General features: G+C 41.7%; 180 protein-coding genes, 3 tRNA genes and 3 rRNA genes (2 of these 186 cut by a window edge). 63 read left to right on the plus strand and 123 right to left on the minus strand.

Annotated features, from left to right (window positions below):
- On the minus strand, window positions 1-826 hold the 5' portion of the coding sequence (locus SNE25_RS29455) for a glycoside hydrolase family 5 protein (protein ID WP_321562587.1). 266 nt of this gene lie to the left of the window's left edge; the window shows 826 of its 1,092 coding nt (coding positions 1-826); it begins with the start codon at window positions 824-826; the stop codon falls past the left edge of the window.
- Window positions 827-936: 110 nt separating this feature from the next.
- Here SNE25_RS29455 and SNE25_RS29460 point away from each other — a divergent pair, with 110 nt between their 5' ends.
- The 5 genes from SNE25_RS29460 to SNE25_RS29480 all read left to right on the plus strand — a co-directional run bounded on the left by SNE25_RS29460 (window position 937) and on the right by SNE25_RS29480 (window position 8,937).
- The gene (locus SNE25_RS29460; protein ID WP_321562588.1) at window positions 937-2,283 is read left to right on the plus strand and encodes a sensor histidine kinase; all 1,347 of its coding nucleotides are present in this window, start codon (window positions 937-939) and stop codon (window positions 2,281-2,283) included.
- A 13-nt stretch (window positions 2,284-2,296) separates the two neighbouring features.
- On the plus strand, window positions 2,297-4,381 hold the full coding sequence (locus SNE25_RS29465) for a cellulose biosynthesis cyclic di-GMP-binding regulatory protein BcsB (protein ID WP_321562589.1): 2,085 nt from the start codon (window positions 2,297-2,299) through the stop codon (window positions 4,379-4,381).
- A 102-nt stretch (window positions 4,382-4,483) separates the two neighbouring features.
- Window positions 4,484-6,328 (plus strand): glycosyltransferase family 2 protein, encoded by a 1,845-nt coding sequence (locus SNE25_RS29470; RefSeq protein ID WP_321562590.1) that lies wholly within the window; start codon window positions 4,484-4,486, stop codon window positions 6,326-6,328.
- 10 nt (window positions 6,329-6,338) lie between these two features.
- Window positions 6,339-7,904 carry a hypothetical protein gene (locus SNE25_RS29475; protein ID WP_321562591.1) on the plus strand — a complete coding sequence of 522 codons (1,566 nt, stop codon included), beginning with the start codon at window positions 6,339-6,341 and terminating at the stop codon, window positions 7,902-7,904.
- Window positions 7,905-8,151: 247 nt separating this feature from the next.
- Window positions 8,152-8,937: a hypothetical protein gene (locus SNE25_RS29480; protein ID WP_321562592.1), complete on the plus strand. Its 786-nt coding sequence runs from the start codon at window positions 8,152-8,154 to the stop codon at window positions 8,935-8,937.
- Between the two features lie 97 nt (window positions 8,938-9,034).
- Here SNE25_RS29480 and rrf read toward each other — a convergent pair.
- The 5 genes from rrf to SNE25_RS29505 form a co-directional block, all read right to left on the minus strand.
- Window positions 9,035-9,146 (minus strand): 5S ribosomal RNA (gene rrf, locus SNE25_RS29485).
- Between the two features lie 197 nt (window positions 9,147-9,343).
- Window positions 9,344-12,224, minus strand: a 23S ribosomal RNA gene (locus SNE25_RS29490).
- Between the two features lie 267 nt (window positions 12,225-12,491).
- A tRNA-Ala gene (locus tag SNE25_RS29495) sits at window positions 12,492-12,565 on the minus strand.
- Window positions 12,566-12,580: 15 nt separating this feature from the next.
- A tRNA-Ile gene (locus tag SNE25_RS29500) sits at window positions 12,581-12,655 on the minus strand.
- Window positions 12,656-12,882: 227 nt separating this feature from the next.
- A 16S ribosomal RNA gene (locus SNE25_RS29505) occupies window positions 12,883-14,404 on the minus strand.
- Together the 16S, 23S and 5S rRNA genes with 2 tRNA genes alongside form the textbook arrangement of a ribosomal RNA operon.
- A 1,121-nt stretch (window positions 14,405-15,525) precedes the next feature.
- Between SNE25_RS29505 and SNE25_RS29510 the strand changes: the two genes are divergently transcribed.
- The 8 genes from SNE25_RS29510 to SNE25_RS29545 all read left to right on the plus strand — a co-directional run bounded on the left by SNE25_RS29510 (window position 15,526) and on the right by SNE25_RS29545 (window position 24,395).
- Entirely contained in the window at window positions 15,526-16,452 is a 927-nt protein-coding gene (locus SNE25_RS29510; protein WP_321562593.1) for an outer membrane protein assembly factor BamD, read from the plus strand.
- Between the two features lie 12 nt (window positions 16,453-16,464).
- Window positions 16,465-16,797: a DNA-directed RNA polymerase subunit omega gene (locus SNE25_RS29515; protein WP_321562594.1), complete on the plus strand. Its 333-nt coding sequence runs from the start codon at window positions 16,465-16,467 to the stop codon at window positions 16,795-16,797.
- A 145-nt stretch (window positions 16,798-16,942) separates the two neighbouring features.
- Window positions 16,943-18,145, plus strand: coding sequence for a bifunctional phosphopantothenoylcysteine decarboxylase/phosphopantothenate--cysteine ligase CoaBC (gene coaBC / locus SNE25_RS29520; RefSeq protein ID WP_321562595.1), 1,203 nt, complete (start codon window positions 16,943-16,945; stop codon window positions 18,143-18,145).
- The gene (gene porD / locus SNE25_RS29525; RefSeq protein WP_321562596.1) at window positions 18,142-19,035 is read left to right on the plus strand and encodes a type IX secretion system protein PorD; all 894 of its coding nucleotides are present in this window, start codon (window positions 18,142-18,144) and stop codon (window positions 19,033-19,035) included. The genes coaBC and porD overlap by 4 nt, the downstream gene beginning before the upstream one ends.
- Before the next feature lie 242 nt (window positions 19,036-19,277).
- Entirely contained in the window at window positions 19,278-19,655 is a 378-nt protein-coding gene (locus tag SNE25_RS29530; protein ID WP_321562597.1) for a BlaI/MecI/CopY family transcriptional regulator, read from the plus strand.
- Window positions 19,656-19,660: 5 nt separating this feature from the next.
- A complete protein-coding gene (locus SNE25_RS29535) occupies window positions 19,661-21,640 on the plus strand; it encodes a M56 family metallopeptidase (protein WP_321562598.1) in 1,980 nt (659 codons plus the stop codon).
- 72 nt (window positions 21,641-21,712) lie between these two features.
- Window positions 21,713-23,416, plus strand: a complete 1,704-nt coding sequence (recN, locus tag SNE25_RS29540; protein ID WP_321562599.1) for a DNA repair protein RecN — start codon at window positions 21,713-21,715, stop codon at window positions 23,414-23,416.
- Window positions 23,417-23,582: 166 nt separating this feature from the next.
- A complete protein-coding gene (locus SNE25_RS29545) occupies window positions 23,583-24,395 on the plus strand; it encodes an enoyl-ACP reductase FabI (RefSeq protein ID WP_321562600.1) in 813 nt (270 codons plus the stop codon).
- Between the two features lie 223 nt (window positions 24,396-24,618).
- On the opposite strand, the gene SNE25_RS29550 is transcribed toward SNE25_RS29545, so the two are convergent.
- The gene (locus SNE25_RS29550) at window positions 24,619-26,070 is read right to left on the minus strand and encodes an IS1182 family transposase (RefSeq protein WP_321562601.1); all 1,452 of its coding nucleotides are present in this window, start codon (window positions 26,068-26,070) and stop codon (window positions 24,619-24,621) included.
- Between the two features lie 139 nt (window positions 26,071-26,209).
- Window positions 26,210-26,623, minus strand: a complete 414-nt coding sequence (locus SNE25_RS29555) for a hypothetical protein (protein ID WP_321562602.1) — start codon at window positions 26,621-26,623, stop codon at window positions 26,210-26,212.
- 156 nt (window positions 26,624-26,779) lie between these two features.
- Here SNE25_RS29555 and SNE25_RS29560 point away from each other — a divergent pair, with 156 nt between their 5' ends.
- A complete protein-coding gene (locus SNE25_RS29560; protein WP_321562603.1) occupies window positions 26,780-27,904 on the plus strand; it encodes a carboxypeptidase-like regulatory domain-containing protein in 1,125 nt (374 codons plus the stop codon).
- Between the two features lie 223 nt (window positions 27,905-28,127).
- On the opposite strand, the gene SNE25_RS29565 is transcribed toward SNE25_RS29560, so the two are convergent.
- Window positions 28,128-30,662: an ATP-dependent Clp protease ATP-binding subunit gene (locus SNE25_RS29565; RefSeq protein WP_321562604.1), complete on the minus strand. Its 2,535-nt coding sequence runs from the start codon at window positions 30,660-30,662 to the stop codon at window positions 28,128-28,130.
- 506 nt (window positions 30,663-31,168) lie between these two features.
- On the opposite strand from SNE25_RS29565, the gene SNE25_RS29570 reads away from it, so the two are divergent.
- From SNE25_RS29570 to SNE25_RS29585, 4 genes are all read left to right on the plus strand, one after another.
- Window positions 31,169-31,684: a hypothetical protein gene (locus SNE25_RS29570; protein WP_321562605.1), complete on the plus strand. Its 516-nt coding sequence runs from the start codon at window positions 31,169-31,171 to the stop codon at window positions 31,682-31,684.
- A gap of 101 nt (window positions 31,685-31,785) precedes the next feature.
- Entirely contained in the window at window positions 31,786-33,468 is a 1,683-nt protein-coding gene (gene ettA, locus SNE25_RS29575) for an energy-dependent translational throttle protein EttA (RefSeq protein WP_321562606.1), read from the plus strand.
- Between the two features lie 849 nt (window positions 33,469-34,317).
- Window positions 34,318-35,385, plus strand: a complete 1,068-nt coding sequence (locus SNE25_RS29580; RefSeq protein WP_321562607.1) for a branched-chain amino acid aminotransferase — start codon at window positions 34,318-34,320, stop codon at window positions 35,383-35,385.
- A gap of 139 nt (window positions 35,386-35,524) precedes the next feature.
- Complete coding sequence (locus tag SNE25_RS29585) at window positions 35,525-36,976, plus strand: IS1182 family transposase (RefSeq protein ID WP_321562608.1); 1,452 nt, start codon at window positions 35,525-35,527, stop codon at window positions 36,974-36,976.
- 306 nt (window positions 36,977-37,282) lie between these two features.
- On the opposite strand, the gene SNE25_RS29590 is transcribed toward SNE25_RS29585, so the two are convergent.
- On the minus strand, window positions 37,283-37,840 hold the full coding sequence (locus SNE25_RS29590; RefSeq protein WP_321562609.1) for a histidine phosphatase family protein: 558 nt from the start codon (window positions 37,838-37,840) through the stop codon (window positions 37,283-37,285).
- Window positions 37,841-37,870: 30 nt separating this feature from the next.
- Window positions 37,871-38,152, minus strand: a complete 282-nt coding sequence (locus SNE25_RS29595) for an ATP-dependent Clp protease adaptor ClpS (RefSeq protein WP_321562610.1) — start codon at window positions 38,150-38,152, stop codon at window positions 37,871-37,873.
- 113 nt (window positions 38,153-38,265) lie between these two features.
- Between SNE25_RS29595 and SNE25_RS29600 the strand changes: the two genes are divergently transcribed.
- The gene (locus SNE25_RS29600) at window positions 38,266-39,123 is read left to right on the plus strand and encodes a hypothetical protein (RefSeq protein WP_321562611.1); all 858 of its coding nucleotides are present in this window, start codon (window positions 38,266-38,268) and stop codon (window positions 39,121-39,123) included.
- A gap of 231 nt (window positions 39,124-39,354) precedes the next feature.
- Here SNE25_RS29600 and SNE25_RS29605 read toward each other — a convergent pair whose 3' ends face one another.
- The 3 genes from SNE25_RS29605 to SNE25_RS29615 all read right to left on the minus strand — a co-directional run bounded on the left by SNE25_RS29605 (window position 39,355) and on the right by SNE25_RS29615 (window position 44,096).
- Window positions 39,355-42,078: a TonB-dependent receptor plug domain-containing protein gene (locus SNE25_RS29605; RefSeq protein ID WP_321562612.1), complete on the minus strand. Its 2,724-nt coding sequence runs from the start codon at window positions 42,076-42,078 to the stop codon at window positions 39,355-39,357.
- Between the two features lie 186 nt (window positions 42,079-42,264).
- Window positions 42,265-42,801, minus strand: a complete 537-nt coding sequence (dcd, locus tag SNE25_RS29610; RefSeq protein ID WP_321562613.1) for a dCTP deaminase — start codon at window positions 42,799-42,801, stop codon at window positions 42,265-42,267.
- Between the two features lie 137 nt (window positions 42,802-42,938).
- Window positions 42,939-44,096, minus strand: a complete 1,158-nt coding sequence (locus tag SNE25_RS29615; protein WP_321562614.1) for an alkene reductase — start codon at window positions 44,094-44,096, stop codon at window positions 42,939-42,941.
- A 239-nt stretch (window positions 44,097-44,335) separates the two neighbouring features.
- Here SNE25_RS29615 and SNE25_RS29620 point away from each other — a divergent pair, with 239 nt between their 5' ends.
- From SNE25_RS29620 to SNE25_RS29635, 4 genes are all read left to right on the plus strand, one after another.
- Entirely contained in the window at window positions 44,336-44,713 is a 378-nt protein-coding gene (locus tag SNE25_RS29620) for a winged helix-turn-helix transcriptional regulator (RefSeq protein WP_321562615.1), read from the plus strand.
- A 525-nt stretch (window positions 44,714-45,238) separates the two neighbouring features.
- Window positions 45,239-45,883, plus strand: a complete 645-nt coding sequence (locus tag SNE25_RS29625) for a 4'-phosphopantetheinyl transferase family protein (protein WP_321562616.1) — start codon at window positions 45,239-45,241, stop codon at window positions 45,881-45,883.
- Window positions 45,883-46,638 carry a lipoyl(octanoyl) transferase LipB gene (lipB, locus tag SNE25_RS29630; RefSeq protein ID WP_321562617.1) on the plus strand — a complete coding sequence of 252 codons (756 nt, stop codon included), beginning with the start codon at window positions 45,883-45,885 and terminating at the stop codon, window positions 46,636-46,638. Before SNE25_RS29625 ends, lipB begins: the two co-directional genes overlap by 1 nt.
- A 65-nt stretch (window positions 46,639-46,703) precedes the next feature.
- The gene (locus SNE25_RS29635; protein ID WP_321562618.1) at window positions 46,704-47,348 is read left to right on the plus strand and encodes an SGNH/GDSL hydrolase family protein; all 645 of its coding nucleotides are present in this window, start codon (window positions 46,704-46,706) and stop codon (window positions 47,346-47,348) included.
- Window positions 47,349-47,561: 213 nt separating this feature from the next.
- Here SNE25_RS29635 and SNE25_RS29640 read toward each other — a convergent pair whose 3' ends face one another.
- Window positions 47,562-48,989: an L-serine ammonia-lyase gene (locus SNE25_RS29640; RefSeq protein ID WP_321562619.1), complete on the minus strand. Its 1,428-nt coding sequence runs from the start codon at window positions 48,987-48,989 to the stop codon at window positions 47,562-47,564.
- A 133-nt stretch (window positions 48,990-49,122) separates the two neighbouring features.
- Between SNE25_RS29640 and SNE25_RS29645 the strand changes: the two genes are divergently transcribed.
- Entirely contained in the window at window positions 49,123-49,584 is a 462-nt protein-coding gene (locus SNE25_RS29645) for a DUF5684 domain-containing protein (RefSeq protein WP_321562620.1), read from the plus strand.
- Window positions 49,584-49,949: a DUF2752 domain-containing protein gene (locus SNE25_RS29650; RefSeq protein WP_321562621.1), complete on the plus strand. Its 366-nt coding sequence runs from the start codon at window positions 49,584-49,586 to the stop codon at window positions 49,947-49,949. The genes SNE25_RS29645 and SNE25_RS29650 overlap by 1 nt, the downstream gene beginning before the upstream one ends.
- On the opposite strand, the gene SNE25_RS29655 is transcribed toward SNE25_RS29650, so the two are convergent.
- Window positions 49,931-50,659, minus strand: a complete 729-nt coding sequence (locus tag SNE25_RS29655) for an RDD family protein (protein ID WP_321562622.1) — start codon at window positions 50,657-50,659, stop codon at window positions 49,931-49,933. The two genes, SNE25_RS29650 and SNE25_RS29655, sit on opposite strands and share 19 nt — an antisense overlap.
- Window positions 50,660-50,711: 52 nt before the next feature.
- On the opposite strand from SNE25_RS29655, the gene SNE25_RS29660 reads away from it, so the two are divergent.
- From SNE25_RS29660 to SNE25_RS29690, 7 genes are read left to right on the plus strand one after another with little or no spacing between them, the layout of a single operon-like run.
- Window positions 50,712-51,725, plus strand: coding sequence for a stage II sporulation protein M (locus SNE25_RS29660; protein ID WP_321562623.1), 1,014 nt, complete (start codon window positions 50,712-50,714; stop codon window positions 51,723-51,725).
- Window positions 51,709-52,593, plus strand: a complete 885-nt coding sequence (locus SNE25_RS29665; protein ID WP_321562624.1) for a hypothetical protein — start codon at window positions 51,709-51,711, stop codon at window positions 52,591-52,593. The genes SNE25_RS29660 and SNE25_RS29665 overlap by 17 nt, the downstream gene beginning before the upstream one ends.
- Window positions 52,594-52,597: 4 nt before the next feature.
- Window positions 52,598-53,329 (plus strand): DUF4129 domain-containing protein, encoded by a 732-nt coding sequence (locus SNE25_RS29670; RefSeq protein WP_321562625.1) that lies wholly within the window; start codon window positions 52,598-52,600, stop codon window positions 53,327-53,329.
- Window positions 53,326-54,516: a DUF4350 domain-containing protein gene (locus SNE25_RS29675; RefSeq protein WP_321562626.1), complete on the plus strand. Its 1,191-nt coding sequence runs from the start codon at window positions 53,326-53,328 to the stop codon at window positions 54,514-54,516. Before SNE25_RS29670 ends, SNE25_RS29675 begins: the two co-directional genes overlap by 4 nt.
- The gene (locus SNE25_RS29680) at window positions 54,506-55,534 is read left to right on the plus strand and encodes an AAA family ATPase (protein ID WP_321562627.1); all 1,029 of its coding nucleotides are present in this window, start codon (window positions 54,506-54,508) and stop codon (window positions 55,532-55,534) included. Before SNE25_RS29675 ends, SNE25_RS29680 begins: the two co-directional genes overlap by 11 nt.
- Before the next feature lie 9 nt (window positions 55,535-55,543).
- A complete protein-coding gene (locus SNE25_RS29685) occupies window positions 55,544-56,890 on the plus strand; it encodes a DUF58 domain-containing protein (RefSeq protein WP_321562628.1) in 1,347 nt (448 codons plus the stop codon).
- A gap of 35 nt (window positions 56,891-56,925) precedes the next feature.
- A complete protein-coding gene (locus SNE25_RS29690; protein ID WP_321562629.1) occupies window positions 56,926-57,120 on the plus strand; it encodes a hypothetical protein in 195 nt (64 codons plus the stop codon).
- Between the two features lie 4 nt (window positions 57,121-57,124).
- Here SNE25_RS29690 and SNE25_RS29695 read toward each other — a convergent pair whose 3' ends face one another.
- From SNE25_RS29695 to SNE25_RS29730, 8 genes are all read right to left on the minus strand, one after another.
- Window positions 57,125-57,913 (minus strand): mechanosensitive ion channel family protein, encoded by a 789-nt coding sequence (locus SNE25_RS29695; protein WP_321562630.1) that lies wholly within the window; start codon window positions 57,911-57,913, stop codon window positions 57,125-57,127.
- A 367-nt stretch (window positions 57,914-58,280) separates the two neighbouring features.
- Entirely contained in the window at window positions 58,281-59,915 is a 1,635-nt protein-coding gene (gene groL, locus SNE25_RS29700; RefSeq protein ID WP_321562631.1) for a chaperonin GroEL, read from the minus strand.
- A 149-nt stretch (window positions 59,916-60,064) separates the two neighbouring features.
- Window positions 60,065-60,340, minus strand: a complete 276-nt coding sequence (gene groES, locus SNE25_RS29705) for a co-chaperone GroES (protein WP_076375713.1) — start codon at window positions 60,338-60,340, stop codon at window positions 60,065-60,067.
- 236 nt (window positions 60,341-60,576) lie between these two features.
- Complete coding sequence (secG, locus tag SNE25_RS29710) at window positions 60,577-60,942, minus strand: preprotein translocase subunit SecG (protein ID WP_321562632.1); 366 nt, start codon at window positions 60,940-60,942, stop codon at window positions 60,577-60,579.
- Window positions 60,943-60,951: 9 nt separating this feature from the next.
- Window positions 60,952-62,322, minus strand: coding sequence for a hypothetical protein (locus tag SNE25_RS29715; protein ID WP_321562633.1), 1,371 nt, complete (start codon window positions 62,320-62,322; stop codon window positions 60,952-60,954).
- Between the two features lie 21 nt (window positions 62,323-62,343).
- Window positions 62,344-62,853: an LptE family protein gene (locus SNE25_RS29720; RefSeq protein WP_321562634.1), complete on the minus strand. Its 510-nt coding sequence runs from the start codon at window positions 62,851-62,853 to the stop codon at window positions 62,344-62,346.
- A 5-nt stretch (window positions 62,854-62,858) separates the two neighbouring features.
- Window positions 62,859-64,115 carry a sigma-54 interaction domain-containing protein gene (locus tag SNE25_RS29725; protein ID WP_321562635.1) on the minus strand — a complete coding sequence of 419 codons (1,257 nt, stop codon included), beginning with the start codon at window positions 64,113-64,115 and terminating at the stop codon, window positions 62,859-62,861.
- A gap of 88 nt (window positions 64,116-64,203) precedes the next feature.
- Complete coding sequence (locus tag SNE25_RS29730; protein WP_321562636.1) at window positions 64,204-65,712, minus strand: MiaB/RimO family radical SAM methylthiotransferase; 1,509 nt, start codon at window positions 65,710-65,712, stop codon at window positions 64,204-64,206.
- Between the two features lie 220 nt (window positions 65,713-65,932).
- Between SNE25_RS29730 and SNE25_RS29735 the strand changes: the two genes are divergently transcribed.
- Window positions 65,933-67,735: a hypothetical protein gene (locus SNE25_RS29735; RefSeq protein ID WP_321562637.1), complete on the plus strand. Its 1,803-nt coding sequence runs from the start codon at window positions 65,933-65,935 to the stop codon at window positions 67,733-67,735.
- 12 nt (window positions 67,736-67,747) lie between these two features.
- Here the strand turns inward: SNE25_RS29735 and SNE25_RS29740 are convergent, their stop codons facing one another.
- The 15 genes from SNE25_RS29740 to SNE25_RS29810 form a co-directional block, all read right to left on the minus strand.
- Window positions 67,748-68,248 carry a YcxB family protein gene (locus tag SNE25_RS29740; RefSeq protein ID WP_321562638.1) on the minus strand — a complete coding sequence of 167 codons (501 nt, stop codon included), beginning with the start codon at window positions 68,246-68,248 and terminating at the stop codon, window positions 67,748-67,750.
- An 18-nt stretch (window positions 68,249-68,266) separates the two neighbouring features.
- Window positions 68,267-75,295, minus strand: a complete 7,029-nt coding sequence (sov, locus tag SNE25_RS29745) for a T9SS outer membrane translocon Sov/SprA (RefSeq protein ID WP_321562639.1) — start codon at window positions 75,293-75,295, stop codon at window positions 68,267-68,269.
- Window positions 75,296-75,321: 26 nt separating this feature from the next.
- Window positions 75,322-75,906: a Holliday junction branch migration protein RuvA gene (gene ruvA / locus SNE25_RS29750; protein ID WP_321562640.1), complete on the minus strand. Its 585-nt coding sequence runs from the start codon at window positions 75,904-75,906 to the stop codon at window positions 75,322-75,324.
- A 5-nt stretch (window positions 75,907-75,911) separates the two neighbouring features.
- On the minus strand, window positions 75,912-78,224 hold the full coding sequence (locus tag SNE25_RS29755) for an NADP-dependent malic enzyme (protein WP_321562641.1): 2,313 nt from the start codon (window positions 78,222-78,224) through the stop codon (window positions 75,912-75,914).
- Between the two features lie 259 nt (window positions 78,225-78,483).
- Window positions 78,484-79,725, minus strand: coding sequence for a lytic transglycosylase domain-containing protein (locus tag SNE25_RS29760; protein ID WP_321562642.1), 1,242 nt, complete (start codon window positions 79,723-79,725; stop codon window positions 78,484-78,486).
- A 67-nt stretch (window positions 79,726-79,792) separates the two neighbouring features.
- On the minus strand, window positions 79,793-81,217 hold the full coding sequence (gene gatA, locus SNE25_RS29765; protein WP_321562643.1) for an Asp-tRNA(Asn)/Glu-tRNA(Gln) amidotransferase subunit GatA: 1,425 nt from the start codon (window positions 81,215-81,217) through the stop codon (window positions 79,793-79,795).
- A gap of 109 nt (window positions 81,218-81,326) precedes the next feature.
- Window positions 81,327-81,503, minus strand: a complete 177-nt coding sequence (locus tag SNE25_RS29770; RefSeq protein ID WP_321562644.1) for a Sec-independent protein translocase subunit TatA/TatB — start codon at window positions 81,501-81,503, stop codon at window positions 81,327-81,329.
- Between the two features lie 32 nt (window positions 81,504-81,535).
- Window positions 81,536-81,985 (minus strand): Sec-independent protein translocase subunit TatA/TatB, encoded by a 450-nt coding sequence (locus SNE25_RS29775; protein ID WP_321562645.1) that lies wholly within the window; start codon window positions 81,983-81,985, stop codon window positions 81,536-81,538.
- Window positions 81,986-82,044: 59 nt separating this feature from the next.
- Window positions 82,045-83,337 (minus strand): murein hydrolase activator EnvC family protein, encoded by a 1,293-nt coding sequence (locus SNE25_RS29780; protein ID WP_321562646.1) that lies wholly within the window; start codon window positions 83,335-83,337, stop codon window positions 82,045-82,047.
- A gap of 17 nt (window positions 83,338-83,354) precedes the next feature.
- Window positions 83,355-84,146: a DUF4292 domain-containing protein gene (locus SNE25_RS29785; protein ID WP_321562647.1), complete on the minus strand. Its 792-nt coding sequence runs from the start codon at window positions 84,144-84,146 to the stop codon at window positions 83,355-83,357.
- Window positions 84,124-85,884, minus strand: coding sequence for a tetratricopeptide repeat protein (locus tag SNE25_RS29790; protein WP_321562648.1), 1,761 nt, complete (start codon window positions 85,882-85,884; stop codon window positions 84,124-84,126). The genes SNE25_RS29785 and SNE25_RS29790 overlap by 23 nt, the downstream gene beginning before the upstream one ends.
- Window positions 85,885-85,916: 32 nt before the next feature.
- Complete coding sequence (dut, locus tag SNE25_RS29795; protein WP_321562649.1) at window positions 85,917-86,351, minus strand: dUTP diphosphatase; 435 nt, start codon at window positions 86,349-86,351, stop codon at window positions 85,917-85,919.
- Window positions 86,348-87,871 carry an MATE family efflux transporter gene (locus SNE25_RS29800; RefSeq protein WP_321562650.1) on the minus strand — a complete coding sequence of 508 codons (1,524 nt, stop codon included), beginning with the start codon at window positions 87,869-87,871 and terminating at the stop codon, window positions 86,348-86,350. The genes dut and SNE25_RS29800 overlap by 4 nt, the downstream gene beginning before the upstream one ends.
- A 41-nt stretch (window positions 87,872-87,912) precedes the next feature.
- Window positions 87,913-88,194: an acylphosphatase gene (locus SNE25_RS29805; protein ID WP_321562651.1), complete on the minus strand. Its 282-nt coding sequence runs from the start codon at window positions 88,192-88,194 to the stop codon at window positions 87,913-87,915.
- 97 nt (window positions 88,195-88,291) lie between these two features.
- On the minus strand, window positions 88,292-89,458 hold the full coding sequence (locus tag SNE25_RS29810) for an amidohydrolase family protein (protein ID WP_321562652.1): 1,167 nt from the start codon (window positions 89,456-89,458) through the stop codon (window positions 88,292-88,294).
- 154 nt (window positions 89,459-89,612) lie between these two features.
- Between SNE25_RS29810 and rlmN the strand changes: the two genes are divergently transcribed.
- Complete coding sequence (gene rlmN, locus SNE25_RS29815; RefSeq protein WP_321562653.1) at window positions 89,613-90,680, plus strand: 23S rRNA (adenine(2503)-C(2))-methyltransferase RlmN; 1,068 nt, start codon at window positions 89,613-89,615, stop codon at window positions 90,678-90,680.
- Window positions 90,681-90,808: 128 nt separating this feature from the next.
- A complete protein-coding gene (locus tag SNE25_RS29820; protein WP_321562654.1) occupies window positions 90,809-91,402 on the plus strand; it encodes a ComF family protein in 594 nt (197 codons plus the stop codon).
- Window positions 91,403-91,555: 153 nt separating this feature from the next.
- Here the strand turns inward: SNE25_RS29820 and SNE25_RS29825 are convergent, their stop codons facing one another.
- The 3 genes from SNE25_RS29825 to SNE25_RS29835 form a co-directional block, all read right to left on the minus strand.
- Window positions 91,556-94,681, minus strand: a complete 3,126-nt coding sequence (locus tag SNE25_RS29825; RefSeq protein WP_321562655.1) for a PAS domain-containing protein — start codon at window positions 94,679-94,681, stop codon at window positions 91,556-91,558.
- Between the two features lie 3 nt (window positions 94,682-94,684).
- The gene (gene glyA / locus SNE25_RS29830; RefSeq protein WP_321562656.1) at window positions 94,685-95,971 is read right to left on the minus strand and encodes a serine hydroxymethyltransferase; all 1,287 of its coding nucleotides are present in this window, start codon (window positions 95,969-95,971) and stop codon (window positions 94,685-94,687) included.
- Window positions 95,972-96,122: 151 nt separating this feature from the next.
- Window positions 96,123-96,869 carry a segregation and condensation protein A gene (locus SNE25_RS29835; RefSeq protein ID WP_321562657.1) on the minus strand — a complete coding sequence of 249 codons (747 nt, stop codon included), beginning with the start codon at window positions 96,867-96,869 and terminating at the stop codon, window positions 96,123-96,125.
- Window positions 96,870-97,041: 172 nt separating this feature from the next.
- Between SNE25_RS29835 and dxs the strand changes: the two genes are divergently transcribed.
- Complete coding sequence (gene dxs / locus SNE25_RS29840) at window positions 97,042-98,973, plus strand: 1-deoxy-D-xylulose-5-phosphate synthase (protein ID WP_321566267.1); 1,932 nt, start codon at window positions 97,042-97,044, stop codon at window positions 98,971-98,973.
- A gap of 78 nt (window positions 98,974-99,051) precedes the next feature.
- Here dxs and SNE25_RS29845 read toward each other — a convergent pair whose 3' ends face one another.
- The 16 genes from SNE25_RS29845 to upp form a co-directional block, all read right to left on the minus strand.
- A complete protein-coding gene (locus SNE25_RS29845) occupies window positions 99,052-100,638 on the minus strand; it encodes a gliding motility protein RemB (RefSeq protein ID WP_321562658.1) in 1,587 nt (528 codons plus the stop codon).
- Between the two features lie 23 nt (window positions 100,639-100,661).
- Window positions 100,662-101,798 (minus strand): GDP-mannose 4,6-dehydratase, encoded by a 1,137-nt coding sequence (gene gmd, locus SNE25_RS29850; protein ID WP_321562659.1) that lies wholly within the window; start codon window positions 101,796-101,798, stop codon window positions 100,662-100,664.
- Between the two features lie 172 nt (window positions 101,799-101,970).
- A complete protein-coding gene (locus tag SNE25_RS29855; protein WP_321562660.1) occupies window positions 101,971-102,534 on the minus strand; it encodes a DUF3109 family protein in 564 nt (187 codons plus the stop codon).
- A 4-nt stretch (window positions 102,535-102,538) separates the two neighbouring features.
- Window positions 102,539-103,318 carry a DUF3108 domain-containing protein gene (locus tag SNE25_RS29860; protein WP_321562661.1) on the minus strand — a complete coding sequence of 260 codons (780 nt, stop codon included), beginning with the start codon at window positions 103,316-103,318 and terminating at the stop codon, window positions 102,539-102,541.
- Window positions 103,319-103,458: 140 nt separating this feature from the next.
- Window positions 103,459-103,974, minus strand: coding sequence for a DUF2480 family protein (locus SNE25_RS29865; RefSeq protein WP_321562662.1), 516 nt, complete (start codon window positions 103,972-103,974; stop codon window positions 103,459-103,461).
- A gap of 101 nt (window positions 103,975-104,075) precedes the next feature.
- Window positions 104,076-106,205 carry a peptidylprolyl isomerase gene (locus SNE25_RS29870; RefSeq protein ID WP_321562663.1) on the minus strand — a complete coding sequence of 710 codons (2,130 nt, stop codon included), beginning with the start codon at window positions 106,203-106,205 and terminating at the stop codon, window positions 104,076-104,078.
- Between the two features lie 96 nt (window positions 106,206-106,301).
- On the minus strand, window positions 106,302-106,883 hold the full coding sequence (gene lptC, locus SNE25_RS29875) for an LPS export ABC transporter periplasmic protein LptC (RefSeq protein ID WP_321562664.1): 582 nt from the start codon (window positions 106,881-106,883) through the stop codon (window positions 106,302-106,304).
- Window positions 106,884-106,891: 8 nt separating this feature from the next.
- The gene (locus SNE25_RS29880) at window positions 106,892-108,208 is read right to left on the minus strand and encodes a hypothetical protein (protein WP_321562665.1); all 1,317 of its coding nucleotides are present in this window, start codon (window positions 108,206-108,208) and stop codon (window positions 106,892-106,894) included.
- A complete protein-coding gene (locus SNE25_RS29885; protein ID WP_321562666.1) occupies window positions 108,201-108,944 on the minus strand; it encodes a type III pantothenate kinase in 744 nt (247 codons plus the stop codon). The genes SNE25_RS29880 and SNE25_RS29885 overlap by 8 nt, the downstream gene beginning before the upstream one ends.
- A complete protein-coding gene (gene purQ / locus SNE25_RS29890; RefSeq protein WP_321562667.1) occupies window positions 108,944-109,636 on the minus strand; it encodes a phosphoribosylformylglycinamidine synthase subunit PurQ in 693 nt (230 codons plus the stop codon). The genes SNE25_RS29885 and purQ overlap by 1 nt, the downstream gene beginning before the upstream one ends.
- Window positions 109,637-109,681: 45 nt before the next feature.
- Window positions 109,682-110,668 (minus strand): DUF6427 family protein, encoded by a 987-nt coding sequence (locus tag SNE25_RS29895; RefSeq protein WP_321562668.1) that lies wholly within the window; start codon window positions 110,666-110,668, stop codon window positions 109,682-109,684.
- A gap of 42 nt (window positions 110,669-110,710) precedes the next feature.
- Window positions 110,711-111,712 (minus strand): glycosyltransferase family protein, encoded by a 1,002-nt coding sequence (locus tag SNE25_RS29900; protein ID WP_321562669.1) that lies wholly within the window; start codon window positions 111,710-111,712, stop codon window positions 110,711-110,713.
- A gap of 257 nt (window positions 111,713-111,969) precedes the next feature.
- Window positions 111,970-112,824, minus strand: a complete 855-nt coding sequence (locus SNE25_RS29905; protein ID WP_321562670.1) for a UDP-2,3-diacylglucosamine diphosphatase — start codon at window positions 112,822-112,824, stop codon at window positions 111,970-111,972.
- 262 nt (window positions 112,825-113,086) lie between these two features.
- The gene (locus SNE25_RS29910; protein WP_321562671.1) at window positions 113,087-113,602 is read right to left on the minus strand and encodes a DinB family protein; all 516 of its coding nucleotides are present in this window, start codon (window positions 113,600-113,602) and stop codon (window positions 113,087-113,089) included.
- Window positions 113,599-114,294: a YjjG family noncanonical pyrimidine nucleotidase gene (locus tag SNE25_RS29915; protein ID WP_321562672.1), complete on the minus strand. Its 696-nt coding sequence runs from the start codon at window positions 114,292-114,294 to the stop codon at window positions 113,599-113,601. Before SNE25_RS29915 ends, SNE25_RS29910 begins: the two co-directional genes overlap by 4 nt.
- Window positions 114,295-114,427: 133 nt before the next feature.
- Complete coding sequence (gene upp / locus SNE25_RS29920) at window positions 114,428-115,072, minus strand: uracil phosphoribosyltransferase (RefSeq protein WP_321562673.1); 645 nt, start codon at window positions 115,070-115,072, stop codon at window positions 114,428-114,430.
- Between the two features lie 271 nt (window positions 115,073-115,343).
- Between upp and SNE25_RS29925 the strand changes: the two genes are divergently transcribed.
- From SNE25_RS29925 to SNE25_RS29950, 6 genes are all read left to right on the plus strand, one after another.
- Window positions 115,344-115,841, plus strand: a complete 498-nt coding sequence (locus SNE25_RS29925) for a GNAT family N-acetyltransferase (protein WP_321562674.1) — start codon at window positions 115,344-115,346, stop codon at window positions 115,839-115,841.
- 14 nt (window positions 115,842-115,855) lie between these two features.
- Window positions 115,856-116,335, plus strand: a complete 480-nt coding sequence (locus tag SNE25_RS29930; protein ID WP_321562675.1) for a MarR family winged helix-turn-helix transcriptional regulator — start codon at window positions 115,856-115,858, stop codon at window positions 116,333-116,335.
- A gap of 340 nt (window positions 116,336-116,675) precedes the next feature.
- Window positions 116,676-118,700 carry an excinuclease ABC subunit UvrB gene (gene uvrB / locus SNE25_RS29935; protein ID WP_321562676.1) on the plus strand — a complete coding sequence of 675 codons (2,025 nt, stop codon included), beginning with the start codon at window positions 116,676-116,678 and terminating at the stop codon, window positions 118,698-118,700.
- A gap of 247 nt (window positions 118,701-118,947) precedes the next feature.
- Window positions 118,948-119,202: a DUF4834 family protein gene (locus tag SNE25_RS29940; protein ID WP_321562677.1), complete on the plus strand. Its 255-nt coding sequence runs from the start codon at window positions 118,948-118,950 to the stop codon at window positions 119,200-119,202.
- Between the two features lie 9 nt (window positions 119,203-119,211).
- Window positions 119,212-119,508, plus strand: a complete 297-nt coding sequence (locus SNE25_RS29945) for a hypothetical protein (protein WP_321562678.1) — start codon at window positions 119,212-119,214, stop codon at window positions 119,506-119,508.
- A gap of 86 nt (window positions 119,509-119,594) precedes the next feature.
- Entirely contained in the window at window positions 119,595-122,096 is a 2,502-nt protein-coding gene (locus tag SNE25_RS29950; RefSeq protein WP_321562679.1) for a hypothetical protein, read from the plus strand.
- A gap of 60 nt (window positions 122,097-122,156) precedes the next feature.
- On the opposite strand, the gene SNE25_RS29955 is transcribed toward SNE25_RS29950, so the two are convergent.
- The 13 genes from SNE25_RS29955 to typA form a co-directional block, all read right to left on the minus strand.
- The gene (locus SNE25_RS29955; protein ID WP_321562680.1) at window positions 122,157-122,909 is read right to left on the minus strand and encodes a glycosyltransferase family 2 protein; all 753 of its coding nucleotides are present in this window, start codon (window positions 122,907-122,909) and stop codon (window positions 122,157-122,159) included.
- On the minus strand, window positions 122,902-124,185 hold the full coding sequence (locus SNE25_RS29960; RefSeq protein WP_321562681.1) for a glycosyltransferase family 4 protein: 1,284 nt from the start codon (window positions 124,183-124,185) through the stop codon (window positions 122,902-122,904). Before SNE25_RS29960 ends, SNE25_RS29955 begins: the two co-directional genes overlap by 8 nt.
- 44 nt (window positions 124,186-124,229) lie before the next feature.
- Window positions 124,230-125,129, minus strand: a complete 900-nt coding sequence (locus SNE25_RS29965) for a glycosyltransferase family protein (protein ID WP_321562682.1) — start codon at window positions 125,127-125,129, stop codon at window positions 124,230-124,232.
- A gap of 13 nt (window positions 125,130-125,142) precedes the next feature.
- Window positions 125,143-125,916, minus strand: a complete 774-nt coding sequence (locus SNE25_RS29970; RefSeq protein WP_321562683.1) for a class I SAM-dependent methyltransferase — start codon at window positions 125,914-125,916, stop codon at window positions 125,143-125,145.
- 172 nt (window positions 125,917-126,088) lie between these two features.
- The gene (locus tag SNE25_RS29975) at window positions 126,089-127,087 is read right to left on the minus strand and encodes a PorP/SprF family type IX secretion system membrane protein (protein ID WP_321562684.1); all 999 of its coding nucleotides are present in this window, start codon (window positions 127,085-127,087) and stop codon (window positions 126,089-126,091) included.
- The gene (locus SNE25_RS29980) at window positions 127,084-129,747 is read right to left on the minus strand and encodes a gliding motility-associated C-terminal domain-containing protein (RefSeq protein ID WP_321562685.1); all 2,664 of its coding nucleotides are present in this window, start codon (window positions 129,745-129,747) and stop codon (window positions 127,084-127,086) included. The genes SNE25_RS29975 and SNE25_RS29980 overlap by 4 nt, the downstream gene beginning before the upstream one ends.
- Complete coding sequence (locus SNE25_RS29985; RefSeq protein WP_321562686.1) at window positions 129,714-130,664, minus strand: hypothetical protein; 951 nt, start codon at window positions 130,662-130,664, stop codon at window positions 129,714-129,716. The genes SNE25_RS29980 and SNE25_RS29985 overlap by 34 nt, the downstream gene beginning before the upstream one ends.
- Before the next feature lie 65 nt (window positions 130,665-130,729).
- The gene (locus tag SNE25_RS29990; protein ID WP_321562687.1) at window positions 130,730-132,229 is read right to left on the minus strand and encodes a lipopolysaccharide biosynthesis protein; all 1,500 of its coding nucleotides are present in this window, start codon (window positions 132,227-132,229) and stop codon (window positions 130,730-130,732) included.
- Between the two features lie 9 nt (window positions 132,230-132,238).
- Window positions 132,239-133,003: a TylF/MycF/NovP-related O-methyltransferase gene (locus SNE25_RS29995; RefSeq protein ID WP_321562688.1), complete on the minus strand. Its 765-nt coding sequence runs from the start codon at window positions 133,001-133,003 to the stop codon at window positions 132,239-132,241.
- 1 nt (window position 133,004) lies between these two features.
- Window positions 133,005-134,129: a glycosyltransferase gene (locus SNE25_RS30000; protein WP_321562689.1), complete on the minus strand. Its 1,125-nt coding sequence runs from the start codon at window positions 134,127-134,129 to the stop codon at window positions 133,005-133,007.
- Window positions 134,129-134,821, minus strand: coding sequence for a class I SAM-dependent methyltransferase (locus tag SNE25_RS30005; RefSeq protein ID WP_321562690.1), 693 nt, complete (start codon window positions 134,819-134,821; stop codon window positions 134,129-134,131). Before SNE25_RS30005 ends, SNE25_RS30000 begins: the two co-directional genes overlap by 1 nt.
- Window positions 134,822-135,154: 333 nt before the next feature.
- Window positions 135,155-135,853, minus strand: a complete 699-nt coding sequence (locus SNE25_RS30010) for a LamG domain-containing protein (protein WP_321562691.1) — start codon at window positions 135,851-135,853, stop codon at window positions 135,155-135,157.
- Window positions 135,854-135,979: 126 nt separating this feature from the next.
- Window positions 135,980-137,791, minus strand: a complete 1,812-nt coding sequence (typA, locus tag SNE25_RS30015) for a translational GTPase TypA (protein WP_321562692.1) — start codon at window positions 137,789-137,791, stop codon at window positions 135,980-135,982.
- A 180-nt stretch (window positions 137,792-137,971) separates the two neighbouring features.
- On the opposite strand from typA, the gene SNE25_RS30020 reads away from it, so the two are divergent.
- On the plus strand, window positions 137,972-138,517 hold the full coding sequence (locus tag SNE25_RS30020; protein WP_321562693.1) for an ankyrin repeat domain-containing protein: 546 nt from the start codon (window positions 137,972-137,974) through the stop codon (window positions 138,515-138,517).
- Between the two features lie 384 nt (window positions 138,518-138,901).
- Here SNE25_RS30020 and SNE25_RS30025 read toward each other — a convergent pair whose 3' ends face one another.
- Both SNE25_RS30025 and SNE25_RS30030 read right to left on the minus strand, forming a co-directional pair.
- On the minus strand, window positions 138,902-139,909 hold the full coding sequence (locus SNE25_RS30025) for an IS110 family RNA-guided transposase (RefSeq protein WP_321562694.1): 1,008 nt from the start codon (window positions 139,907-139,909) through the stop codon (window positions 138,902-138,904).
- 350 nt (window positions 139,910-140,259) lie between these two features.
- On the minus strand, window positions 140,260-141,075 hold the full coding sequence (locus tag SNE25_RS30030; protein ID WP_321562695.1) for an alpha/beta hydrolase: 816 nt from the start codon (window positions 141,073-141,075) through the stop codon (window positions 140,260-140,262).
- 230 nt (window positions 141,076-141,305) lie between these two features.
- Between SNE25_RS30030 and SNE25_RS30035 the strand changes: the two genes are divergently transcribed.
- The 4 genes from SNE25_RS30035 (at window position 141,306) to SNE25_RS30050 (ending at window position 145,524) form a co-directional block, all read left to right on the plus strand.
- The gene (locus tag SNE25_RS30035) at window positions 141,306-142,013 is read left to right on the plus strand and encodes an esterase family protein (protein WP_321562696.1); all 708 of its coding nucleotides are present in this window, start codon (window positions 141,306-141,308) and stop codon (window positions 142,011-142,013) included.
- Between the two features lie 92 nt (window positions 142,014-142,105).
- Window positions 142,106-143,263, plus strand: a complete 1,158-nt coding sequence (locus tag SNE25_RS30040; RefSeq protein ID WP_321562697.1) for an ATP-grasp domain-containing protein — start codon at window positions 142,106-142,108, stop codon at window positions 143,261-143,263.
- 324 nt (window positions 143,264-143,587) lie between these two features.
- Window positions 143,588-144,685, plus strand: a complete 1,098-nt coding sequence (locus SNE25_RS30045; RefSeq protein WP_321562698.1) for a carboxylate-amine ligase — start codon at window positions 143,588-143,590, stop codon at window positions 144,683-144,685.
- A 2-nt stretch (window positions 144,686-144,687) separates the two neighbouring features.
- Window positions 144,688-145,524: a type 1 glutamine amidotransferase gene (locus SNE25_RS30050; protein WP_321562699.1), complete on the plus strand. Its 837-nt coding sequence runs from the start codon at window positions 144,688-144,690 to the stop codon at window positions 145,522-145,524.
- 233 nt (window positions 145,525-145,757) lie between these two features.
- On the opposite strand, the gene SNE25_RS30055 is transcribed toward SNE25_RS30050, so the two are convergent.
- Window positions 145,758-148,025 (minus strand): aconitate hydratase, encoded by a 2,268-nt coding sequence (locus SNE25_RS30055; RefSeq protein WP_321562700.1) that lies wholly within the window; start codon window positions 148,023-148,025, stop codon window positions 145,758-145,760.
- 352 nt (window positions 148,026-148,377) lie between these two features.
- Here SNE25_RS30055 and SNE25_RS30060 point away from each other — a divergent pair, with 352 nt between their 5' ends.
- Window positions 148,378-148,959: a GrpB family protein gene (locus SNE25_RS30060; RefSeq protein WP_321562701.1), complete on the plus strand. Its 582-nt coding sequence runs from the start codon at window positions 148,378-148,380 to the stop codon at window positions 148,957-148,959.
- 13 nt (window positions 148,960-148,972) lie between these two features.
- Here the strand turns inward: SNE25_RS30060 and SNE25_RS30065 are convergent, their stop codons facing one another.
- On the minus strand, window positions 148,973-149,593 hold the full coding sequence (locus SNE25_RS30065; RefSeq protein ID WP_321562702.1) for a polysaccharide deacetylase family protein: 621 nt from the start codon (window positions 149,591-149,593) through the stop codon (window positions 148,973-148,975).
- Between the two features lie 93 nt (window positions 149,594-149,686).
- On the opposite strand from SNE25_RS30065, the gene SNE25_RS30070 reads away from it, so the two are divergent.
- Complete coding sequence (locus SNE25_RS30070) at window positions 149,687-151,132, plus strand: TolC family protein (RefSeq protein ID WP_321562703.1); 1,446 nt, start codon at window positions 149,687-149,689, stop codon at window positions 151,130-151,132.
- A 51-nt stretch (window positions 151,133-151,183) separates the two neighbouring features.
- Window positions 151,184-152,527, plus strand: coding sequence for an efflux RND transporter periplasmic adaptor subunit (locus SNE25_RS30075; protein ID WP_321562704.1), 1,344 nt, complete (start codon window positions 151,184-151,186; stop codon window positions 152,525-152,527).
- Between the two features lie 61 nt (window positions 152,528-152,588).
- On the opposite strand, the gene SNE25_RS30080 is transcribed toward SNE25_RS30075, so the two are convergent.
- The 5 genes from SNE25_RS30080 to SNE25_RS30100 all read right to left on the minus strand — a co-directional run bounded on the left by SNE25_RS30080 (window position 152,589) and on the right by SNE25_RS30100 (window position 157,672).
- Window positions 152,589-154,217 carry an ABC transporter substrate-binding protein gene (locus SNE25_RS30080; protein WP_321562705.1) on the minus strand — a complete coding sequence of 543 codons (1,629 nt, stop codon included), beginning with the start codon at window positions 154,215-154,217 and terminating at the stop codon, window positions 152,589-152,591.
- A 290-nt stretch (window positions 154,218-154,507) separates the two neighbouring features.
- A complete protein-coding gene (gene recA / locus SNE25_RS30085; protein WP_321562706.1) occupies window positions 154,508-155,527 on the minus strand; it encodes a recombinase RecA in 1,020 nt (339 codons plus the stop codon).
- A gap of 187 nt (window positions 155,528-155,714) precedes the next feature.
- The gene (gene nth, locus SNE25_RS30090) at window positions 155,715-156,476 is read right to left on the minus strand and encodes an endonuclease III (RefSeq protein ID WP_321562707.1); all 762 of its coding nucleotides are present in this window, start codon (window positions 156,474-156,476) and stop codon (window positions 155,715-155,717) included.
- A 210-nt stretch (window positions 156,477-156,686) separates the two neighbouring features.
- On the minus strand, window positions 156,687-156,881 hold the full coding sequence (locus tag SNE25_RS30095) for a hypothetical protein (RefSeq protein WP_321562708.1): 195 nt from the start codon (window positions 156,879-156,881) through the stop codon (window positions 156,687-156,689).
- Between the two features lie 206 nt (window positions 156,882-157,087).
- Window positions 157,088-157,672 (minus strand): RNA polymerase sigma factor, encoded by a 585-nt coding sequence (locus tag SNE25_RS30100; RefSeq protein WP_310096329.1) that lies wholly within the window; start codon window positions 157,670-157,672, stop codon window positions 157,088-157,090.
- 509 nt (window positions 157,673-158,181) lie between these two features.
- Here SNE25_RS30100 and uvrA point away from each other — a divergent pair.
- A complete protein-coding gene (gene uvrA / locus SNE25_RS30105; protein WP_321562709.1) occupies window positions 158,182-161,088 on the plus strand; it encodes an excinuclease ABC subunit UvrA in 2,907 nt (968 codons plus the stop codon).
- A 210-nt stretch (window positions 161,089-161,298) separates the two neighbouring features.
- Complete coding sequence (locus SNE25_RS30110; RefSeq protein WP_321562710.1) at window positions 161,299-161,892, plus strand: glycoside hydrolase family 19 protein; 594 nt, start codon at window positions 161,299-161,301, stop codon at window positions 161,890-161,892.
- Window positions 161,893-161,915: 23 nt separating this feature from the next.
- On the opposite strand, the gene SNE25_RS30115 is transcribed toward SNE25_RS30110, so the two are convergent.
- Together SNE25_RS30115 and tsaD are read right to left on the minus strand one after the other, a co-directional pair.
- Complete coding sequence (locus SNE25_RS30115) at window positions 161,916-162,086, minus strand: hypothetical protein (protein WP_321562711.1); 171 nt, start codon at window positions 162,084-162,086, stop codon at window positions 161,916-161,918.
- A 91-nt stretch (window positions 162,087-162,177) separates the two neighbouring features.
- Complete coding sequence (gene tsaD, locus SNE25_RS30120) at window positions 162,178-163,179, minus strand: tRNA (adenosine(37)-N6)-threonylcarbamoyltransferase complex transferase subunit TsaD (protein WP_321562712.1); 1,002 nt, start codon at window positions 163,177-163,179, stop codon at window positions 162,178-162,180.
- Window positions 163,180-163,357: 178 nt separating this feature from the next.
- Here tsaD and SNE25_RS30125 point away from each other — a divergent pair, with 178 nt between their 5' ends.
- Window positions 163,358-167,818 (plus strand): translocation/assembly module TamB domain-containing protein, encoded by a 4,461-nt coding sequence (locus SNE25_RS30125; RefSeq protein ID WP_456085491.1) that lies wholly within the window; start codon window positions 163,358-163,360, stop codon window positions 167,816-167,818.
- On the opposite strand, the gene SNE25_RS30130 is transcribed toward SNE25_RS30125, so the two are convergent.
- The 3 genes from SNE25_RS30130 to SNE25_RS30140 all read right to left on the minus strand — a co-directional run bounded on the left by SNE25_RS30130 (window position 167,815) and on the right by SNE25_RS30140 (window position 171,095).
- Entirely contained in the window at window positions 167,815-169,020 is a 1,206-nt protein-coding gene (locus SNE25_RS30130) for a bifunctional 3,4-dihydroxy-2-butanone-4-phosphate synthase/GTP cyclohydrolase II (protein ID WP_321562714.1), read from the minus strand. The genes SNE25_RS30125 and SNE25_RS30130 overlap by 4 nt on opposite strands.
- 160 nt (window positions 169,021-169,180) lie before the next feature.
- Window positions 169,181-170,608, minus strand: a complete 1,428-nt coding sequence (locus SNE25_RS30135) for an LptF/LptG family permease (RefSeq protein ID WP_321562715.1) — start codon at window positions 170,606-170,608, stop codon at window positions 169,181-169,183.
- A 106-nt stretch (window positions 170,609-170,714) separates the two neighbouring features.
- A complete protein-coding gene (locus tag SNE25_RS30140; protein ID WP_321562716.1) occupies window positions 170,715-171,095 on the minus strand; it encodes an START-like domain-containing protein in 381 nt (126 codons plus the stop codon).
- 162 nt (window positions 171,096-171,257) lie between these two features.
- Between SNE25_RS30140 and SNE25_RS30145 the strand changes: the two genes are divergently transcribed.
- Window positions 171,258-171,331 (plus strand) — tRNA-Met (locus tag SNE25_RS30145).
- Window positions 171,332-172,128: 797 nt separating this feature from the next.
- Here SNE25_RS30145 and SNE25_RS30150 read toward each other — a convergent pair.
- The 12 genes from SNE25_RS30150 to SNE25_RS30205 form a co-directional block, all read right to left on the minus strand.
- On the minus strand, window positions 172,129-173,652 hold the full coding sequence (locus SNE25_RS30150) for a Gfo/Idh/MocA family protein (RefSeq protein ID WP_321562717.1): 1,524 nt from the start codon (window positions 173,650-173,652) through the stop codon (window positions 172,129-172,131).
- Between the two features lie 5 nt (window positions 173,653-173,657).
- On the minus strand, window positions 173,658-174,347 hold the full coding sequence (locus tag SNE25_RS30155) for a 3-keto-disaccharide hydrolase (protein WP_321562718.1): 690 nt from the start codon (window positions 174,345-174,347) through the stop codon (window positions 173,658-173,660).
- Window positions 174,348-174,871: 524 nt separating this feature from the next.
- Window positions 174,872-175,411: a GrpB family protein gene (locus SNE25_RS30160; protein WP_321562719.1), complete on the minus strand. Its 540-nt coding sequence runs from the start codon at window positions 175,409-175,411 to the stop codon at window positions 174,872-174,874.
- Between the two features lie 483 nt (window positions 175,412-175,894).
- The gene (locus SNE25_RS30165; protein ID WP_321562720.1) at window positions 175,895-177,358 is read right to left on the minus strand and encodes a hypothetical protein; all 1,464 of its coding nucleotides are present in this window, start codon (window positions 177,356-177,358) and stop codon (window positions 175,895-175,897) included.
- A 39-nt stretch (window positions 177,359-177,397) separates the two neighbouring features.
- Complete coding sequence (locus tag SNE25_RS30170; RefSeq protein WP_321562721.1) at window positions 177,398-180,763, minus strand: DUF5107 domain-containing protein; 3,366 nt, start codon at window positions 180,761-180,763, stop codon at window positions 177,398-177,400.
- 119 nt (window positions 180,764-180,882) lie between these two features.
- Entirely contained in the window at window positions 180,883-181,734 is an 852-nt protein-coding gene (locus SNE25_RS30175; protein WP_321562722.1) for a glycoside hydrolase family 16 protein, read from the minus strand.
- A 3-nt stretch (window positions 181,735-181,737) separates the two neighbouring features.
- Window positions 181,738-182,769, minus strand: a complete 1,032-nt coding sequence (locus tag SNE25_RS30180) for a nucleoside hydrolase (RefSeq protein WP_321562723.1) — start codon at window positions 182,767-182,769, stop codon at window positions 181,738-181,740.
- A gap of 23 nt (window positions 182,770-182,792) precedes the next feature.
- On the minus strand, window positions 182,793-184,103 hold the full coding sequence (locus SNE25_RS30185) for a glycoside hydrolase family 140 protein (protein WP_321562724.1): 1,311 nt from the start codon (window positions 184,101-184,103) through the stop codon (window positions 182,793-182,795).
- Window positions 184,104-184,127: 24 nt separating this feature from the next.
- On the minus strand, window positions 184,128-185,111 hold the full coding sequence (locus SNE25_RS30190) for a glycoside hydrolase family 26 protein (protein WP_321562725.1): 984 nt from the start codon (window positions 185,109-185,111) through the stop codon (window positions 184,128-184,130).
- A gap of 48 nt (window positions 185,112-185,159) precedes the next feature.
- A complete protein-coding gene (locus tag SNE25_RS30195; RefSeq protein WP_321562726.1) occupies window positions 185,160-186,515 on the minus strand; it encodes a glycoside hydrolase family 140 protein in 1,356 nt (451 codons plus the stop codon).
- Between the two features lie 79 nt (window positions 186,516-186,594).
- The gene (locus tag SNE25_RS30200) at window positions 186,595-188,058 is read right to left on the minus strand and encodes a RagB/SusD family nutrient uptake outer membrane protein (protein ID WP_321562727.1); all 1,464 of its coding nucleotides are present in this window, start codon (window positions 188,056-188,058) and stop codon (window positions 186,595-186,597) included.
- Between the two features lie 18 nt (window positions 188,059-188,076).
- Complete coding sequence (locus SNE25_RS30205) at window positions 188,077-191,178, minus strand: SusC/RagA family TonB-linked outer membrane protein (RefSeq protein ID WP_321562728.1); 3,102 nt, start codon at window positions 191,176-191,178, stop codon at window positions 188,077-188,079.
- A gap of 630 nt (window positions 191,179-191,808) precedes the next feature.
- Between SNE25_RS30205 and SNE25_RS30210 the strand changes: the two genes are divergently transcribed.
- A complete protein-coding gene (locus SNE25_RS30210; protein WP_321562729.1) occupies window positions 191,809-192,726 on the plus strand; it encodes an AraC family transcriptional regulator in 918 nt (305 codons plus the stop codon).
- Between the two features lie 10 nt (window positions 192,727-192,736).
- On the opposite strand, the gene SNE25_RS30215 is transcribed toward SNE25_RS30210, so the two are convergent.
- From SNE25_RS30215 to SNE25_RS30270, 12 genes are all read right to left on the minus strand, one after another.
- Entirely contained in the window at window positions 192,737-194,449 is a 1,713-nt protein-coding gene (locus SNE25_RS30215) for a hypothetical protein (RefSeq protein ID WP_321562730.1), read from the minus strand.
- Between the two features lie 15 nt (window positions 194,450-194,464).
- Window positions 194,465-195,481 carry a substrate-binding domain-containing protein gene (locus tag SNE25_RS30220; RefSeq protein ID WP_321562731.1) on the minus strand — a complete coding sequence of 339 codons (1,017 nt, stop codon included), beginning with the start codon at window positions 195,479-195,481 and terminating at the stop codon, window positions 194,465-194,467.
- Between the two features lie 10 nt (window positions 195,482-195,491).
- Entirely contained in the window at window positions 195,492-196,436 is a 945-nt protein-coding gene (locus SNE25_RS30225) for an ABC transporter permease (protein ID WP_321562732.1), read from the minus strand.
- Window positions 196,437-196,440: 4 nt separating this feature from the next.
- Window positions 196,441-197,925: a sugar ABC transporter ATP-binding protein gene (locus SNE25_RS30230; RefSeq protein ID WP_321562733.1), complete on the minus strand. Its 1,485-nt coding sequence runs from the start codon at window positions 197,923-197,925 to the stop codon at window positions 196,441-196,443.
- Window positions 197,915-198,952 carry a Gfo/Idh/MocA family protein gene (locus SNE25_RS30235; protein ID WP_321562734.1) on the minus strand — a complete coding sequence of 346 codons (1,038 nt, stop codon included), beginning with the start codon at window positions 198,950-198,952 and terminating at the stop codon, window positions 197,915-197,917. The genes SNE25_RS30230 and SNE25_RS30235 overlap by 11 nt, the downstream gene beginning before the upstream one ends.
- A 15-nt stretch (window positions 198,953-198,967) precedes the next feature.
- Entirely contained in the window at window positions 198,968-199,801 is an 834-nt protein-coding gene (locus tag SNE25_RS30240; protein WP_321562735.1) for a phosphogluconate dehydrogenase C-terminal domain-containing protein, read from the minus strand.
- A 20-nt stretch (window positions 199,802-199,821) separates the two neighbouring features.
- Window positions 199,822-200,637, minus strand: coding sequence for a sugar phosphate isomerase/epimerase family protein (locus SNE25_RS30245; RefSeq protein WP_321562736.1), 816 nt, complete (start codon window positions 200,635-200,637; stop codon window positions 199,822-199,824).
- Between the two features lie 483 nt (window positions 200,638-201,120).
- A complete protein-coding gene (locus SNE25_RS30250) occupies window positions 201,121-201,540 on the minus strand; it encodes a GH116 family glycosyl hydrolase (protein WP_321562737.1) in 420 nt (139 codons plus the stop codon).
- Between the two features lie 226 nt (window positions 201,541-201,766).
- The gene (locus SNE25_RS30255) at window positions 201,767-203,215 is read right to left on the minus strand and encodes a TolC family protein (protein WP_321562738.1); all 1,449 of its coding nucleotides are present in this window, start codon (window positions 203,213-203,215) and stop codon (window positions 201,767-201,769) included.
- A 12-nt stretch (window positions 203,216-203,227) separates the two neighbouring features.
- The gene (locus tag SNE25_RS30260) at window positions 203,228-206,389 is read right to left on the minus strand and encodes an efflux RND transporter permease subunit (protein WP_321562739.1); all 3,162 of its coding nucleotides are present in this window, start codon (window positions 206,387-206,389) and stop codon (window positions 203,228-203,230) included.
- Window positions 206,390-206,460: 71 nt separating this feature from the next.
- The gene (locus SNE25_RS30265; protein ID WP_321562740.1) at window positions 206,461-207,600 is read right to left on the minus strand and encodes an efflux RND transporter periplasmic adaptor subunit; all 1,140 of its coding nucleotides are present in this window, start codon (window positions 207,598-207,600) and stop codon (window positions 206,461-206,463) included.
- Between the two features lie 106 nt (window positions 207,601-207,706).
- The gene (locus SNE25_RS30270; RefSeq protein WP_321562741.1) at window positions 207,707-208,099 is read right to left on the minus strand and encodes a hypothetical protein; all 393 of its coding nucleotides are present in this window, start codon (window positions 208,097-208,099) and stop codon (window positions 207,707-207,709) included.
- A 472-nt stretch (window positions 208,100-208,571) separates the two neighbouring features.
- Here SNE25_RS30270 and SNE25_RS30275 point away from each other — a divergent pair, with 472 nt between their 5' ends.
- Complete coding sequence (locus tag SNE25_RS30275) at window positions 208,572-208,907, plus strand: hypothetical protein (RefSeq protein ID WP_321562742.1); 336 nt, start codon at window positions 208,572-208,574, stop codon at window positions 208,905-208,907.
- Window positions 208,908-208,965: 58 nt separating this feature from the next.
- Here SNE25_RS30275 and SNE25_RS30280 read toward each other — a convergent pair whose 3' ends face one another.
- On the minus strand, window positions 208,966-209,433 hold the full coding sequence (locus SNE25_RS30280) for a winged helix-turn-helix transcriptional regulator (protein ID WP_321562743.1): 468 nt from the start codon (window positions 209,431-209,433) through the stop codon (window positions 208,966-208,968).
- A 198-nt stretch (window positions 209,434-209,631) separates the two neighbouring features.
- A complete protein-coding gene (locus tag SNE25_RS30285) occupies window positions 209,632-209,970 on the minus strand; it encodes a phage integrase SAM-like domain-containing protein (RefSeq protein ID WP_321562744.1) in 339 nt (112 codons plus the stop codon).
- A 446-nt stretch (window positions 209,971-210,416) separates the two neighbouring features.
- On the opposite strand from SNE25_RS30285, the gene SNE25_RS30290 reads away from it, so the two are divergent.
- Entirely contained in the window at window positions 210,417-210,926 is a 510-nt protein-coding gene (locus SNE25_RS30290) for a hypothetical protein (RefSeq protein ID WP_321562745.1), read from the plus strand.
- A gap of 113 nt (window positions 210,927-211,039) precedes the next feature.
- Here the strand turns inward: SNE25_RS30290 and SNE25_RS30295 are convergent, their stop codons facing one another.
- From SNE25_RS30295 to SNE25_RS30315, 5 genes are all read right to left on the minus strand, one after another.
- A complete protein-coding gene (locus tag SNE25_RS30295; RefSeq protein WP_321562746.1) occupies window positions 211,040-211,759 on the minus strand; it encodes a DUF3307 domain-containing protein in 720 nt (239 codons plus the stop codon).
- Window positions 211,759-212,331, minus strand: coding sequence for a hypothetical protein (locus SNE25_RS30300; protein WP_321562747.1), 573 nt, complete (start codon window positions 212,329-212,331; stop codon window positions 211,759-211,761). Before SNE25_RS30300 ends, SNE25_RS30295 begins: the two co-directional genes overlap by 1 nt.
- A 731-nt stretch (window positions 212,332-213,062) precedes the next feature.
- Entirely contained in the window at window positions 213,063-213,437 is a 375-nt protein-coding gene (locus SNE25_RS30305) for a carboxymuconolactone decarboxylase family protein (RefSeq protein WP_321566268.1), read from the minus strand.
- A 60-nt stretch (window positions 213,438-213,497) separates the two neighbouring features.
- Window positions 213,498-214,406, minus strand: coding sequence for an EamA family transporter (locus tag SNE25_RS30310; RefSeq protein ID WP_321562748.1), 909 nt, complete (start codon window positions 214,404-214,406; stop codon window positions 213,498-213,500).
- Window positions 214,403-215,050: an FMN-dependent NADH-azoreductase gene (locus tag SNE25_RS30315; RefSeq protein ID WP_321562749.1), complete on the minus strand. Its 648-nt coding sequence runs from the start codon at window positions 215,048-215,050 to the stop codon at window positions 214,403-214,405. Before SNE25_RS30315 ends, SNE25_RS30310 begins: the two co-directional genes overlap by 4 nt.
- Window positions 215,051-215,126: 76 nt before the next feature.
- Here SNE25_RS30315 and pdxR point away from each other — a divergent pair, with 76 nt between their 5' ends.
- Window positions 215,127-216,596 (plus strand): MocR-like pyridoxine biosynthesis transcription factor PdxR, encoded by a 1,470-nt coding sequence (pdxR, locus tag SNE25_RS30320; protein ID WP_321562750.1) that lies wholly within the window; start codon window positions 215,127-215,129, stop codon window positions 216,594-216,596.
- A 68-nt stretch (window positions 216,597-216,664) separates the two neighbouring features.
- Here the strand turns inward: pdxR and SNE25_RS30325 are convergent, their stop codons facing one another.
- The gene (locus tag SNE25_RS30325) at window positions 216,665-219,031 is read right to left on the minus strand and encodes an ABC transporter permease (protein ID WP_321562751.1); all 2,367 of its coding nucleotides are present in this window, start codon (window positions 219,029-219,031) and stop codon (window positions 216,665-216,667) included.
- A gap of 296 nt (window positions 219,032-219,327) precedes the next feature.
- Between SNE25_RS30325 and SNE25_RS30330 the strand changes: the two genes are divergently transcribed.
- Together SNE25_RS30330 and SNE25_RS30335 are read left to right on the plus strand one after the other, a co-directional pair.
- Window positions 219,328-220,512: a DUF1624 domain-containing protein gene (locus SNE25_RS30330; protein WP_321562752.1), complete on the plus strand. Its 1,185-nt coding sequence runs from the start codon at window positions 219,328-219,330 to the stop codon at window positions 220,510-220,512.
- Window positions 220,513-220,585: 73 nt separating this feature from the next.
- The gene (locus SNE25_RS30335) at window positions 220,586-221,032 is read left to right on the plus strand and encodes a hypothetical protein (RefSeq protein WP_321562753.1); all 447 of its coding nucleotides are present in this window, start codon (window positions 220,586-220,588) and stop codon (window positions 221,030-221,032) included.
- Between the two features lie 23 nt (window positions 221,033-221,055).
- Here the strand turns inward: SNE25_RS30335 and SNE25_RS30340 are convergent, their stop codons facing one another.
- Window positions 221,056-221,943, minus strand: a complete 888-nt coding sequence (locus SNE25_RS30340; protein ID WP_321562754.1) for a dienelactone hydrolase family protein — start codon at window positions 221,941-221,943, stop codon at window positions 221,056-221,058.
- Window positions 221,944-222,053: 110 nt separating this feature from the next.
- Window positions 222,054-222,980: a DUF5996 family protein gene (locus tag SNE25_RS30345; RefSeq protein WP_321562755.1), complete on the minus strand. Its 927-nt coding sequence runs from the start codon at window positions 222,978-222,980 to the stop codon at window positions 222,054-222,056.
- 227 nt (window positions 222,981-223,207) lie between these two features.
- Between SNE25_RS30345 and SNE25_RS30350 the strand changes: the two genes are divergently transcribed.
- The gene (locus SNE25_RS30350; protein ID WP_321562756.1) at window positions 223,208-224,086 is read left to right on the plus strand and encodes a hypothetical protein; all 879 of its coding nucleotides are present in this window, start codon (window positions 223,208-223,210) and stop codon (window positions 224,084-224,086) included.
- 75 nt (window positions 224,087-224,161) lie between these two features.
- Here SNE25_RS30350 and SNE25_RS30355 read toward each other — a convergent pair whose 3' ends face one another.
- The gene (locus SNE25_RS30355; protein ID WP_321562757.1) at window positions 224,162-225,205 is read right to left on the minus strand and encodes a DUF6807 domain-containing protein; all 1,044 of its coding nucleotides are present in this window, start codon (window positions 225,203-225,205) and stop codon (window positions 224,162-224,164) included.
- Window positions 225,206-225,344: 139 nt separating this feature from the next.
- On the minus strand, window positions 225,345-226,700 hold the full coding sequence (locus tag SNE25_RS30360) for a Gfo/Idh/MocA family protein (protein WP_321562758.1): 1,356 nt from the start codon (window positions 226,698-226,700) through the stop codon (window positions 225,345-225,347).
- A 329-nt stretch (window positions 226,701-227,029) separates the two neighbouring features.
- Here SNE25_RS30360 and SNE25_RS30365 point away from each other — a divergent pair, with 329 nt between their 5' ends.
- Complete coding sequence (locus SNE25_RS30365; RefSeq protein WP_321562759.1) at window positions 227,030-228,181, plus strand: hypothetical protein; 1,152 nt, start codon at window positions 227,030-227,032, stop codon at window positions 228,179-228,181.
- A gap of 75 nt (window positions 228,182-228,256) precedes the next feature.
- Here the strand turns inward: SNE25_RS30365 and SNE25_RS30370 are convergent, their stop codons facing one another.
- The gene (locus SNE25_RS30370) at window positions 228,257-229,147 is read right to left on the minus strand and encodes an OmpA family protein (RefSeq protein WP_321562760.1); all 891 of its coding nucleotides are present in this window, start codon (window positions 229,145-229,147) and stop codon (window positions 228,257-228,259) included.
- A gap of 331 nt (window positions 229,148-229,478) precedes the next feature.
- Here SNE25_RS30370 and SNE25_RS30375 point away from each other — a divergent pair, with 331 nt between their 5' ends.
- Window positions 229,479-230,117, plus strand: coding sequence for a DUF1349 domain-containing protein (locus tag SNE25_RS30375; protein WP_321562761.1), 639 nt, complete (start codon window positions 229,479-229,481; stop codon window positions 230,115-230,117).
- 75 nt (window positions 230,118-230,192) lie between these two features.
- Here SNE25_RS30375 and SNE25_RS30380 read toward each other — a convergent pair whose 3' ends face one another.
- A protein-coding gene (locus SNE25_RS30380) for a DUF3078 domain-containing protein (RefSeq protein ID WP_321562762.1) crosses the window boundary here: on the minus strand, window positions 230,193-230,686 show its 3' portion. The gene runs 388 nt beyond the window's last position; only the last 494 of its 882 coding nucleotides appear in the window; the start codon falls outside the window, past its right edge — the gene reads right to left on this strand; the stop codon is at window positions 230,193-230,195.

The raw sequence follows: 230,686 nt of genomic DNA on the forward strand, positions 1-230,686 counted from the left end.
TTATCGACCGCTCATTACCGTCAATTTTGTACAGGTTATAATTACTTTCGCCGGAGGTGCCTTTTGCTTTTGGGTTAAGGGCTGGAAAATTTTCCGCATTATAAGGAAATGATACCCCGGTTGTTGCTACCTGGTTGCCTACCCACTCCGCGCCCTGGTGGGTAAAAAAGAAAGGCTCGTAAAAATGGAAGGTATAAATAATATTTTCGTCGGCCAGGCGCACAAATCTGCTCAATTCGTAAATACTGTTATAGTTAGAAGCCCCTATGATTAAGGTGCGCTGCTTGTCAATTTTCCGGATGGCGGTTAGAATATTGTATGCGGCATCTTTCCACACTTTGGGGTTTATTTTGGGCGGTTCATTGTACAGTTCAAAAAAAACATCGTCGGGGTTTTCGTGCTTATATCTTTGTGTTAATTTAAGCCAAAGGGCAATTATTTTTGGCGTTTCAGTTAAATAATTAGTATCCGTAAGTTTCCCATAATGATAATCTATTACCAGCTTAAAACCGTAAGTATGGCATTGTTTTATAACCTTGTCTATACAGGTAAACACACGTTCGGCGGGTATATGTTCAGCTTCAAACCGGCTAAAGGCCACCGGGAGCCTGATGCTCTTAAAACCCAGCTTTTTGAGCAGCTCAAGATCGGTTTTTTTGATGCCTTCTTCGCTTAATGGTTGTTTAACCCAGGTTTGCTCGAGCCATGAAATACTAATGCCATTATTGAGGCTTTGTGCACGTTTAAACGCCTGTGCACGTAACTGCTGTACCTTTGGACTGCTTTTTGCATCAGCGCAAACGGCTGTTAATATTATTATTAACAAATAGTTTAAGAGTTGCGTAAAAGGAATGGTTTTGTTACTCAATATTTTAAACCTATTATAAACCGTTAACACGTAGCCTAAATTTTAAATATAATTCAAGATAACGAATAATGTTTGTTCAAATTTCGAAAGACGAATTAATAAAGGAAACCGCAAAAAAAGCGTGGTACCAAACAAATAATATTATTTGGACTATCATATTTATTTACCCGCTTTTCTTTATTATCGATTTAGTATATGCAAAGGATGTATGGGTTCAGTTTTTTATTGTACGATTAATAACCTGCGCTTTGATTTTTGGCTTGCACACCATTTTTGTAGCCAAAAGATATGATTACAGGCTGTTGCTCCATATGAGTCTTTTTATGCTTTCGGTTACATCGGCCGTTTTATGTAATATAGTTCCTATTCAAAGCCTTAACATTTATTACCTGCTTTTTGCAACTGTTATATTGTTTTTTAACCTGCAGGTTTTCTGGGAACCTGTAAACTCCATTATTCAAACCCTGATAGCATTATTGTTATTAGCTATATTTTTTAATTTATTAAGTGAGTATAATTTAGATATTGTTATCAGTAACGGCGGACAGCTGTTTTTTATAATAGCCCTGTTATCATGTATTATTCCGGGTACCCGCTATAAGGTAATGAAAAGGGATGTACGCTCGCAGATTTTGATTGAAAAATCAAATGAGCAGTTAAAGCAGCAAAATACCGACATCAATGCTAAAAACAACCTCATCGACGCGCAATATGAACAACTGCGCAAGCTTGACGGCCAAAAGAACAGCTTTATTAATATAGCTGGTCATGATCTTAAAAACCTTATCGGATCAATTGTGATGAGCAATAACATGATCAAAGAGGAAGACTACCGTTTAAGCACCGATCAAAAGGAGTTTGTGGGTTATATTTCAGAATCGGCCGAAAAGATGCAGTATATGCTCAATAAGCTGATGGATGTAAAGGAGATCGAGTCGCCGGAGATGAAATTTAATCTTGAGGTATTTGATGCCAATGTTGAAGTGATGCATGTTTTCAGGGGGTTGTATGAAACCGCACAGATGAAGAATATTCATCTTACCAACAACATATTAAAACTGCCTCTGAACGTTAGGCTCGACCGTGTATTTGCCGGTCAGGTGTTTCAGAACCTGTTATCAAACGCTATTAAATTTTCGCAAACCAATAATGAGATCAGGGTGGTTACCAGCCTGCAGCGCCAAAAATTTGTTTTTGAAATTATTGATGAAGGCATTGCCATAGGCCAGCAGGAGCTTGACATGATGTTCAATAAATTAAAAACCCTTAATGATACATCGGGCGTTAATGAAAGCCGCCTTGGGTTGGGCCTTTCCATTGCCAAATTAATGACCCAGGAACTGGGTGGCGAACTTAACTATCGCAGCGACGATAACGGCAATTATTTCAGAGTTGAATTTTACGTTATAAATTAATATTTACAGCCAAATGAATAAATTTTTATCCCTATTAGCCTTTGTTTTTCTATTTAGTACAGCGACGCGGGCACAAAGCATAGTAACCTTTAAATCGCTTGGGCATGAGGACGATGTGATATATGGAATGAGCGGTGCCAATTCATTTTATGTTAAAATTACACCGCTTACAGAAATGAATGGCAGTAAGCTGGTATTATATTTTGAGCCTTCACAAGCGCTGATAAAGGAACGCTCATACATCAACATAGTTATTAATAACAAACCTGCGTTTAGCGGTCATTTAACAAAAGATTCGATACAGAAACTTACCCTAAACCTAACCCGGGCCGATCTGTCGCCCGATAAGTATTTGAAAATTCAGGTTAAAACTTTACTCACTATAACCGATGATGAGTGTAAGGATCTGGACAATCCTGCTTTATGGTTAAAGGTTAAAAATTATTCATACCTGTCATTAGTAAAAAGCAACAAGAGCTTTTTTGATAACGTAAATATCAGCAACTGCTTTGATTCAAAAAAAGCAATAGTTTATCCTTCAAATCCAAGTCTGCATGATCTTAAGGCTGTAGCCTGGGCATATTCCCGGTTAAAAAAGACACAAAACAGGAATATACAGGTTTATGAAGAAAGTAAATTACCCGATAGCATCCGGAATTACATCAGGGTTGGTGCTTTATCAAGCCTGCCGGCTGATGCACGTTCTTTAATTAAAGTAACTCCACAAAATGGCCAGGGCTTATTTTATCTGAATAAATCGGTAAGCCTGGTTACTGATACCAATACACGCATGGTTACGTCGCCAAACGGAACTTTAACGCCTGTAAAAACTGTAAGCCAGGAGAACGTATCAAAAGAGACATTGTTTATTACAGGCGGCGATGACAATGGTTACGAAAAGGCAATTACTGCTTTGGGTAATATGAACATCCTGAATTCAACTTATGGCGACTACCTGTTAATTGAAAAAGCGCAAAACACCTTCTTCAAAAGCATTGACGAGAACCGCTCAAAATTATCACTGAAACAAATTGGAGGCATGAGCGACTTTTTATCAGGTATCGGTTCATTAAAAAGCGCCTACAGCTTTAAAAACAGTGACTTTAGCTTTACCCCGAAAGAAGTTGAAATACATTTTGTTGCCAACTACAGCGGCTTAAGCCCCGGCGACCGCGGTTTCTTTAATATTTACCTGAACGGATTGCTCATCAGCAGTGAAAAGCTGGATGCATCAGGAAAATTGAATACCTCGATAACCATTAACCGTTACCAGCACCACAAATACAATACGCTCGAGGCCGAGTTCAGGTTTTTCCCAACCAATGGCCATTGCCGCGACAGCTTTATCAATTTCTTTGCTGAGGTTGACGTTGATAAATCATACCTGGAATCAAAAAACCCATTCATCACCAGCAACCTGAGCTTTTACCAGTATCCGGAAGCTTTTAATACCGGTACAACCCGTATAGTGGTGAACAAAGATTATGCTAAATATGCTGCCGGCGCACTGGGCGAAATTATTTATGAGCTAAACAATAACATCAATGCCAATAATTTCCCTGAGTTTGTTTATTCAGACCAGATTCAGCCCGAAGAGCTTAAAAAATATAATATCATCGCGCTTTTGTCAAAAGAAGACAAATTATTAGATGAGTTCCCTGATGCCCCTATCAAATTTAATCGGGACTTCAGGTTGTATAATACGGATAATAATACGCCGGTTTACTCCCTGTCCGACACGGTATCGAACGGTCTGGCGCAAATATTTTATGGCCGCAGCAACAATGCTACGCTGGTAATTACGGGAACCGGCAAGCATGTAGCCGAAGCGTTTTTGGCCGCGTCAAAATCAATTACTGAACAGCTTTCAACGCTATCAAGCAACGTTTGTATATCTGATGTTAACTCTAACAAGTACCTGTTCAACATCAATAAATCAAGCGAAAACCTGGAGTATATTGATACCAAGAGCGGACTAACCCGTTTCTGGGACAGCTATAACCTGTATATACTATTAGGTATCCTGATATTGATATTGCTTTCGTTCCTGTATGTTCGGTCAAAAGTTCAAAAATCACAGGAGCTGTTTAAAGACTAAGATATTATCCTAAACATCACAAAAACATAGAGTACCTATCATGTAATTAGCCTTAAAACAAGGCTATTACATGATTTATTTTAACACTTTTATTTAAATATAATGAGTATTTCTATTCCTGAACTTTTGGTTGCCGATGGGTTCATAACACCAGCTGATCAGGAAAAAATTAATAATTTTTCAAAAAAGACGGGGTTATCATACACCAAAATAGCCCTGAACTTTGGTTATATCTCCCGCAAAAATTATGAGCGCTCATTAACCAACGCGGGTTTCACGTTTGCGCAGGTACGGAACGAGGCTTTTGATACTACGGTATTAAAAAAAGTTGAACTAAAATTCGCCAACGATCACATAGCGTTACCGCTCCGCATTGAAAACAATAAGGTAGTAACCTTAATGAGCGATCCCAGCGACCAGTTTTTTATTGATTTTATAAAATTCACTTATGACTTGGAGCCTGAAATCATCGTAGCGCATGACCTTGATATTATATGGTTAAGCCATAAGCTGCTTGGCGAAAAGTATGTTAAAGCCTCCGTTTTTGAACTCTTAAAACGCGACCCCAAAAGTTCGGCATCAACAACATTTACCAGTCCGCAGCTTATTACTATTTTTATTATCATTGCTATTACCGCTATAGGGCTGGTTTTAAGCTTTAAAAATACCTCTATTATCATTAATGTTATCCTCAGTACATTTTTCCTGGTGGCTATTATTTTTAAGCTGTTCCTGGCACTGGTTGGCTCGCGCTTTGAGCTGCACCAGGCCGTAACCAAAACCGATGTGCGTAATGTGGTGGATAATGCAGTCCCGGTTTATACGATATTATTACCTGTTTACAAAGAAGATAAGCTGATTAAAAAACTGATCTGGAACTTACAGAGTATCGACTACCCACGCGAACAGCTTGATATTAAATTGCTCATTGAAGAAGATGATGACAAGACATTAAAGGCGGTACAAAATCTTGATTTCCCCGCTGTTTTTGAGGTAATTGTGGTGCCCTTCCACATGCCCAAAACCAAACCGAAGGCATGCAACTACGGTCTGCATTTTTCAAGGGGTAAATATTTAACCATATACGACGCCGAAGATATCCCGGATACCGACCAGCTTAAAAAGGTAGTGGCCTTATTCAACAAACTGCCTGAAAAATATATTTGTGTGCAAAGCGCGCTCAATTACTTTAATCGTAACGAAAATTTCCTCACCAGGATGTTTACCCTGGAATATTCGTATTGGTTTGATTATATGCTGCCCGGCTTAGATACGCTTGATATCCCTATTCCGCTGGGTGGTACCAGCAATCACTTTAAAATGGATGCCCTGATTGAGTTAGGCGCATGGGATCCGTTTAACGTAACTGAAGATGCCGACCTTGGTGTGAGAGCCTATGCCAAAGGCTATAAGGTAGCCATCATCAACTCTACCACATACGAAGAGGCTAACAACGAGCCTTTCAACTGGATCCGTCAGCGCTCACGCTGGATCAAGGGCTACATGCAAACCTACCTGGTGCACATGCGCAATCCGGCGGCTTTGGTTAAAAAAATTGGCTGGAGGGGATTTTTAGGGTTTAACTTTTTCATCGGCGCAACGTCGGCCACGTTTTTAGTTTACCCGCTTTTGCTGGGCATATTTATCAGTTACCTCATATTTGATTTTTCAACCATGCGCACCCTGTTCCCGGACTGGGTATTGTTCATGTCGATATTTAACCTCATGGTGGGTAATATCCTCATGATATATATTAACATGATGGCCGTGTTTAAACGCAGGTATTTCGAACTGATACTGTTTGCCATTGCTAACCCGGTTTACTGGCTCATGCATTCGGCAGCGGCATATATGGGCCTGTACCAGCTGATAGTAAACCCTTTTTATTGGGAAAAAACGAATCATGGATTAAGTAAAGTTAATAACCCAACAAACGTTATTAAATAAGATAGTGCTGATGAAAATTTCAAAAAATCAATACCTCTTTATTTTAACCCTGATACTTGGCATTTACTACCTGGTAATTGGCATTTACCTGAACCATTTGGGTTACTATAACCGGGAGAGCATTTTTTATATCGAAAAAACTAAGATAGTTTTCGAGGGCCTGGGCAACCGTATCAAGGTAATGGGGCTTACTTCGCCGCTATTGCCATTTTATACTACCTTTATTTTTAACGCCATCAATTCCTACCTGGCGCCGGTAATAGCATCGGCAATTGGTACAGCGGTTCTGTTTTACATTATTGCCCGTGCACTTATCAATCGTATAGATGATGATTTTTACCTGTACCTGGTGCTGCTATTGTTTTTTCTGCATCCGGGTTTATTGTACGCGGCGGCTTCGGGGAAAGCAATTTACATGGTGCTCATTTTCTTTTTCCTTTTCTTTTTTAACCTGCTTAAATTTTACCGCTCAAATACAACCTTCCATGTTTCGCTGGCCAGTATATGCCTGGTGATCCTTATTTTTTGCGACTATAAATTCATCTGGCTTACCCTGTTTTTTGTGCCGCTGGTATTGGCCATCACCCTGCAAAGTTTAAACCTGGGCGAAAAGGAATCTATTTTCAGGCTGTTTTTAAGCTTTAACAGTCCGTCGCTGCGCCGTAAGCTCATCAATAAAACATTCGCTATCTACATTATCCTGTTTATTTTACCGGTAGCATCGGTTATTTGCTATAAGCTGTTAAACCTTACCCACGCTAACGATTTAAATTATTTTATTGAAAGCCCCTATGCCACCTGGAATGTACTGGTTGATAAGCTTAATTATGATATCATGACAACCAGCGCTAACTACCAGTTGCCCGAGTTATCCATCATGGTATCCATAAGGGTGATCTGTTTTTGTCCGCTGATATTGATTGCCATTTACCTGTTCAGGGAAAGTACCTACCAGGCCTTAACTATTTTAACCCCTTTTGCCTTTATCGAGTTTTTGCATATAAAGTACGACAAGCTATTTCTGAATTATCAGTATTACCTCATTTTCCTGATCATGGCATTGCTTTGCCTGGTGTTTAAGGCACAAACCGTAAAGAAGCAATATGTATTTAAGCTGATACTGGGTTTTGTTATTCTGCTCCAGTTATACACAGGATATATATTCCTCTACAAATCACTTATAACCGACGAAAAGAAATTTATAACCACGCTTACCACGCTTGTGCCCAATACAGACCAGAGCGAAAACATGGAACTGGCAGACGTTATAAATAACCTGCCAAAAGATAGCCACATATTAATGGACGATGCAGTTTCATACCCCATAGCCGCATTTACACACGACATTACCAAACTTACCCTGCCTTACCAGGATCTGTTCTTGAGCGCCATAGAAACGCCGTACCGTTACGACGATTATATACTGATTGCCACTGCCAAGAATCCATTTACAGGTTATACACAGCTTAACAATCGGTACATACCGCTCATCAGAATAGTAAACAGCGGCGTAAATTATCAAAGAGTATACGAAACCGACAACTGGATACTCTACCGCATCATTTCAACACAATAGCCTAATCCCTATCACTATATATCAAGAAAACCCGCCGGCAACGGTGGGTTTTCTGTTTTTGAGGGATAATGATAATTAATTAACGAATCGGACTAACATGTAATGGCAAATTTTGTATAGAACAATCTTGTAAATGGCAATAAGATATTCAATGTAGCTATTTGCCTTTTCTTATCTTAATAGTGTATTTTAGACTGCAATTTTTAGAAATCTATAATTATATAAAAAATTACTAACTACAGAAATTATGTCTAATGCTCAGATCGGCATATGTAAATTATGTGGTACTAAAGCTAAATTAACATATGAACATGTTCCTCCTAAAAAAGCCTATAATACTAATCGATTTTATATTTTCCCTTCTGATTCATCAATAGATGATCCTTTCCTTAAAAATCCAAGGGGGCGACCAGAACAAGGAGGTATTGGCTATTACTCGCTTTGCGAAACATGTAATAATAATACTGGAGGTTGGTACGGCAACGCTTATATAGAATTCGTTAATCAAGCAGTATATAGATTAAGATTAGCTGATGCTCAATACGTTAATGGAGATCCATACATCATTCATCCATTAAAAGTAATCAAGCAAATTATGTCATTCTTCGTAACTCTTGGTTCTATTAACTATTCAGAGAACTTTCCCGATTTGACAGAATTCGTTTTAAACAAATCAAGTCGGATTCTACCGCCAAACTATCAAGTATTTATGTACTATAATGATAGTAGCAACTATCGATATATGGCAGATAACTTTGTATATGATAAAGGGATAATTCAGAATTACAGCGAGATTGCACATTTTCCATTTGGTTTCTTACTTAGCTTTAAAAAGACAGACGTTCCAATTGATAATAGATTAGTCGATATAACAAGTTGGAAAAATTATCCTTTTGAAAGAAAGAATATTCGCCTTTCTATTCCAGCTGTAAAGTTACCTGTCGAATTAGCGATGTTTCCTGGCGATTATCGAACAAGAGAAGAAATTGAAACTACTATTAAAGAATCTACAGAAAGATTTGGTACTCGCTAACCTTAAGATTAGCGATATTTCAAAAAATCTATAAACGCAAAAAAGCCTTAGTGTTATACTAAGGCTTTTGGTTTTACATCCTTTGCTGGATGATAAGGTTTGGCACCGACCTACTCTCCCACGTTTTACCGCAGTACCATCGGCTCTGGCGGGCTTGACTTCTCTGTTCGGAATGGGAAGAGGTAGACACCGCCGATATAGGCACCTGAATATTTTTAATGTTTTTTAGTTTCGTGGTTCGTGTTACCTGGTTCCGGTTTTTACCCGTAACTGGCAACCGGTTTCCCGATCCTGCCAAACAATGACATATTATTGAAAGAAGTGATTGAGTTAGAGAAAACAACAGCTTTTGTTGTTTTTGTTTTTGCGGGGTACAGTCTTACGACCGTACCCACACTTTTTCTATCTGAAGAAAGCTTCGGGCAATTAGTATTACTCGGCTATGATGTCACCACCTTTATACCTGTAACCTATCAACGTAGTAGTCTCCTACGACCCTCAATGGAAGTCTCATCTTGTGGCTAGTTTCGCACTTAGATGCTTTCAGCGCTTATCTATTCCCAACGTAGCTACTCTGCAGTACACCTGGCGGCATAACAGATTCACCAGAGGTTAGTCCAACCCGGTCCTCTCGTACTAAGGTCAGCCCCACTCAAACTTCCTACGCCCACAACAGATAGGGACCGAACTGTCTCGCGACGTTCTGAACCCAGCTCGCGTGCCACTTTAATGAGCGAACAGCTCAACCCTTGGGACCTTCTCCAGCCCCAGGATGTGACGAGCCGACATCGAGGTGCCAAACCTCCCCGTCGATATGAGCTCTTGGGGGAGATCAGCCTGTTATCCCCAGCGTACCTTTTATCCTTTGAGCGATGGCCCTTCCATGCAGAACCACCGGATCACTATATCCGTCTTTCGACCCTGCTCGGCTTGTCTGCCTCACAGTCAAGCAAGCTTATGCTATTGCACTCCGCGTACGGTTACCAAGCGTACTGAGCTTACCTTTGAAAGCCTCCGTTACCTTTTTGGAGGCGACCACCCCAGTCAAACTACCCGCCAAACAATGTCCCCCGTCTTACAGGGTTAGACACCAAATACAGAAAGGGTGGTATTTCAACGTTGACTAACCAACTCCTAGCGAAGCTGGATCACAGTCTCCCACCTATCCTACACATCCTGTATCCGATATCAATGTTAAGTTGTAGTGAAGGTGCATGGGGTCTTTCCGTCCCGTTGCGGGTAACCGGCGTCTTCACCGATACCACAATTTCACCGAGCTCATGGCTGAGACAGCGCCCAGATCGTTACACCATTCGTGCAGGTCGGAACTTACCCGACAAGGAATTTCGCTACCTTAGGACCGTTATAGTTACGGCCGCCGTTTACTGGGGCTTCGATTCAATGCTTCGCCTTGCGACTAACATCCCCTCTTAACCTTCCAGCACCGGGCAGGTGTCAGGCCTTATACGTCATCTTTCGATTTTGCAAAGCCATGTGTTTTTGTTAAACAGTCGCCTGGGCCTTTTCACTGCGGCTGACATTGCTGCCAGCGCCCCTTCTCCCGAAGTTACAGGGCCATTTTGCCGAGTTCCTTAGCCATGATTCACTCGAGCACCTTAGGATTCTCTCCTCGACTACCTGTGTCGGTTTACGGTACGGGTTTTTATAACCTGAAGCTTAGCGGGTTTTCTTGGAAGTCTGATTACCTGAACTATCTCGTCCCCCGAAGGTTTCAAGTACTATCAGCTTTCAGCAAATTCTGCGTACTTAACTACAGAACCTATACCTACGGCCTTTAACGAACTATTCCGTCAGTTCGCGTCAGTGTCACTACTCCGTCACCGCATCGCAGTTATAAAAAGTACTGGAATATTAACCAGTTGTCCATCGGCTACGCCCTTCGGCTTCACCTTAGGCCCCGACTAACCCTGATCCGATTAGCGTTGATCAGGAAACCTTAGTCTTTCGGTGGGCGGGTTTCTCTCCCGCCTTATCGTTACTTATGCCTACATTTGCTTTTCTATAACCTCCACAGTCGGTTGTCCCTCCTGCTTCTCCGGCATATAGAATGCTCCCCTACCAGATGCATTACTGCAAATCCATAGCTTCGGTATACTGCTTGATGCCCGTTTATTATCCATGCCCGATCGCTCGACTAGTGAGCTGTTACGCACTCTTTAAATGAATGGCTGCTTCCAAGCCAACATCCTAGCTGTCTGTGCAATCGGACCTCGTTAGTTCAACTTAGCAGTAATTTGGGGACCTTAGCTGATGGTCTGGGTTCTTTCCCTCTCGGCCATGGACCTTAGCACCCATAGCCTCACTCCAGCGTATATTATAAAGCATTCGGAGTTTATCTGGATTTGGTAGGATTTGACTCCCCCGCACCCAATTAGTAGCTCTACCTCTTTATAACTCAACCGCCAGGCTGTTCCTAAAAACATTTCGGGGAGTACGAGCTATTTCCCAGTTTGATTAGCCTTTCACCCCTACCCACAAATCATCCGGAAACTTTTCAACGTTTATCGGTTCGGTCCTCCAGTACCTGTTACGGCACCTTCAACCTGTCCATGGGTAGATCACAAGGTTTCGCGTCTACCTCCCCTGACTATACGCCCTATTCAGACTCGCTTTCGCTTCGGATCCGTGTCTTAAACACTTAACCTTGCCAGGGAAGAGTAACTCGTAGGCTCATTATGCAAAAGGCACGCCGTCACACATTACTATGCTCCGACCGCTTGTAAGTACACGGTTTCAGGTTCTATTTCACTCCCCTGTTCGGGGTTCTTTTCACCTTTCCCTCACGGTACTGGTTCACTATCGGTCTCTCAGGAGTATTTAGCCTTACCGGATGGTGCCGGCAAATTCCCACAAGGCGTCTCCGACCTCGCGGTACTCAGGATACCACTATCCTATCATTACTTACCCGTACGCAGCTCTCATGCTCTATGGCCGGGTTTCCCACCCCGTTCCGGTTCATTTTGATATTCATATTGTGGTCCTACAACCCCCATACTGCCGTAACAGTATAGGTTTGGGCTTCTTCCATTTCGCTCGCCACTACTCTGGAAATCACTATTGTTTTCTCTTCCTCTGCTTACTTAGATGTTTCAGTTCAGCAGGTTAGCGCATTTATGCAATTAGCCTTCAGCTAATTAGGTTTCCCCATTCGGAAATCCGCGGATTAAGTCATATTTGCTAATCCCCGCGGCTTATCGCAGCTTATCACGTCCTTCATCGCCTCTGAGAGCCAAGGCATCCCCCGTGTACCCTTTCTTACTTTCTTCTACTCATGCGCCTTTTGCGCCGCATGGTATGTCTTTATTTTAGTTAGTTGTAATTCGGACTTCCTGACTTTCAGACTCGGGGACTTTATGACCGAAGTCATCCGTTTTCCTTTATCTTTCTCTCATTGATCCAAAGTCTACAACGTCCCTATTCTGTTGTTTTCTCTTTTTCAATTACTTCTTCCAATATGTCAAAGAACTTTACCCCATTCCAATTAAATGGTCATTTGCATGATATCCTATCCTTTTCAGGAAACGGAGGGTGTGTGGAGAATAACGGATTCGAACCGTTGACCCCCTGCGTGCAAGGCAGGTGCTCTAGCCAGCTGAGCTAATCCCCCTTAAGATGTTACTTGTAGTCCCGAGCAGATTTGAACTGCTGACCCCTACATTATCAGTGTAGTGCTCTAACCAAGCTGAGCTACAGGACTCTATTGTTGTGTGCAGTCTTTAGTTTGCAGCTTGCTTCTTTGTTAGCTCTTGTTGCCAACTGCTAACTGCATTACTGCCCACTATGAACTGCCAACCGTGTCCCTTGCTTCCTCTTCGGTTACAACCACTGATGGCTTCATCTTTTGGGTTTCTTTTTGTCTTTTTTTGATTTAAGAAATAATCATGTAGGTAACTGTTACCTGATACCTTTAGGAAACTGCTCCAGAAAGGAGGTATTCCAGCCACACCTTCCGGTACGGCTACCTTGTTACGACTTAGCCCCAGTTACCGACTTTACCCTAGGACGCTCCTTGCGGTTACGCACTTCAGGCACTTCCAGCTTCCATGGCTTGACGGGCGGTGTGTACAAGGCCCGGGAACGTATTCACCGCGTCATTGCTGATACGCGATTACTAGCGAATCCAACTTCACGGGGTCGAGTTGCAGACCCCGATCCGAACTGTGAACAGCTTTTGGAGATTGGCATCCTGTTGCCAGGTAGCTGCCCTCTGTACTGCCCATTGTAGCACGTGTGTAGCCCCGGACGTAAGGGCCATGATGACTTGACGTCGTCCCCTCCTTCCTCTCTATTTGCATAGGCAGTCTGTTTAGAGTCCCCACCTTGACGTGCTGGCAACTAAACATAGGGGTTGCGCTCGTTGCGGGACTTAACCCAACACCTCACGGCACGAGCTGACGACAGCCATGCAGCACCTAGTTTCGTGTCCCGAAGGACTAAAGCGTCTCTGCTTTATTCACTAACTTTCAAGCCCGGGTAAGGTTCCTCGCGTATCATCGAATTAAACCACATGCTCCTCCGCTTGTGCGGGCCCCCGTCAATTCCTTTGAGTTTCACCCTTGCGGGCGTACTCCCCAGGTGGAATACTTAACGCTTTCGCTTAGACGCTGACCGTATATCGCCAACATCGAGTATTCATCGTTTAGGGCGTGGACTACCAGGGTATCTAATCCTGTTTGATCCCCACGCTTTCGTGCCTCAGTGTCAATGACACCATAGTAAGCTGCCTTCGCAATTGGTGTTCTGTGACATATCTATGCATTTCACCGCTACTTGTCACATTCCGCCTACCTCTAGTGTATTCAAGTTCTTCAGTATCAAAGGCACTGCGACAGTTAAGCTGCCGTCTTTCACCCCTGACTTAAAGAACCACCTACGCACCCTTTAAACCCAATAAATCCGGATAACGCTTGGATCCTCCGTATTACCGCGGCTGCTGGCACGGAGTTAGCCGATCCTTATTCTTACCGTACATTCAACTCTTTACACGTAAAGAGGTTTATTCCGGTACAAAAGCAGTTTACAACCCATAGGGCCGTCTTCCTGCACGCGGCATGGCTGGTTCAGACTTTCGTCCATTGACCAATATTCCTTACTGCTGCCTCCCGTAGGAGTCTGGTCCGTGTCTCAGTACCAGTGTGGGGGGTCATCCTCTCAGATCCCCTAAACATCGTAGCCTTGGTAAGCCGTTACCTTACCAACTAGCTAATGTTCCGCATGCCCATCTTGTTCCTATAAATATTTGATTATAATGCGATGCCACATCATAATGTTATGCGGTCTTAATCTCTCTTTCGAGAGGCTATCCCCCTGAACAAGGTAGGTTACATACGTGTTACGCACCCGTGCGCCACTCTCATGAAAAGCAAGCTTCTCAATCCCGTCCGACTTGCATGTATTAGGCCTGCCGCTAGCGTTCATCCTGAGCCAGGATCAAACTCTCCATTGTAAAATGTTTTGTTTAACTCTGACCCTATTATTAATAATAGAATCTGTATTATGTATCTTTATACAGCTTCCTTTGTTTCTGATAACTTACCGGAGAGGGTTTAGTTTCCCCGATCGTTACGCTACATGATTTTCTATTTCTTAAAAGAACTTTGCGCTTCCCCGTCCCGGTTCCGCTTATTATCTTGGAGTTGTTACACTCCTTAACTTTTCATTTTTGTCCGCCGGAATCGCTCCGGCTTCTCTTGTCTGGCTACTCGCTTCCTTTCGTCCGCTTTCCCCTTTTTGTTACTCATTAACCGCTGTTAACTTTCTCTTTTTGCTCTGCCGGAATCGCTCCGGTTTTCCCTTCTCCCTCACTCAGCGTTTCCGCCTTTTTTCTTTCCTTCGTTTCGGGAGTGCAAAGGTAGAAACCTTTTTCTTATTTCCAAAACTTATTTTTTTTATTTTTCTAAGCTTCGTTTTCCCGCCGTTTTCTCTCCCACTCTTCTCCTTCGTTTGCGGGTTGCAAAGGTATAAACCTTTTTCAATTTCCGAAAATTTATTTGAAGTTTTTTTGGCTTTTATTTTTGCTTGTCAATCTCACTTATCTTACTCACAAAAACCACTTCACTAACCTTTCTAAGAACAACCCCGCTTCCTCATTTGCGGGCTGCAAAGGTACGCACAGAATTCAATTTTGCAAACGGTTTTAAACAAATATTCAACAGCTGTTCATAAGATGTTAAAAATCAGCCTGAAAAATTTCACCACCTTCTCCAATAAACACCTTTTATAGGAAGACAAGCAGTTTAATTGCTTACAATTGTTAATAAACCCGTAATTCCATCAGGATTATCCGAAACATCAGTTAATGCTATACATATATACTACATAGTGCGCAGTTGCTATATATATAGTATACAATACACTCTTAGTGTATATAGTGTGCTATTATATATGCTAAAGGTATTGCGTGCCCGGGCGAAGGATTATATACAAAACATCACCTCAGCAAAAATCGGCCTAATAGTTAAAAGATGTTAAATAGCCCTTTATATATATAAGGAGCACGAAACACGTTATATATTAGCAGCTAAATAAATAATTGACTGATTTATATTATTCACCTATCTTTGCAAAATGTTTAAAAAGCAACTTACGTTATTAGCCAGTGTTTTAGCTCTGTTAATTATTACATTGGGCAGTTGTAAAAGCAAATACGAAAAGTTAAAGGCAAGTAACGATTACGCCAAAAAATACCAGGAAGCTATTAAGTACTATAATCAGAAAGATTATAACAAGGCTTTGGGTTTATTTGAGGTACTGGTTGAGCGTTACCGCGGGCGCGCTGAAGCTGAAGACCTGTTTTATTATTATGCCTTTACCAATTATAAGCTGAAGGATTATACATCGGCAAGGTACCACTTTAAACAATTTGCAGATACTTACCCATCGAGCACCAGGGCTGAGGAATGCCGCTTTTTTTCGGCTTACTGCTATTACCTTGATTCGCCGATATACTCGCTTGATCAGGATAATACCTTAAAGGCTATTGAGGCATTGCAGTTATTTATTAACCTTTACCCTAAGAGCGATCGTGTTGCCGAGGCAAGTAAGTTGATACAAAACCTGCGCGACAAGCTGGAAACAAAAGCTTATGCCAACGCTAAGTTATATTTAACCATCGGCGATTATCAATCTGCAGTAATTGCGTTCAATAACGCCCTCCGCGATTATCCAGATACCAAGTACGGCGAAGAAATGGAGTACCTGATAGTTAAATCGCAATATCAGTACGCCAGCCACAGTTTAGAATACAAACAAGAAGACCGTTATAACCAGACGGTAGTTTATGCTGACCAGTTTAACGAAAAATATCCAAGCAGTAAATACGGTGCAGAAACCAAAGACCTTGCTAAAGACAGTGAACGCGGTATCCGGAATGCAAAACGTATATTGGCCGAAGCATTAAGTAACGAAAAGGTAGCCAAGAAATTAGCCAATAAAGACACGCTAAAAACAGCGCCGCCATCAGAAAAGAATCAGCAACAAAAAATTCCATATTAAAAAATTTTATATATGACAGCAAATAACACCAACAAACCAGCAGTAGCAAGCAGCACTGTAACCCGCGATTTACGCGAGCTGGATGTAAACACCAATAATATATATGAGTCGCTTGTAATTATGTCAAAAAGAGCGAACCAGATATCAAACAATATTAAAGAAGAGTTACACCAGAAACTTTCTGAGTTTGCATCATCAAACGATAACCTTGAAGAGGTTTTTGAAAACCGTGAGCAAATTGAAATCTCTAAATATTACGAAAGATTGCCAAAACCATCACTGGTAGCAGTTCAGGAGTTTTTAGACGACAAGGTTTACTACCGTAACCCTTCAAAAGAAGCGTAAGCTCTCTTTTAAATTCAAAAGTTAAAAGTCAAAATTCAAAATTTAGGGCATTGCCTTTTTTTGAATTTTGACTTTTGCTTTTTAAGTATATTTGTGAGTTGAGATTCTTTTGAATTTTGACTTTTGAATTTTGACTTGAAACCAAATGTTTGAGGGTAAAAACATCATTCTCGGAGTTTGCGGCAGTATAGCCGCCTATAAATCGGCATTGCTGGTTCGGCTGTTAATCAAGGCCGGCGCAAATGTACAGGTAGTAATGACCCCCGATGCCACCAATTTCATAACTCCGCTTACGCTATCAACTCTTTCAAAAAAACCGGTATTGGTTAATTATTTTAAACCCGACACTGGCGAATGGAACAACCACGTAGAACTTGGCCTTTGGGCAGATATGCTGGTGATAACCCCTGCAAGCGCCAACACGCTGGCCAAAATGGCAAACGGTCTTTGCGATAATTTACTGTCGGCCGTTTATCTGTCGGCCAAATGCCCGGTGTACTTTGCACCCGCTATGGACCTTGATATGTGGCTGCATCCTGCTACTCGTCAAAACATAACCCGGCTGCAATCGTTCGGCAATACCTTAATAGCGCCGGGCACAGGCGAACTGGCCAGCGGGCTTTATGGCGAGGGGCGCCTGGCCGAGCCGGATGAAATTGTCGATTTCCTATCATTTACCCTAAAAAAAAAACTCCTTTTAGCTAATCAAAACATTATGGTTACCGCGGGGCCTACTTATGAGGCCATTGATCCGGTACGCTTTATAGGCAATCATTCGTCGGGCAAAATGGGGTTTGCCATTGCCGATGAACTGGCCACCATGGGGGCCAATGTTACCCTGATCACAGGGCCATCCGCAGAAATAAGCAAACAGCAAAACATCAAACGAATAAACGTAACATCGGCCGCCGAAATGCTGGAGGCTTGTGCTGATGCTTTTAAAACGGCGAAAGCCTGTATCATGAGCGCAGCCGTGGCCGACTATACCCCCGTGCACGTTGCCGCGCAAAAGATTAAAAAACAGGACGGCGGCTTCAATATCGAACTCAAAAAAACTACCGATATTTTAAAGTTCCTGGGCGAGCAGAAAACCACCAACCAGCTGTTGGTTGGTTTTGCTTTGGAAACCAATGATGAGGAACAGAACGCAATGAATAAGCTACAGCATAAAAATCTTGATTTTATTGTGCTAAATTCGCTTAACGATGCCGGGGCCGGCTTTAAAAAGGATACCAATAAGATAACCATTATTGACCGCGACCTTCAAAAAACAGTATTCGAGCTTAAAAGCAAGGATGCTGTAGCGCGTGATATTTGCCTTAAAGTAGCCCAACTCATCAACAGATGAAAAAAACAGTCTTTTATATCATTTTAGTACTCGCGGGTTTCAGGGCTTCGGCCCAGGATCTGAATGCCAGGGTACAGGTATTGTCGCCCAAGATACAGGGCAGCAACAAGCGAATTTTCCAGACGCTTGAAACCGCTATGAAAGATTTTTTAAACGGCCGCAAATGGAGCGCCGACGCCATACTGCCCCAGGAGAGGATCGATTGTAACTTTGTACTCAATGTCACCAACTGGGACGGCAGCAGCAACTTCAGCGGTGAACTGCAGGTACAATCATCAAGACCGGTTTTTAACTCAACCTATAGCTCAACCTTGCTTAATATTAACGATAAGGACGTTGACTTTATTTACAACGAAGGGCAAACTATTGACTATACCGACCAAAACTTTCAAAGTAACCTGAGCTCTATCATGGCCTTTTATGCCTATATTATTGTTGGCCTTGATTATGATACTTTTTCACAATACGGAGGCTCACCCTATTTTGCCAATGCCCAAACCGTGGTTAATAACGCACAAACCGGATCATACCGCGGCTGGAAGGCTTTTGACAGTAATACCAATAGATACTGGCTATCCGAAAACCTGAACAACAAGCTTTATGCCCCCCTGCGCAGTTTTATGTACGATTACCACCGGAACGGGCTGGATGCCATGGCCGACAATGTAGCCAAAGGCCGCAAGGAAATTACCACCATATTACCAGGACTGCAGCAGATAGACCGCCAGCGCGTGGGCGCCATGTTCCCGCTTGTATTTTACACTGCCAAAAGCGACGAACTGGTATTGTTGTACAGCAAGGCCGATCCGCAGGAACGGGTACAGGCCATGAACATATTACTGCAAGCCGATCCGGCCAATGGTAATAAGTATCAAACACTGCAAAAATAGAACTACTATAATACATCAGGATAGGAGCAAAAAACGGGGTCATGCTGAGCCCGTCGGAGCATAGTGGGCAGGCTTCTGCGCTCAACCCTTCAACGGAGCTCAGGCTGACAGCAGCTACCTGGTTTACTTTCTCGTTCTTGTTCCCAACTGATTTCATCTCATTTTAAAATTATTTTCACAAAATATTTGCAAATACGAAATCCATCGTAGATATTTGTACGAAGAAATTCGTATTAAATAAAATGGATATAAAACCAACAGAAAGCGAGCTGGAAATATTGCAGGTGATCTGGAATAAGGGGCAATGTACCGTACGTGATGTTCATGAAGAACTGGCCAAAACAAAGGATGCCGGTTATACCACTACCTTAAAACTGATGCAGATTATGCACGACAAAGGTTTGGTTGAACGCGACACCACCTCGAAAACTCATTTGTATAAAGCGTTATTTACCCAGGAACAGGCACAAAGCAACGCTTTAGATAAAATATTGTCTACTGTATTTAAGGGCTCAACATCTGATCTGGTAATACAGGCGCTGGGTCAGCACCGCGCATCAAAGGACGAAATTGACGCTATTAAAGATTATTTAAAACAGTTTGATCAGCATAAAAAATAAGTATCATGGAAAATCTGTTCTATAACATAAGTCAGGTTTTGGGTATTACCATTATCCACTCGTTGTGGCAGGGATTATTGGTGTGGTTTGTATTGCACCTGTTATTTACCTGTGCGCCGTCAATGTCGTCGGTTAAAAAGCACAATTTGGGTATGTTAGCCATGCTAACTATCAGTACGTGGTTTATTTATACATTGATTATTCAGGTGCAGGCGCATGTATGGATTGATCTGTCGGTAGTTGCCGCTCCCGGTATATTGCCTCATTTTAATTTTCCTGTCAATACATCTGTCCACACCATATCGGCCGACCGCTTTAACTATGTTATTGAAGGGTACCTGCCCTATGTTTCGGCACTTTATTTTGCCGGCTTAGTGTTTAATCTATTAAGGCTGGGTCTAAACCTGCAAAAACTAAACCTCATTAAAAGGTCAATGATCCCGGCTGATGATATACAGGTTTATGTAGATGATTTTTGCAGCAAACTTCACATTGGCAAATATGTAAGCGCCAACTTCAGCCGCTTTACTGATGTACCCTGCATGATCGGCTTTTTTAAACCCATCATACTTTTGCCCATAACCTTAACTACTTATTTATCTGCAGAAGAAATAGAAGCCGTTTTACTGCACGAGCTATCACACATAAAACGTAATGATTATTTGCTCAACATGGCTCAGCAGGTAATAAACATCATGCTTTTCTTTAATCCCTTTGCCCAATTAATTAACCGCATCATAAACCAGGAACGCGAAAACCGGTGCGACGATCTGGTTGTACAAACCACCGCCCAACCGCTGATATACGCTCAGGCCCTTTTAAAATTAGAACAATCGCGGCAAGTAAATCTATCGCTGGCACTGGCAGCAACCGGAAAAAAATATCATTTATTAAACAGAATTGAACGCATCATGAAAACCAAAAAACCAATTGGCAATATTCGCCACCTGCTTGTGGCCATTGTCATAATGGCGGCCAGCATAAGCAGCATAGCATGGTTAAACCCTACCATAAAAGATGGTAAGCTATCTATTAAAAAAATCGCATACGCAAAAATTGTACCCAATCTTTTTGCCGATACCACCCAAAAAAAGGTTGTTAAAGCCAAAAAGACGACCGTTGCCAAAAAGACCGTTAAAAACAAACCCTTCAATTATAAACATGAGGATGAAGCAGAAGGCTTAAACGATGCCGAGTTACAAAGACTTACAAACGAAGTAAGCAAACAGGCCAAAGTTATTAGCAAATACTATGATAGCCCGGAGTTTAAAAAACAGATGGAGGATATGGCTTCAAAAGGTAAGGCTATGCAAGACTATGCCAATAGTCCTGAAATGAGAGAACTGCAGGTTAATCAGCAAAAAATAGCTGCCGATTTTCAGGAAAAATGGGGCGACAACGGCGAAATAAAGGAAATTGGTGAACAAATGCATGCCATTGGCGAAAAGATGAAGGAATATTTTGAAAGCCCCGAGTTTAAAAAAATGAACGAGGAGCTCGAAAAAAAATACAACATTCCGCATAATCGCAATTATGTAGATGACAGTAAAGACGAGAACTACCGCAAATACCAGGAGGAGCTGCAAAGTAAAATACCGGCCAACGTAAAGGAAGAAACAACGCAAATGAAAAAGTTGGGCGAGCAAATGCGCAGCCGCTATGACTCTCCCGAGTTTCGTGAAAAAAGCAGGCAATTACGCGCAATGGGCGATAGCCTGAGAAAAGCTTATCAAGGCGACCAATGGGTACAGCAACGTACCGAGATGAAAAAAATGAGTGAGCAAATGCGCGCTTACGAAAACAGCCCGGAACTTAAGAAAGCTAAAGAACAATTAAATATTGCCAGCAGAAATTTGCAACAGTACATGAAAAGCCCAGCCTTCAGGAAAAAGATGGAAGCATACCGCTACCAATTGAAAAAGGATTTTGATTATAAATATGATTACAAAGACGATACTGACAGTAAAGCAGATACCCTTCAATAGTTTTTAATTATTAAACCCAATACATTGAAATTCGTAATTTAGTATCCTTAATAAAATAAGGATACTTTTTTTATGCTTCAAAAGCTAACCATTAATAACTACGCGTTAATTGACAATCTTGAGATAGGTTTTGGCAAAGGCTTAAACATTCTTACCGGTGAAACCGGAGCCGGTAAATCAATTATATTAGGTGCTTTGTCGCTCATTTTGGGGCAGCGGGCCGAGAGCAGGTATTTTTTTAATCAGCAAAAAAAATGCGTTATTGAAGGTCAGTTCAAAATCGGCGACTTTCATCTTAAATCCTTTTTTGAGGATAACGACCTGGATTACGAAGCTGAAACCGTACTTCGCCGCGAAATTTCTGCCGATGGTAAATCAAGGGCTTTTGTGAACGATACCCCGGTTAACTTAACCTCACTAAAACAACTGGGCGAAAAACTGATCGACATCCACTCGCAGCATGCCACGCTCGAAATTAACGACCCGGAATTTCAGTTACTGGTGGTTGATGCCGTTGCCAAACATCCGGAGCTATTAAACGAATACCAAACCAAATACAAAGCCCATAAAAAATCAACCTCAAAACTCGAGAAATTGATTGAGGAAAGCGAAAAGGCCAAGGCCGACCTGGATTATTTTCAGTTTCAGTTTGATGAACTGGAGAAAGCATCTCTGAATGCCGATGAACAGGAACTGCTTGAAAAAGAACTATACGCTTTAAACAACGCCGAAGAAATAAAACGCAACCTGTTTGGCGCTTACTATTTAATGCAGGAAAGCGAAACCGCGGCTTTAGCACAATTGCGCGAAGCCGGGCAACAGCTGGGCACACTCGAAAAATTCGATACCCAAATTGAAGAATTGCACCAGCGGTTAAACAGCGTCATCATCGAATTAAAAGATATAGCTGCCGAAATTGAGACTATAGAACAGCGCACTCAAACCAACGAGGCCCGGGTTGAAGAGGTTAACACCCGCCTGAGCATGATCTATAACCTGCAAAAAAAGCACCGGGTTAATACCAATACCGAATTGTTAGCTATACAGGATGATCTGTCGGACAAGATACAGAAAGTGTTGTTCAGTGATGAGGCTATTGAAAAACTACAAAAACAGTTAACTGCCGACAGAACCGAGCTGGAAAAACTGGCAGCGCAGTTAACTGCTAACCGCTTAAAAGCTATCCCGGCTATTGAGAAACAAGTATTGGCAGCGCTGGCCGAAATGGGGATGGCTAATTCAGCGTTGAAAATTGAACAAGCCCCGCTATCTGCCAAAGGTGGAACTGAAAAAGCAGATCCGGGCAATCCCCCTTCAGGGGGGCTGGGGGCAAACGGCGCGGATCAGATCCGTTTCCTGTTTTCGGCAAATAAAGGCCACGCCCTGGCCGAAATGAGCAAGGTTGCATCAGGCGGCGAGCTTTCCCGTTTAATGTTGAGCATTAAATCGCTCATTGCACAATATACCGCATTGCCTACTATTATTTTTGATGAGATTGATACGGGAGTATCGGGCGAGGTGGCCAATAAAGTTGGCCAGATCATGGAGCAACTGGCCGGCAACCTGCAGGTGATCACCATTACGCACCTGCCGCAAATTGCCAGCAAAGGGCAAAATCATTATTTTGTTTATAAGGATGATTCTGCGACTACTACCTACACCCGCATAAAACAACTGGATGAGCAGGAGCGTGTATTGGAGATTGCCAAGATGCTCAGCGGCGACAAACCCGGCGAAAGTGCGCTGCAAAACGCGAGGGAGTTGCTGGGGGCGTAATTTGCAGTGGGCAGTTTGCAGTGCGCAGTTAAAATGTTTTTGAATAAAATGAATTCCTTTTAATACCACAGGCTGCAAACTGGTAACTGCATACAGCAAACTGATAACTGCAAACCGGCAACTGCTAATCAAATCATAAATTACTTTAATTATAAAAACTTAACTCATGGCTTATAATTTATTAAAAAGTAAAAAGGGGATCATTTTTGGTGCCCTTAATGATCAATCCATAGCCTGGAAAGTAGCGCAGCGCGCTGTACAGGAAGGTGCCGAAATTGTACTGTCAAACGCTCCCATCGCCCTGCGCATGGGCGAACTCAATAAACTGGCCGAAGAATGCAACGCCCCTGTTGTAGCGGCAGATGTTACCAGCAATGATGATATTACCAACCTGTTTACCAAAACACAGGAACATTTTGGCGGAGGAGTCGATTTTATATTGCACTCTATAGGTATGAGCGTAAACGTGCGTAAAAGCATCCATTACACCGAAAATAATTATGATTTTTCCCATAAAGGGTTAGACATATCAGCCTTGAGTCTGCACCGTATATTGCAAACCGCCATGAAAATGGACGCTATAAACGAGTGGGGATCAGTACTGGCGCTAACCTACATAGCAGCTCAGCGCGTGTTTCCTGACTATAATGATATGGCCGATAACAAAGCTTACCTGGAAAGTATTGCACGCAACTTTGGTTATCAATATGGAGTAAAGAAAAACGTGCGTATTAATACGGTGTCACAATCGCCAACGCGCACTACGGCTGGTTCGGGTGTAAAGGGCTTTGACGGCTTTATCAATTACGCCGAAAAGATGAGTCCGCTGGGTAACGCTAATGCCGACCAGTGTGCCGATTATTGCGTAACCCTGTTCAGCGATCTGACCCGTATGGTTACCATGCAAAACCTTTTCCACGATGGCGGCTTCTCTTTCACGGGCGTAACCCAGGCGGTTATTGAACAAATGGAAAAATAACAAAAGGTTTAAGACATAAAAAAAGCGCCGTGCAAATTGCGAGGGCACTGAAAAAGTAGTGCAATAAAACGAATTACGAAAAGCGATCAAGAGAAAAGGCAACTTTTACTTGGTCGCTTTTTTGTTCTGATTGCTTTTGTGTGGGTGATTTAATGTGGATAATACGGGCCTATAGGAGTTTGGGGAGTGCAAAAAACGGCTAAATACCTCTTTTTATTGTTTTTTAGGCGATCAGTTTGATGATCCTTTTCAGATTGACAGTAAAGATGGCCAATGCGCCCTGCATCTGCATGTTTTCGATACCATAAGCTATCGCCCGGTCATAACCATGAACGTTTTTTAGTTCACTGTTTTTGGCTTCGATCTTATACCTGTGTTTGATGCTTTCCTTATATTGTGTCGTTTCCTGAAAAGCCATCTGTTGTTGGTGCAGGTCTGACTTTATGCTTACAGAATAGGTCTTGGTTTTTGCCCCAGGTTTGTAGCAACCCTCCCTAAATGGGCAGATTTTGCATTTTTCAACATCAAAGTAATACGTGTCTGTCTGATTTGTTCCAACGTTCTTTTTTCCCTGTCTTGATTTTCGTATGGACAAATGCCCTGCAGGGCAAACGAACATATCAGCGTCTTTGTTATAATCGAACTTATCTTCTTCTTTTCTAAACCCCTGGGTAATGGTTGGGTTTAGTTTGGCTACCACCTTAATATCCTGTCCGTTCATTAACGCAAGGTTCTCTTTTCCTGAATAAGCCGAATCGCCGATGATCCTTTCTACTTCAATGCCGTTGTTCTGACTGATCTCCAGAAGCTTGGGAAGTTCCGGCCCATCGCCTTTTTCTCCCGAAGTGACCACCGCAGCGGTAATAATCCGTTCCTCCGTCATCGCCAAATGCGTCTTATAACCAAAGAAGGAACTATCTGCAGATTTATGGCCTGTTTTAGCATCCTTGTCTTTGGATAGCGTATAGTGCTCCTGAGTATCTGCTACTGTCTCTTTCAATAGATTCAGTTTTTCTTTTACCGCAGGTATCTGGCATAACGGTTGATCGGCTTCAATATACTTTTCCAATGCACTGCAATAAGCCAGTTCTTTTTCCAATTCGTCGGCTGTGTTCTTTTCGGGCATGCCTGCCTTCATATCTTCATCTATCGCATAAACAGCTTTGCGGAGTAACTTTGAACGTTCCCGCAATACTTCCAATGCTGAATACGGGTTGGATCTCGACAGGGAATGGGTAGCATCAACAATAATGGATTTTGAGCGGATGAGCCCTTTTTCAATAGCTATGGTCACCGTTTTACCAATGAGCAGGTTTAACAGATCATTATCCTTTAGCCGCAGCTTTCTGAACTTTGTTAATGAACTGGGATCAATAACTTCTTCTTCAGGCGACATATCCAGGAAATATTTGAAAGACATATCATACTGCGAACGCTCAACCACATCAACGTCTGAAACCGTATAAACCGTTTTCAACAACAGATACTTGAACATCCGTACAGGGCTTTCCGCTGCCCGGCCGTTAGTAATGCTGTATTTGCTGATCAGTTCATCATAGATAAAGGTAAAATCTACCAGGTCATTGATCTTCCGAAGAAGATTGTCTTTAGGAACGATCAGGTCATATAAGCCCGAAAACGCGCTAAAATGGATCTTTTGTTGTTGAACGAGCATCTTGTAGTGGCTTTCTTTTGACACTTCAAGATACAAAAAACGGGGTTGAAAAACTGATTTTTCAACCCCGTTTAGCCTATTTAGACTTTTTCAGTGCCCTCGCAAATTGCACGGCGCTTTTTGTTAATACCTTGAGTAATTACTGGGCAGAATCAACCAATACTACTTTTACCTTAATATCATCGGCTGGTGCCTGGGCAAGGTGAGATCCATTAGCTCCCTGGGCAAATATAGTCACTGCTCCTACCTCGCTGGTGTAACTGTACGAAATACCATTATACACCTCAGGAAGTGCTTCATAAGTAACTCCTTTGTCATAGGAAATATAAACTAATACCCCACCATTTTCCTGAGCATACTGATCTTGCTCAGGTAAGTCGCTCAAAACTGATGACCATGATTTATTTCCGGCATCATCTGTATAAACTTTCCAACCGGTGGTTCCGGTAATGGTATAAATTGCAGTAATGTTAGAAGGAGTAATATACTTTTTAGTACAGGATGTTGCTGCCAGTAATATAGTGCAGCATACGAGAGTCAAGATTTTTTTCATAAAGCTATGTTTTGTAATTATTAGATAAGACGCGAATTTCTTAAAAAGGTTTAACGTTTTTTTGTTTATTTTATTTTTAAGTGCATAAAGGGTGTATTTATATTAAAATAAATAAAAATACTTTTATCAACTAAAATATTAGTTTATATTTAACTAATGCTTAGGTTTTCACTTTTATTCATATTATTACTCCCGGCGGTCTGTTTTGCCCAGTTAAAAATCACCGGCAAAATTATAAACGCAGACGATAAGAAACCGGTGGCTAACGCCAGCGTATTTTTAAATAATGCAAGTACCGGCAATAAAACTGCCGACGATGGGTCATTTATGCTAAGCAATGTAAGGCCGGGCCAGTATGATGTTATCGTATCAATTGTGGGTTACGAAACACACAGTCAGCAGTTGTTAGTAAACAACAGCAATATCACCTTATCTGTTATAGCGCTTAAACCTAAAACCATTGAGCTCAAAGAAGTAAAAATTCAGCCCAATGCCAATTGGGAAAGATATTATGCCCAGTTTAAACGCCAGTTTTTAGGCACAACCGCTAACGCCGCACAATGCCGTATATTAAACCCTGACCTGCTTGATTTTGAGTATGACAAAAAAACACATACCCTTGAGGCATCGTCATATGACTTTCTGGAGGTGGAAAACAAGGCTTTGGGTTATAAGATTAAATATAAGCTCAACAAATTCAGTTACGACTCCGGCAAAGGCTTTCTTTACTATGAGGGTATATCGGTATTTGAAGATATGAAGGGAAACAAAGGCAAAATACGCAAATGGAAAAAGCACAGACAAGATGCTTATCTTGGCTCGCCTATGCATTTTTTGCGCAGCATCATCACTAACCAGTTAACATCCCAGGGGTTTGAGGTGTTCAAACTAATTCGCAAACCAAACCCTGAGTACAAAGGTGGTCTGTTCGACAGTAAGAACAAATACTTACAAACGCTGATCAAACAACCGCTTGATTTAAGCGCTTTTGCAAAACGTACCGATAAAGCCGGTTTTTACGCACTTGGCTTTAATGACTGCCTTTATATCATGTACAACAAAAAAAGTAGCAGTACTCCCGACGATATTTACCGTCCGCTTGATATGCCCGATTACGCGACATCCATTGCCACGCCGGACGAACACGAGGCCTATGCGTTTTTTGATAACAACGGTATCATCAGCAATCCGCGCAGTATTATTTTTGAAGGCGATTGGGGAATTTACCGCATGGCCGAGATGCTCCCGGTTGATTATGAACCGCCTGCGCAGGGTAAGTAACCAGATCTTTGTTTACGTGTGTAGACTAACCGACCATACTTCGATAGGCTCAGACTGACTCCTGGAATCAACATAACACCCTAAACATTTCAATAAAAAAAGACACATGTGATGTGTCTTTACAATAAAAACGTAGAGACGCATCACATGCGTCTCTCTTCCCGCGCCTCAAACAAGAAAACCCGGCATTTGTCCGGGTTTTCTATTTATCCAGAAAGATCAATTATTTTTGTTCTTCCTGTTCAGGCTCTTTGCTTTCGCCTTTTTTGTCGATGATCTTGATCTCATTGGCTTCTTTGTCATAGTCAACTGACATAATATCGCCTTCGCTCAATTCACCTTTCAGTATTTCTTCGGCAATTGGATCTTCCAGATATTTCTGAATGGCACGTTTTAACGGACGTGCACCAAATTGCGAATCATAACCTTTGTCGGCAATAAACTCTTTAGCGGCTTCGGTAAGTTCAATTTTGAAACCTAAACCGTTAACACGGCTAAACAAGAAGGCCAACTCAATATCAATAATTTTGAAGATCTCGTCTTTACCTAATGAGTTAAACACAATCACGTCATCAATACGGTTCAAAAACTCAGGCGCAAAAGCACGTTTCAAAGCGTTTTCAATAACACCGCGTGAGTGAGTATCGGCCTGCAAAGTTTTTGCATTAGTGCTGAAACCAACACCTTGTCCAAAATCTTTCAGCTGACGGGCACCAATATTTGATGTCATGATAATGATGGTGTTCCTGAAATCAACCTTACGGCCCAATGAATCGGTCAGCTGTCCTTCGTCCAATACCTGTAACAGGATATTAAATACGTCCGGGTGAGCTTTCTCAATTTCATCAAGCAATATTACGGCGTAAGGTTTACGGCGTACCTTTTCGGTTAACTGTCCGCCTTCTTCGTAACCCACGTAGCCCGGAGGCGCTCCTACTAAACGAGATACCGCGAATTTTTCCATGTATTCGCTCATATCAATTTGTATCAGCGCGTCTTCGGTATCAAACATAAAGCGGGCAAGCTCTTTGGCAAGCTCCGTTTTACCAACACCGGTTGGGCCCAGGAAAATAAACGAACCAATAGGTTTTTTAGGATCCTTTAAGCCTGCACGTGTACGTTGTATAGCGCGGGTTAACTTTTTAATAGCCTCATCCTGACCAATGATTTTGCTGGCAACAGTATCTGCCATGTGCAGCAGTTTCTGGCTGTCGGCCTGGCCTACCCTTTGTACAGGTATACCGGTCATCATTGATACCACTTCGGCCACATTATCTTCGGTTACAGTGTAACGTTTTGATTTTGTTTCGGCTTCCCACAATGCTTTGGCTTGATCAAGCTCTACCAGCAAATTCTTTTCGGTATCGCGTAACTGAGCCGCTTCCTCATATTTCTGGCTGCGAACAACCTTGTTTTTTTCAATCTTTATCTGCTCAATCTTTTGCTCAATATCCAAAATGTTTTGAGGCACGTGGATATTGGTTAAGTGAACACGTGAGCCCGATTCGTCCAAAGCGTCAATAGCCTTGTCTGGTAAAAACCTATCGGTAATGTAACGGGTGGTTAAGTTAACGCAGGCATTTATTGCTTCGGGAGTATAGGTTACACCATGGTGCTCTTCGTATTTTTCTTTAATCCTGTTCAGGATCTCGATAGTTTCAACCGGGGTAGCTGGTTCAACCATTACCTTTTGGAAACGACGGTCAAGCGCGCCATCTTTTTCAATATACTGGCGGTACTCATCCAAAGTGGTTGCGCCAATGCATTGGATTTCGCCCCTTGCCAAAGCAGGTTTAAACATGTTGGAGGCATCAAGCGAGCCGGAAGCACCACCTGCACCTACTATAGTATGTATCTCATCAATAAATAAAATAACATCAGGTGATTTCTCCAATTCGTTCATTACCGCTTTCATACGCTCTTCAAACTGGCCGCGATATTTTGTACCGGCAACCAATGAGGCCAAGTCAAGTGTAACTACACGTTTGTTAAACAACACACGTGATACTTTACGCTGAACAATACGCAGTGCAAGTCCTTCGGCAATGGCCGATTTACCAACACCAGGCTCACCTATTAATATAGGGTTGTTCTTTTTACGGCGTGATAATATCTGCGAAACCCTTTCTATTTCCTTTTCACGACCAACAATCGGGTCAAGCTTACCATCTTCGGCGGCGCGGGTTAAATCGCGGCCAAAGTTGTCAAGCACAGGTGTTTTTGATTTAATGTCCGATACTTTTTTAGGCTGGCTAAATGATTCTTCTTCTTTAAAATCATCATCGCCGCCTGTTGGTGAACCAGGCATTTCGTCAGTTACATCATTTTTGTGCGATTCTACTTCTCCTTTAAATACTTCGTAGTTTACATTAAACTGTACCAGTATCTGCGAAGCAATATTATCTTCATCGCGAAGTATGGACAGCAGCAGGTGCTCGGTTCCAATTACATCGCTTTTAAATATCTTGGCTTCAAGATAAGTTATCTTTAGTACTTTCTCGGCTTGTTTAGTTAATGGGATACTGCCAATATGTACGTTTGTTCCAATAGTTCCTTTTACGGCATCTTCAACGGCGCGGCGCAGTTTTGCTGTGTCAACGTTCAATCCTTTCAGCAATTTAATTGCAACACCGTCTCCATCCCGGATAAGCCCCAGTAAAAGATGCTCTGTTCCTATATAGTCGTGCCCCAGGCGTAGTGCCTCTTCCCTGCTATATTGAATAACATCCTTAACCCTCGGCGAAAATTTAGCTTCCATATATACCTTTCTTATTATGAACGTCCTAATCTATTAATTTTGTTTTTACAAACCACGACGCTTGACTTAACATTTATCAACAATATTGCCAACATTTAATGGTTTGCAGAAACAGACATTGATATGATACGCAAGCTATTAAAGTTTAGCTTTATTCAATAATTTTTATCGAAAAACCTACCACCCGGCTTTATTTTTTACAATATACAAACTAAAATACACCTATTTGATAGTAAAAACTCAAAATAGTTTAAACATTTCAACAACTATTTATTGCCAGGGCATCAAAACGGGCATTTCGTCACTTTATATGACATTTAGGCATTAATACAGGTTTACTCCGCTTATATAGTTATATACGCAAAAATGTGTGTCACAGTTGCCGTAATACACTTGTTTTAACGCAATAATAACATAACAAGTATATATGCTGTTTTGCTTTAACTTATATTGTATTTTTAAGTGTGCCAAACTGAGCAAGTTTGCTAAACTATTTGCTTTATACCATGAAAATCTTAACCCTATTTTTATTTACACTCGCCGCCTTAGCCGCCGGCGCGCAAATTAAATCGTCCTCTCTAAACCGAATAAAACCGCCGCTTTATTTTCTTGATTCTGTTAAAGTAAGCAATGAATACATAACCTATTTAAATCCGGATGAGATATCTGATGTACATGTTGATAAGAATGAAAAATATCCCAATGGCGCGCTTTTTATCTCCCTTAAGGACCATAGTATAGTTGGTAAGCTACTGAAAGATAAGCTCCTGTCATTAAATGATATCCGGAGTGCGAATACAGCAAAGGCCGACAGGCATAAAGCCGTAATTTATATTATTGACGATAAACTACTCACCGACACTGCCAACGTGCGCATCCCCGCCATGTTCGTAAAAAATGTAAGTGTGGTAAAAGCTGCCGAAACACCTTATTTTAAAACAGCGCTACCTAATGTTTTATTAATGCGGATATCAACCAAGCCACCCCAATTAAGGATCAGGGGCGAGGCCGCCAGCAGGTAATTATTTTGCTACCAAATTAATTTAACGGCTTTTACCCTTTTTCGCATTGCATTAATTATCCTTTTAATAGATATTTGCCTCTCTACTAATTATACTACCAAATGGCAGACGAAAAGATCATATTTTCAATGGCTGGGGTTAGCAAAGTCTATCCTCCCCAAAAAACAGTTTTAAAAAATATTTACCTGTCCTTTTTTTACGGTGCCAAAATTGGGGTTATCGGTTTAAACGGTTCGGGTAAATCGTCCTTATTAAAAATTATAGCAGGCATTGATAAAACCAATATAGGCGAAGTTGTTTTTTCACCGGGTTACACTGTTGGTTACCTGAGCCAGGAACCCGAGCTTGACCCGGAAAAAACCGTGCGCGAAGTGGTGGAAGAAGGCGTTGCCGAAACTACTGCCTTATTAAAAGAGTACGAAGAGATAAACGAAAAATTCGGCCTGGAAGAATATTATAGCGATGCCGATAAAATGGATAAACTGATGTCGCGCCAGGGTGAGCTGCAGGATCAGATAGATGCCGTGAACGCCTGGGAGCTTGATACCAAACTGGAACGCGCCATGGATGCGCTACGCTGCCCCGAACCGGATACTAAAATTTCGGTACTATCGGGCGGTGAGCGCCGTCGGGTGGCACTTTGCCGTTTATTATTAAAAGAGCCTGATGTTTTACTGCTTGATGAGCCTACCAATCACCTGGATGCCGAATCAATTGATTGGCTGGAGCAGCATTTACAGCAATATAAAGGTACTGTTATAGCCGTAACGCACGACCGTTACTTCCTTGACAATGTTGCAGGCTGGATCCTGGAACTTGACCGTGGCGAAGGCATTCCTTGGAAAGGCAACTACTCTTCATGGCTTGACCAAAAGGCCAAACGCCTGGCGCAGGAAGAAAAAAGCGAAAGCAAACGTCAGAAAACCCTGGAGCGTGAGCTGGAATGGGTGCGCATGGGCCCTAAAGGTCGCCACGCCAAATCAAAGGCCCGCTTAGGCAACTATGAAAAACTGGCATCTGAAGAAACTAAGGAACGCGAAGAAAAACTGGAACTGTTTATTCCACCGGGCCCGCGTTTGGGTAATGTGGTGATTGAAGCTAACAACGTAAGCAAGTCTTATGGCGATAAATTGTTGTTCGATAACCTGAGCTTCTCTTTGCCGCCGGCAGGTATTGTGGGCATCATCGGGCCAAACGGTGCGGGTAAAACCACCCTGTTCCGCCTTATTACCGGGCAAGACAAGCCAGATTCGGGCACTTTCCGCGTTGGCGAAACCGTTGCCCTTGGCTACGTTGACCAGATGCATGATGACCTTGACCCTAACAAATCTGTTTGGGAAAACGTAACCGGCGGCCTGGAAACCATTATGGTAGGCAACCGTCCGCTTAACTCGCGTGCTTATGTATCCAAATTCAACTTTAACGGTGCCGATCAGCAGAAAAAAGTAGGTGTGCTGTCGGGTGGTGAACGTAACCGCGTACACTTGTCCATCACGCTTAAAAAAGGATCGAACGTATTGCTGCTGGATGAGCCCACCAACGATATTGACGTAAATACCCTGCGTTCACTGGAAGAAGCTTTGGAAAACTTTGGCGGCTGCGCGGTAGTGATCAGCCACGACCGCTGGTTCCTCGACCGTATATGTACTCACATCCTGGCGTTTGAAGGCAACTCACAGGTTTACTTTTTTGAAGGTAACTACTCCGACTACGAGGAAAACCGCAAAAAACGACTTGGTGATGTGGCACCAAAAAGAATTAAGTATAAAAAGCTGACAGTGTAAGAAGTCAAAGCCATCTATAAACGGCGAAGCCTTCATGAGCACCCAAAAATAGCTTATCGCGAATAATCTCCCCCCTGAAGGGAAGAGACTTTTTATATACCGCGCGTCATTGCTTCATACCTCGCAATGGCGCGTTTTTATTTAATTTTTCTGTACCCTCTTTGCGGCAAAGCCAAAGGAGGGTGATCCAGCGAAGCGCAGATCGGGTGAGTCAAGGGGCGCGAGCACTCTGTAACGTTCGCGATTGCTTCGTTCCTCGCAATGACATGATTAGATTCTTTTCCCCGTCAACAGATAAGCTTCAGACCAAAGCAGGCAGAACTTGTTGGACTTGTGCGGCTGCATGGGCATAGCAAGTTTTTGCTGTAGCGAGGGCCTGTGCGAACGAAGTTGGGCAAAATAATTGCAGCCCGAGGTTCTGCCTGATTGCAGGGCAAGGCGCTGTGTGCAAAGAAGCTCCTCTGCTGACAGCCATTATTCGCAGTTATTTTTGTTTTTATTGGTGCTCATTATCTCGCTTCGCTCGGTCTGGTTACTTTTGTGGCAACAAAAGTAACTGGCCATCCCGCGGCCAAGAGCGGGTATGCGATAGGCTTAACCACTCTGTAATGTTCGCGATTGCTTCGTTCCTCGCAATGACATGTGTTTTCTAATCAGATAATGAACTCACTCCGTTCGTTTGTCTTTACACCGAGCAATGCGTTTTTATTTGAAGAACCCTCGCTCCGTTAATTTCCTGTCATAAATATGTCACTCTCCCCAAAAAATACCCTAACTATCAATTCCTTATATCAAGTGAGTAAAAAAATCCTTAAATTGCCGTTTTCTAATTTATAATACATTAAGGCCATGACTGAGACGCTGGACATCAAGATCACCAAAACCACTCACTCCCGTTTAGCTGAAACGGATTTTGACAACTTACCATTCGGAAAAACATTTTCTGACCATATGTTTGTGGCCGATTATGCCGATGGTGAATGGAAAAACCTCCAGGTCATTCCCTACGGCGAAATTGGGCTTAGTCCGGCAATTTCTGCATTACATTACGGTCAGGCATTTTTTGAAGGTTTAAAAGCCTACAAACATGCCGACGGAAAAGTTACTATCTTCCGCCCCGATAAAAACGCCATCCGCTTTAACAAGTCGGCAGAGCGTTTATGCATGCCAACTTTGCCCGAAGAAATATTTTTACAAAGTATGGCCACCGTGGTTGATATTGATCGCGACTGGATACCAACTAAAGCAAACCACGCCTTGTATATCCGTCCGTTTATGTTTGCTACTGACCCATACCTGGGTGTAACACCATCATCAACTTACAAATACATGGTGCTTACCGGCCCTGTTGGACCATACTTTTCAAAAACACTGCGTGTTAAAATAGAAACTTACTACACCCGCGCTGCAGAAGGCGGTATGGGCTTTGCAAAAGCTGCCGGCAACTATGGCAGCTCGATGCTGCCTGCCCGTAAAGCAACCGAAGAAGGCTTTGACCAATTGATCTGGACAGATGCCAAAGAGCACAAATACATTGAAGAAATGGGCGCCGCAAACGCTATGTTCCTGCTTGACGGTAAACTGATCACCGCGGAAGCAAAAGATACCATTCTTGATGGTGTAACCCGCGACACAGTTATCGCCTTAGCCAAAGAATGGGGCATCCCGGTTGAAACCCGCAAAGTTTCCGTAGCTGAAATTATTGAAGGCGCCAAAAACGGCAAACTTACCGATGCCTTTGGTGCAGGTACCGCAGCAACCATTGCCTCTGTAGGTTCTATCAGTGTTGACGGCGAAGAGTATTTTCTGAGCGACCCAAAAAACCGCGAGTTCTCGCAAAAAGTTTTAGCTACGCTTGATGCCGTAAAATATGGTAACGCGCCAGATACCTACGGATGGAACTACCTGGTAGGTTAATTGATCTTATTAGTAAACAAAAAAGGTGCGCCGAACGGGAGGGCACTGAAAAAGTCTAAATAGGCTAAACGGGGTTGAAAAATCAGTTTTTCAACCCCGTTTTTTGTATCTTGAAGTGTCAAAAGAAAGCCACTACAAGATGCTCGTTCAACAACAAAAGATCCATTTTAGCGCGTTTTCGGGCTTATATGACCTGATCGTTCCTAAAGACAATCTTCTGCGGAAGATCAATGACCTGGTAGATTTTACCTTTATCTATGATGAACTGATCAGCAAATACAGCATTACTAACGGCCGGGCAGCAGAAAGCCCTGTACGGATGTTCAAGTATCTGTTGTTGAAAACGGTTTATACGGTTTCAGACGTTGATGTGGTTGAGCGTTCGCAGTATGACATGTCTTTCAAATATTTCCTGGATATGTCGCCTGAAGAAGAAGTTATTGATCCCAGTTCATTGACCAAGTTCAGAAAGCTGCGGCTAAAGGATAATGATCTGTTAAACCTGCTTATTGGTAAAACGGTGACCATAGCTATTGAAAAAGGGCTCATCCGCTCAAAATCCATTATTGTTGATGCTACCCATTCCCTGTCGAGATCCAACCCGTATTCAGCATTGGAAGTATTGCGGGAACGTTCAAAGTTACTCCGCAAAGCTGTTTATGCGATAGATGAAGATATGAAGGCAGGCATGCCCGAAAAGAACACAGCCGACGAATTGGAAAAAGAACTGGCTTATTGCAGTGCATTGGAAAAGTATATTGAAGCCGATCAACCGTTATGCCAGATACCTGCGGTAAAAGAAAAACTGAATCTATTGAAAGAGACAGTAGCAGATACTCAGGAGCACTATATAGTATCTAAAGACAAGGATGCCAAAACCGGCCATAAATCAGCTGATAGCTCATTCTTTGGTTATAAGACCCATCTGGCGATGACCGAGGAACGCATCATTACCGCTGCCGTAATCACATCGGGTGAAAAAGGTGATGGTCCGGAGCTTCCCAAACTTTTAGAAATCAGCCAAAACAATGGGATCAACGTAGAAAAGATTATCGGCGATTCAGCTTATTCAGGAAAAGAGAACCTTGCGTTAATGAACGGACAGGATATTAAGGTGGTAGCCAAACTAAACCCAACCATTACCCAGGGGTTTAGAAAAGAAGAAGATAAGTTCGATTATAACAAAGACGCTGATATGTTCGTTTGCCCTGCAGGGCATTTGTCCATACGAAAATCAAGACAGGGAAAAAAGAACGTTGGAACAAATCAGACAGACACGTATTACTTTGATGTTGAAAAATGCAAAATCTGCCCATTTAGGGAGGGTTGCTACAAACCTGGGGCAAAAACCAAGACCTATTCTGTAAGCATAAAGTCAGACCTGCACCAACAACAGATGGCTTTTCAGGAAACGACACAATATAAGGAAAGCATCAAACACAGGTATAAGATCGAAGCCAAAAACAGTGAACTAAAAAACGTTCATGGTTATGACCGGGCGATAGCTTATGGTATCGAAAACATGCAGATGCAGGGCGCATTGGCCATCTTTACTGTCAATCTGAAAAGGATCATCAAACTGATCGCCTAAAAAACAATAAAAAGAGGTATTTAGCCGTTTTTTGCACTCCCCAAACTCCTATAGGCCCGTATTATCCACATTAAATCACCCACACAAAAGCAATCAGAACAAAAAAGCGACCAAGTAAAAGTTGCCTTTTCTCTTGATCGCTTTTCGTAATTCGTTTTATTGCACTACTTTTTCAGTGCCCTCCCGAACGGCGCACCTTTTTTGTTGGCATATTATTTGGCTGTCATGCTGAGCTCCGTCGAAGCATGGTGGGCAGGCCTCTACGCGCGATCCTTCGACAAGCTCAGGATGACAGGCCCTTACTCGTCAAAAATTGCAATTAGCCATCGGCGTTATGCCCTCTTTATCAACTGTTAAAAAAGGTTTACCTTTTTTATAACCAACAATCCAGATGGTATCAAAATCATCATTGGGCCACTGCAGGTTTTTAACATTGAGGCCAAGGGCTTTCAGGATAGGTTTAATCTGACTATGTTCCCATACAATTAGTATGGTTCCTTTTTTTGCGGTTAGTTCGACGGCTAAGCCTGCGGCATTTTCCTCCTCAAAGCTGCTGTTAACAGTTAAATTATATTTAATGGCGAAAGGCGAAACGGTTTGGAACATGCGTCCCCGCGGGGTTGATTTACCGAGGTGCAGTGCCGGGACATACACATAACTTGGTACACCGAATTTTGCTTTTAAAACTTCGGGGAGCTTCATGGCCCGGTTAAGGCCCATACACGACAGGTTATCGCCATCGTCAGGTTTTTCGGCATGGCGAATAAAGATCAGCCTAAGATTTTTGCCTTGCGCCAGTGCGTCGACCGCCACCAGGCCTGTCGCAAACACTATCAGTAAGAAAATAAATGCTGCTTTTTTCATGACAGGATATCAGGCAAAATTAACAACCTACTACTCCACACTAACAGTAAGACCTTCCTGCTGCAATATTTTGCGGTAAATTTCCATTTCGGTGAATGAGCCTTCCAGTATGGCACATTTCCCTTCGTTATGAACTTTCCAGGCTATTTTTTCGGCTTGTGCTTCAGAGTAATCAAGATACTTCATCATGCAATGGATCACGTGATCAAAGGTGTTAAAATCATCGTTCCATAATATAAGGCGGTGAACTTCTTTCAATCCGGCCAGTATTTCTTCGAGTGTGAGTGTTTCTTCCTGCGTTTCGGTTGACATCGTAACTACAAATTTACTCAAAAACAATAATAAATATGTTAAAATTATGTTTAATGGGCTTAAAAATCATGTTACAATAACCCCTTATTTAAAACCCTAAACTCCCCAAACCCATGAAAAAAGCGTTCTATTGCTTTATTTTCACACCTGCTTTTTTATTGTGCTTAGTTACCGCGGTCAACGCGCAATCTGCCAAAACAGATCAAACCACCTTAAAGGCGCCTGCCGGCGCCATTGCTGTTGATGGCAGCCTGAAAGACTGGGGCGACACCCTGCGCTATTTCAATGATGAAAAGAAGATTGGCTACACGCTGGCCAATGACAAAACCATGCTTTACGCGGTCGTCCGCATCAGCGACAGGATAAACCAAATGCGTATTTTAAATGCCGGTATTACTTTAGGCATTGACACCAAAGGCAAAAAAAAGGAAAGCTTTTCGCTCACCTTCCCACTGGCAGATCCCGGCGCACCGCCCGAATTTGGCAAACGCAGTAACCAGGACGGCGAAATTACCAAGGAGGACCGCGACGAGCTCATGCGTGAGCGGGTAACCAAACTCCGCAATATTAAGGTAGAAGGTTTTAAAGATATTGAGGGCGATATGATAACAACCTCAAACACTTACGGCATTAAAGCGGCTATTGACTATGATGCCGAAGGAAATCTTGTTTATGAAATAGCCATCCCCCTGCAATTTTTCCACACCGATGATATTACTAAAAACGAATGGGCCTTTAATTTTAAAATAAATGGCATACAAAGGCCCAAAGGCGAAGGCGCAGAAAATCCCGATCATCAAAGCGGCGGTTTTGGTGGCGGCGGCAGAGGTGGTCGTGGCGGAGGCGGCATGGGCGGCGGTCGTGGTGGCAGAGGTGGCCGCGGAGGTGGCGGTTTCGGCGGAAGCCAGGCTGGCCGTAGCGAAATATCCCAGTCGGTTGATTTCTGGGAGAAGTTTTATTTGGCTAAGTAGATTGCAAATTCAAAATTTCCCGTTGTCATGCTGAACGCAGTGAAGCATCTGTTTGCCGATGTGCCTACTGGAGAGTAGATCCTTCACTGCGTTCAGGATGACAAATCTTTTTTTTAATAAATCACTAAAGGCTCGTCAGGAGCCACGTCGAAGGGTTGAGCGCAGAAGCCCTCCCACTATGCTTCGACGGTTCTCAACATGACACCCGGCACTTTTTAATTTTGAATTTTACTACTCAACCTTGTATTTATAGACCTGCCGGCCCAGGGTGCCATCGGCATCAAGGCCTTCAATTACTATGCGACAGGTGCCTTTTCCATCGGCATTAAAGAATGACAGCGTAGCATTGCCATCTTTATCGGTTATGATACTTGGTCGCCAGTATATAGTTGAGCGCAGATCCTGCATTTGTGTATTTGTTTTAGGATCGTCATACTGGGGCGAGTAAAATTCACGCGCTTTATAATATCCCTTAGGCGAGTAGGTAACCACACCCGGCGCATAACGGTTATAAACAGCGCCTTCATCACCGCGCTTGGTGGTAATTACTATTAATCCGTTTCCTCCCCTGAAACCATAAATGGCAGTGTTTCCACCTGAGCGTAAAACTTCAATACTGGCAACATCAGATGCTACTATATTATCTAACTGATCCCCTTCCAGATAAACCCCGTCAATCACTAATTGCATCGGCCTGGTTCCGCCACGGGTGGAATAAGGTACTCCTCCCCGAAATATTACACCCACCAATCGTCCTTGCAGTATATTGGATAACTGCTGATTACCCATATTTTCAATATCCTTATAAGTAAGCACCTGGTCGGCGTTACCCGGTCCGTTCAGGTTTGATGAATGCTGTACAGCCGTTACCCGGGTATCTTTTACTACCACCTCTTTTAATACTATGGTATGGTTGCCTATGCCATATTTTACCTGCTCATTAAATAGTTTCTTGCTGTTTTGTAAATAGGTGGAAAGGCCGTCGTTAATACTTACCTGTATATCGGGCGTGTTTTTATTTTTACCTACCGGCTGCGGGGCTATGTTATCCAATTCTATCTCCAGGTTTTTGCGGTCTTTGGCTGTACGGGCCTGCACCACAAATTTGATACTGTCCCTAAAAACAAGGTTATTGAAGGTAAATTTACCCTGGGCATCGGCCACGGTATCTAAAATAAACGTACCGCCTGCGGTGGTAAACAATGTTACTTTACCATTAGGAACGGGCTTGCCCCCAAAGGTTTTTAAATGACCTGATATGGCTAACGTTTTTTCGGGCTGGTAAACTACCGGTGGAAAAGCATCATTAATAACCTGTTTCCACTCAAAACGGCGATAGCCTTGTGTAAGCATCAGCACATCAAGGTCCGCCCGGGTTTTGGCGTTATCGCTGGCAAAATAATAACCGGGCTTTTCAATGTAGCCTTTCAAATCGGAAGTGAGCAGCACGTTCGAGAAAATACTTTCTTCTGCTGTTTCGTCAAACGGCACTTTTGACATATCGATAACCGAGGCCGAAAAACTGCCTATGGTGGGGTTACCGTCCTTATTTTTAGCGTTGAGGCTGATGGTCACCTTTTCGCGCGGACTGTATTGCTGCTTGTCGGCGGATACCGAAAGCTTAAGCTGATCGGGGTTTTGAATAAACACCAAACGCTCGTTCAGTGGTTCGCCCTTTTCCGAAAAGAGGGTAAACTGCACAATACCCGTAGGGAATTTACTTTTAGGGATTGCTGATGTAAATGTTTTACCGCCATCGGGGCTTTTGCCCGCATAATAAATTTCACCCCCGCTTTGACCAACCAATATCAGTCCGTCGGTAGGGGCGCCGCTCCGCATAAGGCTTGTTCCTGGTAATATTTTTACCACAAGGTCATCCCCCGTCGTGTTATCAATATTCAGCACATAGCCATCATCAGCCGCTTTGGGTAAATTAAAATCACCTTCAGAACCGTCGGCATAAACTACACGCGCCTTGTAAACTCTGCCGCTTTCGGGCTTTAAGTTAAACACGCCCATGCCCAAATGGGTACTGTTAAATGCAGTAATAACCTTGTTTTGGTCGTCAACAATATTTCCTTTTATATCTGTGCCCAGGCCATCGGCGCCAACGGCCTTAAAGGCAACTTTTGATTGCGCACCGTTTACCAGGCTGCCGCTTTCAGGGAAAAACTGTACATCAACCTTGTTTGATACCGCCTTGATGGGCACTGTGCGGGTGATAACTTTTTTATCAATAAGTTTTATATGTGTAATAATATGGCCCGTTGCCGCCGGGCTGGGGGTTGTATTAACAAAAGCAGCATCAAGGTTACCCTTATCATCGGTAACACCTTTGCCCTTAAATATAATTTTGCCGTTGAGTACAACCTGGTAACTTACGTCGTTGCCAACATAGGGGGTGCCATTTTGGTCAGTAAAATTTATGAGCGCGTTTACCTTTTCCTTACCGTTCAGAGAGCCGTACGTAAAATTGGTTCTGGTAGAAACCTTGTTATTAATAGCACTTACAATAGTGATGGTTTTATCATAAAAATAATCATCGCCGGCGTTGCGCATCCAATTGGTATAGGCCCGTATGCGATAGTTACCGGCAGCTATGGTATCTGGCAGCGTGAAATCGCCATTGGTGAGCCCGCTTGTTAATGGGAGTTTAACACTACGCTTTACCGAATCATTTTCGTCAATAAGATCTACATTTAATATTTCGCTGAAAGCCGAGAGCTGGTGTTTGCTACCTATGGTTACATAAGCCTTAAACCAGATGTCATCGCCCGCGGCATAATAGGGTTTGTCAAGATGGAGGTAAACTTTTTCCTGCGGATGCTCTGCCCGCCATTTATAAAGTTGATCTACCAGCTTACCTAAAAGATCATCGCCGGGACCTGTAAATCCAAAAATCAGCGTTATAACTACAGTTACCAGTAAACCGGCAGATAATTTCCTGTATTTCATGACATTAAATATAAATTCAATCTACACAAAATATCTTTTAGATGATACGTTTTGTAAAGGTTTAAGGTTGCTAAAGGTAAAATGTTTAGTGCTGTAAATTAAGCTTTTTATATTACAGGCGCAGGCTCAATCTACACTTTGACAATGATTGAATTTAAAGGTTTAATGCCGCGAAAAATAATTTGATTAAAATTTATTCTTCCACATCATGCTTTCAACCGGGCGTGTTGTTGGGTTGTTGTATTTGGCGTTGCTTTTGGTATTATACATGGTTTCAATATCGCCCTCAACCACAAAATAAATCAGCTGACCAATAGGCATGCCCGGGTAAATACGCACAGGCTGGGCACATGAAATTTCGAGCGTCCAGGTATTGCAGAAACCAACGTCGCCCTTACCGGCTGTGGCATGTATATCAATACCCAAACGGCCGGTGCTCGATTTACCTTCCAGGAAAGGTACATGGCTGTGTGTTTCGGTATATTCCATGGTAACACCCAGGTAAAGCGTATTGGGCTGCAGTACAAAGCCCTCTTTGGGTATCTCAAAGCCATCAATTTCATTATGAACCTTGGCATCCAGCACCCTATCGCGATAGGTGGCCAGGTGTTTGCCTAAATGCACATCGTACGAGTTGGTGCCCAGGCATTCGCGTTTAAAAGGTTCAATAATGATGTTGCCTTTTTCAATTTCTTCGAGAATACGCTTATCTGATAATATCATGTTAGGGGCCTAAATTATAACTAATTAAATCAATAGGCAAGCTATAGTGTCAAGTAGTTAGTATCAGGTATCAGGATTTTTTTAACAAAGGCTGAAAACAAAGCGGCCGCCTTACAAGGTGGCCGCTTTTCTATATCTTATAATTCAATTTCCTGTGCAGGATTAAAATTAGGAAAGTCTGTGAAGCCAATTTCTCCGTTCCTGGTATAATAAGCAGAACGGTCGGCCACTGTTAATGACCAGTTATTTTTGAAACGTGCTACCAGATCCGGGTTTCCTATAAAAGGCCGACCGAAAGCGATCATATCTACCCAACCGGTAGTTAATGCTAATTGTGCAGCATCTTTAGTAAAACTACCACACCAGATAATGGTACCCTTAAAAATATCGCGGGTCTTTTTAACAAATTCATCTGGCAGGTGCGTCTCTTCAAACTTAGTAACTTCCTGCATATTTCCAACAGGCAGCAGTTGATAAAGAAGATGGATATAGGCGATGCCGCGGCGGTTCAGTTCATTATATAAATAAAGAAATGTTTCTTCTGCAGAAGGATCTTCAGGGGTGCTGTTGTAACGGCCAAATGGTGAAAATCTGATCCCAATTTTATCGGCCCCTAATTCCTCAATAGCTGCATCGACTACCTCCAGCAAAAAACGACTGCGGTTTTCCACAGTCTGGCCTCCGTATTGATCACTGCGTGTGTTGTGTGTGGAATTCAGAAACTGCTCTAACAGATAACCATTAGCCGAATGAAGCTCGATACCATCAAATCCTGCTTTTGCCGCATTACGGAAAGCCTGTCTGAAGTCCGCGATCAGGCCGGGCAACTCTTCAGTTCCAAGCATCCTGGGGGCACTTGCCGGTACAAATGTTAATCTGCCATTAGCATCATGTGCAAACACGTCAGATCCTACTGCTTGTACGTCAGTAACACCCCATGGCGCCTGCCCATCGGGCATCATGGAAGTATGAGACATACGGCCCACGTGCCATACCTGTAAAAAAATTCTGCCTCCGTTTTGATGAACCTCATTAGTTACCAATTGCCACCCTTCCACTTGCGCATCCGAATAGATGCCAGGTGTCCACAGATAACCTTTACCGTGGGGGGCAATATCAGCGGCCTCGGCAATAATTAATCCGGCGCTTGCACGTTGCCCATAGTATTTAGCCATCATGGCATTAGGTATATCACCTAATGATGTGCGTGTTCTGGTCATAGGGGCCATCACAACGCGATTTTCCAATTGTATTGAACCCATATCATGAGGTTCAAATAGTGAAATATTTTTCATTTTGATTTTAGTGTTTTTGAGCTATCCGCCCTTTTTACCTTAGCAAAATAACAATGCATATACCTCAAATACAATAACTTACACAATAGTTCGTTACGGTAATAAAGGTTCGTATTGCTCATTTACAGGGGTTTGTCAAATTGAAAAAATTGATTTAGTTTATACTTATGACAGTATATTAACATTGGGTTTGGATGTAATGACCCATTTCCTGATGTATTTTTGCGGTAAATACTAAAATGGCTTATAACAGGACACGCAGATCTGACTGGGTAACAAATCCCGACACTTGCGCAATTGAACTTGCGTTGGCTGCAATTAGCGGCAAGTGGAAGCTGAGGATTTATGATGTATTGCGCAAAGACGAAACGGTAAGGTATTGCCTCATTAATAACAAGCTGGCAGATATTTCAGAAAAGACCCTGACTGCCCAGCTTCGCGAAATGGAACAGGATGGCATTATTACCCGGATTGTTTATCCGGAGGTTCCGCCACGCGTTGAATATCAGCTAACCGCTTTAGGCCAGTCCCTTCAAACCGTTTTTGATGCATTAACAAATTGGGGCATCGCTTCTATAGAAAATAAAAAGACTGAGACGGGTAGCACTTTGTTATAACTTTTTAAAGGTTTCCTGCTCGGTTTATTTTTTCTTCTGTACCTCATTACTACCTTTTAAAAACGCACGCCACCGCGAGGAACGAAGCAATCGCAAACATTACAGAGTGACTTCTGCAGAAGACTCACCCCGTCTGCGCTTCGCTGGACGACCCTCTTCGCCTTTGGCGCAAAGAGGGTGTGAGAACCATTCTTAAATTCCTAATTGTCATCTCGAGGTACGAACGAAAAGCCCCCTCTGAACTGCGAAGTAGCTCACGAGCGCCAAAAATGTCTGATTGCGGGAAATTCTCCCCCAGAAGAAAAGACCTCACAATGCTTTTTCAAGCCCTCTCCTTTGGAGAGGGTTGGGTGAGGCTCTTTACAGCAATGACATTTTTTTACATTAAACAAATGCGTAAAATAACAGGATCTCAAAACCCAAATTGACTGTCTTGATACCTGATACTAATTACTTGATACTATCTATATTTTAATTAAATTTATTTGACATAAGTTTGTCACCTATTTTGCAACTTTACTTATTATGGCAATAGCATACAGGCAGCGGATTGATGACGATACCGAATTTGCGCTCTGGAAAATTGAAGAAGAGGCTGACGACCTGTACAAACAACTAAAACTTGACGATGACGAAAAAGCTTATGTTGAAAAACTAAGCAACGGCAAGCGCCACCTGCATTGGTTGGGCACCCGCGTGCTGCTGCGTAAAATGCTGCTTACCGACGAGTATATTGACTGCAAGGTTGATGCCCATGGCAAGCCCTACCTGGTAAACCTCCCCTATCATATATCATTAAGCCACTCGTTTGATTATGCCGCCGTAATGATCAGCAAAACGCATAAGGTGGGCATTGATATTGAACAGGTAAAACAAAAGGTAGAGCGTATTGCCGGTAAGTTCATGCGCCCGGATGAACTGGCCTTTATTGACCCGAAGCATAAAATTGAACAATTGTATGTTTGCTGGTGTGCCAAGGAAGCCGTTTATAAATGCAACGGCGAAAAAGAAGTATCATTTGCCGACAATATTTTCCTGGAGGCTTTTAGTTTTGATGCTCCGGGACAACTCAACGCCCATCTTCATAAAAAGGAGGTAAGCCTGCATTACAATGTAGGCTATCTGCAGTATGAAGATTATATGATTGGCTATGTAAAGGGTTCAATATAATGAAGAACAAAAAAGTATTTTTTCAGGATTGGGGTTTGATTGATTACCAGCAGGCCTGGGACAAGCAAGAAGAATTGTTTTCCGCTTCGGTAAAAACCAAGCTCCATAACCGCAACAGCGAACTGGCGTACGAGGCAGCCGCGAAAACGTTAGTACCCGCAGATACCTTTGAACCTTTTATGCCCGACGAGGTTTTTAATTACCTCGTATTTTGCGAGCACCCGCATGTATACACTTTAGGTAAAAGTGGCAAACCCGAACATTTACTGCTTGATGAAAACGGGCTGAAAGAAAAGGGCGCAGCATACTATACCATTAACCGCGGCGGCGATATTACCTATCACGGCCCGGGGCAAATTGTATCATACCCGATTCTCGACCTCGATAATTTTTTCACCGATATACACCTGTACCTGCGCACACTGGAAGAAGCCGTTATACTAACCCTGGCCGATTACGGTTTAAAGGCAGGCCGTTACCCGGGCTACACCGGTGTTTGGTTTGATGCCGATAATGAACACGCCCGAAAAATATGCGCCATGGGCGTGCGCTGCAGCCGCTGGGTAACCATGCACGGCCTGGCATTTAATATCAACACCGATTTGGATTACTTTGGAAATATTGTCCCCTGTGGTATTGATGATAAGGCAGTAACCTCCATGCAAAAAGAACTGGGGCACGTGGTTAATATAAATGAAGTTAAAAAAATCCTAAAGCATCATATTTCCGTACTTTTTGGTATGGAGATTTTATGATGAAAGCTTTATTTTTAATTTTATGTACCATAAGCACGCTATCGGCGTGCACCAAAACCCCAGCTATGACGTATTTACCGCCGCCAAAGCCAATAATCCCCATAACCGATACCCTGAGCTACCTGGCCCTCGGCGATTCGTATACCATTGGCCAGTCGGTGCCTGCGGAGGTATCATTTCCTAACCAGCTTGCCACGCAGCTAACCGGGCACAAGGTAACTGCCCCCACCATCATCGCCAAAACCGGGTGGACAACCGACGAACTGATCACCGCCATTGACAACAGCGACATCAAGGACAAAACCTATGATATAGTAACCCTCCTTATTGGCGTGAACGACCAGTACGGCGGCCACAGTCAAGCCAACTATCGCGAAAAATTTGTGCAGGTTTTAAATACCGCTATCAAATTTGCAAAGGGCAATGCCAAACATGTTTTTGTACTCTCCATACCTGATTATGGTGTAACACCCTTCGCACACGGGGATGGCGCCCGCATTGGCCGCGAAATTGATGAGTTCAATGATATAAACAAGGAAGAAAGCACTAAAGCCGGCGTTCATTATATTGATATTACTCCCATATCAAAACTGGCCGCCAATAACAGTTCGCTCATTGCCGATGATGGTCTGCACCCTTCCTCAGCCATGTACCAGATGTGGGTAGACAAACTCAAGCCGGTTATTTTAGACGAGCTGAAAACGAAATAAAAGCCGGATGGTTTTTCGTAAAATCTGAACAAAAGGCCTAAACTTTTTAAAGTACCCGCAAATCTTCAAAAAAATGTTAAAATGAACCGTTCTGATCAGTTTTGAAACATTTTAAGCGAATATTTATCTGTTTTACACCTGTATTTCGGGATATTTATGTTAAAATATCGCTTTAAGAAGTCCCAGGGCACTTTTAGGCTTAAAACTAAAAAATCAACACTCCGGCAGGCTGATCGGGATGTTAATAGCCAATCCCCCGTCTGATGTTTCCTTGTATTTGGAGTTCATGTCAAGGGCGGTTTGCCACATGGTTTTTACCACGGCATCCAAACTCACCTTGGCCTTTTCGGGGTTGCTCTGCAAAGCCAGCTGCGAGGCGGTAATAGCCTTAATAGCACCCATGGTATTGCGCTCTATACAAGGGATCTGTACAAGCCCTCCAATCGGGTCACAGGTGAGGCCCAGGTGATGTTCCATGGCTATTTCGGCGGCCATGAGTACCTGCCGCTGGGTACCGCCCATACACTCGGTTAAAGCCGCCGCAGCCATCGCGGATGATACCCCGATCTCGGCCTGGCAACCTCCCATAGCCGCCGATATGGTAGCTCCTTTCTTAAATATACTCCCAATCTCCGAAGCCGTAAACAAAAACTGAATGATCCTTTGCTCGGTGTTACCTTCGCAAAAAACGATATAATACTGTAAAACAGCGGGTATAACCCCGGCAGCGCCGTTAGTAGGCGCAGTAACCACCCGGCCAAATGAGGCATTTTCCTCATTTACTGCCAATGCGAAACAGCTTACCCAATCCAGTATATTTTTAAAACCATCGCCGGTTTCCCTGATGGCTATTACCCATTCGTCATAATTGGTATAGGTATTATTACCAATGAGTTTGCTGTTAAGTTTAAAAGCCCTACGAGCTACATTGAGGCCTCCGGGAAGCTGCCCGGTGGTATGGCACCCGCGGTAAATACACTCCTTTATGGCCTTAAAGATATTTAAAACGCCGGTACGTGTTTCCTGTTCGTTACGCCAGGCCAGCTCGTTCTCCATCACTACTTCTGATATCTTAAGGCCTGTTTTAATGCACCAGTGCAGCAAATCGGCGGCGGTATCAATCGGGAAGGGTAAATCAACCTCCTGTTTGGTTTGGTTTGAACCGCCTTCCTTGACTACAAAGCCACCGCCAATGGAGTAATAAGTCTCCGAAACCGCCTTGCCGTTATTTAAAAACGCCTGAAAAGTCACCGCGTTGGGATGAAAAGGTAAACTCTCGTTAAGGAGGAACAGCAGATCGTCGGTAACGGAAAAATTAATCTCCTGTATACCTGCCAGCTGCAATTTATGAGTATTGGTAATCGTATTAATTTTAGGAACTATCTGGTCAACTTCAAAAGTAACCGGATCGTCGCCGCTCATACCTAATAGTATGGCAATATCGGTGCCATGGCCCCGCCCGGTTTTGGCTAATGAGCCATATAGTAGTATTTTAACCTGTTCTACCAATGGCAATAAACCATTCTGTTCAAGACCCTGCGCAAACTGTTGTGCTGCCCTCCAGGGGCCAAGGGTATGCGAACTTGACGGCCCAATGCCAATCTTAAACATATCAAATACCGAAATCTGTTCTCTTTGCATCGGGTCAAAATTAATCATAAAATATTATTACCGCTTCGTAATAAATATGCGATGTTGTTACCCTTTTATTTAAATATTTTATATTTTGCAGTAATTAAATAACACTAAACCATTTACTTAAACCCCAAAACCAATGGAAAACTATGATCCATCTTCGGCTTCAGCCGGTGCTTTCGCTGCTATTATGGCTGCATGTCTAATTCCTGCTTTAATTGTCGGGATTATTTCTTTAATCGGGATGTGGAAGGTATACGAAAAAGCCGGCAAACCAGGCTGGGCATGCATCATCCCTATTTATAGCCACATTGTATTACTTGAAATTATTGGCAAGCCAATATGGTGGATATTTTTATTCCTGGTGCCATGCGTAAACATCGTTGTTGCCGTGTGGACACTCAATTTATTAAGTAAAAGCTTTGGCCAAAGTGAAGGTTTTACCGTGGGCCTCTTATTACTCCCATTTGTATTCTTCCCTGTATTAGGCTTCGGGAATTATCAATATTTAGGCCCTTCAGCTAAAGAAGCAGCAGGGTATAAACCATTTAACCCAAACGATTATAAAGATCCCTTTAATAACCAGCCTCCACAGGCCTAATGTTGCTAAATTATAACACACTACAAATATTTTGCAGCCAGCTGGGCTTTATCCACTGGCTGCAAAGTCATTTGCTCCCCTGTCCTTTTAAGTACCTTACCGGAATTGACTGCCCCGGTTGTGGTTTTCAGCGTTCCATAGTAGCCCTTTTACAGGGCGACATGCAAAAAAGCTTCACTTTATATCCACCTGCCATCCCGCTGCTTCTATTTTTTGCCTATGGCATCGCCGATAAATATTTAAAGCTGGATACGCCGAAATTCGCGGTTAAAAAAACCTTCTTTATTATCACTGGCAGTATTGTACTGATTAGCTACATCATTAAAATGTATGGGCTGTATGAACATTACAGGCTCTCCGCCTGAGCACTTATGTGGCTATAATCTTTCACTATGGTTTGCAAAAAAACCATGTCGTTCATATCCCTTGGAGACGCTATACCGAGGTGCTCTTTGGTACGCTGTGCCATGTTAAACACAAGCATATTATTACCTGTTCTTGTATAATTTTGTATAACCTCGGCAATAAGAGCAACATCCTGGTCATTTAACTGGTTTACCTCTTTAAAAACAGGTATATAGCTATCATCTGACGGTCTGAATACCAGGTTATCCATCTTTGTACGGGGTTGGGTCCTGATCATGGCTGTTCCGGCAGCTATATCACCAATACGCTGCCCGTTTTCGGTAACAATGGCTGATACAAGTGCGGCCAACCCACCTGTTATGCCAAAATCAATTAACCGTAACAACCAGCGCAACAGGTATTGACCAAATGTCGGCCGGTTACCATTCAGGCTGATCACTTTTATTTTGGAAATGCGTTTACCGATACTCTGCCCATTTAAAAACTGCTCGCATATCAGGTCATAAAACACAAAGATCACAGCTACGATAATAAAATACGCGCTAACACCAACATCACCAACCCGGTTAGCCGCTAAAACAAATCCAATGATCCACAGCGGTACAAAAACCAGGTAATCAAGCAATTTTGCTACTATGCGTTCGCCAAGCCCTGCTATTTCGTAGTCAATATCAATATTTTGGGTAGTATGTACCTTTATTGTTTGCATCTGATCAAAGATATATTTGTTATTCAAAAATATGATTGCATATTAAATTTTTGTGAGTATTTTAAACAAAAAAATAACTACGGTAAAAATGCGTGAGGCGCTGTTTATTAAACAAGGTACAGAAAAGTGGAAGGAGTATGAGAATAAAAAAACGCATAATCCTGATGAACTTGCAGAAGCATTTATAGCTATAACTGATGACCTGGCCTACGCCAAAACCTTCTATCCAAAATCAAATACTACCAAATATTTAAATGGCCTGGCGGCAGGTTTCCATCAGTCCATCTATAAAAACAAAAAGGAAAAAACCAGCCGGTTCGTTACTTTTTGGCGGGATGAACTTCCGCTTATATTTTACCAATACCGCAAGCAGTTACTTTACTCATTTTTGTTTTTCATCGTTTTTGTGCTGATGGGCGTTCTGTCGGCCAAATACGACAACAACTTTGTAAAACTGATCATGGGTGATGATTATGTAAACATGACCAATGATAACATTGCTAAAGGCGATCCTTTTGGCGTGTATAAGCAAGGGTCCTCTACCCTGATGTTTTTGCAAATTGCCATTAACAATGTGAAAGTGGCCCTTATATTTTTTGTATTGGGTATGCTTTTTTCTGTAGGCACTTTATTTGTAAGCCTACAAAACGGTATCATGCTGGGCTCCTTCCAATACTATTTTTTTAGCAAGGGATTGGGCTGGCAATCGATACTGGTAATATGGATACATGGTACTTTAGAAATATCATCATTTATAATTGCCGGCGCCGCGGGTTTAATACTTGGTAACAGCCTGCTTTTTCCAAAAACGTATACGCGCCTGGTGTCTTTAAAAAACGGCGCCCGGGATGGCTTAAAAATAAGCATAGGTATAATACCTATTATTTTAACGGCTGCATTTTTTGAAAGCTTTGTAACCCGGCATACCGAGATGCCTGTTTGGCTCAGTATTTCTATATTAGCAGCATCATTGGTGTTTATGATATGGTACGTGATATTATATCCTAAACATATTAATAAAAAAACAAACCTAAACAAACCTTATACTGATGAAACAACCGATTGAGCTTAGACGCATCCGCGATTTTGGCGAAATTATTAATGACACCTTTACTTTTTTAAAAGAAAATTTCAAACCGCTTTTTACGTGCCTGTTTGCCTTATGTGGTTTTTTTGTACTTGCAGGAGCCGCTACAACGGCACTTACTCAAACAAACACGATGAATATGTATGCCACTAAGTTTGATACAAACTCATACCAGGCAGCAAGCCCATTTATATCATATGTAGTAAGCGCCATTTTTAATGCCATTGTAATTGTATTTGGGCAATTAAGTATCTACCTCACTACTTTATGCTATATATCGGTATATCTTGAAAAAAAAGATGGCAAGCCAACCCTTACCGAAGTATGGGGATATTTTAAATATTACTTTCTACGCATACTCGGCAGCGGCTTTCTGATAACGCTTTTATGCTTCGTGGGCTTTTTAATGTGTATTCTTCCCGGCGTTTATCTCATGACGGTGATGTACCTGGTATTTCCCATTATTGTTATGGAAAATACATCATTCAGATACGCGTTCAACAAAAGCTTCACCCTAATAAAAGACAACTGGTGGACGGTATTTGGTATTTTATTTGTCATTACGCTAATTGTGGGCGTATTAGGTTCATTTGCAAGTGTGCCACTAAGTATTATTGTAGCAGCCAAAGCGTTTCTGTCGCTAAAAAGTTTTGCTTTGCCGCTCGTAATATTGTTTAGCCTGATGCAAAATATTTTAATGCTTGCCTACTGTTTAGTGGCTATAGCTATTGCCATGTGCTACTTTAGTCTTTCCGAACAAAAAGAGGGTCTCGGTATACTGAGCCGGATGGATGCTTTTGGTAAAAATACCGACAATAGCACCGATTTGCCTGCCGAACAATATTAAGTGTATGCCCAAGCTGCTATTTACATTTTTTTTTAGCCTGATAGCCGGTCTACTTTTTTCAGTGCACGCAACAGCGCCGGTTAAAAAAGCCCCCGCTAGGTTGCATGTTGACAGTTCTGAAATAGTGGTAAAAAGCTTTAACATAAAGGCGCTAAAGGCATATCATAACGACAAGAATTTCAATTACAACGGAGCAGCGCTGGGCGAAGCATCCGCGTGGGACAGGTTTTGGGATTACATCTGGAATAAGCTTTTCAGCAAGCTTGGCAATAGCCCGTTAGCCGGTGCGATTATCAAATATACATTTCTGGTTATTGCCATCGGTTTGCTGGTATATTTTATTTTCAGGCTCATGGGCATGGATGCCATTAAATTATTACAGGGCGAAGCCCGCAAAACCAGCCTTACCTATACCGAATCGCTTGAGAATATTCATGAGCTGAATTTTGACAGCGAGATAGAGAAAGCGATATCGCAGCATAATTACAGACTGGCTGTGCGTTTGCTTTACTTAAGATGCTTAAAACAGCTGAGTGATAATAATCTGATACACTGGCAAATTGATAAAACCAATTCGGCATATGTACATGAGCTTAATGATGCATCTCAACGACAGGCATTTTCGCTACTTACCCGCCAGTTTGAATATGTATGGTATGGCGGTTTTACCATTGATGGTACAGCATTTCAAAATATAAACCAACTGTTTCAAAACTTTAAAAAGCAGCTGCCATGAAAGATCTGAAGATTTATCTCATTTCGGCTACAACGCTTTTTATAATTTATGTAGTAGCTAATGTAAACCGACCCAAACCGGTTAACTGGGCCGAAACATTTAGTAACAAGGATAAAATTCCCTTTGGCACTTATATTATATATGACCGGGTTAAGGACCTGTTTCCTGGCGCTGTTATTACCTCGCAGCGTCAGCCCATATATAATGTACTTACCGATAATGCCGCAAACCAGGCATCATACATTATAATATGTTACGCAATTAATCCATCAAAAACCGATTATGGGCAACTGGTGAAATATATTAAGCAGGGTAATGATATATTTATTGCTGCAAATAGTTTTGGCAGCCTATTTGAAAAAAATCTGGGTATTGATACCAAAACCAATCTTAATATACAGCAGGAAAATACTCCCGTAAAGTTTCTTAATCCGGCGTTACAATCACCAACAGAATATCTTGTTGATAAAGGTGCGGGCAACTATTATTTTAATAAACTCGATACCACAAAGGCTATTGTTTTAGGGAACAATGCTAACAAGATGGCTAACTTTATTAAGTACCGCTTTGGCAAAGGCAATTTGTATTTAATGACCAACCCTAAAATGTTGAGCAACTACAGCTTGCTTACTCCGCAGGGAGCCCTATACGCTGCCACTGTTTTATCGTACGTAAAAAACACCAAACAAATTATCTGGGACGAATACTACACCCAGGGATCGGGTGAGGCGGAATCGCCGATGAGGGTATTTTTAAATAACCCGCAATTACAATGGGCATATTATATTGCTATTTTTAGCTTGCTCGGTTTTGTGTTATTTGAGATAAAACGCCGTCAACGCATTATTCCGGTAATAGAACCGCTTACAAACTCCACTTTAGATTTTGTTACCGTTGTTGGCCAGGTTTATTACGAAAAACACGACAATATCAATATTGCCCATAAAAAAGTGCTTTACCTGCTGGGGCATTTCAGAGAATATTATCACCTGAAAACCACCAAACTTGATAACGAATTTGCAGATGTACTCGCTCAGAAAACAGGCATTGACAGTAAGTTTGCGGTAGAACTTATTAATACCATCAACTTTATCACTGTACAGACACAGGTTACTGATAGTCAATTAATTCAATTCAATAAACTGATAGAAAATTTTTACAATCAATCCGGATATAATGGAAAATGAGAATTTTGGAAAAGAAATCGATCTGAATAAATCCAGTATCGAAGGGAATGAGGGCTTTGAAAAAAGAACCGACCTGAGTAAGCTCAGCACCGCGGTTGATCAAATAAAAAACACGCTTGCCAAAATCATTGTGGGCCAGCATGAATCAATAGACTTACTGATTGCCGGCATACTGGCCGACGGGCATATTTTAATTGAAGGCGTACCGGGAGTAGCCAAAACGCTTACCGCAAAGCTCATTTCAAAAGCTATTGACGCACATTACTCACGCATCCAGTTCACTCCCGACCTGATGCCTTCAGATATATTGGGCACCTCGGTATTTAATCCTAAAAGCACCGAGTTTGAATTTAAACAGGGGCCTATATTTGGTAATATCATCCTGATAGATGAAATAAACCGGGCGCCTGCCAAAACCCAATCGGCTTTATTTGAGGTAATGGAAGAGCGCCAGGTTACTATTGACGGGCATACCTATAAAATGCAGGAACCCTTTACCGTACTGGCTACCCAGAACCCGGTTGAACAAGAAGGTACTTATCGCCTGCCCGAAGCCCAGTTAGATAGGTTTTTGTTTAAGGTAGAAATTAAATATCCGTCACTTGAAGAAGAAATAGCGATTATAACACAGCAGCACCAGCAAAAAACAACCGATCAGCTGAGCCATATACAACCGGTTTTATCAGCCGCCGACGTTATTGCCCTACGCCAGCAGGTTAGAGCATTACATGTAGAAGCTAAACTGCTTGAATTTACTGCCCGGATCATTTTCGAAAGCCGCAATAATAAATCATTATATCTTGGTGGCTCGCCGCGAGCTTCGCTGGCCATGATCAATGCTGCCAAAGCACTGGCAGCCATTAAAGGTCGCGACTTTGTGACACCCGAAGATATAATATATGTAGCAGCGCCTGTTTTAAGGCACCGTATTATGCTTACTCCCGATAAAGAAATGGAAGGCGTGAGCCCGGACGATGTGGTAGCTCAAATTATACAGAAAATTGAAATACCACGATAATATATCGCTGTGAAAAATATTATCAGCCTTTTTTATAAAAACCTCTTTTTAACCAACCGCTTGTTTGCAGCGCTGGCTTGCAGCGTTGTGCTGTTTTTGTTCGATTTCTTTTTTCCGTGGATGGGGATTATTCCCGAGCTGGTATTTTGGGCGCTGATAGTATTGGTTATTATTGATATGCTGTTGCTATATAAACCGGCCAAAGGTGTGTTTGCCAGACGGCATGCCCCCGAACGATTGAGCAACAGCGATAATAACGAGCTGGGCGTATATATTGAAAACCTGTACACCTTTAATGTAAGCGTGGGTATTATTGATGAAATACCTTTTCAGTTTCAAAAGCGCGATGTTTGGTTTAAAACTGCTTTAGAGCCCCGGGAGCGCAAACTGATCAACTATATATTGCGCCCAACCCGGCGTGGCGAATATGAATTTGGTGATATCAGGGTTTATGTTAAATCGCCATTAGGCTTAATAAGACGGCGTTATAATTTTGATCAGGCCGAAACATTGCCGGTGTATCCTTCCTTTTTGCAGATGCGTAAATACGAGCTGATGGCTATATCAAACCGGCTTACCGACATTGGCATAAAAAAAATGAGGAGGATTGGGCATAGCCTTGAGTTTGAGCAGGTAAAAACCTATGTTACCGGCGATGACTACCGTACCATTAACTGGAAAGCCACCGCAAGACAGGGCAACTTAATGGTAAACTCCTATACCGACGAAAAATCACAGCATGTATATAGCATAATTGACAAATCAAGGGCCATGAAAATGCCTTTTGAAGGATTAAGTCTGTTAGATTATGCTATAAATGCCAGTTTGGTACTATCAAACGTGGCATTGTTAAAGGAGGACAAAGCGGGTTTGATCACTATATCTGAAAAACTGGGGGCTGTAGTCCCCGCCGACAGGCGCCCGGCACATCTCAACAAGATATTGGAAGTTTTATACAAAGAGAAAACACGATACCTGGAAACCGATATGGAGATGCTGTACGCTACCATTCGTAAAGTAATTAAACAGCGTAGCCTGGTAGTGTTTTTTACCAACTTTGAAAGTTTGAATGCCTTGCAGCGGCAATTACCCTTCTTGAGAAGGATAGCCAAATATCATTTACTTCTGGTAGTTTTCTTTGAAAATACCGAACTCAAAACGCTGAGTGAAATGCCAGCGGCTGATGTTGAGGGTATTTACATCAAAACCATAGCCGAGAAATTTGCCTATGATAAAAAACTTATTGTAAAGGAACTGTCCAGGCATGGTATACAGTCTATTTTAAGCGCACCGCAAAATCTTACTGTTAATACCATTAACCGCTACCTGGAAATAAAGGCCAAACAGAAAATATAAGTTAAAAGAAACTTTAAACAATTTAATATCAGAATATGAATCCTTCTAAAAATCAAATTATAGCGATACTGCTGCTCAACTTATTTATGCTATCAGCAAGTATATCAGGCGTTATCAGATGGTATGATGTTTCAACCTTAAAATTGTCTGCTACGCTTTTTTCTTCGGCTACCTTCTTGTTTTTTATCCTGGTTGTTTTAAAAAGGTATTATAAATTATTTATTCAGTAAATAACTACCCGGCTTTAGGGAAATTAACGCCGGCTGCGGCCAGATCTTTAATGATTTTTTCCTGCAGGGCTATTTTGGCAGTCAAAAAATTAGTGGGGTTAACCCACACGTTTACTAAAAACCTGATAGAATCAATTTCCAAACTGCTGATACCTATGCGCGAGGCCGGATTCTTTAATAAATTATCCGTGGTATCTATGGCTTTTTGCATAATTGTTTTTACCAATTCAATATCATTGGCATAGGCCACTTTTACTTCAAAATCAAGACGGCGCTTGCCTTCGCGGGTTACGTTTATAATAACCTCATTAAATAATTTACCATTGGGAATAATAACCGTTTTATTATCGGCAGTAAGCAAAACCGTATAAAACATCTGTATGGATGTTACCTTACCATCCTGTCCCTGGGCTACTATACTGTCATTAAGCTCAAAGGGCTTTAATAAAAGTATTAGTACGCCACCTGCAAAATTTTGGAACGTACCTGACAGAGCTAAGCCTGCGGCCACACTGAACGCCCCTATAATGGTTGTAAAAATGGTCATTTCCCAACCAATAAAGTTCATTACCCATATAACGAGCAGCACATAAAGTGTAGTAATTGTTAAACTTAAAAAGAAGGGTTGCAGTGATGAGTGAATGCCTCTTTTAAGCATCCGGTTGCGGAGCCGCGAACGTAGAAATCTTATAATCCAAAGACCAATTAAGAATATAATTAGTCCGCCAACATATTTGGGCCCGTGTTGAACAAGCCAATTGTGAAAATCCTGATAATATCCTTTTACTTCCATAACTGAAAGCCAAAGGTAAAAATTTATTATTTACCGTAAATGGTAACAAACAATTCAGGACCTTTTATCAGCAACCAATCAACTATGGTGCTTTGTACTAATTTTGTTTTTTGAACGATGCTTTTCATGATAATGTTTTGTATTCAAATCCTATGCCCGGGAGTAAGGGTTTCAGAATTGTTACGCAAAAATACCAAACAGCGCTACAGTAAATATTAAAAATTAATCAAATGATTAATTAATGACCATCCATTTACGTTTGAATGACTTTGAACGCCTATAAAAACAAAATCCCTGTCTGAAATACCAGACAGGGATTTGCATATTATAAAAGCTTTAGGCTTTTAGCCTTGGGCTAAGGGCTTTATTACATCATGCCGCCCATACCGCCGCCGCCCATTGGTGGACCGCCAGCTGGAGCATCTTCAGGATCATCGGCCAATACAACTTCAGTTGTTAACAACATGGCTGCAATTGAAGCCGCATTTTCTAATGCTACACGACCTACTTTAGTTGGATCGATAACACCGGCGCCAATCAGGTTTTCGTATTTATCGGTACGTGCATTGTAACCAAAGTCGGCAGTGCCTTCTTTAACTTTTTGCACCACAATTGAACCCTCAATACCGGCGTTTTCGCAGATCTGACGTAAAGGCTCTTCAATAGCACGACGGATGATCTGGATACCAGTGTTCTCGTCTTCGTTATCGCCTTTAAGATCAGTTAATGCAGCTACCGCGCGGATGAAGGCAACGCCACCACCTGCAACAATACCTTCTTCAACAGCAGCACGTGTTGCGTGTAAAGCATCGTCAACGCGGTCTTTTTTCTCTTTCATTTCAACCTCTGTAGCAGCACCTACATATAATACAGCAACACCGCCAGATAATTTGGCTAAACGCTCTTGTAATTTTTCGCGGTCATAATCAGAAGTAGTTGATTCGATCTGAGATTTGATCTGGCTTACACGGCCTTTAATTTCTTCGGCAGAACCAGCACCGTTAATGATGGTAGTATTATCTTTATCAATAACGATTTTTTCAGCTGTGCCTAAGTAGCTAAGGTCAGCATTTTCTAATTTGTAACCTCTTTCTTCAGAGATTAAAGTACCGCCTGTAAGGATAGCGATATCTTCTAACATTGCTTTACGACGGTCACCAAAGCCTGGAGCTTTAACTGCTGCTACTTTCAGTGAACCACGGATTTTGTTAACTACTAATGTAGCCAATGCTTCGCCGTCAAGATCTTCAGCAATAATTAATAATGGTTTGCCGGTTTGTACTTGTTTCTCAAGTATTGGAAGCAATTCTTTCATCGAAGAGATCTTTTTATCATAGATCAGGATGTAAGGATTTTCCAATTCTGCTTCCATTTTATCAGCATTGGTAACAAAGTAAGGAGAAAGGTAACCACGGTCAAACTGCATACCTTCTACAGTTCTAACTTCAGTTTCAGTACCTTTTGCTTCTTCAACAGTAATTACACCGTCTTTACCAACTTTTTCCATAGCTTCTGCAATTAATGAACCGATAACCTCGTCATTATTAGCAGAAATTGATGCTACTTGTTTTATTTTGTTATTGTCTTCGCCAACGGTTTGTGACTGTGATTTTAAGTTTTCAACAACAGCTGCAACAGCCTTGTCAATACCACGTTTCAAATCCATTGGGTTAGCACCTGCCGCTACGTTTTTGATACCTGCAGTAACAATAGCCTGAGCCAAAACGGTAGCAGTTGTAGTGCCATCACCTGCAATATCAGCAGTTTTTGATGCAACTTCTTTAACCATTTGAGCGCCCATATTTTCAAGAGCGTCTTTCAGTTCAATTTCTTTAGCTACAGTTACACCATCTTTAGTGATAGCTGGTGAGCCGAATTTTTTATCAATAATAACGTTTCTGCCTTTAGGACCTAATGTTACTTTAACTGCATTAGCTAAAATATCAACACCGCGTTTTAAGGCGTCGCGTGCTTCAACATTGTATTTAACTTGTTTTGCCATGTTTTTTAGTTATTGAATTATTGAGTTATCGAATTAGTGATTTAATTCTTTGCAGCTCAATAATTATGTTTTTAGATTTTTGAATGATAGTTTCTGAATTCCTTTTGATTTAATACATAGAATGACTAAATCAATAATTCACTAATTAATTACAGTACCGCGTAAATATCAGATTCGCGCATAATTAAATACTCTTTACCTTCATAGGTAATTTCGGTACCTGCGTATTTTCCATATAAAACCTGGTCACCAACTTTTACAGTTAAAGGCTCATCTACTTTACCGTCGCCTACGGCAACAATAGTTCCACGCTGAGGTTTCTCTTTAGCGGTATCCGGGATAATAATTCCCGAAGCGGTCTTCTCTTCGGCAGCTGCAGCTTCTACCACAACCCTGTCTCCGATTGGTTTGATGTTTAATGACATAGTTATATCTGTTTATTTTATTTAAGTTTCGATGGCAATTCCTCATCAATTATGCCAAGCAAACGTAATGACATTTATTGACAGGTAAAACTGTTGTAATGTCAGCTAAAAGTTATATTGGTTTTTATGCTTAACAATATTTTAACCTTCCCGTGTCATCATGTCAGTCGGTATAAAGACAACAAAAAAGGCTTTGGGTTATATCCAAAGCCTTTTTTATACTTTTTAACCCTGAATTATTTTGCAGGTTTATCAGCAGGCTTATTTGCCGGCGGAGGTGTTGAAGGCAAAGTAAGCGGCGCGCTTGCAGGGGTTGTAGGTTTTGAGGCCTTCTCAATCTGATCGCGAAGTGCCGGGTTATCATTACCGGCTGATGTACCGCCCTTTAATGACACATTAATTGCCAGTGATAAAACCATTACACCAATGGCCAGTGCCCAGGTACCTTTTTCTAAAAAATCGCCTGTTTTTTGTACACCCATCAATTGTGATGAACTTGAAAAATTTGATGCCAAACCACCGCCCTTAGGGTTCTGGATCAATACAATAAGCCCTAAAAGGATGCAAATGATAATGGTAATGATAATTAAAACTAAATACATTTCTTTATATTAATTGGTTTTCTTTTCTAACTGTTCAATTTGGGTGGCAAAGTAACGGCTTTTTTCCGGGAATTTCAACATCAATTTTTTATATGTAGCTATTGCCTTATGATATAGCATTTGGTCGGCATAAATTTGGGCCAGGGTTTCGCTTACCAGGTCGTTTCTGTCTTCGGAGCTTTTTTTTGCTTTATTTTCGTTATCAAGCCTGTCCATGGCAGGCGGCCGTATTTGTGGCTCTTCCTGTATAAATCTTTCAATAATAATATCTTCCCTGCGTTTTATTTCTGGGACATCGGGCTGTGGAGTTTTTTCAAGCTCCTCTAACGAGCGTACGTGGAATATATTTTCGAAGTACTGTTGCTGCAGCGCGTCAGCAGCCTGCTCTTTCAGTTCATTTGCTTGTGCCTGTTCCGGGGCTAATGGCTGTGGGGTTGAATATGGCTGATAAGTGTCGGCATACTCTTTACGGGTTTTATCAAGCCACCACATAAAGGTATACGGCATCTTCTCGTCATGATACTTGGATACATCCTGCTGGTTGCCGGTATCTGCATCAATATTTTCTTCGCTACCCAGATCTGCCTCAGGTGCAGATGATATTGATTCTATAATTTCAGCCTCGTCAGTATTTTTCTGATCTGCGGCTGAATTATCAAATGCAAAATAATCACTGCCCGCGATGCTGCCGATAATCCACTCCTCCGATTCGAGATTGATCCCCGGTTCATCGATCCTGCTTTTTTCGGCTGTAGCCGAAGTATCTGTTTTAGTGTCCGTTGATCCAGAAAAAGTAATATTTTCAATACCTACAATTTCGTCATATACCTCATCTTCAATACCTTCTTCAGCTACATCTTCATTTTTGAAAGGGTTATTTTCCTGAATATCATCACCTCTATTTACTGGCTGATCAGACTCCGGTGTCTCGTATTCAATAATTTCTTCAGATTGTGTTATTGTAGCCTGCTCTGTTTCCGGTATTGGCAATTTAACATCGGCTTCCGGGGGCAGCGCCTCTGTTTCAGTATTTTCGGCCGCAGCGCCTATATTAAAATAATTTTCATCGGTATGTACGGTAGTATCCTGGAAATAATTTTCAACTTCTTTTGGATGACCTGCAATTTGTGAGGCCGAAACCTGAGCCAGGTCCTCTGCTTCGTTAACCAATTTATAAAGCAAATGAGAGTCAAAATAAGCAACAGACTGTTTTATGTTACCTGAATCGGCATGTGCAAGCATGGCACGTAGTATACCACTTTGCGGAAATTCGTCAACCAGTTGTTGCAAATCGGCGCTATACCGTTGCCCTGAGTTGGCTGGATTAGCCAGCAATTCCAATAATATTTCGTTCTGCCTGTTATTCAAATCTTGATCCACGTGGTTGAAAGTACGAATTGCCTACCAATTAGAAAAGGCTTTATTAAAAATATCTTCTGTAAGCTTCTTTACAAGATCCTGTATCAGGGTTTGTTCCTGCGCACCAATATCGCCCCTAAAATCTGTTTGACTGGTAAAAGCCTGATCAAAATTAAGTTTTTTATCGGCTTCGTAAACAAATTTCACCTGTACCGTGATGGTTAACCTGTTTGCATCGGCAATAGGGGCCACATTATTAGCTACAGCCTCAATTGAAACCGGGGCAATAGTATATCCGGTTATACTGCCCGACATGGTAGCATCACTCTCATTACGCGTAATACTTAAACGGCTTTGCGTACGGATCCTGTCTTTTAAAGCCTCAGTGAACGTTTGGCTCAGGTTGTTAACTACAAGCGGCGCGTTATTTTCAAAAAACTGAACATCAATGGTTTTTAAGGCCGGTGGAATAGATGCGTTTTTTAGCGTGTAACAAGAGGATAAGAATAAACTTAATGAACAAATAACCACAACCGAAAAAAATCTTTTCATTTAGCCTACAAGTTTAATTCTTTTATTTTTCTATATAATGTTCTTTCTGATATGCCCAGTTCATTGGCAGCCAGCTTGCGTTTACCTTTATGCTTTTTTAAGGCTTTCCTTATAAGGTCCGATTCTTTTTCAATCAGCGATAATGATTCTTCAACCTCCTCAGCCTCGTGCGTTATATTATAAGAATCAACATTGGCATTACCACTGCTGTTACTATTACCGGTATTAACGGGTTGTTGCAAGGTAAATTGTGTTTCCGGATTCCCTGGCAACTCAATATCACGGTACAACTGGTTAATTGTTTGCGAATGATTACTATAATTAGCGGCCACGCCACCATGCTCAATAATATCTGCAACAAGCTTTTTTAGTTCTACCATGTCGCGCTTCATATCAAACAGCACTTTATATAAAATGTCCCTTTCTGAGAAATCTTCTTTAGGTTGGTTCTCCAGGCGCATAGGCAAATTACGGTTACCTGTTTCATGCGGAATATAGGTAAGCAACGTTTGCGCCGTAATAATGCGATCCCGCTCTAATACTGCCAGTTGTTCGGCCATATTTTTAAGCTGCCTCACGTTACCCGGCCATGAATAATTGACTAAAACCTGCTGAGCCTCTTCATCAAGCTGAATTGGCGGCGTACGGTATTTATCAGTAAAATCAGATGTAAATTTTCTGAAAAGCAGGTAAACATCCTCTTTCCTATCGCGCAATGGAGGTATCCTCAGCGGTACTGTATTTAAACGATAATAAAGGTCCTCCCTGAATTTACCGTTTTTTACGGCCTCATATACATCAACATTGGTAGCTGCAATAACACGTACATTAGTTTTCTCCACCTTTGATGAACCTACCTTTATGTATTGGCCAGATTCCAGCACCCGCAGTAAGCGTGCCTGGGTACCCAGCGGCATTTCGGCTATTTCATCTAAAAATATAGTACCACCGTTTACGGTTTCAAAATAACCTTTGCGTTCACCAACAGCACCTGTATAGGCGCCTTTTTCGTGTCCGAACAATTCAGAATCAATAGTACCTTCCGGGATAGCACCACAGTTTACGGCAATAAACGGCCCATGTTTACGCGGGCTCATCTGGTGAATGATGTGCGAAAACACTTCTTTTCCGCTACCGCTTTCACCGGTAATTAATACCGAAATATCTGTAGGCGATACCTGGTTAGCAATATTTATAGCCCGGTTAAGCAAAGGCGAGTTACCAATGATACCGAAGCGTTGTTTTATTTCTTGTACTTCCATAAGCCCCCTAACCCCCTAAAGGGGGAATTTTAGGTTTTTAATTTTATATAGTGTTTAACTGAGCCCTCCCCCTTCAGGGGTCGGGGCGCTAAACCACTTTACCTATCAGCGTAGCCGATGTTGTGCGCTCAATAAGCACGTTAACATACTGGCCTGGTTTGTAACTTTCATCTACCGGGAATATCACCATGGCATTCTGATCGCTGCGGCCGCAATAGTCTTTGTCCGATTTTTTAGAATAGCCTTCTATCAATACTTTCTCAACCTTCCCTATGCGTGCCTGCATGCGGTAAAAAGAATATTCCTGCTGTTTGGCAACAATCTGTTGCAGACGTTGTTGCTTTACTTCCTCCGGGATATCATCGGCATAACGTTTTGCAGCTAAAGTACCCGGTCTTTCGCTGTATTTAAACATATAAGCAAAATCATACTTCACGTAATCCATCATGGTTACTGAATCGTTATGCTCTTCATCGGTTTCGCTGCAAAAACCGGTAATCATATCGGTAGATACCGCGCAATCAGGAATGATACGACGGATGGCATCAATTCTGTTGATGTACCAGTCCCTGTCATAGGTGCGGTTCATCATTTCCAGTATGCGGCTATTGCCCGATTGAACCGGCAGGTGTATGTAATTGCAAATATTTTCGTATTTATTAATAGTATACAACACATCATCAGTAATATCCTTTGGATGTGAGGTTGAAAACCGAACCCTTAAATCAGGATTAATCAACGCAACCATTTCTAACAGGTTGGCAAAGTTGGTAACAGCCTTCTCTGCCTCACCTAAGTCCTCTCCTTTGGAGCGGACTTCCTCCGCACCCAGGTCTGCATTCGGTATGGCAGAACCCTCTCCTTTGGAGAGGGCAGGGTGAGGTCCCCATTTATACGAATCAACATTTTGGCCCAGCAAAGTAACCTCACGGTAGCCTTTATTAAACAGGTCCGTACATTCGGCTACAATTGATTGTGGATCACGGCTGCGTTCGCGGCCACGGGTAAATGGTACCACGCAAAATGAGCACATATTATCGCATCCACGCATGATAGACACAAACGCGTTAATACCATTGCTATTTAAACGTACCGGGCTTATATCGGCATAAGTTTCCTCGCGCGACAATAACACATTAACTGCTTTTTGCCCGCTATCAACCTGGTCAATAAGCTCAGGCAGGTTGCGATATGCATCCGGGCCAACAACTACGTCAACCAGTTTCTCTTCTTCTAAAAATTTTGATTTCAACCGCTCGGCCATACAGCCCAGCACTCCTACTACTAATCCCGGATTTTTTACCTTGGCAACCGTAAATTCTTTCAGGCGGTTGCGCACACGCTGCTCCGCGTTTTCGCGAATAGAGCAGGTATTGATAAAAATAACATCAGCAACATTATGATCGGCAGTGGTTTCAAACCCCTGTTCAGCTAAAATTGAAGCAACTATTTCGCTGTCAGAAAAATTCATGGCACAACCATAACTTTCAATATAAAGTTTACGGCCATTGTTTTTACCGGCTACAGGTTCTAAAACCAGCGCTTCGCCCTGTCTGCTCTCATCATGTACTTTATCTGGAATAACCAAATCCATCATTTATTTAAAAATTAGTTTGCAAAAATACACAAAATTTAAATACCCAAATGACATATTGGCAGTATTTAACAAAATCCGGATTTTATTGTTATATTCCTGAATTAAAACAGATAAATATATTCTAATAGTATAAAGCCCCGTTAACCGGGTAACAATATTGATAAAAAAAGCGTTTTAGAGCGACGCAGAAAATACATTTAAAAGAAGAGGAAACCGGTAAATGGAGCTGAAGTTTTTAAAGCACAAATGGCAAAAAACCGTATTTAAATTTGTGCTGATACCCATAGTAATAATTTTGCTCCTGGCGGTAGTTGTTAATCGGTACTGGTCGCCTATTTTGGCCAACAAAGTTCGCGATGTTGTTTTAACCAGCAGCGACAGTTTGTATAAAGTTGATTTTTCTGATGCCGAATTACATATTTTACAAGGCAAAATTGTGCTTTACAACATCAGCCTTATCCCTGATACCTCAGTCTATAACCAAAAAAAGAAACAGCATCTGGCCCCAAATAACCTGGTTGAATTGCATGTAAAGCGACTGATATTGCAGCATGTTCATCCGTTTGGTTTATATTTCAGGCATAAGCTAAATATAGGGCAGGTAGTATTAAATGAACCCGAAGTAAAAATCAGCTACCAGCTTAACCATACTAAAGATACAGTGGTGAAAGACCATCGCACGGCCTGGCAAAAAATTTCAAAAAGCCTGCGTTCCATCCATATAGGTAACATTTATCTTAATGATGTAAAGTTTAAATATGAGGATTACTCAGGCAATAAAGTAGCCATCTCTGAGCTAAAGGAAATGAACCTGAACGCTTCAGATCTGCTTATTGATTCGGCTACACAAACGGACAGATCACGCTTGCTTTACTGCAAAGACATTGTTACCGAACTGAATAATTACACCGGTAAAACACCAAGCGGCCTTTACTCCTATAAAATAAAACACCTTAAACTTTCCACCCTGACATCCCAATTAAATGTGGAAGGACTACAGATTGCGCCTGCCAAAACCGGTGTATTTTTTAATAAAAGTCAAAGCGATCGTTTTGGTCTGAATATCGATTCGCTGCAACTCAACAATTTTGATTTTTTAAGCTATCATAAATACCGGCGGGTAACGGCATCGAACCTCCTGTTAAACAACGGGACGATACGTGTATTTACCAACCCCAATAAAATAAAAAAGCCCGACGTAGATAAGGTAATCACTTTCCCGAATATGATGATCCACAAAATCAATATGGACCTCCATATTGATACGCTGCGTGTAAAACATATCAATGTTGAATACTCAGAGTTTAACAGGAAATCGCAAAAAACAGGCACTGTCACTTTTAATAATACCAGCGGCCATTTTTATAATATCACTACCAATGATGCTGCTATAGCAAAAAATAATATAACTGCCGTGCAGCTAACAACCTGGTTTATGAACCGCGGCAGGCTTGATGTACAATTTAATTTTAACTTAACCGATAAGAATGCCGCTTTTACTTATAAAGGCACCCTGGGGCCAATGGATATGCAGGTAATTAATACTGCCGCAATGCCGTTGGCTATGGTTAAAGCCACATCCGGCACCGTTAAACAGCTAAATTTTGACATCAAGGCCAATAGCAAAGTATTTAAAGGTACAGTTGGTTTTTTATATAATGATTTGAAAGTAAACATTTTTCAGGCAGATACTGCTAACGACCGTCTGAAGAAAAAATCAATCATGTCCATATTTGCCAACCTGTTTGTTATTAAACATAACAACCCGGATAATGCGAACGAACCTGCACGCACGGCAAATGTTATTTATCCCCGCCCCAAAGATTCTCCCTTTTTTAAAACCATGTGGAAAACCTTACTCGAGGGGATAAAACCATGTGTAGGCCTCGACGCAAAAAAGCAAAAGGAAACCAGAGAACGGATTGAGGAACATCAGAAAAACAAGCATGACCGACTCGAAAAAAAGGCCGAAAGAAAGAAAAAGAAAGCGGAAAACCAGCGGAAAAAAGACCAGAAAAAATAGAACTCTATTATATTAATTATAAGAAAATTTAATCCCTTTTTCTTTTACCATAATTTTAAAAGCAGCGGCTGCCTCTTTCGATTCAAACCACTCTTTAGAGAGATGATAAAAACTACGGTTTAAATTATACAGCAAAAAATACTTCTCCCGCTCCATAAGCATATTTACGTATTCCCAATTGGTTGTACTGTTAAATGATTCGCCTGTAATCATTATTTTATCCTCATCAATGATGTAATGAAGGTTTTCTTTTAAATACGGAGTTTTCTGCATTTGACTTTTGCAGCCCCAATACAACAACACCGGAATTAGAATATAAATTCCACCAAAAATTCCTATCAACCAGATCTCATCATTCCATGTAACCGAAGGCCCGCTTGTGAATAATGAAAGCTGTGTAAAAACAAAAGGGATAAATATGATAATGAGCGATCTCCTTTTAAAATAAGTTCTTAAACAAATGTTGAAATAGGTTTTGAAATCTATGGAGCTGGTAACCTTAAAATCTTCCATGAAGCGGATATGTTTTTTTTATTGCAATAATAGTTTCAGATTGATGCCAAAGTTAGTAAATGCGGTATTAAATGTTTGTGAGGTATAGGGCCTTGTAATATTTGAATCGTAAAATAGGTTAAGGTTAAAACGCTGGTTTATTACATAATCAATTGACGGGCGCACCGTAATATTTTGCGCGCCCGATGATATTTCGGCCTGCTCCACATCGGGACGGTATATAAGGGTTTTGTTATCCCGAAGCGAAAAATCAAGCTTGAAATTAACATCGTTATCTTTACCTGCCCCGCTAAACCAACCGAATGGGAAATGAAAGTTTTTGGTGTGATAACCAAAGCCAAATACAATGATCCTTTCATTTTGCTGGGCCAGCTGGCTGTTCAATAAACTCAGGCTCAATGCCCGGCTCTGGCGATACTCTAAGTTGGTAGTCATGCTGTTTTTAAACCTGATACTGGCACCCAGCAGCGGCACAAATTGCTCAAAAATAGTCACCTGCGAAAATTGGTAGAGTGGTAAAAAATCATTGTTCAGATCCCTTGAATTTGCGGCGCCATTAGCTTCCTGATATTGTAACAGCGAAGTAAACCCGTTGACATTATATGATGAACGATAACCATGGCTCAAGTCAAATGAATCGAAAAATTCCTGAAAGAAAGGAATTTTACTCAAGCCATTGTAAGTAATTTGCCAGTTAGGTATTGGAATATTAGGAAATTGCGAAAGACCGGTTTTTCCCGGGCTTTTCCCTGTATAAGCAGCAAGGAAAGCCGGTACCAGTACATTCTGTGAATTTGGCCCGTAACCATCGGCATAACCATCCGTACTGCCTGCCGAATTTGGGTTAAGTGCACCCAACTTTTGCGATATGGCGGTGCGGTTATCCAGAAATTTCTGATATATAGGTGATGTATTATTGATGCCGCTTGTTTTTTTAAATGCGGTACCAATAGTTAAATAAGAAATGCTGTAATTACCTGTAGTTACCGGGCTTAGCGTTTCAATGCTGTTGGTCTCGGGCAGGTATTTAAAATTGGCCTGGTAATTATGGTCCTGGGTTTTAAAAGCTATCAATTCAATACGAAGGTCTTTAAAGGGTTCTATAATACCCCTGAAGTGCATATCTTCATTAAGTGTAGTTACATACAGCTGGTTCTGTAGTGTATCTTTGGTTATCCAGCCATTGGCCACTGCTTTGGCGCGTATATCCGTCTGGCTGCCCAATAAAAAACCTAAACCGGGAGCACCATAGTTACCGTCAGATCCAAAAAAGCCCGACTGCGGCAAATACCCCGGCAAAAATGTACCCTCGGTACGGGTATAGGTGGCGCTCAGGTTTTTAACACTCGTGAGCAAACCGAGGAAGAATTTACCGGCACTACCCTTTGAATTTGGGTTATTAGCTTTACGGATAAACGGAAATTTATTATAAAGCGATACCATATTAAACGTTGGGTTTACCTGTATGGCCCTGGAATTTTGTATGCTGTTACCAACATCATATGTAGGATCATTTATGGCAAATAAAGGTTGTGTTTGCCAGTTAAAGTGTGCGCTATACCGGGCCACTACAGCGGCCCAATCCATCCCGGGTATTTTATTAATTGGTACGTTATAGTTAAGGTTAATGGTATGGTTATAGTTAGTGGTGCGACCAAGCTTTTTAAGATTATCCCAAAGGGTATCCCGTTTTAACCCGTTAATACGGCCGGCAGGCTCATCAACTACGGCTAAATTGGTGGCATCAATATCCAGCTGTAATGATTTTGAAAGATTCCATCCTATACCATAAACCCTCGTAATGTTAAAGTATTTATTAAATGTAGTGGTTGGTATTGGTATAAAATTATTCGGATCATTATCTCTCAATGTATTCTCCGAGTAAAAGCGGTTAAAGTTAATGCTAAAGTTTAATCTTGATGGTAAAATACTGAAGTTAATATCACGGAACAACGCCAGTAAATTGCTTTTTATGATCTTGGCAAAGGGACTGTAATATTTAGGCTGATTGGTATAATTATATGCCAGGGTTAAGTTATATGTTTTTTCCAGATCACTTTGCGTTACAAAATCATGATGGGTATATTCTGTATAAGCATAAGAAGCATTCCAATTTTCAACATCCCAGATATGACTTGGCGCGTTAGGATCTATTTTGGATTTATGTACGTTGGTAAAATTGTAGCTTCTTCGCATGGTAAAATCAACAGCGGCATTTCTGATAGAATCGCGCTCCTGGCTGCTGGTGGCGGCGGCAAGTGATGCCTTTAATTCCACATCGGGCGAACCGGGATCATACTGAGGCATACTTGTTTGTTTGGATAAATTGATATAGGCCGGTATATGGATACCACTTTTATCCGGGAAAAACTTACCAAGTTCCATATTGGCGGATATATCATAGGTCTGGTCGTCACTGCGGCTCCTGTCGTTTAAACGTGAATCAAGTGTACCAAAGCCAACAGTTGTTTTGGTACCGGATAGGGTAACGTCGGCAAAATCGGCAAGCTTAGCATCAAATCGGGCGGTAGCGGCCCAGCCGCCACGCTGATCAAAGTCGGTTAAGCGCATCTCATCAAACCAAACAATGCCCGATTTATCCAAACCATCATCGGTATTTGACTGCGAATCACCTTTATAAGGATTACGAACCCCCAGCATAATGGTACGCAGCCGGCTCAGGTCTGGCTGCCCTTTAATATATACTACCTGGTCGCCCTCCACATATTTAAATACATCTGTATAAGGCACATTGGAGTGGTTACGTTTCAATTTAGCCCTGGTTAACAGATCAAGCTCAAGATCAATCTGGTTAGCTGCCGGCCATATTGCGTCCGGGTCGCGGGTACCGGGCTGGGTAACCTTCAGGGGCACCTGGAACTCATAATAGTTATCCTGATAATCAACCCCTAAGCGCACAAATGCGTTCAGGTCATTGTCCTTTAACTGATCGCCTTCGGCGTGTACAAACATTTGGAGGCGCTTATAGGAGCGCAGATCATTAAAAAATGTTTTGAAAGCCGCTCTTGAATAACCATCGCGCAGACTTTTAACCGTTAACGATAGCGACTGCTCGTTTAACTTGGTATCGGTTTGCAGATTATTGTAATTACGCTGGCGATTAATGCCTGGCGGCACCACATAGGGTATAGGTGTGCGGTTACCGTTCTGCTCAATATTTACAGCCTGTACATCAAGCGTTGAATTATCAAGCGGCGGATTTTGAATGTTGGGATCGGCAATTACATTAAGCGGATTTTTTTCGATATTGTAAGTGCGCCACTCGCCGCGTACCAGTTGCAGTGTAGCAAAACGCATTATGGTGGTATCGGCAAAGTTAGTCATAAACATACGCATAAAACGTATGGCTTTAAAATCCTGAATGTTACCTACTTTAGTTTGGTAATCAGTAATGGGTATGCGGAACTGGTACCAGTTAACCATTTGTGTGGTCCCGTTAGCAAGCTTTACTGAAGCGGTTATTTTATCGCTGATATAGTTCTGGCCAACAATCATGTCGCCGGGGCGCATTGATACTTTGTATTGAAAGTATGAATCCTCCTGGCTCATGTTATTGTCGCGGTTGATATCCTCTCCATCGGGTAACGAAGTAGATGCTGAGTTTTGGATCCCCAATTCAGCCTGCGATTGCTCGGCGGTTTTGGAGTTGCCGTCTGTACCGTTAAATTTACTGTACCTGTCTAAAATACCGGCCCGTGCCTGGTCGAGCTCACGGCCCTGGTAATACTGATAATCGTCCGATGATGGATCAGCTGCAAAACTATTCGCCGCCTGTGCATTCAATTGACCTTTTACCTGCTGAACAATCGGCGCAAATTTAGTTTGCTCCCCCCCGTCATTTAAACCGTCTAAACCCACGTCCTGCAGTTTTCGCGAATCGGGATTGTTATCAAACGCGTTTATAACCGGTTGCACCTTTGATACCCTGCCCCAGTTTGTTTCGTCAACCTGCGAAAGATCACCGTTAACTGGCAGTCCGTTTTCTAAACTTTTGCGGCCATCTTTCAAAATATCTTCAGATATGCTGCCCAGGTTAAAATACAGATCGCCACCGGCCGAATTGGGCTTATATATAAAAGGGTCAAGTACCCAAAATTCAATATATGCTACGTTTAATGATTCAAAATCATTGGTCTCCAACTTCCTGAACATCCCTCCCCATCGCGATTTTGGATTTTGCAGGGTACCATCGGGGTTAATACCGGTAGTAGCATAGTTATAAGGCCCACGAATTGTTGGATAAAACGCCATATTAAGTGTGGGTATGCTTAATTGCTGACCGGTTGATGATTGTTTATAAGGAAATACTTCCTGCTCTATTACCTGCCTTACATAATGGTTTGACAATTCGGAACGGGATACCGGAATACTGCCCACATTGGTATAAAATATAGGGTCGATATTATAAAACGCAAGCCGTGCACGGTTATATCCATAACTCAAATCATTAAAACCACCCGATTCAGCAAAAAGCTGTGGTGTGCCGGATATTTGCCAGGTGTTTGAACTCTTCACATCAATTACCGACTGGCTGTTTTCAAAATCATCAAGATATGAGGTGCCATTTTTTGATCCGGCAAAATTGAGCGCTCCGGGGCTGCCCGGCAATAACTGGGCAAACTCACCAGAAAAATTTATGGACGAGGGAACTTTGGTATGTATGCCCGGAATTTTATCAACCAGCCGAGTAAGAAATCTTGATTCTGAGCTGTAATTGGCATCAAAGCCCCATATCGTATTTGATATAGATTCATCGCCAGCTACTTCGTTTTGGGTAATGGGTTGTTCTGTTAAGTGCATTATGGTACCACCCAAAGCCAGTTTATCGCTCACGTGATAATCAAACCTTGAACCATACAACGATTTTTGCTGCACACCGAAGAGCTCATTATTTTCCAACTTAACGGTTATAGGCTGGCCCGATGACAACAAAGCCTGGTTAAGTATCCGGATACGACCGGCGTTATAATCAACCGTATAATCGTTACCTTCTGTTAACTTTAAAGAACCGGCCGTTACGTTAACGGAGCCTTGCGGAATATTCACCGCGTTGAGCTGATACTCCGACCCGCCGGTTGAGGTATAAGTCCCTTTTATTACATACCGGTTTAAATTGGGGAAATATTGTTGGGCGATGGTCTTGGTTGAATCATACAATGGTTGATAAACGTACCGCTTAATTAGCTCCTGTTCGCCCGGGTTAAATTTTGTGGCCAGATCCGATCCAAAAGGCTCCAGCACCGGGAACACAATCCGCCCGTTTTGTGAATCAATAGTTACCCCCTCTAAAAAGTCAAAATAGCCATCGGGTTGATGATCATTTTGCTGGTTAAGGTTATCCAGACCGGTTATTTGTAACCAAAGCTTACCCTTGGTACTTTGACCTTCTTCCATCACCGTTTTTTCGATACCCGACTTATCATCAAGCCTGGTAACGGTCAGTTTAAAATCGGTAGGGCTAATCTGAAAAGCGCCTAATGAGTAAATGTTTTTCATCATCAAATCCCAGGTAGGCAGGTTGGTCTTTAGCAGTTCGTTTTTTAGTAATTTTACGTATAAAACATTGGGCGTAGTAGGGTTAACGGCTACATCGCTGCTAAACTCACCAACCTGATACTGCACACCATTAACAGTGTACTGATAAGCCACCGCTAATACTTCGTCGTTATTTAAAGGGTAGTTAAGGGATATATATCCTAACTGCGGATGCAGGGTATATTCTTTATCGGTAAGTTTACGGGCGTAGGTAAGTTTAGAGTAGTTGTCAGTACTTGTAGGCCCCTGAAAGAAAGTGGCCACCGCATTTGAATTAGTTAAGCGCGCGTCGGCAGGTAAACTATTTAATAATGAGTTTGATTGCTGTGCAAAACCCGGCCCCTTAAAACCTGCGGGATAAACGCTGCCTCCACCGGTTATTTTTCCTTTATTATAAGGGTTGTTTTCGCCCAGGTCTAAAAAGGCTACGATATCCCTTGAATCGGTAGTTACATTAGTACGATTAGTTGTCCATACCTCGATTTTGGTGATATTAACATTGGAACTGATAATGGGCACCCTTGAAAGCGCCTTGTTATAATTATTGCGGAAATATTGCGATAAAAAGAAGTGTTTGTTGGCTTCGTAATCAGCAGGTGTAACCCTGAATTCACCTTGCTGTGAACCATTGGTTATAGTAATGGTTTTTGATTGCGATCGCTGTTGCGACAAAATACTGGTAACATCAAGCCGGCCAAACTTCAGTTTGGTTTTTATACCAAAAAGTGCCTGACTGCCCGTTATTAGCGATGTATTTAAAGGCATGCTTACTGTACCGGCCTCAACCTTCTGAATAATCTCATCTGGTGAGCCGGTGTAATCAAGCTTTATCTGGTTTTCGAACTGAAACTGCGCATCGGTATTATAATTGGTGGTGATCTTTAATTTATCGCCTATGTTTCCGGTTACGTTGAGCTGTATCTTCTGGTCGAAATTAAAATTAAACTGGTTGCGTTGCCGCGTAGTAAACAGGGGGTTTTGGTTTTGGTTTAACTGTCCGGCCAAAATCATCTCGGCAGACCCCTGCGGTTTGATATCAATTGTCTGGCCACCAAATATTTGCTGAAAGGTCCGGCTACGTACTTTTATAGCAGGTATGAAACCCGGCTGTTGCGACTCATAGGCATAATTATCTGCCAGTTGCTGATAATATATACGTTGATCGTTTTTTTGTTTAAGTTTTAGGTATTGTGCAAAAGTTAGGTATTGTGGCGGTCGATACAATAGGTTACCAACCCGTTCGTATAATATGTACCGGTTTGATGCCGCGTCATATTCAATCGTTCGTACCATGTTCGGAGGGTCGGGATCAAATATACCTTCCCTTATCCTTACGTTTTTAGGCTCGGTTAAATTTACTGGTGTACCTGCTTGTGCCGTATCCCTTTTACCACCCGGAACGCGTTGTTGTGCATACACACTACCCTGCCCGCCAAATGCCAAAATGAACAACACACTTATAATAATATTATAAGTAAATATTCTTATCAAAGGTTAAAATAGAAATTTGTACGTAATTATAGAGCTTTTAAGGCAAACTTGATTAGTTGTTCAACTGTTAATTCTCCATTATTTTTATTCAATTCCTGATCCAATACCTTCTCGGCCGCATTACGAGCAAATCCAAGCATTACAAGTGCAGAAAGCGCCTCGTCCTTAACTGTTTTACTTACAGGCACAACAGTTAAAGTATCAGGGCCTTCTTTGCGCAGTTTGTCCTGCAGCTCCAATATTATGCGCTGTGCCGATTTGGGACCTATGCCTTTTATGCGTTGAATTAAAGCAACATTGCCGCTAACAATGGCTGCCTGTATTTCGGAAGGGGTAATTGATGATAACATCATTCGCCCTGTATTTGGCCCTATGCCAGATATGGATACCAGGTGTAAGAACAAGCGGCGTTCACCATCATCGGCAAAACCGTATAGTGTAAGCGCATCCTCTTTTACGTACTGCCAGATAAATAGTTTACAATTTTCTATATCACCTAGCCTGGAATATGTATTTAACGATATATTAATGTGATAGCCTATGCCTCCGGCGTCCACAACTACATGCGAAGGGCTTTTGAATACCAGTTTACCACTAATATAATCGTACATTTTTATTATTTGCCTTTAAATTTACTAAAAATACCTGTTGATTTACTAACGTTGGCCTTCGATTGTGCATCAACAACCGCAATTGTTATCATATTTACAATTTCACGAACCGAACTGCCGAGCTGTAATACATGTACAGGCTTTTTCAGTCCTAATAATATAGGGCCAACGGCCTCAGCACCACCAATTTCCTGGAGCAGTTTGTACGCGATATTTCCCGACTCCAGGTTAGGAAATATCAGTGTATTGGCCGGCTTACCATTTAACGTAGAGAAGGGGAAATTATCGGCCAGTAAGTCGGAGTTTAGTGCAAAGTTGGCCTGCATATCGCCATCAACAACCATGTCAGGATATTGCTTATGCAGTATCCGTACAGTTTCGCGGGTTTTTTCGGGAATAGGGCCCTCATTTGAACCAAAGTTTGAATAAGACAGCATCGCTACTCTTGGATCTATATTAAACTGTTTAACGGATCGTTCAATAAGTACGGTAATATCAACCAGCTCCTGTACCGTTGGATTTTCATTTACCGTAGTATCGCCAAAAAACACAGGGCCTTTCGCAGTTATCATCATATACATACCTGCAACCCGGTTTACACCATCTTCGGTACCAATAATTTGCAGCGCAGGTTTAATAGTAGGCACGTAATTCTTGGTCAATCCGGATATCAACGCATCTGCCCTGCCAAACTGAACCATACAGGCACCGTAGTAATTACGGTCGATAAGCATTTTCCGGGCCTCAAATAAGGTAACCCCCCGGCGCTGGCGTTTCTCATACAGAAAGTTGGCATACTCCTCCATATTCTCACAACCCGCGCGCGGATCAATGATCTGTACATCGCCAAGGTCAAGATCATTCTCGCGCATGATCTGTCTTATCTTATCCTCGTTACCAAGTAAAATAGGTGTGGCTATCCCCTCTTCTTTTACAATCTGAGCCGATCTTAAAATTTTATAATTATCGGCCTCGGCAAAAACCACACGTTTAGGGTTTTGCTTGGCCTTGTTGGTAAGGTTACGCAGCAATTTATCATTAGTGCCCAGCCTTGTCCTTAGTTCTTCATGATAAGCCTCCCAATCAGTAATTACTTTACGCGCTACACCAGAATCAATAGCAGCTTTGGCAACAGCAGCTGATACCTCCACAATCAATCGCTGATCCATGGGTTTTGGGATGATATAATCTTTTCCGAATTTAAGATTGGTGGTATTATATGCCAGGTTAACCGCTTCCGGAACCGGTTTCTTAGCCATTTCTGCAATAGCGTGAACGGCGGCTATTTTCATTTCCTCATTGATGGCAGTAGCCCGCACGTCAAGCGCCCCCCTGAAAATATATGGGAAACCCAGTACGTTGTTTACCTGGTTGGGATAATCTGAACGACCGGTTGCCATAATGATGTCTTCACGGGCGGCAGTTGCCAAATCATAATCAATTTCGGGCACAGGGTTGGCCATGGCAAATACAATAGGTTTTTTAGCCATAGACTTCAGCATATCGGGCGTAACCACGTTTGCTGCCGAAAGACCCACAAAAACATCGGCATTCTTCATGGCATCGGCCAGATTTTTGATATCGGTGCGGTCGGTAGCAAACTCTAACCGGATATCGTCGAGATCTGTACGGTCGGGAGTTAACAAACCGTTAATGTCAAACATCACCAGATTTTCTTTTTTTACTCCTAACGAAAGGTACATTTTTGAGCATGATACCGCGGCGGCTCCCGCCCCGTTAACTACCATCCTTATTTTATCGAGCTTTTTGCCCTGTATCTCGCAAGCGTTCATCAACGCGGCTCCTGATATGATGGCTGTACCATGCTGATCATCATGCATTACCGGGATATTCATTTCGGCTTTAAGCCTGCGCTCAATCTCGAAACAGGTTGGCGCCGATATATCTTCCAGGTTTACACCGCCAAAAGTAGGCTCAAGCGCTTTTACGATGTTTACAAACTCATCTACACTTTTGGCATTTACTTCCAGGTCAAATACATCTATATCGGCATATATCTTAAACAACAGCCCTTTTCCTTCCATCACCGGTTTACTGGCTTCCGGGCCGATATTACCTAAACCCAATACCGCGGTTCCGTTGCTGATAACAGCCACCAGGTTACCTTTAGCGGTGTATTTATATACGTCCTCCACATTATCGGCAATACGAAGGCAAGGTTCTGCCACGCCCGGCGAATAGGCCATGGTTAAATCACGTTGCGAATTAGTAGGTTTGGTAGGTACTACCTGTATCTTTCCCGGACGGCCTTGGGAGTGGTAGTTTAAGGCATCCTGTTTACGATTGTTCTTGTTCATCTCTAAAAATTCAAGCGCCTAAAATTACAATTCTTTTTATGGTAAGCTGCATAAAAAAGCCTGGTTTTGATAAGTTTCAAAACCAGGCTTTTCATAGCAAAAGGAACTTTTTTATTTGAGGTCTTCTCGTAGTGTTCACGTTCACACCACCGTGAACGTTCGTGAACATGCATGAACACTTGACAATCAACCGTTTAATTTTTAACGTACTGACAAAACATCGTCACCATCTATATAACAGGGTCTGCCGTTGTTTTCTTTACAAGACTTTTTTGGATTTTTGACCAACCGGGGCATTAGCCGATGGTTCATCGCCGTTGGTTACTTTAATGGTTACACCTACAGGAGCCCTGTTACTTTTCAAATGGTTCCAAACTTTCAGGTCCTGCACCTCCACCCCATATTTATCAGCAATTCCGGCTAATGTTTCGCCCCGCCTTACTTTGTGGCGGCTTGGCATCCGGCGCTCGGGTTTATTTTCTGAATAGACAGCATAAACGGCTTTAGGCTCAGATGGGATCGCATCGCCCGGAGTTCCGTTTAATACGTTATACAGCGCCGCGTAATTTTCTTTGGCAACCTGCGGCAAGATCAGTCTGCGTGGTGAGTTGTTGCTGCCGTTTACAATCAACCGCCTATAAGCGGGATTGAGTATGGCCAGCTCGCTCACATTTATTTTTAATGCCTGGGATACGTTACTAAGCGATACATATTTTTTCACCATAACGGTATCTGTCTTAGTAGCAAAATTACAAGCCTGCGGAACAATGTTATGCTTATTGTAATAATTCATTACATAGTTCATGGCTATAAAAGCAGGCACATACCCACGGGTTTCGGAAGGCAAATATTGGCGTATGCTCCAAAAATCAGTGGTACCCGCTTTTTCAACAGCGCGCTCCACATTACTTTTGCCGCAATTATAGGAAGCAATTGCCAGCAGCCAATCGCCAAATTCCTGATAAGCATCTTTTAAATAGGCCGCCGCCGCATAAGTTGCTTGTATAGGGTCGCGGCGCTCATCAACATAACTGTCAATATCAAGCCCGTATAATTTACCTGTAGTGAACATAAATTGCCACGGCCCCGTAGCGCCAACTCTTGACACCGCGTTAGGGTCAAGTTTTGATTCTACAATGGACAGGAATTTTATTTCCTCGGGTATACCGGCATCATGAAAAGCTTTTTCATAAATGGGGAAGTAGTATTTTGAAAGCCCGATCACCTGTCCCATCTCATCGCGGTTTTGCATGTACAAATCAATATACGTTTGTACATACTCGTTATACTCCAGGGGAATATCCTTACTGATAGAATCTAAGCGGCGCTCATAAATACCTCTTAAAGGCTTAGGAGCGGCCGGTTGATTAACTGTCTGAACCTGACGTATTGTAGTGTCGAGATAGTTAGTTAACCATTGAAAATTTGATGAAGAAAATGAATTTGCGTGAACAATTTGCAATGATAAAAGGCAGATGGTAAGCGTAAATAGTTTCTTCATTCTTTAGGGATTAAATTAACAGAAGAGCATAGCCAAAGCAGGCCATTTTACTAAATTATTAATTTTTTTAAAGTTCGAGGAAATATTTTGAAAAATTCAATAGTTCCTGTTCGTTAAAATGCTTGGTTAATAATTGTAATCCTAACGGCAAACCTTTACTATTATTGCCCGCAGGCAGCGAAATAGCCGGCGCACCTGTTAAGGAGGCTTGTACGGTAAAAATATCAGCAAGGTACATCACTATCGGATCTTTTTCTTCAGTACCTAATTCAAATGCAGGTTCTGGAGCGGTAGGGATCAAAATAAAATCATATTCGCTCAATATCTGATCTGTTTTTTCCCTGATCAGGCGGCGTACCTTTTGAGCTTTGGCATAATAGGCATCATAGTAGCCTGCACTAAGCACAAACGTACCCAGCATAATACGGCGTTTTACTTCTTTACCAAAGCCTTCGGAACGTGAGCGTTTATAGGTAGACTGCAGATCATCCGCCGCTGGACTGCGGTAGCCATAATGTACCCCGTCAAACCTGGCCAGGTTTGATGATGCCTCGGCCATGGCCAAAATGTAGTATGCCGGCACCAGATAATCTAATTGTTCAAATGCGATAGGATCTACGGTGTGGCCTTCGTTACGTAGTTTATCAATGTATTTTGACAGGGTATCCTTTACCTCGGCATCAACCCCGGGGCTTGACAAGGCTTCCTGTAAATAGGCTATCTTCTTTTTACCCGGCTTTTCAATATGGTTTGAAAATGCCGGAACTTCTTTTTGGGCCAGGGTACTATCATACTCATCGGGACCGGCCATTACCTCCAGTAACAGGGCGGCGTCTTCTACCGAATGGGTGATAGGACCAACCTGGTCAAACGACGAAGCGAAAGCTATAATGCCATGCCTTGAAATACGGCCGTAGGTAGGTTTTAACCCAATAACACCGCAAAAAGATGCCGGTTGCCTTACTGACCCCCCGGTATCGGTGCCAATAGCGGCATGACACATATTGGCCTGTACAGCAACTGCCGAACCACCGGACGAACCTCCGGAAACGCGTGTTTCATCGGCCTGGTTTTTTACCGGGCCATAATAGGATGTTTCATTGGTACCCCCCATTGCAAATTCATCGCAATTGCAGCGGCCAATAATGATCACATCTTCGGCCAGCAAGCGTTCAACAATGGTTGATGAATAAATGGAAGTAAAGCCCGTTAATATTTTGGATGAGGCACTCACCTTGTGCCCTTTATAGCATATGTTATCTTTTATGGCGATAACCATACCGGCGAGTTTACCGGCTGTACCATTTTTTATGCGGTTATCAATATCTTTTGCGCTGGTTAATGCTTCCTGTTCAAATACCTCATTAAATGCGTTTAAATGAGCATTTTTCTCAATCTGATCCAGGTAACCTTTTACAAGTTCTTCAACTGTAATTTCCGCACGTTGCAACCCACTCCTTATTTCACTTAAAGAGGAATAAAATTTAGCCATGGGGCTAAAATAAAAAACTTATCTGTTGAAATAAGAAATAATTCAACAGATAAGTATATATACCTAAAAAAAGCAATAAACTGAATATAACCCGGCAGTACTGAAAGTATTAAGCCTTTGGTTTTTCTTCGGTTGCTGAAGTATTATTTTCTCCGTTTTGCGCGTCTTTAAATTCTTTAACGCCTTTTCCTAAACCTCGCATTAGTTCAGGTATTTTTTTACCGCCAAACAATAAAAGTATTGCAATGATGATCAGAATAATTTCTGGTGCGCCTAATCCACCCATGATTTTTAAGTTTTATGTATGTTAATATTATTTTATGACTTGTATTCTTCGTGTTCTGTTTTTGTAGGTTCTGAATCTTTTTTGGTAAGGTCAATATGACTTTCTTTTACCGGCTCCGGTTCAGTACTTACGTAATTATCCGCAACAGGGATTGTATTGGGTACACTATTAGCGTAGGGCGTAGTATACTCGGTTTCACTTTCTTCGGTAAGTGAAGCTGAAGCTTCGTCCTCGGTTTTATTTTCAATGAGCGGTGTTTCCTGAACCTTGGTTTCTGTCTTTTTTTCTTCGTAATTATTGATCTGGTTATTGATCTCACGTTTAACATCATCAGAGGCATCTTTAAAATCGCGGATGCCTTTGCCTAAACCACGTGCCAGCTCGGGTAGCTTATCGCCACCAAAAAGCATTAATGCTGCAAAAAGTATCAGTACCATCTCGCTCGTACCAATATTTAAAAATAAAAAAACTGAACTTAGCATAGCATTTTATTTAAGGTTACAAATATAAACAATTAAAATTTCATAAAGTTCATAACTAATTAGTTAGGCGCCAGCCATATTTTAGGGTTATTAGGGTCTTTTACTTTATAAACCTCAAAGTGAACCACCGTTTCTCCTGTCGACGAATCGGTAGCAACGGTACCCAAGGACTGCTTGGTGGTAACTTTTTGTCCCCGTGCAACACTAACCGACCGTAAATTGGCATATACCGTAAAATACTCGCCATGTACAATCATTACCAAATATGTACCGCTTACATCAACTACCCTCACCACTGTACCATCAAACACGGCCCTTACCGAACTGCCCGGGTTAGTCCTGATGTCAACCCCCGTACTTTCACTTCTTATGCCTTCGGGCGTGGTGTAAACACCAAATCCCTGGGTTATCACTCCATTGGCAACCGGCCATGGTAAACGGCCGCGGTTACCTAAAAAGTCGTTCGACAGCTTTGCCGCCTCTGGCGTAGCATTCAGCGCGCTCGATTCGCTACGTGGAGCAGCGGGCTTAGTAGCAGCTACCGGTACCGGCCTGTTCTCGGCCTTTGCTTTTGCCGCTGCTATTCTTGCGGCTTCTTTAGCTTCAGCTTCGGCCCTTCGCCTGGCCTCCTCAATTTCGCGACGGATGGTTGATGCAATCTCCCGGTTGGTTTTGGCTATTTTTGCCTGAACCTCGCGCTGTTGTTGCTTTAATTGGCCCTGATGTTGTGATAAATCGCTTACCACTTTTACCTGGTTATTTTTCTCTTTACCAAGTGTTTCTTTTTCTTTCTGCTGATCTGCCAGCAAAGTACTTTTTTCCTGTTTGGTTTTATCAAGCTCGTTTATTTTTATATGCAGGTCTTTTTGTGTTCCCTGTATATAACCAGCCTGCCGTTCACGGTAAGTACCAAACTGTTGTAAATATTTTAAACGTTTATAGGCCTGGTTAAAATCCTTCGAAGCAAAAATAAACATCAGCTTATTGTAAGCGCTTTGATTACGGTATGCAAAAAGCACCATAGCTGCATATTCCTTTTTGAGCTGATCGAGCTGGTTTTGTAAACTATGTACGGTATTATTGCTCTCAGAGATTTGATTATCCAGATTTCTTACCTCAGAGTTTATAATATTTATTTTTTCTTCCCGCAGATTGATCTGTGCTTTTAGCAGGCTCAACTGTTTTAAAGTAGCTCTTTTATTTTGAGCGGTTTCCTGATAATCTTTATTTAATTGCTCCAGTTCATCAGATAATTTGTCACGTCTCCGTTTTAATTCGGCACTGCTTTGAGCATGCACATCAACCGCAACAAATACCGCTATTATAAAGAATACTACTTTTAGAAATTTCATCAAACAAACATAATTAATTATTTGGCCGGTTCGTAACTGGCAGGGATACTGAATGGATATTCCTGCTGTACATCAAAATCGGCCTTTGTATAATGCAAATTAACCTGTATTTTTTTATCTTTTACTACTGATGCGATATCTATTTGCGATGGTATTACACGATTTGTTGCTTGTATAAAAGTATTATTAATAACCTGTAATGATTGTCCGACGTTTTGATTGGACAAATTTGTTTGCGTAACTTTTAAATCAGCCCCTAAAACTAATTTATATAATAAATCTTCAAGCGTACCGCTTAGTACCGTGTTTCCGTCGGTATTAGCAAGATCAGATTTTTCGTTCAGTAATTCCGGCACCGCGTTACCTATCAATAATGATTCGAGCGTTTTATAGTTAACCTGGCTGCTTGCATATTTATATACATAGTCGAAAGGTTTTCTTAAGTATACTCCCTGTAAACGGTTAATCAGTAAAATACTGTCGGGAGTGATCAGCGCACGTGCCGCCTCAACACCCAGAATAGCGGTAATAGAAACCCAGATCCTTTTATCGCGCTCGATGCGTATGTTGAGCGTAACATCGTTACTGTTACCATTAATATCTAATTTGGTTTTGGCTTTACCTGCAAACGTATTAAAGTTTACCTGCTTTGCCCGTATAGCGGTAAGCATGCTGCTTACTTTATTATCAGCCGGCTTTGCAGCCGAATCTGCTTTACGGGTAACCAATACCTGTTTTCGTGCCTTACAGCTTACCATAACCAGCAGGCAGCAAACTATAAGTAACTTATTCAATATATTTTTTTTCATTTATTTTACGCTCTAATACGGGCGAATGATTACCATATTCCTTTGCCTTTTTCCAATTTTGTACGGCGGTATCTATGTTACCAAGATAAAACAGAATATCGCCATAATGTTCATACTTGGCCGAACTATTATCCTTATCATGCGCCAGGGCCTTCTCCATCCATACCTTTGCCTCAGCGTATTTTTTTTGCTTAAACAATACCCAGGCATATGTATCCTCAAACGATGCCATATTTGGCTGAAGCTCATTTGACCGGGCCGACATTTGTGCCGCTTTATCTAAAGCTTCACCTCTTAACGATAAATAGTAAGCATAATTGTTTAATGTAAATGCATTATCAGGATTATAACTTAATGCCTTATCATAGGCCGCGTCTGAGTTTTTATTATCGTTAATACCATGGTAACAATCGCCCAGTAATGAAAAGCTTAGCGAAAGTAAATCCTTATCCTGAATTTCTAATGAAGTTGCATTTTTGGCGTAACCTAAAGCTTTTTTCAAATCTTTTTTTTGTGCCCAGGCCACGCCTACCATATAATTCATCCACCCCTGGTTAGGAAATAATGAAAGCGCATTTTCGCCGTCTTTAATGGTGGCTTCCATATCATTGTCGCTTAATTCTAACCGCACCAGCTGTTCATGCACTGCATAAACCTGCGCGTTAAGCTCAATTGATTTTTTGTAAGCCGCCTTTGCCTCCTTAAACTTTGTGCTTTGCAGCAGCATGTCGCCATAAATAGCATAGGCTTTGGCATCTGCAGGGTGGGTAACGGTTAATATACGGCTCAGTTCAAGTGCGCTGGCTTTGGCATTTGGGTCGGGAAACTTGGGGAAATAACCCGCGATGATCCTTATTTTTTGATCAATATTGATATCGCTGTTTGAAAACGCGAGGATAAGCTCATTGTAAGAGGCATCTACGTTTTTTTTATCCCGATAAATATCGGCAAGCGCCAAATGTACCATGCCGTTGTTACTATCCTGCTTTTCGGCCTGTTGCAAAACCTTCAGGGCCTTATCGGCTAACCCGTTTGAATTGTAAATTTCGGCAAGTAACAAGTAGTAACGCATTTGGCCGGGGTTGTCAGCTATGGCCTTTTCAATTTCGGCGGCGGCCTGGTCAACCTTGCCCTGCTTTAGGTAAATTTTTTGGCGGCTGGCTAAAATATCATCGCTTGGACCGGTAATCTGCTCCAGTTGATTGTACACTTTAAGCGCATCGTCATATCTTTTTAAAATAAGGTATGCGTTTGCTTTATCAAAGTAATAATCGGGTTTATCCGGATTGATCCTGATCAGCTGATTAAATACATTTTCGAGCTTGGTAATATTATTGCTTTTTTCATAGCTATCGGCAAGCGCGGCCCAATACCATTCATTATCGGGTTTAAGAGTTACTGCTTTCTCAAGCAATGGCTGTGCGGTACCATAATCGTTTTGCTGCTTTTTAAGATTGGCAAGCTCATACATGGAAGCATCATTTGCCGGATCGGTTTTCAGCACCCGTTCAAACATTTCGGTAGCCAGCTTAGTATTTTCAATGGTTTTTTCGCGCAATGCCGAAAAGAAAAGCTGCTTTACCATGATACTATCAATACCGGTCATGGGCTTGCTTTCAGGTTTCTGGGCATGCGCACATATCGCCAAAAGATTAGATACAACAAATAAGATTGCCGCCGTGCAACTGATGCCCGCCTTAATCCTGCTTTTGCTATATCTTAACTTCTGGTTGTTCATGTGTCTTTACCCCTTTCCCTTGCTCTTTAGCTTTATTTAACAGCTGTATGGCCAAATCCGCCTTCGCCACGAGTGGTATCATTTAAGATCTCCACTTCTTCCCAATTCACTTTTTCGTGCCGGGCAATTACCATCTGGGCAATGCGGTCGCCCGGATTGATCTCAAATACCTCTGTAGAAAAATTGATCAGTAATACTTTAATTTCCCCGCGGTAATCAGCATCAATAGTGCCCGGTGAATTTACAATACCTATACCATGTTTAAACGCTAAACCGCTGCGTGGTCGTATCTGGGCTTCAAAACCTTCAGGCAGTTCAATGAACAAACCTGTGGGGATTAGTTTGCGTTCCATTGGTTTTAACTCAACGGTTTCCTTCACGTCTGCCCGCAAGTCCATCCCTGCCGCGTGAGCGGTTTCATAGGCAGGCAAACTATTTTTTGATTTGTTAATTATACGGATGGTCATTTTTTCCTGAATATAATTTTTAATTCATTGCGTTCAAAATAATAAGCTGCTGATACAAATAACAGCAAAAGCCCATTACCAATAAATATATTTCGTTTAAATACTGTAAATGATAAAAATACCAGCACAACTGATGCTACAATATAAGCCAGGTTCTTTTTAAGATTATAGGGTATCGGATAATTTTTTTGTCCCCAAATATAAGATAGTACCATCATGGTTGCATAAGCCCCAAACGATATCCATGCCGAAGCCATATAGCTGTATTTAGGAATGAATATCCAGTTTAACAAAATGGTCAAAACTGCTCCTATACCCGATATATACAAGCCATATTTAGTCTGATCAGACAGCTTGTACCAAACAGAAAGGTTCATATAAATGCCCAGGCTTAAATACCCAAACAATAACGGGGGTACAACGCCTAAGCCAGACCAGTACACATTATGTACTAAATGATGGTTAATTTCCCTGGTTTCTTTACCAACAATAAGATAGGCTAAAATATCAACATTGGCCACCAGGCCTACACAAATAACTGCAACGGTAATTACAAAGTAGTTCATAATACGTGCATAGGTTTCACCCGAATTTTTATTTTTAGCATGACTAAAAAAGAAAGGCTCGGCCCCTAACCTGAATGCCTGAACAAAAATGCTCAGGAACAAGGCTATTTTGGCACACATACCATAAATCCCTACCTCCTGATCACTAATATTTTGCGGCAGCATTTGCTTTAGCATAGCCTTGTCCAGCGACTCATTAATAATAAAGGAAATATTGGCAACAAGTACCGGCCAGCTGTAAACAAACATGTCCTTAAACATCGTACCATCAAATTTAAGCTGGAGCTTTAATATTTCTGGTAGTAGTAAGAAAATAGTAAGTACACTGGCAATAGTATTTGATAAGAAAACATACCCAACCCATTTCGGTCTGTACCACCCTGCAATCCACTGGCTACCAGGCAATTGGTGCCCGATGATATAAGGTATACCAAAAAGAAAGAACACGTTAAAAAATACAACGATAAAAATATTAAGGCACTTGATTGTTCCAAATCTTATCGGGCGCCCGTCTGCCCGCATTTTCGCAAATGGTATTACACAAAACGCATCGCATACTAATATAATCAGGAAGCACTTTACATAAAAGGCATAATCGGAATGGTCTTTAATTTCGCCTGCTTGCAAAAAACTGATAATAGGATTTAAAAGCAGCAGGGAAAACAGCAAAAATACCACCGAAATAGCAATGATCGCCCCGAAGGCATTATTGTAAACCAATTGCTTATTATCCTCACGTTTTTGCAGGTACCGGAAAAATGTGGTCTCCATACCAAATGCCAAAACAGCATTAATAATAGAGGCATAACCGTACATAGCAGTAAAAATACCGTTGCCGCCCACCGGCAATGCACGAGAATAAACAGGGGTAAGCGCAAAAGCGATCATCCGGGAAATGATAGTGCTTAAACCATATATGGCGGTTTGCCCGGCGAATTTTTTTGCGGTAGACAATGTTGTTGTATGGGGTAATTTTAATAATAAAACCTATAAAATTACAGGCTTCTTTTTACGACCTCAAAATTACGATAGTTTTTCAATTCGCCCTCATGGGTTTCAACAGAAGTTACCTTGGCGTCGTCGGGTCCTTCATTACACCAGTCCATGAACATTTCGAGCGTGGTATCGTCTGCTTCGGCAGCTATAAAAACATCTCCGTTGGATTCATTCTTTACAAAGCCCCTGACGCCAAGTTGATCGGCAACGGCTTTGGTTGATTTACGGTAAAAAACGCCCTGAACTTTGCCCCTTACAATGATATCGAGATGTTTGATCATTTAATTTGAAAATTATACTGCAAATATCCGAAAATGCATTAAAAATCTGATAAATCATAATCGATGAATTACCATTTTCAAATCGGCAAATTTCCAATTAAATTAACCTGCGCACTTTTGTTTCAGGGGTTATCTTCAATCCGTCCAAACCGGTTATGAGGTTAAGTCCCGGCGTTTTACCTGGTTCCAGGGTACCTTTTTCGTCGTCTATTCCTAAAAATTTAGCGCCATTCACAGTACCCCATTCAATAAGCTTTTCGGTACTTATTGACGGAAACTTTTTTTGGACGGTGCGCATTTCACTTAATATGCAAAGACTGCTGTTTGATGCCAGGCTATCGGTACCTAATGTAATGTTAAAGCCCTGATCAATAAAGAGCTGTATTTTAGGCAGGCGGTTTTCAATGTATAAATTGGCATTGGGGCAAAAACACCAGTTTATTTTGCGGTCAAACCGTTTTATAAAGTAAATGTCTTTTAAATTGGTGCAGGTATTATGTACCAGCAAAACCTGCTGTTTATTAGTTAATAATGGTATTATAGACTGCAGGGAATTGCGTGCCTGGGGTTTAAAGTGGCTTATATCAATACCAAAATGTTTATATAGTTCAATAAAGCCACCTAATTTATAACGGTAAAACTTATTTTCGTCTTCGCATTCCTGGTTATGTATACTGATCAGGTTTTGCTCCGCATCACTGTGTTTCCTGATAAGTTTAAATAATTCTTTTGACACAGAATAAGGCGCGTGGGGCGTAATGGAACATGATTGAGGTTTAAATTCGCTCAATAACTCCATTGCCTTATTAAAAATCGCTTCGGCATTCTGCGGTAAGAAGCTAAAAGTTTCAACAAAAGTATGGTAGTATAACTTACTGGCTGCCTTAACAGGAATGCTTAAATTGCTGTTTGAAATATCGCCAACAGCTACAATTCCATTAGCGTACATTTCCTCATCGGCCTTTTGAATAGCATCCGTTACTTGTTTATTATCAGCATCTCTGAAAGTCTGTATATCTTTTATAAAATCCACTAAACCGCCCCGCGGCTGTATTTTATCTTTAAGGTGCGATAGCTCTATATGGCAGTGTGTATTTACAAACCCCGGGCAAATAACACCGCTTAACTGCTCAATTGGGCCATCAGGAGGGTTGTTTTGATCTGTAACTGCAATAACCCTACCCTGGTCATTAACAGTAACTATTCCATTTTTAATAGGATCGGCATAAACTGGAAAAACGTAATCGGCTCTAAAACTTTTCATTAATTATATCACTTTTATCTATCTCAAAACGTTTTTCTTTAAAACAACCATCCCACAAAATTATTACAATTAACCTATAGTTATGTTTTTTTATCATTTAAAAGAATGACTTTAAAATAAGACAGATTTTTTTAAATTTAAGTACTTTTGCACTGTGAATAATGCAAAAGATAAAATAGACATCCGCAGCATCAGCCTGGAAGCCTTGCAGGAGCATTTTATCCGTATGGAGGAAAAAAGTTTCAGGGCTAAACAGGTTTATGAATGGCTTTGGAAAAAATCATGCTTCTCTTTCGACGAAATGAGCAATATTTCTAAAGAACTGCGCACCAAACTTAACGAGAACTTTGTTATTAACAACGTTAAAATAAATTCATCACAGGTTAGTGCTGATAAAACTATAAAAAATTCTTTTATTTTACACGATACTCATTTAATTGAGGGTGTTTTAATACCAACTCCCGGTAGAATGACAGCTTGTGTATCATCGCAGGTTGGCTGCAGCCTTACCTGCAAGTTTTGCGCAACCGGATATATGGAACGTAAAAGGAACCTGAATCCTGACGAAATTTATGACCAGGTTGTATTAATTGATAAGCAAGCCCGTGAAAACTACGGCGTACCTTTATCAAACATTGTATACATGGGTATGGGCGAACCGTTGCTTAATTATGCCAATATGCTGAAGTCTGTTGAACGCATTACCGCGGAAGACGGCCTTAACATGTCGCCTAAAAGGATTACGGTATCAACTGCGGGCATAGCCAAAATGATCAAAAAACTGGGCGACGATCAGGTAAAATTTAACCTTGCCCTTTCGTTGCACGCTGCTAACGACGAAAAACGAAATACCATCATGCCTATTAATGAGCAAAATTCATTAAAGGCCCTGGCCGAGGCTCTGAAATATTATTACGCCAAAACCAAAAATCCGGTAACATACGAATACATTATTTTTGATGGGGTTAATGATAATATTCAGGATGCTATGGAACTTGCCAAATTTTGCAAACACCTTCCCTGCAAGGTAAATATCATTGAATATAACCCTATTGCCTTTGCCAGCTACATTAATGCCGGCGAAGATAAAGTAGAGGCTTTTGCTGCCTACCTGCAAAAACAAGGTATTAATACTCACTTGCGCCGTAGCCGGGGTAAGGATATTGACGCGGCCTGCGGGCAATTGGCTATAAAAGAAAAAGCCAGGGTTGCCGAAGTTTAAAAAATCCGTATTAAATTCAGGGCATGAAATTGCTGCGTGGTTATCTTGCCGATTTTGTTTCATTGCTTTTTCCTGAACTGTGACCGGCTTGCCAGGCAAGCCTTATAGCCAATGAACATATCATTTGTTTGCATTGCAGCTACAATTTACCTTACACCAATTTTCATTTACAGGCGGGCAATATTGTGGCGCAGCAGTTTTATGGTAAAATTAATGTGGAGGCTGCCTATGCCCTGTATTATTTTAGCAAAGGCGGCAAGGTGCAGAACCTGATGCACCACTTTAAACATAAGGGTATGCCACAAATAGGCAATTTGCTGGGTAATATAGCCGGTGCTCAATTAAAAGGAAACGCCATTTTTAACAGCACCGATCTGATCGTTCCGGTGCCATTGCATAAAAGCCGGCTTAAAGAACGCGGCTATAATCAAAGTTTGTGCTTTGCTACCGGGCTGGCACAAAAATTAAACGCGACGGTTGAAGATAATAACCTGCAAAGAGTTGTTGCGACAGCAACACAAACCCATAAATCGCGCTTTGCGAGGTTTGAGAATATGCGGGAAGTATTTGTAATTAAACAACCCGAAAGATTAATGAACAAACATATTTTACTGGTTGACGATATCATTACAATCGGTTCAACATTGGAAGCCTGTGGTCTCGAGCTGCTAAAAATACCCGGATTGAAACTGAGTATTGCTACAATTGCCTATGCACAGTAAGGGAAATTCTAAAATGGCTGTTTGTCATCCTAAGGTACGAAGGATGTATTCGGCGATTAGATTCTTCACTACGTTCAGAATGACAAGTTGGTAAATTAAACAAAAGTAAAGCGATCAAAATCCGAAATCGAACATCCGAAATCCCCAAATATCTTACTGGTGCTGGTACCGGCTTAATTTATCGTACAGCGATTTAGGGTCAAATGGCTTTAATATAAAATCGTTCATGCCGGCGTTGCCTATTTCGCCCATTTGGTTACTGAGCATAGATGCGGTTAAGGCTATGATGGGCAGTTGCTGAAAATATGGTTCGGGTTTGGCCCGTATAATCTGAGTAGCCTCCAGCCCTCCCATTTCGGGCATGTGGATGTCCATTAATACCACGTTATAGGTACGGTTTGTTTCTATTTTATTAATAGCTTCGATACCGTTTTCGGCAAAATCGGCATCAGCACCCCATTTTTTCAGTATTTTATTTATTAATAACCGGTTTATCTGATTATCATCTACTACCAAAACACTTATTTTCAGGCCGTCTTCCACGCTGTTGTTGTTACTGTTTAAATAATTATCCGCTTTATTAAAAGTTATGGTAAACCAAAAAGTTGAGCCCTGGCCCGGCATACTATCAACATTTATTCTTGAATCATGCAATTCAATTAAACGCTTGCTGATAGCCAGACCCAAACCAGTTCCGCCATACTTTCGCGTAATATCGGGTTCGGCTTGCTTAAACTGCTCAAATATGGTATTCAGTTTATCGCCGGCGATACCTATCCCGGTGTCTGAAACTGAAAACCGTATCCGTACATCCTTTTCACTTTGCTGAATAACTTTCAGATCAATATTAACCCCGCCTTGCTCTGTAAACTTAACTGCATTACCTACCAGGTTCAATAATATCTGGCACAACCTGGTACGGTCGCCTATTACCATTGATGGTACGGAGTGGTCAATACTGTGGCTAAGATAAATATTTTTTTCATCGGCTTTATACCGCATTGATGTGGTAATACTCTGAATAAGCTCGTACATATCAACCTTTGCCTTTTCAAGCTCAATATTCCCGGTTTCAATTTTAGTAAAGTCAAGCACATCGTTGATCAGTGTCATTAAATTCTCTGCCGAAAACCTGAGTATCCCGAGGTTCTCCTTTTGCGATTCGAGCGGATTATCTTCCAGTAACAAGTGCGACATACCAATAACCGCATTAAGTGGTGTACGTATTTCATGGCTCATTACCGATATAAACATATCCTTCGCTCTGCTTAGCTGCAAGGCCTCTTCCTTAGCCAGTATCAGCTCAATTTCTGCTTTCTTTTTGGCGGTTATATCAATAATTACTTCAATATATTTGTCAACATTGCCGCTGCTGTCAATAATTACCGAATTAATGACCGAAATCCATAACGGTTGTCCGTCCTTCCGGTAAATGAGCAGGTCAACCTCAAATGATTGTTTATTTTTAGAAAGCTCCCTGGCTTTTTGAATGCTGGCAACATCGGTAAGTTCTCCTTTAAGTACATCGCCAAGGTGATTATTCCTAACCTCAGTTATATTATAGCCAGTAATTTGCTCAAAAGCTTTATTTACCCACTCAACTTTCCCGTTATTATCATTAATTACAACGCCGCTGGTTGTACTACTGGCCACCAATGACAAGAGCGTAAGCTGGCTTTCTGTTTTTTTGCGTTCCGTAATATCAACCATTACGCCAATTTGCCGGTCAACTTTACCAGTTTCGTTGAATAAGGGGCTATTGGACAAAAATACCCAGCATGGGGTGCCATCTTTTTTATATATTTTTATTTCAATCTCATACGACTTATTTTCCTTAACTGCTTTTACAGCACTTTCAAACACAGCAAGGTCAGTATCTTCGCCAATAAGCGTTGTACCCATCACTTTTCCTTCCAGTTCGGCAAACGAGTAACCAATAATTTTTTCAAGCGCCTCGTTCATCCATAATATCTTGTTCTGGTCGTCTCGTATAAAAATGCCGCTTGGCGATTTTCTTGCCGCGAATGATAAGATTTCCAGATCAAGCTCAATTTTTTTACGGGATGTTATATCTATGATAACCCTTATGAATTTATCTATCTCCCCTTCCTTATTTCTGATTACGGAGTTAATAACAGTTATCCATATAGGAGTACCGTCTTTTCGGTTCATCGAAAGTTCAACCTCGTACGATTCCTTTTTTTGTATCGATGCGTCTAACTTTTCAGTTGCCACCCTATCAAAAGGCTTACCTTTTAATGTGGCAGCAAGGTGTTTATTTTCAACATCGGCAAGGTTATAGCCCGTAATATTTTCAAATGCTTCATTTATCCATACCACCTTGTCGTCAACGTTACTTATAACAACACCATTGCCTACTTTGCTGGCTACTAATGATAGTTGTTTAAGTTCCTTTACAACCTGTTTCTGATAGGTTACATCCCTGCCGCTGGCAAACCATTTATTGTCTTTAAATACAGCCGACCAACTTATCCATTTTAAAATATGATCGGGGGTGAAAACAGGGGTTTCAAAATTGAATTTATCCTGACTGCCCAAACCTTCTTCTATTGTCCGCAGGAACATTTCCTTTTCTTTCTCCCTGAAAAAATCCCATATCGGTTTCCCGGTAACTTCATTCGTGTTATAACCTAAAACCGGTTTAACAGATTGATTTATGCGTTCAATTTGAAAATCGTGATTTAAAATACAATGAATATCGGGAGAGCTGTCAAAAAGTTCATGAAACTCCTTGTGTACCGCCAGGCTTTCTTCAAGGTCGCATTTTTGTTTACGCAGTATAAAGTGCGACATAACCTCATCGGCCAGTATCCGTAAGGCATCCCGTTGCTCGGGGCTGAGCAGGTGGGGCACGGTGTCAATAACACAGAGTGATCCTAAATGATATCCGTCCGGATCAATTAACGGCGCTCCGGCATAAAACCGTACATTTTGAGTAGTAACAAAAATGTTATCCTTAAAAGTATCATCCTGTAGCGTGTCTTCTATTTCCAGGATATCATCATTGAGGATGGTATGGTTGCAAAAAGCGCCGGCACGGGGAATTTCACCCATGCCAGCGCCAAATTTCGATTTAAGCCACTGCCTGTCGGCATCAATTAAAGTGATGAAAGCACCAGGCACATTACATATATAAGATGTAAGGCGGGTAATAGCATCATACTCCTTTTCGGGTAATGTATCTAATACATGGTATGACCGCAGGGCTGCTAAACGCTCTTTTTCTATTATTGAATTTTCCTGCTGCCTGATAGCCATTTATTAATCCGAGCTGTTCTCTCTGTACAAAGGGTAGTCGTACATCAGCTTGTGGACCTTTTTACGTATTTTTTTCAAAGAAGGTTCATTTTCCGGATCGGTAATTACTGCATCTATCAATTCAACTATATGATCCATCTGTTTCTCCTTCATCCCGCGTGTAGTGATGGCTGCTGTGCCCACACGTATACCTGAGGTTACAAAAGGCGATTTATCATCATAAGGCACCATATTTTTATTAACAGTAATGTCTGCAGTTACCAATGCATTCTCTGCGGCTTTTCCAGTAATATTTTTATTACGCAGATCTATCAGCATTAAATGGTTATCAGTGCCGCCCGATATAATTTCATAACCGCGCTTAACAAAAGCTTCGGCCATGGCATTGGCATTCTTTTTAACCTGTACTATATATTTCATGTAGCTTTCGCTCAAAGCCTCGCCAAAAGCTATTGCTTTTGCAGCTATGATGTGCTCAAGCGGGCCACCCTGGGTACCAGGAAAAACAGCCATATCCAGTAATGACGACATCATCCTTACTTCGCCTTTTGGTGTTTTTATACCGAACGGGTTTTCAAAATCTTTACCTAATAAGATCAAACCACCACGCGGACCGCGCAATGTTTTATGTGTAGTGGTAGTAACGATATGGCAATGCGGCAGCGGATCGGTCAATAAACCACGGGCTATAAGCCCGGCCGGGTGCGAAATATCGGCCAACACCAAAGCGCCTACCTTATCGGCAACTTTACGTATAAATTCATAATCCCAATCACGTGAGTAAGCCGAAGCACCGCAAATGATCAGTTTTGGTTTTTCTTTTAGCGCTACTTTTTCCAGTTGTTTATAATCAACCAAACCGGTTTCTTTAACTACTCCGTAAAAATGCGGCTCATATAATTTACCTGAAAAGTTAACGGGCGAACCATGTGTTAAGTGTCCCCCATGCGACAAATCAAATCCTAATATTTTATCGCCCGGCTGAAGAACAGCCAGCATCACTGCTGCGTTTGCCTGAGCGCCCGAATGAGGCTGCACGTTTGCCCACTCGGCATTAAATAATTGTTTAGCTCTCTCAATAGCGATGGTTTCAATTTCATCAACTACCTGGCAACCGCCATAATAGCGTTTTCCTGGTAAACCTTCGGCGTATTTATTGGTTGCAACAGATCCTGCCGCTTCCATAACCTGCCGGCTCACAAAATTTTCAGACGCTATAAGCTCAATGCCTTCTTCCTGGCGTTGCTGCTCTTCATCAAGTAGCTTAAAAATTAATTTGTCTCTTTTCATTATATGTAATTAAAAACGGCGCTAAGTTAGCCAAAAAAATAGATTTGAGACGTTAGATATGAGATTTGAGCCCAAAAAATTACTTATTAATCAGTTATAAATGAACTACAAAGCTTCTGCAATCCCTGTCTCAAATCTCATATCTGATTGCTTATATCTCCCTGGGCGATATCCAGAAATTATTATAGCCAAGCCCTACCTGTATATCTATCAGTTCCTGTTGCAGCATTTCTAAAACGGCCAAAAAGTTATATACAAAATGCACTTTGTTTTCCGACTCTTTGGCTATAGCTTTAAAATCAAGCATTTTATTAATCTTTAGCAAGTCAGCAACGGCCTGTTTTTGTTTTTCGATGGTGTATGGATACTGAACAACGGTATGCTTTACTTCTTCGCTTCGGTTAAGATAGTTGCGCATCAGGCGTTCGTGCACCATCATCAGTTTGTATAAACTCAACTCTGATAATTCTTCGCCGGGATGTGTAACCTTTTCTACCTGTTCCAGGTCCTGTTTAATATTGCCCCGCTTTTCCTGTTTAAACCGTTCATCCTCATAAGGGCGCAATTCATCGCACAGCTCCTTAAATTTTTTATACTCAATCAGTTTCCTGATCAGGTTCTCTTTGGTATCGGCTTCATCACCCGCTTCTTCAGCATCATAACGCGGAAGCAGCATTTTAGCCTTGATCCGCATCAGCGTAGCTGCCACAAAAATAAACTCACTGGCCAGCTCCATATTAAGGCTGGTCATTTGATGTATATAGTTCAAAAAGTCATCTGCAATTTTGGCTATAGGTATATCATGTATATCCAGCTCATCTCTTTCAATAAAAAAAAGCAGCAGATCAAACGGACCTTCAAACTGTGGTAATCTTATGGCAAAGCTGTCGTCGGTCATAAATGTGATTCAAAAGTAAGATTTTTTGGCATCAAGTATTAAGATGTTTCATGGCTTGCGAAAATAAATACGGCAGTCTTGATACTTACTCAAAACAATTAATACAATTATATGTCCTGTATTTATAAATAAATACCTTACTTTGTAGGTTAAACATCCTTTAAAAATGTCAATGCAGGTACCGGCCGGGGATTTATTACAAAAAATTAACTATCCATCTGATTTAAAGCAACTTAATGAAGACCAGCTTGAACAGGTTTGCCAGGAACTTCGCCAATATATTATTGATGTAGTGTCAGTAAATGGAGGCCATTTCGCAGCAAGTCTGGGTGTAGTTGAACTAACAGTCGCACTTCAATATGTACTAAACACACCTTATGACCAGCTGGTTTGGGATGTTGGACACCAGGCTTATGGTCATAAAATACTTACCGGCCGCCGGGAAGCTTTTCATACCAACCGTATATATAAAGGCATAAGCGGTTTCCCAAAACGATCAGAAAGTGAATATGATACCTTTGGTGTAGGTCACTCATCCACGTCCATATCGGTAGCGCTGGGTATGGCTGTAGCATCACATTACAAAGGCGAAAAAGACAGGCAGCATGTAGCTGTTATTGGAGATGGCGCTATGACCGCGGGGATGGCTTTTGAAGCGCTGAACCACGCGGGTATTGAAAACTCAAATCTGCTGGTGATCCTGAATGATAATAACATGTCTATCGATCCCAATGTAGGCGCGTTAAAAGAATACCTTACCGATATTGCTACTTCGAAACCTTACAATCGTTTCAGGGATGATATAGCCCATGTACTGGCAAAACTTTCGGCCATAGGTCCGGATGCTTTTAAAATAGCGCAAAAGATTGAGAAAAGCGTAAAGGGCACTTTATTGAAACGCAGTAACTTTTTTGAAGCATTAAAGTTCAGGTACTTTGGCCCTATTGACGGACATGATGTAAACCACCTGGTGAGAGTTTTAAAAGACCTACGGGATATACCGGGCCCCAAATTGTTGCATTGTGTTACGGTTAAAGGCAAAGGTTATGCCCTGGCCGAAAAAGACCAGACCAAGTGGCACGCGCCCGGCTTATTTGATAAAATTACCGGCGAAATTAAAAAAACCAAATACGATAAGCCACAACCGCCAAAATATCAGGACGTATTTGGTCACAGCATTATTGAGCTGGCCGAACAAAACCCTAAAATTATGGGCATAACCCCTGCCATGCCTTCAGGGTGCTCTCTTAACCTGATGATGAAAGCTATGCCAACACGTGCTTTTGATGTGGGTATAGCCGAGCAGCACGCAGTAACATTTTCGGCAGGATTGGCGACACAGGGTTTAATACCTTTTTGTAATATATACTCCAGCTTTATGCAACGGGCGTATGACCAGGTTATACACGATGTAGCCATACAAAAGCTCAATGTGATATTTTGCTTAGACAGGGCAGGCCTTGTAGGAGCCGATGGCCCTACACATCATGGTGCTTATGACCTGGCTTTTATGCGCTGCATACCTAACATGACGGTATCATCACCCATGAACGAAGAAGAGCTGCGTAACCTGATGTTTACCGCTCAGCAAGACAACATGGGTCCGTTTGTAATCAGATACCCCCGCGGCAGCGGTGTAATGGTTGACTGGCAACGTCCATTTAAGGCTATCCCAGTTGGTAAAGGACGCAAAATATGCGACGGTGATGATGTAGCCATTTTATCAATTGGCGCTATAGGCAACGAAGTGGTGAAAGCCACCGCTGATCTGAATGCCGAAGGCTATTACCCTGCACATTATGATATGCGTTTTGTAAAACCGCTTGATGAGGCTTTATTACATGATGTGTTTCAAAAATTCGACAAGGTTATTACAGTAGAAGATGGTTGCCTCGAAGGCGGAATGGGAAGCGCCATAATTGAATTTATGACAGATAATGGCTACCATAAAACCCATGTAAAACGCCTCGGTATACCCGACAAAATAATTGAACATGGCGAACAACCTGAGCTTTGGGCCGAATGCGGTTTTGATGCTAAAAGCATTGCTGAACAAGTTAAAAACTTAGGTGCGAAACGAAATACGCACACCATAGCATCATAAATAAATTAGTGAGTGGTTGATTGAGTAAGTGATTGGTTTGGAACCTAACTACCCACTTAATTAACCACTCACCTCTCTTTAATGAGCCTTATAGCTGGCCAAATCATTATAAATACTGCGGAACGAGCTGCGTATACCAAAAGTGATCATTCCTGTTTTATCATGAAACTGACTGTTCTTTTCAAAGCGGTAAATACCTCCCAGCTCAAGGCGCAGGTTGTATTTGGGGTTTAATAAATAAGCCGCTTTAGCTTCAAGATAAATCATGTTAGTAGTAAGGCCCTGCCCGGTGTAGTTGCCAAATTCTCTTGCGGGGGTAATATAATCCAGAAAAAGATCTTTACCATAGTTTAAATTATCGGTGTTCAGGCCATAATGCCCATAATCTGCCTCGAATGAATAATCAAACCGTTTATAAGAATAGTTTAACAAGCCAACAACTTCGCGAAAGTTTGCGCCCCAGGGATGTGCTAAAGGCTCGCCATTTTCGGCATAATTAAGTACCGAACTGCGTTCCGAAAAAGTATAGGGTTTTACATTATTAGTTTCAAGCAAATAGTTTAACCCCGTTACGTTAAGCAGATTAGCTCCCCTGAAACCTAATTGCCAGCCATATTTATTACGTGAACTGCCGCTGCTTGAGAAAAACCTATTAGACTCAAACTCGTCAAGTAAAAACTGGCCATAGGCTGTGATGCCATCGGTGAGTTTATATTTACCGGTAAAGCCTAATAGTGCGTTATCCGGCGAACCATTTGATGCTTCGAGTGGCCTCAAAAATATTACAGGGTTTATATAAGTAAAATCAAACCCGCGAACATGACCTGCATTATCTTTAGCGCTCCATATTATAGAATCGAAGAAACCTAATGAAAGACGGTTGCTCACATTCCAGTCGAGATAATGGAACACACCATATTTCTTCCTATCGCCATCATCTACTTTAATTGATAAAGGATCATTAAAATAGGCCCACATGGCCATGTATTTTACATTACCAAGCGTAGCTGTTAATTTAAAGAACGGATATGGCGAGGCATAATCAGATAAAAGCACGGAGCGGTAACCGTCACCTATAAATGTTTTATCGCGGCCAGCGGTTAAATTCAGATATTTGTTTGGCGTATAGGATACCAATGCTGTGATGTACGACCAGCGATATTCGTTACCGTAAATACCGGCATAAGCCTGGCCGTGGGCGATACCGGTTTGGTTGGTATAAGTAGCCAAATAACCCGGCAGTACCGCTCTGTTTTCATACGCGCTGACATTATATGAGAGTTTGTTGCCGAAGGTACCGCCAAGTTGCAAGCCAAGTGTGCCAAAATTAGTGTTCCGCTTACCCTCAAAGTCGCGGCTCAGGTTAAAGTCGGGTAACAAATCGGTATAAAAGGTGTAATTCTCTCCTTTAACATCTATCTGGTGCTGGTTAAAGAACTTTCCCTTTGGCCCATCAATATTCATTAACGAATCGTAATGATATTTTATAAGGGAATCATCAGCAAAAAAAGGCTTTAATGAACTATGCACGCGTGTTTTGGTTGAATAAACATCGGCGTCAAGTTTTTGATAAAACTGGTATGAATACGGTTGATATACAGACTGCGCTTTTACAACCCCGCTTATTAAAAATAATAATATAATACTGGTAGATATTTTCCTCATGTGCAGAACTGATAAATCAAAGGTTATTCAAAATAATTAAGTGTTTTAAAACCACCTTTTCTTAAATATTCATCTTTTTTAACCAAATGTAAATCTGACTGCATCATATCAGTAACCAGTGCCTGCAGATCATATTTAGGTTTCCAGCCTAATTTTTCAAAGGCTTTGGATGCATCACCAATTAACAAATCAACTTCAGTAGGCCTGAAATATTTGGTATCGACTTTAACAACGGTTTGCCCAAACTTTAAAACATCGGTATTTAAACCAATTTCGGCTGCTTTTTGCTGATCAATGTCAATAATTACGCCGCGTTCATTTTCATCTTTACCACTAAACTCTACCTCAATACCCAGCTCATTAAAGGCCATTCTTATAAAATCGCGCACGGTGGTAGTAATACCGGTAGCAACCACAAAATCATCAGCCTCATCCTGCTGCAGCATCAGCCACATGGCTTCAATATAATCTTTGGCGTGTCCCCAGTCGCGCTGAGCCGAAAGGTTGCCCACATACAGACAGTCCTGCAGGCCCAGGGCAATTTTTGAAGCAGCACGGGTAATTTTCCGGGTAACAAAAGTTTCGCCCCTGATAGGGCTTTCGTGGTTAAATAATATACCATTACAGGCGTACATGCCATAAGCTTCACGATAGTTTACAATTATCCAGTAGCCATATAGTTTTGCTACCGCATAAGGTGAGCGGGGATAAAATGGCGTAGTTTCACTTTGTGGAACAGCTTGTACCAGGCCATAAAGCTCAGATGTTGAAGCCTGGTATATGCGTGTTTTTTTGGCAAGCCCCAATAACCGTACAGCTTCCAAAATACGCAGGGTGCCTATACCATCGGCATTTGCTGTATACTCAGGCGTATCAAAACTTACTTTAACATGGCTTTGGGCGGCCAGATTATAAATTTCATCGGGCTGTACTTCCTGTATTAACCTTATTAAATTAGTTGAATCTGTAAGATCGCCATAATGCAGTTTAAACTTCACATTAGGCTCATGCGGATCATGGTAAAGATGATCAATGCGTTCTGTATTAAATAATGACGACCGCCGTTTTACACCGTGTACTTCATATCCTTTTTTCAGTAAAAACTCGGCTAAATATGCACCATCCTGCCCTGTTATACCTGTTATTAAAGCTGTTTTCATTAATTAAATACGCTAAAACTTATATATTACAATATTATCCAAATTAATTGTAAAAACTGCATACAGTATAATATAAGCCTGCTTTTTTATAAAAAGTTAGCGATTTTGAGTAAACAAAGTATTACCGGTATAACTTATTTCAGTAAAAAATATAACTAAGGTCTGATAATAATTAAATACCCGAAACCTCATTTTCAAGTTCATGGTACCATTCCTTGCCATACTTGCGTATAAGCGGATCTTTCAAAAATTCATGAACCCGTACTTTAAGTTCATCACCAAAAGAACATGCAGGGCTACAGATACTCCAACGGTCATAGTTCAACACATCAAATTCTGGATAAGCAGTTATACGGATAGGATATAAATGACAGGAAATGGGCTTTTTCCAGCTGATTGCGCCTTGTTCATATGCTTTTTCGATACCACATTTAGTAATGCCGTTTTCCCATATTACATAAGCGCATTCTTTGTTTACATCAACACAGGGCGTGGTATAATCACCTTCAAAGTCTTTCACATAAGTACCCACCTTTTCAATGGTTCTGATACCTTTTTCGGTAAGGTAAGGTTTTACCTTAGGGTATATTTCTTTTAATATATCAAGTTCATCGGCATTTAATGGTGCGCCGGAATCGCCCTCCAAACAGCAGGCCCCCTTGCACTTGGTCAAATTACAAACAAAATTTTCCTTCACAACATCCTCGTGCACCAATACATTACCAACCTCAATCATATTTTTATTTACTTTTTATAGGATTTAAAGGATACTTAAGACCACTGGCAGCTTGCAGATCCATTGTTACGCTACCAATTATCACCTCCACATGCGCCTTTATAGGTATCCTGTTACCATCATTAGTTACCCAAAGGTACAATTTACTATCCTTCCTGAAAACATGGCCCGGAATAATGGTAGGATTAAATTTAAGGCAGTTAAACTTACCCATGGAACAACTTACTACTTCGGTACCTGAATAGGTTATACCCATAGAATGAAACCCGTCTTCCAGAAAATATTGTAATTCAAATTTATCGCCAACCTTTAGTTTTGAAACATCAATAGTACGTGCAAAATAATAGGCCGATACGAAATCAAATGTTTTTCCCTTAAACGTAAATACTCCTTTATTGGCGGTTACCTTACTGTCTTTATGGTCAAAGGTTACATTATCTGTGTGCTTCCATTTTCCTTCGCGCCGGTTCTCGGTATAATAATAAGGCAACAGGGTATTTTGGTCAACATACGATTCGTATTTATTGCGCACTTTGTAAAAAAAATCAAAGCTGCCGGCCGTTTTTCCTTCTGCTATTAAATGGAATACTGGTTCGTCAAACTTCTTATCGCTGGCTTCTACCCTTATATTAGCTTCGGCTGCGGTAAAAAAGCCATATTTCATTTTATAGCTCAGCTTTTCACCTACCTTAAAAACCGGTTCGCTTATTTTTGTTAGTTCCTGCGAAAAAGCAGTACTATAGTATAAAAGGAGGAACAGGGTGTAAAAAAGAGTTTTTCTCATCAGCGCTTGTTGCTTTTAATATCAGCCCGGCATTTATCGGGCCGAAGATATGACAACTGCTACTATAAATGGTTTAAACTCAATTTTATTGCACTGATTTATAATTACCCTAAACAGGAGCTTTTATAAAAAAGAAATGATTAATCTTTACGTTTATAAATTGGCACGGTTGAGCAAGGTTCGCCAAACATGAGGCTTTTTACTATCGGGCTCAGTTTTTTTGTTAACTCCACATAGGCCGAAACAGGTACATCAGCATCACCACAACCTTTTAACACTATACGCTGATCGCGGTATTGTTCAAAATCGGCTTTTGCCATTTCTTTTTCAAACAATACTGTTTCCAAAACTCCCTTATCACCAAAAACAACTTCCCGGGCGTATGGAGCCATCCGGTTTGCCAGCAACATATAGGCCCATGCAGGCACTATAGCGTCGGCAGTACAGGTAATACCTACATTTTTGCCCTGATACTGTGCCCAGTCATGTTCTTTAACAAATTCCCTGAAATCCTTTTCACGTAATATAAGACCGTGGAACAGGTTATCTTTTATATCGTAAACAACACGTTCACCGGCTGGATAAAAAGCAGCAGGATCTAAAGTTACCAGGCCACTCTGAGCCACTTTATTCACTATATTTTCCTGTATGTCCATCACTTTTAAATTCTAAACCCGAAATCAAAATAATTCCTAAACAAAAAATCCGGAAACAACATTTAAGCTGCTTCCGGATACAAAATTACTTTAAAATTTTATTATAACAGTTTAGCCCTGTTATCTTTTACATTGGCATTATCTTTCAGGGCATCTAATATCTGTCCTTCTGAACGTTGCAGTAAAACCTGGCTTATTTGTTGTTTTTCTCTTACATTATTTGAAAGTGCCGGCGGATTGGTAAACCCATCAACAACATACACATAAACACCTGTTTGCCCGTTAACCGGTTTTGAAAGCTTATTTGGCTGTGAACCAAAAACAGATCCTATCACTTTATATTCAATTGAAGCACCAGGGATTACCGGGTTTGCAAAAACAATGTTTTGAACAGGAACTACTTTACTGCCTGCTTTTTGAGCTACCTGATCAATTGTTGATGATCCGTTTAAAGCAGCCTGGAATTTCTCGCTCAGTTGTTTTGCTTTCACATCGTTACGAACAGCCGGTTCAATTTGTTTTTTAACCAAGTCAAGCGCTAATATACCCTTTGGCTTAATTTCGCTTAAACGGGTTACTATGTATTGATCGCCAACGGTAAATACTTTGTCGGTAATATCGCCTTTCTCTGCTTTGTAAGCCCATCTTACCACTTCTCTTGCATTATCCAAACCAGGCAGGCCTGCGGCTACACCAGTAAAATCCTGGGCAACGCTCTTTTTCAGGCCTTCTTTTTTAATCTCGGCGTCAAAGTTATTTTTGGTCAGGTTACCTAAAAATGCCTGCGCTTTGCTGTAAGCCACAGTTTGTGTTTTACTGCTGGCCGATATTGGTTTATCAACAATGGCTACTTTTACAACCTTTACTGAACCCTTTTGATCTTCGATCTGGATCAGGTGAACACCAAACTGTGAAGTAACCACAACCAGGTCGCCTTTATTTGCTTTATAAGCAGCGTTGGTGTATTCAGGTGTAATTTGACCCTGACCACCACCCATGGCGCCATTAACATCAAAAGCCGGGATATCGCCACCTTTTGAACCGCTTCCTTTATCAACCGAGAAAGTTGCAGCCAGATCGGCAAACGATTTACCACCCTGAATTAATTTTTTAAGCGAATCGGCTTTAGCAATAGCTTTATCAATGCCGCCTTCTGCAGCAGGATTAATTAATATATGCCTTGTTTTAACCGAATCAAAAGTGGTTTTAATGTCGGTAAGCTTGGCAATTTTGTAACTGCCGTTTGATACGTATGGACCATAAGTAAAGCCTTTAGCAGCATTAAACATCAATGAATCGAGTTTTGGTTCAAGCGCACCTTTTTTCTGGAAGGCTATCGGCGTTTTTGTTTCAGAGTTGATCTGAACAAAAAGAGAATCGTTGTCGCTGGCTTTAAATTTCTCAGCCAGTTTATCCGCATCAGCTTTTAAAGCTACACTATCTTCTTTTGAAGGGGCGGCATTAAAGCTCACATATTCAAATGACCTCAAATCCTGCGGGTTTTTAAACTCTCCTTTGTGCGCGTTATAATAGGTATTATAATCGTCGTCTGTTAAGGTTACCTTAGCATCGGGAATAGAGGAATAATCAAGCGTGGCATATTTGAAATTCACCAGTTTATTTTTAGCCTCGTAATCATCTTTAGTATCAAGTGAGTTTACATACAGGCCACTGGTTACCAGTGCCATATATTTACTTGCCATTTTTGCCTCAATCAACTGGCCCAGAAAATCCTTCCATGCTTGTTTTTGAGTAACATCAGCTTTTCCAGATTGCAGGTAGCTTAAAAACTGATTAAGCCTGTTTCTATCAAACTGACCGGTTTGCGGATCGGCAAACTGACGAGCAATCTGAGGGTCTGGTGTGTTACCGTTAACCATAGATGAGCTTTCATCGCCACCAACAACAAGACCAACCTTTTCAATTTCCTTTTTCAGCAACAGCTGGCTCAGGTATTGATTCCAGGTTGTTTCCTGTATATAACTGGTGATCTGCGGAGAGATAGTCTGCCCTGCCTGTTTAAACTGAGCAGTATTTTGCTCTAGTTTTTTATTAAACTCATCATAAGGAACTTTTTCGCCATTTACAACGGCCAGTTCATTGTTATCGTCTCTAAAAAAAGAGCCGCCAGACCTCACAACCTCGCTCACAATAAAAGCAAGAAGCGCGAAACCAATAAAGAATGCGAGAATTGTCCCCATTCTTTCGCGCAAGTAACCCATTATACCCATATACTTTTTATAATTATTTTTCTATTCTTCAAAAGAGGGCGCAAGATACAATTTTTAGTAAAATTCTATAACACAAAATTTTCCCGAAAAAAAGTGTTACTGCGTCGCATTCTCATCAACATGAAATACACCTTTGCTATTCCTAAGTTTAGGGTGCAGAAACTTATCATCACTTTCAAAATCGTCTCCATTCATCACATTTCCGCCATTCATAGTAACTTCCACATTTTTATGGGAGTATACCTTTTTTGTTTCCGAATTCCAGAATAACTCATCTGATTTATAGGTTTCGCCCTTAGCGTTAGTAGCTACTACATTTTTGCGAAACTCATATAGTTTGTCGCCGGCATGCAATATACCGGTATCGGCTATAATAGTGCCATCTTCTTTTTGAGTTATTTTATCGTAATGAATGATCTTGATACCTTTTGGCGCTATTTTGTAAGGCTTTTTTGTTTGGTACTCCAATAATAACGGAGCTGTTAAGTGCATCTGAACTCTTGCCGAGTCGCTCATGATCAGATCTACCCCTGTAGTTGGTGATACTATGATACCAACTTCATTTGATGAAATTTCCTTTACCTTGTTTAGGTCATTTTCGCAGGAAGCCACAAAAAGAGCAAGCACAGGCAATAACAACAGGCGCAAGCCCTTTAAATGTTTTACCCGGTTATTCATTATGTTGCTTAATCAAATTTATACTTTTGGAACCACCTGTCGTTAAGTGTAAAGCCCAGATGAATATTGATGTAATTTTCTTTTACCAGGCCATTGACTAACGAACCTCTTTTACCTACTTCTGCCGAAATATTGATCTTATAGAAGCTGCCGTTGTTAGGGCGTAAGGGTAAACCTAAACCCGCAGTAACGGCGTATCTTTTAATCCTGGTATTATTAACTACCATATACGTTTCGTCATAAATTGCACCTAAACGGTAATCAACAGATGCCAGGTAATTACGCAGTGTTTGGAGGTTTGGTGTGTACTGGCCTCCTATATTGAAAGTCCTGCTGTTTTGTAACCCTTGAGATTCACCGCCAATAGAAAAGTCAGACCAATTGCTCATCGTATAATCTGCACCTACCAGGAATTTACCTTCATTTTGGAATGATATACCAAAACGGTTGGTTTGCGGAAGTTTTATTTTTGTTTTGGCGCTTTGTCTGTTAATAACACTATCGGCAGGAACATCCTGGTTTCCGCTGGCATCGGTAAAATACTGGCTTACAATAAAACTGCTTTGTGAATTTAATTTTGAACCAACCGAACCGGAATAGCCGAAGGTTAAGTGCTTATTTTCAGAAAAATCAACAGAGTATTGAATACCATAGTCATAATTTAACCCGCTGATTGCATTGCTCTGTTCAATTCTTGAATTTATTGTTCCAATCAGGTTAGGAATTTCGGTTGTACCTATATCTTTTAAGGTACCAAATATATATGACACATTACCACCTAATAACAAGTGTTTCCCTAAGCCGAAACCGTAACCGAGATAAGCCTTTGATAAGCTACCATCTCCGCTGTAAGAGTAATTGGTAATATTAGTATCAGCAGGTATTGTTCCTGTTCCTTTAACTGATTTAGTATAGTTATAACCGCGCTCGCTGTAGGGCAGCAATCCAAAGCTAAGAGCCGACCGTTTTGATACCGGTATAGCAAATGCTACATGGCTAAGCCTGAAGTTATTGTTTCTTTGACTGGCGGCACCAGTTTGGCTCAGGTTTAAAAAACTACCATACAAGCCTATATCAATAGTTGTAAGATTTATAGCACCATATGACGCAGGGTTTATAACGTTGATATTATTAAAGAAACTCATTCTGTTTGTAGCAACACCAATACCACCCATGCCGGCATTTTGCGGCATTAACTGAGGGTCGATATCACCAATACCGTACCTTGAATATGGAGAACTTGAAGTTGCAGTTGACTGTGAATGTGCTGCAAATGCAATAACAGCAAATAAAAGTGTTATAAAAAACCTGGTATATTTAATCATTATGCTTTTGTATAGCTGCGTTTAATCCTTTTAAAACCAAATAAGGTTCAATTTTAATATAGGGGGCAAAGATGCTATTTTTCAATAGAGTATCAAAAAAAATACTGTCGCCCCCGCTTAGTACAATATTAAGTTGGGGACTGTTGCTTTTATAGCTTTCAATAAATCCCGTTAGTTCATGCTTTATACCGTTTTGTACGCCCGAGCGTATAGCGGTTTCTGTATTATTTCCGTATTCGGTATTAAACTCCGCATCTGCATTAATTAGTGGCAAACCGGCAGTATAATAATTTAAAGCCTTATAACGCATATTTAAACCGGGTGATATACTTCCGCCAAAATAATTTCCGCCGGCATCAACATAGTCATACGTTATGGCTGTTCCACCGGTAATTACCAGGCTGTTTAAGCCCGGATATACATGATTTGCACCTATTACAGATGCTAATCGGTCAGTACCAAGTGTTTCAGGGGTTAAATAATGGTTCTGTATACTACTTTTAATCAGGGCATTGAAATGAGTAAGCGGAATTTTTGCACCCAAGTCGGTTTGCCAGGGCTCTATATGTTTTTTAACCGACGATACTATAGCCCTGTTAACTTTGTAACTGCTCAAAAAACTATCCAGCGTTTCGGTATTTACAGTTTCATACTGCACTACTGCCAGCAATTCATCCAGCTTAAAAACCGCGATTTTTGTATACGTGTTACCAATATCGATAACCAAATTGGTCATCAGGCCTTAACTAATGATAATATCGATTCAAAAATTGCCAGCCCATCTTCATTAGCCAACAGGCTATCGGCAGCGCGTTCAGGATGCGGCATTAAACCAAATACATTCCTGTTTGCATTACAAATCCCGGCAATATTTTCTAATGATCCGTTAGGATTAGCTTCGCTAACAATATTACCTGCTTCATCACAATACCTGAACAATACCTGCTCGTTATCATTAAGCGCCTTTACTACATCGGCATCGGCAAAGTAATTACCTTCGCCATGGGCGATGGGGATTTTATAAGCCTGATCCTGTACCAATTGCGCGGTAAGTAATGATTTGGTTGTTTGCGGCTTTAAGTAAATATTGCGGCAAATGAATTTACGGTTTTCGTTATGCAGTAAGGCGCCGTCAAGCAAACCAGCTTCTGCTAATATCTGGAAACCATTGCAGATGCCCATTACATAGCCTCCCTTAGCGGCAAACTGTATAACTTCCTGCATAATTGGTGAAAAACGAGATATTGCTCCCGAACGCAGATAATCGCCAAAAGAAAAACCGCCTGGTAAAACAACAAAGTCAACACCTTGCAAATCATGGTCTTTATGCCATAACCTTACCACCTGCTGACCCATTATTTTTTCTAATACATATATGATGTCTTCATCACAATTAGACCCGGGAAATATAACTACTCCAAATTTCATGGTACAAAACTAATATAACCGCTGAAATAAGAACGAATGTAAAAGTTAAAATTTGTTAAACTGAAAGCAGATAATGCTGATTAGCAGCAGTAAAAACAGGCCTTCGTAAAACCATTTACGGGTAGCATACAGAAAAAAATAGGCAAAAAACACCGCCGCAGGTGCTATACACAATAAAAAATGGTCTAAGTGGAATGCAGCGTTTACGTAAAATGAAAAAGCGGCTATTAAGAAAATAAAAAATAACAGCTGAAAAGATTTACGCGTTTGTACATAGCTTTTAAAGAAATTTTGCTGCAATTTGAAAAAACACAGCACCAGGATCAGTATTACGGGTATAAGCAGCAAGTAATTGTAGGAGTTTATGCTGATATGATCAGGAAACTTTGTACCTAAAGGAAGCCAGATGTTAGAAAAATAGGCAATACGGTCATTGAGATAGTAAAAAACCGCCAGGAAGAAAAACACCGTAGAATAGCCGAGTATGCCCGCCACCCACTCGCGCCAGTTAAACGGTTTAAATAATATAAGCGCTATCCATATTGCCAAAAACATATAAATAAATGGCAAATAAATTAACGAGCCCAGCGCCACTATCATACCCATATCATAAACTGTTGATTTGGCATCATCGCCTTTGTAAAGACTAAATGCCTTAAACAGCATCCATATCAGCAAGAAATTACAGATAAGCGGACCGCTCAGCATTAAAAATGGCGTAAACAGGCCCGACAGCGTTATGTACATTAATGCTGGTAAAAAGGTAGGTTTACCCAGTAAGTTATGGAAATTGATAAGGTAATTAAATAATAAAGCCTGTATAAACACCAGTACAGCTGCCAGTAATACATTTAAAGCAGGCGAAAAAGCATATTCATAGGATACGGGTACCAGCAACCGGGCAAAGGGCTCTACAAAAATGAATTGCAGCTTATCCGGCACATGAAACAAATAGCCTAAACGCGACAAGAACAATACCAATACAAGCCATAAAGCATTTAAGGGATTAAAGGATCTGAAAATACTGATCATAATGGCGCGCTATTTTGCGGGGTAAAATTAGCAGAAAAACCTTTATGGTATAATGCTTTGTGGTTTTGCATATCGCTTCACCAGGTCATCAACTATTTTGGCTGTTTCGTTCGGAAAATCTACAGTCACTTTTTTATCATCCTGTATCCAGTTATTAAGATGACCGGTAAATTTTTCATTGATCTCATGAACCACCGGCACGCCCAGTTTTGATGCAGATAAGGCATTGCATTGCTGCTCATACTGGCCTCTCATAGGTATCATTAATACTTTCTTTTTCAAGAAAAGCGCTTCTGCGGGCCCTTCGAAGCCACCGCCGGTAAGCAAACCTTCGCAATTGGCAAGGCTTTTATTAAATGCCTCATTATTTACGGGGAAAATCTCCACATTACCAGATTGATAGGGTGTTTTTTGCCGTTTGGAAAATATCTGCCACCTGGCCTCGGTCTGGCTTAAATGCTTCAGCAAAATTTTATCGTCATACGCCGGCAGGTATACCGTATAGTGCCCCAGATTTGCTGTTTCCATTTCCCGGATACCACTTCTGATCACGGGGGTATTTATAAAATCATCATACCGCTCAAAATGGAAACCCACATGATAAGTGGTAGGCGAATAATACTTAAACAACCACTCCGCGTAATTCCATTTTGCGGGCCTTGGTGTTTTTGCCGAAACGAATGAACACTGGTGGCTTAATGATACCGACGGCACTTTTTGCAACCGGCACGCCCAAGCGCTCACAGGCTCAAAATCATTGATTATCAGATCGTAATGATTTAGCGGAAGGCTATGCATATCGCGCCAGAGCTGGCGCAGGTTCATGATTTTATAGGTTGCCCAGTTATCCACCCCGCCATTTTTTCCGAATACAAAGCTAAATCCATGGAACCTGTACTTAAGTGGCTGCGATAATGAAACCTCGGCTTCGGTGCCGCTTACCAATAAATCTACCTCGCCATATTGTTGCAATAAAGGCACAATTTCGCGGGCCCGGCTAATATGTCCGTTACCGGTTCCCTGTATGGCAAAAAGTATCTTCATGGGGTATAAAAGTGTTCAAATTTGATATAAAACAGATAGGTTTTGATCCATTTTAACAAATTTTAAACATAAATTTTCATAGTTTTTAGTTGCGGCGGTCAAGTTAGTAAAGAAAAGCGATTTTTTATTAAGAGTATGAGACATCGGAATTGTTAGGACTATGCGACAAGAAATAAATAAAGAAATAAGTGCTTAACTCTTTTATGATCTTGTAATTTAAAAGTCCAATAATCCCATCGTTTTAAAATCCCAAAGTCTCAATGCGGTTCCTGTTTAAAACGTTCAAGCAGGTTTTTAACATCCAGTTTGGCGTCCAGATCTTCGGCGTCGGTTTTATCATCTTCGTCGGTATCAGTTTTAAAATCGTCGGGATTGTATTTGAATATTTTCCATTCGCCGTCGAGATACTCCAGCGCGGTAAGGCTTTCCACCCAATCGCCTGAATTTAAATATAGTACGGAGCCTGTTTTATCGGTATTCTGCATACTCCTGATTTCGGCATGGTGAATGTGTCCGCAAATTACGTACTGATAATCTTTATCAACTGCCAGGTCGGCAGCGGTTTGCTCAAACTGGTTTATGAATTTCACAGCTTCTTTAAACCGGGCCTTTACTTTTTGCGAGAAACTCATTTTTTGGCGACCGAAAGCCATTAGCAACCAGTTAACAAAGCTATTGATCAGGATAAGGCTATCATAGCCTACCGCTCCCAATTTGGCCAGCCATTTGGAGTGCTGCATGGTAACGTCAAATACATCGCCATGAAATATCCAGGCTTTTTTGCCATCGATGTTCAGTACAATTTTATTGAGCAACTCGAACGATCCAAGATTAAAATCGGTGAATTTGCGCAGCATCTCGTCATGGTTTCCTGTTAGGTAATGTACAGGTATACCATCGGTTACAAATTTAAGTATCCGGCGCACCACCTTCATGTGGGCCTCGGGCCAGTACGATTTGCTAAACTGCCATATATCGATAATATCGCCGTTAAGGATAAGCATTTTGGGTTTGATGCTTTTTAAATATTTAAGCAACTCTTTGGCGTGACAGCCATAAGTACCCAGATGCACGTCAGATATTACTACAATATCAACTTCACGTTTTGACATTAAAATTGGGGGGTTACGTTCTCATCCGGCAGGAAACGCCAGTTAATATTTATAATTGAATTGTTCAACAAACGATTACTCGTCGTCTTCGTCTTCATTAACATTCAGTTCATAAGGGCTTATGTAAAAGGCACCTACCAAAAGCAGCAACCCAATAACAAGCAAATACGCATATTCAAAATTCATCATTAAATGATTTTAACAAATGTCGGTAAACTAAATTATTATATTGTTAAGACTCTGTTAAATGTAAAAGGTTACCTTAGCTATGCAATTTTTTTTTAATCTCTTCCAGTTGCTTTAAATGGCGCTGCAAATGTATGCGCGTAAACCTGAACCATTGTTTTGCATTAAGCATGCCCAGGTGGGGGTGTTTGTAGCGGATATCGGCCGGGGAGCTTGCCATAAGCGGCTGTACTACCTCTACCCGCTGTCGGCATTTGATGATTAAATTACGGGCATCTTCCTTACTGATCTTTTCGGCGGTCATGCCTTCAGGTGCTTTGATCTTCCAGGGAGGGAAACATCCAAACGTAAGTACAAAATGCCCGCATATGGTTAACCCTTTGGTGGTTGGCGGACAATTTTTATGCGCGCAGCGCTCCATGGCTATGAACGAGCCAAAAGTAGTTTTCATTACATGGCTGTAAACTTCGGCACATGACCAGCAGTCCTCCGCGGGAGTTTCGGCAAATATTTCGTCGGGAATAATATCCAGTTGTTGGCGGTAAATGTCAAATGCCGCTACTATACCTTTATATTCCGTATTAATACTCATAATAATAAAGTTAGCTCTTTTAAATGAGTAATCTGCAAAGGTACATCATCGGGCTTGGGCGCCTCGAATGGGTTAAAATAAATGGCATCCATACCAAAATTTAAAGCTCCGTATACATCGGCCTCCAGGCTATCGCCAATCATGATACTTTCCTGCTTGCTGGTTCCCGCCAGGTTAAGAGCATATTCAAATATGGCCTTGTCGGGCTTATTTACGCCAACATCTTCGGATACAATGATATGCTGAAAATAACCGGCCAAATTTGTGCCCGCTATTTTTAATTGCTGCGACTCCTTAAATCCGTTTGAAATTAAGTGCAGCGTGTATTTGCCCTGCAAGTACTGCAGGGTTTCGTGCGCATGCGGGAACAGGTTTGTTTTGGTAGGACAAAGCTTTACATAGGCATCCTCAAAATCTACAGGGATTATGTCGGGATGCAGCCCCAGCTCAATAAATGTTCTTTTAAAACGGGCTTCGCGCAGCTCATCTTTACTGATCTCGCCTATATGGTATTGTGCCCAAAGCTTATGATTGTTGCGAGTGTAGGTTTCTATAAAAACATTGGCCGGTGGCAGCCCCACCTCACCTAAGCGGTGTAGTATATAAAGTTCGTGCAGGGTTTCTTCGGCATTTTTATCAAAATCCCAGATGGTATGGTCAAGATCGAAGAAGATGTGTTTGTAGTTTTTCATTTTGATTTCGGAATTCGGATGTTCGATTTGGGATTTATTTTTTTTGAAATTCAAAATCAGTCATCATTAAAATAAATCCAAAATTAAACAATCCAAATTTCTAATTCCGAAATCAAATATCCGAATTCCGAAATCAAGCCTTATCCCCAAATGCCAAGTCGCCGGCATCACCCAAGCCGGGTACTATGTAGGCCTTGCTGGTCATTTCATCATCAAGGGCACATAGCCATAATTTTGCCTTGGGCAAGTTTGCCCTTACATGCGCCACCCCCTCGGTACTGGCAATTACAGCCGCTATGTGCAATTCTTTTATTTTATACTGAGCCATCAGTTCCTTGCAAACCACGACCATACTTTGCCCTGTGGCCAGCATGGTATCGCACAAAATAAATATCTTGTCATCAAGGTTTGGAGTCGATATATGATCAACCTGAATGATAAAATCGCCGGTACGTTTTACTTTGCGGTAGGCTGTAATAAAAGCAGAAGGCGACTGGTCAAAAAACTGCATAAAACCCTGGTGAAAAGGCAAACCCGCCCGTAAGATGGTGCCGAGCACAGGCTGTTCAACCGGGGTATTTACAATTGCCGTGCCCAATGATGTTTGCACATCCTTAGCCTCATATTTGAGGGTTTTACTGAATTCATAGGCCAGTATTTGCCCAAGCTTTTCCTGGTTACGCCTAAAACGCGTTTTATCCTGTTGAATATCCGCATCACGCAGTTCGGCCAAAAACTGGTTGGCAATGGTATTGGTTTTATTGAGGATAAAAATCATGCTTAAATTTAATTCTTTTAAACCGCAATTAATGTATTGTTTAAAGATATCGCTGCATTTCGAGCGGCAGCGAAAAATCTTCTACGCGTTACACATCACCTGTACAAAATTCGTCCTCATACCTCCTTCGGAATGACATTACGACTTCATTGTGGATGTCATGCTATGCTTCGATATATTAAAGCCTCTTTGTCATCGTTTTGTTTTATTTGGAAATTCAATTTGCAATCTACGTAGTTAACTACGTAGATTTGTACATAAATTATATTTTATGAATACAGCTATTGTTACCATACCCCTGAATAACGATCATTGCGAACAGATCATTGACATTATACTGCCCATACAACAAATTGAATTTAATGTTCCTGTTACACTGGAAACCCAGCCCGATCTGCTGGATATTGAAACTAATTACCACAAAACCGGTGGCAATTTTTGGGGAGCTGCACACAACGACCAGATTATTGGCACCATCGGACTCATAGCTATTGGCAATAATGCGGCCGCTTTGCGTAAAATGTTTGTGCGTAAAGAATATCGCGGCAAAGAATTTGGCACCGCCCTGTTATTGCTTAACACGCTGATAGACTATTGCAGGCAGAACCAGATTACCGATATTTATTTAGGCACTGTTGATGTTTTGACAACCGCCCATCGTTTTTATGAACGCAATGGCTTTACCCGGATTGATAAAGCCAACCTGCCGCCATCATTTCCGCTGATGGGTATTGATACTATGTTTTATCACTTACATTTGTCAAACTAATAACGGGTTTATCAATGAATGTTATAGACGAATCGGGTATTTTAGCTATCTCAACAAGGCTGCAGCGCCTTAGCGACCAATTACGGAAGGATGGCACACTGATATACAAAGCCAATGGTATTGATTTTGAGCCTAAATGGTTCCCGGTTATTTATACTTTGCATTTGAGGCCGGTTTTAAGTGTGGTTGAAATCGCTAACGAAATTGGCTACACTCACCCTTCCACCATAAGCCTTTTAAAAGAGCTTGAAAAAGAAAAACTCATTCGCTCCAAGCGGGATAAGGCAGATGAAAGAAAACGCCTCATCCAGTTAACAGCTAAAGGCCAGGAGCTCATTGAGCGTATGAAACCAGTTTGGGAGGTGATGGTAAGCGCCTTAACTGAGCTTGCCGCCACACAAAACAACCTGATGCTGGCCATTGCCGAGGTAGAGGAACAAATGAAAAGGTTAAGTTTTTTTGAACGCGCCAAACGCATCATTGCGGCAGATTAACGCAACTATTATGCTATTCGCTATCAGAAGTATCTGACATCGTACAGCATAGCGGCCTGTCATCCTGTCGAAGTACGCGCGCAGAGGCCCTCTCACCTTGCTTCGACAAGCTAAGCATGACTCCTTTTTTATAACTGTATATTTTAACGTCCGCTATCCTCCTATCCAAAGCCTTTGATTTCGGATTACTATGCTTGTAGTTTGCAACTACAGCATGAGGCTGGGCCAATACATAAATATTTATACCTTCAAACACTGTTGCCATACAGTTGTCATTATCATGTACTTATTTTGATTTGCAAACCCTATTGCAGGATTATTTGTATTTTTACATAACAACATGGATTTTAATTTAACATCTCAATACTTCCCAACCGGCGACCAGCCCGAAGCTATCAGACAACTGGTTGAAGGTGTAAATAATGGCGATCCTTTTCAAACCCTGTTGGGGGTTACCGGATCGGGAAAAACATTTTCAATTGCCAATGTTATACAGCAAACACAAAAACCTACGCTGATACTGAGTCATAATAAAACACTGGCCGCCCAGCTTTACGGTGAGTTTAAACAGTTTTTCCCGGAAAACGCGGTAAACTACTTTGTGTCGTATTATGATTATTATCAGCCCGAAGCATTTATACCAACCACCAATACTTATATTGAAAAGGACCTGCAGATAAACGAAGAAATTGAAAAGCTGCGTTTACGCACTACATCTGCTTTAATGTCGGGCCGGCGCGATGTTATCGTGGTATCGTCCATATCATGCATTTACGGTATGGGTAACCCGGACGATTTTGCCGATTCGGTTTTCAAATTTGCCGTGGGCACCCGCATCAGCCGCAACGCGTTCCTGCACCGGCTGGTCGAAATTTTATATGCCCGTACCACGGCCGATTTTAAGCGTGGTACTTTTCGCGTAAAAGGCGATACGGTTGATATTTTCCCGGCCTATCTTGATTATGCCTACCGTATATCTTTTTTTGGCGATGACATTGAGGAACTAAGCTCCTTTGATGTAAGCACCGGCAAAACCGTCGAAAAGATGACGCACATGGTGGTATATCCGGCCAACCTGTATGTAGCCCCGCGCGAACGCTTTCTGCAATCTATCTGGGCCATACAGGAGGAACTGGAAACCCGCAAAAAGCAGTTTATTGATGATGGCCGTTTCCTGGAAGCCAAGCGACTGGAGGAAAGGGTTAACTACGACCTGGAAATGATACGCGAACTTGGTTACTGCTCAGGTATTGAAAATTACTCCCGCTTTTTTGACGGGCGCCAACCGGGGGCACGCCCATTCTGTCTGCTGGATTATTTCCCCGACGATTACCTGATGGTGATTGACGAAAGCCATGTTACCGTTCCACAGATCAGGGCCATGTATGGCGGCGACCGTTCCCGTAAAATATCACTGGTCGACTATGGTTTTCGTTTGCCTGCAGCTTTGGATAACCGTCCGCTGAATTTCCAGGAGTTTGAAAAACTGGCCCCGCAAACCGTTTATGTAAGTGCTACGCCCGGCGACTTTGAACTGGAACAATCAGGTGGTGTGGTGGTTGAACAGGTAATACGCCCAACCGGCTTGCTCGATCCGGTTATTGATGTGCGACCCGTGATTAACCAGGTTGACGATCTGCTTGATGAGGTTGACAAGACTATAAAAATGGGCGACCGTGTACTGGTGACCACTCTTACCAAGCGCATGGCCGAGGAATTAGCTAAGTACATGGACAGACTGGGCATTAAATGCCGGTATATACACTCCGAAGTAAAAACCCTGCAACGGGTAGAAATATTAAGGGGGCTGCGCCTGGGCGAGTTTGATGTGCTGATAGGTATAAACCTGCTGCGCGAAGGACTCGACCTGCCGGAAGTATCGTTGGTGGCCATTTTGGATGCCGATAAAGAAGGTTTCCTGCGTTCTGAACGCTCATTGATACAAACCATTGGTCGTGCTGCCCGGAATGACAGAGGCCGGGTTATTATGTATGCCGATAAGATAACCGATTCGATGCAGATCACGATGGATGAAACCAACCGCCGCCGGGATATACAGATAGCCTATAATACCGCTCACGGCATTACACCGTTAACTGTTGGCAAATCGCGCGAAGAAATTATGGAGCAAACATCTGTTGTTGATTTTAAAGGTGGTGTACAAAAAGCTTATGTGGAGGCCGATGTGGCAACACTAGCCGCCGACCCAATTGTGCAGTACATGACCAAAGCCGATTTGAAAAAATCAATTGATAATACCAAAAAAGAAATGCTTGCGGCAGCCAAGGATATGGACTTTTTACTGGCTGCCAAATTACGCGACGAAATGTTTGCCCTCGAAAAAATGATGGAAGAGAAGTTTTAGATGTGCAGATCTTAGATGTGCAAATAATTGATTATCTTCTCACGTTAATCATTGGTGTGCAATATTTTGAAAGTAAAAATACAGATGGTATGCTTTCAGGTGTAGCTTAAAAAAGTATTTTTTCATCTGCACACCTGCAAATTTGCATATCTGCACATCCATATTTTTATTTGCACCTAAGCCCTAATCATATTAAAACAATTTTAACGTTATATCACTTATATTTGTAAGCTAAAAATTAATTGAGATGCTTCTAATTCGTTTTTTAATCATATCAATCTGCATATTATACATTATACGCAGCCTCATGCGCTATTTAATACCCGTACTTTTTGAAAGCGTGGTAAATAAAGCACAACAGCAGCAACAACGATACCAGCAACAACAGCACCAGTCAACAAGACCTGACGGCGCTATTAAGGTAGATTATATTCCGCAAGGTAAAAAGAGCACCGTTCCCGACTCTGAAGGTGAGTTTGTTGATTACGAAGAGGTAAAATAATAAGTAAATATGCTGCCCAAAGAAGTATTTAACAGAAGAAGACATCATAGTAACACTCCCGAGTCTGTTATGCTCATCTTTGTTAATTACATCGTTATGGCTGTTGCCGTGCAGGGTTTTGCCATGTGCGATAAGATAGGCTGGTTTTTCTGGACCGTGGTAAGCGCGCTGGCCCTCTACAATTTTTTTAGTATCCGCAGAAACTATGAGCAATACAATAAACCCCAGGTTATTGCTTATGCCATTAGCATAGCAGGCATAATAGGTCTGTTTATATTTTTCAGGCTCAGGCCCCACAATTGTTAAAACATTCGTTTAATAACTAATAATTCCTATTCTCATTCAAATTTCTATTTTTGAGGAATATATATTATCCATTTCAAGAAATTTAAATGAACAACTGGTTTAAACGTAATGGTACACATCTGGCCGTTATCGCAATTTTTGTAGCAATATGCTTTTTTTTCCTTACGCCTGCCTTTCAGGGTAAAACATTGGGCCAGAGCGATGTTATAGGAGCCCAATCCACCCAAAAAGAGGTAATGGATTACCGCGCAAAGGATACCACCATACTTTGGACTAACCAGATCTTCGGCGGCATGCCTACCTTTCAAATCTGGGCGCCTTATCCTGATAATATCACCACCCATATCGTATCTGCCATAAAAGCAACGTTCCCAAACCCGGTTGATACCGTACTTATACTTTTGCTGGGTACTTACTTTTTGTTTATTGTACTCAAATTAAACCCGTGGCTTGCTGCAGCAGGCGCTATAGCATTTACGTTTTCGTCATATAATATTATCCTGCTGGTCGCGGGGCACTCCAACCAGGCCTTCGCCATAGCGTTTTTTGCGCCTGTACTGGCCAGCATTATTTTAATACTGAGGGGTAAATATGTACTCGGGGGCTCGTTACTTGCGCTCTTTTTAGCCATGGAAATAAGGGCCAATCACGTACAAATGACCTATTATCTGCTGTTATCGTTAATTATATTAATGGGTATAGAGTTGTACCATGCCATTAAAAATAAAAACTTACAAACCTACTTAAAATCATTAGCCTACATAGGCGGGGCCACCTTGCTTGCATTAGCGGTAAATGCATCAAGCTTATGGAGCACCTATGATTATGGTACAGAAACCATCCGCGGTAAATCAAACCTTACCCAAAGCGCGGCCGAGCCAAGCAATGGTCTTGACAGGGAATACGCCTATCAGTGGAGCCAGGGTGTTGGTGAGTGTTTCACGTTCCTTATCCCAAATGCATACGGTGGCGGCAGCGGCACTGAAGTACTTGACCAAACATCAGAAACGGCTAAGGTATTAATAGCAAAAGGTATCCCTGAAGATCAGGCTGTTAACTATACCCGTCAAATCACTGCTGGAATACCCGGCATGACAACCTATTGGGGTAATAAACCAGGAACAGCTGGCCCATTTTATTTTGGTGCAGTAGTATGCTTCCTCTTCTTATTCGGATTGCTAATTGTAAAAAACCGCGTAAAATGGTGGTTGCTGGCAACAGTAATACTAACCATGTTGCTTTCTTTTGGCAGAAACATGCCGTTCCTGTCAGATATTTTCTTTAATTACTTCCCGCTGTACAACAAATTCCGGGCGGTTGAGTCGATACTGGCTGTGGCCAGCATCTGCTTCCCGATACTGGCATTCCTGGCCATTCAGGAAATTACAGAGGTAAAAGACAAGACTGTTTTAATTAAAAAATTAATGCTGTCGCTTTATATTGTTGGCGGCATTACCCTCTTATTTGCCGTACTGCCCGACCTTATTCTAAGCTTCAGGGCCGAAGATCAGGCAGCGGGTATCAGCACCCTTACCCAGGCCTTTCAAAACAATGCGTCAATGGCCAACGATGTTGCTAACGCCATCATTAAAGACAGGATATCCCTTGCACGCATGGATGCTATACGGTCATTAATATTCGTGCTGTTAACATTTGGTTTAGTATGGGCATTCCTTAAACAGAAAGTAAATGCCCTTACTCTGTCAATTGTATTATTGGCGTTAACACTAATTGACATGTGGCAGATAGATAAACGTTACCTGAAAAATGAAAACTTTCAGGATAAAATAGAAGTTGATCAGGCACTTAAGCCACGTGAGGTTGATCAATTTATTGTAAAGGACAAAGACCCTGACTATCGGGTGTTTGATGCCACAGCCGATTTCCGTTCAGATTCATTTAATCCGTTCTTCCATAAATCAATTACAGGTTATTCGGCTGCAAGGTTAAAAAGGTATGAGGAACTTTATTTAAGCCAGTTTACCAAGAGCATCAACCAGGACGTACTGGACATGCTGAATACCAAGTACATTATCTCGGCCGATCCTAAAACACAAAACGTAAGTATGCAGGTAAACCAAACCGCCTGTGGTCATGCATGGTTTGTAAAAAGCATTAAATACGCTGAAAACGCCGATCAGGAAATGCAGGCTATCAGCAGCTTTGATCCTAAGAACGAGGCTATTGTGGATAAGCAATATAAAAGCGTTATTGACGAAAAGACATTAGGAAACGACCCGGCAGGTAAAATTGACCTGGTAAGTTACTCTCCTGATCATATGGTATATCAAAGTGGTTCTACCGCTTCGCAAATAGCGGTTTTCTCGGAAATATATTATAACAAAGGCTGGAAAATGCTGATTGATGGTGTCGAAAAACCATACTTCCGTGCTAATTACGTTTTACGTGCAGCGCAAATACCGGTAGGCAACCATAAAATTGAATTTATATTCCACCCTACTTCATATTACGCCGGCGAGAAGATCTCATTAGCAGGATCAATCCTGCTGGTGCTGGCTTTAGGTGGTGCTGTTTATACAGAAACCAGAAAGAAACCGGCAGCTAAACCTGCGGCTAAAAAGGCATAAAGGTTTTTCTGCACTCCATCAAAAAAGGCGGCGAATTTAAAATTCGCCGCCTTTTTTTTATTAATCGTTCGTTCGCTTGTTTTTGAGCCAGTACCAGCCCAGGTTAAAACCGATCACGAAATGATTTAAAACGGTGGGGATTAATCCGTAGTATCGTTTCATAATATTAAAACGTTCCTGTAAGCTCTGGCGGTGTTTCTTTTTCGACATGCCCCCTACCAGGTATTTGGCTACATAGCTGTTTACATTCACAATCTTTTTTGCCTTTTTAGCAGCCTTGATTATCCAGTCGATATCGGCACTGAGCTGATAGCGCATATCGTAAGGCTCAGTTAATGTGCGTTTTATATATATAGCCTGGTGGCTTATGCTCATGCCGTATTTAAAATCGAGCCAGGTAAACACTTCAGGGGCTTTATGCCTCCGTTGACCGAGACTTTGTCCTTCATCATTGATCATTTCGGTTTCGCCGTAGTAAATGTCGGCATCGGGTGAGGTGGCAAAAACTTTGGCTACGGTATCAGGGGCATAAAACTCATCACCTGAATTCATAAATATCACATAATCTCCGGTAGCTATAGCCAAACCCTTGTTCATGGCATCATAAATGCCTTTGTCCTTTTCGCTAATAAGCTTACTGACACGGTCGCTGTATTTTTGGATTACCTGAAGGGTACCATCGTTTGACAGACCATCGACAATGATGTATTCAATGTTGGTATAGGTCTGCCCCAAAACAGAAAGCATGGTGCGCTCAATATCGCGAACATTGTTATATACGATGGTAATAACGCTTAGTTTTGGGTTAAACATCCGCGACCTCCTTTTGAAGTAAATTTTCGTAGAGCCGGATATGTTTTTTGGCAATCACCTCCTCCGAGAATTTATTTATCACGCTTTGCCTTGCCTGTTTGTCCAGTTGTTCCTTTTCCGGATGTTTGATGACCCACTCCATACCATCTGCAAAGCTCTCTGCCGAACGATAGGCTGCCAAATAACCGTTATACTCATGCTGTACCATATCAGGTATCCCGCCGGTAGTAAAGGCTACTACGGGGGTACCGCAGGCGAGGCTCTCCATTACGGTATAGGGCAGGTTATCTTCCAACGAGGGGATCAGGAAGGCGTCGGCTGCTATATAGCATTGCGCCAGTTGCTCGTCGTTATTAATGGTACCTAAAAAACTGGTCTTAAACGGAAAATCGGGCACACCTTCGGTTCCCCTGTTTCCAAATATTACCAGTTCTATTTTATCGGCATCAGCACCTAAGCGTTGTTTTAACAGCTCCATGCTCTCCAGCAGGTATTGCGTGCCCTTGTGCAGGTCTTTTCGCGATGGCATAAAGCCGCTCAGGAAAATAAACTTGTCTGTAGGCAGCCCGAACTTTGCTTTGGCCTGTTTTTTATCGGCAGGCTTAAAAACATTAGTTTCGAGTGTATTAGGCAACTGAAAAACAACCTTGCCCTGCATCAGGCTGCTGCTTTTTACCGAGGCCTGCATCCATGAACTGGGTGCTGCTATGGCAAAATCAAGCACATCATAGGCCTTGCGTTTCTGCTGCCATATTTTGTGCGATATATCGTTATCCGAGGCATTAATCAGCAACGGACAGTTACCGCACTCGCGCATATAATGATCGCAGGTGTAGCGCACATGGCAGCCGCCGGTAAAGGCATTGCTATCATGAAACGTCCATACAACGGGTTTATTGAGTTTGGCTATTTCTGCAATGTGCCTGGGATCTAAAAAGCTGTGGTTTATCCAGTGCAGGTGTATGATATCCGCGTTTTTAACATCAGGGTGATGCACAACCGACCTACCGAACCAGGTAAATGAAAACGGTGTACGCGATAAGGGTTTTAAGTAACGTTTGGCCAGTAAGCGCTCCAGAATAATGGTAGCCGCTGTATACGCCTTTTGTAACGGTTTGGAATTAAAAGTGAGTATCTGCGGGTTTTTCCCGAACTTATAATGGACGATAACCTTTGAGTCGATGTTTTGACTGAGCAATGCCTGGTTAAGACGCATACAGGCCCGCCCGGCTCCGCCATTACCATCATACGTGTTCAGGTGCACTACTTTTAACATGCCTCAAAAATACATTTATTCACGTGAACCCAAATAGCAGAGATTTAGCCCATCCGTTGTTTAACAAAACGTACGGCGCGCTGTAGTAAATTACCTTTGCGATGTGTAAGGAAGTATTTTATGGCGTGATATGCCCGTTCGTCTTCCTCAATTACATCGGGAAACTTCTTAACGGGCTGCTGCGAAATATGCACTTCATACATCTTCTCCTTATTAGAATGTACGCCGGTACCGTCGTGCCCGATATTATTAATGAGCGAGCGGGCCGGGTTAAGGGTAAGCCCTCCCTTTAAAAAGATGGAGGCATACCAGCGTATGGCCCATGAATTGTTTTTACCTGCCTTAAACTCCTGTACCTGCCTCCAGAAATTCATTTTGCCCTCAATAGAAAAGCGGATGATATCCAGCGTATCAAACTGAGCTATCAATTTATCAATATCGGGTTCAAAATGGTTCCAGGCACGTGCCCAGGTTGCCCAGCCCCAGCTGGTGGCGGCCCGGTAAAAAAAAGATTCGGGCAGGCCCTTATCTTTCAGGTTATACATATACCCGCCTATATGCATCACTTTTTCTTCGCTGGCATAACGGGTTAGGGCTTCATTAAAATATTGCAGGGCATATGGCGACGACAGCAGGTCATCTTCAAAAACAATCACTTTACCATATTCATATACCAGCTGGGTAACGCCGCTGATAATGGAATTAGCGAGGCCCAGGTTATGATCGCGCACAATGATCTTTATTGATTTAAACCCGGTTGTTTCCTTTGCTATCTGCTTTACCTCTTCTACCTTATCCTTGTCGGCATCGGTTTTGGCGGCATCACAAAAAATATACAGCCGCGATTCCTCTGCAAGTACATTTTTTTGCAAATGGCCAATGGTACGGCGCGTGTGATCAGGCCGGTTATAAACAAATAAGGCAATAGGAGCAAGTTGTTGCATGGGTATTAAAAAATCAGAATAGTTCGGGTTGCTGGCTGGCTTTCTTACACAAAACGGTATAAGCGTTAGCAAATTGTTCGCTTACCCCTTTTCCAAAAACTTTTCCCAACCCCTGCTTAACCGCAAACTCAGCAGCAATACGCAGATTGGTTATAAAACTCTTGTTTTTCTTTTGATTAACATAGGCATTAAAGCGCGTAACATTAGGCTCGGTCATGGATAGCAGGTCATTTTCAATGTCGAAACCTTCGGTACGCAGCAAATAACGCAATGAGGTCGGCGTATAAACATTGATGTGCCCATAAGCCAAAAAATGCTTTATACGTTTATCTACCCCGGCTTTATAATCGCGCGGCACTTCAATTACGCAGTGTTTGGCAACACGTTTAATTTCGCGCAGCAGCATACGTTCATGTTCTACATGTTCCAGCACGTGCGACAGGATAATGAGGTCAAAACTATCATCAGCAAAAGGCAGCTTATAACCGTCAAACACCTGTATCGATTTTAAGTTATTGATGCCACGCGATTTGATATACTCGACCCCGCTGTCAGATATTTCGACCGCACAATACTCGGGCGCGAAGTTTTGGTCAGACAGCCATTTGAGGATACTGCCATCACCTGCACCAACTTCCAGTACGTTATTAAGCTTTAAGCCGCTGCATACCTCAATAATATGCTGCGCCTTATACTTTGCACTAAGCATGCGCCAGGCCTCATCGTGCTGCTGATAAAATTGATCGTACGCGGTTTTAACATTGCCGCTAATAATTGATTCCTGCATGAGTTACGAATGTACAACTATCGCCTTTTTCATTCAAACAAATAATGTTTTTATTAAAAACAAAACTCAAATTAATGCCGGTTCACCTAACAGTCCGGAGCATCAAAACGTTTTATATTATTACACTTTATAAGTAGATAATTTACCAATAAAAAATGGCGATTATGCAGATTTAAAATCTTGGGCAAACCTGAGCGGGATTAGCAATGTGTCTGCGAAAAACGTAACTAACAGATAATTCAATACCTCCTTGTCCGGAGATGGCGCCACTGAAAGCTGATGAATTAAAATCATAGCTAACACCTATTACTACGTTACTAAAATGATAACCGGCATCGGCAACAAAGGCATCATTTACTCTGTACATCCCTCCTAATATTAAGCCCTGATTGTCCTGTACCTTTAATTCTGAATAAACGCCTAAAGCCCTGATCTGATTTTTTTGTTGCTTTATATAAATGGCATGAGGCGTTACATCAAAAAAATCTGTAGCTTTAATACGTACACCGCCATGAAGAGTGTACCTGACCGGTAGCTTACTATTAATACCTTCAGATGCAAAAGGATCTTTTGCCCCGTTAAGATGCGCTATGCTAACCCCACCAAACAAACTCGCTATTTTTGCGGGATCCTCATCATAATAAAATACACCTGCGCTTGCATCAAATACAGTAGCTCCTGTTGCCGAAAAATTTTCGAAATCAGGTGTTGTCGGATCAAACCCTGTTATTGGTCCGTACTGGTTATCAAATTGCAGTGAATTTGGATTAAAGCCTCTGTTGATAACACCGGCCTGCAAACCAAAATGAAGTTTCCGATAGCCGTCGGGCGAGATACTTATCCCATAACCAAAGGATCCATAAGCAGCAAAATAGTTATAACCCGCCGTACCTGCCGCCTGATTAATAATATTAAACCCTATGCTAACTTTATCAGACGTGCGGAAGTCGGCCGATAACGCCCCTGTTCTATATCCTTTATCTACAGTGGGCCATTGATCTTTGAAATTCCCGGTTATACGTGCATCGCCATCCATTATTCCTGTTAAAGCAGGGTTAAGCCATAATGGATAAGCATAATATTGAGAAAAATGCGGATCTACCTGTGCATGCAGTTTAATGACTGCAGCACACTGCAGCATCACAGCTATAAAAATTATTCTTTTTTTCACCTTAACAATGTTATCGACCCCTTCTTAGTCAATTGCTGTCCGTCGTTCATAGTTGCTTTAAGATAGTATACATATACACCTACCGGTTCCCTGGTACCCTTATAAAAGCCGTCCCATCCGTTGGCCTGGTTATTTGAAGTGAATATTAACTCGCCCCATTGGTCATACACATAAAAATTCAAGGTTTTAATATTTTCGCTATGAACATATACTATATCATTATTACCATCGCCATTAGGCGTAAAAGCGTTGGCAACATATATCAGGTTACCTAATGGGCTGGCGGCCGTGCCTGTGACACCCACAGAGCTGCCGCTTAGCTCACAGTCGGTATTGCCAAGTGCGCGTACAACAATGCTCACCTGCTGCATTAAACTCAAATTGGTAATGATGTGTGTAAGGCCGGTACTGCCAGAGCTCGGATTGCTAAATGTTTGACCGTTATCAATGCTAACCTGATAGCCTGTTGCGTTGGCTACGGCACTCCACTTAAAACTTACCGAAGTTGGTGTAGTTTGGTCAACACTTACTACCGGTGCATTTAATGGCTGTAGTATTTGCGCCTGTACCGATTTACGTTCAGATACACAACCGGTAACATTGTTTATTACCTCAGCATAATATGTAGCGGGCGCATTCAGTGCAGGTATTGAAAAACTGTTGCCGGTATAAATTATGTTTGTACCGGATGCATCTGCATACCAGTTTACAGCATAATCGGCAACATTAGCTGTTGCACTTAATTGCGCAGAGGTGCCGGGACAAACAGCAGTTCCTTGTACATTAACCTGCGGTACCTCATTAACAACCACGTTAACAGCCAAGCGTGTTGCTGAAGCACACCCATTATCATTAACCGCTTCTGCATAGTAAGTTACATTGCTTGCTATTGCCGGGGTTTCGAAATTGGCACCTACATAAACCGGAGTAGTGCCAGTTGCCGAAGCGTACCAGTTATAGCTTATCCCGGCCTGCGTATTTAGTATTTTTAAAGATGCTGATAAACCTGAGCAAACCGGTACATTATTTTGCACTGCAATCGGAGTGGGTGGTAAAGGATTGATATCGACCTGAATATTACTCAACGCAGCGCTGCTGCACCCGGAGTTTACTGCTTCTGCATAATAGGTTGTAGTGTTGTATAACTTATCGGTTATGTATGAATCTCCCGTATGTAAAAGAGTTGTTTTGGCAGGCGTGCTATACCAGTTATACACTAAACCGGGCTGTGGATTTTTAACGGATAAGGAAGCTGTACCGCCCGAGCAAATACCTGATGATAACAACTGCAGCATTGGCGCCGCGGGTATGGCAGACATTGTAATATGAACTGTATTACTTGCTAAAGGGACCGTACACGAACCAAAAGTTACTAAACGCCTGTAATAGGCACCCACATTACTAAACGGTGGATCATAGTCTTTTGACGTAGCTCCATTGATATCAATAAAGTTTATATTATCGATTGAGCTTTGCCATTGGTATTTATAAGTACCATTTCCGCCAGATGGTACATTACCGTTAATTACCTCCGGATTACCTGATGTGCAAAACTCCGACACAGCAGGGGGGATTATATTGTTGTTTGTTAGGGATACGGGTGTAACGGTTACTGTGTAATAAGAATCATAATTAATATTACCCTGCACAGTAATTTTACGACGCAACTTAAAAACTGCATTTGAACTGGTTGCTAAAAGGTCAGGTGTTACGTAGTTTTTATTATGGCTGCTGCCCGGCGCTGCAATCCAGCTGTTATTTGAAAATATCTCCCATGAGTAACTTGTAGGGACAGGGTTTGCAATATCCCCGTTTAGTGTTACTTCTGCCCCGGAACAAATTGTAACAGGCGTATAAACCGGGTCGTCAAAAATCACTTTTACAGAATAGTTTAATACTTTACATGCCGAACTGAGTTTATAAGATACAGGGGAAGTGAAGTTTTGCAGTACGCTTGAAGCAGGAGTTAAAGTTGATCCGTTGGTTACAGAAATTGTGGGCTTTAGCGCCGAAACATCTGTGCCGGCAGGCACTTTAATTGTTATTTGAAGATTGGTTTGATCAATTATTGCAGGTATAACCTGCTCGGGAACAGAAAATGATATAATTTTATTATTATCAGTTGCCTTATTTTGAATGTACTTAGCTAAAAAGCTATCGCGTATATAACTTTGAGCAGTTAAATAATAATTGCTGCAACCCGAAGCATCAAAATTTACTGTGGAACAAAAAGAACCAACAAGTAAAACATCATCGTTATTATCAACATATACATTTCGACCTAATGTGTTATCACAGTTTGAATTACCAACGTTAAATGCCCATTTATAATTTATATTTTCATCAAATTTGGCCAAAAATAAATCACGTTCGCCGTGGTAATTCAGAATAGCGGAACCAGCTGGCGATGGATCAAAATCAACGGAGCCGCTAAAATAACCCGAAAGATAAATATAGCCTTCTTTACTGGCTACTAAACCATAGTTATAAATGTTGCTTCCGCTTATATCCCTGGCTACCTGAAAATCTCCATCACTATTATATTTTGCAATAAAAACGTCCTGCCCGCCAAGCGGTGTAAGTGATTGCCCTGCATCAAACGTTAAAGAAGATGAAAAAGGTCCGTCTATATATATATATCGTTGTTGGAATTCACACACACATTGGTGTTATTATTAACCACATCTCCTTTTATAGCCTTAACCCATATCAACTGGCCCGCTGGTGTATATTTTGCCAAAAACGTAGATACTCCATTACCATTTAAATTATGTGCAGCCCCCAACGGGTTGAAATTCACATTACTGCTAAAAGTACCCGAAACAATCACATTGTTGTTTTTATCAACTGAGCAGCTATGAGCTTCGCTATTATTGTTGTCTTTAAGGTCTATTGCCCATGTTACATGCCCTGCGGCGTCAAATTTTACCATTAAACCGTTAAAATTGCCTTGCGCAGTAAACGTTTTATTACCTACGTTAACCGTACCCTGAAATTGAGATACCTCAATTACATTCCCTTGGTTATCTGCCATTATTTTGCCGCCGTACTCAGTACCGGAACTACCTATCGAAGTAGCCCAGGAAAATGCTCCATTTGTTGTAAATCTGATTATAAATGCATCTGAGCCGCCGTTATTCGTTAAATTATGAACACCCGGGCCGGGGTCAGCATCCATTTGCCCCGAGTCAAACTGACCGCTAATGGATGGATTACCATCATTATCAATAGTCATAGAATTTGCCTGGTCAATCCCATCACCACCAACGCTTACGGCCCATATCAAATTTCCGTCAGTTGTGTACTTAGCCAAATAAGTGTCAAAACTTCCGACGGAATTTAATTCATGCACTCCGGCGGTTGGATCAAAATCAACCGTTCCGCTAAATATTCCCGTTATATAAATATTGTTTTGGCTATCGTTAACCACCGCCGACGGGACGCTTGAGCTACCGTTTGGCCCCCCAATGTCTTTGACCCATTCTGGAACAGATATTTGGCATATACCAAACATGGGAAGCATTAATAGCAAAGACAGTAATGCCGCGATAAAGGCAGGTTTAGTAAGTTTAAACATGTAAGGTTAGGTATATTGCCTATGTTTGAATGTACAAAAATCACATTAATTATAACAAATAACTATTATTGTTTAATTAACAAATTTATTTTACTGAGTGTATTATCTATTTTCTCGTTCAAATCACTTGAAATATGACAGTAATAGGTTATTATTATATAAACCAAAGCCGTTACTCCGCTACGCAATATAATATCGGCGTAAACATTGGGTATCCGCCAAAAATATTTGCCAACTGCAAAACTTATTACAGTAATACCAATCACCAAAAGGTGTTTTAACTTAAATGGCTGCATTTTGAAACGGTATTTTATGTAAAACCAAGTGCCAAAGTTTAGCCCGGTTATTGTTAAAAAATATGATACTGCTGCACCCATACCCTGGTACCTTGGTATCAGAAAATAGTTTAACACAATACAAAATATACTTGCAACCATTACAAACCCGGTGATGAGGCGGTACTTATGCGATGTTGTAATGATATAGGTATTTAGCCCGCCGGTTATATCAACCAAAAATCCCAACCCAATTACCAGGAAAAGGTTAAAGTATTTAGGGTCGGTAAAATCTTTGTTGCGGGCCAGCGTATATAAGTTTTCCCTGTTGATCACGATACCTATAAACAACAGGCAGCCTATCACCATCTGGATGATGGAGGTTTTGGCATATACCTCGTCAATATTTTTCATGTTTTTAGATTTCCAGGCATCGGCAACGATGGCATAGGTTGTTCTGCTCAGTGCCTGTGCCGGAACGCTGATAATTAAGGCGATATTAAAATACCAACTGTAAACCCCCTGAACATCATCCCCAGCCATAGAGCTCAGCATTAGTGTATCTACTTTTTGCAGCAGTACATATACAGCGCTTGCTACTAAGGTGAACAGGCCAAAATTGATGATCTCTTTTGTTTTGATCGCGCTAAAAGTATAATCACTTATTTTATGGGTAAACTTTCCGGTGAAAATGATGCTTATTAACAGCAATAAAGATATCAGCCCGTTACTGCCTATATAAAGAAAAATAAAATCTTCAAAATTTATCCACTTAGCCGCTATCATCAACAAAAAGCCGGTGGTAAGCAGCCGTAATAAAATATTTTGTAAAAAATTGGAGTAAATGGTTATATAGATAACCCTGCCGGTCATTTCAAGATAATTAAAAACCACAACGAAAAAGGAGAGCGGTATCAGGTAATAATAGTATCGGGCAAATAAAAGCGAACTATTGGCGTAGGCACCTAAAATAACTGGCTTAAGAATTATATACAATATTGTGGCAATGGAAAATCCAATTAATGAAAGGATAGCTGCCCAATGCATAAATCCATTATGTTTTTTATCATCGGTACGATAAAAGGGGAAATATTTGGCAATGATGCTGGGCCCGCCAACAGAAGCTATCAATGAGTATAAAACCGAAATACTTATTATTAAATTATAAAAACCGTATTGCGCGGCACTGGTAAAAAAAGGAAAAAGCAAAACCGTGTTTATATAGGCTATGGCCATACCGATGTATGATACCATCGTATTTTTATAAACTTGTTTTTTTACTATTCCCATTATCTATATTTAGTATTTTACCCCAATCCGGCCAGTATAATCAATCCTGTTTAGCAACAGGGGCAATTTATTTTCGGCAATATATTCGTCAACCGCTTTGCGGGCGCCTTCCCAGTGGCCATAATCGTCAATAATGATAACGCCACCCGGTACCAATAAAGGGTACAGGTGTTTTAACTCATGCGCGGTTGACTCATACCAGTCTGTATCAAGCCGCAACAAAGCGATTTTTCCGGGCAAAGTTTGCGGTATACTATCCTCTACCTTACCTTTTACATAATGTACTTTACCGGCTGGATAGTTCAGGGTACCTACATTTTTCTGAACTTCTTCCAGTGCCGAGTAACACCAAACCGAGGTTGGGTCATTTTTATCGCTGGTATTCATCAGTTCATCAGCCGCGGTACCGGTAAATACTTTATCATGTTCGGTAGGCTCAGACATGCCTTCGTACGTATCATACAGATATATTTCGCGGTTTTTATCGCCGGTTTTTACCAAGGTGTCAATTGCCGCCATAGTACTGCCGCCTCGCCATACGCCGCACTCCACAAAATCGCCTTCAATATTGTTTTTAACCAGGTAGTTTACCGCGTTAACTAACGAGGCAATACGCTCTGGGGTGGTCATGGTATATGGTTTAACCTTATGATAGGTATCCAGGGTTTCTTTATCAAAATCAGCTGGCAAACCATCAGACACCACCCTTTTATCGGGCTTTACCAAGTCATAACCTAAGTTATTGATGGTTTTATGCATTATTTTTTTTAACATCTTAATTTTGTTTTATTGCTTGTTGAAGTATCGTTGTGAGGGTATTAATGCGGTGCCTGATGTCGTAATTTTCACGGATATGGGCAGCCTCTCTTATACCTAATTCAGAAGCCAATTGTACATCATTAGCTATTTTTATCATATAATCAGCCATGCCTTGTATATCATGTTCGGGCACAAGGTATCCCGTTTGGCCATTAATTACTGCTTCTTTTATGCCCGAGTGCTGGGTACTTACTATGGCCAGGCCCGATGAGCCGGCCTCTAAAATGGTTACCGGTGTACCTTCTTTGTCGCCACTGGCTGCGGTTACCGAGTGCTGTACAAAACAACGCGACTGGCGCATCAGTTTCTTGATCTCATCTGTTTTTAAAACCCCCGTCAAGGTAATATTTTCATCAAGCATCAATTCGGTAACCAGTGCCTTTGTTTCATCAAACAGGGGCCCCTGCCCTACCATCCAAAGTTTGGCGCCGGGAACTTTTTCCCTTACTAATTTAAACGCCTTTACAACTGACGCAGGTGACTTTTTTTCAACAAACCGACCTATAGACAAAAAGTTTTGGCCGGTATTTGAAATATCCAGCTGTGGAAACAGATTGGTATCAACCCCACATGAGGCAAGGTGAATTTTATTGGCAGGTGCACCCAAAACCTGCAGGTCGGTCACCATATCGGCAGATACGGATATAAAAGCGCTGGCATAATTAAATGCTCTTTGATAAAGATCGTGATATGCTTCGACCGTTTTTTTATGATAAACATCGGCGCCATGAAAATGAATAACCAGCGGCACACCCGCTATTTTGCAGGCGCTGGTAACCATAGCGCCCACCATGCCATACTCTGCAAAAACAACATCTGTTTTTTCACGCTTTAAATAATTGACCAGGGCTTTGGTGCGTACTTTTATATCCTTTTTTTTGAATATTTTTTTTTGAATAAGGTAACTTATTAAACCCAGCTTTGAGCGGATAAGAAAATTGCCTTCATGATCATAAACCGGGAATGCGCCACCATAAAGCACCTTTTTATTACCTGGCAGTCTGTTGATATGCTCCTGTACAAAGGTTTCAGAAAAAGCGTCCTTATTGGGCTTTATGATACAAAGATTAAAGGATTCCATTATACGGCCTGACTGTTTTTTTCGGCTATAACCACATAAAGCGAAGCATCGCGGTCGCGCTGCTGCTGCGAGTGTATCTTATCAAACAAACGGATAAAGCTTTGCATGATAAATGCAAAAGGCGGCACCAGAAATTTAGGCAGCTTTAACAGTATGGCATCCTGAAAAAGTTGAATACCACTTGCTGCAAGGCCCATAATGCCATGAAATGAATTCACTTTAAAACCTTCGGCTTCGATTGTTTTTTTCAGACCGGCACTTGTCCACCGCCAATAGTCATAAGGCGTTGGGTGATAGTACCAGTAACCATGAGTAGTTAATATAATTTTACCCCCGGGTTTTAAAATACGCAAGGCTTCTGAAAGATAACTATGAGGCGAATCAACATGCTCCAATACCTGGTTAGACAGAATAATATCGCAATAATTATCGGGCAGGGTTGTTTTACTGTCAAAATCAATATGATGTTCGGCCAATGGGTTCAAATCAAGGTCAACTCCTATGTATTTGCCCACCATAGGTTCAATAACTGAGCGGTAAGGCATATCGCCACAACCAAAATCAATTAGTGTTAACTGTTTATTATTTACAGTCAACTCATTCATCACCTTTAAAGTAGCATCGCGCAGCTTTGTTAAATGTACATACCGAGTTGAAAATAGGGTAGGCTTAAGCCGGCTATTATTATCCATTGAACAAATTTAGTGTTTTTGGCGAGGTTAATAAAAATTCTTCATTGTTAGGTTTAATATAAGCATATAAATAGAAAAGGAGCCGATAAAAACGAGGGCACTGAAAAAGTCCCGGAAAATCCGGCAAAAATGAAGGGGTTGTTCAATAAGCACGAACAACCCCTTTTCCTTGTCTTATAGGCCTACAAGTCTCATCGCCGAGTCGTATAAACGATTCTCAACGTATCAAATTGATTTTTTTAAGCCCTCCTTTTTACCTCACATATTAATTGGACTTTTTCAGTGCCCTCCATAAAAACCGGCCCCTTTTTATTGGTAAAGCTAAAATTACAATTATTGGGTTGCGATAAATAACCTGTGAAGCTCCTTTGTGCCTATTATTCTGTTATATATTCTTATGTCGTCAATTTTACCTTTAACCAGGTAATCATCACTGCTCGGGTTATCATTGCCCTGACTGTCAGCACCAATATACATGTCGCTGTCTGTTAATTCATTTGGTGTGGGAATATTATACGTGGTTGAATCAAAAACACCGTCAATATATGTATTGATTCTCGATAATGCATAGCTATAAGTAACAGTAATCATGTGCCATCCCTCAAGTCTAACAACAATTTGGCCATAAGCAAACGGATCTCCTCCGCCAGAAACATTATAGGTCACCGTACCTGCTTTACCTATCACCGAGGCAATATTTCCCATTCCCCCAACACCGGTTATCCATCCATTAGCGTAACCAAAACTTCTTTTACCAATTACAACGCTGCCATAAGAGTTACTATAACTTGTCAGATTAATCCAGTAATTTAAAGTAAAATCGGTTTTACTTAACCTTAAAGGTATATTGTCTTTTACTGTGATATAACTATTAATTCCGTTAAAGTCATAAGCGGCGTTAGGGTTTCTAAATCTATCCTCAGCACTGATTAAATTATGAGCCGTACCGTTATAATTATGTCCGGACAGGTCCTTTGTGTTGCTATTAAAAGGATAAAAAGCCAATAAACCTATGTTCAAACTATCCTTCACCGCTACAATGCCACTTACCGAAAAAATATTGGATTTATTGGTTAAGGATATGGTTAAGCAGATAATAATAAAAAGAGCCTGATATACAGGCTCTTTTTATTATTATTTTATAAACAGCTAATTAAATTACTGGCTTGTAAATTTTTTAGCGTTAATTCTTCTTTCGTTCTCATTCAAGAATATTTTACGCAAACGGATGCTTTGTGGTGTTACCTCAATGTATTCGTCGGCTTGTATGTATTCCATTGATTCTTCTAAAGAGAATTTAATAGCAGGTGCAATCCTTACGTTGGTATCACTTCCTGATGCGCGCATGTTGGTTAACTGTTTCCCTTTAGTTAAGTTAATAACCAAATCATTATCGCGGATATGCTCGCCTAAAACCTGTCCTTCATAAATATCAACTCCCGGATCAATAAAGAAACGACCACGGTCCTGTAATTTGTCAATAGCGAAAGCAGTGGTTTTACCAGTATCCATTGATACCAATACACCATTCAAACGGCCAGGGATAACACCTTTCCAAGGCTCATAAGCTTTAAAACGGTGCGCCATAATAGCCTCGCCGCCGGTAGCCGTTAATACGTTGTTACGCAAACCGATGATACCACGTGCAGGAATTTCAAATTCAAGGTGCTGTAAATCGCCTTTAGGTTCCATTACCAACAGGTCGCCTTTACGCTGGGTTACCAGCTCAATTACCTTACCGGCAACATCGCCCGGTACGTCGACGATCAGGGTTTCAACCGGCTCACATTTAACTCCGTCAATCTCTTTAACAATAACCTGCGGCTGACCAACCTGTAACTCATAACCTTCGCGGCGCATGGTTTCAATTAAAACCGACAAGTGGAGGATACCACGGCCATACACCAGGTATGAATCGGGCGATTCGGTTTCAACAACCTTAAGCGCCAGGTTTTTTTCCATTTCCTTGTATAAACGGTCGCGCAGATGGCGTGAGGTAACAAATTTGCCCTCTTTACCAAAGAAAGGAGAAGTATTGATGGTGAACATCATGTTCATAGTAGGCTCATCAATTTTGATAACTTCCAGTTGTTCTGGTTTTTCGAAATCGGCGATGGTATCGCCAATATCAAAACCTTCAATACCTACTACTGCGCAAATATCGCCAGAGCTTACTTCTGCTGTGCGTACTTTGCCCAGGCCTTCAAATGTATATAGTTCTTTGATCCTTGATTTTTGGATAGTTCCATCGCGTTTTACTAAGGATACCGGCTGGTTTTCTTTGATGGTACCGCGGGCAACACGACCGATAGCGATACGGCCTACGAAAGAAGAATAATCTAACGAGGTGATCTGCATTTGCAGTGAACCTTCAGCGATAGGCGCCGGCGGAATGTTTTCCAGGATGGCATCCATCAACGGGAAAATATCTTCTGTAGGTTTTTTCCAGTCGGTGCTCATCCAGCCTTGTTTTGATGAACCGTAGATAACCGGGAAATCCAGCTGATCTTCGGTAGCTTCAAGGTTGAAGAAAAGTTCGAAAATTTGCTCGTAAACCTCTTCCGGACGGCAGTTTTCTTTGTCAACCTTATTAACAACAACAATAGGTTTTAAGCCTAATGCCAAAGCTTTTTGGGTTACAAAGCGGGTTTGAGGCATGGCGCCTTCAAAAGCATCGCAAAGTAATAAAACACCATCGGCCATTTTCAACACACGCTCAACCTCGCCACCAAAGTCGGCGTGACCAGGGGTATCGATAATATTGATTTTAACGTCTTTATATTTTACCGAAACGTTTTTTGATACAATGGTAATACCACGCTCACGTTCCAGGTCGTTATTATCCAGTATCAGTTCGCCGGTTGATTCGTTGTCCCTGAAAATAGAACAACTGTGCAGTATTTTGTCAACCAACGTGGTTTTACCGTGGTCAACGTGTGCGATAATCGCGATGTTTCTTATTTTTTGCATGAAAATGCTCTCTAAAATTTGGCGCAAAGGTACTGTTTATATATGGCATTTTAAAGCTTTGACAATTTATCAACCAACATTTATACAATTTAATTACCAAACCCCTTCGGCAAACGCTGTTTTTAACACGCTGATTAACTAAAATTTATATAACTTTAATCAGTATCAAACATTAGTGCCATGCCCGATTATACGCAACTACTTTATGATATGGAAGTGCATTCCGTTGCAGGGATACGCAGGTATTTTGAAGAAGGCGGCAGCCCGAATGATGTACAAGATGGCAAACCGGTTTTCACCTCAATGGTTGAAATGTACAGCCGCGGCCCCCGGTTTAAAGATTGTGTACAGGTTTTTATCGATGCCGGATTGGATTTTGAAGACCAGGCCCTGCTGGCCGTTTTAATTGATGATGCAGGAAAATTAAAAAGCGTTATTAATGCCAATCCAAACCAGGCTGTACAAAAAACATATTCCCTATTTAATAATGCTTATACATCACTAACCGGAGCTACGCTGATGCATTTCTGCGCCGAATACAATTGCCTTAACTGCGCCAAATTATTGCTTCAATATGGCGCCAATATAAATGTTGCTGCCGGATTGGATGAACATGGCTTTGGCGGGCACACACCCATTTTCCATACTGTTAATCAAAACGGGAATAACTCTGTTGATATGCTGTTGTTTTACTTGAAAATAAAGCCAACCTCACCCATACAGTAAAGGGCTTAATATGGGGTAAAGGATATGAATGGGAAACTTTTATCCCGGCCGTAAATCCTATCAGTTACGCGATGATGGGCCTGTTGCCACAAATGCATCGGAAAGAAAAAATCATTGCCGAAGTGGTTTCGCTGCTGATAAAACACGCTTATGGCATTGACTACATGCCGCCTAATGTGCCGTGTAAATATTTAACGCATTGAGAATATTTTCAATACACCAATGTCATTTCGATGAGCACCGGTCGGGATTGAGCAAACAGGCGAAGAGAAATCTTATACGGCATTTATTCTATCTCCTTTATACACTCGTGGATATTCTATGTATAAGATCTCTCCCTCGCACCAATACACCGTCCCCTATGTGCTCATCGATTTCTATGATTTAAGCAACTAATTTCTGATAATTTTTTTCGTAAGGTCTGTTTTGGTTGACGCAGGCGAAAAGGCGTAATATGAGTTTGTTCCTAACGGCATTAATGACACTCATTTTATTCTTTTTTTCCTGCAATAGCTTTCGTTGGTAAAAGCGTTTTAGATCTTGGTTATGCTGTATAGCAACTATGGCTGCAAGATGTAGGAGCGTTTTTACTTTTTTGTTGGCCATATGCGATACCCTGGCCTTTTTAACAACCTTACCGGAGTTATCTGTAAAAGGTGCTACGCCTGAATAACAAGCGAACTTTTTAGGGTCGCTAATGTCCTTGAATTCGTTGGTAGTAACAATGACCTGAACGGCAGTTACTTTGCCAATGCCGCTTACTGAGGTTGCCAGTTTGAATATCCGGGTTAATTCTTTGTCCGCTTTAATAATTTCTTCTATAGCCCGCTCTGTCCTGGCTATGTCGCTTTCGATCGCCTTTAAGGAATGGCTGCAGGCTTGTAGGTTCTGCTTGCTGGTTTTGCCGGGACTGAAAGACACATGCTCTTTTAGTGGCACTTTCAATTGTTTTTTAACAGTTATCAACCGTAACCGGGTAGCTGCAAGATGGGCAAGTTGCTGCACAGCTTCGCGCTTAGGCTCCCATAAGCGCAGCCCTTCCCGCTCCTTATAAGCATACCAGGCGATACGCATGGCATCTACCTTGTCATTCTTGCCCCGGATATTCCCTAATGAGTTCTTGATCTGGGTAGCCGCTTCTAAGCAAATGTGTGCCTTCTTTTTATGCAGGCAAGCCAAAGCATGGTTGTTATAAATGCCGGTATGCTCCATGCAGAAAATAGCTTTGCTTAAGCTGAACCCAGGAAGTTTTCCCAACTCCTTGAGAAATGTATTGATTGCTGCCGGAGCGTTAGCAATTTCCTGGTGGAATAGAAACCGGCTGCCTTGCTGAACAGCAAAGTCCAATTCGTTTTTGGACACATCGATACCAATGAAAAATTCAAATTCCATATCTTTACCCTGTTTATGTTAGTAAACAGTTAACATGTTTTAAACTACATCAATTCCTTACTAATGAGCCTCGTAAACTCTAATTTCTATTTGATGCCACAGTTTAAAACAAGCGGTAAAGGAGTAAATCGAACGATAGGCCTACATGCCTGGAAATGACAATAATGCGCCTTTACCGCTGTTAACTTTATCCACAAAATCTAAGGTTATTAACAAAGAAAAAGAAGCAAAAAGAAAGCTTCAACAATAATAATAACCCTTATTATCTTGTTGAAGCTAATCTAAAGGAAATGACATAGTTTGAGATTGGGTATGTGCCATTATTCAGGAGATATCTTAACGCACCAATACTACCTCCCAAATGCCCAAACCAAAAACCTGGGCATGGCTTTACCCCAGGTGGCGGCGTCATGGCTGCCGTTAACTACCTCTACATACTGTATATCTGTTGGTCTTTTAAAACCTTTGGCTTCCAGTTCTTTGATCAGGTCAATGGTATCATCAATCGCGTCTATGATGCCGTTCCTGTTGCGGTCGGTGGTTTCGTCTTTAGTGCCGGTTTGCAGCCAGAACTTGAGGTTGGGTTTGCTGGCTGTATCTCTGATCACCGAATGCATAATACGGTCGGCATCGGTATAGCCTTTGGCAAGGTCGCGGTTGCGCCACCAGAACGAGCCCGAGAACACGCCCGCTTTATCAAATATACCCGCATTATTCCAGACAATATCAAAAGCCGACAGTCCGCCCAATGAAAAGCCGGCATAAGCAGTGGTTTCAAACTCGCCGATGCCGGTTTGATCCTTAACCTGCGGCAGCAATTCTGTTTTTATAAATTCGGTATAAACATCGGCTTTTGCTCCCCGTTTTTTAAAATCGGGTTTGCCAGCCACGCCGTATTCCTGTATACGCTCTTCGCCCGCGTGTATAGCAACAACCAGTACCGGTTTTATGCGGTTGGCGTTATATAATTGTTCCAGTGTTTGGCTCAGTTCAAGATTTTCCAGTTCTTGGCCATCGTTTAGCAACAGTAAGTTTAACGATTCTGTAACTTCCTGCTCATCGGGTATTAAAAGTTTACAGGTAACTTCGCGGTTAAGCAGTTCGGAGTGTATAGTTATATTTCTTTCGGTAATCGTCATTTCGGTTTCAGCCCAGCCCCAATACATCTTTATTCAAATTTTAAGCGCGCAAAAATAAAAATACTTTTGATTTTTTGACTATTTAGCCTCACCCTACCCTCTCCCAAGGAGAGGGGTTCAATAAAAATATTTTAAAGTCCTCTTCCTTTGGAGAGGATTAGGTGAGGTTTTTTTACTGCTACTTATTAATCAATCAGACAGTTGCCTTTATCAAACAAACCACTTAACTTACAATCACAAATAAAAAAGACACTGTTTTGACCGAAAAATATCACCAATGGCACTCGCCAAACTTAAATACCGACCTGGAAATGCTGGTATTTGGCGACAGGGGTTTCCCGGTGATCCTGTTCCCTACCACCAAAGGCAGATATTATCAGAATAAAGATTTCGGACTTATCGACAGTGTAAAATGGTTTATTGACGAAGGCCTGGTTAAAATATATTGCCCCGATACCATCGACGACCGCACTTGGTATCACAAAGGCATCTCCCCTGCCGATCGCGCCCACAACTATACCTGGTACGATAAAATGCTGCTTGACGAGCTAGTACCTTGGGCCATGCATGAAACAGGCGTAGGTAAAGTGGTTATGGCAGGCTGCAGTTTTGGCGGGTACCACGCGGCCAATTTCGCGTTTAAACATCCCGAAAAAGTGACCCACCTGTTTACCATGGGCGGGGCATTCGATATTAAAATGTTTACGGATGGATTTTATAATGACGATGTGTTTTACAATAACCCTGTGGATTTTTTACCGGGCAGCAACCAGCCTGAATTGTGGCAGATGAATATCATCCTCGGCACATCAGAACATGACATCTGTAAAGAATATAACATACAGCTATCAAACATTTTAGCTCAAAAAAACATTAATCATTGGTTGGACATACGCCCCAATGCCAGTCACGATTGGCCGATATGGCGCGAGATGTTTCCGCATTACCTATCAACAATTAAATAATTATTGAATTAATGATTTACTGAATTATTGAATAAATAAAACAAACCGCAAACTGCCAACTTTAAACTGCAAACTAAAACATCATCATCACCATGAAAAAAATAGGCATCTTATTCGGACAGGAAAATTCATTCCCACAGGCGTTTGTTGATCGCATCAATCAAAAAGCCGAAAAAAACATTTCGGCCGAGTTTGTACGTATTGATAAGGTAATGCAGGCCGAGCCGCTTGACTACGCGGTAATTGTCGACCGTATATCGCAGGACGTGCCATTTTACCGGGCTGCTCTCAAAAATGCGGCTATTTGTGGTACAGCGGTAATAAACAATCCTTTTTGGTGGAGCGCCGACGAAAAGTTTTTCAATAACGCGCTCGCCGTTAAGCTGGGCGTACCAGTTCCCAAAACCGTTATCCTACCCTCCAAGGACCTGCCCGATGACACTACAGAAAGATCATTCCGTAACCTGGCCTACCCTTTAGACTGGGACGGCATATTTAATTACATCGGTTTCCCTGCCTATATGAAACCTTTTGATGGCGGCGGCTGGAAAGAGGTTTACCAGCTGAACAACCGCGACGATTTTTTTAAAAGTTATGATAAAACCAAACAGTTTGTCATGATGCTGCAGGAAGAGGTGGTGTTTAATGATTATTTCCGTTGCTATTGCATTGGCGGTAAGCATGTGCGCATTATGCAATATGAGCCCCGCAACCCGCATCATTTACGATATGAGCACGGCAAAGCTCCCGCTTCAAAAAAATTACTCGATACCGTTAAAAACTACGTGATAAAACTGAACCAATATTTAGGCTATGATTTTAATACCGTAGAATTTGCTGTGCGCGATGGTGTACCTTATGCCATTGACTTTTGTAACCCTGCCCCCGATGCCGAGGTAACGAGCGTTGGACAGGAAAACTTTGACTGGGTGGTTGAAACCGCGGCAGATTACGCCATTGAACGGGCAAAAAAACAAAAGGATGGATTGGATAACCTTACCTGGGGTGAGTATATAAGAACATCGGCTGCCGGTTTGCCATTAATAAGCGCCAAAGTAAAACCAGTTAAGGAAGATATTTCCGTTGGTAAGGTTGAACACCCCATTGAGGCGGAAGGAAAAGTGAAGAAAGTAATAAAAGTAAAAGATCCTGCCGAAAAAATTTCTGAGCCTGTTAAGGTTAAAGCCCCGGAAAAAGTAAAAAAAGATAAAGCAGTAAAGGAAAAGCCTAAAAAGTCGGGTAAGAAATAATAACAAGCCTGATCATCCCGAATTTATTTCGGGATCCCGCATGCATGGTCGACGAGTTGCAAAGCTTATATCTTGCCTGTGGGGTGCTGAAACAAGTTCAGCATGACAATAAAAATGATAATAAGCGATGGGCAAGTGCGATTCCCCGCTTGAGAGGGGCGGAGGGAGTGTGTTTATTGAATAAACGAAACAAGCTGCCATCTCGAAAGGAGGTACGAGGAGAGATCTTATACATGCGGCATATGATTCGTATAAGATTTCTCCCTTCGTTCGAAAAGACGTGACTTAATGCTATATTGAATGGCATTTATAACCTAACCAATTATGAACGAGTTTACCTTAGGTGTTGAAGAAGAATTTATGGTGATTGATCCTGTTACGCGGGAACTGAAATCGCATGAGCAAAAAATTGTGGATAGCGCCCAGAAGATCCATGAGGATCAGGTAAAAGCCGAAATGCACCAGGCCGTGGTAGAGGTGGGCACGCACATTTGCCACAATACCCAGGAGGCCCGTGCCGAGGTGGGTAAACTGCGTACCACCGTGGCACAGCTGGCCGGCGATATTGGTTTGCGCATTGGTGCGGCAGGCACCCACCCTTTTTCGCACTGGCAGCATCAGCTCATTACTGACCATCCGCGGTATTTTGAAATTGTGGACGAGATGCAGGAAGCCGCCCGCTCCAACCTTATTTTCGGGTTACATGTACACGTAGGTATCCAATCGCGCGATATGGCTATTCATATTGCCAACCAGGTAAGGTATTTTTTACCGCATGTGTTTGCTCTATCCACCAATTCGCCGTTTTGGGAAGCGCGCAACACCGGCTTTAAATCGTTCCGCACCAAGGTATTTGATAAATTCCCCCGTACCGGAATCCCCGATTCTTTCAGCAGCATTGAGGAGTATGATAATTACATCAAGCTACTGGTAAAAACCAACTGCATTGACAATGCCAAAAAAATATGGTGGGATATACGGGTTCATCCGTTCTTCGAGACCATAGAGTTTCGCATTTGCGACTGCCCTATGCTGGTTGATGAAACCATTGCCTTTACCGCCTTGTTCCAGGCCCTGTGCGCCAAACTGTATAAGTTGAGGCAGCAAAACATGAAGTTCATCACCTACTCCCGCGCGCTCATCAACGAAAACAAATGGCGCGCCGCACGTTATGGTATCGACGGTAAAATGATTGATTTTGGCAAAGAAATGGAAGTAAATACCCGCTCGTTGGTACTGGAGCTGCTTGATTTTGTCGACGATGTGGTTGACGATCTTGGCTCGCGCGATGATTTACAGTATGTGCACAAAATACTGGAACACGGCACCGGCGCCGACCGGCAGTTAGCGGTTTACCAGCAAAATAGTAACTTTGAAGACGTGGTTGACTATATTACCTCGCAAACTTTAAAAGGACTATAATAATGACAACAAATAAACCGGAAATCAGGATAGCTATACTTGATCTGTATGATGGGATAGCCAACGAGGGGATGCGCGGTTTCCAGGATATTTTAAACCGGTATAAGGTACAACACCAGCTTAATTTAAGTTACCAGATATTTGATGTACGCCGGCGTTGTGAAATGCCGGGAACCGATTTTGACATTTACATTTCGAGTGGCGGCCCCGGCGATCCGCTGGTAACCGAAGGTACCGAGTGGGAGAAAAAATATTTCAAACTAATCAACAAGCTGGAAGATCATAACCTTTCTAACAGCACCGATAAAAAACATGTGCTATTCGTGTGCCATTCTTTTCAGCTCATGTGCCGCCATTACAAACTGGGCGATATTAATATGCGTCGCTCGCCATCATTTGGGGTGTTGCCTGTAAATCAAACCGCAGCAGGTGCCAATGAACCTATTTTTGAGGGCCTGGCCAATCCATTTTACGCGGTCGATTCGCGCAGCTGGCAGGTGGTCAATCCTAATGAAAAACGTTTTGAGGAACTGGGCATGCAACTGGTTGCTATTGAAAAAGAGCGCCCGCATGTTGATCTGCCACGGGCCATGATGGCCATTCGCTACAACGACTATTTTTTTGCTACCCAATTCCATCCCGAGGCCGATGCCAACGGTATGAAAACGCTGCTGCTAAAAGATGAGAAAAAGGACGAAGTGATAAACGAGCATGGAGAAGTAAAATACAATGAAATGCTGGCGCGCCTGGACGATCCGGATAAAATAACCCATACCCAACGTACGCTCATCCCCAATTTTTTAGATCAGTCAGTACTGAGCTTACAGGGCATGGTATAAAACCGCGATAAATAAAATATGAGCCCAATAAAAAAGCCTCTCCAAAATGGATCTTTTGTTGTTGAACGAGCATCTTGTAGTGGCTTTCTTTTGACACTTCAAGATACAAAAAACGGGGTTGAAAAACTAATTTTTCAACCCCGTTTTGCCTATTTAGACTTTTTCAGTGCCCTCCCAAAATGGAGAGGCTTTTTTATTCATTAGCTTTTGGCTTTAACCTTTCGGCCTTCAGCTTAAGAAGCCATTTGTTTACGGATGATATTCAATGCGCCACCGGCTTTAAACCACTCAATTTGCTGAGCGTTGTAAGTATGGTTCACAGCAAACGAATCAACAGAACCATCTTTGTGGTTTAATACTACGGTTAACTGTTTGCCCGGAGCAAATTCAGTTAAGCCATTAATATCAATCACATCGTCTTCCTGTATTTTGTCGTAATCGTTGTTATCGGCAAAGGTTATGCCCAGCATACCTTGTTTTTTAAGGTTGGTTTCGTGGATACGGGCAAATGATTTTACCAGTATGGCACGTACGCCCAGGTGACGTGGCTCCATAGCTGCGTGCTCACGTGATGAACCTTCGCCATAGTTTTCGTCGCCTACCACTATGGAGCCAATACCATGCGCTTTGTAGTCGCGCTGGGTGGCAGGAACCGGACCGTATTCGCCGGTCAGTTCATTCTTAACGCTATCGGCAGTATTGTTAAAATAGTTGATAGCGCCAATCAGCATGTTGTTTGAAATGTTATCCAGGTGACCACGGAACTTTAACCACGGACCAGCCATAGAGATATGGTCGGTAGTACATTTACCTTTGGCCTTGATCAACAGTTTTAAGCCTTTAATGTCGGTACCTTCCCATGCGGTAAACGGCTCCAGCAATTGCAGGCGTGATGATTTCGGATCAACAATAACCTGTACCTGACTGCCATCTTCTGCAGGGGCCTGATAACCGGCATCCTCAACAGCATAACCTTTTACCGGCATTTCAATACCTTGTGGCTCGTCAAATTTAACCTGCTCGCCATTTTCATTGGTAAGGGAATCGGTTAACGGGTTAAAGGTAAGGTCACCGGCAATAGCAAATGCGGTAACAATTTCCGGAGATGCTACAAAAGCATGGGTATTAGGGTTACCATCCTGACGTTTAGCAAAGTTACGGTTAAACGAAGTGATGATGGAGTTTTTACGCGTAGGATCATCAGTATGACGGGCCCACTGACCAATACATGGTCCGCAGGCATTTGCCAATACAACACCACCCATAGCGCCAAAAGTATCCAGGTAGCCGTCACGTTCTACGGTATAACGTACCAACTCAGATCCTGGTGTGATGGTAAATTCCGCCTTGGTTTTTAATTTTTTATCGATAGCCTGTTTAGCGATAGATGCAGAACGGGTAATATCTTCATAAGAAGAGTTGGTGCAAGAACCTATCAAACCAACCTCTAACTGAGTAGGCCAGTTGTTTTCTTTAACCGCGGTAGCGAATTTAGAAATAGGCCATGCCAAATCAGGAGTGAACGGGCCATTTACATGGGGTTCCAGTTCGCTCAGGTTAATTTCAATAACCTGGTCAAAATATTGCTCAGGATTTGCATACACTTCCTCGTCGCCGGTTAAGTGTTCAGCAATAGCATCAGCCAGTTCGGCAATGTCACCACGTTTTGTACCTTTCAGGTAAGCTGCTGCTTTTTCATCATATCCGAAGATAGAAGTAGTAGCGCCAATTTCGGCGCCCATGTTACAGATAGTACCTTTACCTGTGGCCGATAGTGAACGTGCACCTTCGCCAAAATATTCAACAATAGCACCGGTACCACCTTTTACGGTAAGTATACCAGCCACTTTTAATATAACGTCTTTAGCTGATGTCCAGCCAGATAATTTACCGGTTAATTTAACACCTATCAGTTTAGGAAATTTTAGCTCCCATGGTAAACCTGCCATAACATCGCAGGCATCGGCACCGCCAACACCAATAGCAACCATACCCAAACCACCCGCGTTAGGGGTGTGTGAGTCGGTACCTATCATCATACCGCCCGGGAATGCATAGTTTTCTAAAACAACCTGGTGAATGATACCGGCACCGGCTTTCCAGAAACCAATGCCATATTTATCAGAAACAGAAGCAAGGAAATCATAAACCTCGCGGTTTACGTCAATAGCTGTATTTAAATCGGCAACTGCGCCAACTTTTGCTTGTATAAGGTGATCGCAATGTACGGTAGACGGAACAGCAACCTGCGGACGGCCAGCCTGCATAAATTGCAGCAGCGCCATTTGCGCGGTAGCATCTTGCATAGCCACACGATCTGGTGCAAAATCAACATAATCCACCCCGCGGGCAAATGCTTTTTGAGCATCTCCTTCAGAAAGGTGGGCGTATAATATTTTTTCGGTTAAGGTTAAATGTTTACCGGTCGCTTTACGGGCAGCCTCAACGCGGGTGCTGTAGCGATCGTAAACTTTTTTGATCATATCTAAATCAAAAGCCATTTGTATTTGATTTTTAGGTGAAAGTAAACGAATTGACACAAAACCCATTAACTGGGCTCAGTGCGGCGAATTTACAAAAATTACAGCTAAAAGCTGTCAGTCAATTATGTAAATGTTATTTGGAGCTATTCTAAATAGCGTCCTCCTAACCGCCTAAAGGGGGGATGCTCCATGAAAAAACATATGGAAAAAATAGAAGTCTAAAGTATTGGGTGTCATGCTGAGCTCGGTCCAAGGGTCGAGCGCAGATGCCACCCCACCATGCTTCGACGGAGCTCAGCATGACACCTTTTTGCACTTATGTGGAAGTGATAATTTAATCGGTAAAAGTACTTTTTTTAGTTTTACACCAATGAAAATGACTATAACAGATTATCAGGATAACTGGGCCGCATTATTTGCAGATGAGCAGAAAAAAATAAGCGATATCCTTGGATTTTTAGATCCTGCGATAGTACACATCGGCAGCACCTCGGTACCAGGCCTCTGCGCTAAACCAATAATCGATATACAAGTAGGCTTAAAAAGTGCCGAAGACCTGGATAAAACCATAGCACCCATGCAGCAACATTATGCCTACGTTAAAAAATATGAGCCCGACTGGCCTGCAAGACGTTATTATTGTAAATATAAAAGCGAAACAGGCAATCCCGTACCTTCATTTATTGATGTAGATGATACCGCGCCCGTTAAGCAAGGCTTAATCTCATTGGTACACATTCATGTTTTTGTAAAAGACACCGACGACTGGATCAGGCACATCGCTTTCAAGGATTATTTAGCCAGTCATCCTCATGATCGCAATGCCTACTGTAAGCTCAAGCAGCAACTCGCAAAGCAGGAGTTTGAGGATATGATAGTCTATAACAACGCCAAAAATGACTTTGTAAAGCAAATCGAGCAAAAAGCGGTGGAGTGGTACAGATCGAAATAAAATAGATTCCTATTCAACTCAACACCCTAAACTCATAACCCGCCTTGCTCCAAACTTCCAAGGCGCGGGGCAGTGCATATTTGACCCGGTCAAAGGCTTTAAGACTATCATGAAAAACCACCACCGATCCGGCTTCAGTATGCTTCAACACATTTTGAAGGCAAGCTTCGGGGCTCAGGTTGATGTCAAAATCGCCGCTCAGCACATCCCACATGATGATTTTAATATCGGGGCGCGCAATCTTCAGGTCTTTGATCTGCTGCCTTTTTATTCTGCCGTAAGGTGGTCTGAAAAGAGAGGTGTCCAATATTTTATCGGCCTGTAAAAAATTATCAAGGTAAGTTTCGTTATCTGTTTTCCAGCCTTTGAGATGATTATAGGTATGATTACCTATCGCGTGGCCGTTTGCTATTAATTGCTTAAAGATGTCAGGATGTTTTTTTACATTGTCGGCAATGCAAAAAAAGGTGGCTTTGGCATTATATTGTTTTAAAATATTTAATATATGTGTTGTAACAATTGGTATAGGTCCATCGTCAAAAGTGAGATAAATGCAATGGTTTGTTCGGTTAATGTTCCAAATTAGTTCAGGATACAGCCTTTTAAGCAGCCCGGGTGTTTTAACCAAATACATATTTATATAGGAGTTATATGTTCTATTTAAAAAATAAATAAAAATGAACATGCAAGGTAAGCATCAGTTGCTTACCATTGTATATAAAAACTTATGAAACCAACATTATCACTACCCGTTAAAACAATCCTGATAGGTGCAATATTATTTTCGTCACTTATTTTTAAAGCTAATGCACAGGAGGTAATAACCTTACAAAAAGCTATTGACCTTACCCTCGACAGAAATTTAACCATCAAACAGGCCCAATTTACTGAAGCTTTGTCTGACGAGGATCTGAAACAATCAAAGTACAATCAATTACCCAATTTGACCGCTGCCCCACAGGGCACATTCAATTTTGGCCGTAACATTGACCCATCAACCAATCAGTTTATTAATCAGCGTATTTTTGCGCTAAATGGTAATGTGTCAACCCAGATCACTTTATTTCAGGGCGGTCAGTTGCGTAACCAGGTAATTCAAAACAAAATATTGCTCGATGCCAATAAAACAGCCACATCAAAAGTAAAAAACGACCTGATACTAAATGTGGTGACCACCTTTTTGAACGTGTTAACCAATCAGGATCTTGTAAAAGCATCGCAACAGCAAATTGATATTGCCAAGCTTACTTTAGAAAGGGCACAAAAAAATTATAGTGTAGGTAACCAAACCCTGGCCGATCTGTCGCAGGCTAAAGCGCAGCTTTCAACCGCCGATCTGAATTTCACCAACGCTCAAAATCAGCTGGAACTATCTGTGCTCACGTTAAAGCAATATATGGAAATGAATCCGGCTACAGAGATAGTTATTGAAAAACCAGATATCAGCAAGCTAACCAATCTAAAAACAATTTATGATCCGCAGGATGTGCTAAAAACAGCCATGGGCATAAACCCCGATGTATTACTTGCAGAGGTTCAGCAAAAATCATACGAGCAGGCAATAAAGGTTGCAAGAGGTAATTATTTTCCAAGTGTGATTTTATTCGGGCAAGCCGGCTCTTATTATTCAGGCGCAAAAAACGTACTTGAAAGTGCAACGCTCAATGGTACATTTAATACTATTGGCATTGTAAAGGGCACTCAACAAGAGGTAGTAGCCCCTAATTTCACCTCTACTTTTAAAAGCAACCCGTTTTTTACACAATTAAGCGATAACTTTAACCAGGCAGCCGGTATAAGTTTGCAGATACCGATATTTAACCGGTTTACCGCACGTACATCAGTACGCAAGGCAAAAATACAAGCAGAAAATGCACAGGTAACTGCCCAGCTGGCCCGCAATAACCTGAGCAAGGTTATTTACCAGGCGGTATGGGATGTACAGGCGGCAGAAAAAAAATATCAGTCGACCATACAAACGTATCAGGCTAATAAAGATGCCTTTAACGTTATACAGCAGCGTTATACTGTTGGTTTAGTAAACTCATTGGATTATAATACATCATTAACCAATCTTAATAAATCTCAGTTTGATATGATAGAAGCCCAGTATCAGCTTGTTTTCCGGAGTAAGGTGATTGATTATTACCTGGGCAATCAAATAACGCTTTAAACATTAGTAAGCTTAATCTTAAACACAAATAAAATATCGAAACGCATAGTCATGGGAAAAACTACTAAATATATTTTGATTGGCCTGGGAGCAATAGTTGTATTGTTCTTTATATTAAAGTTTGCCGGCGTGGTTGGGAAACCTGCATTAACCCAGATAGCCACAGAAAAAGCTGATGTGCGTGAAATTAGTGAAACCGTATCGGCCAGCGGTAAAATAAAACCACATGTTGAAGTAAAGATAACCTCAGAAGTATCGGGCGAAATAGTTGAGCTGCCTGTTAAAGAAGGAGATGTGGTTAAAAAGGGGCAGCTGCTTTGTAAGGTACGCCCTGACATATTAAAATCTGGCTATGACAGGGCCGTGGCATCATACAGCACCCAAAAGGCAAGTGTGGGCAACTCCGTGCAAATGCTTAAACAAGCCGAAGCTACTTATAATAACCAGGCCGCTATTTACAAACGCAGTAAAGAACTTTATGATAATAAGGTACTTACCGCGTCTGAATATGATAACGCTAAAGCCAGTTATGAAGGAGCCAAAGCGAGTTTAGAAGCCGCAAAACAAAACGTAGTGGGCGCCCAGTTTGGCCTGGTACAGTCGTCCGCCTCAGTTAAAGAAGCACAGGATAACCTGGCTAAAACAAGCCTTTATTCACCGGTTGATGGCGTAGTATCAAAATTATCGATAGAAAAAGGTGAGCGTGTTTTAGGAACCCAGCAATTTGCCGGTACCGAGATCATGACCATATCTGACCTGAGCAAAATGGACGTGAATGTTGATGTGAACGAAAATGATATTAACCGTATTTCTGTAGGCGATCCCGCGAATATTGAAATTGATGCCTTTTTAGGTAAGAAGTTTAACGGATCGGTAATTGAGATAGGAAGCTCGGCCAACGTTGTGGGTACCACTGCCGACCAGGTAACTAACTTTACGGTTAAAGTGCGTATAGATGCCAAATCATACGAAGGTTTGCTCAAAAAAACCCATGATAACCCATCTCCTTTCCGTCCAGGACTAACAGCCACGGTTGATATTAATACCAACCACGTTAAATCAATGTCTGTTCCTATACAATCCGTAACTACACGTGAGGAGAAAAAAGAGACTACTCCTGCTCCGGGTGCAGCTCAAACCGATGATAAAAATAAACCACAGATCAGCGCGCCGGTAAAAGAATATGTATATGTTTATAATGCAGGTAAATTAAAGCAGGTACAGGTTACTACCGGTATCCAGAATGACGCCTATATCCAAGTACTGACAGGGTTAAAAAGCGGAGAAGAAGTGGTATCGGCTCCATACTCGGCCATATCAAAAACCTTGGCAGATGGCATGATGGTTGAAAAGGTTGATAAATCAAAACTTTTTAATGCCGATGCTAATAAATAATAACCGTTGATACAGACATAACAAAGCCGCTGTCTTAAAGGACGGCGGCTTTGTTATTTAATTACTTCTTAATCACCCTTTTCAGCACCAGCAGATTTTGCCCATTAAGGCTGTAACCAGATATATTGTTTTGATACAGGTTAACCAGTTTATCATAGTATAATACCACAACCGGCGATTGTTCCATCATCAAACCATCCATTTGCTGATATATGGCATATCGCTCCTCATTGTTTTTTACCTGGTAAGTTTGCTCAAACAGGGCGTCAAATTTTTTATTGTTAAAGCCGGTATAATTAGGGCCGTAAGGGATTTTATTTTTTGAGTAAAATACCGAAAGATAATTTTCACCGTCGGGATAATCGGCTATCCATTGGCCATAAAAAAAGTTAATACCGTTTTTAGAAACCAGCTCACGCAGGCTGGCCCCCTGGGTAATCTCAACACTGGTTTTAATTCCAACACGGTCAAGTTGTCCCTGTACATATTCAATTAAACTGCGGTAACCAACCGTAGTAGCCAGTGAAATTTCGGGCAGGTTTTTACCATCAGGAAAGCCTGCTTCGGCCAATAACTGGCGTGCCTTCTCAGGATCATAGGTATATCCCTTAACATTTTTGTTAAACCCTGGCATACCCTCCGGAATAAAACCGGCATAACCTGGTGTACCCATGCTGTTGCGCAGGTATTTCATCATTTTTTGTCTGTCGATGGCGTAATTTATAGCCTGCCTTACCTTCAATATCCGCAGCGGTGATTTTTTAACTATAGCCAAATTGGTATCAACCAATATGCCCAGGTACATGGTATTGAGGTATGGGGCGGTATTTAAAATAAATTTACCCTTATACTTCTGCGTTATTCTGCCCGATTTGGTTAGTATATCGTCGCGGTAGCTGCCATCGATATCATTCAGAAAATCGAGCTTCTTTTTTATAAACTCCAGGAACGAGGTCTGCTTGTCGGCGATAAACGTCGCCTTAACGGCATCAAGGTAAGGCAGGCGGGTGCCCTTTTCATCTTTCTCCCAGTACTTTTCATTCTTCAGCAATACCAGCACCTCCCCCTCCTTCCAGTATTTAAATTTAAACGGACCGGTACCGATGGGGTGGCTCCTGAAATCTTTTCCATAATGTTCCACAACCTCTTTCGGTACAACAGAACAATATTGCGCGGTTAGCATGCTCAAAAATGGCGCAAAAGGTTGCTTAAGCCTAATCTGCAGCGTACTGTCATTAGCAGCTACAAAAGCATTCTTACCCTCCACCTTATCACTGAATATCCATGAACCGGACGAGGCCACTTTGGGGTCTATTAACCGACCAAAGCTGTAAACAAAATCGGCGGCCAAAGCTCTTCTGCCCACTCCGCCTTTAAAAAGAGGATCGTCATGAAAGTAAACATCATTACGTAAATGGAATGTATATAACAAGCCATCGGCAGATACATCCCAGCTTTTGGCAATGCAGGGTATAACTTTTAAACTATCATTAATCTGAACCAGTCCGTTAAAAACCTGGTTATCCATCCAGATAGTATAATGGTTACGGCAAAATGCCGGGTCAAGCGAAGTAAGGCCTTCTTCCAGATTAATATTAAATACCGTTTTGCGGGAATCAGTAGTATCGGTATGGCAGGCAATAAGTTGAATTAACAGTACAGCAAAAAATAATATGGCCCATTTATTCATTGAAGGCTAATGTAATAATTATTGGGTTAGCGTATTATGCTTTATAGATTTATTACGTATAGATGAAGGTAAATTTACTAACTAACAACTTCCTTGTAATTTGTCATCCTGAACGGAGTGAAGGATCTGTTATTCATCGTGCACGGTTCAACAATAGATGCTTCACTCCGTTCAGTATGACAAAATTAAAAACGCAGGATATAATGAAAAAGCCTCCTCAAAATGAGAAGGCTTTTCTATACAATAAATCCGAAATCGAAATTCCGAATTTCGCAAATTTTTAGATTCTGTTATTCTTCAACCAAACTTTCGCCGGTAACTGTTTCTTTGATTTTGTTTTCCAGTTCTTCCTGTAGCTCTGGATTATCAAGTATTAGCTGTTTAACTGCGTCACGACCCTGGCCTAAGCGGGTTTCGCCATAGCTAAACCATGAACCCGCTTTTTTGATAATATTATATTCAACACCCAGATCAATAATTTCACCGGCTTTTGAAATACCTTCGCCAAACATGATATCAAATTCGGCCACGCGGAACGGCGGAGCGACTTTATTCTTAACAATTTTAACCTTAACCCGATTACCCGATACCTCATCGGTATCTTTAATTTGCGATATACGGCGTACATCCAAACGTACCGAAGCATAAAATTTAAGGGCGTTACCACCTGTAGTAGTTTCCGGGTTACCAAACATTACACCAATTTTATCGCGTAACTGGTTAATGAATATACAGCAGCATCCGGTTTTGCTGATGGTACCCGTTAATTTACGTAGCGCCTGCGACATTAAACGGGCATGCAAACCCATTTTTGAATCGCCCATTTCGCCTTCAATTTCGGCTTTGGGTACCAATGCGGCAACAGAATCAACAACCAGGATATCGATAGCTCCTGAACGGATTAGGTTATCGGCAATTTCAAGCGCCTGCTCACCATTATCAGGCTGTGATATCAATAGGTTTTCAACATCGACGCCTAATTTTTTGGCATAAAAGCGGTCAAAAGCGTGCTCCGCATCGATAAAAGCAGCAATACCGCCTTTTTTCTGAGCCTCAGCTATAGCGTGTATGGCCAGTGTTGTTTTACCTGATGATTCCGGGCCATATATTTCAATAACCCTGCCTTTAGGTAAGCCGCCAACCCCTAAAGCTATATCAAGCCCCAGGGAGCCTGTTGATATTACTTCGGTAGGTTCAATAACGGAATCGCCCAATTTCATGATGGTGCCTTTTCCGTATGATTTTTCCAGCTTATCTAATGTAAGCTGAAGCGCTTTCAATTTATCTGAATTATTTTTATCTGTGCTCATCTTAAAAGTTTCTTCAACAAATATAAATGTTTTATTTTAAAATACTAATTTTTTTAGTAATTTATTATTGTCGTGCTGAACGGAGTGAAGCATCTGTTTCATCATACTTATCGCAGAATAGATCCTTCGTTCCTCAGGATGACAAAACCTTATTTACTGTTGAATTTAGTCAACCTGTAAATACCAATCAAATATCTTTATCCACACTTCTTTTTTTCAGCTCTTTACTGATAGTATTCAGTGCTTTCTTCTTTTTGGCTTCTTTTGCTTTCTTGATTTTGGCGGCTTCGGCCCGCAGCAGGGCAGCCTCAGTATTGTTTCGTTCATAGTATTTGCAAAACCAGGTAAGCGGGCAAATTTCGCACTTAGGGCTGCGGGCAACACAAATATAACGACCGTGCAATATAAGCCAGTGATGGGCTACACCCAATATGTCCTGAGGCAGATATTCGGTCAGTTGTTGTTCAACAGCCAGCGGGGTGCGGGCGTTGGTAGTTAAACCAATGCGGTTTGACACCCTGAAAACATGAGTATCTACCGCTATGGCGGGCGCGTCAAATACTACTGAAGCTATAACGTTAGCTGTTTTACGGCCCACGCCCGGCATCTTCTGCAGATCATCTATATCTGAGGGTACCTGGCTGTTAAAAACTTCTACCAGCATTTTCCCCATGCCTACCAGGTGCTTGGCCTTATTGTTAGGATAGCTTACACTGCGTATATAGGTAAAAACTTCTTCGGGTGATGACGCGGCCAGATCTTCCGGGGCAGGGAAACGCTCAAATAAAGCCGGAGTAACCTGGTTTATGCGCTTATCGGTACATTGCGCAGATAGGATAACCGCTATAAGCAATTGAAAAGGGTTATTATAATGAAGTTCAGTAACAGGATTGGGCTGTTGCTTTGAAAAATATTCAACAAAATGGCGATAACGTTCGGCCTTGAGCATTTTAAAATAAATGAGAAAGTTTGTGGCACAATTGATTATAATTTACAAACTATACATATATTATAATATGTATTACAATCACATTTTAAACCATGGAGATCAATAAAAATAGAAAGGTTCATAAATCATTAATTGGGTCTTGGTTTCCGCTCTTCTAAAGGCATCAACCTCAATCAACAATTATGATCTATGAACCAGTAAGTTTGGCAATTAGCGCAGGCTCTTGGAGTAGTCAAGTATCTGATGTATAGTCTGTACCTTTGGTTTTTTATTCAAAAGGTCCAAACCAACACGAATTGAATTATAAAAAATCAAATCGTCAGCATCCAGATTTTCTTGTCCATTCTCGTTCATCAGAGCTTGGTTAGCAATTCCATTTAACGTTGTTGTAAAGGTTTCATCCATAAGCTTATTTTGTAATAAATTTTATATGATTTATAACGGTGGCTTAAAGATAATATTTTGTTAAATGAAAATTAAATGAAATTTTTTCGCCCCAGAAACTCCCTTATTTAACATAAGTGACTGAATGATTGACTACTGTATACTAAAAATATTTTTCACCCATGTACTAAATATTAATTAATGGGTAAAAAATATCTTTAAACGATCTAATTTTTAAGGCTAAGCTCCTTATTCTGCATCATTTTGCGTAGGTTATTGAGTGCATAACGCATACGCCCAAGCGCGGTGTTTATGCTAACTTCGGTAATATCGGCAATTTCTTTAAAGCTCATATCGCCGAAATGGCGCATGATCAATACTTCCTTTTGCTCAGATGGCAAAAGCTGTATCAAGGTTTTAAGATCTTTATGGGTTTGTTCGCGTACCATGCGGTCTTCGGTACTTTCGTCATAATTACCCAGCACTTCAAAAATATCAAAGTCATCGCCGTTACTTACCATTGGCGCACGTTTTTCACGGCGGAAGTGGTCGATAACCAAATTGTGCGCAATACGGGTAACCCAGGGTAAAAATTTACCTTCTTCGTTGTACTTCCCGGCTTTTAGGGTATTTATTACCTTAATAAAGGTATCCTGAAAAATATCTTCGGCTAAGTATTCGTCTTTTACCAGCAGATAAATCGAGGTGTATATTTTTGTTTGATATCGTCTAATCAATTCAACCAGTCCCGCTTCGTCACCGGCAATATATAGATGGATTAGATCCTGATCACTTTTCAATTGAAAATCCATAGAAAGTACTACTTAAACTTAATTTTTAGTTATGAACGTATGAAGTAAAGTATATTCTATAGTATGCTCCTTAGGGTTAAGAAATTGTTACTTCAAATAAAGTAATTTCTGTGTTAAAAAACAAATTATATTTTTTAGTTGTTGCTGTTTATCAGGTTTTTTCGGTTGGCTAACAGCCTCGGCTGCTGTAGTTTTACCTCGCCTTTTTATACGACTTTTAAAATACGATATGGTTTAATCTGTTTATAAAAAAATTTGTTGTCCAAACATCTATTTGGCCCATTAAGTGTTTAAAAGTCAGCAAACTGTAAACTCGGTAATTTATTTGGTGCAATCCCGCAAACAAAGCAAAACCGATTTGGATTCTGCTAAATATTTTAGGATTTTTGCACTTTCAAAAAAGCTCATGGATTAGGAATCATGCTTCATGATATAAATATTGTTTATCATGAATTATTTGACAATCAAATGATCTATATCCCATGGTCAATGAACTACCAAATCAAAGAATGACTAAAGAAGCAGAAAAAGATCCTCAGAAACATATCATTATAAAAGGGGCCCGGGTACACAATCTAAAAAACATGGATGTGGCCATCCCCAAAAATAAGCTGGTTGTAGTAACAGGCATGTCGGGTTCGGGCAAATCATCGCTTGCGTTTGATACCTTATACGCCGAAGGCCAGCGCCGTTATGTAGAAAGTCTTTCATCGTATGCCCGCCAGTTTTTGGGGCGCATGAACAAGCCCGACGTTGATTATATTAAAGGTATTGCCCCGGCAATAGCTATTGAACAAAAGGTAATCACCTCCAACCCACGGTCAACCGTAGGTACCTCAACCGAAATATATGATTATTTAAAACTGCTGTTTTCCCGCATCGGCAAAACTATTTCGCCGGTATCGGGGCAGGTGGTAAAAAAAGATTCTGTTACCGATGTAGTAAACTTTATCATATCGCAACCCGACGAAACACAGGTAACCATTTTAGCACCACTTTATCCGCACAATAACCGCAGTTTAAAAGAAGAGCTGGCTGTTTTAATGCAGAAAGGCTTTGTGCGTGTGGAGTACCAGAACAAACTGTCGAAAATTGAAGCGCTGTTAGAAGATGAAACCATTGATAACACACCGTTAGTCGCAGAGGTACACGGTGAGAAGATAGCTAAAAGCAAAAAGCTGAAAGCTGAAAGCGATGAACAGGTTGTCCAGGATCAGGGGAGCCCTACCCACTACCCCGGCGTTCGTATAGTGATTGACCGCATATCAAAAAATGAAGAGGATGAAACCATAAGCCGCCTTGGTGACTCGGCACAAACAGCTTTTTTTGAAGGCAAGGGTGATTGTTATGTACGTTATCAGGAGCCTGATGCCGACAGTGAACAGGAACGCTTTTTTTGCGACCGGTTTGAGCTCGACGGGATAAAGTTTGAGGAACCTACACCAAATTTCTTTAGCTTTAACAACCCTTACGGGGCGTGCAAAAAATGTGAAGGCTACGGCAAAGTTATAGGCATTGATGAAGACCTGGTAATTCCGGATAAAAGCAAAAGCATATATGAAGGGGCTATTGCTCCCTGGCGCGGAGAAAAAATGCGCGAATGGAACGATATGCTGGTAAAACATGCTATTCAGTTTGATTTTCCGATACACCGTCAATATAACCAGCTAAGCGAAAAAGAGCAGCGGCTGTTATGGACAGGCAATAAATATTTTCGCGGTCTGGACGAATTCTTCCAGGAGATGGAGGCGCAAACCTATAAAATTCAATACCGGGTTATGCTGTCACGGTACCGGGGCAAAACTACCTGCCCTGAGTGCAAAGGCAGCCGCCTGCGCCAGGATGCCTCTTACGTAAAAATAAATCAGCGCTCCATTACCGATGTAGTATTGATGCCGCTGGACAAAGCACTTGAATTTTTCCAGAATTTACAGCTTAACGAAACAGATGCCAAAGTAGGCAAGCGTTTGCTGATGGAGATCACCAACCGCCTTTCGTTTTTAAACGATGTGGGCTTGAGTTATTTAACGCTTAACCGTTTGTCGAACACCCTATCGGGTGGCGAGTCGCAGCGTATTAACCTGGCCACCTCATTGGGCAGCAGTTTAGTAGGCTCTGTTTATGTGTTAGACGAGCCAAGCATCGGCTTGCACCCGCGAGACACTCAACGACTGATCAGCGTGCTTAAATCGCTGCGCGATGTAGGCAACACGGTATTAGTAGTGGAACACGAAGAGGAGATCATGAAAGCCGCCGACCATATTATTGATATCGGCCCCGAAGCCGGCACTCATGGGGGCGAGCTGATATTTACCGGCACTTATGATGAGATCATAAAAGACGATAACAGCTTAACCGGCCGTTACCTTAGCGGGAAGGAAGAAATTGCCATCCCTGCAAGTCGCCGTAAATGGAATGATTTTATTGAGATAAAGGGTGCGCGGGAAAACAACCTGCAGCACGTTAATGCCAAATTCCCGCTGGGTGTACTTACGGTAGTTACCGGTGTATCTGGTTCTGGAAAAACCAGTTTGGTTAAGCGCATACTGGCTCCTGCGTTGCAAAAAGCACTGGGCAATTACTCGGGCGAACAAACCGGATCATACGACAGCATTGATGGCGATTATACAAAAATTGAACAGGTAGAACTGGTTGACCAAAACCCAATTGGCCGGTCATCACGCTCAAACCCGGTTACTTATGTAAAGGCCTGGGATGAGATCCGCAACCTGTATGCCGCACAACCAGCAGCCAAAGCCGCCGGGTTAAAACCATCAGCCTTCTCCTTTAACGTAGAGGGTGGCCGCTGTGATGTTTGCCAGGGCGAAGGTGAGGTGAAGATTGAAATGCAGTTTATGGCCGACATTTTTCTGACCTGCGAAACATGCGGGGGCAAACGCTTTAAGCAACATATACTTGACGTTACCTACAATGAAAAAAATGTAGCCGATGTACTGGGTATGACCATTGACGAGGCGCTGGTGTTTTTTGCCAAAGAGCCCAAGATCATATCCAAAATAAAACCATTGGTTGATGTGGGCCTGGGTTATGTGCAATTAGGTCAGTCGTCAAATACCTTATCAGGTGGCGAAGCGCAACGTATTAAGCTGGCATCGTTTCTGGTTAAAGGCAACAACACCCATAAAACGCTCTTTATTTTTGACGAGCCGACTACCGGCCTGCACTTTGCCGATATTAAAAAGCTGCTTAAATCATTTAATGCCCTGCTTGATCATGGTAATACAATTATTGTAATCGAACACAATATGGATGTGATAAAATGCGCCGACTGGATCATTGACATAGGTCCCGAAGGTGGTAACCGTGGCGGCAATGTGGTTTTTGAGGGGGTACCCGAAAATTTAATCAAAGAGAAAAAATCACACACCGGCCAATATTTAAAGGAGCGGTTTTAAGATCTGATAAATAGTATTCCGAACCAGGCTCTATTCTTCATTTAAATAGAAAAAAATGCGTACTTAATTGGTACGCATTTTTTTGTTATCCTAAACCTTAATATTTATATTTACTATATGAGGCCCTAACCTCTGTTACCCCTATACCAGGCATTTATTTAGCATATAAAATGCCTGCTTCTATCATTACTAACGTCTAAACTTAATATTATGCCAGGGAAAGAATTTTATAATGATGTTCGCCCGTTGTTTGGCGGGCAACTTAAACAAAGCCAGGTTGATGGTATGGAAGCCATTTCAAAAGCCATTGAGGACGCCGGTATTACTGACGAAAGAAAAGCCGCATATATATATGCCACTATTTTTCATGAATGCGCCAAAACCATGCAGCCAATAGCCGAGTTTGGCAAGGGTGCCGGGCATGATTATGGCAGAAAGCTAAAGATGGGAGCCGGACCGGGTCATCGCATACCATATACTGCGCCCGACCAGTTATATTATGGTCGTGGTTATGTGCAGCTAACCTGGTATGAGAATTATGACAATATGGGTAAACTACTGCATATCGACCTGCTTAATAATCCCGAACTGGCCCTGGAGCCATCTGTAGCGGCGGCCATCATGATCAAAGGGATGACAGCCGGCTTATTTACCGGCAAAAGCCTGGGCGATTTTTTTAACAATGACCATACCGACTGGATAAATGCCCGCAGAATAATTAACGGGCTCGACCATGCCCAAACCATAGCCGGTTATGCGGAGGTATTTCACAAAGGGTTAACGGAGGTCGTGGCCGAAAATTAAGCTGAGAATGTCAGTTTAATTATTTATTGACCACCCGTTTTCAGGTACATATAAACTATACCGCCAACTACAATAATAGCTAACACAATAAGACCGGTAACACCTTTGCGCTTATCCTGACGCATCAGCCATATTAAAAATGCTACCAACGGTAATACAAAAACCGCCCAAAATATTAGTGAAGGAATGTTCATAAGCCCCCTAATCCCCTAAAGGGGAATTTTTTAAATTGTTTACTAATTATTACAAGCCTCGTCCGGTTCCCCCTTTAGGGGATTAGGGGGCTTAAAATATCATTCTTGCCAGCGGAGCTATTTCCTGTCCGGCAAATTCGCCTTTTAAATATTTATAGTAACCGGCGATAGCAATCATTGCTGCGTTATCGGTACAATATTCCATTTTAGGAATAAAACTCTCCCATCCGTTTTTAGCGCATAGTGCCTGCAGCCCTTCGCGTAAACCGGTATTGGCAGATACCCCACCAGCCAAAGCAATCTGTTTTATACCATGAGCCTGCGCCGCTTTCTGTAGTTTATTAAGCAGTATGGTAGCTATTCTTTTTTCAACGGAGGCACAAATATCAGGCAGGTTCTGGCTGATAAAATCCGGGTTTTGAGCTACATTATCCCGTATAAAATATAGGATGGCTGTTTTTAATCCGCTAAAGCTAAAATCCAAGCCGGGGATCTGCGGCTCTGGAAAAGCGTATGCCTCCGGGTTACCCTGCCGTGCATACTTGTCAATAAGCGGACCGCCCGGATAAGGCAAGCCTAAAATCTTACTGGTTTTATCCATCGCTTCACCCGCGGCATCATCAAGGGTTTGGCCAATCACCTCCATATCAAAGTAATCTTTCACCAAAACTATTTGGGTATGCCCGCCCGATACGGTAAGGCATAAAAACGGAAATGACGGATTATGATCGCCTATAAAATGGGCCAAAATGTGGGCCTGCATGTGGTTTATATCAATAAGTGGCAGGTTTTTGGCCAGCGCGAAAGCTTTGGCAAATGACACCCCTACTAAAAGTGATCCTAAAAGTCCTGGTCCGCGCGTAAAAGCTACTGCATCAATATCATTTTTGTTTACTTTTGCGTTCAATAGTGCTTGCTGAACAGCGGGAACAATATTTTGCTGGTGAACCCTTGAGGCAAGCTCAGGGACAACACCTCCATAAGCCTCGTGAATGGTTTGATTGGCAATAACATTGCTCAAGATCCTGCCATCAACACAAACAGACGCGGAGGTTTCATCACATGAAGATTCAATTCCTAAAATTACGGGCACGATTATTAATTATTGAATTGTTGAATTAATGAATTAGCGATTTATTAAAATTTACCAAACTATCATCCTTTTAAATTGTAACATGATTTTAGTTTTACTCAATAAATCAATAATCCGGTAAATCAATCATTAAAAGCACAAAGTTATTAAAAAAGTACTCAATATAGCGTTAGGGATAGTGTTGTTCATTTTATTGACATTGAGCATACTTTTACTGGCTTTTCAATTTAAACCCGTACAAACATGGGCAGCCAAATACGCTACCGATTATCTATCGGACGAGCTGCACACTAAGGTCAGCGTCAAAAGTTTGTACATCAGGCCATTTACCTCGGTAGTATTAGAGGGCCTATATGTACTTGATAAAAAACAGGATACATTGCTTAGCACCCCTACGCTGGCCGTTGATATTAAAGGTTTTTCGCTTTTAAGCAGCATTAATGAGCGCACCATAAATTTTGAATCTATTGAACTGGATAATGGTTCTTTTTACCTCAAGAAACAAAAAGACAGCACAACCAATCTGAAATTTATTATTGATTACTTCAATTCGGGCGATACCACCAAAAAAACACCCGGCAAACCCTGGACGCTCAACTTTGATAAAATAGCCATCAATAATTTTCATTTCCGTTATAAAAACCAGCTGATAGACACGGTAGAAAACAAGATCAATTTTAATGATCTGGATGTAAGCCATTTTAGCACGGTTGTTACGGGCATGGATATTAAAAACCACCTGTTTAAAGGTCATGTGCAACACCTTACCCTACAGGAAAAAAGTGGTTTCTACGTTAAAAATTTTACCGCCAACGCCACTATCGATACTAATCAGGTATTGCTTAGGAAACTCACCCTACAAACCAGGCACTCCGACCTGAAAGACTATTTCAGGATGCGTTTCAGATCATTTGATGATTTGGACGATTTTGAAAATAAGGTAAACATGGATGCCGATTTTAAGGCATCGCGCATATCATCAACAGATATAGCCTACTTTACCAGCGGAATGGGCAAAACAACTTTTGACCTGGGTATTGAAGGCCGTGTTAAGGGTTTGGTAAATAATTTAAAGTCCAAAAATGTTACTATTTCGGGCGGTCAGGCTACGTTTATCAGGGGCGATTTTAATTTACGCGGATTGCCCGATTGGGATAATACTTTCCTGGAGCTAAAATTTGACCAGGTAGCATCAAACAAAAAAGATCTCGACTATCTGATCAGCCATTTTTCGGGCTCACCCAATATGCAGGTGCCTGCCATTATTGGCAAATTCGGCAATATAAATTTTACAGGAAGGTTCACCGGCCTCCAGAATGATTTTGTAGCCTATGGCATATTTAAAACCGGATTAGGCAGGTTTGATTCGGACATCAACCTCAAGATTGACAAAAAAGGCACCCCAAGCTATAGCGGCAAACTGGATGCCTTTAACTTTGATCTGGGTACCCTGCTTGATGAAAACACCCTTGGCCGCACCACTTTTAATGCAGATGTAAAAGGTAGCGGCGACGCATTGAAAAACCTGGGTATAAAGGTGAATGCCAATATCAACACCATTGATTTTAAAGGTTATACCTATAATAAACTCACCGTAAATGGCTCATTTATTAAGAAGCTGGCCGACGGGCATATCACCATAAATGACAGAAACTTAAAGCTCGATTTAAAAGGAAGTGTAAACTTAAATCCAACCTTACCGGTATATGATCTGGCAGCAACCATTAAGGATGCCCGCCTGAACAAGCTTAAACTGATTAAAGATACCATTACCATAAGCACCACTTTAAAAACTGCATTTTCTGGTAATCAGCTTGATAACATACAGGGTAATGTTTTATTTTCACCGGCAAGGGTGGTTGATCCGCGCAATAATTACCTGGTTGATTCTTTGTACCTTTCGTCAACCGGGTCGGGTAATAACCGGGAAATAAACCTCCGGTCTGACTTTGCCGACGCCAGCATTAAAGGCAAATTTGATTTGGCTACCCTGCCTTCATACTATAAAACAATTGCAAAAAAATATATCCCCTCTATAAAAACAACCATAGTTACACCCAAACCAGAGCAGTTTGCGTTTAACCTTACCCTTAAAAACCTCGACCCGCTCACCGCCATATTTTTACCAGATTTGAAAATACCCGACCAGGGAACATTTGTGGGGCAGTTTGATTCTGAAAATAAAACAGCTACATTATCCGGCTATATAAAAACCATTAAATACGGCAAAACGGTTTTCCACGATTTTATTATTGACGAAAACACTACAGATAGCCTACTGGGCCTCAACTTATCCTTAAGCAAAGTTGACCTTACCGATAGTCTATTTATAAAGGATATTAACATTACCAATTTCCTCAAAAACGACAGCCTGAACTTTAACGTTAAGCTATCCGACAAAAATGCGGTGAACCAGCTTGACCTTTACGGCTTGGTTGAGTTTGGGCGCGATACCACGGCCAAGTTAAAGCTGCTGCCGTCTGATATTATCCTTGAAAAAGAAAAATGGAAAATACAGGAACAGGTACGCATCCGCCTGCTCGATGGCAAGACCCAGGTATCGGGTTTTGAACTGTCAAATGGCTTACAAAAGGTACACATAAACGGGTTTATTTCTGATAATCCTGCCGATGAATTGAAGCTTTCGTTCGAAAAGTTTAATATGCGTACGCTTAACCAGCTTACCAGAACATCAGGCATATATTTAAATGGCAGCCTGAATGGTGATGTTAATTTTACTTCCATTATTAAATCGCCTGGCGTCGATGCTCATTTAACCATCGACTCATTATCCATGAACAAAACGCTTATTGGTAATGTGAAGCTCGTATCAACCTTGGGCAACGACCGTAAGCAGGCCAATATGAACCTGAACATCTTAAACCGCGGGCTGGAAACCATGAACATTGCGGGTATTTATGCCTTTGGGCATGATACGGATGACAACCTTGATTTTGATGTAAAGATGAACCAAACCGAGGCCATCATCTTTGAACCGTTTATCAAAGACCTGGTATCTGACGTTAAGGGACATATTTCAACCGATTTAAAGCTCACAGGCAAACCATCAAATCCGCAGCTGAACGGGAGCCTTACGCTTGAAAATACCGGCGTTACGGTAAATTATTTAAAAACCGCCTACACAGTTAATAATAAGCTGAGTGTTAATAACAGTGTCATCAACATCAGCAATATGGTACTAAAGGATATTAAAGGGGGCACAGGCACTGCTAACGGAACAGTTGATTTAAATAATCTCGATAACCCTAACATACAGGTGGTGCTTGATGCACGAAACCTGATGGCTCTTAATACCACTTTTAAAGACAATCACATTTACTATGGTACCGCGTTTGGTACCGGTAAATTTAGTTTTAAAGGACCGGTTGATAACATGAAGATTGATATTACCGCCCGCACCGAAGCCGGTACAATATTCAATATACCGCTTAACACCTCATCAACAGCCAGTGAGTACGACTTTATAAAATTTGTTAGTCATAAGGATACCGTAAAAGAGACTGCCAAGGAACGGGCCTTTAACGGTGTTACGCTTAATTTTGACTTGAGCGCCGATGAAAAAACAATTGTTAAAATAACCACCGACTATGGTTTACTGGAAGGTAGCGGTGTTGCTAACAACTTAAAGCTGAACATAAATAGTTTGGGTGATTTTGAAATGTACGGCGACTTTCTGATATCATCGGGTAAGTTTGAATTTACCGCCAAGAACTTCATCAGTAAAAACTTTACTGTAAGCCAGGGTGGTACCATCAGGTGGACCGGCAACCCATCAAATGCCGAAATAAACCTCAGAGCCCTTTATGAAGTACGTACAAGTAAAGGACCGCTTTACGCGGCAGCGGGATTGCAAACCCCTACATCATCGCAGCAAACACTGGTGCAAGCCCAGCTGATCCTTACCAAATCATTATTACAGCCGGTAATTGATTTCGACTTTAACTTCCCAACCGATCCATCGGTAAAGGATGACTTGGCCACCTACCTTGCCGATAATAATAACCGCAGCCAGCAGGCTATCAGTATTATTGTGCGCCGTACCTTCTCGTCAAATAACAACAACTTAACTAACCAGGTATTAGGTACTGCCGGCGAAGCGGTAAGCGAATTTGCATTTAATAAGCTGAACAGCCTGATATCGCAATCAAACATCAAAAATTTCGATCTTAACATCCGTTCGTTTAGTGAGGCCAGCGCCTCATTACGGTTCTTTAATAACCGTTTATCCTTTAACGGCAGCTTGTTCTCCAACAACGGCTCAAACGACCTGTTCAATAACAATAACAGTAGCCTGTTCAATCAAAAATTTAATGCTTTAACCAAAGATTTTGAGGCGCTGTACCAAATCAGGAAGGACGGTAATCTTACTGCCCGTTATTCGTACCGGGCATTAAATAACACCACACTTAGTTCATTGGGCGGCGATCAGCTCATTCCGCAATATGTAAACGGGCTTGGCCTAGTTTACACCCGCGATTTTGATACCTTTGGTGAATTTATCAGAAACATATTCAGACGGAGCCGGCGCGACAGGGCACCTATAACTCCAAATCCAATTCCTACAACAACGGGCGGCACGCCAAATCCTACCAAACCCGAAGATGATGATACTAATTAATGGTCGCGCATGATAGCGTGGTCCATTTTATCTCTCTTGGTACGTAAATATGATTCGTTATGTGGGTTTGAAGCTATTTCAATAGGCACATTTTCAACAACTTCCAATCCATAGCCAATCAGGCCGGCACGTTTTTTAGGATTATTGGTCATTAAACGCATTTTTGAAATGCCCAGGCTGCGCAATATCTGTGCACCGATACCATAATCGCGTTGATCCATTTTAAAGCCCAACTGAAGATTAGCCTCTACGGTATCCAAACCATTCTCTTGCAGGTGATAGGCTTTAAGTTTGTTGATAAGACCAATACCCCGTCCTTCCTGGTTCATGTACACTACTACACCTTTGCCCTCGTTACTGATCATCTCCATTGCTTTATGCAACTGAGGACCGCAATCGCAGCGGCACGAGCCAAAAATATCGCCGGTAACGCATGAACTGTGCACGCGCACTAAAACAGGCTCACCGGGCTCCCAACTGCCTTTAACAAGGGCCAGGTGGTTTTCGCCGGTATCCAGCTGTGTATAGCCTATCATTTCAAAATCGCCCCATTCGGTAGGCATTTTTACTGATACTTCTTTTCTTACTAAAGTTTCGGCGCTTAAACGGTAAGCTATCAGATCTTTGATAGATACAATTTTCAAGTTAAACTCCTTCGCCATGACAAGCAGGTCGGGCAGGCGGGCCATATCCCCGTCTTCCTTCATAATTTCGCAGATAACACCGGCGGGCTCAAACCCTGCTAAAACTGCAAAGTCAATAGCGGCTTCGGTATGCCCGGTTCTGCGCAATACGCCACCATCTTTGGCAATCAGCGGGAAAATATGCCCCGGCCTGCCCAGGTCTTCCGGTCTAGTTAAGGGATCTATTAAAGCCAGCGAGGTTTTTGAGCGGTCTGAGGCCGAGATACCCGTGGTGCAGCCGTGCCCGAGCAAATCAACAGAAACCGTAAAATTGGTTTCGTGCGAGGTTGTATTATGACTCACCATTGGTTCAAGCTCCAGCTCGCGGGCCCGTTGCTGGGTAATAGGTGCACATACAAGCCCCCTGCCGTAACGTACCATAAAGTTTATGGCCTCGGGAGTGGCATTACGCGCCGCTGTTAAAAAATCGCCTTCATTTTCCCGGTCTTCATCATCAACTACAATGATCATTTTGCCGGCTTTTATATCATCAATTGCTTCCTGTATGGTATTTAGCATTATGTCGGGTATTTGGTATGGCGCAGGTTATGAGCCATGGAATATTTAATAAATTACTAACAAATTTATAATATATATAAATGATTCTGGTCGGTGCTGTGTAAAATAGCTCATGACATGAACCAGCCTAATATATATGATTACGATGAACTTATACCTCTTAGTTGCTTTTGCGCCTAATTAATTTGTTAAAAAATCGTTTGTATATTTCTATATCAAATATCACAGAATCTGTAGCTGCCTTGTATGACAGGAAAAGACCGATTGGTGTTAATACGATAATGGCCACCCACATACCAAAAAAAGTAGAAACGTTGCCTGCACGCACTGATTTTTCGCCAATGGTTGATATGATATAGTATATCAGGAAAAAGATCACCGAAATTACAACGGGCAAGCCCAAACCGCCTTTACGAATAATGGCGCCAAGCGGCGCACCAATTAAAAACAGCGCTATACAGGCGGCCGAAAGTGTAAACTTTTTTTGTACCTCAGAGGCATATCTTCGTATGGTCATGGAATCGCTGTTATAACGGTCTGTACGGTTTTTTACTACATCCTTAATACTACGCACCTCAGATGAAGCGGTTGAAAGCGCCATAATCTGTTCGGTCAGTTTCATACTTTTTAGTACCCCTCCTTTATCGGCAGGTATAAACCTTTTTATCGCGGCCGATTTTGCCGGAAGCGAGAAATACTTAATATATGGCGTAAGCATTTTATAATTGGTTGATAGGGTACCGTCAACCTGGGTTTGCACTGAATCAATAAAACCCCTTAGTTGCTTCAGGTTCATCATTTGCGAGGCTGATTTAAACTCGTTCTCATCGGTACGTTTAAGTTTAAAACTCGACAGATCAAACTTTTGTTCCGTTTCCTTAAACCTGAACCTCCTTAGTACCTGCCTCGGATTCCATTGAACATTTTCACTTGGCGACTCTTCATATCTTACACCATCTTTTAATTTCAGCACCAGGTACTTATCGCCCATAGTACGGAACATAAGACCTTCACGTGCAATGGTAACGATAGTATTATTACCATCAGAAGACTTTTGATATATCATGATATCATACAGCCGTTGGCCATCGGGATCTTTCCTTTTAACACGTATGGTATAGTCGGGAAAATTCCGGCTAAAAACACCTTCAGGCAGCAAATCAGCCGATTTTTGTTGGCGTGCATCATACAATAGCGAAAAGTATTTGAGGTTGGCTACCGGCAGCATATAATCAGAAAAGAAGAATGCCGATATACTCAGGACTGATACCACTACAATCATAGGATACATGGCCCTGCGTAACGAAATACCCGCGGCCTTGATAGCTACCAGCTCGTAATTTTCGCCGAGGGAGCCGTAGGTCATGATGGTTGACAGTAGTACAGATAATGGCAGCGCCATTGCCACATTGGTAGCCGAGTTATACAGCATTAGCTCTAGAATGGTGTACCAGGCGAAGCCTTTGCCAATCAAATCGTCGATGTATTTAAATAAAAACAACATCAACAACACAAACATTACGATGAAAAGCGTAACCGCAAAAGGCCTTATAAATGATTTAAGCAGTAAAAGATGTATTTTCTTCATCAGCAAAATTTGCATTAACAGCATAAAACTACCTTTTGGGCCTGTTAATTTTCATTAACGCACAAAAGTCATTTCACAATACAAAATTAGCTAAAATTAAGTTCCCTTAAGCACCCAGTACACTAATGAGATACTCGATCTGGTTATCCCATATCAGTTTACGCTCGGCAATAGCGTCTTCGGTTGCAAAATCGGTTATACTCAGGGCTACATCGTTGGTGAGTTCATCCTGCAAAATTTCCATTTCAAAATAAAACTGAGGATCATCATCAACCCATTTAAACCTCACCAGTTTATTCTCTTTTACGGTAAGCAGCTTTGCTTTTTGCGAATCACCATCCCATGTAAAAGTATAAACCTGGTCCTTTATATTCACATCATCGGCAAACCATTGCGCTAATCCATTGGGTTCGTTCAGAAAGGAAAACAATATTCTCGGAGACGATTTTATCTCATACTCAATGGTAAATTTCTTTTTTTCGGACATCGGGGTTTATACTTGTAAGCTGTAAAAGCTGTAAATGTTAACATTTTTTCTAAAGAAAACGAATTTCTGCTATATTTGCAAACCTTTTTAAGGAAGGCCTGCTATTATAAAGGGCCGCTCTTTTAAATTAACCATTGTAAAAGAGCAATATACATATAAAACGGCGGGGTAGCTCAGATGGTTAGAGCGTAGGATTCATAACCCTAAGGTCGGCAGTTCGATCCTGCTCCCCGCTACTTGAAAACCAGCCTGTTACGATTCTCGTAGCAGGCTTTTTCATTTCTTGTTAACGGTTTTGTTAACGGTTTTCTTAGCTGCTCTTGCTTACTTAAAGATACAAAAAGTCTTTCCCCCTGCAACTTATAGTAAATTCAGAGTTGAAATGAGAGTTAATATTGGAAAAAATGAGAGAACGAATTCTATCGGGCTCATAACCCGAAGGTCGTAGGTTCGAGTCCTACTCCCGCTACCTCATAATCAGGTAGTTACAGCAAAATGTAGCTGCCTTTCTTTTTTCTGTTAACGTATTGTTAACGTTTTTTAGCCTTGCCTTTGGCTTGATTAAAGATACCACTAAATATTGGCCTTTCAAAGATTATCAGATGGTTACCCGGTATCGAACATTCGGTATGATTACCCCCCTTTGGGATACGAAGTTTTTGCAAAATGTCCAAGTAATTCAGCGCTAATCTGCGCCTATCGAATGTAGTCATCGAAGGTATCACCACCCTGCCATTCCAATCCCTGCGCGATACAGAAATATTTTTCCACTCTGTCGCTCTTTTCCAGCAAAATAGGTAAGCGTCCAAAATATTCTCTCGGAACGTTCTATTGAATCGTTTGATGTAATCATTCTACATAGGCTTTCCTGGCCTGTGTACTGGACTTTTATACCTTGCTTTTGCACCAATCCTTGAATATCACCGGCCTTTTGATGGTTATCTGCAACGAGTATGGAGATGATAGCTTTAAAAATTGAACCAGCCTTTAGTTTAACATGGACCTCTCCCGTTTGGTCACCCTGGCATTCGTGCTATAGTTTTAATTCGCTCCAGCCTTGCCTGTAGGTGCGGCGGATATATTGATTAGCTGGTTCAAAGTTCGTTACTTTCATATTTTCACCATCCCATTTCAAACCGGTGTATCTGCCGCTAAATTTATAGCTTTCCATACTACCATAAACAGGATCGTTACGTTTTATTTTTTCGCGCAGGTTAAAAGTACGCAACAGCAGATTACCCATTAACACTGTTTCAGTAAGCGGGCCGGCATATCCTGCAAAAGGCGAGTCAACTTCCATTTTACCGTAGCCTGCTATGCTGGCATCAACCCATTGCCACCAATGGCCATCCATACCGCCGGGCACACGCGGATATTTTTCGGGGATATGCACATCTTTATTTAAAGATAGCGGCAATAACCTGGGGTGGCTTCCACCCCATCCGCAGGATACCTTGCCTTTTGTACCAATGAATAGTGTGCAGCCTTCAAAATCATTTTCGCCCGGAAAATCACCCAGCGCTTCGTTCATATTTACATCCGGATCAAGCTCCGCAAGCCGTTCAGGAGTTATCCCTCCGTCCATCCAGTAAAGGTCAAGGTCTTTTCCGCTTTGCTGTTTAAATTTAAATTTGATGGAACTTGATACCGGCCCGCTTTCCGGGTAAATACCTTCCTTAAAAATGCCGCTGTAAACAGTGCTGGCACTCCCTGATACTTCAGTAGGATAACCCAAACCCAGCAGTTTAAACGGTGGCCCCATGATGTGGCAGCCCATATCGCCAAGAGCGCCGGTACCAAACGCCCACCAACCTCGCCAGTTAAAAGGTACCAGGTTATCAATATAATTGGTTTGCTGCGCGGTACCCAGCCATAAGTCCCACTTTAACTCTTTGGGTATTGGCGGACTTGTTTTAGGCCAGGAAATACCCTGTGGCCACACAGGTCTGTCTGTCCAACAGTATACTTTTTCGATTTCACCAATAAGCCCGGCTTCAAACCACTCACGCATGGTACGCATACCGTCGCATGATGCACCCTGATCGCCCATTTGGGTAACTACCTGGTATTTTTTAGAGGCCTCGGTTAGTATGCGTGCTTCATAAATATCATGCGTTAATGGTTTTTGTAAGTATAAATGCTTTTTGAGCTGCATCGCGCTAAGGCCCACCAATGCATGGTTATGATCAGGAATAGCTACGGTAACAGCATCGAAGTTTTTACTTTCCTTGTCAAACAGTTCGCGCCAGTCGGGATAAAAGGGAGCTTTCGGAAACTCCTTGCGGCGCGGTGCCGCCTGTCTCTCATCAACATCACATAAAAAAGCTACTACTGCATTTTTTTTAGGAGCTGTTGCGTAATGATGAATATCGTTTTCGGCCTCCCCACCACAGCCAATGGCCGCTATGTATAACTTATCACTCGGAGCTGTATAACCTTTACCACCTAACACATAGCGCGGTACGATGTAAAATCCAGCGGTGGCTATGGCCGCTTTCTTTATAAAATCAGCACGACTTATACCATTAGTTGCTGTTGCATTATCCGTTTTTTTCATAACATTTATTTACGAAGTGGTTTAACAGCAACTTCTTTAAAAAATACGATATCATCATCGCCATGGTTCTGTAAGCCTATATAACCCTCATTTGGTCTGATGCCGCGGTATGGCTCAAAATCAAATTTTCGCTTGGGTGTTGGGTCGCCCTCTTTGTAGTCGGTAACTTTTTGTCCGTTTACATAAACAATGGTACGGGGTCCATCGAGTGTTATATCCATGGTGTTCCACTGCGGCCCTGGTTTGCCGGGCTTTGCCAGTGGCTTGGTAAGCGAATATAATGTACCGGTAACATGATAATCATCCTCCTTCGAGGTTTCAGGATGATTATCGATCTGTACCTCATAACCATAAAATACCGGCATCCATTCTTCCCGCGGCTCAAGCGGTATACGGATGAATACGCCTGCATTGCTGTTAGATTTTTGCATTCGGTAAACGACACGTATAGTGCAGTTACTGAATTTTTCTTTTGTCCAATATAATAAGCCCATGCCGCCATGGCTGCCGGTTACACCATCCTTAACATACCGGTTGCCTTTGCCAACCTGCTTCCATCCGTTAAGATCCTTACCGTTAAAGAGCTGTCGCCAGCCGTCTTTATCCTGAGCATTTACATGGGAGCTTGCACATAAAAAAACTAACAAGAAATTCAGTACCAGCCGTTTTTGAATGAGGTGTTTAATATTTGTCATAAGAAATAAGATGGTTTATAATCGTCACACTAATGTACCTATATTTTTGTTAACGAGTCAACCATCATCAATTGATAATCTCAATCGAACTGGTCTGATAAATTCTGACCAAACGCATAAAACGCCTGCAAATCAAAAAATTTGATATTCGTAAGTTCGTTTTTCGACAACCAGATAGTGTTTTTTTGACTATATTAATACTTGACTAACTCCGATCAGTATGTTCATCTCAAAAGCAAAAAATGATGTGATCCGGCGGCATTACATCACGGGCGAACCTAACATCAAATACCTTTTTTGTAAAAATCTTTGTTTTTGATATCAAAAACAAAGATTTTTATTGCTTTGGCGACGGGTTCGCGGGGGCACCACGACGACTTACCTCAATTAACATGTATTTTTTTGTCCAAAAGACTACCGAAAACTGAGTAAAAGGTGAACAAAAAGGTGAGCAAATTCGTTATTTGACATATGCTCACCTTTTTAGATGTAAATTGCTAAAAACAGACAAATGTGTCATTAAACTACTCCTCCCAGACATTCTCCCATGGCAGCCCCCTCTCTTGTCTAGCCAAATCGACCACCTCTTGTATGAAATCAGTTTTCAGACGCGTATATCCCTCTATGGACAAATCTTGATTTCCTATTAATTCCTCTTTAAGTTTTCCATAACGGATAATTAAATCATGGTGGCTTTTAAGGTAATCCAAGAATAAAAATTCATTTCGGCTATAAAACGATTCGGAATAAGGCAGAATATGCAGATTGTGAGTCCAGATACCATTTGTATGTTTTGCAAAAAGAAGACGACCTGGCATACCTGTAGCGACGAAGGAATAATCCGGCTTTAACAAGAAAGATTCATAATAGGAAACAGCTTTCACAACTGGTACCGCTATAAAAATGTCAATTATCGGCTTCGCCCATTGACCTGGAATCGCAGTGCTCCCAACATGTTCAATGGCAACGGCTTCAAACGGGTAGTTTTTTATTATTTCCTGCTCAGCCAAAAAGCATAGCCTCCAGTCGGGATTATATTCAACTATTTCGAAACGATCTTGCATGTATTTTCAATTCGGATTTATAATTAAAGAATCGCTTTGACAATACATTATGGTATTTTGTTACTTCCAAAACCTATTATTTTGACAAGATACTATCAAGTAAAAGCAGTATGGGGTTCGCTATAACCGATAGATTGCAAGTTTATTTTTGAAATGTTTAGCTTTATCATTAGATCAAATTGTTAATCTATGTCTGATAAAAACGACCATATGGTATCCAATTCGTAGGCTTTATCCAGTGCAGGGTCATTCCGTAAAATATGCTCGAAATCACTGTCGGAGCTGACATGAAGCAGGATATAAATAACGTCGCCGCCTACGAACCGTATTTTCTCAGGTTATCTTCGTATGATGACTCTAAGCGTAAAGCCGGCTGGCCGTAAAGCCCAACTGTATATTGGAGATAGCCCTGGTATAATGGTTTCATCCCGGCAAGATTCTGCAGACATTATCACATAAGGCTTCGACACTTTGGGATTCCGATCACAAGCGTTTTATACGCAAAACCTGATCCTTATCAAAAGTAGGAACAGTGATTTCGGCACTGTCATTAGCCGACTTCACGATTTTTCGCTGTGTAATTTCTCCGTTAGAGGGATCTATCCATTTTATTAAATATTTTCCGCGCGGTAGAGAGCAGTTCCAAATTTTCGGATATCCCCCTTTTGATTTCACGCAGTACATCATATAATCTTTTCCTTTGATGCCAAGGCCGTATAAATCAATCCCGCTAATTTTATAGGTAGTGTCGAGCGGCGTTGCTTTTATAAAACTATAATCAGCCATAGCTTTTTGCAATACCTCCAGTTGATCCCATACATCTGTACCTATCCTTTTCCGGCCTGAAGTGTTCAGTCCCATTCCTGTCATATCATCATTGGCGAATGACCAGTCAAGGTTATTATAAACAGCACCACCCGCCATCATGAAAGCCCATGCCTCTTTTCTTTTTTCTGCGGTATTTAATCCTTCGTTCGTTTCGTCGAAAGAGATCGGTTTATTTAAGGAAAGGTTGTCGGTAACCGTTTTAGGCGGATAGGCATAGTGAAAATTCAAGATCGAAACGACATTGTCCATATTTTCTACCTTCATGTAAGTATTCGCAAAATTCTGCGCGATCAGGTGCTTTTTGGGTAGCTTTTGCTCCGTTTGCGTAATTCTAACGGCAATAGCATGCTGCCATTTATAAATTTCAGGGGTAACCTGTTGTTCGTGCACAGATGGATCAACTTCCGGAATGCCTTTTAACCAGTAAGGCTCGTTACATATCTCATAATATACATTATCAAACGGATTCAATTCATCAACAATCTTACTCACCATAGTCAGTTGGTATGCGGCAAGTTTTTTATAAGAAGAAAGATACACCTGATTGTATGGGACATCTTCTGTCTGGTTAACATTATTTTGTTGATTAAGCGGCGAATTCATCCAGTTGGACGGTGAGTAGTTGGCCGAAAAGAGTACAATTTCAACTACAATTCCCCTTGACGATGCCTCCCTACAAAAATCTCTCAATCGTAAAAAATATTGAGCATCCCATCGATCCAGATCAAACTTATTGCCACTGTTTATATATCCCTGGACATTACTTCGCGCCCATGGCGCTATTAACTTGCCGGGACGTACCGATAACGTGTTCTGCTCTTCTTCCCAATTCAATTTTCGCGCAGAGTCGGGCGCATCCTGGTAGTAATTACTTTCCAGATAAGACCCTGTAAATATCCGGGTTAAATTAAAATGATGCTGCTGCAATACATCAAAGTACTTTTTGTATTCAGGTGTTGAATTGATAACTGCGCCATAATGTTCTGCAGAAGTAATGAGCACAGTAGGTTTTCCATTGTAAAAAAAATAATGCGGATTATCCCGGCACAGTGATATGGGTTGCGCGCCGGCAGCAAAATAAAAGCATAATACAACCTGGACAATCAGACTTTTTTTCATAAAGCTACTATTCAAAAAAATTAACATTTTCGGATTCAATCACCAATCAATTTGTTTTAAGGCGATTTCAGCAGGGAGAAAATCCGGGGTAAGCTTCAATGCCGAATTAAATTCATCACGTGCTTTGGTAGAGTTACCCAAGCCGGCATAGCCCAATCCTGCAATATAATGCGATGCTGCCTCGTGTTCATGCGGGGACCTGCGCTCATCTGCCTGTTGATTTTCCGCCAAAGCACGCTCAGTTTGACTTGCCTGTGATGTACCGAATGTCACCAACTCGTTGAAAGTGGATCGGTCATCCCTATTCCCCAGTTTGTGTTTGGCCAGTGCCTGATAATAATGCTCTTCTTCTTTCGCTAACATACTGCTACGCCGATAGGCGCTACCTCCTGCCCCCTTTGCGAGTATATCCGTTGATTCGATTTTATTCCATTCATCTTTTGCTTTTGCTTTTTCTCCAGCTGCTTCATATGCACAACCCATCCAATAAATGATCTGGGTATTATGTAAATCATGCCGTTGTTCAGCACGGCGGCTTTCCGGCGGATTAAGTGCTGATTGAAAATCTTCAATAGCTTCTTTATACTTTTTTTCGCGAAATAGTTGCAGGCCACGCACCAAACCAGCATCGGCCCAGGCTTGCCCGGTATTAAAAATACTGCCGCCCTCCCATATACTGAATGTCCGGGCCTTAAGTAAACTAATCGCCTCGGCGGGCTTGCCCGAGAAAGTCTTCAGGTTGATCAGGCTGCCTAACGCCTCATCATTCCGTGTTATCACCTTCTCATTTTTCTCAAGCACCGCTAAACGCTTTTGCACCGAAGTACCGGCAGCCTGGTATAACCGGTCAAGTTCGGCAAAATGAGTAGGATAAGGATCGGGGAATGATGTTGCTTTTTCAAGCTCAGCTATCGCTTCTTTCTGTGATCCGGTCATTGTTTGGTGTGAATGCGCCATAGCAAGGTTTCTCCAGGTGATGGCGAAGCCGGGATCAGCCTCAGTTGAACGTTTCCATAATTCAACAGCTTCCTCAGGCTGCCAGTCATATAGCAGATTACCTAAATAATACATCGCATGCGCGTCTTTTGGGTTAACTGTAATAGCCCTTTTCAATACTGTAATTAACTCTGATTGAAATGGAAAAACGTATTCCTGTGATTGCAACATCGCCTGGCGGCGGTATTCTCCGGCTTTGCCTTTATCGCCCGTTATTTCGGCAAAATGTCCCAGGTAATAGTACACCAATGGTGAAATAGCTGCTTTATTGGGCGAGTTGGCGATCATTTCTGTTAGCACTTTAGTACCGTCGCCCCAAAGTCCGGCGTTATTGTATTCGGCTGCAATTTCCTGTGCGGTTGCCGGATTTTCATTCAATGTATTAAAAAGCGTTGCTGCATCTTTGGCGCTGTTGTTGGCTAACCATTTTTCAGTCATAATTCGGGCATCCAGCGGGTCGGTCTTTTCTTTTGCGAAAGCAAGCAGTTTTTCAGCTTCTTCCGGTTTGTTAAGATGACGCAGCAATGCGGCCTTAAGCTCATAAGCCCGCACGTTCAGTGCATTAGCATCAACAGATTGGCTAACCAGGTCTAACGCCTGCTCATAATTTCCTTTTAAAGAGGCGATCTCGGCTAAAGAAAAATATGCCGGGGATTTCCATTGCTGGCTCCAGGCGGCTTTGTAAAGTGCAGTAAATGCTTCATTATTTTTACCCTGTGCTTTTAATGCCACCCCAAGGTAATACCAGGGCTCACAATCTTTTGCATCGGTGTACTGGAAAGTAAGGCGATCAATTGCTTTATTAAAATATTTTTCGGCAGTTTCAAACCTGGCTTTCCTTAAATTCAATATGCCCATACCGATATTGGCCTTTACCTCTCCGGGATCACGACGAAGCACCTCTTCCCAATAAGTGTCAGGGTCAAGTGTTGGGTTATGAAACTGATCGATACGCTGACCTGCGAGAAACAGTTCTTCGTTATTTTTTATATCTTCGGGTTTAACCGGTAATTTAACACCGGCAGGTTGTTCGGTTGGCTTAATTTGCACGGGTGAATATGCTATCAATTCATGCCCCCCGGCTGTAATAGCAGCACGTAAACCTTGCTCGTCAACAGCAGCCGGTAATAACACCTGTTTGAAATAAGGTTTACCGGGATCTATAGCTATCTCTTCCTCGCTGATCACCTTATCGCCTGCCTTCAAACTTACCCTTGCGTTTTTATATGCCTTGGTTGTATAAAAGCCAAAACCTGCTTTACCGTCTTTTACTTCGAGGTTGACGGCGGCATCGAGGTTAGAATTCTTCACGCCGTCAATCCCACGAAACGGATACCAGTTGATTATAAATGAACGCTCTTCAAAAGGCTGCAGCCAGGAATAATCGGGCTGGTTATCTGAATAGGCTCCTACCATGATCTCCAAATACGGACCATCATCATCAGTAAGTATCTTATCCCACATATTGCCAGTGCCCCATGTAAAGAATTTCTTTCCCGGTACAATATGGTGATTGGCAATGGTCATTGTTCCGGCATTCACACCGTGATCGTATCCTGCCACAAAATCTTCTTTATGGTTCACCGCAAACCATGAAGCCGAACTGGTATTGTTTTTATACCAGCTCATATCCTTGCCATTCACCACAGGCCATTTATAAAATTCGCGTTTGCTATGCCCGGTAGCCCATTCGGTACTTGGCGGAAATATTACCTGGTAGTTTTCATTGGTATGCACAGCCACGTTGGCAAAACAAAGCATCGTATTTTCGAATGGCGTCCTGTTAATTATCCTGACTGAGCATTCCAGTACTGAGCTCCCGGGGCGCAGGGTATAACCTACTGCCCAGCGCATCCGCTGCCTTACTTCCAGTTCACCTACCCAAACGGTTTTGCTGCCGTCGGCATTTTCCTCTTTGCTCCATTGCACCGGCATAAAGGTGCTTGCACGGTGATGATGGGGAATATTCCATTCTATACCCCCAGATATCCACGAACCGATCAAACCTATAAGTGCAGGTTTGATCACATGCTGATCGTAAACAAAATTGTAGTTGTTGGTTTTGTCGAGCGCCGAAAATATCCTCCCTCCAATCTCTGGTAATATCCCGATTTTCACATATTCATTTTCAAGATACACTAAATGATAGCTTTTATCGCTTTTTTTATTTGTCAGGTTATCATAAAGCGGATAAGGATAGATGCGTCCCTCGGCACCCTGCGATACCTTTCCGAAAAAAAACATAGGATTTGGGTCCGGCGGCCCGGATAAATAAGTGGGAATTACCTGGTCAGTCTCGCTGATCTTAACCGTTGATTGGGCCGTCAGCACCTGTGATGAGAAGAAAAGAATGATGCCCGTTAGAACGGGGATCAAAACTTTTGATCCGGAAATTGTTTTGTCATTCATTTTGAGTAGATGTATTATTTAATTAGCTGAATAAATGAGCGCTAATAAGAGTACCGGTTTTTACACCGGCACACCCATCAACTAATCAGGCAATCTCAAACCTGAAACATTTTTGAACTTTATTGATATACCCGTACGTAATCGATCACATATTGCTGCGGGAAGATGCTATCATCTATCTGACCGCCCCAGTCGCCACCTAATGCCAGGTTAAGCAACAGGTATTGTTTATGCCTGAAACCATTGTGCTTTCCTTTGCCCGCATCATCAACATTAAAAGTTTGGTAAAGCGTATTATCCAGGTATATCCTGATCAGCTTTTTATCCCATTCCAGTGTATAAATATGAAATTCGCTTGATAAGGCGGCCGATTCCATATGCTTACTATTGCTGCCATGCTTTTGTGTCGACGGATCCAGATAATGCATTGTGGCATATATGTTACGGGGCTCAAAGCCCACGTTTTCCATAATATCTATTTCCCCACACTCCGGCCATCCTATTTTTGAAATGTTGTCGCCCAGCATCCAGATAGCCGGCCATACCCCTTTACCCGCAGGTAATTTTGCCCGCACTTTTATCTTTCCGTATTTCCATGAAGCTTTGCCTTGTGTATTGATTGATGCCGAAGTATAATCAGCTACAGAATCCTCCGTTTCCCAGTTCTTACTACCCGATTTGTAAACGGCGTTATGGTAACGTTCTTTAATACCGGTGATATACAAAAAGCCGTCTTTTACTACTGCATTTTCCTTGCGCTCTTTGGTGTAGTATTCTTTTTCGTGATTACGTACAAAGCCTTCTTCATAGTTCCATTTTGACCCGTCAGGCAATCCAGAGTAGTTGAACTCATCGCTCCATACTAGTTTCCAGTGTTTAATTGTTGTATCAGCATTACAGAAGCCGGGTACACTGGCATTTGCAACAACTACAAATAATAAAACCGGGGCTAATAAGAATATCTTTTTCATGCCTTATTTTGATTTGTTGTTCCACGCAGCGGGGTTAAGAAAAACTTTTTTATAAGCTGACCGGGCAAGTTCACTGTTCGCTTTGATTACTACTATTGCCCTACCCCCAGGATCATCTTTTATCCCCGGGAGTTTATGGCCATTATATATTTTCCATCCTGCAAAGGAGACATGTTTTACTGCCGTTACATATCCAGGAGTCGTTACCGATACCGCGGGCATGCCATCGCCATCCCGGTCGTCGCCATTCACAACATCCAATTTTAGCGGCACAAGAAATTGTTTGGCTTCGTTATCCGGGAAATTTTCCCGTATCCAGGATTTGGACACACCCGGAAAAAGCAGCGGGTCAACCGGGAACTGTACCAATCTTAACCGGCTAAGCGCGATATATGCAGCCCAGGGGTCAACCCAGCCATTATAATCGCTCATACTATCGTAGCGACCGCCTGTCCAGGCCAGCACCATTTTATCAGCAATGGACTGATCCAACAGGTAAGCATCTACAGCTATGGTAAGCGGACCACCCATACAGATCACCAATGGTTTAGACGAAGTGGCTTTTCGTGCTGCCTCAAGTACGGCTTGTGTACCCGGCGAGTTAAGTGGCTTGGTATCTTCTATTTTACCCGATGCTGGCTCTTCAAGGTTTCCTATCGGTCCGGCAACCGCTTCGGGAATGTGACGAAACCCGCTTCTTCTACCTATTTCTACTATCCTTGTGCGGTCGCTGACACATTTTTTAAAGGTATTAATAGCAAGCCCTGGCACAAATGGCGCTACTGCCGATGTGGTGGTGATGCCTTGATATTTTATTGCTCCCAAACTGGCCGTGGCCATCAGATACCAGTCTACCTCATCATTTGCGTAATCATTATCATACATTATAGGGTTGGTATGATCATAAGGCAGTAGGTTATTCCTTTTTGTAGCTGTGGTACCGTTAAAATTCACAAAACCACAGATTATCACAATGATAGCCAAACAAAGTAATTTGCTGAACAATAGCCGTCGTCGCATTATTGTTGATCTCATTTTCATAATTTTCACCCGGTATTTTATATCTTATAATTTTTAGCAGGGTCATCCAGCACCAGCACCCAATCGCGGTTATAGCCAGTTGATGGTGGGGTGAATTTTCTTTTTGCATTTGCGATGATACCGATCTCTGTCACCTTGCCTGTACGCGGGTCAAACCAATAAGCGTTCAGCTTTATGGCTTTTATACTCGCTGGAATCACGGTAAATGGCCGGCCGGACGCAGTGTAAACAAAAATGTAATCCTTGCCCCTGGTAGCCTGAACACGGTCGGCCGGAAAGTAATTATTTTCGACTATCAATGACTGATCCGGCACACGATCGGTTATCGGGTGCGATTCCATCAATTGCCTTACAAATTTCATCTGCTCGGCGCCGGGTAGTTTAAGTGCATCATACCAGAAATAATGCGCACCGTTGATTGACTCGTGTTTCGGCGAATACATCTGCCAAACATCATGGCAGCCGTAAGTATGCCCGAAAGCCCCCGCAAACAGGTCGAGATAAGCATAGCTTCTGACATCGTAAGCGTTTGTAATGCCCTGATTGTGCACATCAAAACATACCGGGTGATCTTCATAAATAGGCTCAGCGTCAATCTCCGGCTTTATGGGTAAGGCCTTGTAAGCAGCCGACATCTTATCATAAATAGGTTCATCCCGGCAATGACCGTTCTGGAATACATTAAAGCTAAACCATGGTTCGTTTCTGAACCATTCAGCCGAACCTAAGTTATTCGGCTTTGCATGGTAACTGATCACGGCTTTACCATCGGTCGCCTTCATGATAGCCGTGCCCATGGCATGCCAGTAGGGAATATCTTTGGGTTCCGGGAAATTATCGCCGCCCAATATCCATATAACATTCGTGCGGTTCTTATACCGGGTGCCTATCCATGCTCCGTATTCGGCGGCATTCGTTTCGTTGTATTTTTGCGGTCCGGAAGCCCAGGTTGGGAATAGTGCTACGTTAAGGTGGTATTCCTCAGCCTTATCGATCACATAATCCACCATCTCAAAATACTTTTCATTTGGTGTAGACGGGTCATCGTTAATAAGCGGCTTTTCACCGTAAACATTGGTTGAAAGCGTGCTGTGCAAACCAGAAGCCACAGCCTGTATCACTGTAAACCCTTGTTCGCTACGCGTTTTTAAATAAGTATCTGCTTCTTCTCTGGTCAGTCTTGCAAAAAGCACCCAGGCAGTGTCACCCATCCAAAAAAATGGCTTGCCATCCTTTAATAAATAATGTTTATCAGCGCTTACGCTAAACTGTGCATTTGCCTGCCTGCATAATAGTATCGCAACTATTAAAAATAGAATCTTTCTCATTTTTTTATCAAGCCTATAGTTATTTCATTGCTTCCAACCGGGCATTTTATCAAGAGTCAGCACATTTGGTGCTGTATGAATAGCTTTTATTTGCTCTATCGTATTGCATTTAAATTCCTGGTCAGACCATGCCATGAAGAAAGTCCATTTAGGCTGAGCATATAATTTTTCAGCGCTCGGGAATACCTCGCATTCGCCTATAGCCATGGGCTTACCGTCACAGGCTTGTTGCATGATTTTATATTTTTCGTCAGTAAAACCGGAATGGTCATAAACATCTAAGGCGGCTACATCCCAGTATTGCGGGGCAGGCTTGTAGCGTTTGGCGTCGTCAGCAAGGGTACTCAAATCCTGAATATCCCAAACCCATATTAAGTTGGTTAGTTTCTTTTTGTTAACCATATAGTCGTGCAACATTTGATAAAGTTTTATTGTACCATCCGGGCCGGGACGACCAGCCCACCAAAATGCGTTTATGTTCATTTCATGCATGGGCCGCCAAAGTACTTCTACGTTTTTATCTTTTAATTGGCGCAGGTAATAGCAAACTTCGTCTATCCGCGCTTTCCATATTTTGTTTAGTTCGCTGCCATCAGTGGTTAATTGCTTCCACTGTTCGTCGCTCAATTTGCTCAATACACCATGGCCATTGTCCCAGCCACAAGGCTCTTCGCTGGCGGGATTACAGGCATGCCACATGATATTTATAACTGCGCCTTTTTTCCACTCCCGCACAGCTTCATTTATCATTATTTGCCGATTATCAATATTCTCCCGCTGAAATAAAAAATCGCCGCTCCATAAAGCCGGAAAATGCCCGGTAATAGAATCAACTCTATTTGTCCGCCGTACAGGTTCGGCATTGGGTTCGTTATTGTGTATGCCAGACAAGGTTTGCTTTCCTGATATGCTATTAAAAAAATTAACAACCTGGTATTTTGATTTGCTTTGCGCCCCGGCACTTGCTGAAAGCGTAAATAAGAATATAAAAGTATATGCCTTTTTCATGTGTATCGGTAAAGATTATTTGTTTTACGTACTCGTCAACTGTAAAACCTATTCTGCTCCCATGTTTTTGTAGTTTTTAGCTGCATCATCCAATACCAGTACCCAATCATGCCCGTAACCGGTTGATGGCGGCGTAAACTTTCTTCGGGCGTTGGCTACCAAACCTATCACGGTAGTTTTACCATTGCGCGGATCATACCAGTAAGCATTTAGTTTACTACCCGTTATTTTTGAAGCATTAACAGTAAACGGCTTGCCTGCGGCTGTATAAACAAATATGTAATCTTTACCGCGTGTAGCCTGTATACGCTCTGCAGGTGTGTTATTATTTTCAACAATCACCGATTGATCGGGAACACGGTCAAGCATGGGGTGCGATTCCATCAGCCGCTTTACCAATTTCATTTGATTGGCACCGGGAAGCTGCAAAGCTTCGGACCAATAAATATGGGGGCCATTGACCGGTTCATGTTTTGCCGAATACATTTGCCATACATCATGGCAACCATAAGTATGACCAAATGCACCCGAAAATAAGTCGAGATAAGCGTACTTCCTTACATCATAAGCGCTGGACGTACCTAAATCCTGCACGTTAAAACATACCGGGTGATCCTCATAAATAGGTTCCGCATCAATTTCGGGTTTTAGCGGCATGGCAGAATAGCCCGCCTGCATCTTATTATAAATAGCTTCGTTACGACAGTGCCCGTTTTGAAAAGCGTTAAAACTAAACCAGCTTTCTTTGCGAAACCATTCGGCCGACCCTAACTTGTTTGGCTGACAATGGTAAGTGATCAAGGCTTTATTAGCTGTTTCCTTCATTATTGCATTACCCATAGCCCGCCATACAGCAATATCATTTTGGTCTCTCGGATTACGATCTCCGCCTAATATCCAAATGATATTTTTCCTTTTCTTATATCTCTTTGCCAGCCATGATGCATAAACCGCAGCGTTCTTTTCATTAAATACTTCTGGACCGGTGCCCCAGCTGTTTTTAAAAATTTTATCGCCCCAGGTGGGCAGCATGGCAATGTTTATATGATACTGCGCTGCTTTGTCAACAATAAAATCTACCTGCTCAAAATACTTTTCATTTGGTTTAGCAGGATCATCACCAATCAATGGCTTTTCTCCATATGCATTTGGCGTATGCAAGCCATCCAGCTCTGCTAATACAACAGCCTGTACAACGGTAAAACCCTGGCTGGCCCGGATTTTTAAATAGGTGTCTGCCTCTTCCTTGTTTAAGCGGGCAAAAAGTTCCCAGGCTGTATCGCCAAGCCAAAAGAATGGCTTATCATCTTTTAATATATAATGTTGGTTAGGGCTTACACTAAATTGCGCCATAACGTTTTGCGCAGCCAAAAGTGTTAATATGAATAGTATATACCTCCGCATAGCTTTAGGTTACAAACGGATTAATTAGAAAACTACCGCCTGCCCCGTTAAGCAGGCGGTAGTTAACAGATAAAAGTTATTACAAATTAGGGTTAACAGAAGTTTCCGAGAATGGAAGCGGGAATGTATAATCCGATTTTGCTATTGCCCCAATGGGTTTAAGGTCATCAGAATCCTTGCTGGCATTTGCCTGCTCAACCATTTCAAGACGTACAAGATCAAACCAACGGGTACGTTCGGCAGCAAACTCCCACGCCCGTTCCTGCACAACTGCTGCTGCAAAATCAGGCCCTGATAGTCCGCTTAAAGGGGTTAACCCCGCCCTACTCCTGATAGCGTTGATGCAGCTATAGGCTAATGCGTCGGGCGCACCGGTAGCTCTTGCTTCGGCCTCGGCATAAACGGTTAGCACATAGGCATAACGCATCATTGATTCGGGAACTGAAGAAACGTAGTTACCAACATCTCCTTTTATATAATATTTGTGATAATAAGGGTGCTTGGTTTGGCTTTGCTGCCATGGGATAGTTGTGCCGTTTGATAACTTAAATGTAGTGCGGAATGTAGCATCCTTTCTTGGCCCGGCAGGGAAATTTTTAAAGAAATTTATTTCTGAAAAAAAGTCATCCCATCCACCTTCTTCACCAGGCATCGCCGACCAACCATAATTACAATTTGTTGTTGAGCCTACACCCATAAAAGTAGATATCTGGAAAACTGTTTCTACTGTACCATTTTTTGTCGGATCATTTTCCCAAACCTGATCATATGAAGGCAGTAAATCAAACCCGTATAAGGCTTTATTATCAATTACCTTTTTAGCTTCTGCTGCTGCCATTGCATACTTATCAGTTTGCTTTAATGGCCAGCCGGCCTCGGTTAGATAAACATCGGCAAGGTAAGCCTCAGCGGTACCTTTGTTTGGCCGTCCGGGATCGCGTTTGGTGTTCGGCAGTAATCCGTCGGCGGCTGTGAGGTCGGCTTCAATCAGCTTATAAACATCTGCTGCAGATGACCTTTTAACTGTAAGCATAGCATCAGTAAAAACGGGGTCGGTTATTAAAGGGATACTGCCATATAAACGTATAAGCCAGTAATAAGACAATGCCCGGACGAAATAAGCTTCGCCGGCAATAGCGTTAATTGTTGTAGCATCGCCTACAGTGGTTTTATAGTTAGTTATAATATTATTGGCACCCTGTATCGCTTTATAACATCCATTATATAGCGCTTGTGTACGCTGGTTAGTTGCCGATACTGCAAACTGATCAAATTCGCGTAAATCAGCTTTGTTACTGGCATGGTGCGTTGTTACGTCATCGCCGCCCATTGTAGCAGCAATTGCAGTAGCATGTATAAAGCCGGTACTGAATGTATTTTCCCAGCCTGCATAAGCACCAGTAAGCGCGGCTTCAAGGCCTTGCTGAGATTTTAACGCATCTGCACCCAGCAGAGCGCCTCTGACTTCTTCATTTAAATATTTTTTACAACTGCTCGCGGTTATAAAAAAGGCAGCCATAGAGAGTATGAGTAGCTTTTTCATTTTTTATAAATTAATATTTTAATATGATAAGTTAACGCCTAATGTGTACACTCTTGAATTTGGATAGGCGCCATAATCAATTCCCTGGGCTGTATCAGTACCCGACCCTATGTTATTTGCTTCCGGATCAAGCCCCTTATATTTGGTAATGGTTGCAAGGTTAGTGCCGCTTACAAATACCTTAATAGCCCCGCGGTTGTTAACTACCTTAGGAAAGGTATAAGCCAGGCTTAGGTTTTTAAGACGTACGTAGCTGCCGTTTTCAATAAACCTGCTTGATTGCGTAATTACAACGTTTGTGCTGCTAAAAGCCGGTATATTTGAAGTTTGATTTTCACCCGGTATATAACGGTCTTTTATTTCCGATAAAATATATTGCCTTGCGTCACCGCTGCCTGATAATGCTACCGCGCGGGTATAGTTCAGCTTATCAACCCCTAATACTCCCTGGAAGAAAACATTTAGCGTAAAGCCCTTGTAAGTGAAAGTATTGTTCCAGCCCGCGGTAGTGGTTGGTATGCCTTTTCCAATAATGGTAAAGTCATCAGCGTTGATCTGCCCGTCGTTATTCAGATCCGCATACCTTGAATCGCCAGGTTTTTCATTGTATTTGGCAGCCTCCTGAGCATCTGCTGGTTTCCAGGTCCCTAAATACTTCAATCCCCAGTATGATCCAAGAGAATAGCCCGGCTGAAGCACAAATTCATTTGTTGTAGACATTCCTCCACCTACTCCTGTACCTGTCAAAATTCTTGGAGCTACACCTCCAAGACTTGCCACTTTATTTTTAACTACCGCTACGTTAAAGTTACTTGTCCAGCTAAACCCGGTGGTTTTAAGCAGGTTGGCTGTAAGTGTAATTTCAAAACCTTTGTTTTGTACTTCACCAACATTCTTTGTTTCAGTTCCACCGCCCACATAAGCCGGCAGTGCCTGATTCAATAACAGGTCCGTCGTGTTCTTTACAAAGTAATCACCTTCTAATGTTACACGGCCATCCAATACACCCATTTCAAGCCCAACATCGGTTTGCTTGGTAGTTTCCCATTTAAGGTGAGTGTTACCAGGGTTACCAAGCTGAATACCATAAAGTACGCCTGCATTGTTGAATGCAGCCGGGGTTCCGGTGTTGTAAGTTGAGAGCGTAGCATACGGACCAATTGCCTGGCTGCCTGTCATACCCCAGCTGGCCCGGAGTTTCAGATTGCTAAACACATTCATGCCCTTTATAAAGTCCTCTTCAGCCAGGTTATATCCCGCGCCAACAGAAGGGAAAGTGCTGTATTTATTTCCATCGGCAAACTTTGATGACCCATCACGCCTTACGGCAAAAGACAACAGGTATTTATCTTTATAAGAGTAGTTTACACGCCCAAGGTACGAAAGCAATGAGGATTTGGAATATCCCGCGCCTACCGCATAGGAGTTAGCAAGCGATAGATTATAATAACCCAGATCCGGGAAAAACAAGGTATTACCTGCGGCAGAAAAATCGTTTTGTACGTATTTCTGAGTCTCAAATACCACCACTGCGCTAATGTTATGATATTTATTAAAAGTGCGGTTATAGTTAAGGGAGCTTGTACTTTGTAAAGTTACCTGGTCGCTGGTGCTCCTGTTGGCAAAAGGGTTACCCCGGGTAAGGTAAATCCCACCCCAGGAAGCGTCCTGTACACCGGTATAATTAACGCCGTATTGTAAATCAATGGCTAAGCCTTTAATTGGCAGCTTATAATTTGCACCACCTATAACATTGGCAATATTTCTGTTATCATCATTATTTAAATCATATAACAGGGCCAATGGATTTATTGCCACAGAACCTGTTGGATCCTGAGAGGTGTAATGACCAGTAGCGTCATAGGCTGGTGTGGTAGGTGCCCATGATAAAGCCTCAACCAGTGCATTGCCTGTACCGCTTTGCAAGCCAATGTTGTGATTCTCGATTCGTGAACCGGTAAAGTTTAAACGCAAAGAAAAATCATCAGTTGGCTTTGAGCTTACATTTGAACGGATGGTGTACTTTTTAAAGCCGGTATTATTAATCACGCCGTCCTGGTCCAGATAGTTAGCTGATATAAGGTAGGTGGTTTTCTCTCCTCCGCCCGATAAAGTTAACTGATGCTGCTGGCCGGTAGCTCTGCGGAATACCAGATTCTGCCAATCGGTACCCTTGTTGTTACGAAATTGATCTACCTGGTCCTGGGTAAAAATAGGTGATGTGCCTAAAGCTACAGAACGTTCATTTGCTGTAGTGGCATAGTCAAACGCGTTAAGCACATCCCACCTTTTAACCACTTCAGAACGGGAACCCTGTGCCTCATATGATATCTTAAAACCAGAGCCCGAGCCTTTTTTAGTAGTAACAATAATAACACCATTTGCGCCCCTGCTACCATAAATTGCGGTAGATGCGGCGTCCTTAAGCACCTGTATCGACTCTATATCGTTAGGGTTAAGAATAGAAAAATCAGCACCTACAAAACCATCTATTACATACAATGGATCGTTATTACCCAGTACTGAATTGGAACCCCTGACCCGGATCCTTACATTGGCACCGGGGGCACCACTGGCGTTGGTTACCTGCACACCGGCTGCGCGGCCGGACAGCACCTGATCAACCCTGGTAACCGGCTGTTGGGCGAAGTCTTTGGTTGATACTGATGTAAGTGCCCCGGTAAGGTCGGATTTTCGTTGAGTACCATATCCTATTACTACTACTTCGTTAAGAGATTTACTTGATTCCTCCAGCTTAACATTTATAGCGGTGTTATTACCAATAGCTACTTCCTGGCTTATATAACCAACAAAGCTAAAAACAAGCGTACCCGTTTGATCCGGAACGTTTAATGAATATTTTCCATTCGCATCCGTTACCGTCCCTAAAGTTGTACCCTTAAGGGCTACGTTTACCCCAGGCATCGGCGCCCCTGTGTTATCTGTTACCCGTCCTGATATGGTAACAGCAGCATTTATGGGGGATGCCTGTTCCTTGCCGGGTATGTTTATTTCTTTTTTCCGGCTAAGGTTTGAAGCCAGAATTTGTGCATTACCTTTTGGTGTTATAAAACCATATAACAAAAGGCATAAACACATGGTTAATTGTAGTTTTCTCATAATTTAAATTCATTAAAGATTTTAATTGGGTTAGAGATTATTGAGCTTTTCACAAAGGCGTTTTTTTTGCCTTAAGGATGTCTGCATCAGGCTGCACTTTTAACACAAATAACTCCCCTGCACCCTATTGTGGTGTTTGAATTACCTGTAGTGTTTGTAAGATTGCTTGCTAAAAACAGACCTAAGTTTGACGCTTTATGCGTTTAATTATCTAAAGCATGAGGTTGGTTATGTAGAGTACTTATACCCCGGCGACCTAATTCCCAAGCACGAATTTGAATGTATAAATTTGTCATACAGTTAGTTAGTTTGGTTAATAAATTGGTTTTTCTGATAATTACAATTGGTATCCGGCTATCATCATTATACATCCATATTAATTACGGTTAATGTGCATGTACATGGCATTATAGTTGGAATAATCTAAATTAATGCATCTGTATCTGCTTAGCATCCTTTATATTGGTTATTGTAGACGCTATTTTTGCATTAATGTTCCGTTTTGCCCGACAATGTCAAACCCATAGATAATTTGCCTTTACTATTAAATATAATTTTGACAGTTATTCTTTATTTCCATAAATTTAGACCTATATAAACCATTTTTTTCAAACCCAAATAGCTATAAACATGCCCCAAGCACAACGTATAGCTCAGAAGCCCCATTTATTAAAAATCATCCCATCGCTGGGCAACTCGATTATTATAAAAGGTGATGAGATCGTATGGAATAATCCCTGGCATTTTCATCCGGAGATAGAATTGCTTTATTGCATTAAAGCCCGAGGAACAAATTTTATAGGCAACAACATAAGCGCCATTGAAGAGGGCGAAATATTATTATTTGGCAAAAATTTACCGCATACGCGACAACGCGATAAGGAGTTTTACCGGCAATATCCTAATGAATCTATACAAACTATTGTCGTGCAGTTTAAAGAGTGTTTCCTAGGGCAGGATTTTTTTCAGGTAAAGGAATTTAGCCATATCAAACAGTTGCTGGACAAGGCTCAACAGGGTATAAAACTAACCGGCAGTCTCAAGGACGAGATCAGTGAAAAGCTTGTGCACCTTACCAAATTAAGCGAAACCTCGGCTATACTGGAGTTATTGTCTATTTTGAATATAATTGCGCATTCTGAAGAATACATATTTCTTAACCCTTTAAGCTATCTGAAAGAGGTTAATGACAAGGATTCAAGAAAGATAAATACTATATATTCTTATACTGCACAGCATTTTAAGGATGCTGTATCTCTACCGGTGGTTGCTGATTTGATTAACCTCACCCCTTCGGCCTTTTGCCGTTATTTTAAAACCCGCACACGTAAAAGCTATTTTGATTATTTATCGGAGGTTAGAATTTCATACGCATGTGAACTGCTAATGGAAAACAATCTTGATATCAGCGAGATCTGTTTTTCAAGTGGATTTAATAGTCTGTCCAATTTTCATAAACTATTCAAAAGGATAGTGAAATCGACGCCAAGCGAATACCGGGAAAAGGGGAATAAAAAGGTTTCCGGTGCGCTGACTGTAAAACGATAGCACATTTTAATCAATTCAATTCAACAGCAATTGTTTTGATCTGGTGCGGTCTCAATTTTATGCTTTTTCCATCAAACATTAAGGCTGTTTGCTCCGCATTGGTATAATTCCAGAGCAGCAGTAATCCATCTTTAAACAGCATACTGTCAACCGCCAATGGATCAGAAGATCCAGTATTAATTATAGCTGATGAATTATTTAACACATTTTTCAATGCAAAATAAACCGGGAATGGTTCATTACTATCTGATATGACACCCTGGTTTCCAAGTGTTTTAAAATAGGTGATGCTATCCGCCTGTGCAACTGTCAGGCTTTTAATGCTGCCTAAAGTAAAAACTGAACAGAAACTTTTATTTTGTCTTGAATCATTACGTTCATTATCAGACCGTGTTATCAAAGCAGGGTCACTAGCATAAGGATTAAATCTTTTTTTCAATGTGACAGGCGAGATGTATACAGATATATTTTCACCATAAATATGTTTTGCAGTTTTAACGGTATCAGCCTGTGCGGCAATGTTTTCAATCAACGACAGATCATCAGACGCATGTTCCTGCGGATGAATAGCATAACCTATAAATTCAGCACCACTGGTATTAAACCTGCACCGGTTGATCTCTTTAAAATTATAATCTGTACCAACGCCTACCGGCACATCTGGAAATTGCTCTTTTATTACCCAGCTATGATCTATTAATTGCTTACTGGTTACCAGCTCATTTTTTGATAGCAAAAGAATTGATTTTACATCGGCTTTCAACTGATGGCAAAGCGCTGTAAAAACGTTTATTTCTCCTAAAAAATTTTCGCTCAATTGAAGCGTCACCTGTAAAGGCAATTGCAGTATTCCTGCATTTTCAGTATCACTAAAAAACTGTGCTGTCCAATGTTCACGGGATAAGTCAACAGTTATTGCGTAGTGTTTAAGCTTTAGGTCGCGGAGTAATGCTCCGGCCTTTGCTGATATTTGATTAGCTACTTCGGCAGCGGCGATACCTATTTTGGGTAACTCAAGTATCTGACCGGTCATCGTAATTTCTATTAAATTGCTTTTACCAACAGGTAAAACGGGCAGGTCATCAACAGCGGAAAAAACGATTTTTTGATGAATCCTTTCACCATGCATAACTTTAACAGGAACAGGCAAATCATGCGGGGTGCAAAAAGTTTTAAATGAAGCATCTGTCCAGTTACGCTGATCTTCGGTCTCAAAAATATCTCCTTCAAAACCCAGGTTGTACCAACTGTTATTCTTTTGCCATTTTAAACTTGCTATTTGCCTAAACGGGTCATCATTCGCAATAGGCTCCGGGAAACTGGTTTGTGTTACTGTTTTATCAGGGTGGGTAATTTCGACCTGCTGGCCCCGGTAATCACCGATCGGGTGTAAAACACAAAAACCCAGCCTGTTCTTTAAGAATTCAACCCGTGCATATCCCTCTATTTCAAAAGTAATTTCGCCGTTTTCGCTGCCGTTAATCATTACCTGCCAGCAAAAAATGTCGGTACCCTTTTGTTGATGACAGCAATCATAACTGATAAAAAAACTGTTTTGCCTGGATCGGATTATCTCATTTTTTATAATAACATCCATAGTTCCCCAATTCTCATCGCGAAGGGCAAAATAGATCATCCTCAGTATTTCTGTTTTATCATAACTGATATAACGCAAAAAGCCTTTTTCATATAGTAAAGTAAATGTCCCGGCCCGAAGCTGCATAATATCCGGATAGTATTAGTGATTTATAAATTGATCAACGTTCTCTTTTGTAATTTTCAACAGCCCAGTGTTAACCGAATATGGTATATCTGTTATCCCGGCTTTGGCATCGTTGCCTGATAGTTTGTTAGTTTTATGTGCCATATCATATAAAAACTGGGCGCCATACCAGGTAAAAAGTTCACGTTTTTGTCCTGCAAGCATCTGGATAACGCCTTGTTTCACCAGTGCCAGGTGCTCTGGTTCCCAATCTACGCAGGTAATTTTGATTTTTCCAGCCCTGCCTGCCTCTTTTACCGCTAAAGCGATACCAGGACCCGAATTAGAATCAAAACCCGCGAAAGCAGCGATATCAGGATGCGCAGATAATAAGTCGGAAGTTATTTTTGCTGCCTCTTCTACATTAGCTTTATCATCAAATTTACCAACCACCTCAATTCCGGGATACTTTTTAAATACATCGAGAAGGCCCTTAAAGCCCGCTTCCATATTATTCAGGCCCAATATTCCCATATAGGCTACTTTGCCTCTTCCATTGATCAGGCTGGCAATTTCTTCACCCTGCATTTTACCTATTTCGTACCAATCAGTTCCTAAAAAAGCGTTCCGCTTTGAATCAGGAATGTCTGAATCATAAACTACTGTTGGAATACCCGCAGCTACAGCCTTATTGATAGCCCCAGCTATTGCCGGATCAGTACCGTTAATAAGCAGGCCCGATGGTTTTGAGCCGATCACTTCTTCTATAGTATTGATCTGTTCTGAAACATCCCAATCGGCCGGACCTAAAACAGACACTTTCACTCCCCTTGCCTTCCCCCATTTTAAAAACGCCGCCTGATCGTGATGTACATACATTGGCATAGTCACGGCGGTTGTCACCATTACATATTCTTCGTTCTTTATCGCTTCATCCTTTGTGCCCTCATTAACTGATGGCGTGGCTGTTTCAGTATTCTTTGACGGCAATTCGCAAGAATATACCATCAGCATGAAAGAGCATACAACAAATAGAAACGGTTTCCTTAGCATAAGCTCTTTATTACACTTCATATTTTTTCTGCAAAAATTTGTCCAGCCACAATATGGCTATCAATATCAGCCCGAGTATAATATCCTGCCAATAACCCGATACTCTCGAAATTACCATGATATTCCCTATTACTCCCATAAAAAGCGCACCTAGCAGGGCGCCCGGCATTTTTCCTATCCCGCCACTCAGGCTGGCACCTCCCAATATTACGGCCGTTATTACTTTCAACTCTAGTCCACGGCCCATGGTAGGTAAAGCCGCTCCTAAACGTGATGTTAACAGTATCCCCGCTGCACCTGCCAATAAAGAGGATAATATGAAACCATACATCTTCATTCTTTTCACCCTGATGCCTGATAGATCAGCGGCCTTTTCATTGTTGCCAATATAATAGTACCGCCTGAAAAAAATGGTTTTATTCAATAAGAAAGAAAACACCCCCACTGTCAGGAGCATATACCAAACCGGCATTTGAATGCCCAGCAGCTTAGATTGTCCTATAACATTGAACCAATAAGGTAAGCCCTGTATACCCGAACCGCTTACCATGAGCGCCCCGCCACGTATAATACCCATCATTGCGAGTGTTTGTATCATCGGGTTAATCCCCTGGTAAGCAATCAGATACCCATTAACTAAACCTATTACTGATGCGCAAAGCATGCCCAGTAAGATGGCTAAGGGTACCGGCACATGAAAAAAGAACATAAGGTAGGATGTAAAACATCCCACAAATGCGACGGTAGAGCCCACCGAAAGATCAAATGTACCCGAAATCAGCAGCAGCATCATACCTACCGCCACGATGGTATCAGTGGACAGGTTGAGCAGTATTTGTGAGAAATTATTAAAGGTTGGAAATGTTGATGAAAAAACCGCGCTTGCTGCTGCAATGATCACAACCAGCACAACGGCAAATGCATAAAGACGATTTTCAAACAATTTCTGCAACATACCCTCAACTTGCTAATAACATAATTTTATCTTCAGACGCCTCAGCGGCATTGAGCTGGCCGGCTATCCCGCCACGCCGCAGCACCAGGATACGGTCGCATAATCCCAAAAGCTCGGGCATATCGCTCGATATCATAATAATTCCTTTTCCTTGTGCTGCAATAGTGGTTAGCAGCTCATATATTTCGAGTTTTGCGCCGACATCGATGCCGTGTGTTGGCTCGTCAATGATCAATACCTCAGGGTTCGTTTGCAGCCATTTGGCCAGCACCACCTTTTGTTGGTTGCCGCCACTTAAGTTAACGGCTTTTTGATTGATATTTCGGGGCGTAATATGTAACCGTTCAACATACTCTTTTGCTCTCTGGATAACAATATTTCTGTTAAACCAACTGGCAGATCTGGTACCGGCTGATAAACAACCGATGTTATCTGCAACCGGCATTTCCAAGAAAAGCCCTGATTGCTTTCGATCTTCGGGTACATAAGCGATTCCTTTAGCTACCGCATCTGAGGGGTGTTGAATATCAACCTTTTTATCCCTGATTAAAACTTCGCCCGACTTATCATCCGCTCCGAATATAGCCCTTGCAATTTCCGTTCTGCCGGCACCTACCAGTCCGGCAATTCCCAGTATCTCGCCGCAATAAAGATCAAATGTTATATCACTGAACTTTGAACCGGAAAGATTCTTAACTTGCATTAATATTTGTTTTGTTACCGAAGATTGTTTGCGGATCTGTTTGATTTCCCTGCCTACCATTGTTCTGATCAATTTATCTTCGGTAAGGTCATTGTTGTCAAATGTTGCCTGTATCTTACCATCTTTCAATACAGTTACCCGGTCGGCAATCCTGAAAATTTCAGACAAGCGGTGTGAGATATAAATAACAGATACCTTTTTTTCCTTTAACCCATTTATAATGTCAAATAAAACAATCGTTTCTTTTTCAGTTAAGGAAGCGGTAGGCTCATCGCAGATCAATATCTGTGGATTGCGGGAAAGTGCCTTCGCAATTTCTATCATCTGCTTTTGTGCGGGTGATAATCTGCATACAAGTGTTTTGGGGTTGATATCGATATATAATTGCTGCAGCAGGCGGCTTGTATTTTGATAGAGCAATTTAAAGTCGATTATACCGGCAGTGCTATGCGGTTGCTGATTAGCAAAGATATTCTCGGCTACGCTCATGCTGTCAACCAGACTCAGGTGTTGATAAACGATGGCGACATCGGCATTGAACGCCGATTGCGGATTATCGAACCGGATTCTTTCGCCATTTATATTTATAAAGCCGGCATCAGGCTGCAGGTTACCGGAGAGTATGTTCATTAGCGTACTTTTCCCGGCACCGTTCTCACCGCAAAGTGCATGCACTTCTCCTGTCCTTAAATTAAAATCTACTCCATCCAGCGCCTTCACCCCAGGAAATTGCTTGCTGATATTGTTCAGCTCTAAACGCCAGGCGGGATTATTTTCAGTCGGCATGGAAAGATTTTATAGTGATCAATTCGTTATTTCTTGCGGAAGCATAGGCGGCATGCACTAACCGCACTGTTTCCAGATTATTTGAGCCCCTGTTTTCAGAAACTTCGTTTTTTAATAAATCGTTCAAAATATCCCTGTTACAATCTACAATGCTGGAATGTACTAATGCATAAGCAGGATCAAGCCAGCGATAAAGCCTTGGCGCGGCTTTTATTTTATCCGTTCCGCTACGTGTAGTAATATGTACCTGGTAATTATTCATCAGTTGTATAGACCCCTTAGTGCCTTCAATCAAAATATAGGTTTGTGGAAAGGATTCATGCTCCAATATTGACGCGTAGGACATTTCGGCATAACAGGATATACCGTTTTCCATCTTCATCATCACATTGGCTGCGTCTTCGCCCTTTATTTTAGGGTTGACGGATGCCGTCTGGCAATACAGGCTTCTTGCTTCGCCAAACAGAAAGCGGCAAACATCTAATATATGTGAGCCAATATCAGTCAATATAAACTCATCGATCTCTGCCAAAAACGGTTGATTATCAAATACCGGGAACGCCGAGCAGAATGTAACCCGCGCTTTAAAAATACTTCCTATTACTCCCATATTCAGCAAATCTTTCAGTTTTCGGATCGGAGCCTGCCATCGCCAGTTCTCATGAATAAAAAAGGGTACCTGATGATTTTTACAGGTATTCACCATCTGCTCTGCCTTTTTCAAACCGGCAGCCATTGGTTTCTGGCAAATAACGGCTATCCCTTTTTTTGCCGCCATTTCTGTAAAAACATTATGAGTATCTACGTCGGTAATGATATCTGCGAAATCCAACTGCTCATTTTTTAAAAGCTCCTCTATATCATCGTAAACTCCGGGAATATTATATTGTTGAGCCAATGCTTCTGCCTTTGATCTGGTGCGGTTATACAGAGCAACCAATTCAATTCCATCCAGTTCCATCCAGGCCGGGATTTGATAATTAGCCCAAAAGCCTGTCCCTATGACCGCAAATCTCAATTTCTTCATTAACTAAATATTCTGCTAGTTGGTAATATCCCTTACCTGTTCGCGTATATTGCTCATTTCAAATATCTTTTCCCAACCTTCTTTAAATATAATAGGCCTTGCACGTTTGCTTATCTTATACGCTGCATCAGAGAATGTACCATTTACTTCTTTAAACAAAACCGCGATCTGTATACGCAGATGGCCCAATACAAAATCATGGGCAGCTGCTTCGGGCACGCCAAGTTCAACAATTTTGTCATATCCTTTTTTTACTACTTCCATGCAGGTTTGAGCCAGTGTTTCTACCATTGCCGGCTCTAAAATAGCCATTTGTTCAAGAGTTATGCGATGCGTCTCTTTAATAGGCTGATACATGTCTTTTGAGATCTGCTCCCCCAGGTTGTATTGCTCCTCTGTCCCTGCCATTAATGCTACCACTATAGACTGTTTTGCAGATATGCCTCCGTAAAAATCCCTGAAAGCTTCCTCTGTAGGCTCCCAGTTAAACACCGAAGGATGGCATGGATGAGCTATCACATAACTTAGGTCATCACGTCGAAAGATCACGCCGTCTAACGGTGCAGCCGGGTCGAGCGTCATGACCAGCGAACCGGTCTTCATCATCGGGATGATCTCTTCGGAGATTTTACCGATAGCCACATCCGGCACGGCAAGTATCACTACATCAGCAAGCGGAATAACATCTTGTTGCACGCTCACTGTTACACCCCGCTGCTTTAATAATTCAATGCATGGACCGCTGATCTCCAAATAGGAAATATCATACTGAGAGCAATTTAAAAAGTTATCCGTAATGCGAACACCCATTTTGCCGCCGGCTCCAACCAAAACAATTTTTGTTGTCATAATAATTTAAAACCTTTATCTTATTTAAAATAGTTCGTTTGTTTAAGGTAATCTATGCTTTGCTTCGCCCATTGTTCTTCCTTGGATACTGTCGTTTCCTTTACATTTTCCGGCACAAGCCATTGCTCCAGTACTGCACTTTCACAACGGCCATATCGCCCAACTTTTTCCATCAGCAGATCGATGTCTGTCAACCCTTGTCCTGCGGGGCACCCTTCCACAGAAAATCCCATCTGGTGAGACAAACGGTTTACTGTAAAATCTTTAATATGCAGGTTTACCGTGTATGGTGATAGAATGTGAGCTACGTATTCAAGTCCCTCGCCGGCACCAATTGAATTTACGCAATCCAGGCATATCCCCACATGTTCATCTCCTATTAACTCCATTATACCGGCAAGTTCTTTAGACTTAAACCTGTCGTGGTTCTCAATTCCCAAAATGATGCCCTTCTGTTTTAATCGGGGCAGAAATTTCTTTATAGTTTTTACTATGGTTTCAGCGGCAGGCTCAAAGCCGGCACCATCAATCACAAAGCGAAGCAGTCGGACATCCAGGTAATCAGCTAATTGTATATATTTTTCCAGGTGCTCATCAGTAAGTTCACGCGCGCCTATTTCCAGCCTTATTCCGCTTTCGGTTATTCTATTTTTGAGACGATATAGTCTCTCACGATCAAAAGTGTGAACAGGTAAGTTATCACCTATTTGCAGGCAGCTCAATCCAAATGCCAGGGTTCTATCGATCAAAAACTGTTCAAGAGCAGGATTTTTGGCTTCAGCTATATGATAATTTATAGCCCAACCATACGTAAAGCTACTTATCCCGAGTATCATGCTATCAGATTGTAAATTGGTTATGAGCAATATTAGGGGTAAAGCTGATGATCGCCGTCCTGTATATTGGTTGATTTAAACGCTATTTTTGCAAGAAAATATAAGGAAGACTATTATTGGATCATCTGTCATTCTAATATGGCAATAATTATCAAATTACTCCGCGTCTGCCGGCAAAAGCTTTCGGCGTAGTTGACAAAAAAAGAAAGCCTGTAAATCAATGATTACAGGCTTTTGCTCATTTTTAATGACATGGGGTGCGGTGAGGAGGTATTCGAACCTTCCCTTATACAGACTTAATATTTAATCAACTACAGAAAGTTAAACAAACCGGATCAACGAATGACTCACCCGTTTCTTTTCTATCGTAAATCTAACCACAAATATTAAAATACCCGAATGATCAGGATATTAGCTTGTAGCTTCTTGTCAACCCGGTTTGGAATAAAAAAACAGTGTTAATCTATCAGACTTTAATCAGTTTCATATTAATTTCTTTTCTATTCCAGATACGATAACCTTACTAACCGGAATTTCACCATACGCCACTTTTAAAGTCGGAGTACCGCCTTTAAGTGTAACCGTACCGAAACCCGTAGCTGTGGAAAGAAAACTTGTAAAATCACCAATCTGTGAATTTATATGTAAGCTTTTATTGACTGCATCATAACGCAGCCCTGTAAGCCCTTCCAGCATGCCATAGCTGGACATTGCCCTTGCATACCAATGTCCGCACTCATATTCGTTAAAAGGGTTACGGATATCGCCGGCATACCTGTCACGGCAAGCCCTGACAATCTCAAGGCCTTTATCCACTTCTCCCATTAGCATCAGGTGTGAGGCAACCTGGTATTCTATACCTGTCCATACCTCATTGCTGTACACAAAAGGTAACGATAGCATGATTTTAGCCAGGAAAATTCGAAACGCCGGTGTACATGTAGAATTGCACCTCTGTAAAGGCCAGCCACATAATTACGCAGCCATGCCGACCGCGGAAGGCAGGCAGGCGCAAAAAGTAATAGTAAACGCAATCAGGCAACTGGCCGCCTGGGAAGGACAAAAAAATCGGATTACTCACCGTAAAACATTCATATGATCATATGCCGTGTACTGCGCAAGCCCGCACCTATTTCCAGCCACCTCCAGTCGCGCGGTATAAATTAACAGCGTTCAGGAATATGTTTTTCTTGGTATTCGCCAATTCCAGTTCGGCATCCAATACACTACGTTGGGCGGTAATAATTTCCAGGTAATTTGCCCTTCCCACCAAAAAAAGATCACCGGCCACATCAACCGCGTTTTTAAGGGATTTTACCTCTTGTAGTTTAAAGCTGTAATAGTCATTATAGTTTTCTATTCCCTTAATACTGTTTGATACTTCCATAAACCCGTTCAAGATAACCTTTTGGTAATGATAAAGCGCCTGTTTGCCTTCGGCCATTGTCCGGGCATAATCGGCCTTAAGCCTTTTACGGTTGAATATCGGCGCGGTAATGCCGCCTAATAGTCCATAGCCTAACGAACCTGAATCAAACAGCAACGCTGTTTTGAAGGCATTATAACCCACATAGGGCGATATGGTGAGCGATGGTAAAAAAGCCTTGCGGACTGCTTTAATATCCGCATTCATAGCCGCCAGTTCCAGTTCGGCTTGTCTGATATCGGGCCGGTTAAGCAGTAACTGGGTGGGTATACCCGCCTGAAGCACCCCCGGAAGCTTAAGGGTATGAATAGAACTGTCGCGCCGTACCGTACCGGTAAACTTTCCGGTTAAAAAATTAAGCTGGTTTTCCGTTTCCGTTATTTGCTGAGCCACGCCGAAACGCAGGCTTTGCGTGCGGGCCAGCTGTGCCTCAAACTGTTGCACGGCTAATTCTGTAGCCCGGCCGCCAAGTTTCTGGATCCTGATAATTTCGAGCGCGTTTTTTTGCAGGGTGATGTTTTTCTCAATGACCTGCCGTTCATTATCAAGGGCAAGCAGCTGATAGTAAAGCGTTGCAACCTGTGCGGTAAGCGAGGTTACCGCTAATTTATACGCGCTCCTGCTGGCTAAAAACCGGGTAAACGATGCTGCCTTCTGATGATGGAACTTACCCCAAAGATCAATTTCCCATGAGCTCCGGAAACCTACAAAATAATCGGGCGAGGGACCAGGAATGCGTTGTTTGCTATTGATATTAGGCGACAGGTTGGTATCATAGTTCCCGACACCGTTCATGGTATAATCTCCATATTTTTCTATTCCGGCGGTTGCGTTAAAATCAATGGAAGGCATGAGCCATGAACGGCTGCTTTGCAAATTAGCCCCCGCTATTTCTACCCGCTGCAAAGCCGATTGTATATCCGGATTAGCCGTTACCGCAGTATCAATCAAATGCAGCAGGCAAGTATCCGTAAAAAACTGCTTAAGGGGTAAATTGGCAACAGTGGTAGTGTCCGTATTACCGGTAAATGTTTCAGGTATAGCTATATTGTTTTGTAATACGGTAGCCTTATAATTTTTACATCCCGTGATAATACAAAACAATAAGCTTATGATGAATATATATAAATGAACAGCTTTATTCGTTCGCATGGTGTATTTTCTTTATTGATAATTATCTACTGTTTCTTCCTCAACCAATACCATTTTTACTTCTTTCTTTTCAGGTGATATTCTGGCAAAAAGCACATAAAGCCCGGGAATTAATATCAGACCGAAAATGGTACCGAAGAGCATCCCCCCGGCAGCGGCTGTACCTATTGACCGGTTACCCATCGCCCCGGCGCCATCAGCCACACATAAAGGGATAAGACCGGCTATAAAGGCCAGTGATGTCATTAATATGGGCCGCATCCTGGATACCGCGCCTTCAATAGCCGCTTTAATTACCGTGGCTCCGGCTTTTTGGCGCTGTATGGCAAACTCAATGATCAGAATGGCATTTTTGCCAAGCAAACCAATCAGCATCACCAGGGCGACCTGCGCATAAATATTATTTTCGAGCCCCAGCAGCTTTAAAAAGAAAAACGCGCCAAAAATACCCGTTGGTAATGATAGTATCACCGGCAGCGGCAGCAAGAGGCTTTCATATTGGGCAGCAAGCAGGAGGTAAACAAACACCAGACAAATAATGAAGATATAAATCGCCTGGTTGCCTGATTCTATTTCCTCGCGCGTCATACCAGACCAGGCGAAAGTAAAGCCCTTTGGCAATTTTTCCTTGGCTATGCGTTCAATAGCCTTAATAGCATCGCCACTGCTAAAGCCGGGTTCTGCATCACCGGTGATCATGGCAGAGGTATACATATTATAGCGGGTAATTTGTTCAGGCCCGTACACGCGGTTCATTTTGATGAATGTTGAGAAGGGAACCATTTCGCCTTTTTCATTTTTTACCTGTAGTTTCAGGACATCCTCGGGCTTCGACCGAAACTCCGGCGAAGCCTGTACCATTACTTTATACATTTGTCCGAAACGGATAAAGTTTGAAGCGTAATAACTTCCCATCAGGGTTTGCAGGGTTGACATCGCCTTATCAATGGTGATACCCTTTTGCGCCGCCACCTGCTGATCAACAGAGATCATATATTGCGGAAAATTGGGGTCGAAACTGCTGAATGCGCCTGAAATTTCGGGCGACTCATTTAACGCTTTTATAAAACCATTGGTTACCTGGGCCGTTTTTTGCAAATCGCCGCTGCCGGTACGGTCGAGCACACGGATCTCGAAACCACTTGAATTACCGAAACCGGGAACCGTTGGCGGCGGAAAATACTGGATGGAGGCATCGGCTATGTTTTTTGTTTTTTGCTCCAGTAAATGAATAATTTCATTGATTGATTCTTTTCTTTCGTCCCAGGGTTTCAGGTTGATCATGGCCATACCATAGGATGCCCCCGCTATTTCATTAATTAAGCTATAACCCGAAAGTGTAGATACTGATTCAATAGCGCCAATGCTTTTACTTACCTCCTGGATGCGACTGATCACCTGTTCTGTACGCTCCACCGTAGCGCCAGGAGGCGTGGTAACGTTCACATAGATCATACCCTGGTCTTCCGTAGGTATAAAGCCCGACGGCAGGATAAAACTTAAACCCCAGGTAGCCCCGAAGAAAAACAGCAGCAAAATAAAAGTAACTACCCTTCTGCCCGCTATCCGGCCGATCAGGGATGAGTAGCGATTAGATAGCTGATCATATTTGTGATTAAAGCCATTAAAAAAGCGTTTTACCATTCCTTCTTTGCCTTTAGCGGTAGGTTCATGCTTCAGCATAAGGGCACACAACGCGGGGGTAAGCGTCAAAGCGTTTATGCCCGAGATTACAATGGAGAATGCGAGCGTTAAAGAGAACTGCCGGTAAAATACACCTACCGGGCCTGACATGAATGCTACAGGCACAAACACCGCCGACATGACCAGCGTAATAGCCACAATGGCTCCGCTGATCTCTTTCATGGCGCTCAGGGTAGCCTCCATAGGTGGTAAATGCTCCTCGTTCATTTTTACGTGAACAGCCTCCACCACCACAATAGCATTATCTACCACAATACCAATAGCCAGTACTAACGCGAAGAGCGTAAGCAGGTTAATGGAAAACCCGAGCATCTGCATAAAGAACAAGGTACCGATCAACGCTACCGGAACAGCGAGCGCAGGTATCAGCGTCGATCTGAAATCCTGTAGAAAGAGGTAAACTACTATGAAAACAAGAATAAAAGCTTCTATCAGCGTACGCATGACCTCATGTACTGACGCATCAAGAAAACGCGACACATCATAGTTTACATTATAGCTCATACCCGCCGGGAACGATGTTTTTTTCAGCTCGGCCATACGCTCTTTAATATTGGTGATCACCTCACGGGCGTTTGAACCCGGCCTTTGTTTGATGAGTATGGATGCCGATGGCCTGCCATCGGTTTTGGATACCATGCTGTAGGTTAACGAGCCAAATTCAACATCGGCAACCTCTCTAAGTTTCAGGACGGATCCGTTATCATCAGCCCGTATTACCAGATTTTTATATTGTTCAGGTTCAAAAAACTTTCCGGGGTAGCGTAAAACATACTGCAGCAATTGCGGGGATTTATCAGAACTCTGTCCGGTTTTACCCGGCGCGGCTTCCACATTCTGATTGCGAATGGATTGTATAACCTCATCGGTAGATACATGATAGGCCATCATCCTGTCGGGTTTGAGCCAAACCCGCATGGAGTATTCTTTAGCACCCATGATCTCGGCACGGCCAACGCCTTCAATCCGTTTAAGCTCCTGCAGTACGTTAATATCTGTAAAGTTGTAAATGAATTTTTCGTCGAGCGTACTGTCCCGGCTCATGATGTTCAGGTACATCAGCATGCTGTTAACTTCCTTTTCGGTAGTTACGCCGGCCTTGATTACCTCTTCGGGTAATTCGTCAATAATGGTTGATACCCGGTTCTGCACGCTAACAGCAGCCAGATCAGGATCAACCCCTACGTTAAAATTAATAGAAATAACCGTGATACCATCATTGGTACATACAGTAGACATGTAAGTCATGCCGGGCACACCGTTAATGGCACGTTCCAGCGGGGTAGCTACCGCTTTGGCGCAAACTTCAGCATTGGCACCGGTATACGTTGCGGTAACCGTTACAGATGGCGGAACAATATCAGGAAACTGCGTAATGGGCAGGGTAATTAAAGCCAGTACTCCGAGCAGGGTAATCACCAGGGAGATAACCAACGACAATACCGGCCGCTTTATAAACAGGTTAAACATAGTATAATCAATTTGAAAAGATGGATAATAACAGCACGACCCAAAATGGCGTGCTTGTGCCTGTTACCGAGCTATTTTTTCATAGCAAGTAAAGGCTTCTGCTCTATTTGTTCAGGTTTTATAATCATGCCGTCACGGGCGTTTTGAACGCCTTCATACAGAATTTTATCGCCAGATTTCAAACCATCTTTTACAATGTAGCTGTGCGAGAGCCTTAAAAGTGGTGTAAAAGCTTTCATGTGCAGTTTGTTTTGATTATCAACCAAATACACATAGCTTTTATCCTGAATGTCAAAAACGGCTTGTTGCGGAACTAACACTACATTATCGGCCCGGTTTGTCAGAAATACTTTTCCGGTGGCGCCATGTCTTAACAGCTTTTGCGGATTAGGGAAGCGGGCCCGGAAATCAATGGAACCGGTGCTTTGCTCAATTTCGCCTTCAATAGTTTCGATGTTGCCTGAATAAGGATAGTTGCTGCCATCGGCAAGTACTAATTTCACTTTGTCGTTACCACTATCGGCTGCAGTTTTTTTGGTACGTTCATATTTCAGATATTCATTTTCGGGAAAACTGAAATAGGCGTACATAGAACTGATATCTGACAGATTGGTTAGCAGCATGCCTTCATCTATCAAACTTCCGGCCTTGAGCGGTATACGGTTAATGATACCATCAAAAGGAGCGTGAATAGAAGTGTAATCCATGTGGGCTTTCGCACTTTGTACGGCAGATTGGGCTTCCTCAATAGTGGCTTTGTCTGCATGAAGTTTAGCCTCTGCTACTTCCAGTTCTGACGCGGATATTACCTTTTTGCTAACCAGCATTTTTACCCTGTCAACTTCAAGCGCGGTAGCCTTAGCATCTGCAGTGGCATTACTTAACGCGGCCTTTGCCTTTGACAGCATGTTCTTAAATTCCTCATCGTTCAGCTTAAAAAGCAATTGCCCTTTTTTTACCTGCTGACCTTCATCTACATATATTTTTTCTAAAAAGCCCCTAACGCGGGTCCTGATCTCTATATTTTTAATTGCCTGTATATCGGCTACATAGGCTGTACTTACAACAGTATCGCGGGCATTGAGCGTAACTACCGGCAATTGTAACAGTTCTTCCTGAGCGTTATTATCGTGAGCTTCAGACACGCAGCCAGCTATAGAAAAGCATGTTGCGGCAGCCAAAGCATAAAAAATTCCTTTATGTTTTAACATGGTTTTGTTTCCTTTAGTTAATGTCACCTCACATCTGAAGACGTAAGGCAAATAATCCTTAAAATAAAGCAGCAGAAATGCCGCTGTCAAGAGTTAGGAAACAGGATCAGAAAGGCGTAAGCCGGAAAAGGAAATGGTGATGTACCGGTAAAAAAACTTTATTTAACCATTGCTTCCCTGGGAATGAAAACAAATGCTGTGGCAGAATGTCAGCAACGAATTCCTGTGTAGCAGGAATCTGAATAGTAAAATCAACCACACGACTGGTTAAAAACCTTTTTTGATATTTTACGTGATGATGATGTTTCGCGTCATGATGTGAATCATCATTGCTCAAGCCCTGATATGCCAGATCAAACAATGTATTTCCAGCATGATAGCTATTACTTGAAAATTGAAAATGCTCGCAGGTATTATTTTCAGGATTTGTTGCGTGAAAACAGACGATGGCACTGATAAGCCATACAGAAAGGAGAATATTTAAATACTTTTTCAACATCTGCCGTTTCAAAGTTAGCAATAAAAATAGGCTTTTATTACCAATAATTATCCGATTATGAATAAATAATGAAGAAAATGGATCATTTTATCCATTGTAACAATATTTTTGCAATTAAGTAATTTTAATTTATCCTTTGGCTGCACTTTTTATTTTATGTTCTATAACCGGATTTGCAGCGGAAGGTAATTTTTCTAACATGCTCTTGTTATTGTCCACATAAAAACCCGGCGCTCTTCTGCATTTTCAAAATCATCCCCTTCTTGAGGCGAAAAGGCTAATAAATATTTTATGAATTCCGAAATATGTTTTAAGATCATTATAATGATTTTTTTATTCGTTGCACATGAAAAACTAGTTTTATTTTAAAACTAGTTGTATATTTAAATTAATGAGATACATTTGTAAAAGATTGCAATTAACAACTGGTTTTGTATTGCAATTTTTAATCAAATATTAAAATAAAAGTATCATGAGTGAACAAGAAAAAAATCCCCTTGCGATTGCAACTAACAAAGTCATCGCAATCGGTAGCCTTACTGAAAAAGCAACGCAAACAAACAAGTCCGAAAGACTCCCTGTATTACAGCGCGAAGTTCCTGCAACCGTACAAGTTTATCTGGATGGAAAAATAGATAACTGGTTTGTGAAAACCGATGGAAGCGGCGTTGTATTCATTATGAATGTAAACACTATTGAAGAGGCGCAAGCCATACTGGAAGCGTTGCCATTAGGTCAGGCCGGTTTTATGAAGTTTAATCTGATTCCGGTGGGTCCGTTGAGCCCATTGCGTTTGCTTCTAAATTAAATAGAACGCCATTAAAAAAGGGCCTTAAACATTATTAAGGCCCTTTTTAATAACCATATTAAGATTGTGTAGTGGCTTGACCAAGATGCTCCTGCCTTAACATAGCTTGAAAAGCCGCTATCGCGGGACGCCCGGCAGCATAAAGATCAACCGCTGGTTTATATTTCTTTTTATCCACAGGCTCATGCCTGATGCTCCAGCCAATGGCACTAACCATTAATGGCAGCAGATCGATGCTTTTTTCCGTCAGGCTGTACGTAAGTTTTTGTTTATGGTTTTCATCCACAGGCTTTCCTTTAGAAACAAGGCCCTCTTTCTCAAACATAACAAGCCTGTCTCTTAAAATATTAGAGGCTATCTTTTCTTCAGACTCACGAAGTAATTCATTAAAATGCCGCCTTTTATAAAACATCATATCGCGTAATATCAATAAACTCCATTTGTCGCCCAAAACCTCAGTAAACAGGTTAACCGGACAATAAGACCTATGTTCGTCATTTTTCGCCATCTTATATCTGATCATCATAAACAGCAATTACATGATTTATAGTTGCATTTTAAAACCAGTTTCAAAAATACGAAACATAAGACTATTTAAGTTCAAAATACTCTTCAATACCTTTACCTTCATAACTGTTTTGTCACTTCACTCCAGGATTTATAGGGTGGTCAATTATTATGATGGGCTCAATCCCCGTGTGAAAGCTTTACCAGGCATGGGCGTTTACAGCGCCACCAAAGCGGCTTTACCCTTACCACCAAAGGGATAAAGGTCTTTACTGACCAACTTCGCATTGATCGCTCGATTAAATATTGTTCGGATGATCATAAGATGGTTGGTAATACTTCGTTCGCTAAGCGGCTTCGGTTGCTTCGTTTTATCATATTGGAACTTTTTAGATACTTTTAGAAAAACAGTATAGCGTTGTAAAAGATCAACCGTAATATCTTCAAATGTGATCTTCTCATTTTTAATAAATTCGTTAAATCGCTTTAATCTTGTAGTATCACTTCTGAATGCATCGTAATTACCACCTACCTGCAGCAACTGTTTCGCAAACACGACCGCTACTATTTCGGCGATGAACTGCGAGATAAGCTGGTAAAAAATTTTACTAAATCAAATTCGGCAGCAAGGAAAATCATTGAACGGTTTGTTGAAAAAGGCAATGTAAAGTCAAGCAGCCTGATCTCCTTTGGAAAAGGCATGTTCGTCTACTATCCGCTCCATAAAACGGTAACATTTGATGATATGATCGGCTTGACACGAGGCCGGCGTCCACCGCTATTTCGGGTGTTGGCAAATGAAAAACCGGCAAGCAAGAACTCGAATGCACCCATCCAGGCACCGGGGCAGCGGGATGGGATGACGGAATTGGCAGCGTGGCTACTTTTGCTGATCCCGCCAATAAAAATATCGGAACACCGATCAGGGTCAGGGTGATTTCTTTGTGGAAAGCCCGATCAACTTTTTAACGGCGATAAGACAAAGCAAGTATTCAATTTTTAATGCTGGAAAAGTTAAAAAAAGAAAAAAATTACGAGGTCATCATGGATGATGATGACAAGGGCGAAATTGCGGACATTGTAGGATTATCCGTAAATAACAAAGAAAAAACATTAAATATTGATGTATATCATTGTAAATATTCAGTAGACGGAAAAGCTGGTACCCGAATAGACAATTTCTATGCTGTTTGCAGTCAGGCTCAAAAAAGCATTAAATGGATGGAAAACACCGACATGATATTTAAGCAGCTGCAAAAGCGCAGCAATCAACGACTCAAAATAAAAGGCATCGATAGGTTCGAAAAAGGCGATAGCGATATGCTGGATCTTCTTAAAAGACGTGCAAAAAAAGATCTTAAAGTTAAGATGAATGTATATATAGTTCAACCTGGCTTATCAATAACTAAATACAGAGAAGATGGCGATACCTCGAAATTGTTGGCGGCAGTAGAAAGTTATTTGAAAGAAACATGGAATGCGCCATTAACAGTTTATGCTAACTCTATTTAGCCACGAATATTGTTAATCCATTAGGCGCATTTGGTTTAGGCGCGGCTGAATCACACCAACAATAAAAACAAAACAATCAATAGTTAACCTAAAGCTTATTACGATAATAAATATCAATATTTATGCAAGAGATAGCTGACTATAGCACCTATGAGCGCTGCTGATGCAAAACTCATTAGCGTTCCTACTAATATGTATTCAGTCTTTTTTTGCGCCCGGTCTTCTGCATCGCCAAAGCGCAGAATGGACTTGGCTGCCATCAGAAACCCTAATGCCGTATATTGATTGGTAATGATAAAAGTAAGTATCAGCACCCTTTCACAACGGCCGATCCATATACCGGCTTTATCTAATCCTGCTGTATCCATCCCAGCCTCCTTTTGCCATTTGCTGGTTGCTATTCCGATAGCTATGCCTAATGGTCCTGTTATCAGGTAGTAAGCGATTATTAACACCCAAAAATGCACCGAGTTTAAGTATCTGGATAGCCAGGGTAGTACAGTGCTGGCATCAAAGTAGAATATAGTCCAAGCAGCGACAATTACAAATACATGAAGTAATTGATCGACAAGAAAGTAGGCAAATGCATGAGGACGATGGCTCTTCCAGATATCTATTAATAAGTGGCTTACCATAACAATCAATGGCAAGTGCCAGTGATTCCAGTCCCATAAAAACAGGTATGTCAGCGCTGTTACTACCAGTATGTGATAGTACATTTCCGGAGCTTTCTCCTTTTTGGTATCCTTAGCTTTAACCCACCTTGTTGGCTGCAACAAGAAATCACTTAGCAGATGCGCTAATAGCAAACGTAATAATAGGGTTAGTTCCATTACAAGAGATATTGCTTTTCCAATTCTTTACTAATATAGTTAATTCCTTTTTCTACTTCTTTCCATCTTGCCGCTCTCAAACTGAGCGCGACTGCGGGTTGGGTCATTTTCAGCTTTTTGGCTACCTGCTCTTGGGTGTTATCATCCTTTTCCAAAAACTGAAAAATAGTTTCCGCCTGCGTTCGTGTCCAACTCCTGATAATCGAGTTCATGAACATCAGTAACATTTCAAAGACTTCGTTATTTTTTTCATCAGCAGTGGTTAGCCTTATAATGTCATCTTTGTTTAGCTGGTCAAACTTTCTGCCCGAAAGATGAAATGCCTCTCCGTCTGAATCCAGTACATTCTTTCCCTCATAGGCGATCTCACCTATGCCGATAGAAAGCCTTGTCCCTAATTGAACTCGAATATCTGATTTTGAAGTTTTACCTGCCAAGCTAAAGGAATCTGAGTTAAGTTTAAACCAGCATATAAGTTGGATACATCTTTTCAAAACCTGGGTAATGTCATTTACTATCAATTGATAGCTATCACCGCGAAAGACCTGCGCGTCCCTGGTATTCTTAACCATGGTCTTCATTAGTTGTTCTGTCTCTACAATTAATTTACTGCGTCTATCACTTGGTAGCTTAGTGAAGTTCTTTATATCTCCTGTTACTACAGCGTATATTTTCATACCTAATGTATCTACTCCTGCTAAGTTATAAGTAATTTTGCTTATATCATAAGATTATAAGTGATTTTACTTATAATATATATATATAAGCCCATATGCTTATATTTCTTATTTCTACTTACATACTCTCCAGTACTATAATGTAAAGCACATAATGATCTTACTTATTATCTTAGGCATATAACTACTACATCACTATCGTAATGTGGGCCAGCATATATGATAGTTACTGACAAAATATGGTATTTAAATATGGGAAGTTTTATCAATTATATTTTTAGCGTTTATAACTACCTCTACATCAGCAATGAAGGTCGACCGATTGCGTGTCCCTTCTACTTTTTAGGTAAAAAGCCTTGAAGTTCGAATTTCTCTATTGAGAATCAAAAACTTACAAGACTTTTCTTCGTTAACAATCAATCTTAACCCTAATCAGCTATTTTTATAAAAAATTGTATATCAACATATTAAACACTACATCTTACTTCTATTAACCCAATGTGTCAATACCCTTAATAAACATAATAAACAGATTTTTTCGTAGTCATTACAATATCCTTATTTCTAAGATCATAAAAAACCTGTAATCACATGACTACAGGTTTTCTCTGTTGCGAATATTAAACTTAAGCTGGAATTAATTGCGTGGTGATTCCTATCCTGTTCCAGGCGTTAATTGTAATAATAGCTAAAATAACCTGTGCCAGGTATTCTCCTGACAACACCTCGGCAGCTTTTGCATAAGTTTGGGCGCTTACATGATTGCTAATGAGGGTTACCTCTTCAGTCAATGCCAAAATAGCGCGCTCCTCTTCGGTAAAGAAAAGAGTATCGCGCCAGGCATTCAAGGCATAAATACGCTGTTCGGTTTCACCGGCCCTGCGGGCGTCTTTTGTGTGCATGTCGATACAAAAAGCACAGCCGTTGAGTTGTGAGGCCCTTATCTTGATCAGGTCTTTGTGGGTTTTAGTCAGCGGTGTGCTTTCAATAAATTTTCTAATCCCAGGATTGCTTTGTATCCTGCAGGTTCTACCTGGTCAATTTTGATTCTTGTGCTCATTTTATTTGTTATTATTTTTTAAACTTTGTTTTATGGTTAAATTCATCAGTACAACTGCGGTAAGGATAAGTATAATGCCAATCCACTGAGATAAGGTTGCCGTTTCATGCAGCAAACAGTTTGCTGCAAGCACGGCCACTGGTATTTCAAGGGCAGCAATGATAGCGCCTAAACCCATGCCGGTTGAAGGCATTCCCCGGGTAAATAGCAATGGTGGAAGAATGGTTCCAAACAGCGAAACCAGAACTCCCCAACTCATAAAAATCCTGTATGAAAAGCCCGGATTAACAGAAGCATGAAAAACTAGGATAATGATGATGAACCCACCCAAGATCATATAAAGACTTCTGGTTAACGGTGGGCAATGCAATTCAACATGATTTGAGGAATACATGGTGGCGGTATAGCAAACTGCAGACAGCACCCCCCATACCAATCCCGGCCAGCTTATGCCCGCAGATTGTTTCAGCACCTGCGTGGCGAGTACCGTTCCGGCCATTACTAACAATGCCGATGCTATTTTATGCCAACTGGGTAACCGTTTGTGCAATAACATCTCCAGAACCACACTCATCCAAACGGTCTGCATCAATAGCACGATCGCGATACTCACCGGAACAAGCCGGACTGCCATATAGTAGAAAATACTGGTGAGTCCCAATGAGGTACCGGCGGCAATCAGCTTGATCTTGCTTTTAAAGCTTGACTCCTGCTGTTTCTGCTTATGCTCCCGCTTACGAAAAAGCGTTAAAACAAAGAGCCCGGCCAACCCGAGGCCGAATTGTGACAGCACAACCTCGGCCGTTGCAAAGCCATCCCGGTAAGCCATTTTCACAAAACTACCCAGCATGCCGTAGCAGCAAGCACCCATTGCAACAAAAATACTCCCCTTCAGCGCCTCGCTTTTCATATCAATTCAATTCCTGCCCCAATCAGATTTCTGACTTTCTGATGTGCTATTTCTATACTGTATTTGAGTTTTTCTTTGTCTAACGATGCTCCGTCAATCGCAATCATATAAATGTTGCGAATACCCATGATGTCGAAAACGGTTTTTAGATAAGTACTCTGAAAGTTCAAGTGTGCGTTCGCTTCACCTTTTTCGTAATGCTGACCGCCTCTTGATAATAACAGGAACAAGGTTTTATTTTCAAGCAGTCCTACATAGGGGTTTTCTGGATTACTCAAATTAACGCGGAATGTTTCATTTACCCTGAATACCTGGTCTATATAGGCTTTCAGTGCACTGGGGATAGACCAATTGTACATGGGTGAGCCCAGAACAATGACGTTGGCTTCCTTCAATTCGGCTATATAAGTATTGCTTTCGGCAAGCACCTTATTTTCTGATTCAGATCGATCGCTTACCGGTTTTAAAGTTGCGGCTATCCAGGCTTCGCTGATATGAGCTATAGGGGCATTTCCCAATTCCCGGTATTTGATCTCCGGCTTTTCGTAAATGGTATTCCATTGGTTCACAAAAACTTTTGTGAGTTCCCTGGATTTTGATTCAAGCGTTCGTGCGCTTGCATTGATAATTAATACTTTTTTCATCGTTATTATTTTAAGCAAAATTATCGAGTATCTGGACTATATTTACAGACCAGATTTTAGAAAAAATACAGCCCAGATGTTACCCTACAAATCATTGATCCAGGTTGATCGGAGTGCCCGGTTATCCTTACATATCCAGGTGTGCAATAGCTTTATTTCACTAATTACCAGCGGCACTTTACAACCCAATGATATATTACCAGGTTCACGGGTATTGGCCCAGCTAATTGGTATTAACCGGAATACCGTAAAACTGGCTTATGATGAATTGATTAGCCAGGGATGGGCCGAATCCATCGAGCGGAAAGGTATTTTTGTACTTTCTAAATTACCGCTCCGTTCAAAAACGCCGGTCATACCAGCTACAGCTAATCATGCCGAAGCCGGCACCTTTGACTGGAACAATAATCTGGGACCGATATTACCTAATGAGCAGCTGCAGCAGGTTACTTTAGCAATTGACGATGGGTTTCCTGATGTAAGGTTGGCACCCGTGGATGTGCTGATGCGTGAGTACCGAAGCCTATCCAGAAAATTTTATGGCAAAGGCTTTTTGAAATACAGCACCGCCATGGGTTCAGAACAATTACGGTTGGCCATCCAGCGTTATCTTGCCCATAGCAGGGGTTTAATAGTTTCGCCTGATCAATTGATGATCACCAAAGGCAGCCAGATGGGCATTTATTTAGCTGCCAGGTTGTTGCTCAATCCGGGCGATGGCATAGCGGTGGGCGTCTGTAATTATGGTTCGGCAGACGATACTTTTAGAAACAGCGGCGCCAAACTGTTACGTATTTCCGTCGACGATCAGGGAATGGATATTGACGAATTGAAAAAAGCGCTGCAGCGCCAAAAGATAAAGGCAGTTTATGTTATCCCGCATCATCATTTCCCTACGACAGTGACCATGAGCATGGAACGTCGGTTAAAGCTGTTGAACCTCGCGAAGGAATATCGCTTTGCAATTATCGAAGACGATTATGATTTTGACTTTCATTACGATAATAAACCTTTCCTGCCTTTGGCCAGCATCGACCATAACCATCAGGTCATTTACATCGGTTCCATATCCAAAACTTTTGCCCCCGCACTACGAATAGGATTTATGAGCGGACCACCCGCCTTTGTAAAAGCAGCAGCATCTCTTAGGCAATTAATTGATAAGCAAGGCGACACTTTGCTTGAGGAAGCTTTAGCCACGTTGTATAATGAGGGTGAGATGGACCGGCATTTCCGAAGGTCATTAAAGATTTACCGGCAGCGCAGAAATAGCTTTTGTGAAATACTAAAGGCTGATTTCGGAGATACGATTCAATTCAGGGTTCCTGAGGGTGGTCTTGGCATTTGGGCAAATTTTGACCCCAATATTGATCTGATTAAAATGTCGGACGAAGCCGCCAGAAAAGGCCTTTACATCGGAAATGGGAGCTATTATCAAAACGAAAACTTTTCTCCTAATGCACAACGAATTGGCTTTGCATCACTGCGCGAAAATGAGATGACCGAAGCGCTCAGCATCCTAAAAAAGGTGATTTATAAACTATAATCTAATAATGGACTGCTTATTGCGTTTGCGCCAGATAACAGCAATTTATTTTTTTCAGCCTGCTTGGGTTATTCGGTTCTTAAACTTTTTATCGGATTTGCAATTGCCGCTTTGATAGATTCATAGCTAACTGTAAGCCAGGCAATGCCTAAAGCTGTCGCGGAAGCGACAAAAAACACCAACCAGCCAACACTGATATGATAAGCGAAACCAGACAGCCAGGTGTTCACGGCATACAAGGAAAGTGGTATGGCTATAACTATCGCGATCAGGATTAACCTAGTGATCCCAGAGGATAACAAATAGACGAGGTTTAATACAGATGCGCCTAATACTTTGCGAACGCCAATCTCTTTTGTACGCTGCTCTGCCATAAAAGCAGACAAACCATATAAACCCAGACAGGATATAAAGATACCAAGAATAGCAAAGAGGTTAAAGATGTTGCCCATTTGTTGTTCTCCTTTATAAAGATTGGACAGATCCTGGTCAAGGAAATCAAATTTGAACGGATAAGCGGGGTTGAGCTCCTGGCTTATTGTTGCTAAGGCCTTTATGGTGGCGTTAGTTTTACCGGGCTGCGTTCTTACTACTACAAAACCGCCTGTTTTATTGAAGTGCATAACCAAAGGTTCAATGACCTGCTGAACCGGTTTAAAATTAAAGTCTTTTATAACGCCGAGGATTGTTCCCTTGTTTCCCCAAAGCGTTATTGTTTTACCAACCGCAGTGCTTGCACTAAGCCCCATAGTATTTGCCATTTTTTCGTTGATCATATAGTTATTCGAATCGGTCTCAAATGATCTTGAGAAGCTTCGGCCGGCAATTACCCGCATCCTGAAGGTATGTGTGAAGTTTTCATTAACAGCCAATACCGGGAATGACATTTGAGAACGTGGATCTTTGCCATCCCAGCCCACGCTAAGCGTCCAGTCGCCCAGGTTCGTAGGGAGATCGTTAATTACGGTAAAATCATTTGTTAGCGGGTTTTGCAATAATTCATTTTTGAAGGCTTGTTGCTTGTTCCAGATGTCTCCTGTCATAGGAACATACATCAGGTTGGCTTTCTCAAAACCGGGATTCCGATCTCTGATAAATTTAAGCTGATTATAGATCACAACAGTGCCTATTAGCAATACAATTGAGACCATAAACTGGACCACAACTAAAGCATTTCGAAACAGCAAGTTACCACCCATGGATTTTACATTACCCTTGAGGACTTTTACCGGGTTAAACCCAGAGAGATATAAAGCGGGATAGCTACCAGAAATGAGCCCGGTCAATAGCGCTATCCCGACAAGATTTAACCATAATTTCACGTTCGTAAAATCCAGGGTAAGTTTTCTGTTGGCCAGTTCATTAAATACCGGCAGAAAAAGATGAACTATAAATAACGCGAAGACCAGCGAAAGTAATGAAATCAATATTGATTCGCTTAAAAATTGAAGCACCAGTTGCCCCCTAACAGCGCCAGCTACTTTACGCAAGCCAATCTCCTTTGCCCTGCGGGCAGAGCGGGCAGTAGCGAGGTTCATGAAATTAATGCAGGCAACTACAAGAATTAAAAGGGCTATAATAAAAAAGATGTCTACATATTGCGCATTTCCATGCCCCTGCATGTCGCCCAGCCTTTCCGGTGCCAGGTGTATATTAGTCAGAGCCTGTAAATGAAATAAGGCCTTGGTATCAGGGCTATGTTTGTGAAAACCCTGATTAATTTGCTGTTCAAGATTTTTAAAATTATTAACTGAAGGCTCAAAATTTTTATCTACCTGAATATAATCCCAAAAGTTGAAGTTATTCCATACATTATTTTTTAAATCGTTATTTGTTCTTGCTAATGCAGTCATTGGAAGGATGAAGTCAAATTGCAAGTCGGAATTGGCAGGGAGATTGGCCAAAACGCCCGTTACTAATAAATTCTCCTGGTTATCTTTTCGTATTATCTTTCCAATGGGATCCTGATTCCCAAAGTATTTTGAAGCCATTTCCTGTGTTATTAAAACAGCGTCCATTTCTTTTAGCGCACTGGCGCGGTTACCCTTAACTAAAGGGTAAGAAAAAATATCCAGGAAACTTGCATCGGCATAAAAAACACGGTCTTCCTGAATTTTTTTGTCACCCACTTCCAGTAAGGTGGTATTAGCTGGCTTTATGCGAACGGTATTTTTAACAACAGGCAACTCCGCCTTTAAGCCTGCCGGCATACCCGCCGAATTCGCCGCGGTTTTTGAATCGCCAAAATCACTGACTACGCGATAGATCTGGCTCGCATTTTTATGGAACTTATCGTAGCTTAATTCATTTTGTACCCAAAGCAAAATCAGGATGCTTGATGCCAGGCCTATCGTTAAACCTGATATATTGATAATGGAATAGGCTTTGTCCTTTATTATATTCCTGTAAGCGAGCTTAAAATACGTTTTGAACATAGATATACTTTTGAAAACGGTGCAACCTTAAAGACAGAATTTTATACTATTTAAAATCCTGCCAACAATACAACATGCTGAAATTTAGCATATTATACAGATATAGCTAACAATACTGTTCGGAAACATTACAATAAGTGTGCGGTTTTGTCGAGATAAAAGTAGCGATCCCTCGATATAGGGCTCGACCAATTATTGAAAACCAATCTTTTTAACTTTCCATAAAATAGCTTGAGATTAGTACTACTACCATTCAATCTATAAAAGCATTACTTTTATATTCAATTACAACCTGAATGAGCACAGTTATTAAGAACCGGATCACATCTATTGATTTCCTTCGCGGCACCATTATGATCATTATGGCCCTCGACCATGTAAGGGATTACTTATTTTCAGGCTCGTTTCTTTATGACCCGCTTGATCTCACAAAAACAAGCGGCATAGTATTTTTTACCCGGTGGATTACTCATTTTTGCGCACCAATATTTATGCTGCTCGCAGGAACTTCTGCATACCTGATCGGGCGGAAGAAAACTAAAAAGGAGTTATCTGTATTCCTCATAAAAAGAGGACTATGGCTCATCTTTCTGGAACTGGTAGTAGTTAATTTCGGCTGGAATTTCAACATTACTTTCCCTATGCTCTTCTTTATTACAATTTGGGCATTGGGCATTAGTATGATCATACTGGCGGCATTTATCCATTTGCCCCAAAAACTCATCCTCGGCATTTGTATCGTCATAATCGCAGGGCATAACCTTTTTGATAATGTTCATGTGGCAGGTAATTCACTACCGGCTTTTGGCTGGTCGCTAATTCACGATCAGCAGTTTTTTACCTGGCATCAGGAGATTTTCCTGGTAGGCTATCCCATCGTCCCATTAATGGCTATAATGCCGCTGGGGTATTGTCTTGGCTCGTGGTATGCCGCAGATTACGATGCGCGCAAAAGACAAAGGAATTTATTGCTGCTTGGCTCTTTCGCCATTGCCTTGTTTATCATTTTGCGTTACACTAATCTGTATGGCGACCCAGTAAAATGGAGCGTACAAAAAGATGCCTTTTTCACCTTCCTTTCCTTTATCAAAGTAAATAAATACCCTCCATCCCTGCTATATGTTTTACTGACATTGGGCGGGGCATTTTTATTTCTTTCATTTACCGAAAAATTAAAAGGGAGTGTTGTAAAGGTGGTTTCCGTATATGGCAGGGTGCCTATGTTTTATTATCTTATTCATATTTACGTGATCCATTTGGTGGCCATCATTGCATCAGCATTAACACCCGGCCAAAACTGGAAAATATGGTTCCTGACAAAACCCATCTGGTTTACTACAGATTTGAAAGGTTATGGATTTTCATTGCCGGTTGCTTATTTAGTTTGGATAGGAATAGTGGCGGCTTTATATCCTTTATGTAAACGCTATGATGCTTATAAACAGGCCAACAAAGCAAAATGGTGGTTGAGCTATTTGTAAAGAATATAACCTGCGGCTCAAATTATGATAAGACCGTAGAAGATTTTTTAATAACCAACATAATTTTGAATATATGACAAAAGTTTTTATCGAAGCTTTACTTTTTGCTTCAGTGGCTATTAACGCTGCACTTTTGATTTTTTTTGCAGGTGTGTATAGAAAGATGATGAACGCTTTGGACGAGGCTGCATTTAAAAATTTAACAGAACTCCTTATTCGTTATTCATCCAAATCGGCATTTATGATTATCATCTTAAACATCCCTCTCATTGGAGCGATTCCATATTATTATTTATACGGATTCGGTAATTGGTGGATCACATCAGCGCTTGGGCTTTGGTTAGTAGCCGGAAGCATTGCAAAAACGCTTAAGCTGCCCGTATACAAGGCAATTGCCTCGCTTAAAAACGAGGATGTGGTTCAGTTAAAAGAGGCGCGCCAAAAAATGAATATGGGAAACCTGTTACAGGCAACCCTCTATTCGATAGCCACGATTTTAATGGCTCTTGGAATATATTAAAGAGGCAAATATAGGCTTACAGTTTAGCTCAAATACTCTTTAAAAAAATCAATGGTCCGTTTCCAAGCAAGTTCTGCCGCGGCTTTGTCATAGCGGGGAGTAGTATTGTTATGAAAACCGTGATTTGCATTTTCATAAATGAAAGCTTGGTATTTTTTGCCATTAGCTTTTAAGGCAGCTTCATAAGCCGGCCAGCCTTCCGTGATCCGGGTATCCAGCGACGCATAATGCAGCAGTAAGGGCGCTTTAATTTTAGGCACATCCGCAATGGCCGGCTGGCTTCCATAAAATGGAACAGCTGCCGCCAGATCGGGGATCCTTACGGCCATCATATTGGCAATTCCCCCGCCAAAGCAAAAACCCACTACACCCACTTTGCCATTACAATCTTTATGATTTTTCAGGTATTCAAAGGCGGCTATAAAATCTTCCTCCATTTGGCCCTTGTCCCGCTTACTTTGCATGGTACGCCCTTCGTCATCATTACCCGGGTAACCGCCCAAAGGTGTCAACGCATCGGGCGCGAGCGTAATAAATCCGGCCAGGGCAGCCTGTCTTGCTACATCTTCAATATAGGGGTTTAAGCCCCTGTTCTCATGAACAACCACTATGCCGCCAAGTTTTTTTGTCGCGTCGGCAGGTTTTGATAACAACCCTTTAATGGTTCCGCCACCTTTTGGAGAGGGGTAATTGACATATTCCGATTTTAGTCGGGGATCATCTGCCTTAACCTGGGTAGAGCTTTGATAATTAGGCATCAGGAAACTCATCAGCGCAGGTACGGTTAAGCCACCCACTGCATAAATAGACAGCTTTTGCACAAATGCACGTCGGTCGATGCGACTGTGCGCATAATCGTCATAAAGATCAAACACTTCCTGCTTGATGTCTTCTTTATTAATTTCGCTCATGTATTATTGAAAATATAGTTGAAGGCTCTTTCAAATTTAATCATTTTCAGTTATAACTCACTATCTGAGTTTGCGCATCAGAAAGTTACAAACTTAAACAGACACTATCCTTATTGTACCTCAAAATCGGTAAGGTCGCACTCAAGCGAATGCCTGTCCCAGTGAGCGGTATTTGCCGCAGCCGCGTAGGTAGACTGTAAAAACTCCAAAAGAAATTCTTTGGGGTCGGCAGCGTTCCTTACATCCTCGTACCTAAGTATAAATTCACCCATTTCATTGCTATAAAACGCTTGTTCGGGTTTTATTTTTTGGGTTTTAAAATCATCAGGGGTTGGGTAGCAGTAAGCATAAAAAACAGGATGCGGAAAACTATCGGCACCGCTCCAAAAACCGCAGCTGCTTACCTCATGCGAATAGGCTTCCTGCATTACCTTCACAGGCATATTTGGGGCGCCGCCGGGATGTATAGGTGCTTCGCGACCCGAAAAACGGGTGACAGCTAAATCAAACGCACCCCAAAACAAATGAACCGGGCTGCATTTACCCCTAAACCTTGCCCTGAACCGGGTAAAAACACTTTCAATTTTAACCAGCGCCTGCCAGTACAAATTCATCTGCTCCTTATCATACTCAAAATGAATGTCATCCTTTTCAAACGGAATGGCTACCTCCAGCTCATTGGGCTTTGCGTAAATTTCCACATCAATTCCCATAACGGCCAGTTTTTCAAAAATCTCTTTGTAAAAATTGGCTACCGTGCGCGGAACAAGATCTATTTGCTCTTGCTTACCTGTGCTCGAGGTGATAATTAGCTGATGGGCAATAAAATCGAAGTCGATTTGAAATATGCCCTGATCATAAGGGATGCTCCCCGTTGTTAACCCCCGTGCCGATACATATAGTGTAACATGCCAGGAGTGATTTAGCCATGGCGTTTTTACAAGCCTGATCTTTCCTATAATTTGCGACCATAGCTGAACGGTAACAAGTGTTTCTTTTAAATCTTGATATTTTAATTCGGGCCAGGTATTGTTCATGGGTTTAAGGCTAAATTTATATTTATAACAATCCCCTCATGCTATAGTTTGAAATAAAATTAGCGTATTGGTTACAATCTTGCGTTAAAAAAAATCAAGATGCTGACCTTATTTTATATATAATTCTAAAGTTAATCACTCCGGAGCAAAAAGAGATTTTTAATTATATAACGAATTGATATACAGATATAAAGTATTATATTTATTAGTAATTTAATCGTAACAGCATGGCCAGAGAACGTTGGGGTACTTTTTCAGTAAAGGATCATTTAATGATCCGCCCGTTTATAGCTGATGTGCTGCTTTATAACCGGCTTGTAATTCCATATCCGCCAGATCAGGAAGAAAAAGACAGATGGACAGAAAACAATTGGCAACCCGATAAACTCAATGAATGCCTCAACATTTTAAAAGACAAAGCAATCCTGGTTCCCTGGAATAAAAGGATAAGGGACTTTTATGATGAACGCTTTACACTGGCAAGCGACATTAGTGAAAAGCAAGTAAAAAAACATAAAGGCGATCCATATTACAATTCAAGATTACTGCTCACAACTGACTTTTTGCCCGATAAACCCGCCAATGTTTCGATGGTATGGCCCATGGCTGCTTACCCGGCCCTTGAGGCTTATACCAACGATCATAAAGAGACCTCGAACCGCGAAAACTTAGCGATGCTATTGTCGCACCAATTCCTTGTTCCCGAGGATACACATAAATCTGATGCGCAATTATTGCACCAGGCTATTAAACTTTGCGACAGAGACGATTTTCAGAAAAAACGGGAAGAATTTTATAAATGGCAGGATGATATTATTGAAAAACAAATTCCGGCAAACGACGCTGTAAAAGAAATGGAGGATTTGCTAAAGCAATACGAGAAAGTTATTTCCAAAGCAAAACTAAAAATGATTTATAAATATGCCTTTCTTGCCATAGAAGTGGGTCTCGGAATTGCCGGAGCAAAGTTTGGCGAGCCTATTGCAACAACTGCCGCTATTGCAGGCATAAGCAAATTTGCCATCTTCGACAGAAAATTGGAAATAGATGCAGGCGATTGCAAGGGGGCTTCTATGATTCACGATTTTAAAAGGGAATTTAGTTAGGATAGGTTCGTTTAACAAAAAACCCGCAGTGTAAGCTGCGGGTAAATAATAAATATCATTAAATATCCCGTCGATCTATTTCTTTCCAAAACTTGCTGCCATTTCGTTAAGTTGAGCAGCGCTAACAGTTTGCTTACCATTGGTAATTACAATGCAATACCGAAAAGTAACCGATTCGCCTGTTTTAAGCGTCAGGTTTTTTTCAGATTTGCCATTGGTAAAAATCTTTTCGCCAAGCGGATTGGCCGCGAACAGGCCATAGCCACGGGCATGCCAAAATGTAGGGTAATTAACATTTTTAGGATGATCAATAATAGCAATGCTCACCGAATCGGCACCCATTTTACCATACACCTTGCACCATACACCACGGGTACTCCAGGCATCGTTGCCTGTTTTACCTGCGCTGGTTAGGTAAGTACCATTAGCGATATGGTCCGATCCGCCCTTTACTACCGTAACATTTCCCTTATCATCAGTAAATTTCTGATCGGCAGTTTCTGGTATTTGCAGCTCATGTGCAAGGCGCAAGCCCAGCATGCCATCTTTAGCATCTTTAAATACGGCGTCCTTACTTGCTTTTAATGTAGTAACCCTATCGATAATCCGTTGGTTTTCATCACCGCTAAACTCAAACCGGGTGGTTTCCTCCAATATTACCTCTTTTTGCTGATTGGTCCAGTTGGCATGATAGGCAAGTACCCCAGTTTTGCCACCCTTAGCTTCCAGGATGCGGTCGGTACGGATCCAGCCATACGAGCTTTTTTTACTTTGAGGGATTGCGTACGAATTATTCCAGAAATCGAGTCCGTTCAGGTTTTCAAAATTAAACCAAAGGCCAAGGTGATGCGGATGATCTGTAGGTTCATCGGGCTTAGGATTAAGCGGAAAACCACGGGTAACCACAGTACCATTGGCCGCATGCAACGGATATAATACCGGTTTCTCCAGCGTCTCGGGGTACAGGAAGGTAGTGAATGGTTTACCGCCGATAGCTATATCTACTTTATTTTCATTTGGGGATTTTGATACAGTTACCTGCTCCTTTTTTTGAGCTTGCGTTATGGAGGATAAGGCAGTCATTGCTATAACAAAACCTAAAGCTTTAAATGTGGTCATATATTTTGTGATATAGTTAATAGTAAATCCAGATAAGATTTTCTCTTTAAACAATCAGGGGCGTGTTATATCATCTGTTGATCAACACGCCCCTACCTTGTTTAATTGCTTTACCCTTTTCCGGAAGCAGAATTATAAATTAATATTTAAATACCTTTCCGTTGGCCATTACCTCCTGTGTGCTTTCATCAAATGTAGCTTTATAACCGGTATGTACAGCTGCATTGGTCATGATGTTGGCTATTGAGTGGCTGTAACCAGCTTCAACCGGAGCATTTGGTTGTTTACGGCTGCGTACACATTCCATCCAGTTGCGAACATGGTTCGATGTAAGCTTATCGCCACCGGTATTGGCCGAAGCTACTACCTGTTCGGTATTTTCAAGGCTTAATTCGGGCAGCAGGTTAGCTTTCATGCCCATAGCGGCGGCCATTTTTTCTTTTAAACCACCCTCGGGCGATACCTTATTGGTATTCAGGTTTAGCTCACCACCATTAGAATAATAAATTTCGGCAGGGTGTTCGTCGCCGTTATGCATACGCGAACCAAAAGTTACCTGGAAACCTTTTGACGGATCATCAAGCGGACCATAATCAAATGCAGCCAAAATAGTATCCCAGTTACGGCGACCATCTTTCCACATGTAAATACCACCGTTAGCTACTACGCTGCGCGGATGTTTCAGGCCGGTAAACCAGTGTACGGTATCTATCTGGTGGCTCATCCACTGACCAGGCAAACCTGATGAATATGGCCAAAACAAACGATACTCTAAATATATACGCGGATTAAATGCCTCGTACGGGCGGTTCATAATAAAGCGTTTCCAGTCGGTATCTTGCTCTTTAAGTACGCCGAGCAGTTCCGGTCTGCGCCAGCGGCCTGGCTGGTTAACATTCCAGGTAAGCTCAACCATAGTGATATCGCCGAATTTACCCGAACGGATAAAATCATTAGCCGCATGATAATTGGCACCACTACGACGCTGCGATCCTATTTGTACAATTTTGCCCGATTCCTTAACTGCTTTAAGAGCGGCCCGGTTATCTTCCATGGTTTCGGCAAAAGGTTTTTCAACATAAGCATCGCATCCGGCTTTCACTGCTTCAATAGCATGGCGGGCATGCTGAAAATCGGCAGTACTGATAAATACCGCATCAACGGTTTTACTGTCGTATAATTCTTCGTTATTACGATAGGCCTTTACATCATTCTGCATTTTTTCTTTCCAGATGGCAGCGCCCTCTTCCCGGCGGCGGCTCCAGATATCAGATACCGCAACCACCTCAAAATTAAGCTCCTTGTAGTGGTTCATAAAGCTGGGGATATGCGAACTGCGATGCCTGTCTGAAAAGCCAACAACACCAACCCGCACGCGGTCGTTAGCGCCTATGATGCGTTTATAGCTTTTAGCGCTCCAGCTGTTTTTAGCAATTATTACACCGGCACCGGCCAACGCGGCCTGCCTGATAAAAGTACGGCGTGATTTTTCCATGAAGTAGGTAAATTGGTTAATGTCCAGTCTTCGCAACCGGAGAAATCAAATATCGAAGAAATTGCCTGAAAAGCAATGTTGTTTTTAAATGTCTTTGTAACAATAATGTTTCCTTAATAAGGCTCATCCGGGAAGACGAGGCAACCTGTTTCTTCCAATGATCCTTTTTGTTAGCTAATAATCTGAATGCTTATTAATATCACCAATAAATCGAACCAAATCAATGAATAATATATGTGATATGAATTTATATAAAAATAACAATCAACACATTGATTAACATATGTATTAATATATATTTATATCACACAAACCTAATAACCTCATATATGAAAAAATTACTTCTACCCGCTCTTTTATTGCTGGCCGCTTGCCAGAATAAACAGCTTGTAAATCCGGGCAGCACGGTTACAGGCAAAAACAAAACAACCACACAACGTACATTTTCGGGAACAACGCGCACCGATAGTTTGTATGGTGCCAGTGTGCATTTCGGATCAATTAATAACGGCGATTACACAGCCAACAAAATTGGTTACGCCATGCAGCTGGCGAGGATCATGAACTGGAACTTTTTCCGTGCCGATGTAACTACCAACTCTTCAGGAGTTCCCGGCAATGCCTCCTTCTCCGTATTTGCCGATTCTGTTTATAATGCCGGCATGGGCATCATGGTAGTATTTGGTAATCCTACCCTGCCATTACCAGCTGTTGATACGGGCTATAACGCTACCGAAATTAATAATTTTTACCAGCAGGGATATACCAAAGGCAACGGCTTTGCAACGTTATACAATGGTAAATTCCAATTTTTACAAGTGTATAATGAGCTCGAACTTGATCCTGATGCCGGCTTGCTTAAACCCGGAGCTTATGGAACCGGTGTACCTACCGACAACGAAAATGACACCAAATACGATATGAGAAAGTACAGAGCTTACCTGCACTATATGAAAGGCGTTTACAGTGGCGTTAAAGCAGTTAACAATGGTATTAAAGTAGGTATGAACTACAGCTGGATACACTATGGCTTATTTGTAAAATTTGCCACAGACATGTTAGCTCAGGGTAAAAAGCTAAGTTTCATGGGGCTCGACTGGTATAATGACAGCGAATATGGTACAGATAAAAGCCATAACGTTAATCCAACGGATGTAGCAATGGCCAACCAGGCTATTACTCGCTTAAAATTAAAATTCCCGTCGACGCTGGTGAGCCAGGTAGGGTTAACAGAAACTGGTATATCTTTTGGCGGCACCCCAAAAGCTTCTGATAATCCTAACCATCTTGGGAAGGGCGGCTTTTTAACACTGATGCATAGCCAATATAAGCCCAACTGTAATTTTTTATTTTACTACGAGCTTTTTAAAGAACCTTTAAGTCGCGGCGCGGGTACCAAAGAAGCAGAGTTTGGTATACAAACCCCAACCAACTTAACACCTAATCATTTGGTAACAGATACACTGTCGCTTTTACACTAACATTATTTGAGTATCCTAAAATAAAGAGAGCTGTCCATTTCTGGACAGCTCTCTTTATTTTTAGTCAATTTTAAATTATTGTTGAGGCGTTGTTGCTGGCGGAGTTGTTGACTGCGCATCCGGAGCTTTACCAATCAGGTCCATAAACTGATCAAGTTTTGGAGTAATGATGATTTGGGTACGCCTGTTTTTGGCTTTACCATCAGGTGTATTATTATCGGCAATTGGGTTATACTCGCCACGGCCGCCTGCGGTTAAACGTTTAGGGTCAACCGCGTAATTGTTTTGCAGCGCCTGTACTACTGATGAGGCTCTTAAAGAACTCAGGTCCCAGTTGTTGCGGATATTTTTCTGGCTGATTGGCACGTTATCGGTATTACCTTCAATCAGCACATCATAGTTGCTGTAATCTTTAATGATCTTGGCAATTTTGCTCAGAGTTGCGCCAGCCTGGTCAGATATTTCATAGCTGCCTGATTTGTACAGCATGTTATCAGAAAGCGAAATATAAACAACACCTTTCAATACTTTCACATCAACACCCTGCGCTTCTGAAGGACTTAATGAGCGGGTAAGGTTATTAGTCAACACCATATTAAGCGAATCGCTTTTGCTTTTGGCGTTTACCAATTGCTGTATGTACTTGTTTGAACTATTGATCTCATCAACCAGTTTAGAGATATTCACATTGCCCTGGCTGCTGCTATTTAAACACTTGTTAAGCGCTTCCTGTAATGCTTTTACGTTATTCCTTTCAGAGGCTAATTGCTCTTCCAAACTTTTTACCCGGCCGTTTGCCAACGCGAGGGCTTGTTCACTGGTTTGATATTTTACACTCAAATCGCGGGTGCTATTCTGCAGTTGCGTGTAATTGGCATCCAGTTCTTTGTATTTTTTACTGCTTACGCAGCTTTGGCTCAATATTGCTACAACGAGCAGAGCCAGCACGGATATTCGATATTTCATAGTTTTTATTTTTATTTAAATATATACATTATAACCAACTAATTATTAAGTATAAAGTTTTGTTTTGGGGTTAAGCCTGCGGTAATATCTCTAATAACAATCTCTTAACGCATGCTTGCTCATAACTTAATAATGTGCATTGCAATAACGGCCATTATGCCATTAAATTTTATAGTCTGCTAAAAATCAACATCTGTAAATTATACTTTACCGCTTTCTTGTTACACATTTTTTGTGCCAATTTCAACAACTACCCCATAGGTGTATAAATGTAAACCTGTTATCACCCGGTATAATTATTATCTTGGCCCTACACTATACATCTAAAAAAATGAAAACATCCTGTCACACCCTGCATCAAAAAATTAAACTCACTGCCATGATCTGTTTACTCGCTGTTACAGGCAGTTTTGCTCAAAGCCAGCCAGCCATGAATTGGTTTAATAAACCATCTACATGGACGGGCAATGCCACAAAACTAACTTTTACTGTTGACCCCGGTACCGATTACTGGCAGGTTACCCATTATGGCTTTAAGCGCGATAACGGGCCTTTCTACTACCAGGAAATGGCCGGAAACTTTGAAGCCAGTGTAAAGGTAAGCGGTAACTATCGTGAGCTTTTTCATCAGGCCGGTTTAATGGTACGTATTGACGAGAAAAACTGGATCAAGACCGGAATTGAATTTGTTGACGGCGTTCAAAACATCAGTGCTGTGGTAACCCGTGAAGTTTCTGATTGGTCGGTAGTGCCGCGCCATAATAGTCCCAAATCGGTTTGGCTCAAATTACTCCGTAAAGGCGATTATGTGGAAATTAAATATTCCTTTGACGGCCAAAAGTACGATATGCTGCGCCTGGCCTATTTTCCGCCCGATAAAAAAGTACAGATTGGTATGGTAGCTGCCGCTCCCGGCAAGCAAAGTTTCCCGGTTACTTTTGAAAACTTTAAGGTAGAAGCGGTAAAGTAAAAAAGCTTCCAAAACAAAAAGCCCCAGGCAATCATATGATTGCCTGGGGCTTTTTGTTTTATAATCGCGGATAGGTTAGAACTTATATGTTATACCCGCGCCTAAAATCTGTTTTACCTGAAGGGCAATCTTGGTGCTGCCATCTTCATTCGGGATTCTGGTTTTACCATCATAAATGAGTTGCACACCCGCATTAACCGTAACAAACTTGTTTACTTTCATAAAAAGATTTGCGGTATAATCAGTATAGATATCTCCGGGCTTGTGTAAATAATCGGAATATAGTTTCAGGATATTTTCGAGGCTGATGTTCTGCACCAGGTTAACCTTGTAATAAGCATCGAGCGAAGCGCCAAACTGGAAAAGGCTTTTGCTGCCGGGTGTAACACCAAATGCCCCTATCGAAGAAAGATAATCATCATTCACCATAATGATACGAGCGGCCGCAGGCGATATATTTACCCTGAAATTATCTGAACGCTTATAGGCAAAACCCGGCCCGAAAGTAAGGTAAGCCGGGGCAAAAATATTCGAGATTAATGTTTTAGGCTCCGTAGTATAATCATACC

Source organism: Mucilaginibacter sabulilitoris (assembly GCF_034262375.1).
Lineage (GTDB): Bacteria > Bacteroidota > Bacteroidia > Sphingobacteriales > Sphingobacteriaceae > Mucilaginibacter > Mucilaginibacter sabulilitoris.

Excerpts from the sequence above, each read along its gene's own strand:
- SNE25_RS29625 (WP_321562616.1), top strand. The coding sequence starts at position 45,239 with ATGGCAATAGCATACAGGCAGCGGATTGATGACGATACCGAATTTGCG.
- SNE25_RS29480 (WP_321562592.1), top strand. The coding sequence starts at position 8,152 with ATGTCTAATGCTCAGATCGGCATATGTAAATTATGTGGTACTAAAGCT.
- secG (WP_321562632.1), bottom strand. The coding sequence starts at position 60,942 with ATGTATTTAGTTTTAATTATCATTACCATTATCATTTGCATCCTTTTA.
- SNE25_RS30045 (WP_321562698.1), top strand. The coding sequence starts at position 143,588 with ATGAACGAGTTTACCTTAGGTGTTGAAGAAGAATTTATGGTGATTGAT.
- SNE25_RS29915 (WP_321562672.1), bottom strand. The coding sequence starts at position 114,294 with ATGAAAAACTACAAACACATCTTCTTCGATCTTGACCATACCATCTGG.
- lipB (WP_321562617.1), top strand. The coding sequence starts at position 45,883 with ATGAAGAACAAAAAAGTATTTTTTCAGGATTGGGGTTTGATTGATTAC.
- SNE25_RS29585 (WP_321562608.1), top strand. The coding sequence starts at position 35,525 with ATGCTCGTTCAACAACAAAAGATCCATTTTAGCGCGTTTTCGGGCTTA.
- SNE25_RS29900 (WP_321562669.1), bottom strand. The coding sequence starts at position 111,712 with ATGAAGATACTTTTTGCCATACAGGGAACCGGTAACGGACATATTAGC.
- SNE25_RS29940 (WP_321562677.1), top strand. The coding sequence starts at position 118,948 with ATGCTTCTAATTCGTTTTTTAATCATATCAATCTGCATATTATACATT.
- SNE25_RS29985 (WP_321562686.1), bottom strand. The coding sequence starts at position 130,664 with ATGTTTAAACTTACTAAACCTGCCTTTATCGCGGCATTACTGTCTTTG.
- SNE25_RS29760 (WP_321562642.1), bottom strand. The coding sequence starts at position 79,725 with ATGAAGAAACTATTTACGCTTACCATCTGCCTTTTATCATTGCAAATT.
- SNE25_RS30080 (WP_321562705.1), bottom strand. The coding sequence starts at position 154,217 with ATGAATAAATGGGCCATATTATTTTTTGCTGTACTGTTAATTCAACTT.
- SNE25_RS30265 (WP_321562740.1), bottom strand. The coding sequence starts at position 207,600 with ATGTTAAAACATAAAGGAATTTTTTATGCTTTGGCTGCCGCAACATGC.
- SNE25_RS30115 (WP_321562711.1), bottom strand. The coding sequence starts at position 162,086 with ATGAACATTCCTTCACTAATATTTTGGGCGGTTTTTGTATTACCGTTG.
- SNE25_RS29465 (WP_321562589.1), top strand. The coding sequence starts at position 2,297 with ATGAATAAATTTTTATCCCTATTAGCCTTTGTTTTTCTATTTAGTACA.
- glyA (WP_321562656.1), bottom strand. The coding sequence starts at position 95,971 with ATGAAAAGAGACAAATTAATTTTTAAGCTACTTGATGAAGAGCAGCAA.
- SNE25_RS30370 (WP_321562760.1), bottom strand. The coding sequence starts at position 229,147 with ATGAAATATCGAATATCCGTGCTGGCTCTGCTCGTTGTAGCAATATTG.
- SNE25_RS29640 (WP_321562619.1), bottom strand. The coding sequence starts at position 48,989 with ATGCAAAGAGAACAGATTTCGGTATTTGATATGTTTAAGATTGGCATT.
- SNE25_RS30375 (WP_321562761.1), top strand. The coding sequence starts at position 229,479 with ATGAAAACATCCTGTCACACCCTGCATCAAAAAATTAAACTCACTGCC.
- lptC (WP_321562664.1), bottom strand. The coding sequence starts at position 106,883 with ATGAATAACCGGGTAAAACATTTAAAGGGCTTGCGCCTGTTGTTATTG.
- SNE25_RS29955 (WP_321562680.1), bottom strand. The coding sequence starts at position 122,909 with ATGTTTAACCCAAAACTAAGCGTTATTACCATCGTATATAACAATGTT.
- SNE25_RS29930 (WP_321562675.1), top strand. The coding sequence starts at position 115,856 with ATGAATGTTATAGACGAATCGGGTATTTTAGCTATCTCAACAAGGCTG.
- SNE25_RS29845 (WP_321562658.1), bottom strand. The coding sequence starts at position 100,638 with ATGAGGAAAATATCTACCAGTATTATATTATTATTTTTAATAAGCGGG.
- SNE25_RS30020 (WP_321562693.1), top strand. The coding sequence starts at position 137,972 with ATGCCCGATTATACGCAACTACTTTATGATATGGAAGTGCATTCCGTT.
- SNE25_RS29885 (WP_321562666.1), bottom strand. The coding sequence starts at position 108,944 with ATGACCAATTTGGTTATCGATATTGGTAACACGTATACAAAAATCGCG.
- SNE25_RS29775 (WP_321562645.1), bottom strand. The coding sequence starts at position 81,985 with ATGCTAAGTTCAGTTTTTTTATTTTTAAATATTGGTACGAGCGAGATG.
- gatA (WP_321562643.1), bottom strand. The coding sequence starts at position 81,217 with ATGGCTAAATTTTATTCCTCTTTAAGTGAAATAAGGAGTGGGTTGCAA.
- SNE25_RS30275 (WP_321562742.1), top strand. The coding sequence starts at position 208,572 with ATGAGTGAACAAGAAAAAAATCCCCTTGCGATTGCAACTAACAAAGTC.
- SNE25_RS30315 (WP_321562749.1), bottom strand. The coding sequence starts at position 215,050 with ATGAAAAAAGTATTAATTATCAATGCAAGCGCACGAACGCTTGAATCA.
- SNE25_RS29645 (WP_321562620.1), top strand. The coding sequence starts at position 49,123 with ATGGAAAACTATGATCCATCTTCGGCTTCAGCCGGTGCTTTCGCTGCT.
- SNE25_RS30050 (WP_321562699.1), top strand. The coding sequence starts at position 144,688 with ATGACAACAAATAAACCGGAAATCAGGATAGCTATACTTGATCTGTAT.
- SNE25_RS29730 (WP_321562636.1), bottom strand. The coding sequence starts at position 65,712 with ATGATGGATTTGGTTATTCCAGATAAAGTACATGATGAGAGCAGACAG.
- SNE25_RS30185 (WP_321562724.1), bottom strand. The coding sequence starts at position 184,103 with ATGAGAAAGATTCTATTTTTAATAGTTGCGATACTATTATGCAGGCAG.
- SNE25_RS30060 (WP_321562701.1), top strand. The coding sequence starts at position 148,378 with ATGAAAATGACTATAACAGATTATCAGGATAACTGGGCCGCATTATTT.
- groL (WP_321562631.1), bottom strand. The coding sequence starts at position 59,915 with ATGGCAAAACAAGTTAAATACAATGTTGAAGCACGCGACGCCTTAAAA.
- SNE25_RS30230 (WP_321562733.1), bottom strand. The coding sequence starts at position 197,925 with ATGCCGACTGAAAATAATCCCGCCTGGCGTTTAGAGCTGAACAATATC.
- SNE25_RS30210 (WP_321562729.1), top strand. The coding sequence starts at position 191,809 with ATGCCCCAAGCACAACGTATAGCTCAGAAGCCCCATTTATTAAAAATC.
- SNE25_RS30215 (WP_321562730.1), bottom strand. The coding sequence starts at position 194,449 with ATGCAGCTTCGGGCCGGGACATTTACTTTACTATATGAAAAAGGCTTT.
- SNE25_RS29810 (WP_321562652.1), bottom strand. The coding sequence starts at position 89,458 with ATGAAAAGTTTTAGAGCCGATTACGTTTTTCCAGTTTATGCCGATCCT.
- porD (WP_321562596.1), top strand. The coding sequence starts at position 18,142 with ATGAAAAAAACAGTCTTTTATATCATTTTAGTACTCGCGGGTTTCAGG.
- SNE25_RS30005 (WP_321562690.1), bottom strand. The coding sequence starts at position 134,821 with ATGGATAATAATAGCCGGCTTAAGCCTACCCTATTTTCAACTCGGTAT.
- SNE25_RS29990 (WP_321562687.1), bottom strand. The coding sequence starts at position 132,229 with ATGGGAATAGTAAAAAAACAAGTTTATAAAAATACGATGGTATCATAC.
- coaBC (WP_321562595.1), top strand. The coding sequence starts at position 16,943 with ATGTTTGAGGGTAAAAACATCATTCTCGGAGTTTGCGGCAGTATAGCC.
- SNE25_RS29970 (WP_321562683.1), bottom strand. The coding sequence starts at position 125,916 with ATGCAGGAATCAATTATTAGCGGCAATGTTAAAACCGCGTACGATCAA.
- SNE25_RS30140 (WP_321562716.1), bottom strand. The coding sequence starts at position 171,095 with ATGTCCGAAAAAAAGAAATTTACCATTGAGTATGAGATAAAATCGTCT.
- SNE25_RS29615 (WP_321562614.1), bottom strand. The coding sequence starts at position 44,096 with ATGAAAAATATTTCACTATTTGAACCTCATGATATGGGTTCAATACAA.
- SNE25_RS30235 (WP_321562734.1), bottom strand. The coding sequence starts at position 198,952 with ATGAAGAAATTGAGATTTGCGGTCATAGGGACAGGCTTTTGGGCTAAT.
- SNE25_RS30355 (WP_321562757.1), bottom strand. The coding sequence starts at position 225,205 with ATGACCACATTTAAAGCTTTAGGTTTTGTTATAGCAATGACTGCCTTA.
- SNE25_RS29950 (WP_321562679.1), top strand. The coding sequence starts at position 119,595 with ATGAACAACTGGTTTAAACGTAATGGTACACATCTGGCCGTTATCGCA.
- SNE25_RS30260 (WP_321562739.1), bottom strand. The coding sequence starts at position 206,389 with ATGTTTAACCTGTTTATAAAGCGGCCGGTATTGTCGTTGGTTATCTCC.
- SNE25_RS30245 (WP_321562736.1), bottom strand. The coding sequence starts at position 200,637 with ATGATACTCGGGATAAGTAGCTTTACGTATGGTTGGGCTATAAATTAT.
- SNE25_RS29870 (WP_321562663.1), bottom strand. The coding sequence starts at position 106,205 with ATGGGTATAATGGGTTACTTGCGCGAAAGAATGGGGACAATTCTCGCA.
- SNE25_RS29460 (WP_321562588.1), top strand. The coding sequence starts at position 937 with ATGTTTGTTCAAATTTCGAAAGACGAATTAATAAAGGAAACCGCAAAA.
- SNE25_RS30070 (WP_321562703.1), top strand. The coding sequence starts at position 149,687 with ATGAAACCAACATTATCACTACCCGTTAAAACAATCCTGATAGGTGCA.
- SNE25_RS30255 (WP_321562738.1), bottom strand. The coding sequence starts at position 203,215 with ATGCGAACGAATAAAGCTGTTCATTTATATATATTCATCATAAGCTTA.
- SNE25_RS30195 (WP_321562726.1), bottom strand. The coding sequence starts at position 186,515 with ATGCGGAGGTATATACTATTCATATTAACACTTTTGGCTGCGCAAAAC.
- SNE25_RS30225 (WP_321562732.1), bottom strand. The coding sequence starts at position 196,436 with ATGTTGCAGAAATTGTTTGAAAATCGTCTTTATGCATTTGCCGTTGTG.
- SNE25_RS29690 (WP_321562629.1), top strand. The coding sequence starts at position 56,926 with ATGAATCCTTCTAAAAATCAAATTATAGCGATACTGCTGCTCAACTTA.
- SNE25_RS30190 (WP_321562725.1), bottom strand. The coding sequence starts at position 185,111 with ATGAAAAAGGCATATACTTTTATATTCTTATTTACGCTTTCAGCAAGT.
- SNE25_RS29595 (WP_321562610.1), bottom strand. The coding sequence starts at position 38,152 with ATGTCAACCGAAACGCAGGAAGAAACACTCACACTCGAAGAAATACTG.
- SNE25_RS30325 (WP_321562751.1), bottom strand. The coding sequence starts at position 219,031 with ATGTTCAAAACGTATTTTAAGCTCGCTTACAGGAATATAATAAAGGAC.
- SNE25_RS29670 (WP_321562625.1), top strand. The coding sequence starts at position 52,598 with ATGCCCAAGCTGCTATTTACATTTTTTTTTAGCCTGATAGCCGGTCTA.
- SNE25_RS29925 (WP_321562674.1), top strand. The coding sequence starts at position 115,344 with ATGAATACAGCTATTGTTACCATACCCCTGAATAACGATCATTGCGAA.
- SNE25_RS30360 (WP_321562758.1), bottom strand. The coding sequence starts at position 226,700 with ATGGAAAAATCACGCCGTACTTTTATCAGGCAGGCCGCGTTGGCCGGT.
- SNE25_RS29535 (WP_321562598.1), top strand. The coding sequence starts at position 19,661 with ATGGAAAATCTGTTCTATAACATAAGTCAGGTTTTGGGTATTACCATT.
- SNE25_RS29530 (WP_321562597.1), top strand. The coding sequence starts at position 19,278 with ATGGATATAAAACCAACAGAAAGCGAGCTGGAAATATTGCAGGTGATC.
- SNE25_RS29755 (WP_321562641.1), bottom strand. The coding sequence starts at position 78,224 with ATGAACAAGAACAATCGTAAACAGGATGCCTTAAACTACCACTCCCAA.
- SNE25_RS30270 (WP_321562741.1), bottom strand. The coding sequence starts at position 208,099 with ATGTTGAAAAAGTATTTAAATATTCTCCTTTCTGTATGGCTTATCAGT.
- SNE25_RS29650 (WP_321562621.1), top strand. The coding sequence starts at position 49,584 with ATGTTGCTAAATTATAACACACTACAAATATTTTGCAGCCAGCTGGGC.
- SNE25_RS29470 (WP_321562590.1), top strand. The coding sequence starts at position 4,484 with ATGAGTATTTCTATTCCTGAACTTTTGGTTGCCGATGGGTTCATAACA.
- SNE25_RS29880 (WP_321562665.1), bottom strand. The coding sequence starts at position 108,208 with ATGATTAAATATACCAGGTTTTTTATAACACTTTTATTTGCTGTTATT.
- ruvA (WP_321562640.1), bottom strand. The coding sequence starts at position 75,906 with ATGTACGATTATATTAGTGGTAAACTGGTATTCAAAAGCCCTTCGCAT.
- SNE25_RS30290 (WP_321562745.1), top strand. The coding sequence starts at position 210,417 with ATGCTGGAAAAGTTAAAAAAAGAAAAAAATTACGAGGTCATCATGGAT.
- uvrB (WP_321562676.1), top strand. The coding sequence starts at position 116,676 with ATGGATTTTAATTTAACATCTCAATACTTCCCAACCGGCGACCAGCCC.
- upp (WP_321562673.1), bottom strand. The coding sequence starts at position 115,072 with ATGATTTTTATCCTCAATAAAACCAATACCATTGCCAACCAGTTTTTG.
- SNE25_RS30075 (WP_321562704.1), top strand. The coding sequence starts at position 151,184 with ATGGGAAAAACTACTAAATATATTTTGATTGGCCTGGGAGCAATAGTT.
- SNE25_RS29695 (WP_321562630.1), bottom strand. The coding sequence starts at position 57,913 with ATGGAAGTAAAAGGATATTATCAGGATTTTCACAATTGGCTTGTTCAA.
- SNE25_RS30100 (WP_310096329.1), bottom strand. The coding sequence starts at position 157,672 with ATGGATTTTCAATTGAAAAGTGATCAGGATCTAATCCATCTATATATT.
- SNE25_RS30310 (WP_321562748.1), bottom strand. The coding sequence starts at position 214,406 with ATGAAAAGCGAGGCGCTGAAGGGGAGTATTTTTGTTGCAATGGGTGCT.
- SNE25_RS29960 (WP_321562681.1), bottom strand. The coding sequence starts at position 124,185 with ATGTTAAAAGTAGTGCACCTGAACACGTATGATGGTAATGGCGGAGCC.
- SNE25_RS29825 (WP_321562655.1), bottom strand. The coding sequence starts at position 94,681 with ATGGCTATCAGGCAGCAGGAAAATTCAATAATAGAAAAAGAGCGTTTA.
- SNE25_RS30110 (WP_321562710.1), top strand. The coding sequence starts at position 161,299 with ATGCCAGGGAAAGAATTTTATAATGATGTTCGCCCGTTGTTTGGCGGG.
- SNE25_RS29635 (WP_321562618.1), top strand. The coding sequence starts at position 46,704 with ATGACGTATTTACCGCCGCCAAAGCCAATAATCCCCATAACCGATACC.
- SNE25_RS29510 (WP_321562593.1), top strand. The coding sequence starts at position 15,526 with ATGTTTAAAAAGCAACTTACGTTATTAGCCAGTGTTTTAGCTCTGTTA.
- SNE25_RS29835 (WP_321562657.1), bottom strand. The coding sequence starts at position 96,869 with ATGACCGACGACAGCTTTGCCATAAGATTACCACAGTTTGAAGGTCCG.
- SNE25_RS29720 (WP_321562634.1), bottom strand. The coding sequence starts at position 62,853 with ATGAAAAGATTTTTTTCGGTTGTGGTTATTTGTTCATTAAGTTTATTC.
- SNE25_RS30335 (WP_321562753.1), top strand. The coding sequence starts at position 220,586 with ATGACAAAAGTTTTTATCGAAGCTTTACTTTTTGCTTCAGTGGCTATT.
- recN (WP_321562599.1), top strand. The coding sequence starts at position 21,713 with ATGCTTCAAAAGCTAACCATTAATAACTACGCGTTAATTGACAATCTT.
- SNE25_RS30130 (WP_321562714.1), bottom strand. The coding sequence starts at position 169,020 with ATGCTAAATACCATACAGGAAGCAATTGATGATATAAAAGCCGGCAAA.
- SNE25_RS29905 (WP_321562670.1), bottom strand. The coding sequence starts at position 112,824 with ATGTCAAAACGTGAAGTTGATATTGTAGTAATATCTGACGTGCATCTG.
- SNE25_RS29555 (WP_321562602.1), bottom strand. The coding sequence starts at position 26,623 with ATGAAAAAAATCTTGACTCTCGTATGCTGCACTATATTACTGGCAGCA.
- groES (WP_076375713.1), bottom strand. The coding sequence starts at position 60,340 with ATGTCATTAAACATCAAACCAATCGGAGACAGGGTTGTGGTAGAAGCT.
- SNE25_RS29590 (WP_321562609.1), bottom strand. The coding sequence starts at position 37,840 with ATGAAAAAAGCAGCATTTATTTTCTTACTGATAGTGTTTGCGACAGGC.
- nth (WP_321562707.1), bottom strand. The coding sequence starts at position 156,476 with ATGCTCAAGGCCGAACGTTATCGCCATTTTGTTGAATATTTTTCAAAG.
- SNE25_RS29565 (WP_321562604.1), bottom strand. The coding sequence starts at position 30,662 with ATGGAAGCTAAATTTTCGCCGAGGGTTAAGGATGTTATTCAATATAGC.
- dcd (WP_321562613.1), bottom strand. The coding sequence starts at position 42,801 with ATGATATTATCAGATAAGCGTATTCTCGAAGAAATTGAAAAAGGCAAC.
- SNE25_RS30040 (WP_321562697.1), top strand. The coding sequence starts at position 142,106 with ATGAAAAAAATAGGCATCTTATTCGGACAGGAAAATTCATTCCCACAG.
- SNE25_RS29600 (WP_321562611.1), top strand. The coding sequence starts at position 38,266 with ATGAAAAAAGCGTTCTATTGCTTTATTTTCACACCTGCTTTTTTATTG.
- SNE25_RS29675 (WP_321562626.1), top strand. The coding sequence starts at position 53,326 with ATGAAAGATCTGAAGATTTATCTCATTTCGGCTACAACGCTTTTTATA.
- typA (WP_321562692.1), bottom strand. The coding sequence starts at position 137,791 with ATGCAAAAAATAAGAAACATCGCGATTATCGCACACGTTGACCACGGT.
- SNE25_RS29570 (WP_321562605.1), top strand. The coding sequence starts at position 31,169 with ATGAAAATCTTAACCCTATTTTTATTTACACTCGCCGCCTTAGCCGCC.
- dut (WP_321562649.1), bottom strand. The coding sequence starts at position 86,351 with ATGACCATCCGTATAATTAACAAATCAAAAAATAGTTTGCCTGCCTAT.
- SNE25_RS29790 (WP_321562648.1), bottom strand. The coding sequence starts at position 85,884 with ATGAACAACCAGAAGTTAAGATATAGCAAAAGCAGGATTAAGGCGGGC.
- SNE25_RS29865 (WP_321562662.1), bottom strand. The coding sequence starts at position 103,974 with ATGGACATACAGGAAAATATAGTGAATAAAGTGGCTCAGAGTGGCCTG.
- SNE25_RS29740 (WP_321562638.1), bottom strand. The coding sequence starts at position 68,248 with ATGGAAGATTTTAAGGTTACCAGCTCCATAGATTTCAAAACCTATTTC.
- SNE25_RS29965 (WP_321562682.1), bottom strand. The coding sequence starts at position 125,129 with ATGCAACAACTTGCTCCTATTGCCTTATTTGTTTATAACCGGCCTGAT.
- SNE25_RS29725 (WP_321562635.1), bottom strand. The coding sequence starts at position 64,115 with ATGGAAGTACAAGAAATAAAACAACGCTTCGGTATCATTGGTAACTCG.
- SNE25_RS29665 (WP_321562624.1), top strand. The coding sequence starts at position 51,709 with ATGAAACAACCGATTGAGCTTAGACGCATCCGCGATTTTGGCGAAATT.
- SNE25_RS29735 (WP_321562637.1), top strand. The coding sequence starts at position 65,933 with ATGGAGCTGAAGTTTTTAAAGCACAAATGGCAAAAAACCGTATTTAAA.
- SNE25_RS30340 (WP_321562754.1), bottom strand. The coding sequence starts at position 221,943 with ATGAGCGAAATTAATAAAGAAGACATCAAGCAGGAAGTGTTTGATCTT.
- SNE25_RS29995 (WP_321562688.1), bottom strand. The coding sequence starts at position 133,003 with ATGTTAAAAAAAATAATGCATAAAACCATCAATAACTTAGGTTATGAC.
- SNE25_RS29550 (WP_321562601.1), bottom strand. The coding sequence starts at position 26,070 with ATGCTCGTTCAACAACAAAAGATCCATTTTAGCGCGTTTTCGGGCTTA.
- uvrA (WP_321562709.1), top strand. The coding sequence starts at position 158,182 with ATGACTAAAGAAGCAGAAAAAGATCCTCAGAAACATATCATTATAAAA.
- SNE25_RS29945 (WP_321562678.1), top strand. The coding sequence starts at position 119,212 with ATGCTGCCCAAAGAAGTATTTAACAGAAGAAGACATCATAGTAACACT.
- SNE25_RS30240 (WP_321562735.1), bottom strand. The coding sequence starts at position 199,801 with ATGACAACAAAAATTGTTTTGGTTGGAGCCGGCGGCAAAATGGGTGTT.
- SNE25_RS30280 (WP_321562743.1), bottom strand. The coding sequence starts at position 209,433 with ATGATGATCAGATATAAGATGGCGAAAAATGACGAACATAGGTCTTAT.
- SNE25_RS30150 (WP_321562717.1), bottom strand. The coding sequence starts at position 173,652 with ATGAAAAAAACGGATAATGCAACAGCAACTAATGGTATAAGTCGTGCT.
- SNE25_RS29785 (WP_321562647.1), bottom strand. The coding sequence starts at position 84,146 with ATGAAAAAAAATATATTGAATAAGTTACTTATAGTTTGCTGCCTGCTG.
- SNE25_RS30025 (WP_321562694.1), bottom strand. The coding sequence starts at position 139,909 with ATGGAATTTGAATTTTTCATTGGTATCGATGTGTCCAAAAACGAATTG.
- SNE25_RS30345 (WP_321562755.1), bottom strand. The coding sequence starts at position 222,980 with ATGAACAATACCTGGCCCGAATTAAAATATCAAGATTTAAAAGAAACA.
- SNE25_RS30135 (WP_321562715.1), bottom strand. The coding sequence starts at position 170,608 with ATGAAGAAAATACATCTTTTACTGCTTAAATCATTTATAAGGCCTTTT.
- SNE25_RS29780 (WP_321562646.1), bottom strand. The coding sequence starts at position 83,337 with ATGAAATTTCTAAAAGTAGTATTCTTTATAATAGCGGTATTTGTTGCG.
- SNE25_RS30180 (WP_321562723.1), bottom strand. The coding sequence starts at position 182,769 with ATGAGATCAACAATAATGCGACGACGGCTATTGTTCAGCAAATTACTT.
- SNE25_RS30365 (WP_321562759.1), top strand. The coding sequence starts at position 227,030 with ATGAAAAAATTACTTCTACCCGCTCTTTTATTGCTGGCCGCTTGCCAG.
- SNE25_RS30205 (WP_321562728.1), bottom strand. The coding sequence starts at position 191,178 with ATGAGAAAACTACAATTAACCATGTGTTTATGCCTTTTGTTATATGGT.
- SNE25_RS30200 (WP_321562727.1), bottom strand. The coding sequence starts at position 188,058 with ATGAAAAAGCTACTCATACTCTCTATGGCTGCCTTTTTTATAACCGCG.
- SNE25_RS30165 (WP_321562720.1), bottom strand. The coding sequence starts at position 177,358 with ATGAAAAAAAGTCTGATTGTCCAGGTTGTATTATGCTTTTATTTTGCT.
- SNE25_RS29605 (WP_321562612.1), bottom strand. The coding sequence starts at position 42,078 with ATGAAATACAGGAAATTATCTGCCGGTTTACTGGTAACTGTAGTTATA.
- SNE25_RS30065 (WP_321562702.1), bottom strand. The coding sequence starts at position 149,593 with ATGTATTTGGTTAAAACACCCGGGCTGCTTAAAAGGCTGTATCCTGAA.
- SNE25_RS29805 (WP_321562651.1), bottom strand. The coding sequence starts at position 88,194 with ATGATCAAACATCTCGATATCATTGTAAGGGGCAAAGTTCAGGGCGTT.
- dxs (WP_321566267.1), top strand. The coding sequence starts at position 97,042 with ATGCAGGTACCGGCCGGGGATTTATTACAAAAAATTAACTATCCATCT.
- gmd (WP_321562659.1), bottom strand. The coding sequence starts at position 101,798 with ATGAAAACAGCTTTAATAACAGGTATAACAGGGCAGGATGGTGCATAT.
- SNE25_RS29860 (WP_321562661.1), bottom strand. The coding sequence starts at position 103,318 with ATGAGAAAAACTCTTTTTTACACCCTGTTCCTCCTTTTATACTATAGT.
- purQ (WP_321562667.1), bottom strand. The coding sequence starts at position 109,636 with ATGAAATTTGGAGTAGTTATATTTCCCGGGTCTAATTGTGATGAAGAC.
- SNE25_RS29855 (WP_321562660.1), bottom strand. The coding sequence starts at position 102,534 with ATGATTGAGGTTGGTAATGTATTGGTGCACGAGGATGTTGTGAAGGAA.
- SNE25_RS29895 (WP_321562668.1), bottom strand. The coding sequence starts at position 110,668 with ATGATCAGTATTTTCAGATCCTTTAATCCCTTAAATGCTTTATGGCTT.
- SNE25_RS30055 (WP_321562700.1), bottom strand. The coding sequence starts at position 148,025 with ATGGCTTTTGATTTAGATATGATCAAAAAAGTTTACGATCGCTACAGC.
- SNE25_RS29620 (WP_321562615.1), top strand. The coding sequence starts at position 44,336 with ATGGCTTATAACAGGACACGCAGATCTGACTGGGTAACAAATCCCGAC.
- SNE25_RS30350 (WP_321562756.1), top strand. The coding sequence starts at position 223,208 with ATGGCCAGAGAACGTTGGGGTACTTTTTCAGTAAAGGATCATTTAATG.
- SNE25_RS30295 (WP_321562746.1), bottom strand. The coding sequence starts at position 211,759 with ATGGAACTAACCCTATTATTACGTTTGCTATTAGCGCATCTGCTAAGT.
- SNE25_RS29475 (WP_321562591.1), top strand. The coding sequence starts at position 6,339 with ATGAAAATTTCAAAAAATCAATACCTCTTTATTTTAACCCTGATACTT.
- SNE25_RS30300 (WP_321562747.1), bottom strand. The coding sequence starts at position 212,331 with ATGGTTAAGAATACCAGGGACGCGCAGGTCTTTCGCGGTGATAGCTAT.
- SNE25_RS30000 (WP_321562689.1), bottom strand. The coding sequence starts at position 134,129 with ATGGAATCCTTTAATCTTTGTATCATAAAGCCCAATAAGGACGCTTTT.
- SNE25_RS29770 (WP_321562644.1), bottom strand. The coding sequence starts at position 81,503 with ATGGGTGGATTAGGCGCACCAGAAATTATTCTGATCATCATTGCAATA.
- SNE25_RS29560 (WP_321562603.1), top strand. The coding sequence starts at position 26,780 with ATGCTTAGGTTTTCACTTTTATTCATATTATTACTCCCGGCGGTCTGT.
- recA (WP_321562706.1), bottom strand. The coding sequence starts at position 155,527 with ATGAGCACAGATAAAAATAATTCAGATAAATTGAAAGCGCTTCAGCTT.
- pdxR (WP_321562750.1), top strand. The coding sequence starts at position 215,127 with ATGTTACCCTACAAATCATTGATCCAGGTTGATCGGAGTGCCCGGTTA.
- SNE25_RS29580 (WP_321562607.1), top strand. The coding sequence starts at position 34,318 with ATGACTGAGACGCTGGACATCAAGATCACCAAAACCACTCACTCCCGT.
- SNE25_RS30160 (WP_321562719.1), bottom strand. The coding sequence starts at position 175,411 with ATGCAAGATCGTTTCGAAATAGTTGAATATAATCCCGACTGGAGGCTA.
- SNE25_RS30095 (WP_321562708.1), bottom strand. The coding sequence starts at position 156,881 with ATGGATGAAACCTTTACAACAACGTTAAATGGAATTGCTAACCAAGCT.
- SNE25_RS29910 (WP_321562671.1), bottom strand. The coding sequence starts at position 113,602 with ATGAGTATTAATACGGAATATAAAGGTATAGTAGCGGCATTTGACATT.
- SNE25_RS30170 (WP_321562721.1), bottom strand. The coding sequence starts at position 180,763 with ATGAATGACAAAACAATTTCCGGATCAAAAGTTTTGATCCCCGTTCTA.
- SNE25_RS30175 (WP_321562722.1), bottom strand. The coding sequence starts at position 181,734 with ATGAAAAAGATATTCTTATTAGCCCCGGTTTTATTATTTGTAGTTGTT.
- SNE25_RS30330 (WP_321562752.1), top strand. The coding sequence starts at position 219,328 with ATGAGCACAGTTATTAAGAACCGGATCACATCTATTGATTTCCTTCGC.
- SNE25_RS29680 (WP_321562627.1), top strand. The coding sequence starts at position 54,506 with ATGGAAAATGAGAATTTTGGAAAAGAAATCGATCTGAATAAATCCAGT.
- SNE25_RS29515 (WP_321562594.1), top strand. The coding sequence starts at position 16,465 with ATGACAGCAAATAACACCAACAAACCAGCAGTAGCAAGCAGCACTGTA.
- SNE25_RS29655 (WP_321562622.1), bottom strand. The coding sequence starts at position 50,659 with ATGCAAACAATAAAGGTACATACTACCCAAAATATTGATATTGACTAC.
- SNE25_RS30250 (WP_321562737.1), bottom strand. The coding sequence starts at position 201,540 with ATGCTATCGTTACCTTTTGTGTACAGCAATGAGGTATGGACAGGTATA.
- ettA (WP_321562606.1), top strand. The coding sequence starts at position 31,786 with ATGGCAGACGAAAAGATCATATTTTCAATGGCTGGGGTTAGCAAAGTC.
- SNE25_RS30030 (WP_321562695.1), bottom strand. The coding sequence starts at position 141,075 with ATGTATTGGGGCTGGGCTGAAACCGAAATGACGATTACCGAAAGAAAT.
- SNE25_RS29545 (WP_321562600.1), top strand. The coding sequence starts at position 23,583 with ATGGCTTATAATTTATTAAAAAGTAAAAAGGGGATCATTTTTGGTGCC.
- SNE25_RS30220 (WP_321562731.1), bottom strand. The coding sequence starts at position 195,481 with ATGCTAAGGAAACCGTTTCTATTTGTTGTATGCTCTTTCATGCTGATG.
- SNE25_RS30155 (WP_321562718.1), bottom strand. The coding sequence starts at position 174,347 with ATGACAAATATTAAACACCTCATTCAAAAACGGCTGGTACTGAATTTC.